Here is a 230686-nt window from a genome sequence, read left to right as displayed (position 1 = left end):
TTGCCGTCGAACCAGCCCATGTATCGCTGATAGATCGCCTTGACGTTGTGACTCACCGAACCGTAATAACCGCGGGTGTGCCAGGCGCGCTCCAACGCGGGAGGCATCTGGATCCGTTCGGCGATCTCCGAACCCACCATCCCCAGGTTCATCATCCTGATCGTCTGGTCGTGCAGGTAGGCGTAGAGGTCGCGTTGTTCGCACAGGAAGCGGACGATCCGGTCGGTGTCCCAGGTGGGCCAGTGGTGGGAGGCGAACAGCACGTCGGAGTCGTACGCGAACAACTCCACGGCCTCGTCCAGGTACCGTGCCCAGGCACGCGCGTCCCGGACCGGCGCCCCGCGCAGGGTGATGAGGTTGTGCAGGTTGTGGGTGGCGTTCTCCGCCATGCACAACGCCCGGTGTTCGGGGAAGTAGAAGTTCATCTCCGCGGGCGCTTCGGTGCCGGGGGTCATCTGGAAGACGATGCGCACCCCGTCGACGACCTCCTCCTGGCCGGTACGGGTGATGTTCCGGTTGGGCGCGATGAGGGTGATGGTGCCGGTGGAGCTCGCCTGCCCCAGCCCCATCCCGATCTGACCTCGGGGCCCCGGCGACAGGTAGGCCCCGGTGTGGAACAACCCGCGGCGGGCCATCGCGGGGCCGGTGTAGACGTTCTCCGAAGCGGCGTTCTCCATGAACCACTTCGGGGCGAGGATCGGCACGTTGCCCTCGGTGACACCACCGACCCCACCGAAGTGGTCGACGTGGGAGTGCGAGTAGAGGACCCCGCTGACCGGCCGATCACCGCGTTGGGAACGGTACAGCTCCAGGCCGGCCCTCGCGGTCTCGGCGGAGACCAAGGGGTCGATGACCAGGACGCCTTGGTCGCCCTCGACCAGCGTCATGTTGGACAGGTCCAGGCCTCGGACCTGGTAGATCCCCTTGGTGACCTCGTACAAGCCCTGCTTCGCGCACAGGCGGGACTGACGCCACAGGCCGGGGTGGACGGTGTCGGGGCGGTCCTGGTCCAGGAAGGCGTAGGCCTCGGTGTCCCACACCACCCGGCCCTGTTCGTTCTTGACCTGTCCCGGTTCCAGTCTGGCGATGAGTCCACGGTCGGCGTCGGCGAAATCGTCTCCGATAGCCGCGCCCTCGTGTCCGTTCCCGATCATCACTGTCTCCTCGTCGTACCGACGGCCGCCGACACGGGCGGCCCGTGTCGGCGGCGGGGGAAGGCTCTGGGGCCCTCGGGATCCAGGTCCGTCAGGAGCGGAGCGCCTCGACGAGTTCCCGTTCACCGTCCTTGGACAGGTTGGTCTGGATGACTGTGGGGTGCAAAGGCTTGAACGCGTCGACGACCCGGTCGATGGTGGCGTCATCGGCGAGCAGGAACACCGCGGCGCGGTCCTTTTCGAGTTCGGAACCGATCTGCTTGATCATGTCGTCGTCGATGCCCACGTCGCTGAGCTTTCCCGCGATCGCGCCCGTGCCGGCCCCCACGGCCAGGCCCAGGAGCGGATTGAGGAAGAGCATGCCGATGAGGGTGCCCCACAGCGCGCCCCCGGCGGCACCATAGCCGGTCAGGTGAAAGGTCTGGTGGATGCGCGGGCGCCCCTTGTCGTCCTTGTAGGCGTAGGCCGCGTCCTCCAGTCGGAGGAGTTCCTGTTTGCCCAGGTCGGATGCGATGTCGAGCGCCTTCTCCGCGGTGTCGCGGTCGGCGACCCCCAATACGATCAGCTGCGCCATGGGTGTGTTCCCTCACCGTCGATTCCCGGCCCGAGGTCCCGGGCCTTGGCCCGGAGCCTTTCCCGGGGCATCTTTGGTCAACGTCAGTGAGGGGGACGATTCACGCAAAACCTCATAGATCACGCAGGGGACCACCGGGGCCGAACCCGGGGTCGTCGGGATCGTTCTCCCGGCTCACCTGGCGGCGGACCAGCCGGTAGAGGACGTAGCCCCAGACCAGGACGGCGGTGGCGACCATCAGGTGGCCCAGCGTGCCGAGTTCCACGGTTCCTCCCTTCCCGACCCCTACCCGACCCGGTGTTCTCGGACGCGGCGGGCCAGGACCAACCTGGCGGTGTAGGGGACCAGGACCCGCCCGTCGGGGAAGTGGTGGTCGGCGATGGCGCGCAGTTCGGTGCGCAGGCGGCCCTCTCCGATCTCCCGGGCCGCGGCCGCCATCCTGCTGGAGGACATGGCCATGCCGAGGTAGCCGTCGGGGGTGAGTTCACGGGTCCAGCCGAAGGTGTGTTCGGTGGCTCCGGTCAGCCCTTCGGGGGCCGACAACTCTCCGACCAGGTCGTAGGAACGGTAGTGGCGGTCGTATCCGGGGCTGTGCCGCTCCAACAGGGTCTCGTGATCGTCGGTGAACGCGCTGTCCAGGACACGGTCGTTGCTGAGCACCGCCAGGGTCCCGCCCGGTTCCAGGAGTCGGACGGCCTCGGCGAAGAAGGCGGGGCGGTCGAACCAGTGCACGGCCTGGGCGGTGAGGACCAGGGCGGCGGAACCACTCGGGAACGGGATCTCCTCGGCGCGGGCGTCCACGTACTCGACCCCGCCGTCCTCGGCGGTGGCGGTGGCGCGCATGTCGCGTCCGGGCTCGACCCCCACCACCCTGGGGCCATCGCCGAAGAGCACGCGCAGGGCGCGGGTGGAGATTCCGGTGCCGGAACCGACGTCGAGCAGCAACCGGGGCTCGGCGACACCGTCGAACACATGGCCCCGCAGGACGTCCAGCGTCTCCGAGGGGTAGTCCGGCCGGTGGGCCCGGTAGTTCTCGGTGAGCCCGGTGAAGGCCTGGGTGCGGTCGCTCAACGGATTCCCTTCCGGTGGGGGCGGTGCGGGTCGCGGCGGGGCCACATCCTACGGGGCTCCGACCGTCCGGACGCCGGAGGTCTTGGACCTTCGATACCCGGACGGGCTCGTGCCGACCTGCCTCTTGAAGGCGGCGCTGAACGCGAACCCGCTCCCGTAGCCCACCCGGGCGGCCAGCGCCTCCAGTCCGAGGTCGGGTTCGGAGACCAACAGGTCGCAGGCCAGGGTCAGCCGCCAGGTTCGCAGGTAGGACATGGGTGGGTCGCCCACCGCCCGAGAGAACCGGTCCGCCAGGGTGGCACGGGAGACGGCGCACTCTCCGGCCAGGACGTCCAGGGTCCACGGGCGGGTGGGCTGTTCGTGCATCAGGTCCAGGGCCTGGGCGGCGACCATGTCCCGCCGGCCGCTGAGCCAGTTCGGGGCGGCGTCCGGATGCGACTCCAACCAGGCGCGGACCGCCATGACCAGCAAGCAGTCGAGGAGACGGTCGTTGAGCGTGCTCTGGGCCACCCGAGCGGTGGTGATCTCCCTGGTGAGGAGGGAGACGACCATGGGGTCGACCGAACCGGCGGGCAACACCGCCAGCCTGGGCAACGCGGCCAGGGCCAGGCGACCGACCTCCCCGGTGTCCTCGTAGGAACCGATGATCGCGCCGTGTTCGCCGTCCGGGTCGTTTCCCCAGGTTCCGACCCCGTGACACAGACTCAGGTGGACTTCGGTGCCGTCGTCGGCCACGCACCGCTGCCCCGGTTCGATGGTGATGGTCGGAACCCGACCGGGGCGGTCGGAGGCCACGTAGGGTTCGGGGCCTCGGACCAGGAGTACGTCCCCGGGGGCGGCCTCGACCCGTTCGTCACCGGTGTCCAGCCACAGGGTCCCCGAGGTCACCACGACCAGGTCCAGGGCGGCCCCCACCCGAACGTCGATCGACCAGGGTGGGCCCATGACCAGGCGCAGGGTGAAGGCCGAGCGGGCGCGCGGGCTGTCGAACAGGTGCCCCAGGGGATCCATGGGCCTTCCCCGATCAATCGGATTCTGGATGTTCTCTTATGCATTCCAGCAGATGAACCATGTTCCGTCCAGGTCTTCTTCGATGTACTGAGGACATGGATACGAACAACAGCCCGCAGCGGGTTCTCGTCACCGGCGGCACCGGGATGACCGGTCGCCGCGTCACCCGACTTCTGACCGAACGCGGCGTCGACCACAGGGTCGCTTCCCGGTCGGGGCACCAGGAGAGCGGTACGCCGCCCTTCGACTGGGGCTCCCCCGACACCTGGGACGCCGTTCTGGATGGGTCGGACGCCGTCTACCTCTGCTATCACCCCGACCTGGCCCTGCCCGGGGCGGCCGAGACCGTGACCGCGTTCGCCACGCGCGCCACCGAACACGGCGTGCGCCGCATGGCGCTGCTGTCCGGACGGGGCGAACCGGAGGCACAGCGCGCGGAAGAACAGGTCCGGGCGGTCTTTCCCGGACTGACCGTGCTGCGCTGCTCCTTCTTCGCGCAGAACTTCTCCGAGCACTTCTTCGTACCGGCCGTCCTGTCGGGAACGCTGGCCCTGCCGGTGGCGGACGTTCCGGAGCCGTTCGTGGACCTGGACGACGTGGCCGAGGTCGCCACCCTGGCTCTCACCGAGGACGGGCACGCCGGGGAGGTGTACGAGATGACCGGCCCGCGAGCGCTCACGTTCACCGAGGTGGGCAAGGTGCTGGGCGCGGCGGCCGGCCACCCCGTGGAGTACCGGCGGGTGAGCGTCGAGGAGTTCGTCGCGGCGTCTGCCGCACAGGGCATTCCCGAGGAGGTGGCCCAGGGGTTGGCCGCGCTGTTCGGGGAGGTCCTGGACGGACGGAACACGGCGACCACAGGCGGGGTGGAGCGCGCCCTCGGGCGCCCGGCACGCAGCTTCAAGGAGTACGTCGCGGACGCCGCGAAGACCGACGCCCGGGGTCGGTGATCCAGCGGCTGTGCCCGGTCGGTATCGCGTCCGGGCACAGCCTTCGGGATCAGACGGTCTGTTCCCGAGCCGCCTCGGCGGGCAGGGAGATCCGCCAGGCGACGAACCCGGCGACCACGAGTCCGGCGATGGCCAGGAGGCTACTGACCAGGAACGGATCGAAGCCGCCCAGGGCGGGCGCGAACCCGATGCCGACGTAGACCGTGATTCCGGTGGAACCCCCCAGTTGGTCGGCGGCGCGTTGGACACCGGAGGCGATGCCGACGTCGGATTCGGTCACTCCGGTCACCGCGACGTACTGAAGGCCGACGATTCCGAACCCCATCCCGGCGGCGATCAGCACCATGGCCGGGATCATCACCGGTCCGCCCGCCCCGAAGGACGCGGCCAGGGCGATGAACGCCATCGCCGCCACGGTGAAGCCGATGCCGGTCAGGACACAGGCCCGGGCGCCCCATCGTTCGAGGATCCGAGGGACCAGCACCGAGACCACGATCAGGGCCGCGGCCAAGGGCAGCATCAGCAGACCGGTCTGGAACGGGCCGATTCCCAGCCTGTTCTGTAGGTAGAAGGTGAACAGCAGGAACGAGGTGGACAGGGCCGCGCTCAACAGGACGGTGGCGGCGTTGGCCAGGACGCGCGGTCGGTTGCGGAAGAGCCGCAGCGGCACGAGCGGGTTCGGAGACCGGCGCTCGACCCTGATGAACAGGGCCGTGGCCACCACCGCGCCGGCCAGCGCCACCGGTGGCAGCCACGGCAGCGCGCCATCGGCCTCCCCCGCCTCGACGACGCCGAGGACGAACAGCAGCGGGGCCGCGACCAACAGCAGCGAACCCGGCAGGTCCAAGGGCGTCGACTCGGTGGAGCGTTCGCTCGGCACGAGCAGGATCGCCGCGACGAGGACCACCAGGATGAACGGGACGGACAGCAGGAAGATCCACCGCCAGCCGAGCAGTTCGGTGATGACGCCGGAGAGCACGAAACCGAGGACGAGGCCGCAACTGGCGACCGCCGCCCATACGCTCAGCGCCCGGGATCGGCGCGGCCCCTCGGGGAACATGAGCACGATCACCGACATCGCCGCCGGCAGCGCGAGCGCTTCGCCCACGCCCTGCAACAGTCGCGCGATCACCAGCACGGCGAACGACGGGGCGAGTCCGGCCAGCAGGGAGGCCGCGCCGAAGACGGTCGTGCCCAGCACCAGGACGCGGCGCCTGCCGAGTACGTCGCCCAGGCGACCGCCGAGCATCAGCAGCCCGCCGCCGGTGATCGTGTACCCGACGACGACCCAGGTCAGGGCGTGGCCGCCGACGCCGAAGTCCGCGCCGATCGAGGGAAGGGCGACGTTGACCACGGTCACGTCGACCGCGATGAAGAACTGCAGCATGGCCATGCAGCACAGCACCAGCCACGCGCGTGCCGGGGAGGAATCGCCCCGGCAGGAAAGGATGTCTGAAGACACCGAGTGCTCCGTTGCTCGAAAGAGGTTCCGGGCAGCACGAAAGCGCCGCTCCGGTTCGACGGCAGAGCGGAGGAACGTTCTATGGAGAAGTGGAGGAACGCCCCGCCGCTAGCGGAGCGTCCTCGTCACCGCGGCGCAGGCGGCCGCACACGAAGCACTGGACATGGCGCCGATGATAGGGGCATCCGGCGGACGGACGGTACCTGTTTTTCCGCGGGGTCGTTTCTCCTGGTCTATGCTGGCCCATGTGGTTACCGGCCAGTAACATTTGGACCACCGACCGTCCGACCCACGAAGGAAGGCAGCGCACCATGCCCACGCTCGAACGCCACGACGAGGTCTTCGTTCTCGATATCGGTGACGGGGAGAACCGCTTCCACCCGGACTGGCTCGCCTCGGTCAACGCCGCCTTGGACGAGGCCGAGGAGGCCGAGGGCCCGCGCGCCCTGGTCACCACCGCCACCGGCAAGTTCTACTCCAACGGCCTGGACCTTGAGTGGCTCATGGCCAACGGCGACCGCTACAAGGAGTACGTCACGAGCGTCCACCGGCTGTTCGGGCGCCTGCTGGCCCTGCCGATGCCCACCGTGGCGGCCCTACAGGGGCACACCTTCGCCGCCGGCGCGATGTTCTCCCTGGCACACGACCTGCGCGTGATGCGCGCCGACCGGGGCTTTTGGTGCCTGCCCGAGGCCGACATCAACATCCCCTTCACCCCGGCGATGTCGGCGCTGATCCAGGCCCGCCTGGCTCCGCAGACCGCGCACGAGGCCATGGTGACCGCCCGTCGTTACGGTGGCGAGGACGCCGCGAAGGCCGCCATCGTGGACCGAGCCGTGGCCGAGGAGGAGGTGCGCCCCACCGCCATCGAGCTGGCCCGCTCCCTGGCCGGCAAGGACGCCGCCACCCTGGGCACCATCAAGGCCCGCCTGTACGCGCCCGCGCTGGAGCTGCTGCGCCAGGAGGAGCCGGTCATCTGACCGCGCGAGGGTCGTCTCGGCGGCCCACCGGGCCCTTTCCACCGACGCGAAGGTCGGCGGGAGGGGCCTTTTCCGTGTGCGGGGCGTGCGCACGGGGGGTCCGGCGGGACCCACCACGAATCCGCCAACTGTGCCTTGTGCCACAATCTGACCAGGCGGTAGGTTTTGTGCCGCCGCCACGAGATCGTGTGCGAGGAGAGCCCCGTGACCGACACAGAGCACCCGCGACAGCGTCCGACCAAGGGCGAACGCACCCGTGGGCACGTCATCGACGCCGCCGCCGAACTCTTCTCCCGCTCCGGCTACCGGGCCGTCTCCCTCCGCGACATCGCCGCCCACTCAGGCCTCTCCCACGCCGGGGTCCTGCACCACTTCCCCAACAAGGAAGCCCTGCTCATACACGTTTTGAGCAGGCGCGACGAGATCGACGCCCCGCTCGTCCTGGACCCGGACCTGAGCCACCGCGCACTCATCGACAACCTCGTCAAGCTCGTCGAACGCAACACCGAATCCCCTGGCCTGGTCTCCCTCTTCGTCAACCTGTCCGCGGAGGCCACGGACCCCGCCCACCCCGCGCACGACTACTTCTTCGGTCGCTACCGCGTACTGCGCGAACACCTCACGTCGGCGTTCGCCACCCTCCTCGACGGCCGCCCGGAGTCCACCCCCGAGGTCGCCGCCACGCAGTTCATCGCCCTCCAGGACGGACTCCAAGTGCAGTGGCTCCTCGACCCCGGCGCCGTCGACATGCGCGCCGCGATCGTCTCCTTCCTGCACACCTTGGGAATCCCCACGTCGGCCCCCGCCCCCACCACTGACGAAAGGCCCTCATGAGCACCGAAATGTCCCGCCTCGAACCCGACCTGGCCGCGAAGGCCGCCGCCACCTCCGGGTCCGGGGTCTGGCACAGCACCCCGATCCCGGGTGTACTGCGCCGTCTGCACCTGGCCGACGGCCCGCACGGCATCCGACAGCAGTTGGAGGAGGGCGATCACCTCGGCATCGGTAGCAGTGTGCCCGCCACCTGCTTCCCGCCGGCGGTCGGGCTCGGCACCACCTGGAACGTCGACCTGGTTCAGCGGGTCGGCGCGGCCCTGGGCACCGAGGCGAGCGCCATGGGCGTGGACGTGGTGCTGGGCCCGGGCATGAACATCAAGCGTTCCCCGCTGTGCGGCCGCAACTTCGAGTACGTGTCCGAGGACCCGCACGTCACCGCGCGGATCGCCGCCGCGCTGGTCGAGGGCGTTCAATCCGAGGGTGTGGGGGCGTGCGTGAAGCACTTCGCCGCCAACAACCAGGAGACCGACCGGATGCGGTCCAGCTCCGACGTGGACGAACGCACGCTACGCGAGATCTACCTACCGGCGTTCGAGGAGGTCATCCGCACCACCGACCCGGCGATGGTGATGTGCTCCTACAACCGGCTCAACGGGGTGTACACCAGCCAGGACCCGTGGCTGCTCACCACGTTGCTGCGCGAGGAGTGGGGGTTCGAGGGAGCGGTGGTCTCCGACTGGGGCGCCGTGGTCGACCGGGTCGAGGCCGTGCGCGCCGGACTGGACCTGGAGATGCCGCCCAGCGGCACCGACGACCGGATCGTCGACGCGGTGAAGCGGGGCGAGCTGGACGATTCGGTGCTGGACACCGTGGTGGAGCGGTTGGTTCGCGTGCAGGACCGGGTGACCACCGACACCTCGCGTTCGCCCGAGCACGAGGCCCACCAGGCGTTGGCCCGCGAGGCCGCGACCGAGGCGCTGGTGCTGTTGAAGAACGAGGGCGAGGCGCTGCCACTGGTCCCGGGCCGTTCGATCGCGGTCGTGGGCGAGTTCGCTCGCACACCCCGCTACCAGGGCGGGGGCTCCTCCCACATGGTGCCGACCCGGGTGACCGGCGCGCTGGACGCGTTCGATGAGGTGGCCGAGGAGTTTCCGGTGCGCTTCGCCCCCGGGTTCACCCTGGACGGGACCGCGGCGCCGAACCTGGCCGAGGAGGCGGTGGCGCTGGCGGAGGAGTGCGACACCACCGTGCTGTTCCTCGGGCTGCCGGAGGCCCTGGAATCAGAGGGCTTCGACCGCACCGACATCGACCTGCCCGCCGAACAGGTCGAACTGCTGGCCCGGATTCGACGGGTGAGCGAGCGGGTCGTGGTGGTGCTGTCCAACGGTGGGGTGGTGTCGGTGGCCGACTGGCAGGGTGACGCCGACGCCGTGTTGGAGGGGTGGCTGCTGGGACAGGAAGGTGGCGCGGCCACGGTGGACGTGCTGACCGGCGCGGTCTCCCCGTCCGGGCGGCTCACCGAGACCATTCCTCTGAAGCTCAGTGATCACGCCTCCTACCTGAACTTCCCCGGCGAGCGTGGACACGTGTGCTATGGCGAGGGGGTGTTCGTGGGGTACCGACACTTCGACACCCTGGATCGACCGGTGGCGTACCCGTTCGGATTCGGGCTCACCTACACCACGTTCGACTACTCCGACTTGGAGGTTACCGAGGACGGGACGGACGCGTGGACGGTGGCGCTCACCGTTGCCAACGGTGGCACGCGGGCCGGACAGGAGGTCGTCCAGCTGTACACGGGGTTGACGCAGGAGTATCCGACCCGGCCGGTGCGCGAACTGCGCGGGTTCGCGAAGGTGGCCTTGGAGCCCGGGGAGAGCACACGGGTGGAGTTGGCCGTCCGTGGGCGCGACCTGTCCACCTGGGATGCCGAACACCACCGGTGGTCGCTGGTGGCCGGTACCTACACGGTTTCGGTGGGGGCCTCCTCCCGGGATATTCGGCTGAGCGGAGAGGTCGTCAGCTCCGGGGACCGCTTCGTGCCTCCGCTGACCAGGAGTTCCACGATCGAGGACTGGCGCGCGAACGCGATCGGCGGGCCGGTGCTGGCCGAGATCCGGGCCGGGATGGAGGAACTGGACTCGGTTCCGGAGGAGCTGTTGCGAATGGCCGACTCGATGCCGATCGTGGCGCTGTCCACGTTCGGGATGGGTGTGACGGAGGAGATGGTGGACCTTTTGGTCGCGGACGTGGAAGCGCGCAGGCAGGCGGCGATCGGGCGAGGAGAGGTCACCGGCTGAGCGTAGGGAGTGGGCGATGGTCCTGGCCTGTGGGGGTTGGGTGTGGGGTGCGGGTGGGGTTGTGGTGTGAGGGGTGAGGGAGGTTGTGCGGGTGTCGGGTGTGTAGGGGGCGCCTCAGGTAGGGGCCCTTCCGGTGGCCTGGCGGGGTGGGGGTGGGTTCTCCCTCCTTCCCCGCCGCGTGATTGTTGCCGCCCGCACCGCACGCGTCAAGGCGATGTTGAGTGCTGTGACGATGGGGTTGGTGGCCTTGACCCGTGCGGTGCGGGCGGCGGTTTGGCGGCTATCGGGGAAGGGGGGAGAGTGGTTGAGGTCCCAACGGCCCTGTGGGCCTGCGGCCCACTCCGGCCGCAGCCGGCCGGATGCCTTCCCCTCCCTCTGGTGTCCTCGTTGAGCGCGTCGCCACTACGTGACCGGTGAGGTAACGAAGGGCCCGCTACAGGCCAGGCACGGGGCCGGCCGCGTCCCTGCGGCGGCCGGCTCTGGTGGTGGGAAAGTCGCGGGAAAAGGGGCTGTGGATAACCCAAAATGGCCACCCTCTCTATGGTAGGCGCATTCGCCATCCTGGAAATAGGTTGAATAAACTGGCGAGCAGGTCTGCCATTCCCTGGGGTGTTCGCATATAATCAGAGTATGAGCTTTCCTCCCAGCACACCGCGCCCGACCGGGAACACCCCGGTCGATCAGGCGATGGCGGGTGCGCGGGAGATCGCGGTGGAATTCTCCGAACGGGATATCCCCTTCGGATGTGAAACCGATGTGCTCGCCCAGTTTCGCCGGCTCAACCAGGAAACAGACCGCATCCGCTACGGGATGCTGCCCGCCCTGGCCCGCATGGAGGCCACCGGAGCCCTGTTGGAAGAGGGCGGCCAGCGCAGCATCCAAGCCTGGGTCACCCACCAGTGGGGCACCTCTCCGGCCGAGGCCCGCAACCTCGCCACCCTCGCCCGGGCGTTGTACAAGCAACAGCTGCCCCTGGTGGAAGAAGCCTTCCAGACCAGCGCCTTGTCGCTGGGTGAGGCGTGCGCGATCGCGACCTCCACCGAAAAAGCCACTACCGAGTGGGCGCGGGTGTGGGAAAAGGGTGATGAGGATTTCCGGGCCACCCACCCGGATGTGGAGGGGTTTCGGGCCCGGTTGGAATTCGGGCTGATCGGTTTCAAGGCCGAGTGCCCGCAGGCCTCGGTGCGCCAGTTGCGGGACGCGGCGAAATGGTTCGTGGCCCGCCTGGACCCCGACAAGGCCGACCGGGACTATGACGAAACGTTCGAGAACCGGGGCGCGCAATTCTCTCCCACGTTCGAGTCCGGGTTTCTGCTACGGATGTGGGGGCCGGGGGCCGATAACGAGCTCATCCAGGCCGCCCTGAAGGCTTACACCGAACCGTACGGGCCGGAGAACGCCGCGATGCCGAAGCATCAGCGGGTCTATGACGCGATGATGCGGATCTTCGAGACCGCGCTGGGCCACCGTGAGTGCGCCAAAGCCCCCCAGGCCCTAGCCACGTTGAACATCACCGTCCCCCTCAAGCGCTTCCTCGGAGACGACACCGCTGAACCGGCCGTCACGGAGGATGGGGTGGTCATCCCCGACCAGATGGTGGCCCGCCTGACCCCCAACAGCTGGCTGCGCCGGTTCCTGACCGACGCCCAGGGCCGCACCCTGCTGGACGTGGGGCGCAAGCAGCGATGCGCCCCCGACCCGGTGCGCCAAGCGGCCGGGTTCAAAGAGTTCACCTGCCAATGGCACGAAGGCTGCGACATGCCCCGTAGCTGGTCGCAGTACGACCACATCGTCCCCTTCTCCCACGGCGGGGCCACCAGCGCCGACAACATGCAGGTGCTCTGCTCCACTCACAATCGGCTCAAGCACCGGTTGCAGGCCAAGGTGAACCGGCAGATCTGGGAGCACCACCACGCCCAGAACCACCAAGAAACAGGTAAGGAAGCCGGTTCCGGGGATGGTGAGGGGGAGCCAGCCCCAGCCACCGCCCTCTAACCACCACCCGCTTCCACGACCACGCGTTTCCACCAGGTGGAACACCACCACCGCGAGATCACCCCCAAGCGGGTGTCAGACCCCAAGGGCCCTGTGCCCTGTGGGGATATCAGCATGCCCAGGGGCAGAAACACCGCGAACCCCCACCCAGAGCCATATCCCGGGGACAGAAGTGGCTCCCATTGGGGGTGTCGGCAACACACCTGCCGACATCGGCCCCTACTGCGACCACCCGTCCTATCGGTGCCACCGCCACCCCCACTACAGGGTTCCGGGGCTACCCACCACGGGCACGGCACCGAGTACCGGCACCTGGGCTGCTCCCACCACTGCTAACGGCCCGCCGGTACCGGGGACTGCTGGGGGCCTCGGCGTGGTCTTGTTGCCAGAGCCGGCTACCGCAGGGACGCGCCCCACCACCCACTCCACCTGTAGCGGGCCCTTCGTGACCGGACCCGTCACGTAGTGGCGACGCGCCCCACGAGAAAGCCAGACGGAGGGGAAGGCATCCGGCCGGCTACGGCCGGAGTGGGCCGCAGGCCCACAGGGCCGTTAGGGACCCCAACCACTCTCCCCCTTCCCCGATAGCCGCCAAACCGCCGCCCGCACCGCACGGGTCAAGGCCACCAATCCCATCACTACAGCACTCACCATTGCCTTGACGCGTGCGGTGCGGGCGGCAACAATCACGCGGCGGGGAAGGAGGGAGAACCCACCCCCACCCCGCCCAACAACCCCCAGAGCCAGAAACCTCAGGCGCCCCACCAACCCACCCGAGCAACGCTCAACAACCCCAAGACCAGACACCCGACACCCCAGGCCAGGCACACCACCGGCCCGAACTCCCCCCACCCTCGGAATGGCGGGAAGCCATCGTGCCCGAGCAACGGCGCTCGCCCGCTTCGATGGGTGTCCGCTCAGCCGGGTTCCGGGATCTGACGCGAGACATCCGCTGAGGCGCGGCTGCGGAGGTCGGCTAGCCTGGGTGGGCAGTCCACTCGCTCCACTGTTCGGAAAGCCGCAGGCGACCAGACCGTGTCCACGTCAGAGAAGTTCCAAAGCGTGTTCGTGGCGCTCGCCGCCGCGCTGGGACTGGGCGTCGGTCTGTTGTGGCCGATCGGTGAAGTGGCCGGGCACCTCGTCCTGCCGGCGCTGATGCTCATGCTGGTCGCGGTGTTCGTCCAGGTGGACGCCGCCCAGGTCCGTCAGGTTCGCGGCGCGCGCACGGTCGTGATCACCGGTCTGGTGCTGAACTTCGTGTTCACCCCGCTGTTCGCGTGGGCTCTCGGGACAGGCCTGTTGGGCGACTCTCCCGACCTGCGGATCGGGCTCCTCCTGCTCCTGGTCACCCCGTGCACGGACTGGTACCTGGTGTTCACCGGCCTGGCTCGGGGACACATGGGGGTCGCGGCCGCCGTACTACCGGTGAACCTGGTGCTCCAACTGCTGCTGTTGCCCGTCTACATCCTGTTGTTGGGCGGGGAGGCGGCGATGGTCGACTCCGGCACACTGGTGGAGGCGGTGCTTCTGGTCCTGGTGGTGCCCTTGGTGCTGGCGGTGGTGGCCCGGTGGTCGGCCCTACGTTGGCGGGGTGCCGAATGGCGGGAGGAAAGGCTGGTGTCGGCGGCCTCGGCCTCGGTGCTTCCGCTGCTGTACGTGGCGGTGTTCGCCATGTTCGCCGGACAGGCCCGCACGGTCATGGCGCACTTGGGCGACCTGGCGGTCCTTCTCCTTCCGTTGGCGGCGTTCTTCCTGGTCATGCCGTTGGTGGCGGTCGGAGTGAGTCGGCTGCTCCGGTTGCCCGCCGACCAAAAGGTCACGCTCACCATGACGACCGTGGCGCGCAACTCCCCGGTGGCCCTGGCGATCGCGGTGGCGGCGTTCCCCGACCGCCCGTTGATCGCGGTGGCCCTGGTGGTCGGCCCGTTGGTGGAACTGCCGGTGCTGGCGGTGCTCAGCCAGATCGTGCGCGTCCGCGACCGGGGGACCACCGCTCGGACCTGACCGGATCCGTTCCCGGTTCGCTCCCCTGGCCTCCCACACGAGCCGGTACCGATCCGGCGCTTCTGCCACCCTGCGATTCAGGTGAGAGATCTGAGCAGCCGGTCGACCAGCCCCTCCGTGTAGGCCGGGGCGATGTGCTCTTCCCCGAACACGACGCGGAAGTAGACCGGGGCCAGGACGTGGTCGATCACCTCCATGACCTCGGGTGTGCGTTCCCCGCGCTCACGGCTCTGGTCGAGCATGGCCCGCAGTTGGTGATAGCGCTCGTCGAGGAACTCGTCGCGCAATCGCGCGCCGTCCGGTCCCGAAGCGGCCAGAGCGATGGCCAGGCGCAGCACGGCCGGCCCGGCGGGCCCGGTGATGTCACGGGCGACGTTGGCGGCGTAGGCGCGCAGGTCGCCCTCCAGGCCGCCGGTGTCAGGGATCGGTGACTGGGCCGTGCGGGCGACGTCCGCGAGCAGGGCGTCGAGACCGCCCCAACGCCGGTAGATGCTGCTGTCCGCGACCCCCGCGCGTGCGGCGACGTCACCGACGCTGAAGTTTCCGTATCCGAGTTCGTCCACCAGATCGGTGACCGCCCGGTGCACCGACGTGCGAACGCGGGCGCTACGACCGCCGGGCCGGCGGGCCGGGGTCGGCTGTCCGTTCTCTGCCATGACACCAGGCTAACGCAGTCATTCATTGCGTTAGTGCGCGCGACGATGTTAACGTGCCCCTAAACGCAGCCATTGACTGCATTAGGAGTGAGCATGGAGCCTCTGTTATTCCCCGACGACACCCAGTTCTGGTTCGAGACGCTGCGAACCCTGGGACACATCGCCTACGGCGGAGCGGACTTCGGCGAGGTCGCGGTGACCGCGCGACGCATCACCGCGGGCGACTACGACGGCTGGCACGACTCATGGCTGCGCACCGCGTACCGGGTCGCCTCGGAGGGTCGAGAGTCCCTGGCCGGAGGGCACCGCGTCAGCGCCCGCGACACCTTCCTGCGAGCCTCGAACTACTACCGCAACGCCGGGTTCTTCCTCCACGGAGATCCGGACGACCCGCGTATCCGCAGCTCCTACGACGCCTCGGTCGACTGCTTCCGGCGAGCGGCGGCACTGCACACCCCGCCCATCGAGCCGATCGAGATCCCTTACCAGGGCACGCGGCTGCCCGGTTACCTGTACCGGGCCGACGACTCCGGGGCGCCGCGACCGACCGTGGTGATGTTCAACGGCTTCGACGGAAGCGTGGAGGAGATGCACTTCTTCGGCGCCGCGGCCGCCGTGGAGCGCGGCTACACCGTGCTCACCTTCGACGGACCCGGTCAGCCCGGAACCCGCCATCACCAGGGCCTCACCTTCCGTCCCGACTGGGAGAACGTGGTCGGCCCCGTGCTCGACCACGCCCTCTCCCTGCCCGAGGTCGACCCCGACCGGGTCGCGCTCCTGGGCAACAGCATGGGCGGCCTGCTCGCCCCGCGCGCCGCCGCCTTCGACGGGCGGATCGCCGCACTCATCGCCCTGGACGGGGTCTACGACCTGGGAATGGTCGCCACCTCACTCTGGCCCGGTGAGACCGCCGAGACCGAACGTCGGCTGCGCGCCGACGACGATCCCGAGATGGACGCCGCCTTCGAAGCCGCCATGGCGGACGACCCGACGGCGCGCTGGGCCGTCCAGCAGGGGATGTACGTCCTGGGGGCGCCCACGCCGCGCGCGTTCGCCGCCGCTTACCTGGACTACCACCTGCGCGACGGCGTCGCCGAGCGGATCTCCTGCCCCACCCTGGTGTGCGCCGGCACCGAGGACGACTTCTTCCAGGGCCAGCCCGAGCTGCTGTACGAGCACCTGACCTGTGAGAAGACCCTGCTTCGGTTCACCGCCGAGGAAGGCGCCGGTGCCCACTGCCAGGCCGGCGCGCAGCGACCGGCCTACGCCCGCGTCTTCGACTGGTTGGACGAGGTCATCGCCCCTCGGGGATACCACGACCAGCCCCTACACCTGGTCTAGGAGACACATGATGTCCGTCGCGGTCCAGGCACGCACCGAGCCGTACAAGAAACGTTGGGCCGCCCTCGCCGTCATCCTCGGTGCCGAGGCGATGGACCTGCTCGACGCGTCGATCGTGGCCGTGTCCGCGCCGACCATTCGTGACGATCTCGACCTCGGAATGTCGTCCGTCCAATGGATCGTGGCCGGCTATTCGCTCGCGATGGCCGTCGGACTGATCACCGGGGGCCGGTTGGGCGACGTCTTCGGCCGCAAGCGGATGTTCTTGGTCGGCGTGCTCGGGTTCGTCCTCACCTCCCTGCTGTGCGCGGCGGCGCCCTCGGAGGGGGTGTTGATCGCGAGCCGGGTCCTGCAAGGCCTCTTCGGGGCCGTGATGCTTCCGCAGGGCTTCGGCATGATCAAGGAGATGTTCCCGCCGGAGGAACTGGTCAAGGCCCTGGCGATGTTCGGGCCGGTCATGGGTGTGTCCGCGGTGTGCGGGCCGATCCTCGCGGGCCTGCTGATCGACCTCGACCCGTTCGGGTCGGGGTGGCGGAGCGGCTTCCTCATCAACCTCCCGGTGGGGGTGCTCGCCCTGGTGGCGGCGGTGCGCCTGCTGCCGACCGGCGACCCCGGCCGTGCGACCGCGCGCCCCCGTCTGGACCTGCCCGGCGTGCTGCTCGCCGGTACGGGCAGCCTGTTCGTCGTGTTCCCCCTCGTCCAGGGTGGGGAGTCGGATCGGCCGAGTTGGATGTTCGCCATGCTCGGCGTCGGACTGGCCGTCCTCGCCCTCTTCGCGCTGTGGGTGCGGCGGGCGAGCTTCCCTCTGGTGGAGCCGAGCCTGTTCCGCAAGCGCGCCTACACCGGCGGCCTGCTCATCGCCGTCATGTTCTCCGGTCTCGTCGCCGCGTTCGCGCTGATCCTGAACCTGTCGACCCAGACCGACCTCGGCTACTCGCCGACGGAGGCCGGACTGGCCATCGCCCCGGTGTCGGTCGGCATCGTGATCGGTTCGATCTGTGGGTTCCGATTCGCCCGGCGGATCGGACGCCGAACGCTCCACCTCGGCCTGGTCGTGACCGGCATCGGCCTCATCACCCTGTTCACGCTGTTTCCGGAACCGGCGGACAGCGTCTGGCGTCTCGTGCCCGGCGTGCTCATCGTCGGACTCGGCATGGGGACGATGATCGCTCCGCTGTTCGATTTCATCCTGGCCTGTGTCGACGACCACGAGGTGGGTTCGGCTTCGGGGGTGCTCAACGCCGTGCAGCAGCTCGGATCCGCCATCGGGGTCGCGGTGCTCGGCACGCTGTTCATCGCCGGGTCGTTCGGCACGGCGGTCATCGCCATGGGAGTGGCGTCGGCGCTCACTTTCGGCCTCGTGTTCCTGCTCCCCTCGCGCGCACGACGGGAATCCCCCTGACGGCGGCCGGCCCCGACAGACCGGGGATGCGCGCCGACTCCACAGCGTGGTTTCGCGTGTGGTGGGGGCGAAACGGGTAACGGGAGAGTGGGCCACGACCAGCCGCCCCTGACCCCCCGGGAGCCCCCGTGAAGCCGTACGCCGACACCCCCGTCCGCGCCTGTGTGCAACTCGTCTCCGACCTGGCCGCCTTGACCTGGGTGTTCGTGTGGATCTCCGCAGCGCTGTCCCTACGCGACCTGATCCTGTCGCTGAACCGACCCGGAGAACTGATGGCCGACACGGGCCAGGGGTTCACCGAGCACATGAACACCGCAGCCGAGAACGTCGGTCAGGTGCCGCTGGCCGGGGACGCCCTGGCCACGCCGTTCACCAACCTCGGCGAGACCGGCGAGTCCCTGACCGCGGCCGGAGACTCCTTCCAGGAGTCGGTGGCCTCGCTGGCGTTCACCCTGCCGATGCTGGTCGCGGTCATTCCGCTGTTCCTGCTGGCGGCGACCTGGTTGCCGGCGCGTGTCCGCTGGATCCACCGCGCCACCACGACCAGGCGGATGAGCGCGATGTCCGCCGAGGCGCGCACCCGGTTGTTGGCGCTGCGCGCGCTGTCCTCGGCCTCCCCCACCAGGCTCATGGAGGTGCATGAGGACCCGGCCCGCGCCTGGCGAGAGGACGAGTCGGCGACGGTGGACCGATTGGCCGCACTGGAGCTGAACCGACTGGGTCTGCGCCCGGACAAGGCCACCAAGGCGAAGGAGGGGCTCAGTCCACGCGGATGAGGCCTCTGCGCAGCGCGGTGGTGATGGCCGCGGTCCGGTTGTCCACGCCCAACTTCTCGAACACGTGCACCAGGTGGGTCTTGACCGTCGCCTCGCTGATGAACAGCCGTTTGGAGATCGCCCGGTTGGACAGGCCCATGGCCAACAACCCGAGGATCTCCAGTTCGCGGCCGCTCAGGGTCGGTACCGGCGAACGCAGCCGGTCCATGAGACGGTCGGCGACGTCGGGGGCCAGCGCGGTCTGTCCGCGCGCGGCGGTGTGCACCGCCTCGCACAGCTGGTCCGGCGGAGCGTCCTTGAGCATGTAACCGGTGGCGCCGGCCTCCACCGCGGCGAGGATGTCCGCGTCGGTGTCGTAGGTGGTCAGCACCAGCACGGGCGGTGGGTCGGTCAAGGCCGTGATGGCCCGGATGGCGGTGACCCCGTCCATCCCGGCCCCCATGCGCAGGTCCATCAGCACGACGTCCACACCCGTCCCGGATCGGAGGGTGTCCAGGGCCGCCCTCCCATCGGCGGCTTCGGCGACCACGTCCATGTCCGCGCGTTCGGCGAACATCGCCTTGAGTCCGTGGCGTACGACGGGGTGGTCGTCCACCAGCAGGATGCGCAGGCGCGCCGCGCCCTCCTCGGTGCTCACCGGCCCTCCTCCAACGAAGTCGTCTTCCGGGTCAGGGGTAGTCGGACGGCGATGGCGGTGCCCTCGCCGGGCGCGGACTCCACGTGCAGCCCACCTCCCAGGGCGGCCACGCGTTCGCGCAGCGCGGTGATCCCGTATCCGCTGCCGTCGGCTCGGGTCCGGGCCTCCTCGGGTACGAAACCCACCCCGTCGTCGTACACGTCCAGGGTGACCTCCTCCCCCAGATAGCCGAGGGTGACCACGGCGGTGGTGGCGCGGGCGTGCGCGGAGACGTTGGCGAGGCTGGCCTGGGCCGCGCGCAGCAACGCCACCTCGTAGCCCGAGGGTAGTTCGGTGGGGGTGCCGTCCGTACGCAGCCGGCAGTCGATTCCGTCGGTGCGGGCGACCTTGGCGCAGAGCCTGCTCAGGGCTTCGGGGAGGTCGGCTCCGGTGAGGGATGGCGGTGCGAGGTCGCGCACGAACCCGCGCGCCTCGGCGAGGTTGGTGGACGCGCTCTCTCTGGCCTCCGCGATACGGGTGGCGGCCAGGTCGGGGTCCTCGGGCAGGGCGTTCTCCGCGGAGCGCAACAACAGGACGATGCTGGACAGGCCTTGGGCGAGGGTGTCGTGGATCTCCCGGGCCAGGCGTTCGCGCTCGTCCAACACGCCGGTACGCCGTTGGGACTCGGCGAGTTCGTCGCGGGTGCGGGTGAGTGTCTCGATGAGTTCCCGGCGCCGTTCGCTCTCGCGGTGCAGGGCCATGTACCCGACGGCGATCGCGACCGCGAACACCGCCCCGAGCACCGGTCCCAGCACCATCCCCGCCGTGAGGTCGCCGGTGTGCAGGGCCTGCCCGAGGACCACGGTCGCGGTGATGACCACGACGGCGATCACCGAGTGCGCACCGCGCAGCAGGTTCAGGTGCAGGAAGTACAGGGGGAAGGCCAGCCACACGAAGTCGGGGTCGGCCCAGGCCAGGAGGGCCCACAACACGGTGACGGCGGCCAGCCACGCCAGTGATCGGGTGCGGTGGACGTCGTGCCGGGCGACCAGCGCGCCGGAGCAGTAGACCACGCCCAGCAGGACCGCTCCGCACACCACCGCCCACCGGGTCCACTCCGGATGGGCGGGTTCCGTGGCCGGGGAGCCCTGCCCGAGCGCACCGATCAGGTAGCGGGACGTGGCCACCCCCAGCAGGAACAGGAAGCAGGCGTGCAGGAGCAGACGCAGCGCCCGCAGCACCGTCGTCACCCCGGGCGGTTCGGCCGCCCACCCTCCGCTGTAACGCATCACCGCAGCGTACGACGTGCGCCTGTGCGGCGGCATCAACCATTCGATGGAGTTCTCGCTCCACCTCACCGCCCCCGAGGACGCTCCCTTCATCCGATGTCGATGATCTTGCGCGCGACGAGGCTGGAAGCACATCGAAATCTCCCGGAAAGGAGGGCCGCCGTGTTCGTCGCCCTTCGTGACATCCGCTTCGCCAAGGGGCGGTTCGCGCTGATGGGCTCCGTCGTCGCGCTGATCACCCTGTTGATCGTCCTGTTGTCGGGGCTGACCGCCGGGCTGGCCGACCAGTCCACCTCCGCGATCAAGAACCTGCCCGCCACCCACGTCTCCTTCGGCACCTCCGGTGACGGCGACCCGGAGGAGTCCTACGCCGACAGCACCGTCACCCGGGCCCAGCTCGACACCTGGGCCGCCACCGAGGGGGTGGAGTGGGCGGAGCCGCTGGGCATCACCCAGAGCCGGGTCGAGTTCGACGACGGCAACGGCACCGCCGCCGCGCTGTTCGGTGTGCCCGCCGACGGCCGACTGGCGCCCGAGGGCCTGACCGGCTCCGGCGGCCTGGTGGTGAGCGAGGAGGTCGCCGAGGGCTTCGGGGTCGCCGAGGGCGACACCGTCACCGTGGGCGGGTCCGAGCTGACGGTGACCGCGACCGCGCCCACCGAGTCCTACAGCCACACCCCCGCGGTGTGGACCGACATCGACACCTGGCGGGAGATCGACCCGCGGGTGCGGCACGCCGAGGGCGATGACGCCCCGGTGGCCAACGTGGTGGCCACCGACGTGTCCCTGGCCGCTGCGGTCGAGCAGGCGGACGCGGAGGCCGGCACCGTCACCGCCGGCCTGTCGGACAGTCTTCGCGCGATCGGCTCGTTCTCCTCGGAGAACAGTTCGCTGGTCACCATGCAGGCGTTCCTGTACGCGATCTCCGCGATGGTGATCGGAGCGTTCCTGACCGTGTGGACGATCCAGCGCGGCGGGGACATCGCGATCCTCAAGGCGCTCGGCGGATCGACCCGGTACCTGCTGCGCGACGCCCTGGCCCAGGCGTTGATCGTGCTGACCGCGGGCACCGCCGTCGGTGGCGCCGTGGGCGTGGGCCTGGGCGCCCTGGCCGGTTCGGTGCTGCCGTTCTCCCTGACCGTGACCACCACGGTCGGGCCGGTGATCGCCATGGTCGTGCTGGGCATGCTCGGCGCGGTCTTGGCGGTTCGCCGCATCACCTCCGTCGACCCGTTGACCGCCTTGGGAGGCGTCCGATGAGCCTGGAACTGAACAATGTGACCCTGACCTACCCCGACGGCGACGGGGTGGTGACCGCCCTGGACCGGGTGTCGGTCGACGTGGCCCCCGGTGAGCTGACCGCCGTGGTCGGCCCGTCGGGCTCGGGCAAGTCGAGCCTGTTGGCGGTGGCCGCCACCCTGATCCGCCCGGATTCGGGCCGGGTGGTCGTGGGCGGTGTGGAGACGCTGGGGCTACGCCCCCGTGAGCTGACCGCACTGCGGTTGGAGCGGGTCGGCATCGTCTTCCAGCAGCCGAACCTGATCTCGTCACTGACCGTGGTGGAGCAGCTGCTGGTCACCGAACACATGCGGGCCCGGTCACCGCACCGCGCGCGGGCTCGGGCGATGGAGACCCTCGCCGCGGTGGGTCTGGCCGGTAAGGAGCGGCGCCGGCCGCACCAGCTGTCCGGTGGTGAGCGTCAGCGGGTGAACATCGCCCGGGCGTTGTCGGGACGGCCGAGCGCGCTGTTGGTGGACGAGCCCACGGCGGCACTGGACCACGAGCGGGGTGCGGCCATCATCGACCTGGTGGCGGAGGCGACCCGAGAGTTCGAGGTGGCGACCCTGCTGGTCACGCACGACACCGAATACCTGGGCGCGGCCGGACGAGTGTTGGAGATGCGCGACGGCCGGCTGTCGGTGCTGGATCGGACCTGAGCGGCCCTCGATGGGCCGTGGGGCCGGTGGTGACCGTCCGTGGCCGCTTCCGGACATCGGAGCGCACCGCGCCGCACGGCCCGTCTCCCTAGGCTTGGTTCCCAGCCGAAAACCCTGGAGCGGTCCATGAAGATGTCAGCTCGGCCGGAATTCGACGTCGTCGCCCTCAACACCTCCGACTCGGTGCTCGTCCTCTTGGAGGTCGAGGCGCCCGAACGCGCGCCCGGCCGAGCCCGCCCGCCGGCCACCTTGGAGGTGGTGGTGGACCGGAGCGGGTCGATGACCAAGGACCGTCGCATCGAGGGGGTGGTCGAGGCCCTGCACGGGCTCGTGGACCGGTTGGATCCCACCGACCGCTTCGGGCTGGTGTCCTTCAACACCCGGGTGAAGGTGGAGGTGCCGGCCGGGCCGCTCCTCGACAAGGACTCCCTGCGCCAACGGCTGTCCCAGGTGCGGGCACACGGTGGCACGGACCTGTCGAGCGGGCTGCTCCGCGGGGTCCAGGAGGCGCGACGGGCGAGCGAGGACCGGGGCGCCACCCTGCTGCTGATCTCCGACGGGCACGCCAACCAGGGGACCACCGACCACGATCTGTTGCGGGAGGTGGCGCGTGACGCCTACCTACACGGGATCACCGTCACCACCCTGGGTTACGGACTCGGGTACGACGAGGAGTTGCTGGGGGCGATCTCCGAGGGCGGCGCGGGCAGCGCGCTGTTCGCGGAGGACCCCGACACGGCCGGCGGGCTCATCGCGCAGGAGACGGAGTACCTGCTGGCCAAGACCGCGCAGGCGACGTCGATGACGGTCCGGGGCGGCGAGTTCGTGGAGCGGGTGTCGATGGTGGGTGAGACCCCCGCGGACCGGTTGGACGACGGCACGCTCATGGTGGAGCTGGGCGACCTCTTCTCCGGGGAGAGCCGCCGATCGTTGCTGCGGGTGTCCACCGCGGTGCTCGCGGAGGCCGAGAAGCGGGGGGCCGGTGAGGACGTGGTGTTGGCGAGGGTGGAACTCACGCACGTCGATCCGGTGACCTTGGCGTCGCACACCGAGACCTTGGAGGTGCGGGTGCGGACCGCTTGGCGGGTGGACCGACGCGAGGCGGACGAACGGGTGCGCGCCGAGGAGCTGTTCCAGGAGGCGCGGTCGGCCAAGCGTCGCGCTTCGGAGGCCATGCGCCGGGGCTCGCGGGAAGAGGCCGCCCGGTACCTCCGGGAGAGCGGTGCGCGGATCCGGCGGGCGCGGATGGCGCAGCCGTTCGCCGGACCCGGAGGAATCGGCGAGGAGATGGCCGGCCAGGCGCGGGCGATGGAGGCGATGGCGCGGCAGGCGGAGGACGACGACGCGCGCAGGGCGGCGAAGACCTTCTACGCGAGCGGCGCCGGTGGGACGCGTGGGCGTGGATCGCGACTGTTCGGTGGGCGTGACCGGTCCGGGGAGTCGTTCCCGGACTCCCCCACCGGCGAGGAACGCTGAGCCGAGCGAGCCTGGAAGGGGCGGGCATTGTGCCAGGCCAAGGCCGTCACCGTGGTGGATTCACCCGGTTGGCCGGTGCCGGCCAAAGCCCTCCGGGGCCGGACGGGGACCGGTAGAACGGTCCCTTGTCGGCCCCGGCCCATAAGGAGGCACAGTGCCCGACCGACTCGCCAACGTCGTGATACTCGTGCTGTTGATCCTGCTGCTGGCCTGGCTCAACGACAACTTCGTGTGCCCCTGAGGTCACCGATCGGTCAGGGGACCTGGTAGGTGGAGTCGCGGACGTCGGTGATGGCCATGTGGCCCGGGGCGTGGCCGATGGCGAACTCCGGGGCCGAGGCCATCACCGCGGCCTGCGGGGTGACCCCACAGGCCCAGAAGACGGGGATCTCGCCCTCGCGGACCTCCACCGGGTCGCCGTAGTCCGGCCTGGACAGGTCCGCGATGCCCAGGGCCGACGGGTCGCCCACGTGCACGGGGGCGCCGTGCACGGCCGGGTAGCGGGAGGTGATCCGCACCGCGTCGGCGACCTGGTGGGCGGGGATCGGGCGCATGGAGACCACGAGCGGTCCGGAGAACCGGCCGGCGGGGCGGCACGGCCGGTCGGTCTCGTACATGGCGACGTTGGTGCCCGCCTCGATGTGCCGGACCGGTACACCGGCCTCCAGCAGCGGGGTCTCGAACGTGAAGCTGCACCCGATGAGGAAGGACACCAGGTCCTCGCGCCACAGGTCGGTGACCTCGGCGCGTTCCTCGACGTACTTCCCGTCGCGGTACACGCGGTAGGCGGGCAGGTCGGTGCGCAGGTCGCCGTCGAACACCGAGGCGGACACGTCGCCGGGTTCGGTGACGTCCAGGACCGGACAGGACTTGGGGTTGCGCTGGGCGAACAGCAGGAAGTCGAAGGCCAGGTCACGCGGCAGGCACAGCAGGTTGGCCTGGGCGTAGCCGTGGCTGTGGCCGGAGGTGGGCACACGTGTCCCGGTGCGGAACAGCTCCCGGGCCCGGGCGGGCGACAGGTCCGCCGGGGAGGCGGTCTCGGGGCTCATGGGTTCTACCTCCATTGGACGAAGCGGATGCGGGTACCGGGTCGGGCCTGGGCGGCGACGGGCAGGTCCGCCGCGCACACCACCGCGATGACCGGGTAGCCGCCGGTGACGGGGTGATCGGCCAGGAACAGGACGGGTTCTCCCTGGGTCGGCACTTGCAGGGAGCCGGGCACCATGCCCTCACTGGGCAGCTCGCCCTCGCGGGAGCGTTCCAAGGTCGGACCCGCCAGGCGAGCGCCTACCCGGTCACTGCGTGAGGTCACCTCGAAGAGGTCGTCGAACAACGTCCGGTGGGCCCGTTCGGTGAACCAGTCCTCGCGCGGGCCGAGTCGCACCCGCAGACGCACCTCGTCGGCGCCGACCGGGGCGGTGGGCACGTGGTCCAAGAGCGGCCGGGCCAGGGGAGCCGGTCCGACGGGCAACAGGTCGCCCGGCTCGGGCAGGGCCGGGCCGAGGCCGGCGAGCACGTCGGTGCTGCGCGAACCCAGCACGGGCGTCACGTCGATGCCCCCGCGCACGGCCAGATAGGAACGCAGGCCACGGGCGGGGACGCCGAGGGAGAGTTCGGCCCCGTCGGGCAGGTGTAGGACCTCGTTGACGGCGGCGCCCCGGCCGTCGACCCGCACCGGGGTCGCGGCACCGGTCACCGCGACGGTGACCGGGCCGCGGGCGCGCACCCGCAGCCCACCGAGGGTGACCTCCAGGGTGGCGGCCTCCGGCGGGTTCGCGAGGATGCGGTTGGCCAGGGCGTGGGAACACGCGTCGGCGGCGCCCGAGCGGCCCACCCCGAGGGCGGCGTGGCCGAAGCGCCCGGTGTCCTGCACGGTGCTCATGGGCCCGGTGGCCAGGATCTCCAGGGAGCTCACGCGGCCTCCTCGAAGCGCACGCGCACTCCCGGGCGCAGCAGCCCCGGCGGGTCGCGCTCCAGGTCCCAGGTGACGGCGTCGGTGTGGCCCAGGAGCTGCCAGCCGCCGGGGGAGCTACGCGGGTACAGGCCGGTGAACTCCCCGGCCAGCGCCACCGATCCCTTGGGCACCCGCGTGCGCGCCTCGCCGCGCCGAGGCACCCGGAATCGCGGGTCGTCGCCGACCATGTAGCCGAATCCGGGTGCGAACCCGCAGAAGGCGACGGTCCAGGTGGCCGCGGTGTGCGCGCGCACGACCTCGCGCGGGCTCAACCCGATGAGTTCGGCGATGTCGTCGAGGTCCTCCCCGTCGTAGTGCACCGGGATGGTGACGGTCTCCCCCGTCCCCCGGCCGATGTCCACGGCCAGGGGGATCTCGGTGACGGCGGCGGCGACCCTGCCGGGATCGGTGCCGGGCGACAACCGCAGCAGGACCGTGCGTGCGGCGGGGACGACGTCGGTGACGCCCGGTAGCGGGGCCGACTCCAGGGCGGCGCCCAGGGCGATGACCTGGGCGAGGTCGGCGACCTCGACCAGGACCCCGGTGTCCGCGCAGTTCAGGACGCGCAAGGACTGCTCCAAAGTGGTGGTTCGGGTCAGGCGGCGGTGAAGGGGGCCACGGTGATCCCCTCCGCGCGCAGTCGTTCGGCGACGGCTCGGGCGATGTCCACGGCGCCGGGGCTGTCGCCGTGCACGCACAGGGAGTCGGCCTCGACCAGGATCTCGGTGCCGTCGATGGCGGTGATGGGTTCTCCTCGGGCCATGCGCAGGCAGCGAGCGGCGATGGCGTCGGGGTCGTGCAGCACGGAACCGGCCTCGCGGCGCGAGACGAGGGTGCCCTCGGGGGTGTAGGCGCGGTCGGCGAAGGCCTCCCGGTAGGTGGGCAGGCCCGCCTTCTCCGCCTTCTCCAGGAAGCGGGAGCCGGGCAGGCCCAGCACCGGCAGCTCGGGGTCGAAGGCGTGGACGGCCTCGACGACGGCGGCGGCCTGTTCCTCGTGGTGGACGATCGCGTTGTACAGGGCACCGTGCGGCTTGACGTACCGCAGGCTCTGCCCGCCCAGGCGGGCGAAGACCGACAGGGCGCCGAGCTGGTAGAGCACCTCGTCGGTGAGTTCGGCGGGTGGAACCTCCATGAAGCGGCGGCCGAATCCGGCGAGGTCGCGGTAGGCGACGTGGCCGCCGATAGCCACTCCGCGGGCCGCCGCCTCGGCGGTGGTGCGGCGCAGGGTGGAGGGGTCGCCGGCGTGGAAACCACAGGCCACGTTGGCGCTGGTGACGATGGACAGCAGGGTCTTGTCGTCACCGAGTTCCCAGCGACCGAAGCTCTCGCCGAGGTCGGAGTTGAGGTCGATGCGCAAAGCGGTACTCCTTCGGTTCCTGTTGCTCGGTTCGGGGTGGTCCTACTGCCAGAGCGCGGCGATGCCGCCCAGGGAGTTCACCGCCATGTAGACGGTGAGGGCCCAGGCGAGCACGCCGACGATCAGCAGCCAACGCGGGTAGCGGTAGCCGTCGAGCAGGGTCGCCGAGCGGCGCCAGGCCACCCACAGCAGCAGGCCGAGGCCGACCGGCAGGATGACGCCGTTGAGGGCGCCGGCGAGGACCAGCAGCGTGTTCGGGGCCTGGCCGGAGACCAGGAAGATCACCAGCGAGACACCGATGAAGGCGGTGACCAGCTTGCCCTTGTGACGCTCCAGCCACGGCGAGAACGTCGTGACGAAGGAGATGGAGGTGTAGGAGGCACCGATGACGGAGCTGACCGCGGCCGCCCACATGATCATGCCGAACAGGCGCATGCCCACTTCGCCGGCCGCCTGGTAGAAGGCCTCCGCGGAGGGGTTGGCGGCCTGCATGATGTCGGCCCCGCCGGCGACGACGCCCAGGATCGCGAGGAACAGGACGACGCGCATGATTCCGGTGACGATGATGCCGGTGACGGAGGTCTGGGTGATGGCGGCGATGTTCTCCCGGCCGCCCTTGCCCCGCTCGATGAGGCGGTGCGCGCCCGCGTAGGTGATGTAGCCGCCGACGGTGCCGCCGATGATGGTGATGGTGGCGAGGAAGAGGTCGCCGCTGGCGGCCTCGGGCATGACGGACTGGCGCAGGGCCTCGCCGACCGGCGGGCCGGAGATGAGGGCCACGTACAGGGTGAGGCCGATCATCAGCACACCGAGGACCACCAGGACGCGGTCCAGGGCCAGACCGAGCTTGTTGCTGGCCAGGATGACGACACCGATGGCGGCGGAGACGACCGCGCCGATGCGGGGGTCGAGTCCGATCATGGCGTCGAGGCCGAGCCCGGTGCCGGCGATGTTCCCGACGTTGAAGACCAGACCGCCGAAGACGATGAGGACGGCGAGCAGGTAACCGGCGCCCGGCAGGACCTTGTTGGCCAGGTCCTGTGCCCGCATGTTCGAGACGCCGATGACCCGCCAGACGTTCAGCTGGACGGCGATGTCCACGAGGATCGAAATCAGGATCGCGAAGGCGAAGGCGGCGCCGAGCTGCGCGGTGAAGGTGGTCGTCTGGGTGATGAAGCCGGGGCCGATGGCGCTGGTGGCCATCAGGAACATGGCACCGAGCAGGCTGCTGCTCAGCGCCACGCGACCGAAGCGGGGACGCACCGGAACGGGTGGTGGCGTCGAGGGCTGGTCGCTCATGGGTGACTCTCCGAGTGTGGCTGAAGGAGCTGGGATGTGGCCAACCTCATCGTTGGATTGTTGAACAATACTGCAATCGTCGACCCGCTGATAAGGGGCGCTCCGGTAAAAACTCCTCGACTCCGCTACGTAACATTGGTGGCACCACCGCGCCCCACCGGGCGTGGACGAACAGCGGGGGGCAACCTGTGACGGCGACCGACGACCACATCGACCGGCTGCCCACACCCGCGATGGTGCGCGCCACCAGCCAGGCCGAACGCGTCGCCGACATGCTCCGCGCCTTCGTCATCGACGGTGAGCTGGCACCCGGCGTACGCCTGTCCGAGGAGAAGCTCAGTCGCAAGTACCAGGTCTCCCGGAACACGTTGCGCGAGGCGTTCCGATTGCTGAGCCGGGAGCGTCTGCTGGTGCACCGCATGCATCGGGGCGTGTTCGTGGCCCACCCCACCGGCGAGGACGTGCGGGACCTGTTCAACGCCCGTCGTGCCCTGGAACTGCCCGCCGTGCGCGGGGCCGCGCACGCACCGGAACCCCTGATCAGGTCGGTCGGCGCGGCCGTCGAAGCGGGCGAGCAGGCACGCGCCGAGTCCGACTGGTGGCGTATGGGCAGCGCCAACATGCACTTCCACGAGGCGCTGGGGGCACTGGCCCAGAGCGCCCGGGTCGACGAGTTCATGCGCCAGGTCCTGGCCGAGACGCGGCTGGTCTTCCACGTGATGGCCGCGCCCCGTGAGTTCCACGACCCCTACCTGCCCTGGAACCGGCGGATCCACCTGGCGTTGACGGCCGGGGACACGGAGGCCGCCGCCGAGGAACTGTCGGAGTACCTGGCCACCTCGGAGGAACAGCTGACCACGGCCTTCACCGAGATGGAACGGGCCGCCCGGGACTGAGCCGGCCGACTCCCCTCCCAGCGGGTTCCGAAGTGTCAGAATGGGCCGCGTGATGGAACTGAACGGACGTCCCGTCAGCACGGGGGAACTCTCCGGTCTGGCCCTCCAGGGTTACGGACACTTCACGACCATGCTGGTCACGGATCTGCGCGTACGCGGTCTGCGGCTGCACACCGAACGGTTGAGCCGCGACTGCGAGACCCTCTTCGGTACCGACCTCGACATCGCGCGCGTGCGCGAGCTCGCCCGGCGCGCGGCGCGCGCCCGCCCCTCTCCCTCGATCGTGCGGGTCACCGTGTTCGATCCGGCCCTGGACCTGGCCCGGCCGGCGGATCGTTCACTGCCCCAGGTCCTCGTCACCACCCGGCCCGCGCCGACCTCCGAACCCGAACCGGTGCGGCTGGGCATCCGGTCCTTCTCCCGGGACAGCCCGACGGTGAAGAGCACCTCGCTGTTCGGGTCGATCCGGCAGCGTCGCGCCGCGCAGGTGGACGGGTTCGACGACGCGCTCTTCGTCGGGATCGACGGTCGGATCTCGGAGGGGCCGACCTGGAACATCGGGTTCCTGGACGGGTCCGGGCTGGTGTGGCCACAGGCCCCCTGTCTGCCCGGGGTGACCATGGAGTTGGTGAGTCGGGCCGCCCAGACCCTGGGCATCCCGGTCTCCACCCGACCATTGGCGGCGGTCGCGGCCACCCGGGTGGCGGGGGCGTTCATCACCAACGCCACCACGGGGGTGCGTCCCGTGGCGGCGTTGGACGGTGTGCACCTGCCCCGCCCCCGGCTGCTGGGCAGACTCGCCCACGCCTACCGAGAACTGGCGGGTGACCCCCTCTAACCGACGTTCTCGCCGGACTCGGCGTCCTCGGTGGCGGGTCCGCGTCCGGCGCGGCCGGGCCACCACAGGCGCGGTCCCACGTCCAGGGAGAGCGCCGGGATGAGCACGGAGCGCACGAGCAGGGCGTCGACCAGCACGCCGAAGGCGACCAGGAACGCCAGCTGCAACAGGAACAGCAACGGGATGACCGCGAGCGCCGCGAAGGTCGCCGCCAGCACCACGCCGGCGGAGGTGATCACCCCGCCGGTGACGGTGAGGGCCCGCAGGACGCCCTCCCGGTGTCCGTGGCGGAGCGTCTCCTCCCGAGCCCGCGACATCAGGAAGATGCTGTAGTCGATGCCGAGCGCGACCAGGAACACGAACGCGAACAGCGGCACCACAGGGTCGGCCCCGGGCAGCTTCAGGACGTGGTCGAACACCAGGGTGCCCACACCGAGCGCGGTGGCGAACGAGAGCACGTTGACCGCCATCAGCAGCAGCGGCGCCACCAGGGAGCGCAGCAGCGGGATCAGTACCAGGAACACCACGACCAACACCAAGGGGACCACGACCACGAAGTCGCGCTGGGCGGTCTCGCGGGTGTCGAGGGCGGTGGCGTCCACCCCGCCGACCACGGCCTCGGCGCCCGGCACCTCGCGCACGTTCTCCCGCAGCTCCCCGACCTCGTCGAGGGCGGCGGTGGTCTCGGAGGCCACCGCCAGTTCGACCTCGATCAGCACCCGCCCGTTCTCCACCAGGACGGGGGCCGCCACCCCGGGCGGACCCGGTTCGGTCACCGCCGTGGCGCTTTCCACACCCGGGGTGTCCTCGGCGGCGGCCACGACCTCCTCCAGGTGATCGGCGTCGGCGATCACCGTGGTGGGCGCGGCGCTGAAGTCGGGGCCGAAGCCGCGGTCGAGGGCGTGCTGCCCTTCGACCGCCTCGACCTCGGTGCGGAACACGTCGGCCTGGCCGGTCCCCTCGGCGGTGAACTGGGGCGCGAACACCGCGGCGGCGAGCAGCAGGCCGGTGGTCGCGAGCCAGAAGGTACGCGGGCGTCCCGCCACGCCTCGGGCGAGCCGTCCCCAGAACGGGTGCTGTTCCAGGACCCGGTCGATGCTCTGCCCCTCCTGGTTCACCCGGTGCGGGGCGGTGGGCCAGAAGGCGGCGCGTCCGCACAGTGCCAGGGCGGCGGGCAGGAAGGTCATCGCGGAGAGCATCGCGGCGACGATGCCGATGGCGACGACGGGTCCGAGACTGCTGGTGGAGTTGAGGTCGGCGGCCAGCAGGCAGAGCAGGCCGAGGATGACGGTGCCACCGGAGGCCAGGACGGGGCCGGTGACGCCGCGGATGGCGGCGAGCACGGCCGTGGGAACCCGATCGGTGGTGGCGAGCTCCTCCCGGTAGCGGGCCACGAGCAACAGCGCGTAGTCGGTACAGGCGCCCACCACCAGGATGAACAGGATGCCCTGGCTCTGGCCGTTGAGGGTGACCAGTCCGATGTCGGCGGCCAGGTAGACCAGCGCGCCGGACAGTCCGAGGGCGAGCAGGGAGGCGACGATGACCAGGATCGGCAACAGCGGTGAGCGGTAGACCGCGATGAGGATGACCAATACGGCGGCGACCGCGACCAGCAGCAGGGTGGAGTCGATACCGCCGAAGGCCGCGACGAGGTCGGCGGCGTATCCGGCCGGCCCGGTGACCTGGACGGTGAGTCCGTCGACGGGCTCGTCGGCGATCAGCGCGCGCAGCTCGTCCACCGTGTCGCGGGTGTCGTAGGTGTTGTCGACAAGGACGACGAGTTGGGCGACGGAGGCGTCCTCCGTGCCGGGGACGGGCCCGATGACCTGGCCGGAGACCCAGGGTTCCTCACCGATCCGTTCGGCCAGGGCCGTGGCGTCGGCGAGTTCGGCGTCGTCGAGGTCGTCATCACCGGAGATGACGACGATGGCCGGGACGGTCTCGGAGCGGTCGAAGTCCTCGGCGAGCCGATCGGCCTCGGTGGACTCGGCACCGGCCGGAAGGAAGGCGGCGGGGTCGTTGGTCTGGACCTCGCCGAGTTTGCCGAGGAAGGCTCCGAGCGGACCCGCTCCGAGAATCCACACCAGGGCGACCAGAAGGGCCGCCCCCACCCACCGACGTGACCGCCGAGGCGACTGTTCCGGTCGTGTACTCACGGTCGGATGTCCTTCCACGATCGAGAAGCTTGCCTAGAAAACAGAGCTTCTTGGATTACTAGCAAATTCTGGCATTACGCTACCGCACCCTGACCAATGCTCTTCACCGTGGGCTCCTCGCCTACTTCGCGGAGTCGTGTTCGGCCCGGGCCGCGATGTTGGCGGCCATCGATCCGAACACCACCCCGTGGAAAGGCTGCACCGCCCGCCAGTACAGGTGTCCCGTCAGCCCACGGGGATGGAAGACGGCCCGTTGGTGATACACCGTTCTCCCCCGCACCCGGGCCACACCCAGTTCCAACCAGGCCGGACCGGGCAACCGCATCTCCGCACGCAACCGCAGCAACGCGCCGGGGACGATCTCCTCCACGCGCCAGAAGTCCAGTGAGTCCCCCACCCGCAGACGTCGAGGATCCCGGCGACCGCGACGCGGCCCCACCCCTCCCACGGCCAGGTCGATCCATCCTCGGGCCGCCCAGGCGAACGGCCACGAGTACCAACCCCGGTCCCCACCGATCCCCTCGATCACCCGCCACACGTCCTGGGCCGAAGCGTCCACGACCCGGGCTCGGCGATCGATGTACAGGCTGCCCCCGGACCAGTCGGGATCGGTGGGCAGCGGGTCCGAGGGGGCGCTGGGCCAGGCCGCCGACGACCAGCGGGTGTCCACCCTGTCCTCGTCGATCCTGCGCAAGGCCAACGCCACCGCCCGATCGAACCCGATCCGTTCGTGGTCGTCCACCAGGTCGGACAGTTCGTCCCGTTCGACCACCGCGTCATGGCGTAGCGACTCCACCAGGGGACGCGCCACAGCGGGTGGAACCGGCGTGACCAGACCCACCCACAGACTCGAAAGCCCGGGCGACAGGACCGGCACCGGAAGGATCAGCCGACGGGCCAGACCCGCCTCGGCGGCGAAACGCTCGATCATCTCCACGTAGTCGAGCACCTCGGGTCCACCGATGTCGAAGGCCCGATCGGTGCCGGCCGGCAGCGTGTCGGCCAGAACCAACAGTCGCAGCACGTCGCGGACGGCGATCGGCTGCACCCGGCTGCGCACCCACCGAGGCGTGGTCATGACAGGCAACCGCTCGGTGAGGTGCCGCAGCATCTCGAAGGAGGCCGACCCCGAACCGAGGATCACCGCGGCGCGCAACACCACGGTGGGCACCGGCCCGGCCCGAAGGAGGTCGGCGACCTCCTTGCGCGAGGCCATGTGCGCGGACAACTCCTGTCCTCGTGGGGCGAGTCCGCCCAGGTAGACCACCCGGCCGACACCCGCCTCTCCCGCCGCACGGGCGAAGACGCGGGCCCCCTGCGCGTCGACGCTCTCGAAGTCGCCTCCCTTGCCCATGGAGTGCACCAGGTAGTAGGCGACGTCGACTCCGTTCAGGGCCTCGTCGAGCCCCTCCCCCGAGACCACGTCGCCGCGCGCCACCTCGACCCGTTCCCGCCAGGGGTGGTCACGGAGTTTCTCCGGGCTTCGAGCCAGGCAGCGCACCCGGTATCCGGCCTCCAGCAGTTCGGGGACCAGTCGGCCACCGATGTACCCGCTGGCGCCGGTGACCAGTGCCAGACGCCGCCTCTCGACCACGGTGCTCATTCGTCGGGCCGGCTACGGCGGTGGCGACCGGGTGACTTCAGCGCGCTCGCGCCGTCGGGCCCGCCCTGGCGTCCGGCCTCGTGTCCGGCCCGGTGAACGGGGTCGTCACCCTCCCGGACCGACGCGCCCTCGTCCTCGGCTCGCGGAGCCGGCACCCGTCTCTGGTCGTGTGTCTCCCGGTCCCGACGCCGGGCCTCCCGGTCCCCGTGACGGGCCTCCCGATGCCGATGGAAGGGGTTGTCCTCGTCCAGGCCGCCACTGAACCGGCCGTACATGCCGAAGGTCATCACCAGCAGACCCACCACGAAGCTGAAGATGACGTTGGGCATCGAGAAGGCCAGGATGTTGAAGTCGGTGCTCATCAGGAAGAGGTTGACGAGGCCGCTCGCGACGAACGCGACACCGACCACGACGCACACGGTGGAGGCGAAGGTTCCGCCCAACACCATCGCGCCCACCAGCAACGAGCCGATGGCGATCGAGATGAAGCTCAGCGCCCCGTTGGTGGACAGTCCGGCGATCACCTCGCCCTGGGTATCGAACAGCGGAAGTCTGATCATCAGCCCCGCGATACCGAACCCGATCAGGACCAGACCGGTGAGCCCGGCACCGATCCGGTAGACGAGATCGAGCCGCCGATCCGCCCGTCGTTCGGTGTGCAGTCGCATGTCGCCGCCCCTTTCGATTCGGCCGGAGCGGGCCGGCCCCGGACTCGGGAGGTACGACCCCGGAAGGCCCGGGTGGTCCGTCCCGTTTCCGCCGTCGCGTGACCCCAGGATTCCCCGAACGCATCCCTCCCAACCGGACGGAAGCACACTCGCCCCTCACGAGTAATCGCAGGTCACAGCGGCGCGATCACCCGTTGGCCCCTCCGGTGACCCACCCGGCCCCGCCGACACGAGTGCGCAGGGTGTGCCACAGGTGGTCGAGGGTGGTCCGGGACATGGCCGCCACCGGGGTGGTCAGCCCCATACGGAGCTCCGTCGGCAGGCGGGAGGCTCCGTCCAGGAAGGCCAGCACGTCGCCGAGTCGGTTGCCGGCGAAGAGGCGCTCGAAGAAGTCGGCGCCCGCCACCCGTCCGCCGTCCAACGCCGCGAGCATGATGGCGTCCATGGTCAGGTGGCGGGAACGATGCGGGACCGGGGGCACCGGCGTCCGGTCGGCGGCCAGGGCCCGGGCCACCGCCGCGGTCTGTCGGGCCACTCCGCTGAACGTGTAGCCGGTGGAGGGACGGGTCGCGCCACCCGCGGTGCCGATGCGGAACAGACGCCGTCCGGTCCGGGTCGGGAAGGGGGCGTCGGTCATCGGGATGACACCCTGTTCCGTGGCGGTGACCTCGAACTCCCCCAGTCCTGCCCGGGCGCAGTAGTCGGTGAGGGCCCTCTCGTACTCCGCTGTGGTCAGGGCGGTGCGGCCGAACTCGGTGTACTCCACCAGCGCCTCGCGCGAGGACAGCGGCAACACGTAACCGAAGGCGACGCCGGTACGGGGTTGCTCCGGGCGCAGGTCCATGAGGATGGCCGACCCCGGATCGAGGCTCTCGTGTGGCAGGTGCACGAACCAGCCCCGAAAGTGCTGGAGCAGGGTGGTGCGTCCACCCGGGGGCAGGGCCGGGGGACGGGAGTCGAAGACCCAACGGGCCGTCAGGGCCACCTCGGTGCCGTCGGGTTCGGTGGCGTGGACCGTGGCGTGCTCGGGCCCGTCGACCAGCCCCGTCACGTACAGCGCCCGCGTCCGGAGGTGCTCGTCGGCGTGGTCACGGACGTGGGCCGCCATGTCGGCCGAGCGCAGCATCTTGTACACGTAGGGATCGGCCGGGGAACGGTACTCGGTACCACCGGCCCCCACCACGGTCAGGTCGCGCCACCGCGCCGTCAACAGGTCGTCCCAAGGCCCTCCGGCCGGTTCCCAGAAGCACCAGGTGCGCGGGGGCGGTGTGTGCTCTCCCACGGGAGGCTCCAGCAGAGCCGTGCGCAGGGGGCGCCCGCGTCGTTCGTTGACCATGCCCATGCGGTGGGAGAGGGTGAGCCCCGCGGCTCCCCCGCCGATGATCACCACGTCGTAGTCGGTCATGGTCCCAGCTTGCCGGGGCCCTCGGGAGAACGCGAGAACATCGACGATCACACGTGGGAGCACCATGACCACCACGACGGGCCGGATGAAGACCGGAGCGGTCACCGACGAGTTCGATCACGCGGCGGGCGCCTATGACCGGCTGGTCGGCGCCAACCCGGGTTACCACCGGGATCTGCGCGCGTCGGTGCGGCGGCTGCGGCTACCGGACCAGGGCGAGGGAATGCGTCTGCTGGATCTGGGCTGCGGAACCGGCGCCTCCACGGCGGCGTTGCTCGACGCCGCGCCCAAGGCCCGGATCGTGGGGGTGGACGCCTCCCAGGGCATGCTCGACGCCGCACGGGCCAAGACCTGGGACGGCGACGTCGTCTTCCACCGGGCCCGGGTCGAGGAACTGTCCCCCGCCCGGGTGCACGAGTGGGTGGGCGGGCCGGCGGACGCGGTGTTCGGCGCCTACCTGATCAGAAACGTGCCCGACCCCGAGACGCTCCTCCGGTCGGTCTTCCAGGTACTGCGCCCGGGAGGGCGGTTGGCCCTGCACGAGTACTCGGTGGCCGATTCACCGTCCGCGCGGGCGGTGTGGACGGCGGTGTGCTGGGGGATCATCATCCCCTCCGGTAGGGCGCTGGCCGGGCGGTCCGACCTGTTCCGTTACCTGTGGCGCAGTGTGCTGGAGTTCGACGGCAGGCGGGAGTTGCTCGCGCGCATGCGGGCCACCGGACTGGAGTCGGTGGCCAGTGCGCCGTTGCCGGGATGGCAATACGGGATCACGCACACCTTCGTCGGTTCCCGCCCGGGAGGCGTCTGGTGAGCGGCGACGTCCACGACTCCGCGGCCGAGGCGCTCCCGGCGCCCGAACCCGTGGGTCCACGCCCGGAGCACACTCCCCGTGTGGCGGTGGTGGGCGGTGGCATCGCCGGACTCGCCACCGCCCGTGCCCTGGTCGAACGCGGGATCGAGGTGACGGTCCTCGAACGCGAGGAAAGTCTGGGCGGGCGGCTTCGCGGCTGGGACACCACCCTGGCCGACGGCTCCACGGCGACGATGAGCCGCGGCTTCCACGCCTTCTTCCGGCAGTACTACAACCTGCGCGCACTGCTACGTCACGGCGACCCCGAACTCTCCGCCCTGGTGCCGTTGACGGACTACCCGTTGGTGCACGCCTCGGGTGCGGCCGACCGTTTCTCCGGGCTTCCGAGCACACCGCCCTGGAACGCGGCCGTGCTGGCCGCGACCAGCCGCAGCTTCCCGGTCCGGGAGTTGGCCGGGGTGAACGTGCCCGCCGCCCTGCAACTACTGGACGTGGACGTACCGGGTGTGTACGAACGCCTGGACCACTTGAGCGCCCGTGACCTGTTGGAGGTGACCCGCTTCCCCCGTACCGCCCGCCACCTGGCCTTCGAGGTCTTCAGCCGCAGCTTCTTCGCCCCGCCCGAACACCTGTCGGCGGCGGAGATGGCGGTGATGTTCCACATCTACTTCCTCGGTTCCTCCGAGGGGCTGGTGTTCGACGTGCCGCGCGCCCCCTTCCCAAAGGCGTTGTGGAACCCTCTCGCCGAACGTCTGTGCGCGGACGGGGTGGTCTTCCGCTACGGGGCTCGGGTGGAGGGGGTCGCCCCCGTGGCCCCGGCCGGGGCCATGGTGACCTGGACCGACCAGGTCGGTGGGCGGAGCGAGCGCTTCGACGGGGTGGTGCTGGCCACCGACCCGGGCGGCCTGCGCGAGGTGGTGGCCCGATCACCGGAGCTCGGCGACGGGAGCTGGCGGAGGCGGGTGGCGGCGCTGCCCTCGGCACCGCCGTTCCTGGTCTCCCGCTACTGGTTGGACCGGCCGGTGCGCGCGCATCGACAGGCGTTCCTGGGCACCGCCGGTCACCCCACCCTGGACAACGTCAGCGTGTTGGAGCGCTACGAGGACCAGGCGGCCGACCGGGCACGGCGCACCGGTGGTTCGGTCGTGGAACTGCACGCCTACGCGCTGCCGCGGGGATGTGATCCGACGGCCGAGCGGGTGTCGCTGTGGAAACAGGCCCTGGCGGTCTATCCCGAGCTTCGCGAGGCGGGGGTGGTGGACGCCCGACACGAACTGCGTCAGGATTGTCCCCTCTTCCCACCGGGCGGCCACGGCCAACGCTGCGCGGTGACCACCCCCGATCCGTGGCTGGTGGTGGCCGGGGACCACGTACGGGTGGATCTTCCGGTGGCGTTGATGGAACGCGCGGCCACCAGTGGCGTACTGGCCGCCAACGCCTTGCTCGCCCGGTGGGGGCTGCGGGGACACACCGTGTGGAGTGTGCCCCGGCGGGGCCGGTTCGCGCCGCTGCGTGCCCTGGCCCGGTCCCTACGTCAGCCGGGCCACCGCCCGGAGGCGCGCAGCAGGTAGCGGCGTTCGGCGTAGGCGAGGTCGTCGCGCCACAGGCGGCGGGCGGCCATGCGCATCACCGGCCGGACCGCACCGGCGAGCCTGCGCGCGAACGCGAATCCGGTGCGGTCGGAGGACGCGACCGTCGCCTCGATGACGGCGGTGCGCGGAACCCCTCGTTCGTCCACGCCCAGCGGCGTGGCGTGGGTCTCCACCACACTGCCCTCCCCCTCGCCCTCGATGATGCGCATGACCACCGTGCGCGGTTCCGGGCAGACGAACTCCGCGCGCACGGGCACACCCCACCGACCGGCCACCTTGAAGCCCACGTCCACCACCATCCGGTCGGGGTCGGGGTCGGGACCGCTCGATGTCTCGGTGACCCGCAACCCCACGAAGGAGTAGGGGTGGAACCAGGAGCCGTGCCAGGGGTCGAGCCGGTTGGCGACCACGTCCTCGGGTTCGCACCGACCCGCCATGCTCTCCACCGCGGCGATGCCGCGAGCGGGATCGGGACGTTCGGGCACCACGGGTGCCTTCAGCGGTTCCTCACCGCCCACCCGGTCCAGTCGTACCCACACCAGCACTCCGTCGTCGTGGGCGGGGTGGGGGCTCCAGCCGGGGAAGCCCTCGGAGCCCAGGGACAGGCCATGCCAGCGGCACACCAGACGCCCCCGGTCCACCGCGCCCCGGCACAGGGGCGCGCCCAGGTGCGGGCAGGCTCCCGGACCGGCGTGCACGGACCCGTCCGCGGTACGCCAGGCCACCAGTTCGGTACCGGCCACCATCCGACCGAAGGGGCGGTCACGGCGCACCTCCTCGGAGGCGGCCAGTACGTACCAGTTGCCGGACGGGCGGGCCAGGGCGCGTTTGAGCGCGGACCCGATCACCCCCGGGGACGCCTCCCGCCAGGTCGGTTCCTGACGGGACCAGGTGCCCTTGGGCATACGGCGCAGTGGGATCCGCCGAGGTTCGGGGTCGGGCAGCGTCATCTGCGATCTCCTCAGGGGACGGCCCTCGCCCACAGTGAGCGGGCCAGGGCGGGCAGGGCCGACGCCATCTTGCGCGTGTCGGACACCCGGTGGCGGACACTCCACACGTCGAAGTCCGCCGCACCGATCTCGTCCAGGATGGCGCGATAGAGCCGGAAGGCGGTGGCGACACACGGACGGGCGACGGGTTCGAGCATCGCCACCCCGGGTTCGGCCAGGCGATAGAGGTCCTGGTTGACCTCCACCAGTTCGGCGATGGCCCGGCACACCCGCGGGTCCGGGGTTCGCGCCCGGGCGCAGTGCTCGAGAAGGGCGCGATCGACCCGGTGCGCGGCGAGGACGTCGGTGGGCAGGTACACCCGTCCGCGCCCGAGGTCCTCGGCCACGTCACGCAGGAAGTTGGTGAGTTGGAAGGCCTCGCCCAGGGCGGCGGCGTGCGGTGCGGCCTCGCTCCGGGGCGTGACCGTGCCCAGCACCGGCAGGACCTGGAGTCCGATCACCGCGGCCGAGCCGTACATGTACTCGCGCAGGTGGTCGAGGTCGCGGTATTCGGTCGTCTCCAGGTCCATGCGCATGGAGGACATGAAGGCGGTGAAGTGCTCGGCGGGCAGTTCGTAGCGGTCCACGGTGTGCGCCAGGGCGCGCAGCACCGGTTCGTCCGGTTCGGATCCCGCCAGGCCCAGGGCCAGGTCGGCGTCGACGCGGTCCAGACGTGAACGTCGGTCCTCGACGGTGGTCCCGGGCTCGGGTTCGTCGACGATGTCGTCCACCCAGCGGGCGAACCCGTAGAGCGCGTGGATGCCGGGGCGGCGTTCGGGTGGCAGCACCCGGGTGGCCGTGTAGTAGGTGCGGCCATGGTGGGCGTGCAGGTCGCGGCAGCGCAGGTAGCCGTCGCGCAGACGTCGCGAGGTGATCCCGGCCGCGTTCAGTTCGGCGATGGCCCTGTTCATCGTCGCCCCCGTCGTGTCGACGCGGCCAGCACTCGCGCGGCCGCCAGTTTTCCCGAGATCAGCACCGTGGGCAGCCCCACGCCCGGGGTGGTGCCGCAACCGGCGAGGACGGCGTTGGTGGTGCCGGCCAGGACGTTGCGGGGCCGGAACGGGCCGGTCTGGGCGAAGGTGTGCGCCAGGGAGAACGGGGTGCCGCGAGCCATGCCCTGGCGGGCCCAGTCGGCGGGGGTGACCATCCGCTCGGCTCGGATCGAGGCGTCGAGACCGGTCAGCCCGCGTTCTTCGAGGGTTCCGATGAGTTCGTCCCGGTAACGCGGACCCTCCCGGTCCCAATCGATGTCGCCCGCGTCGAGGTTGGGTGCGGGCGCCAGGACGTAGAGCAGGTGGTGGCCGTCCGGGGCCAGGGAGGGGTCGGTGAGCGTGGGTTGGGTGACCAGCAGCGAGGGATCGCTCATCGTGCGGCCTCGGTCGATGATCTCGGTGAAGGTGCGTTCCCACTGGTGGCCGAACGAGATGGTGTGGTGGGACAGGTGCTCCCACGTGCGGTCGGTGCCCAGATGGAGCACGACCGCCGAGGGCGAGAAGCGGTGCGGGACCAGGCGTTGGGGCCGGCGTCCCAGGAGACGGTGGGCGGTGGGCAGGTCCACGGTCAGCACGACCTGGTCGCAGGCCACGCGTTCGCCCTGGTCGGTCACCACCGCGGTGACCCGATCCCTCGATCGTTCCAGGCGTGTCACGGACTCCCCGTAGCGCAGACGCGCCCCGGCCTTGGCCGCCGCCCCCGCCATGGCCTCACCGATCGCACGCATCCCACCTCGCGGGAAGTGGACGCCCGCGATGGTGTCCATGTAGGCGATGACGGCGTAGGCGGCCAGGGCGCGTTCGGGTGCCACCCCCGCGTAGAGGGACTGGAACGAGAAGACGCGGCGCAGGCGCTCGTCCTTGATGTGCCTGCCGACCGCGGGCGCCAGACGGCCGAAACCGCCCAGGGCGGCCAGCCGGACCAGGTCGGGGCCGAGCAGGTCCAGGGGCGAATCGAAGTCGGCGTCGATGAACGAGCGCATCTCCACCTCGTAGAGGCGGGTGAGCCACTCGCGCAGGCGCAGGTAGCCCACGGCTTCGCGGGTTCCGGCGACCCGGGCCACCTCGGTGGTCATGCGACGGCGGTCGGTGTGCACGTCGATGGTGGTGCCGTCGGCGAAGTTCGCCCGGTAGGCGGGTGCCAGCGGCATGAGGTCGAGACGGTCGCGCAGGCCCTCCCCGACCGCGGCGAAGGCCTCGTCGAGGAGTTCGGGCATGGTCAGGACGGTGGGTCCGGTGTCCACCCGGAAGCCGTCCATGTCGAGGCGGCCCGCGCGTCCGCCCGGGTACTCCTCACGTTCGACGATCACCACGTCGCGACCGGCGCCCAGCAGGTGCAGGGCGCATGAAAGGCCGGACAGGCCGGCGCCCACGACGACCACGGGGGCGCGGCCGGTTCGCGCAGGGCCCGAAGGCCGGGTCGGAGTCGCGTCAGGGTTCACGGGTTCCACCTATGAGCGTGTTCGGGTTCGGGCTCAAGTACGCGCCGCGGTGTCGGCGAAGCCGGTCAGGCCTTCGCGCACGGCCGGGTCGAGGTCGAGGTGGGCGATGTGGCCCACGCCCCGGTCGGCCAGGGCACGGCAGCGTCGTCGTACCAGGTCGCGTGCGCCCAGACGGTCGAGGACGTGTGCGACCTCTACCGTGTCCACCGGGCCGGCGCCGACGCGTTCCAGCAGCTCCAGGGCGGCACTGTCGCCGTGTTCCCGCGCCAGGTCGACGCCGGTCGCGAGGAGCATGGTGTTCGTGCCCTGTTCGAGGTCCTCCCCCGGCGCCTTCCCGGTTCGGGACGGATCACCGTAGATGTCCATGAGGTCGTCGCGGAGTTGGAAGGCCACGCCCACGTCGGCGCCGTAGTCGCGCAGCGCCGACCTGGTCGTGGACGGGGCTCCCGCCATGACGGCGCCCAGGTGCAGGGGACGCTCGACGGTGTAGGAGGCGGTCTTGAGTCGGTCGGTCCGCAGGGCGACGCCCACCGAACGTTCCGCGCGCGCTTGGGAACGCAGGTCGAGGTACTGACCGACCATCACCTCGGTGCGCATGTCGCGCCACACCCGATGGGCCTCGCTCCTTGTGGGGAGGTCGTCGATGGACTCGTGGAGCAGGTCGTCGGCCCAGACCAGGGCGAGGTCTCCGGTGAGGATCGCCATGGACTCGCCGTAACGCGCCGGTTCGCCCCGGTAGGACCGTGATCGGTGGTCGGCGGTGTGGACGGCGTGCTGGGAGGGGTCTCCCCGCCTGGTGGGGGCGGAGTCCATCACGTCGTCGTGGATCAGGGCGAAGGTCTGGAGCAACTCCAGAGCGGAGGCCGCGGACAGCGCCGCGCGTGCCCGGGGCCCATGGGACGGACCACCACCGGCGAGCCAGCCCCACCAGGCCAGTGTGGACCTGAGTCGTTTGCCGCCCAGGGTGAAGGAGACGATTCGGTCGGCCAGATCACGGGCGCAGTCCGGATCGAGGAGGCCCACCTCCCGGACTCGCGGCTCCAGGTGTCGGTGCAGGAGGTCGCCGACGGCCGCGCGGACCCCGCCCAAGTCCATCGGCGGTGGTCGCCACTCCGTTCGTGGTGCTTCCGTCTTGAAGTCGACGATGACACTCTCCTCTGGGAAGGCCACTTGGGCGCTTTGTCTCGTTTTACGTGATTCTCATAAAACGAACTATTACACATCGCATAGACTCTGGGCCACCCAACACTTCGAGCCCCCGTAAACTCGATGGCAGTGACCGGAAGGCCCGATCATCGTGACGCTGGGAGATGGATGAACACCGCGCCCAGAATCCGCTTCACCGGGCCCGAGGGGTCCGAGGCCACCGAGGTGGAGGCGCCCATGACCGAAACGGCCGATCCCCGCGCGGACCTGTACTCGTCTCTACAGACCGATGGCCAACAGCTGGCGGTACAGCTGGTGCGGTTGCTGCACCGGATGTCGGAACGCTCGGGCATGAACCCCACCGACTTCCAGTGCTACACGCTGCTGCGCGTGGCCGGTTCCATGACCCCCGGAGAGATCGCGGACAGCCTGTGCCTGTCCACGGGTTCGGTGACGGGTGTGATCGACCGGATGGAGGCGCACGGCCTGGTCGAGCGCACCCCTCATCCACTGGACCGGCGCAAGGTGGCGGTGCGCCTGGTGACGGGGGCCGAACAGCTGGCCACGAGCACCGCCGTGGGGATGCGCGACACCATGACCGCCATGCACGAGGACTACTCCGTGGACGAACTGAAGGTGATCGTGGGCTGGGTGAACAGGGTGAACGACACCCTGGAGGGCCTCATCGCCCAGCGCTCCCCACGCCGCTCGGGCTGACCCCTCCCGGCCGCTCCACCCCCGCCGGCTCCTTCCTCTCCCCTGCCTCCCCTCCTGTCTGGAACCCGGCAACTACCACATCACCCGCTTTGTCGGAACTCTCCGTGTTGTGACGGTTGCTTTACTCCTAGGGAAGAAAGCCTCTACCATCCCACGGGACCCATTCATGGCCGGAGGCAGGAACCGGCACCCCCGACCCCCGACCGACGGGGCTGGGAAGGAGCAACCATCTCAACCCTGCGCAGATACATCCGAGAACATACGAACCCACCGGTCTTCGCGATCTCCGGGATCGTGGTCGTCGTCTTCGTGGTTCTGGGGATCGCCCTCACCGATCCCCTCCTGGACGCCGCGGGTACGGCACGTGACTGGATCGGCTCACAGCTGGGCTGGTTCTACGTCCTGTCCACGACCTTCTTCCTGGGCGCGGCGATCTTCCTGATGCTGAGCCGTTTCGGGAGCATCCGGCTCGGTCCGGACGACTCCAGGCCGGAGTTCGGCACCATCGCCTGGTTCGCGATGCTCTTCACCACCGGTATGGGTATCGGTCTGGTCTTTTGGGGTGTGGCCGAACCGGTCACCCACATGCACGAGCCGCGTGACTCGGCGCTGGCGCCCGTCGTACCCGAGGGCGGCGGTGAGGCGGTGCCCCAGGCCGACGCAGCCAGCACCGCGCTCGCCTCCAGCTTCTTCCACTGGAGCTTCCACCCGTGGGCGATCTACATCGCGTTGGGGTTGTCCCTGGGCTACTTCGCCTTCCGCAAGGGCCTGCCGCTACGCCCCGCATCGGCGCTGTACCCGCTGCTGGGCGACAAGGCCTTCGGCTGGCCCGGCAACCTGGTGGACATCCTGGCGGTGTTCGGGACCATCTTCGGTTTGGCGACCTCACTGGGTCTGGGCACCCTACAGATCAACAGTGGTCTGTCCGAGGTGTTCGGCATCGCCAACAACTCGCTCACCCAGTCGATCATCATCGTGGTCATCACCGGGATCGCCCTGTACAGCGTCGTCTCCGGGATCGACAAGGGCATGCGCCGGCTGTCGGTGCTCAACCTGTGGCTGGCGTTCATCCTCCTGGCGATCATCTTCGCCGTGGGGCCCAAGCTGTGGATCATCAGCACCATGGTCACCGGGGCGGGCGAATACCTGGGCAACCTGATCCCCTGGAGCATGTCCTTCCCGAGCCCGATGGCCGACGAGACCGCCGCCGACTTCACCACCGCCTGGAGCGTCTTCTACTGGGGATGGTGGATCTCCTGGGCGCCCTTCGTCGGCGTCTTCCTGGCCCGTATCTCCTACGGACGCACCATCCGTGAGTTCGTGCTCGGCGCGCTGTTCGGACCGGTACTGGTCTCCATCCTGTGGTTCGGGGTGTTCGGCGGCTCGGGCATGTACTACGAGTTGTTCGGCGACGGCGGCTTCATGGACGGCGACGAGTCCGACGCCGCCTACCACCTACTGGACGCGTTGCCGCTGGGCCCGATCGTCGCAGTGATCCTGTCACTGTTCCTCATCATCGTGGTGGCGATCTTCTTCATCACCTCCTCCGACTCCGGGTCGCTGGTGGTGGACATGCTCACCAACGGAGGCAGCACCAAACCGCTCAAGGTCCAGCGCGCCTTCTGGGCCATCAGCGAGGGTGCGGTCACGCTCATCCTGTTGGTCCTAGGTGGGGCCAGCGCCCTCGACGCGCTCCAAGCGGCATCGGTCGTCACCGGTCTGCCGTTCGCGGTGATCCTGATCTTCATGGTGTGGGGCCTGTTCAAGGCACTGTCCCAGGAACCCAAACCGGGGGCACCCAAGAGGATGCGTGCCGAGGATCGGCCCCCACCCGAACAACGAGGACGCTCCGGGAACATCCCCGTGGGCCACCGCGACCACGGCCGGACCGAACACCGCGGTGACGAGAACAATCCAGAGGAAGGTGAGGCCACGTGAGCCCCAAGAGGTTCAACAACCCCTTCCACGGGGTCATCGACATGATCACGGAGATGAACCGCATCTCCGACACCATGTCGTCGATCGAGACCAGCCAGGCCGGGGAACGCGAACGCGGCTTCGCCGACGCCTGGAGCCCGCCCACCGACATCCTGGCCCGCGGCCGGGACCTGGTGATCCGTTGCGAGGTCCCGGGGGTGTTCGAGGAGGACGCGGCGGTCACCTTCGAACACGGGGTCCTCACCATCAGCGGTGAACGCATGCGAGACGAGGAGGACGTCGTCTACTACTCCTCGGAACGCTTCATGGGCACGTTCCGACGGGAGATCAGCCTCCCGGAGGGCATCCGTGAGGAGGACATCGAGGCCAGCTACGGCGAGGGACTGTTGGAGATCGTCGTGCACGGGGCGGCCAACCAGCGCAAGGCCAAGACGATCAAGGTCTCCCGCCGCAGGCGCGGCTGAGACCGGACCGCGCACGTGCGACGCGGGCGGCGGGCCCCGTCGGAGGACCACCTCCGGCGGGGCCCGCCCCATCGAACGCTACTTAGAAGACCCGGTCCTTCTCGTAGGGGCCGATGACCGCGAGGGCGCGCGGGCGGTCGAACAACTCCGCGGCGACCGCGGCGACGTCGTCCAGGGTGACGGCGTCGTACCGGGCCAGGTCCTCGTCGATGGAGAAGTGGCGCGGCTGCACCAGTTCGTGGGAGAGCAGGCGGCCCATGCGCGCGTTGGTGCCCTCACTGCCGAGCACCATGGCGCCCTGGATCTGGCCCTTGGCGCGGGTCAGCTCCTCCGGCGTGATACCGCCGGCGGCGACCTTCGCGAGCTCCTCGCGGCACACACCGATGACCTCGTCGGCCTTCTCCGGCAGGCAGCCCGCGTAGAGCTGGAAGGCGCCGGTGTCGGCGTAGGCGATGTGGTAGGCGTGCACGGCGTAGGCCAGGCCGCGCTTCTCCCGCACCTCCTGGAAGAGCCGCGAGGACATGCCGCCGCCCAGCGCGGCGCTGAGCAGGCGCAGCGCGTGCCAGCGCGAGTCGGTACGGGTGATGCCCTCCGACCCCAGGATGATGTGCGCCTGTTCGGTCTCCCGCGACTGCACGACGGTTCCGTCGTAGGTGCGGACCGGGCCGCCGACACCGCGCGGACTCGACGGACGAGCGTCCCCGGCCGCGGCCAGACGCTCGGCGAAGATGGACCTGACCTGCTCCACGACCGCGTCGTGGTCGAGGCTGCCCGCGGCCGTCACGATGAGCTCGGAGGGCACGTAGGAGTCGCGGTACTGCTCGACGATGCGATCGCGCGGAAGGGCGTTGATCGTGTCGATGGTGCCCAGGATGGGACGACCCAGCGGGCTGTCACCGAAGAAGTGCTCGGCGAAGACGTCGTCCACCAGGTCGGAGGGCTCGTCCTCGTACATGGCGATCTCTTCGAGGATCACGCCGCGCTCGGTCTCCACCTCGCCCTCGTCCAGCACCGAGTTCGCGACCATGTCCCCGACCACGTCCACCGCCAGCGGCAGGTCACGGTCGAGCACCTTCGCGTAGTAGCAGGTGTGTTCCTTGGTGGTGTAGGCGTTGTGGTCGGCCCCCACCCCGTCCAACAGCGCGGAGATCTCCAGCGCCGAACGGGTGTGGGTTCCCTTGAACAGCAGGTGTTCCAGGAAGTGCGCCGAACCCGCGTGCGCGGAGTCCTCGTCACGGGACCCGGTGGTGGCGGAGATGCCGAAGGCCGCGGAACGACCCCCGGGGATGTGCTCGGTGACCACACGCAGACCGCCGGGCAACACCGTCCGACGCGCCAGACCGGAACCGCCATCGGGCTCCAGCAGCGTGACGGTCGTGCCCGGCTCCTGCTCCGCGGCGGTGGGGACAGAACTCATGCAACCTTCTTCTTCGCGTCGAAACGTCCGGATGAGCATACGTACGACCGCGGGGCGGCCGCATCATCGAAGACGCGACCGCCCCGCGGAGGGGTGAGACTCGATCAGGTGTTCTCGGAACGCCCGCCCGAGCTACGACGACGGCGACGACGCGGGGCGCCCTCGCCCTTGTCCTCGTCGGACTTGTCGTCGTCCGGGGCGGAGTCCTCGGAGGGACCCTCGTTCTTGGCGGCCTCGGCCTCGACCACCTCGACCGGGACCAGGGACAGCTTGCCACGGTCGTCGATCTCGCGGATCTCGACCTGGATCTTCTCGCCGATGCTGATCACGTCGTCGAGGTTCTCGATCCGCTGGCCACCGTGCAGCTTACGGATCTGCGAGATGTGCAGCAGACCGTCCTTGCCGGGCAGCAGCGACACGAACGCACCGAAGGCGGTCGTCTTGACGACGGTACCCAGGTAGCGGTCGCCGACCTCGGGCATGGTCGGGTTGGCGATCTGGTTGATCGTGTCCCGGGCCGCCTCGGCGGAGGGGCCGTCGACGGCACCGATGTAGATGGTGCCGTCGTCCTCGATCGTGATGTCGGCGCCGGTGTCGTCCTGGATCGAGTTGATCATCTTGCCCTTCGGGCCGATGACCTCGCCGATCTTCTCCACCGGGACCCTCACCGTGAGGATCCGCGGAGCGTTCGGGCTCATCTCCGCCGGGCTCTCGATGGCCTCCTGCATGACGTCCAGGATGGCCAGACGGGCACCGCGGGCCTGCTGCAGGGCCAGGGCCAACTGCTCGGCGGGGATACCGTCGAGCTTGGTGTCCAGCTGCAGGGCGGTGATGAGGTCACGGGTACCGGCGACCTTGAAGTCCATGTCGCCGAAGGCGTCCTCGGCACCGAGAATGTCGGTCAGCGTGACGAACTGGTCGCCCTCACTGATCAGACCCATGGCGATGCCCGACACCATCTCCTTGAGGGGCACGCCGGCCGCCATCAGGGACATGGTGGAGGCGCAGACCGAACCCATCGAGGTGGAACCGTTGGAGCCGAGGGCCTCGGAGACCTGACGGATCGCGTACGGGAACTCCTCGCGGGAGGGCAGAACCGGCAGCAGGGCCCGCTCGGCCAGGGCGCCGTGCCCGATCTCGCGCCGCTTGGGCGAGCCCACCCGACCGGTCTCACCGGTGGAGTAGGGCGGGAAGTTGTAGTTGTGCATGTAGCGCTTGGTCTTGTCCGGGTTGAGCGTGTCAACCGTCTGTTCCATGCGCAGCATGTTCAGCGTGGTCACACCCATGATCTGGGTCTCACCGCGCTCGAAGAGGGCCGAGCCGTGCACGCGCGGCAGGATGCCCACCTCGGCGCTCAGCTGACGGATGTCCTTGGGGCCACGACCGTCGATGCGGACCTGGTCGCGCAGCACGCGCTCGCGCATGAGCTGCTTGCTCAGGCTGCGGAAGGCGGCGCCGAGCTCCTTCTCACGACCCTCGAAGGTCTCGGCCAGCTTCGCGACGGCCGATTCCTTGACCTTGTCGAGCTCGCCCTCGCGCTCCTGCTTGTCGGCGATGGTGAGCGCCTTGGCCAGGTCCTCGCGGACCGCGCCCTCGACGGCGGCGTAGACGTCGTCCTCGTAGTCGAGGAAGATCGGGAAGTCGCCCTGCTCACGGCTGGCCTGGTCGGCGACGGCCTGCTGGGCCTTGCACAGCACCTTGATGAAGGGCTTGGCGGCTTCGAGCCCCTCGGCGATGGTCTGCTCGTTGGGGCCGACGGCCCCTTCGGCGACCAGCTTCAGGGTGCGGGTGGTGGACTCGGCCTCGACCATCATGATCGCGACGTCACCGTCCTCCATCACACGGCCGGCGACGACCATGTCGAAGGTGGCGTTCTCCAGCTCGGAGTGGGTGGGGAAACCGACCCACTGGCCATCGATCAGGGCGACGCGCACGCCGCCGATCGGGCCGGAGAAGGGCAGCCCGGCGATCTGCGTGGACATCGAGGCCGCGTTGATGGCGACGACGTCGTACAGGTGCTCGGGGTGCAGGGCCAGGATCGTCTCGACGATCTGGATCTCGTTGCGCAGGCCCTTCTTGAAGGACGGACGCAGCGGCCGGTCGATGAGACGGCAGGTGAGGATGGCGTCCTCGGAGGGACGTCCCTCACGACGGAAGAACGAGCCGGGGATACGTCCGGCGGCGTACATCCGCTCCTCGACGTCCACCGTCAGCGGGAAGAAGTCGAGGTTCTCCTTGGGGCGCTTCGAGGCGGTGGTGGCCGACAGGATGACGGTCTCGTCGTCCAGGTAGACCGTGGACGAACCGGCGGCCTGACGGGCCAGACGGCCGGTCTCGAAGCGGATGGTGCGCGAGCCGAACTTGCCGTTGTCGATCACGGCTTCGGCAGAGTAAACGCCCTCCATGGGCGACCTCCTGATACACGGTCGGGACGCGTCGTCATCCGGGCGATGCCCAGAGGAATCGACGCCTACGTTCTCTCCCGCGTCGTGCCCCGGAGGTGATGCCGGCCGGTCATCGATCGAAGCCCGCGGCCCGTCGTACAGACAGGGCCCGAAGGCCACTACCGAGGACCGACCCCTGTTGGACCGGGGGAACGGCACGGGTGTGGTTCATGGTGCGGCGGTCGCGATCGACCGCCACTCCGGTTACACCTTACTAACAAAGAGGGAGCGGCCGAGGCCACTCCCTCCCGATTCACCTAGCGGCGGAGACCCAGGCGCTCGATCAGCGAGCGGTAGCGGGTGATGTCCTCCTTGGCGAGGTACTTCAGGAGACCGCGACGACGGCCGACCATCAGCAGCAGACCACGACGGCTGTGGTGGTCGTGCTTGTGGGTCTTGAGGTGCTCGGTGAGCTCGGTGATGCGGTGCGTGAGCAGCGCGATCTGCACCTCGGGGGAGCCGGTGTCACCTTCCTTGGTGCCGTACTCCGCGATGATCCTCTTCTTGCTGTCGGTGTCGATCGACACGACGCTCCTTCGCTCATGGTTCGGTACGCGGGGCGAACCCCGGCACGTGACAGGGGTCGGACACGGTGACCGCGCGTACGAACAGTCACCGTCGCGTGTGCTGTGCGCGGCAGGGCGCCGATGGCGTGACCCTGCCGCGTTCCCGTCGGTTCCATCGCCCCTTTGGGGACGGACCGGCCACGGGCACACGTGAACGTTTTCAGCTTACCGCAGTTCAGAGGGCGATCGGCCCGCGTCGGCGGTGATACCGGACTCTCCGGAGGTCAGGGGTCCGGGTCAAGGGGTGTGGTCGACCTCGGCGGTGAGGACCTCACGACAGCGGTCCACGTCCCGCCGCATCGCCACGATCAACTCGTCGATGTCGTCGAACCGTTCCTGCCCACGGATACGCGCGGTGAAGTCCACGACCATCGTCAGCCCGTACAGCTCCAGGTCGTCGCGGTCCAGCGCGTAGGCCTCCACCGTACGTTCGGCCCCGTCGAAGGTGGGGTTGGTGCCCACCGAGATGGCGGCGGGCCAACGCGTCTCGTGACCGGTGGCGGGTTCCAGGCGGCCGAGCCACCCCGCGTAGACACCGTCACCGGGCACCGCGGTGTCCGGTGGCAGGTCCATGTTGGCCGTGGGGAAGCCCAGGAGCTCCCGCCCGCGGGCCGCTCCGTGCACGATCTCTCCGATGACCCGGTGCGGGCGGCCCAGGAGCGCCGCGGCGCCGGCCACGTCGCCCTCGGCGAGGAGCCCGCGGATCCGGGTGGAGGTGATGGTCTCGCCCTCGGCCACCAGTTTCACCCCGTCCGCGCCGAACCCGAACTCCTCGCCCAGACGGGCCAGGGCGGCCACGTCGCCGGCGGCCCGATGCCCGAACCGGAAGTCCTCCCCCACCACCACGGCGACCGCTCCGAGACGGTCGACGAGGATCCGGCGGACGAACTCCTCGGGGCTCAGCGCGGAGAGTTCCTTGGTGAAGGGCAGCACGCACACCGCGTCGGCGCCCCGCTCCCCCAACAGTTCGACGCGGCGGTCCACCGGGGTGAGCACCGCGGGGGTACGGCCGCGCAGCACGTGTTCGGGGTGCGGATCGAAGGTGACCACGACCACCGGTAGGCCCAGATCGCGCCCATGGGCGACGGCGGAGGCCAAGATGGCCTGGTGGCCGCGATGCACACCGTCGAAGACACCGATCGCCACCACGGAGCGTCCCCGATCGGTGGGAATGTCGCCCAGCCCGTCCCATCTCCGCACGTTCGGCTCCCCTTGCTCATCGAGATGTGATCCGGTCTCAAGCGTGCCATGGAGCCGGGGCGTGTTCCGCCACGCGGTCGGTGTGGGCCACCACACCGGCTCTGCCCCACGCGTTCCCCGAAATTCGACGCGGAACTTTCGAATAATCCGCACACAGCGAGTGACGGATTACTATCTTCACCCATGTGAGCAATACATCGACATCGACCCTCAACGGAGAAACCACCTGGTCGCGCACCGAACACGACGGTGGCATGCCGGGTAGCATAAGTGGCATGAGTGATGCTACTCAGAAGTATTCGATCACCATGCCCAGAGACATCGCCGAGCGGGCACGCTCCCGGAGTGGACCATCCGGTCTGTCCTCTTACGTTGCCGCGGCTGTGGCCAGGCAGCTTGAACGGGACAATCTCAACGACCTCATCGAAGAGATGCTGTGTGCCACGGCGTTGGCGTCTCCCGGACCGGTCACCATCTTCACTTCGGATCCTGACGACCTACGGAAGCTCTGTGGGGACAGAGCAACCGTCATCAAGATCTGAGGCAATCCTGAAGACCGGTCAGGCCGGTGCGAAGACGACGATCGGCTTCATGTGGCCGGGGCGGTTCTCGCCCAGTGCCACCACTGTGCCGTCCGGGGCGAACAGGCCCACGGGGCCCTCTCCCAGAGTGCTCTCACCGATGCGGTTGCCGTGCCGGATCGCGCGGGTCTCGGCCTCGTCCAGGGTGCGCACCGGGAACGCCGCCGCCACCGCCCGGGCCAGCGGAACCTGGGTGAACTCCTTGGCGAGTTCGTCCAGGGTGCGGGCCTGGGACAGGTCGTAGGGACCCACGCGAGTACGGCGCAGGGCGCAGAGGTGGCCGCCCACTCCCAGGTCCACACCCATGTCGCGGGCCAGCGAGCGGATGTAGGTGCCGCTGGAGCAGGTGACGACCGCGTCCACGTCGACGAACCCGCCATCGGGATCCGCCACGCGACGGATGTCGGTCACCTGGAACTCGGACACGGTGACCTCGCGAGCCTTGAGGGCCACTTCCTTGCCCTCGCGAGCCGACTTGTAGGCGCGCTTACCGTCCACCTTGATCGCACTGACCTGTGGTGGAACCTGTGAGATGACGCCGGTCAGCTTCGCGACGGCCGCTCGGATCGCGTCGTCGGTGACGGCGGAGGCGTCGATGCGCGCACCGGGCTCGCCCTCGGCGTCGTCGGTGTTGGTGACCAGGCCCAACCGGATGGTCGCCTCGTAGGTCTTCTCGGTCAGGGTCAGGTGGCCGAGAAGTTTGGTGCCCTTCTCGATCCCCAGCACCAGCACCCCGGTGGCCATCGGGTCCAGGGTGCCCGCGTGCCCCACACGTCGGGTGCGCGCCAGACCACGGGTCTTGGCGACCACGTCGTGCGAGGTCCAGTCCGCGGGCTTGTCAACGACCACGACGCCGCTCTCGGCCATGGTGCTCCTTCGAGGGAAGAAAGGGGGCGGGACGGCGACCGACGCCGCCGTCCCGGGTGGTCACTCGTCCTCGTCGTCCTCACGAGGGACCTTGTACGGGTCGGCCTCGCCCGCGGGCTTGGCTTCGGTGGCCCGCTGGGCCACCTCCTCGTCGGACTGACGCGCCTTGACCAGCAGTTCCTCGATGTGCTGGGCGTTCTCCTGCACGTCGTCGAGGACGAAGGCCAGGCTCGGCGTGTGCCGGATACCGGTCTGTTTGCCGACCTCGCTACGGATCACGCCCTTGGCGCTCTCCAGTGCGGCCGCGCTGGCCGCCTTTTCCTCGGGGGAACCGAACACCGTGTAGTACACCGTGGCGTCCCGCAGGTCAGCGGTGATGCGGGCGTCGGTCACGGTCACGAATCCCAGGCGCGGGTCCTTGATCCGCCGGTCCAGCATCTCGGCGACGATGCGCTGGATCCGGTCGGCGATCTTGCGCGCGCGTGCTGCGTCGACCATCGTCAGTCTTCCTCTTCGTTGAAGAGCCGCTGCCTGGCGGACAGCAGCTCCAGTTCGGGACGGCCCGCGACGAAACGCTCGCAGGTGTCCATCTGGTCCCTGGCATGGGCGGCCGTGGGAGCGACCACCGCGACACCGATCTTCGCCCGACGGTAGAGGTCTTGATCGCCCACCTCCGACACCGACACCGAGAACTTTCGGCGCAGCTCGGCGATGACCGGCCGGACCATCGAACGCTTCTGTTTGAGCGAGTGGACGTCTCCAAGGAGCACGTCCAGCGTCAACGCCCCAACGTACAAGTGATCACCTGTGGTGTTGTGTGAGCCGGCAAAGGCGGGGCCCCGGACACGATGGTCCGGGGCCCCAGGCGGATCAGTCCACACGACTAGTCGCGGGGCTTCTCCTTCATCTCGTAGGTCTCGATGACGTCCCCGACCCGGATGTCGCTGTAACCGACACCGATACCGCACTCGAAGCCCTCACGGACCTCGGTCGCGTCGTCCTTGAAGCGTCGGAGCGAATCGACGTTGAGGTTGTCGGAGATGACGACCCCATCGCGGATGAGACGCGCCTTGCCGTTGCGGCGGATGAGACCGCTGCGGACGATCGAACCGGCGATGTTGCCGATCTTGGGCACCTTGAAGACCTCGCGGATCTCGGCGCTGCCGAGCTGGACCTCCTCGTAGATGGGCTTGAGGAGACCCTTGACCGCGGCTTCGACCTCGTCGATGGCCTGGTAGATGACCGAGTAGTACCGGATGTCGACACCCATGCGGTCCGCCAGCTCGCTGTTCTTGCCCTCGGGCCGAACGTTGAAGCCGACGATGATCGCGTCCGCGGACGACGCCAGGTTGATGTCGTTCTGGGTGATCGCACCGACACCGCGACCGATGATCCGGATGCCGACCTCGTCGCCACCGGCGTCGATCTTGAGCAGCGACTCCTCCAGCGCCTCGACGGAACCGGACATGTCGCCCTTGATGAGGAGGAGCAGCTCGGAGCGCTCGCCCTCCTTGATGGCGGACTGCCAGTTGTCGAGGGTGACCCGACGGGCCGACTTCGCCTGCTGGGCGAAGCGCTCGCGCGCCTCACGCTGCTGGGCGATCTGCCGCGCCACCCGGTCGTCCTTGACGACCAGGAAGTTGTCACCGGCGCTGGGCACGTTGGTCAGACCCAGGACCTGGACCGGACGCGACGGCTCGGCCGTCTCCACGCTCTTGCCGTGCTCGTCGAGCATGGCGCGAACGCGGCCGTAGGCGTCACCACAGACGATGGAGTCACCGACGTTGAGCGTGCCTCGCTGGACCAGCACCGTGGCCATGGAACCGCGACCGCGGTCCAGGTAGGCCTCGATGGCCAGACCCTGAGCGTCCATGTCCGGGTTCGCCTGCAGGTCGAGCGCGGCGTCGGAGGTCAGGACGATCGATTCGAGCAGCGTGTCGATGTTCTCGCCCTTGAGCGCGGAGATGTCCACGAACTGGACGTCGCCGCCGTACTCCTCGGCCACCAGGCCGTACTCGGTCATCTGGGCACGCACCCGCTGCGGGTCTGCGCCCTCGACGTCGATCTTGTTGACCGCGACGACGATCGGGACCTCGGCCGCCTTGGCGTGGTCGATGGCCTCGGCCGTCTGCGGCTTGACGCCGTCGTCGGCCGCCACGACCAGCACCGCGATGTCGGTGACCTTCGCACCACGGGCACGCATGGCGGTGAACGCCTCGTGACCAGGGGTGTCGATGAAGGTGAGCTTGCGCTCCTCACCGTCCACGTGGGTGGAGACCTGGTAGGCACCGATGTGCTGGGTGATTCCGCCGGCCTCGCCACTGGAGACGTTGGTCTTGCGGATGGTGTCCAGCAGTCGGGTCTTACCGTGGTCGACGTGACCCATGACGGTGACCACCGGCGGGCGCGGACGAAGTTCGGCGGTGCCGCCCTCGTTCTCGCCGAACTCGATGGAGAAGGACTCCAGGAGCTCGCGGTCCTCGTCCTCGGGGCTGACGACCTCGACCTTGTAGTTGAGCTCTTCACCGAGCAACTGCAGGGTCTCGTCGGGCAGCGACTGGGTCGCGGTGACCATCTCACCCAGGTGCATCATGACCTGGACGAGCGACGCCGGGTTGACGTCGATCTTGTCGCCGAAGTCCGACAGCGAGGCGCCACGGGACAGTCGGATCGACTGACCGTTGCCGCTCGGGATCTTGACGCCACCGAAGGACGGTGCCGCAAGGTCGTGGAACTCCTGACGCCGCTGCTTCTTGGACTTGCGCGCACGCCCGGGACGACCGCCCGGACGACCGAACGCACCGGCCGTTCCGCCACCGCGGCCACGGCCGCCGCCACCGGGACGACCACCGAAACCACCGGGACGCGGACCGCCGCCGCCACCGGGACGCGCGCCCGCCGGGGCGCCGCCCCGACCGCGACCGCCGCCACCGGGACGACCACCGCCGCCACCACGACCGCCGCCCGCGGGCGCGGCCGGACGGGACGAGGGCATGTTCATCGGGCTGGGACGCGGGCCACCGGGACGCGGAGCGCCACCGCCGCCACCGGGGCGCGGAGCACCCGCGGCACCACCCGGACGCGGGGCGCCGGGAGCGCCACCGGGACGCGGAGCACGGTCGCCGCCACCGGGACGCGGGGCACGATCACCCTGCGGGCCGGGGCGCGGGGCACGGTCGCCCTGCGGGCCGGGACGCGGGCCCGGACGGGGACCGCCCGGACGCGGAGCGCCGCCGCCACCCTGCGGGCCGGGACGCGGACCCGGACGCGGAGCGCCGCCGCCACCGGGACGCGGGGCCGGCTTGGAGCCCATGCCGGAGGCGTTGGACGCGAACGGGTTGTTGCCCGGACGCGGGCCCGGACGGGGACCGCCCGGACGCGGAGCGCGGCCGCCGTCACGGCCACCACGCTCACCGCCGCGCTCGCCACCACGCTCACCGCCGCGCTGCGGCCGGTCGCCGCCACGCTGCTGAGAGCCCGCGGCCGGCTTCGGACCCGGCTTCGGCGCGTCGCCGCGCGGGGTCTTGGGCGCCGGCTTGGGGCCGGGCTTGGGCGCGGCCTCGAAAGTCGGCGCCGCGGGCTTGTCGACCGGGGCGGACGGCTTCTCGGCGACCGGCTTGTCCGTCTCCGCCTTGGCGACCGGAGCCGCGGGCTTGGCGGCCGGAGCCGGAGCCGGCTTCGGACCCGGCTTGGGCGCGGGCCCCGGCTTGGGAGCCGCGGGGCGCGCGGAGGCACCGGCGGAGGGCTTGGGGGCCGGCTTGGGAGCCGATCCACCCTTCTTGCCACCGTCGGAGCCATCGTTGAAAGCTTCTTGAAGGCGTCGAACGACGGGGGCCTCTATCGTGGAGGACGCCGAACGAACGAATTCGCCCATCTCGTTGAGCTTGGCCAGCACGGCCTTGCTCTCTACACCGAACTCCTTAGCGAGTTCGTATACCCGGACCTTCGCCACTACTCTCCTTCAGCTTCGGTCCGGGACAGGGGCTTGTGCCGGACCGTCGTTAGCTTGAGTTACTCATCGCTGCGTACTCATCAGGCGCTCATCGCAATCTCGACCTGCTTCCTCATCGCTACACAACAATGGGCCGGCTCATGCGTGCCGACACGGCACAGCACGCCGACCTCGGTCCCTACAACCTCGAGGTCGGCCCAGACATTCCAACCCTATCCGGATAGCGGCGCGCTCAGCCACGTGGGGCGTCGTCGAACAACGACGCCACACGTGAGACGTCCCACCGAGTGGGACCTCCTCCGCTCCGGTTCCGGAAGGCGCGTGACCACGCCCTTCGGCGCTCCGCTAGTTCGAAGCACCTGCGGTCGTGGTGCAGATAGGCTCCGCGCCCCGGACGTCGACCTCGGGTGTCGGGCGTGATGGCCGTGCCCTCGGCCACCAGCCGCACGAGGTCGGACTGGACTGTCCGCGACCGACAACCCACGCACGTTCGCACGGGACGGTCAGGACCGTCTTCGGCCACCATATCGTGTCGAGGCATGGTCGCGACCCGTTCAGCCGGTCGAAGCGGTGTCGTCGGTGTCCTCGACGGGGTCACCGGCCTCTTCTTCGAGGGGTCGGGCGGGCTCCGCGTCGGAGCGGATGTCGATGCGCCATCCGGTCAAACGCGCGGCCAGTCGGGCGTTCTGGCCCTCCTTGCCGATGGCGAGCGACTGCTGGTAGTCGGGAACGACGACGCGTGCCACACGCGCGGCCATGTCGAGGATCTCCACCGAGTTGACCCGTGCCGGGGACAGCGCGTTGGCGACGAACACGGCGGGGTCCTCGGAGTAGTCGACGATGTCGATCTTCTCCCCGTGGAGTTCGGCCATGACGTTGCGAACGCGGCTGCCCAGCGGACCGATGCAGGCACCCTTGGCGTTGACGCCGCCCCGGTTGGAGCTGACCGCCATCTTGGTACGGTGACCGGCCTCACGGGCGATGGCCGCGATCTCGACGGTGCCGTCGGCGATCTCGGGCACCTCCAACTCGAAGAGCTTGCGCACCAGGTTGGGGTGGGTACGCGACAGGGTCACCGAGGGACCGCGCAGGCCCTTGCGGACCTGGACCACGTAGGCGCGCAGGCGCTCACCGTGGGTGTAGTTCTCGGTGGGGACCTGCTCCTGCGGGGGCAGGATCGCCTCGATCTTGCCGAGGTCGACCAGGACGTTGCGCGGGTCCTTGCCCTGCTGGATGATGCCCGACACGATGTCGTGCTCGCGGCCGGCGAATTCGCCCAGGGTCAGTTCGTCCTCGGCGTCGCGCAGCCGCTGCAGGATCACCTGCTTGGCGGTGGAGGTGGCGATGCGACCGAACCCGGTGGGGGTCCCGTCGAACTCGCCGACGACCACACCCTCCTCGTCGGTCTCGGTCACCCAAACGATGACGTGGCCGGTGGAACGGTTCAGTTCCACTCGTGCCTTCTTCTCAGGGCCCTCCTCGCGGTGGTACGCGATCAGGAGTGCGTCTTCGATCGCCTTGGCGACCAGTTCGACGGCGATGTCCTTCTCGCGCTCCAGGCTGCGAAGGACGCTCATGTCAATGTCCACGGGGCTCCCCCTCTAGTCCGCCGCGTCGGTGTCGGCTTCGCGACGGAATTCCACCTGGACCTTGGCCTTGGCGATCTTGTCGTAGGCCAGAGTGCGGGACCGACCCTTGACGTCCAGGGTCACGCCCTGGTCGTCGGACTCGGTCACGCGTCCGGTGAGGTCCCCGCCCTCGACGAGGTTCACCTTCACCAGGCGACCGCGAGAGCGGCGCCAGTGGCGGGGCATCGTCAGCGGACGGTCGACCCCTGGCGAGGTGACCTCCAGGACGTAGGGCGTCTCACCCATGACGTCGGAGGCGTCCAGCGCCTCGTTGACGTCCTGGCTGATCTCGCCGACCAGGTCCAGGTCGACCCCGTTGTCGGAGTCCACGACCACGCGCAGCACTCGACGTTTGCCCGCCGGTGTCAGCTCGACGGCCTCCAGATCCAGTCCGGCCTTGGCCAGGACCGGTTCCAGCAGCTCGGCGATGCGCTCTTCCCGCGCCTGCGCTCCCATGCGTGTCAGCCCCTCAAAACGGCGAAATCCCGCCCGCTCGGCCGTGAGCCGTTGAACGGGGCGGTCCAGCTCTGTACGTAGTCTTCTTCCACTTTCGCGTCGGACGCGAAAGCGCCGCACGTCGCGCACGACGGCGGTTGTCGTGCAAGGGTATCCACTCCCGGGCCTCCTCCAGGTCGCCTCGCTCCTCGGGGCGTGCCTTCGGGTGTGAACGGGGGCCCCTCGCCCCTTTCCCGCGAGGGGGAGCGACCCGGCCTCGGTGCCTCGACCGGCGTGGAAAGATGGGTCCCGACCGCCGCTCGACGGCGGGGGCCGTCGACACCGCCCCGGACGCGGGGCAGGGGGAGGAGACCGCGTGCAGGGGAACGTCAGCCGCCGCACTGTGCTGGGCGTCACGGCGACAGGTGTCGTGGCGGCGGGCGCCGTGGCCGGTCTGAGCGGGTGCGGCACGGCCGACTGGTATCCCTACGACGTGACCCCGGACGTGTCCGTCCTGCGCTCCCTGATCCGGGAGAAGGAGCGGACGGTGGCCCGGTACGAACAGGCGTTGGCCGACGGTGTGGGCCCCGGTGACCTGTTGGAGGGGTTCCAGGAACACCACCTGGCCCACCTGGACGCGTTGTTGGAGGCCCTGCCCGAGGGGGTGGGCCCGTCCGCGGAACCGGAGGAGCCCGAGGGGTCGGGCGGGACGGAGACCGATCCCGGTCCGTCCCTGGACACCGCGGGGCTACGGCTGGTCGAGGTCGCGGCCTCGTCGTCGCGTCTGGACCAGGCGGCGGCCGTGACCGACCCGGGGCTGGCCCAGCTGGTGAGCGCGATCGGCGCCTGTGAGGCCGTGCACGCCCATCTGCTGGACGAGGCCTGAGGGCCCATCGACATAGGCGAGGTAGTCAGGTGAGCGAGACCCCCACCCCGAGCGAGGGCACCGACCCCACGGCCGAAGCCCTGGCGGAGGCGCTGCGCGCCGAGCACGCGGCGGTGTACGGGTTCGAGTTCGTCGGCGGTGCCGCCGGTGACGAGGGACGGCGCGAGCGAGCGTCCACGGCCGCCATGGAGCACAAGGCGCTGCGGGACGCGCTGCGCGACGCCGCCGTCGAACGCGACCTGGAGGCGCCGCCCGCCCTGCCCTCGTACCCGATCCCGGAAGGGCGCGACGGGGACGGCATGGACACGTTCGCGGCCGGACTGGAGGGGGCCACGATGGAGGCGTACCTGTGGTTGACCTCCTCCGGTGACACCGACCTGCGCGTCACCGCCGCGCGGGCCCTGCAGGAGGCGACGCTGCGCTCACTGCAATGGGGCGCCGAACCCGACGCCTTCCCCGGCTTCGAGAGACCCTAGTACCGCGTGGACACAGGTGAGAGGGGCTCCCGTGCGCAGCCGCGGGAGCCCCTCTTCGTGTTCGATTCCCCGTGTCGACGTCCTACTCGGCGCAGGCGGCGACGGTGCGGTCGACGATCTCCTCGATCGGGACGTCGGAACGCTCACCGCTCTTGCGGTCGCGCAGCTCGACCACACCGTCCTTGAGTCCACGGCCCACGATGATCGTGGTGGGGATGCCCACCAGCTCGGCGTCGGTGAACTTCACACCCGGGGCGGCCTTGCGGTCGTCCACGAGCACGCGCAGGCCCTTGGCCTGCAGTTCCCGACCGATGCGCAGCGCCTCGGGGACCTCATCGCCCTTGCCGGTGCCGACGACGTGCACGTCGGCGGGGGCGATCTCACGCGGCCACACGATGCCCTTGTCGTCGTGGGACTGCTCGACGATGGAGGCCACCGCGCGGGAGACACCGATGCCGTAGGAGCCCATCGTGATGCGCTTGGGCTTGCCGTCCGGGCCCAGGGCGTCCACCTGGAAGGCGTCGGCGTACTTGCGGCCCAACTGGAAGATGTGGCCGATCTCGATGCCGCGCGCGGTGTACAGCGTGCCCTTCCCGTCCGGGGAGGGGTCGCCGTCGCGCACGTCGGCGACGTCGATGGTGCCGTCCGGGGTGAAGTCGCGCCCCGCCACCAGGTCGACGACGTGGTGGTCGGCCTCGTCGGCGCCGGTCACCCAGGCGGTACCGGTGGCCACGCGCGGGTCGACCAGGTAACGGACCTTGTTGTCGATCAGGGCCTTGGGGCCGATGTAGCCCTTGACCAGGAACGGGTTGGCGGCGAAGTCGGCCTCGTCGAGGATCTCCACCTCGGCGGGCTCCAGCGCCGCTTCCAGCCGCTTGAAATCGACCTCACGGTCACCGGGAACGCCGACGGCCAGCAGCTCCCACTCCTTGGCACCGGGGACACGAGTCTTGACCAGGACGTTCTTGAGGGTGTCGGCCTCGCTGAAGTCGCGGCCCAGGCCCGCCTCGTTCAGGAAGTCCACCAGGGTCTGGATGGTGGCGGTCGCCGGTGTGTGGTGGACCTTCGCCTCGGGCAGCCCGTCCAGGGGCAGCGCCTCGGGGGCGGGGACCCTCACGGCCTCGACGTTGGCGGCGTAGTCGGACCCGGTGCTGCGCACGAAGGTGTCCTCGCCGGTGGGCGCGACCGCCAGGAACTCCTCGGAGGCGGAGCCGCCCATGGCGCCGGAGGTCGCCGAGACGATGACGTACTCCAGGCCGAGCCGTTCGAAGATCCGGATGTAGGCGGCGCGGTGCTTGTCGTAGGACTCCTGGAGTCCCTCGTCGTCGATGTCGAAGGAATAGGAGTCCTTCATGTGGAACTCGCGGCCGCGCAGGACGCCGGCGCGGGGACGCGCCTCGTCGCGGAACTTCTCCTGGATCTGGTACAGGACGACCGGGAAGTCCTTGTAGGAGGAGTACTCGCCCTTGACCAGGAGGGTGAAGAGCTCCTCGTGGGTGGGACCGAGCAGGTAGTCGGCGCCCTTGCGGTCCTTGAGCCGGAAGAGGGTGTCGCCGTACTCCTCCCAGCGGCCGGTGGCCTCGTAGTACTCCCTGGGCAGCAGGGCGGGGAGCAGGACCTCCTGGCCGCCCATGGCGTTCATCTCCTCGCGGACCACGCGGGAGACGTTCTCCAGGACGAGCTTGCCCAAGGGCAGCCAGCTGTAGACGCCGGGGGCGGCCCGACGAACGTAGCCGGCGCGCACGAGCAGCTTGTGGCTCGGCACCTCGGCGTCCGCCGGGTCCTCACGCAGGGTGCGCAGGAACAGGTTCGACATCCGCAGTAGCACGGCCACTCCTCGGTGAACGCGCCCGGAGAGTCCGGGCGCGATGATCGGAAAAACGTTGGGGGGACCCAGGCTAGCGCCCCGAAGAGGGGATTCGCGCGTCGGTTCCGAAGGGGCCCGCGGTACGCCTACCTTGGAGTGATCTCCACGGCAGAACAGGACGAGGACATGGGCCGACGTGTGCGTGACAGGGTCGAGGCCGAAGAGGAGGTCTCCGTCGTTCCCGGGGTGGACCTGCTCGCCGACGCGGACCGACCGAACTCGTGGTTCCTCCTGGTGGAGGGCACCCCACAATCGCACGTGGACCTGTCCGACCCCGCCTATCTGGACTTCTCGTACGTGCGACGGATCGCGCACGCGGTCGACCTGGTGGCGCCCGAGGGCGAGGCCGTCGACGCGCTGCACTTGGGCGCCGGCGCGCTCACCGTGGCCCGGTACGTGGCGCACACCCGCTCGGGTTCCAACCAACGCGCGGTGGACGTGGACGCGGCCCTGGTGGAAATGGTGCGGCGCCGGCTGCCCTGGGACCGGCGCGCGCGGCTACGGGTGGGCATCGGTGACGCGCGCGAGTGGATCGGCGCCCGGCACGACTCCAGCGCCGACCTGGTGGTGGCGGACGTGTTCGCGGGAGCGCGGACCCCGGCGCGGTTGACGTCCGCGGAGTTCTACGCCGAGGCGGCCCGCGTGCTGCGACCCGACGGATTCCTGGTGGTCAACGTCGGTGACGGTTACGCGCTGAAGCACACCCGGGCGCAGGTGGCGACGGTGCGTTCGGTGTTGCCGCACGTGGTGATGTCCGCGGAGCCGGGGGTGTTGCGCGGCCGAAGGTTCGGCAACCTGGTGCTGGTGGCGGGCCATCGTCCCCTGCCAGAGGAGGAGTTGGGTCGCGCGGCGCACCGTGATCCCGAGATGGCGCGGCTGGTCGCCGGCGAGGACCTGGACCGGTTCACCTCCGGGTACGCCTCGGTCCACGACACCGACGCGGTGGACTCCCCCGCCCCGCCCGTGGACCTGTTCTGACCACCCTGACCGAACACGGACATAATCCCGCAGACGTACCGAGGATCTCCTAGTGTCTTCGGCATGCCCATCCCCCGCCCCGTCAAGGGCGCCCAAGAGAGCGAACCCGACCACACCTGGGAGGGCCGCCCGCCCCGGTTGTGGCTGCACATCGCCGTGACCTGGACGGTCACCGCTCTTTGCGTGGGAGTGCTCATTCTGGGCGCACTGTGGTTCCTCGGCTTCCCCGAGATAGCCCGACCGGACACACTGTCGTTGCGCGCCTTCGAGGGCGTGGTGATCCGCGCGTTCGCCATCATGGCCGGGCTCAGCGGTATCGCGTTGCTGGTGATCGCCTACCACCGGCAGCGCAACAACAACCTGGAGAACCTGCGGGCGCTCCGAGCAGCAGAGCGCGACGGGGTCAAGCTGTTCAACGACCGGTTCACCGGCGCCTACACCGAACTGGGCAACGAGCAGGCCGCGGCGCGGCTCGGCGCGGTGCACGCGCTGGCGCACCTGGCCGACGACGCGCCCACCCCCGAACTGCGCCAGATGTGCATCAACGTGCTGTGCTCCTACCTGCGCATGCCGCACGCCCCCGTGCCGGAGGGAGACGAGGTCGGCACGGCCGCGCGCCAGGAGTACGAGGCGTTCCGAGAGGTGCGGTTCAGCATCATCCGGGTCATCGGAGACCGACTGCGCGACGAGCACTCCTCCTGGCAGGGTCACCGCTTCGACCTCTCCAACGTGGTCTTCGACGGCGGCAGCCTGCGCGGGGTGCACCTCATCGGCGGCAAGCTGATCTTCGATCGTTCGGTGTTCGGCGAAGGGGAGATGGACTTCCGCTACTCACGAGTCTCCGGAGCCGGGGTGACCTTCCGTGGGGCACGGTTCACCGGCGGCACGGTCAACTTCCGGCACGTGCGCTTCGAGGGTCCCCTCACCGACTTCCACAAGGCCGAGTTCTCGGGCGCGCGGGTCCTGCTCCATAACACGCGGATCGCTCCGGAGACGATGACGTTCACCAGGGCCGGCTTCACCGGTGGACGGGTGGAGTTCCGATCGGAGGGCGAGGGCGGGGAACCCGCGCTCGGGGACCCACCGAACGGGCTGCTCGACGCCGTGGCCGCGGGGGCACCCGGGGTGGTGCGCCTACCGGAGCCCTGGACCGGACCGACTGCGGGGCGGCCCACCGGCTCCCAAGGACCGGCGGCCGGAGAGGACGCCTCCCTTCACGCCCGGTGAGGAATCTGTTCCAGAAAATGACCGGAAGCGGACATCCGGCCCCTTCCGGTCCGGCGAACCCCTAACTTTGTGCGGAGCGCGCCTTTTCCCCAGCGCCCTCCGGGCCGTGGACACACCCCCCTTGTCCCGCCCGGAGGACTTCCGGTCGTCCGGTCCCCGTTCACACCCGGGGACCGGGCGGCCGTCTTCGGTTCCAGGCCGCTACTCCCCCGGGCGTAGTTCCGACCCCCGAGGTCCCTCCCCCGGGATGACGCGATCCCGGAGGGGCGCACCGTACCGTCGGGATCGTGGCAGCACGAACCCTTCCCCGTCCCACCCGCACCGATCTGTGGATCACGGCCATCCTGTTGGCCCTGTCCGTGATCAGTCCCGCGGGCATCGAGGCCTTCGACCCGGTCCCCGGTGACCGGCCCGCCTGGCCCTGGGGTTACGCGCTGATCCTGGTGGCCTGTCTGCCGCTGCTGTGGCGCACGGCCTTCCCTCGCCTGGTCGCCGTCGTCTCGGTGGTGGCCGCCACGATCTACTACCCGTTGGGCTACCCCGACGGCCTGGTCATGTTGTGCACCGCGGTCATGCTCTACAGCGTGGTGCGGTGGGGCCACCGTGTCTTCGGTTGGATCCTGGGCATCGGCCAATTCCTCGCGGTCAACATCTACGAACTCGTCCTGACCGGCACCTTCCGCCCGGAGGCCGTCGGAATCGTGGCCTGGGTCCTGGTCCTGCTGTGCGTGGCCGAGGTCCTGCGTTGGCGAGCCGAGTACCAAAGGGCCGACCGGGAACGGGAACAGGAGGCGAGCCGCACCCGTGAGGAGGAACTGCTGCGCCGCGCCTCCGAGGAACGCCTCCGGTTGGCACGCGACGTGCACGACACCGTCGCCCACAACATCTCCCTCATCAACGTGCAGGCCGGCACCGCCCTGTACCTGATGGAGAGCCGGCCCGAGCGCGCCGCCGACGCGCTCACCACCATCAAGCAGACCAGCAAGGACACCCTCACCGAGCTGCGCGCCATGCTCGGGGTGCTGCGGGCCGTGGACGAGGCGGCCCCGCGCTCGCCCGCCCCCGGCCTGGACCGGGTGTCGGACCTCGTCGAGGGCGCGAGGGGCACGGGCCTGGAGGTCTTGGTGGAGACCGAGGGCGACGAACGGCGGCTCCCCCAAGGGGTCGAGGGTGTCGCCTACCGGGCCCTGCAGGAATCCCTCACCAACGTCGTCCGGCACGCGCACGCCGAGAAGGCCGTGGTGCGTATCGGCTACGGGTCGACGGAACTGTCGCTGGAGATCACCGACGACGGGCATGGGACGGTGGGACCACCGGCCACCGGCAACGGGATCACGGGAATGCGCGAACGCGCCGCCCTCGTGGGTGGTTCGGTGGACGCCGGTCCGCTGGAGGGTGGAGGATTCCGGGTGCGGGTGCGACTACCGGTGGACGCCGGGCCCGTTGGGAAACGGGGTGGACAAGAGTGATCCGGGTTCTGCTCGCCGATGACCAGGCGCTGGTCCGGGCCGGTTTCAGGGCGCTGCTCGACAGCGCGGACGACATCGAGGTGGTCGCGGAGGCCGCCGACGGGGAGGAGGCGGTCCGGCTGGCACTGGCCGAGCGCCCCGACGTGATCCTGATGGACATCAGGATGCCGGGGATGGACGGTCTGGCCGCCACCGAGCGCATCCTCGGCGAACCGGCACTGAGCGAGACTCGCGTTGTCATCCTCACCACGTTCGACCTGGACGAGTACATCTTCGACGCGCTGCGCGCCGGGGCCGGTGGGTTCCTGGTCAAGGACACCGAACCGCGCGACCTGCTACAGGCGGTCCGGGTGGTGCACGAGGGGGAGGCGCTGCTGTCCCCCGGCATCACGCGCAGACTGATCGCGGACTTCGCGAGCCGCCCGTCGAAGACCCCGGCCTCCTCGACCCGCCTCAACGGGCTCACCGCCCGCGAACGAGAGGTGTTGGCCCTGGTCGGGCAGGGGCTCTCCAACGACGAGATCGCCCGGGAGCTGGTGCTGAGTCCGGCCACCGCCAAGACCCACGTCAGTCGCACCATGGTCAAGCTCGGGGTGCGCGACCGCGCCCAGCTGGTGGTGGTGGCCTACGAGACCGCCCTGGTCGTCCCCGGCCGACCCCGGGAGTCCTGAGGGTCGGCTCGGGGATGTCCCGTACGCCCGCGGATGTAGCGGGGGGACGTCCGATACACCCCCGGAAGCGGGGCGGATGACGCCCCCGGGACGATGTGCGGGACCGGACCCGCGACGGATGCTTCTGCTGTCCCCACCGACGAGAGCAGAAGGTCGCGACCGTGTTCGAAGATCCCCTCATCCTGATGCGACTACAGTTCGGACTCACCGCCGCGACGCACTACATGTTCGTGGCCCTGACCCTCGGTCTGGCCCCCTACATCCTCTTCACCCAGTTGGTCGCGACGCTGCGCGGTGACCGTTCCCGGATGACCGCCGTGCGGTTCTGGGGCGGCCTGTACGTGGTCAACTACGGCATGGGCGTGCTCTCCGGCCTCGTGATGGAACTACAGCTGGCGTTGAACTGGAGCGGGCTGCAGGAGACGTTCGGCTACAGTTTCGCGGCCCCGTTGGCGATCGAGACGATGACGGCGTTCTTCGTCGAGTCGACCTTCCTGGGGCTGTGGATCTTCGGCTGGGACCGGATGGGCCGTTGGGCGCACCTGTTCTGCTTCCTGGTGGTCACCGCCACCGCGTTCTCGTCCGCCTGGTGGGTGCTGGTCTCCAACGGATTCCTGCGCCACCCGGTCGGGTTCGAGATGGTGGACGGGATCGCGCACATGAGCGATCCGGTCGCGATGCTCACCAACCCGGCCGCGCTCTTCGCCTTCGCGCACGTCGTCACCGGAGCGTTGACCCTCGGCGCCCTGGTGGTGGGCGCGGTCTGCGCCCACCACCTGATGCGCGGCCGGGACGACGAGGGTGTCTTCCGTCGGGGGATCGGTTACTCGGCGATCATGATGTGCGTCATGCCGTTCCTGGTGGTGACCTTCGGTGGCATGCAGTTCCAGATCTTCGACGTGGACCCGCCCACCAGTGGGCTGACCTACACCTCCGAACAGATCGAGACGATCGAGACCGCCGGACAGAGCTCCTTCGTCTCGGCCGTCAACACGGCCGGGGACGTCGTCATGATGACCTCCTGGGCGCTCATGTTCTTCGGCGGCCCGCTCATGGTGCTGGTGTTCCCCCTGTTCTCGGAGCGGCGCGGCGCCCTGGGCCGGATGCTGCGGTTGGCACCCGGGTCACAACTGTTCGCCGGCCGCCCCGCCTGGTGGATCCGCTGGTCCCTGGCGCCCCTCCTGGTCGCACCCGTCCTGCCGTACCTGGCGAGCGTGGGCGGCTGGGTGTTCCGAGAGACCAACCGTCAGCCCTGGGTGGTGGTGCACCACCTGACGACCGCCGACGCGGTGACGCCCATGTCCCCCGGTACCGCCGTGGTCTCGTTCACGCTCTTCACCGTCGCCTTCGCCGTCCTGGCCACGGTCACGTACTGGCTCCTGATCCGCTATGGCCGGCGCGGCCCGGAGGGCGGTCCCCTCGCCGAGCGCCGCGAGGTGGAACCCGTGGAGTCCGCTCCCCCCATCCACACTTTCTGACCGAGCCTGCAGGGATGACACCCATGGAACTCTTCGCTTCTCCGCTCCTGACCGCATCACTCCTCGGCCTGTTCGTCGTGGGCTACCTCGTCCTGGCCGGGGCCGACGTGGGCCTGGGCATGCTGATGCCGCACCTGGCCCGTACACCCGAGCAGCGGCGCCGGGTGGTGTCCGCGATCGCGCCCTACTTCCTGGCCTCCGAGGTCTGGTTGGTGGCCGCCGTGGGGGTGATGGCGGGAATGCTCCCGGACGTGGAACACCGGGTGGTCGCCACCCTGTGGCCGGTTCTGCTGCTCCTTCTCGCGGCGTGGGTGCTGCGCGACGCGGGGTTGTGGTTCCGTGCCCGGGTCGACTCCCCCGGCTGGCGGTCCACCTGCGACACCGCGATCGTGACGGGCAGTTGGCTGCTGGCCGGCTCGTGGGGTGTGGCACTGGCGGGCCTGCTCGCGGGCGAGCTCGCCTTGTCGCCCTTCACGGTGGTCTGCGCCGCCACGGTGGTGTCGTTGTTCGCGCTGCGCGGGGCCGCCTTCGGCGCCGAACGGTTGGTGGGCTCCGCCGAGGCGGAGAGCGCGGACGTGGCCGCGCGTGCCACCCGGACCCTGTCCCGGGTCGCGCTGGCCGCGGTCCTGGTGACGGCCGCCGTGGCGGTGGGTCCGGGCGTGGTCCCCATGGTGCGGGTGGAGGCGGCACTGGTGCTGACGGTGGTGGCGGTGGCGGTCCTGGCCGCGACCGCGGGGTTGGCGGGGCCGATGCTCTCGCGGCACACCTCCGCGATGGCCATCGCGGTTCCGGGGCTGATCGTGGCGTTGTCCGCGGGCCTGTCGGTCACCCCGCTCCCGGGCACGACCGGGGTGTTCGTGTGGTCGGTGCTGCTGCCCACGATTCCGGTCATGCTCCTGGGACAGGTTTGGCTGTACCGAATGACACGCCGACCGGCCGCCGAACCCACCTTCTTCGCCTGACCTTCCGAGTGTGATGACCCAGTTCAGCGACGCGGGGCCGGGCTCTGGGCCCCACGCGATCCCAAGGTCGGGTCGGCGTCGAGGGTCGGTCTCCGGTTGGGAAAGACTCGCGGTGGGAAGTTCAACCTTCGGGAAAGCTCCGAGCCCTTGAGGAGGGACCGTGACCCACTCCCTGATCACGACCCCGCGACAGGCAGGGTGCAGCTGTGGTTCCGGCTGCGGCTGCGGCTGCCAGAGCGGTGGTTCCTGCAACTGCGGCGGAAACTGCGGTTGACCCTCGGGAGACGTCCGGCGGCCACCGGTCTCCCGCCCCCTACCAGTGGGCTGCCCCTCCCCTTGGGGGCAGCCCCTCCGACCTAACGGGTACCGAACGTTCCCGGCGGTTTCGCACGCACCGACTCGCGACAATGGGCAATGATATGTGTACTGTGAGTCACAGCGTTTCCCTGTAGGGAGAGACGCCGGGTACCCACCCGTTGGGGGAGATCAGCGATGCCGCCGTTCACCAGTCCAGCGAACCGGAGGGGACGACCCTCCGAACACGCGCGCCTGCTCCAGTGTGTGCAGGAGATACTGGAACGCTCCGATCGGGCCGTGCCCTGGGATCCGGATACCGTCGGGCTCCCCGACGCCCACTCCGACAGCGCGCTGGCCCGCATCAACGACGTCGCCTTCTACGCGAACGCGCGCGAGGAGGTCACCAACCTGGCCGGCGTGTGCGCGCACCTGCTCCTCCTGCACAGCCCCGACGGGGACGACGGATCCCGGTGTCAGGGCTGTCGGCTCCCCTGGCCCTGCCCGAGCTTCGGTGAGATCTCCCGCCTCCTGGGCTGAGCCCCCGCCCCGCACAACGGACGTCGCCCGCCGAAGTCGGGGCGCGATCCGACTTCGACGGGCGACGGTCTTCTCTCTGCCCGCCGTCGACGACCACCCACGACCGAACAGTCGAGGTGCCCTCACCGGGCGGGACATACCCAGAGAATAAACTGAAACTCGTTCTACCGCAAGACCCGAACCAGATTCGGAACATGCTGACATCCCAGTGAAATACGGGCGTCAGCTTTTCTGGAACAGGATCTATTCCAAGCTCACACCTGGCACTGGACGGCGGCGCGCTCGGCGAGCAGCGGGCGGATCACCGCGAGCGCGGCCTGGTGGTCGGGGTGGTCCCGGTAGGCGACGAATCCCGCCTCGTCGGCGACGTCGGCCACCACGGCGAAGTCGAAGGTGTCGGAACCGATTCCCAGGTCCGGGCCGAAGGTGTACGCGTCGAGCGCGGAGATCACGTCGGGCAGGATCCCCAGCGCCTCCTCCACCCGTGCGACCTGCTCGGGGGTGGTGCCGTCCTGCCAGCGGAACAGAGCGATGTGTCGAAGTGCCATGCCGCCGAACCTATCGGGAGCCGCGATCCGGCGCGGGGGTGGCCAGGCCCAGGGGCGGGGGACAGCCCCTGGGACCGACCTTGGTCGGCAGGCGTGATGACCGTCCCCCCATCGAAACGAGGACTCTCCCACCGGTCACCTGCGGGGCGTGCCGTGCAACTTCGACGTTAACGAAGCATCGGCGACACGAACACCCCTGTTGGATAACCGGAACGTCTCGATTGACCGAAAGATGATGCCGGCGACACCGCGCCGACCTGCGACGACGGAACGTCACCGCGGTATGCGTCCACCCCGAAGAGACGGGGGGACCGCACCTCACGAACTCCCGGAATATGGTCGGCACACAAAACCCCCCGCCGGAAACCGCAAGACAATACCCTCCGCAACGATCAGTGAAACAGTTGCAGAGGGTTGCAATTCCAACGGGGGGCGAACAAAGAAGAGGGCGACGAGAAGTCGACCCGCGAGTCAACTAATCCTGGTCGCCAGTAGATACGCGCTCGGAGAATCGGCGTCGACTATTTCGCCGACCCGCCAGACCTGACCCCCGACGCTGAACACGTCACCCACCCGGACATCGATCATGGGAGTGGGACGCCACTCCTTCGGCCCACCGATCTTGGCCACAGGGCGGCCCTCGTCGTCGATCCAGAAACTCCCGCCACCAACGGGACCCCCGGCGAAGCGGTCGTTTCGACCGTAACTGATCTTCTCTTGCGCACCGATCTCGTGAGCCACCGTGGATGCAATCCCAACCGTCTCGGGTTCTATTGAAAACGCTTCCATATTAACCCTCTCCCGGTCATTACACAGGGGGCAGAGGGAGCGTCCCAGCGTTTTGAGAAGAATAGCCGACAAAGGTAATGCGCGGGCCGGGACCTTGGTCCTGACCCGCGCATGGGATCTGCGGAGGGTGACGGCTAGTCGTCGGATCCCCGGTTGCCCTTGAGGCGACCCACCAGGGTCTCCAGGGCGGAGCTGAACGGATGGTCGTGCACCATGTACGTCCACGTCATCGAGGGACGCTTCACCCCGACCCCGCTCACGTCCAGCTCACCGTCGACGACCTCCAACTCGGCGAAGCTCTCGGCGGCGCGGGCGCGGGCCTCGTCCAGGAAACCCTTGAAGACCGGGACGGCCTCACGGTTGAACTCGTCCAGAGGGTCGCGACGACCCAGGTAGCGCAGGTGGATGCCCTCCCGCAGCTCCGACAGGAACGCGTTGTGGTCGGTCCAGCCACGGTCCAGGTGGTAGAGGGTGATCATCCGGGAGGCGTCGCCGACGCGCTCGGCGTCCAACTCCTCCACGAGTTCCTCGTGTCGTTCCTTCTGGTCCTTGGCGATGTGCCGGTCGCCCTGGTCCCCGGTCAGGACCAGTTCGCGGTGCTCCAAGACCACCTCGCGCTGCACGTCGATGAGCTTGTTGTAGCGCCAGGTGTTGCGGTGCACCTCCAACAACTGGCCCTCGGAGACCCGCTGGGCGTGGTCGACCATGTCCAACCACGCCTCGTCGGTGATCTCGCCCTCGGAGGTGGTCTTGTAGCCGGTGCTCTCGGAGGCGTTGTTGACGATCAGGTCGTCGTCCATGCTCACGAAGAAGATGGAGTCACCCGGGTCGCCCTGTCGGCCCGCACGGCCGCGAAGCTGGCCGTCCAGACGGCTACTGGGGTAGCGGCCGAAGCCCATCACGAACAGGCCGCCGGTCTCCACCACCCGTTCACGGTCGGACATGTCGCTGCCGCCGAGTCGGATGTCGGTACCGCGGCCGGCCATCTGGGTGGAGACGGTGACGGCCCCGTAGGTGCCGGCCTCGGCGATGATGGACGCCTCGTCCGCGTCGTTCTTGGCGTTGAGGACCACGCACTCCAGCCCGGCCTCGCGCAGCCGGCCGGCGAGCAGTTCGGACTCGGCGACGTCCTGGGTGCCGATGAGGATGGGGCGGCCGCCCTTGTGGACCTCCTCCACCTTCTCGATGAGGGCGTCCTCCTTCTCCTCGCGCGTGGCGTACAGGCGCGTGCCCTGGTCCTCGCGGACGTTGGGCTTGTTGGAGGGGATGACCGCCACTTCGAGCTCGTAGAACTCGCGCAGCTGCTCGGCCACGGACATCGCCGTACCGGTCATGCCGGCGAGCGTGGGGTAGCGCATGACCAGGGCCTGGACGGTGATGGAGTCCAGGACCTCTCCGGTCTCGCTGATCGCCACCTTCTCCTTGGCCTCGACCGCGGCCTGCAGGCCGTCGGGCCAGCGCTGGAGCAGCGCGATGCGACCACGGGACTCGTTGATGATGCGCACCTCGCCGTCGCGCACGACGTAGTGGACGTCGCGTTGCAACAGCACGTGCGCGTGCAGGGCCAGGTTGACCTGCGGCAGGAGTGAGGAGTCGTCCTCGGAGTAGAGCTCGACTCCGTCCAGGGCCTTCTCGACCGCGTCGATACCGGCGTCGGTGAGCTGGACGTTGCGTCCCTCACCGTCGATCTCGTAGTGCGTGCGCGGCTTGAGGTCGCGCACCACGTCGGCCATCTCGATGTCGGCGGGCACGGCCTCCGCGGCGCCGGCCAGGACCAGCGGCACGCGGGCCTCGTCGACGAGCACGGAGTCGGCCTCGTCGATGATGGCGACGTGGGGTTCGGGGACCACCCGGTCCTCGACGTCGGTGACCATGCGGTCGCGCAGGACGTCGAAACCGAGTTCGCTGACGGCCGCGTAGGTGACGTCGCAGCCGTAGGCGGCCTTGCGCTCCTCGGTCTCGGAGTCCTCGTTGATCCAGCCGACGGTGACGCCGAGCATGCCGTAGAGGGGCTGCATCCACTCGGCGTCGCGTCGAGCGAGGTAGTCGTTCACACTGAGCAGGTGGACACGCTTGCCGCGCAGGGCGAACCCGGCGGCGGCGAGGGCTCCGGCGAGGGTCTTGCCCTCACCGGTGGCCATCTCGGCCACGTGACCGTCGAGCAGCGCCATGACGCCCAGGAGCTGGACGTCGAAGGGTCGTTCGTCGAGGGTACGGCGTGCGGCCTCTCGGCCCACGGCGCACAGGTTGACCAGATCGGCCGTGGAGTAGGGCAGCTCGGCGTAACCGAGCTCGATAGCCTTCTCCTTCAGCTCGTCGTCACTGAGTTCACGCAGACCCTCCTCTTCGGCCTCGATCGCCGGCAGGAGCTTGGTATAGGGCCGCAGGTCCACCGCACCGGGCTTGCCCAGTAGGCGGCGGACGCTTTCCGCCATTCGTCCGAACACCACGCCAGGGTAACGCCGGACACAACCCATTGGTTCCCCCTGGGTGATCGCATGTGCACAACAATGCCGTGAAACCACCCAAAGGGAACTCCTTCGGACAGCGACGGGACCGTGCACCCGTCGGGTCTCGTGTCTAGTTGACCAGCTGGCTCTGGCTCGATCGACCGCCCCCAGAGCGCTGTCGGGCCTCCAGGGCCATGGCGTGCTTGACGAGGGTGAGCAGGACCTTGACCACCGACTTGCGGTCGCGGGCGTCACAGCGGACGACGGGCACGTCGGGGGCCAGGTCCAGGGCGTCGCGCAGTTCGTCCGCGGTGTAGCCCGCCTCGGGGTCGAACTCGTTGACGGCCACGACGAACGGGAGCCGGTACTGACGTTCGAAGTAGTCGAGGGCCTGGAAGGTGTCCTCCAGGCGTCGGGTGTCGGCGAGGATCACCGAGCCGAGGGCGCCTCGGACCAGGTCGTCCCACATGAACCAGAAGCGTTGCTGGCCGGGCGTACCGAACAGGAACAGGGTGAGGTCGGTTTCGAGCGAGATGCGACCGAAGTCCATGGCGACCGTGGTGCTGGTCTTGTCCGGGGTGTGCGAGAGGTCGTCCACGCCGACGCTCGCCGACGTGACGGCCGCCTCGGTGCGGACCGGGGGGATCTCAGAGACAGCCCCGACGAACGTGGTCTTACCGACTCCGAAGCCCCCGGCGATGATGATCTTGGTGGACAGTTCGGTGGGTGCGTGGACGTTGTTCGTACTGTTAGCTGAGTGGATCACAGTTTGTCCTAGCGAGAGTGCCGGGTCTGGACGGACGATTGGCTCACTCGACCCGGTCTGGAGGGGCGCGGATCCGCTCGGGTCCGAACCTCCACGGGAGGATCCGCACCTGGAACCTAACACCGGAAGGACACTGGATTCCGAGGTTTGGGCAGAGTGGTCGGGCCGGTCGGAACGACGTCGAGGTGAGGGGGGTTCCGGTCGGAACGTGACCGTGGACACCCTGGCGCCGGATGTCCGACTCGTAGCCCGGAGTCCGAGTTCGGGCACGGACAGTAGCCAGGAAAGCACATTCCCGTACCCCGGTCGTGGCACTTTACGACATTGTGAGCGGCCATTTTCGGCCGCTTTCGGCCGCGTGGATCCCTGTCCGGCGCCGCTCCCTGCATCTACGGTGGAAAGCAGGGCACCCAGTTGAGTGAGGTCGCCGTCGACTCCTGGCACGAGCACGCGACCCACGGGGCCCCGGCGGCGCCTTGGGGCGCACGACCGCCACCGACGTCTCGCTCTTCGATGTCGAACCGGCCGTACCACCCCGTTCGGGCGTTCCCGAGCCCCACCGGCCCACAACCGTCCACGTGGGCCGGTGGTGGCCCACCCCCGCCCGCTGTCGCCGCTCACGATGCTCAGGCCTCGCCCGGTGCGTAGGATGGACCGCACGCCCCTACCCCGAACAGCGCGCACCCGTGTGCCCGCGTGTTCCCGGCGGGGACGGTGAATCCACAGGCAGAGAACACTCCCAAGGGAGCCGAGAACCCCACATGTCCGATCAGCGCGTCGTCCGCCCCACTCCCATCAGCGGTTTCCCCGAGTGGACCCCTCAGGTCCGGGCCGTGGAGCAGCGTTGGCTGGACCATATCCGCGCCGGGTTCGAGTCCTTCGGCTTCGCGTCCGTGGAGACACCCTCGGTGGAGAACCTGGACGTGCTGATGGCCAAGGGCGAGACCTCCCAGGAGGTCTACACCCTGCACCGTCTCCAGGCCGACGCCAAGGACGACTCCGACGCCAGGCTCGGGCTGCACTTCGACCTGACGGTGCCCTTCGCCCGTTACGTCGCCCAGCACTTCAACGAGCTGACCTTCCCGTTCAAGCGCTACCAGATGCAGCGCGTCTGGCGTGGTGAGCGCCCGCAGGAGGGCCGGTACCGCGAGTTCACCCAGTGCGACATCGACGTCATCAACGTGGACTCGGTACCGCTGCACTTCGACGCCGAACTCCCCCGCATCGCGCACCGGGTGCTCAGCGGACTGGACATCCCCGCCTGGACCCTGAACGTCAACAACCGCAAGGTGCTGCAGGGCCTCTACGAGGGTCTGGGCATCAAGGACCCGATCGCGGTCATCCGCGCCGTGGACAAGCTCCACAAGATCGGGGACGAGGGCGTGCGGGAGATCCTGACCTCCGAGGGCCTGACCACGGAGCAGATCGACCCCTGCCTGGCGCTGGCCCGGATCAAGGGCGACGGCGCGACCGTCGTCACGGCCGTCCGCGAGCTGGGGGTCGTCTCCGAACTGCTGGACGAGGGTCTGGAGGAGTTGGCGTTCGTCATGAACGACCTGGCCGACCTGCCCGAGGGCGACGTGGTGGCGGACCTGTCCATCGCCCGTGGCCTGGACTACTACACCGGCACCGTCTACGAGGCCTCCTTCGACGACGACCCGGGGTACGGCAGCATCTGCGCGGGTGGACGCTACGAGGACCTCGCCGGCCAGTTCATCCGGCGGAAGCTGCCCGGGGTGGGCATCTCCATCGGTCTGACCCGCATCTTCGCCAAGCTCGTCGCGGAAGGACTCATCGAGGGCGGCCGGGTGTGTCCCACCGACGTGATGGTGGTCGTGCCCAACGCCGAGCGACGCGCCGAGGCGCTGCGCACCGGCGAACTGCTGCGCGCACGCGGGTTCAACACCGAGGTGTTCCACTCCACCGCCAAGGTCGGCAAGCAGATCCAGTACGCGTCCAAGAAGGGCGTCCCCTTCGTCTGGTTCCCGCCCTTCGAGGAGGGCGGCGACCACGAGGTCAAGGACATGGAGCGCGGCGAGCAGGCAACCGCCGACCCCACGGACTGGGACCCGAGGGGTTGATCCTCGCTTTCGGGCCCGGGGGAACGTCTCTTCCCCCGGGCCGTCCCGGCCTCGATTCGCGAGGTTCACGGTGGGCCCCTAGCAAATCACGGCCCGGCATGGGCGGTTTCCGCCCCCTTCTGCCGGAACCGGCCATTCACGAGACAGCCGCGGACACCCGGTGCCAGACTGGGACCGGCCGCTTCGTGGGCGTCATGGACACGGGGCGGTCGACATCGGTGTCCTAGTAAACGAGGCCATGTCTCCTCCCCGCCACAACCTGCCCCTGTCCGCCGGCGAGTTCATCCGGTTCGTCGGACGTGAACGCGACATCGTCGACCTGGGTCGCCTGCTCGGGACCGCCAGGATGATCACGCTGACCGGCACCGGTGGAATCGGCAAGACCAGACTCGCCCTCCACCTGGCCGAACGCGTGCTGCGTCAATTCCCCGACGGGGTGCGCTTCATCGACCTGAGCGAGGCCTCCACCCACGAGGAGGCGCTGCGCACCGTCGCCGCCGGGTTGCAGGCCGCCCAGGGCGACTCCACCGCCCTGATGGACGGCATCATCACGGCGCTGCGCACCCAGCACCTGCTACTGCTCCTGGACACCTGTGAGCACGCGGTGGGTCCGATGGCCGAGCTGTGCGAGGCCGTACTTCGCGACTGTCCGCGGGTGCGCATCCTGGCCACCAGCCGTCAGCCGCTCCACGTACCCGAGGAGAGCGTCTGGCGGGTGCCGCCGCTCTCCCTGCCCTCGCGGCCGACCCCCACCGACCCCTACGCCGCGATGCCGGTGCCGATTCCGCGACGGGACGCCCAGCGCTACGAGTCGGTGCGGCTCTTCCTGACCCGCGCGCACGCCGCCCGCGCCGGCTTCGAGATGACACGGGAGAACTCCGGCTACATCGCGGAGATCTGCCGCATGCTCGACGGCCTTCCGCTGGCCATCGAACTGGCCGCCGCCCGGGTCCGGGTCCTGTCGGTCCAACAGATCCTGCGCAGGCTCGACGACCGTTTCCAGTTGCTGACCAGCGACGGCACGGAGAACCTGCCGGCCCGCCAACGCACCCTGCGCGCTGTGTTGGAGTGGAGCCACGGCATGCTCTCCGACGCCGAGCGCGCGCTCCTGCACCGACTGTCCGTGTTCTCCACCTGGTACCTGGAGATGGCCGAGGAGGTGTGCTCCGGCGAAGGGGTCGAGCCCACCGACATCCTGCCGTTGCACTTCTCCCTGCTGGACAAGTCGCTGATCGTGGTGGACGCCGAGATCAACGGCACCGCGCACTACCGGCTCACCGAGACCGTGCGCGCCTACGCCGTCGAACGGTTGGAGGAGGAGGCGGACGTCGACGAACGCTGGTCACGTTTCCTCTCCTTCGCCGTCCAGCGGTTGGAGGACGCGGCCGAACGCGGCTGCTCGCCCAACGACTGGCCCGAGCGGTTGGGCCGGTTGCGCAAACACGACCACAACCGGGAGAACCACACCCGGGTGGTGGCCTGGGCGCTGTCCACGGGGCGGGTGGACGAGGCCCTGCGCGTGTGCGTGGCGCTGCGTTCGTACTGGCTGATGCGGGACCTGTCCGCCGAGGGAGGTCGTCTCCTGGAACTCGCCCTGGCCGTGTCCCCCGACGACCAGTCGCCCCCGCTCCGGGCCCGCGCCCTGGCCCTGCACGCCGAACTGCTTTTGGAGGTCGACCCCGCCACGCGGGTGTCCAACCTGGCCATGTGCGCCTTGGAGTCGGCACGGGCCTGCCGGGAGCCCCGCGCCGCCGCCTCCGCCCTGACGACCCTGGCCACCCTCTCCCTGCGCACCGGTTCGGTGGAGGAGGCCGAACGTCAGGCGGGCAAGGCCATGGGATGGGCCATGATCGCCGGGGACCCGATCACCGAGGCCGACGCGCGCGAAGTCTTGGCCCGCGCGGCCCGGCACCGCGGCGCTCCGAAGGAGGCGGTCGCCCACATGGAGGTGAGCCTGTCCACGGCGCGCACCCTGGGCGACCGATGGATCGAGGCCCGATCCCTGCATGGTCTGGGGTCGATCGCGGCGGAGGCCGGAGAGCACGAGGCCGCTCGCGAGATGCTCTCGGAGGCGCTGGACGTCTTCGGTGAACTGCCCTCCGATCCGGCGGTGGCGCGGTGCGCCGCCGACCTGGGCCGGTTGCACCTGGCCTGGCGCGACCCCCTGTCGGCACGCGCTCCCCTGGCCCGCTGCCTGCAGGTGAGCTTCACCTCGGGTCGCAGGATCTCGGTTGCCCGGGCGTTGGAGGCCCTGGCGGAGCTGGCTCTGGCCGAGGAGGAGGCCACCCGGGCCGCCGCGTTGGCCGGTGTCGCCACCGACCTTCGCAAATCCCTGGAACAACCGTCGGCCGAGACCGTCCGGCTACGCTCGGCGGTGGAGCGTAGGGTGGGCGCGGCCCAGGCCGCCCAGGCGTGGAACGCGTGGCGCTCGCTGCCGTTGGAGCAGGTACGTGACCGCGCCCTGGCCTTTCCCAGACCTCAGGGAGCCCGCGCCGGTGGCCCCGACTCGCTCACCCCTCGTGAGCGGGAGATCGCCATACTGGCCGAGAAGGGTTTGTCCAATCGTGAGATCGCCGAGGAGTTGATCATCAGTCAGGCCACAGCCGCGCGTCATATCGCGAACATCTTCAGAAAACTCTCGATTTCGTCCCGGACGCAGTTGACCGGCTGGACCTCTCCCCGAGAACCTGGCTGAACGTCCCCCGTACGCGCGACGACACTTGCACAGTGCGCGTGCACCCGCTAAACCAGGAAGTCCGCCCTCGACCACCCCGAACCCCTGTGACCCCTGCCTCGCGGCGGTGAACACACCCCCGACCAGCCCCTAATTGTGAAGGCCATGGCACCTTTGACCGCGCCCGCGCGGCACAACCTCCCCCGGCCGGGCACCAGCTTCGTGGGCCGGGAGCCGGATCTGAGCGATCTGCTCCGTCTGCTCGGCTCCAGCCGGTCGGTGACCATTCGTGGCGCCGATGGGATCGGCAAGACGCGACTGGCCCTCCACGTGGCCGAACAGTCCACCGTGTCCTTTCCGGACGGGGTGTGGTTCGCCGATCTCACCGACGTGTGCACCCGCTTGGAGGTGTACGCGCGGATCGCCGAGGCCGTCGGCGTGGTCGAGGAGGCCGGGCAACCCCTGGCCACCACCGTGACCGAGGCACTGCGCGACCGTCGGCTGCTGCTGGTCCTGGACTCGTGTGAGCACGTTGCCGAGGAGGTCACCGAGATCGGCGACGCCCTGTTGGCGTCCTGCCCCTCGGTGTCGTTGATGCTCACCAGCGAGCAGGCGGTGCGGCTGTCCGGCGGCACGGTGTGGATGGTCCCGCCGATGTCCCAGCCGGTGGTGGCGCGCAACGCCCCGCCGCCCGACCCCTCGGGCACCGAACCGGTGCGGTTGTTCCTCGACCGCGCGCGTACTCGTGACCCCCGCTTCGAGGCCTCCCCCGAGGAACTGGACGCGATCTCGGCCCTGTGCGACCTGGCCGGCGGCATGCCGCTCGGTATCGAACTGCTCGGCGCGGAGGCCCCGGAGTCCGGTGTGCGGCCCCTGCTCCAGGGGTTGCGCGACCACCTGGCCTCCCCCGAGCTGCGGCCCGGCCCGGGGCAGGCGGTCTCGCGCAGCCAGGTACTGCCCGTGGTGCTGGACTACGTGTACCGGAACCTGCCCGAACCCGAGCGGGTGCTGTTGCGCCGGCTGTCGGTGTTCCGGGGGTGGGACCTGGAACTGGCCGAACAGGTGTGCTCCGACGAGGGTCTACCCGAGTCCTCCATCCTGGACCTGCTCACCTCCCTGCTGAACCGTTCCCTGGCCACGGTGACCGGCGAGTTCGAGGGACGTGTGCGTTACCGGCTGCCCGAGGCCGTGCGCAGGTTCGCCGAGGATCGTCTGGTCGCCGAGGGCGAGGACCTCCTCTTCCAGGACCGCCTCCTGGACCGGATGCTCGTGCTGGTGGAGGACCTCAGCGGCAAGCTGGAGTCATCTCGTTCGATGCCCTGGTCCGAGCGAGACGCCGGACGGCGTCGGGTGCTCGCCGAGTACGACACGCTCCGCTCGCTGCTGCGCAGGTCCCACCACAGGGCCGCGGCCGAATCGGGGCTTCGACTGTGTGTGAGCCTCTCCGCGCACTGGGTGAGTCACCACAACTATTCCGAGGGTGCCCACTGGATGGACCGGCTGCTCGACCTGGAGGAGGCCGCCAAGGCTCCCTCCAGGGCCCGGGCCCTGGTCGGCCGCGCCCAGTTGGCACGTGTCCGACGCGACCACGACCTGGCCCGCAGCGCGGGCGAAGAGGGGTTGCGGCTGTGCCGGGAGGCCGGGGACGACCTCTTCGTGCGCACCGCCTTCAACCTGTTGGCCCTGGTGGAGGTGCGCGACCGCTGCGTCGAACGCGCCTCGATGCTGGTGGAGGAGGCGCTGCGGCTGTGCCGTGACGCCGGGGACATGTGGGGTGAGGCGATCGCCCTGAGCACCCGAGCGGCCCTGGTGGCCCAGCAGGGGGACCACCCCACCGCCGACCACCACTACAACGCGGCGTTGACCCTGCTCCGCGGGATCGACCACCGTTGGGGCGTGGGTGTGGTCCTCATCGGTCAGGCCCGCGCCGCGGAGATCGGTGGGGACCTGATGACCGCCGACCGTTGCTATCGGGAGGCCCTGGACACCCAGCGGATGATCGGGACGACGGCCGAGGAGGCTCGTTGCCTGGCCGGCATCGGTCGGGTGGCCCACGCCCAGGGCTCACCCGGGCAGGCCTACGACTACCTGAGCGAGGGGCTGCTGCTCAGTCACCAGAGCGGACAGCGCGCCGAGGCCGCCCGGATCCTGACGTCGATCGCCCGGGCCGCCTTCGAGGACGACCTGCGCGAACCCGCCTGCCGGTTGGCCGGAGCGGCCGTCGCCCTGCGCGAACGGGTCGGACTTCCCACCCAAGGCGCCCCGTGGCCGTTCGTGGACGTGGAACCGGTCCGCCGGCGCCGCCGCCATCTGGTGGCCTGGTGGGAGCGGGGGTACCGCATGGGGCAGGCCGAGGCGGTCCAGGAGGCCGAGTGGGTGGTGGCCGAGGCGCGCCGCCCCCCGGAGAAGCGCTCCCGGGCCTCCTCCCCGGTCGGGGAGGGAGGGAAGGCACCGGAGAAGAAGCGGGCCCGCTCGTCGGAACGCCACGGAACGGGGCGTCGACGCGCCCCCGCCGCGACGTACTCCCCCGACGCCACCAGGCCACAGGACGGTCTGACCAAGCGTGAGTTGGAGATCGCCCTCCTGGTCAGCACCGGTCTGAGCAACCCGGAGATCGCGCGGGACCTGTTCATCAGCCCGTCGACGGCCGCCCGACACGTCGCCAACATCAACCGCAAGATGGGTTTCCACTCGCGCGCACAGATCACCGCGTGGGTGGAGCACCACAGGGCCGGTTGAGGGCCCGGGAGACACCCCCCGGGTCGCGTGCGTCCCTGTTCGGGGGCTGTGTAGAAATACCATGCCCCGAATCTACATATGCACATGCATGGCAAGATGCATGTGCATTTGGCTGTGAACAAGCTAGGCTTCAAGCCATGGGACATCAGGCTCGCGACGCCATGGATCCGAGCCCGATCACGTCCCGGAAATGGCCGTCGGGGAGCCTGGTCGAGCACCGGTCGCCCGTCGCGCCTTCGGTCCCGAGGTGGCCCTCGGGACCGGTGGGCACCCGTGTCGGTGCGAGTGGGGAACCGGGGAGGGACCCGCTCGCGACGAGTAGCCGACACGGCGCCTTTCGGTCTCGTCACGTGGAGGGGGCGTGACGAGACCGGAAGGCGAACCCACCACCGCTTCGGTCGACTGGGGGAACGTATGGGGGTAGGGCTGTCTTCTGGAACCGGACGACCAGGTAGGCATCTGCCGCGTCGGGACGATCCGATCGGCTCGCTCACCGGCGGCCTGCGCGAGCGGCTTCGGCTGCGTCCCGGGCTCGGCGGATCGATCAGGGGTAGATCCGGTCGCACCGACGGACTCACCTTCGCGGCCACGGTCGAACAGGCGGCGGCCGGGCTGAGCCGGCGCGGCCTGTGTCTGGGTGACGTGGTGGGCGTTCTCGCGCCCGTCTCACCCAACCGGTTCCTGGCCTCCTACACGGTGATGGCGGTCGGCGGCCGTGCCCTGACCGTCCTGCCCGAGTCCGACGCCGACACCCAGTGCGCGGCGCTCGCCGAGACCGACGCCCGACTGTTGTTGGTCAGCGAGGACCTCGCCGCGCGCGGCCTGGAACTGGCCGAACGATCGCGGGTCCGCCAGATCATCACCTTCGGTTCGGCTCCGGGCACCACGCCCTTCGACGAACTGCTCCTGCCCAGCCCCGACGGCAACGGTTACAGCCCCGCTCGCGGGCTCTTCGACAACGGGCTGCTGGGATACGAGAGCACCGGCGACGGCATCCTGACCACGCTGCACACCCACCACGACCTGTTGGCGAGGTTCGCGGAACTGCGTCAGACCCTGAACCTGACGCCCGACGACGTCGTGGCGGTGGATCGACGAGGGGACGAGGCCACCCGGCTGGCGTTGGTGGCGCTCGCACTGTGGACGGGCGCGTGCGTGGTCGCCGGAGAGGGATGCCCTCCCCCGGAGGGGCGTGGGACAACGGTGGAGTGCGCACCCGACCCGATCCGGGTCGGCACCCCGCCCGGAGCCGACTGAACCGCTCAGGACCCGCTGGAGGCCGCCTCGTCGTCGATCTCGAACCAGGCGACGTGGGTGGCCTCGCTGCAGTACTCACCGCTGCGCGTCGCGCAGTTCTCCACGATGAACTTCCCGCGGCCGAAGTCGCCGCCGTCCTCGCGGGTGTGCTCGTCCGCGGAGCCATCGGGTTCGCGTTCTCCCTGGTCGGCGACGGCCACCCGCAGGCGTCCCTCGTCCGAGCGGATGAACAGTGTCATGACCCCGCCGCTCTGACCGGAGCGGGAGTGCAGCAGGGCGTTGGTGGCCAGTTCGCTGACGGAGAGTTCGGCGTCGTCCAAGGCCCCCTCGGAGTGACCGGTCCGGGAAAGGAACTCGCGCACTCGGGCACGGATGGAACGCACCGCGGTCAGGTTCCCCGCGCAGCTCCACACGGTGTGGTCGGTGACCCCACCGGTCATATCCGCCACGTCGATCGCCGGCGCGGCCGACGTCGCGGCGTCCGGGGCCCGCGGGGGCACGTAGTCCCGGAGTTGCCTCGCCTCAGCCATCCGGTCACTCCAATCACCCGCGTCGGGCGCGCGGGTCGCGCCGCCTGCACTCACCTTAGACAAGGGTGCACCGGGTACAGAACAGCACACCCACGTTCGTGGCGCCGGCGATTGGCCACAAAACCCCTTCCCGTGTCCTCCCCGATATGGACAAAGGAAACAGCTCGGGACCCCAGCGGCGCCCATGTGAGGTGCAACACGTTGGCAATACCCTGCCGAAACCGGCATCGGGGGCGATCCGCGACCACCTGCCGCGGGCCCACCTCCACCAAGATATCGGTCACCGTGCGTCACCGGGCATCCGGTAAAGCGAGAAAAGTCTCGCCTAAACACCACGGTTTCGCGTCCCGGTGACAACGATGGGGACACAACACCGAGCGTGGAAACGCCCCGCCGGCACTCACGGGTCACACGAAAGCGCACATGTCACACCACCACGGTTTCGCACGGAACGGCCCGCTCCACGTGGGGTTTCCGCCGGTCCAGAGACCTCCCTCTCCGTCACTCGCTGGAAACCGATGGTTCACACCCGCCCCGGTTTCTACCCCGCTTGACGCCCTATGCAGGGACAACAAGGATCTTTGGGACCGACTCTTCCACGTCACCCGGGGACACGCCCCCACTCTCCGAGTGCCGGTGCCCTGTCGGTCGAACCCCGTCCGTATCCCCAACCGAGGTGTCACGTGCCGACCCTGCCCGAAGACTCCACCCCCGTTCAGCGCCTCACCAGTCGCCGCAGCCTCCTCAAGGTCTCCGCCGCCGGCGCAGCCGTCGCCCCGGTACTCGCCGCGTGCGGCGGTGGTGACTCCGATTCCGGCGGTGGGGCCGAAGGGGACCCCCAGCGGGGTGGCCGACTGCGGGTCGGGGTGGCCGGCGGTGGCTCCGGTGACACCCTCGACGCGCACGACCCCACCGACAACGTCGACATCGCGCGCAACTACGCGCTCTACGCGGCGTTGATGCGCTTCGCCAACGACGGCACCATCGAGCCGTACCTGGCCGAGTCGCTGGAGGCCAACGAGGACGGGACCGAATGGACCCTGGTCCTCAAGGAAGGACTGACCTTCCACGACGACTCCCCCGTCGACGCCGAGGCGGTCGTCTACTCGCTGCGGCGCATCCTCGACCCCGAGAACCCCATGCGCGGCGCGGGCGACATGCCCGGAGTCGACCCCGAGAAGCTGGAGATCGTCGACGACCTGACCGTCCTCATCCCCGTCGACGAACCGCTGGTGACCCTGCCCGAGGCACTCGCCGAGTACTACAACTGCGTCGTCCCGGTCGACTACGACCCGGAGAACCCGATCGGCGCCGGACCGTTCAAGTACTCCGAGTTCGTCGTGGGCGAGTACAGCCTCTTCGAACGCCATGAGGGCTTCCACGTCGAGGGACAGCCGTACGTGGACGAACTGGAGATCATCGACTTCCCCGACGACGACGCCCGCGTCAACGCGCTCAACAGCGGCAGCGTCGAGATCATCAGTCAGGTGCCGCACGCCCAGGTCACCATCATCGAGGCCGACCCGAACCTGGAACTCATGGAGTCCGAGACCGGCATGTGGCTGCCGTTCACGATGAACATCGAGGAGAAGCCGTTCGACGACGTACGCGTCCGTCAGGCCTTCCGGCTCATCGTGGACCGCCAGGAGATGATCGACCAGGCCCTCGCCGGCTACGGTCAGGTCGGCAACGACATGTACGCGCGGATGGACCCCTCCTACCCCGAGGACTTCCCGCAGCGTGAGCAGGACATCGACGAGGCCAAGCGGCTGCTGGACGACGCCGGGTACGAGGACGGCCTGGACGTCGAGCTGGTCACCTCCGACATCAGCGCCGGTGTGGTCGCCGCCGCCGAGGTCTTCCAGGAGCAGGCCCGTGAGGCCGGGGTGAACGTGAGCCTGCGCCGCGTCAACCCCAGCGACTACTGGAACCCCGAGGAGGGTTTCCCCTACCCCCTGGGCCAGGACTTCTGGAGCGCCCGCAACTACATCACCCAGACCGCGCAGGGCTCCGTCGTGGGCGCCCCCTACAACGAGACCATGTGGGGCGAGCACGAGGAGTGGCTCGACCACCTGACACAGGCGCGCCAGACCGCCGACGACGACGAGCGCAACGAGCTCATCCGCAAGGCGCAGGAGATCGAGTACGAGGAGGGCGGCTACATCGTGTGGGGCTTCGTGAATCTGATCGACGCCCACTCCAACCGGGTGCACGGGCTGGAGCCCGCCGTCTCCGGCCACCCCTTGGGCTCGTACGCCTTCCACACCATGTGGATGGAGCAGGACTAAGCGGTGTTCTGGCGCCCCCGTGGTTCACGGAGCAGACCCCTGGCGCCACCGGACCTCCCCGGATTTCCGTAGTCCCGCTATCGAAAGCTCACCATGACTCGACTCATCGTCGTACGCCTCTTCTTCGGCGCGCTGACGCTCTGGGCGGTGTCCCTCGTGGTCTTCGCGGCCACGCAGGCGCTACCGGGCGACGCGGCCCAACTCATCCTGGGCCGCGACGCCACCCCGGAGCGTTTGGCGGCACTGCGCGACCAGCTCGACCTGCACGAGCCGGTGGCCGTCCAGTACGCGCAGTGGCTGCAGGGGATCGTCCAAGGCGACCTCGGCACCTCCTTCTCCAATCGGCAACCCGTCTCCGAGTACCTGGCCTCCCCCGTCCAGAACTCGATGACCCTCATGGGTCTGTCCGCGCTGGTCGCCACCCCCATCGCGCTGTTCGTCGGCGCGTTCAGCGCGCTGCGCCGGGACCGCGGCTTCGACCACTCCGCCTCCATGGGCACCCTGGTCCTGGCCTCCGTCCCGGAGTTCGTGGTCGGCATCCTGTTGATCCTGCTCCTGGGCCCGGGCGGTCTCGATCTGTTCCCGTCGGTCTACGCCCGTGAGGGTGGACCGGAACAGTGGGTGCTGCCGGTGCTCACGCTCTCCCTGGCCGTCGCCCCACCGATCGTCCGCATGATGCGGGCGACGATGATCGAGGTCCTGGAGAGCGAGTACGTGCAACAGGCACGCCTCAAGGGCGTGTCCGAACGCGTTGTGTTGTGGCGGCACGCCGCGCCCAACGCGATCGGCCCCGTGGCCCAGGTGGTCGCCCTGCAGTTGGCCTGGTTGGCCGGCGGTGTGGTGGCCATCGAGTTCCTGTTCAACTTCCCCGGCGTCGGCAAGGTCCTCATGGACGCCATCGAAGACCGTGACGTGCCGTTGATCCAGGCCGTGGTCCTGCTCATCGCGGGGATCTACATCCTGGTCAACCTGATCGCCGACGTGGTCGGGCTGGCGGCCAACCCGAAGGTGAGGGTCGCGAACCGATGAGTGAACCTTCGATGAGCACCACCCCCAAGACGCCGGTCCGGCGTCCGGGGCTGTTCCGGACCGCGTGGCGGTTCGGGCGTACCAGGATCGGTGTGGCCCTGACCGGCCTCGTCGTACTGGTCGCCGTGGTGGGCCCCTTCGTGGCCCCCTACACACCCACCGAGTTCGTGGCCAAGCCGTTCGAATCGGGTGTGGACGATGTGCTGTTCGGCGGTGACAACCGAGGCCGCGACGTGCTCACCCGGTTCCTGTGGGGCGGATGGACGCTGTTGCTGCTGGCCGGCTCCGCCGCCGGTATCGGCGTGGCCGCGGGCACCGTGATCGGCATCATCGCCGGTTACCGCCGAGGCTGGGTGGACGACGTCCTCATGCGGGTCAACGACGTCCTACTGGCGTTCCCACAGCTCATCGCGGCGCTGCTGGTGATGTCGATCATCGGCCCGAAGGTGTGGCTGATCGTCACCGTGATCGCGGTGTCGCACATGCCACGCGTGGCCCGGGTGATCCGTGAGGCCACCCGCAAGGTGATCGAACAGGACTACGTGAAGGCCGCCGAGGCGATCGGGCTGCCTCGTTGGCGGATCATGGCGGTGGAGATCCTGCCGAACGTGACCAGCCCGCTGTTGGTCGAACTGGGCCTGCGCCTGACCTACTCGATCGGGGTGGTGGCCGTGCTGGGCTTCCTCGGCATGGGTATGCAGCCGCCCACCGCCGATTGGGGCCTGATGATCAACGAGAACCGACAGGGGATGGCCGTGCAGCCGTGGGCGGTGGCCCTCCCCGTGACGGCGATCGCGATCCTGACGGTGGGCGCCAACCTCATCACCGACGGGCTGTCCCGCGCGGCGATCGGTATCGATCGGGGGGTCGAGAAGTGACCGAGCATCCGGAACCGACGGGGGCCGACGAGCCCACCGGCGACGAGACCGTGTTGAGGGTCGACGGCCTGACGGTGATCGGTCGTCCCTCGGACGTCGAGATCATCAGCGACGTGTCCGTGACCGTGAACCGAGGAGAGATCCTCGGCCTGGTCGGCGAGTCCGGCTCCGGCAAGACCACACTGGGGCTCTCGCTGCTGCGCCACCTCAAGCGGGCCACGGAGATCACCGACGGTCGGGTGTGGGTCGGCGAACGCGAACTCGCGTCACTGAACGAGCGGCAGGTACGGGAGCTGCGCGGCCGCGCGGTGGCCTACATCCCGCAGTCGCCCGCGTCGGCGCTCAATCCGGCGTTGCGTCTGGGCACCCAGCTGACCGAGGCCGTGCACGACACGGACGCGACGCCAGGGCAGGTCGCGGAGCGGGTGAGCGAGGTCCTACGCGAGGTGGCGCTGCCCGACGACCCCGCGTTCCTACGCCGATACCCGCACCAGTTGTCCGGTGGCCAGCAGCAGCGGGTCGCGATCGCGATGGCGTTCGTGGGACGCCCCGACCTGATCGTGCTGGACGAGCCGACCACCGGTCTGGACGTGACCACCCAGGCGCACGTGTTGGGGACCATCCGGTCGATGACCCGCGAGTACGGGACCGCGGGTGTGTACATCAGCCACGACATGGCGGTCGTCGCGGACCTGGCCGACGACATCGCGGTCATGTACCGCGGTGAGTTGGTCGAGCACGGGCGCGCCGACGAGGTGCTGTCCAACCCCCGGCACGAGTACACACGGCGGCTGCTGATGGCGGTGCCGCTGCTGCGCACCTCCGGGCACGAGGACCCTCCGGAGCGGGACGAGGAGCCGCTGCTGCGGCTCTCCGGGCTGTCCGCCGGGTACGGGCGCACGCGGGTGTTGGAGGGGATCGATCTGTCGGTCTCCCCCGGCGAGTGCGTGGCCCTGCTGGGCGAGTCGGGATCGGGCAAGACGACCCTGTCGCGTTCGGTGGTGGGATTGCACCACCAGTTCTCCGGCGAGATGTCCTTCGACGGGCAGGCCCTGGCCACGAACGGCTATCGGCGCACCGCCGAGCAGCGTCGCCGGATCCAGTACGTGTTCCAGAACCCGTACGAGGCGCTGAACCCGCGCAAGCGGGTGCGCGACCAGATCCTGGGCCCCTACCGGCACCTGGTGGGTCGTCCCGCCGACGCGGATTCGGTGGTGGCCCAGGCCTTGGAACGGGCGGCGCTGCCCGCCTCCTACGGGGAGCGGTTCCCCGAGCAGCTCAGTGGTGGTGAGCGTCAGCGGGTGTGCATCGCCCGCGCGGTGGCGACCCGGCCGGACCTGCTGGTGTGCGACGAGATCACGTCGGCCCTGGACGTGTCGGTGCAGGCGGAGATCGTGAAGCTCCTGCGGTCGTTGCAGGACGACGGGATGGCGCTGCTGTTCGTCACGCACAACATCGCGCTGGTGTCCAACATCGCCGACCGGGTCGCGATCCTCAACGGAGGGAAGATCGTGGAGTACGGGCCGGTGGGACAGGTGATGTCGACCCCCGAACACGAGTACACGCGGGCGTTGATCGCCGACACCCCCGACTTCGAACTGTCGTTCCCGGGCGCTCCGGAGCGCCTGGGCATGGAATCCGAGGGCCGGGTCACCGACGGCTGAACGCAACGGTGAGGGGCCGGGGACACGTGACGTGTCCTCGGCCCCTCACCGTTCATTCGCCGCCGTCGGCGTGCGCGGCGGCCACGAACCAGCTCGTCAGCGTGCTCGGGTGGGTGATGGCCGTGCCCACGACCACGGCGAAGGCGCCGCGACGCAAGGCCTCGGTGACCTGTTCGGGCCGGTGGACGCGCCCCTCGGCCAGTACCGGGACGTCCAGGGCGCCCGAGAGGCTCTCCACCAGGTCCAGGTCGGGGCCCTCCCCACCGGTCGTGGCGGGGGTGTAGCCGGACAGGGTGGTGCCCACCAGGTCCGCGCCCGCCGCCACCGCGGCGAGTCCCTCCTCGTGGGTCGCGACGTCGGCCATGACCAACCGGCCCGTCTCCTCGTGGACCGCGCGGACGATGTCGGCGGTGGCGCTCCCGTCCGGTCGCCGGCGGCCGGTCGCGTCGATCGCCACGATGTCGGAACCGGCGCGCGCCACCTCCAGCGCCAGGCCCAGGGTCGGGGTGATCACGACCCCGCTGTTCCCCTCCTTGACCAGACCGATCAGCGGCAGGTCGGTGGCCTCGCGGATCCGGGCCAGGTCGGCGAGTCCCTGGGCCCGGATCCCCACCGCGCCGCCGTCCTGCGCGGCCCGCGCGACCCGGGCCATCGTGTCCGGGTCGCGCATCGGCTCCCCCGGGTAGGCCTGGCAGGAGACCACGACCCCCGATCGGAGTCGCTCCACCACGTTCGTCATCGGTGTTCCTTCCGCGTCGTCTCTTCGTTTTCCCGCCACACCAGGTGGGCGGCGCCGAGCAGGGCCGCGTCCGCCCCCAGCGCCGCGGGGACCACCGATAGTCCGCCCGGCGCCGGGACCAGGCCCCGTTCGATCTCCTCGGTCAGCGCCGACCACCAGTCGGCCCCCGCCCCGGCGACCCCGCCCCCGACCACGATGACGTCGGGGTCGATCACGTTGGCCAGGCCGGCCAGCGCCGATCCCAGGGCCGTGGCCCCGTCGACCAGCACGGAGCGGGCCACCGGGTCCCGATCCACCAGCGCCACGACCTCCTCCAGTCGTGTCACGGCGGCGCCACCGCGTTCGGTGTACTCGGCCACCAACGCGGGGCCGGAGGCGACCGACTCGACGTGGCCCTCGGCCCCGCAGGGACAACGGCGGCCGGCCGCGGCGGCCACGGGCACGTGTCCGACGTGACCCGCGGCCGCCCGGGCCCCGCCGTGGATCCGTCCTTCGCACAGCAGGGCGCCGCCCACCCCGGTGCCGACGGCCACCAGCAGGACCGTCGAACCTCCCCGGGCCGCGCCCCGGCGGTACTCCCCCAGGGCGTGGGCGTGGACGTCGTTGACCACGGCCACCGGCACCCCGAGTTCCGCGGTCAGGTGACCGCGAAGGTCGGTACCGGCCCAGCCGGGCAGGGAGTCCGTGGCCGAGAGCACCAGTCCGGTGTCGGGGTCGACGACCCCGGCGCTGCCGACACCGACCCCGACGACCTCGTGGTCGGCACCCACCTCACGGGCCAGTTCGACCGCGGTGTCGAGTACCGCCCCAGCTCCCCCCGCGGCCGGGGTGGGACGCTTGGCGCGGGTGAGAACGGCCCCGTCGGCGGTGACCGTGGCCGCCGCGGTCTTGGTGCCACCGATGTCCAGGGCCACGGCGACCCTGCTCACAGCAGCTCGACCTCCTCCAGGATCGCGCGGACGCGCCAGGTCTCCTCGTCGGTGAAGGGCCGCATCGGAGGCGCCGGCACGGGGTCGTCGATGACTCCGAGGAGGGCGAGCGCGCACTTGAACGCGCCGAGCCCGGCGGTGGATCCGCCGGCGGTGGCGGGGTCGGCCGCGCGGACGATGCGGAACAGTCGGATCAGGCGTTCCTGCTCGCGCCGGGCGGTCTCCCAGTCACCGGCCAGGCAGGCCGCCATCAGGCGCACGTAGCCGGCGGGGTCGACGTTGCCCAGTCCGGGGACCGCGCCGTCGGCGCCCATCAGCATCATGGCGTCGACCACGGCCTCGTGCCCGGTGAGCACGGAGAAACCGGGGATCTCCCGGCCACCGATCACCAGGTCGCGAAGGCCCGGGTCGTCTCCGCTGGAGTCCTTGATCCCGTCGATGATCCCGTCGGCGGCCAGCCGGAGGACCTCGTCCGCGGACAGCTTGCTGTGCACCGACACCGGGACGTCGTAGGCCAGGAGCGGCAGTTCGGTCCGGTGACGCACCACACGGAAGTGGCGGTCGATCTCGGCGGGGTGGGTGCGCGTGTAGAAGGGCGCGGTCACCACCAGGGCGTCGGCCCCGTGCTTGGCGGCGGCCTCGGCCCGCTCCACGACCCTGTTGGTCGTGGTCTCGATGCAGCCGGCCATGACCGGGACCCGCCCGGACACCGCGCCGACGACCGTGTCCAGGACGGTGTCGCGCTGGGTGTCGGTCAGGTACGCGGACTCGCCGGAGCTGCCCAGGGCGAAGATCCCGGAGACCCCCGCGTCGATCAGGGAGCCGACCAGCCGCTCCAGTGACACGGTGTCGACCTCGCCGTTCGTGTCCAGAGGGGTCACGATCGGCGGGACCACGCCCGTGTACTTCGGCGTGCGCTGACTCATGCGGTGCTCCTCGCGTTCGATTCGGGGTGGACGCAGTTCCATGTGTGCCCGTTGTCGGAGTCGCCGGCCGGGAACTCCTCGGCGCAGACGTCGGTCGCCTTCCAGCAGCGGGTGCGGAAGGGACAGCCCGTGGGCGGTGCGGTGGCGGACGGTACGGGTCCGCGCAGGATGATCCGCTCCGAGCGCTGCGTCAGGCTCGGGGTGGCGGAGAACAGGGCTCGGGTGTAGGGGTGACGGGGGTCCGCGACGATCTGTTCGGCGGGGCCCTCCTCGACGACGCGCCCGAGGTACATCACGGCGATGCGGTCGGCGAGGTGGCGGACGGTCTGGATGTCGTGGGACACGAACACCATGCCCAGGCCCAGGCGGGACCTGAGGTCGACGAGCAGGTTGAGCACCTGCGCGCGGACGGACACGTCCAGGGCGCTGGTCGGTTCGTCGGCCACCACCACGTCCGGTTGCAGGGCCAGGGCGCGGGCCACGGCGACGCGCTGTCGCTGGCCGCCCGACAACTGGGCCGGGACGGCGTCGCCCACGTGTCCGGGCAGACCGACCAGGTCGATCAGCTCGTCGACGCGCGCCTCGCGTTCGCTCATGGTGCCCCGGCGGTGGACGTCGAGCGGGTCCCGCAGGATCCCGCGGACCGACATGCGCGGGTTGAGCGCGGTCGAGGGGTCCTGGAAGACGACGCCCATCGCCGAGCCGAACTCCCGCCGGCGTCGCGAGGTGGGCATCGCCCACAGGTCCTCGCCACGGAAGCGGACGGTGCCCCGGGTGGGTCGTTGGAGTCCGGTCGCCACCTTGGCCAGGGTCGACTTCCCGCAGCCGGACTCGCCGACGATGCCCAGGACCTCGCCGCGCGCGATGGTGGCGGTGGCGTCGGTCAGGGCGTGGACACGGTCGCGGCGGAACAGGCCTCCGGTGCGTGCGGTGTGGACGACGTGCGCCCCGTCGAGTTCCACGATCGGCTCGGTCACAGCAGGGCTCCCTTCGACGCCGGTGCGGGATGCAGGCAGGCGTAGTCGTGGCCGGGACCGTCGTTGGTCAGGGAGGGCGGTGCGGTCAGGCACTCGGGGGTGACCGCGGAGCAGCGGCCGGCGAAACGGCAGCCGGCACCGAAGTCCTGCGCGGCCGGTACGACCCCGGGGATCTGGTGGAGGCGTTCGGCCCCCGCCTCCAGGGACAGGACCGAACCGAGCATCCCCCGCGCGTAGTGGTGGCGCGGCCGGGTGAGCAGGTCGCGGACGGGCGCGACCTCGGCGAGCTGGCCCGCGTACATGACGGCCACGCGGTGGGACATCTCGGCGACCAGGGCGAGGTCGTGCGAGACCAGCACCATCGCGAAGCCGAGTTCGTCCCGCAGTCTGGCGAGCAGTTCCACCACCTGGGCCTGGACGGTGACGTCCAGCGCCGTGGTCGGTTCGTCGGCGATGAGCAGCCGCGGCTTGCGGGAGAGCGCCATGGCGATGAGCACGCGTTGGCGCTGACCACCGGAGAGTTCGTGCGGGTAGCTGCGCATGGTGCGCTCGGGGGTGAGGCCGACCAGGTCCAGGAGTTCGGCCGGGCTCTGGTCACCTCCCCGGCTGGTGAGCTGGCGCAACTGGGTACCGACCAGGACCGAGGGGTTGAGGGACGACATGGCGTCCTGGTAGACCATCGCCAGCTCGGGTCCGGAGTAGGCGCGCCGCTCCTTCTGGGAGAGGGACAGCAGGTCCTTGCCGTCGTAGAGGATCTCGCCCGTCACCTCGGCCTGGCGGGGCAGCAGACCCATCAGGGCGAGGCTGGTGAGGCTCTTGCCGCAGCCGGACTCGCCGACCAGGCCGAGGGTCTCTCCGGCCCGGACGTCGAAGGAGAGTCCGTCGACCACGGACACGTCGCCGTGGCTGCCGGGGAACCCGATGCGCAGGTCGCGCACGGACAGCAGGGTGGGCGCGTCCTCGGCGACCGGCGGTACGGTCTCCTCGCGTTCACGGACGGCCGTGGCGAGACGGGCCAGGACCTCGGTGCGGTCGTCGTCCTCGGCCGGGACGTCGGTGGTGGTCTCGGCGGAGTCGGTCGCGCCGCCCCCGCCGCGCACCGCGCTCTTGGGCGCGGCCCAGGCGTCGGTGAGTCCCTCGGAGAGGATGTTGAGGGCGAGCACCGTCAGCAGGATGGCCAGGCCGGGGAAGAAGGTGGCCCACCAGCCGCCGGACAACAGCAGCTGACGTCCGTAGGAGATGACGTTGCCCCAGCTGGGCAGCGGGTCCTGGATACCGGCGCCGATGAAGGCCAGGCTGGCCTCGTAGACGATCGCGTCGGCCACCAGGATGGCCGCGAACACCATGACCGGCGCGGCGCAGTTGATCGCGACGTGCTTGATCAGCACGTAGTGGCGACGGGCACCGATCAGGCGTTCCGCCGCCACGTAGTCCTCCCCGTACTGGGTCAGGACGTTGGCGCGCACGACCCTGGCCAGAGAGGGCACGTAGATCACCGCGATGGCGCCGATGAGGACGGGGATGCCACTGCCGAAGACCGCGACCAGCACGGCGGCCAGGGCGATCCCGGGGAACGCCATGAGCACGTCCAGCACCCGCATGATCGACTCGTCGATGACGCGGTGGGAGGTGGCGGCGATACCACCGAGGATCCCGCCCACGAACAGGGCCAACAGGGTGGCGCCAATGCCGATCAGCAACGAGTAGCGCGCCCCGTGCACGACCCGGGAGAAGACGTCGCGTCCGGCCCGGTCGGTGCCGAACCAGTGTTCGGGTCCGGGCGGCTGGGCCGGGACGCCCGTGGCCAGCGGGTTCTGGACGAAGAAGGGTGCGACGATCGCGATGACGCAGATCGCCAGCATGACCACGAGGGAGATCCTCGCGGCGAGGGACAGGCGGTGTTTCCTGGAGGGCTTGGAGAGCCCGGTCAGGCGGTCCGCGAGTCGAGGGCGCACGTGATCACACCTCTCGGATCCGTGGGTTGACGACGACGTAGAGCAGGTCGATCACGAGGTTGACGACCAAGAGGGAGATGGCGACCGTGAGCACGGCGCCCTGGACGAGGGCGACGTCGGCGTTGGTCACGCCGGTGAGCAGGAGTTGGCCCATGCCGGGCAGGTCGAAGATGGTCTCGATGACCACCGCGCCGCCGAGTGCGTAGCCGAACCGCCACCCCAGCACCGTCAACGGCGTGATCAGCGCGTTGCGCAGGGCGCTGCGCAGTACGAGCCACCGGGGCAGGCCGTTGCCGATGGCGGTGCGGACGTAGTCGCGGTCGAGTTCCTCCACCATCGAGGTGCGCACCAGGCGGGAGAGCTGCGCGCCGATGGGGATCGCCACCGCGATGGTCGGCAGGGTCATGGTCATGACCCAACCGGAGAAGGAGTCGACCGGAGCGGTGTAGCCACCGGTGGGCAGGAGCCCGAGCCCGAGGGAGAACTGCTGGATGAGCAGGATCGCCAGCCAGAACGGTGGGAGCGCCACACAGGCGATGGACACGATCCGGGTGACCTGGTCGGGCCAACGGTCCCGCCACAGAGCGCCGGTGAGTCCCATGAACAGGGCGAAGACGATGGCTCCGCCCATGCCCGTCATGGTCAGTTCCAGGGTGAGCGGGAAGGCCTCCGCGATCCGGTCGACCACGGGGGTGGCCGGCGGCGCGGTCATTCCCAGGTCACCTTGGACCAGGTCCCCGAGGAAGTCGATGTAACGGACGGGCAGTGGTTGGTCGAGTCCGTGTTCCGCGGCGTAGGCGGCACGGGCCTCCTCGCTGGCGCCCACGCCCAAGGCGTTGTAGGCGGGGTCGTTCGGTGAGAACTGAAGGATCACGAAGACCAGCAGGGAGACGCCCAGGAGCATCACCGGTAGGACCAGTGCTCTGCGCAGGGCGAGGCGCATGAAGACGCGCATCGGGGTTTCTCTCCTCGTGGAGCGGGCGGGGGCCGGACCCGTTCGGGTGGGTCCGGCCCCGAGGTCGAGGTCAGGCCGGGCCGACGTCCAGGAAGGACAAGCCGGTGGTGTTGATCGGCCGGAACCCTTCCAGCGCGTCGTCGTTCCAAGCCGTGATCAGCTTGCGGTGCAGGATCGGGTAGAGGGGGACCTCGTCGGCGATGAGGTCGATCGTCTCCGCCCAGAGTTCGGCGCGCTCCGCCTCGTCGTCGGTCCGGACGGCCTCGTCGAGAAGTTCGAGGACCTTGTCGGCCTCCTCGGTCTCGGACCAGTTGTAGTAGCTCGTGGGCCACTGACCGTCGAAGAACCAGCGCAACAGAAGGTCGACGTCGTTACCGAAGACGGACGGGTCACCGGGGGCGACCATGGCACGGAACTTGCCGCTCTCGACCTTGTTCGCGTACTGACCGCCCGACTCACCGATGTCGAGGGTGGTGGTGACGCCCACCGCGTCCCAGCTCTCCTTGATGAGCGGGACCACGTCCTTGACCCAGCCGGTGTTGGTGGCGACCAGGTCGATCTCCAGTCCGTCGACCCCGGCCTCCTCCAGCAGTTCCCGAGCCCGGTCGGGGTCGTGCCGGTAGACCGTGCCCGCTTCGCGGTGGTCGGGGTGCGACTCGGGCAGGAATCCGGTGGCGGCGGCCGCTCCGCCCAGCATCGCCGTCTCGACGATCTTCTCGTGGTCGATGGCGTAGTGCAGGGCCTGGCGGACCCGCTTGTCGTCGAAGGGCTTCTCGGCACAGTTGAACATGAGGAACAGCAGGCCGAACGACTGCTCCTGTTCGACGGTCGAGGCGGACTCCAACGCTTCGGCGTCGAGGTAGGGCACGTCCTCGATCACGCTGACCCGGCCGGACTGGAGGGCGGTGACGCGGGCGCTGGGGTCGTCCAGCAGCATCCACACCATCTCGTCGGCGAGCGCCTCGCGCGGGCCGTTGTAGGCCTCCCACCGTTCGAAGGTGATGTTGTCCGCGGCGGTGGCCGATACCAGCTTGTAGGGGCCGGAGCCGACGGGTGCCGAGTCGAACCCCTGCCGGTCCTCTTCGACGAGGGCCTTGGGCACGATCTTGATGATGCCGAGCCGTTCGACCGCGAGCGCGAAGGGGTGCTTGAGGACGATCTCCACCGTGTCCTCGTCCACCTCCGTCACCTCCTCGATGAAGGAGACGAACTGCGCCATCAGCGAGTTGTTCTCGGGGTCGAGGACCCGCTCGAAGCTGTAGACCACGTCCTCGGCCGTGACGGGGTCTCCGTTGTGGAACACCGCCTCCTCGCGGAGGGTGACGCGCAGGGTCGTGTCGTCGACCTGTTCGGGCATGTCGGCGGCGAGCGCGTTGTAGGGCTCCCGGGTCACCGGGTCCAGGTCGACCAGGGCCTCGAAGATGTGCAGGTTGGCCGCCTGCGGCAGGGCCCCGGTCGCGGTCATGGGATCGAAACCGGTGGAAAGCGTGTAGGACAGGCCGGCCTCGATGCGGTTCGAGGAACCCCCTCCTCCCCCCGAGGAGGCCCCGCAGGCGCTGAGCGATCCGGCCAGGGCCGCGGCGGTGCCTGTGGCACCGACGAACTGGAGGAAACGCCGACGCTCCATGGCGCCGGGGTCGAAGTGGAACACGATCACTCCTTGTCGGGGGGACGGGCAAGACCTCAGGGGAAGGGCATATGACGTCTGATGTCCGATGCCTGTAGGGTGTGACTCTAAGCACCAAACAGGAAAGGGGTCAATACGTTGACCGAGGAATTGACCAAGCCCGCCTCGCGGAACACTCTGCGCGGTCATGAGGTTACGGAGCAGATCAAGAACTTCATCCTCCGCAACGGCCTGACCCCGGGCGACCCGCTGCCCACCGAGACCGAACTGTGCTCCGAGCTCGGCGCGAGCCGCTCCAGCGTCCGCGAGGCGATAAAACGCCTCAGCGCCCTGGACATAGTCGAGGTCCGGCACGGACACGGCACCTACGTGGGGCGGCTGTCCCTCAACTCCCTGGTCGAGAGCCTGACCTTCCGCGGTCGCCTGAGCAGCGGAGACGACCTCGCGACACTCTACGAGCTGGTCACCGTGCGCAAGGTCCTCGAACAGGGCCTGGGCCGCGACATCGTCAACGGGTACGACGAGGAACAGCACCAGAGCCTCGCGGAACTGGTCACCGGGATGGAGGAGGCCGCCGAACGCGGCGAGAGCTTCGTGGAGGAGGACCGCGCCTTCCACCTGATGCTGTTGGCCCCCCTGAACAACCAGCTGGTCACCCAGCTCACCGGGGCCTTCTGGGACGTGCAGGCGGTCGTGGCCCCGCTACTGCTCACCACGGAGGAGGACGCCCGCGAGACCGCCGCCGCGCACCGAGCGATCATCGACGCCGCGCACCGAGGAGACCAGGCCGGGTTCGTGGCGGCGGTGGCCGACCACTACGCCCCGATCCTCCATCTCCTCGAAAAACCCGCCACAACGGGGGTTGACCACGACACCCCCGACGCTTAGCGTCCTAGACGTCTGATGTCCGATGCCTCCGCCCCCTACCGGAGGTATCCATGAGAAAGCACGCGAGTCCCGTCGTCATGGCTGTGGGCCTGGCCGTCACCGCCGCCCTGGTGTCGCCCGCCGCAGCCGACGACGCCACCCCCGACCCCCGGACCACCGCGGCCGAACCGATCATCGAACGCGTCGACCTGGCCAGTGCCGGGGAGGGCGCCCACACCTGGCGCATCCCCGCCCTCGAAGTGCTCGAAGACGGCACGCTGGTCGCCGCCTACGACCGACGCAATGACAGCGCCGCCGACCTGCCCGGCGACCTCGACCTCATGGTCCGTCGCAGCCACGACAAGGGACGCACCTGGACCGAACCCCAGGTGGTCGTCGACTACGACGACGGTGTCGGCGCGGGCGACCCCAGCCTGCTCCTGGACCGCGAGACCGGTCGCCTGTTCATGTTCCACGCCCACGGACCCGACGGGGTCGGGTTCTTCAACTCCTCCGACGGCAACTCCAACGACAGCCAGGACATCCTCCACACCGACTACTCCTACTCCGACGACGGCGGACGGACCTGGAAGACCCGGCGCATCACCGAGGACATCAAGGACCCCGCCTGGTTCGGGATCTTCGCCTCGTCCGGCACCGGCATCCAGCTCTCCGACGGTCGCCTGGTCCAGCAGTACGCCTACGACTCCGGTGACGGGATCTACGCCGTGAGCGTCTACAGCGACGACCACGGGGAGACCTGGCAGGCCGGAGAACCCGTGGGACCGGGCATGGACGAGAACAAGACCGTGGAGTTGGCCGACGGTCGCGTCATGCTCAACAGCCGCACCCCGCAGGGCCCCTACCGCCTGATCGCCTACTCCGAGGACGGTGGCGAGACCTACGGCGACCCGGTCCCCGACCACGAACTGATCGACCCCACCAACAACGCCGGCCTGATCCGCTACGACGCCGACGCCGAGGAGGGCACGGATCGAGCGCACAAGCTCCTGTTCACCAACACCAGACACGAGAGCTCGCGGGAGAACCTGACGGTCAACATGTCCTGCGACGACGGTGAGACCTGGCCGGTGGCCAGGGCCATCGACCGCGGCGCGGCCGCCTACTCCACGATCGTGCCCCTGGGCGACGACGAGTTCGGTGTCCTCTACGAGCGCGGGAACGTCGAGCACATCACGTTCCTGCGATTCAACTCCGCCTGGTTGGAAGAGGACTGCTAGGGAATCCGAGCCTCACCCGGCCCCGCCCTCGGGACCTTCGGGACCCGAGGGCGGGTCATCGTCGCCATCACCAGCAGGCCCAGGGCAGAGGTGCCGAACAGCAGCACCCCCATGGGCACCGCGGTGGTCTCGTCCAACCCCACCAGCGGCGCCACGACGGCGCCGATGAACATGGGTAGCGCGCCCAACAGCGAACCGGCGCTGCCCGCCCGGTCCTCCTGGCCCTCCATCGCCAGCGCGAAGGAACCGGTGAGGACCACCCCCATGCACGTCATGTAGACGAAGATCGAAACCACGAGCAGCGACAGCGGGCCCTGCAGGAGCGCCGTGGCGAACACGACGGCGGTGACCACGACGGCGGTGACCACGGCGACGTAGAGAAGGGACCGCTCACCGAAGCGTTCGCCGAGTCGGCCCACCGCGGCGCTGCCCAGGATGATCGCGATGCCGTTGACCCCGAAAAGGAACCCGAAGACCTGCGGGGACACCCCGTACAGGTCCTGGTAGACGAACGGGGTCCCGGCCACGTAGGCGAAGCTGCCGCCGTGCAGCAGGCCGACGACGAGCGTGTACCCCAGGTAACGACGGTCCCGCAGCAGGACGCCCATCGCGGCCAGGCTCCCGCCCAGGGTGCCGGGGATACGCCGTTCGGTCGGCAGGGTCTCGGGCAACCGCACCGCCACCACCACGACGACCACCACGCCCACCAGGGCCAACGTCCAGAAGATGGACCGCCAGTCGGTGAAGGGCAGCCACAGCACACCGCCGCCCAGGATCGGCGCGGCCATCGGCGCCACCGCGACGACCACCATGATCAGCGCGAAGAAGCGGGTGAGGGCGGATCCGTCGAAGACGTCGCGCACGATCGCACGGGAGAGCACCACCCCGGCGCTCGCGGTGAAGCCCTGGAGGAACCGGCCCAGGACCAGCACCGTCGTGTTCGGCGCGAGCGCGCACAGGGCCGTGGCCAGGACGAACAACGCGACGCACACCAGCAGTGGTCCGCGCCTGCCGCGGGCGTCGCTGACCGGGCCGATCACCACCTGACCCGCGGCGAGCCCGACCAGACAGGTGGTGAGGCTCAGCTGCACCTGGGAGGCGTTGGCCCCCAGGTCCGCGGAGATCTCCGGGAACGCCGGAAGGTACATGTCGATGTTGAGCGGGCCCAACACGGTGAGCATGGCGAGCAGGAGGGCCAATCCCAGGCGGGCGCGACCGGTCGGGTTGCGGAGCATCCGCCAACCGTAACCGGACCGCCCCGGCCGGGTCCCGGGTCGATCCCTCGATCTGACACCGATCCGTCAGGTACGCGGCTCAGAAGAGCACGGACATGACCTCGCCGACCTGGCGGAACCCGACCCTGCTGTAGGTGGCGCGGGCCGGGGAGTTGAAGTCGTTCACGTACAGGGTCACGCGGGGCGCGATCTCGGCGAGGGCGTAGTTCACCACCGCGGCCATACCGGCCGCGGAGTACCCACGACCGCGCAGCTCCGGGTGCACCCACACACCCTGCACCTGGCAGGCCTGGGGGGTGACGGCACCGATCTCGGCCTTGAACACGACCCGACCGTCCTCGATGCGGGCGAAGGCACGACCGGTGCGGACGAGTTCCTCGACCCTGGCCCGGTAGAGCGCTCCCCCATCACCGGAGTCCGGTGGGACACCGACCTCCTCGGTGAACATGGCGACACAGGCCGGTACCAGGGTGTTGATCTCGCTGACGCGGACACGGCGCACCAGTGGGTCGGCGGGCACCGCCGGTGGCCCGTCGATCTCCAGGACGGGTTGGCTGGCACGGATCGTTCGGGCGGGCCCCCAAGCGGGAGTGACCTGCTGCCAGAAGTCGCTGACCGCCTCCACGGGGCCGACGATCGACGAGCAGCGGCGGCCGCGCCACCGGGCGTGGTCGGCGAAACTGCGAACGGCGGCGGGCCCGGCGTTGACCGGGACCAGGTTGGCGCCCGAGTAGCACAGCGCCGTCAACCTGCCTCGCTCGACGTGTCCCCACACCTCGGCGCCGCCGACACCGGCGATCCCGGTGGTCAGCAGGCGCGAGGCGACGAAGACGTTGCCGACGGGGTCGGTGTCCAGGAGCGTTCGGACGGCCTCCCGGTCGTGTTCGCCCAGAATTCGAACCGGTGAGGTCCGCAGCATCGCATCTCCCCCATATCCCCGATGACCGGGAACGGTCACCGGGCCAAAGACGAATTCGCGCCGATTCCAGCCTATTCGACCGTTCCTGCGGACTCACCCGGGTACTCCAAACCGATGGGGCCCAATCGGTCCACGGGCGTGTGGGGCGCGGACTGCGTGTCGCGCGGTTCGGGTTCGGGGCGTGGGTCACAGGTCAGGTCGGGGCCCTCGGCGCCGCGTTCGGGCAGGGTCCCCTCGCGCAGGTAGTCGACGACGGCCTCGTCCACGCAGGCGTTGCCGGTGAGGGAGACCCCGTGGGTGATGCCGCCGTCCTCGATCACCAGGGAGGACCCGGGCAGGCGCTCGCGCAGGGCGTACGCCCCCTCCACCGAGGTGGCGCCGTCGTCGGTGGCGTGCACGAGGAGCACGTCACCGTCGTAGGCGGGGTATTCGTCGGGCGCGTCACCGACCTGGAGCCAGGGGGCGGACTCTCCGTCCCACGTGGCGCACGGGGCGTTGTACCAGATGTTGTGCCATCCCATGAAGGGCGCGTCCTCGTGCACCTGCCGGGCGTCGGCGTTCCAGGTCTCCCAGGCCTTGGGCCATTCGGCGTCGGTGCACTGGACGGCGAGGTAGCCGCCGTACGCGGGGTCGCTCTCGGCGTCGTCGCCGTAGTTCTCGTGCAACTCCCGCAGGGGGGCGGAGTCGCCGTCCCGGATCTGCGCGGACATGGCGGAGGCGACCGCGGGCCAGGTACCGCCGCTGTAGGCGACGACGATGACGGCGCCCTCCAGTTCGGTGGGGCCGACCGTGTCCTCCGCGGGGTTCTCTCGCAGTTCGGAGCGCAGGTCGTAGTAGGCGTCGGCGACCGCTTCTCCGTCGGTGCCCAGCCCGTAGGCGTCGTCGTGGCGGGCCACCCAGTCGAAGAAGTTGTGGGCGGCCCGGTCCAGGGCCCGGCTCTGCGCCAGGTTGCTCTCGTACCAGGGGTTGTCCGGGTCGACGACACTGTCCAGGACCACGGCGCGGACGCTGTCGGGGTAGAGCGAACTGTAGACGGTGCCGAGGTAGCTGCCGTAGGAGTAACCCAGGTAGTCGACCTGTTCCCGTCCCAGGGCGACGCGCATGGCGTCCATGTCGTGGGCGGTGTCCTCGGTGCGCATGTGGTCCAGGAGGGGGCCGGCGTCCTCCGCGCAGGCGTCGGCGTAGGCCTCGGCGTCGGCGCGCAGGGCCTGTTCCTCCTCTGCGTCGGCCGGGACCGTGTCCTTTCGGACCGGGGCGAAGAAGTCGGGGTCGCAGGTGATCCCGGGGGTGGAGGCGCCCATACCGCGCGGGTCGAAGGCGACCACGTCGTAGGTCTCGCGGAGTTCCTCGGGCATGCGCAGGTGGGTGTGCGAGGCCCACTGGCGGCCGGCGCTGCCGGGGCCGCCCGGGTTGACCAGCATGGTGTGTTCGGCGGTGCCGGTGGCGGGCACGCGGGAGAGCGCGATCTCGACGCTCTCGGTGAGGGCGTGAGGGTCGGCGACGCCGGGTCCGTGGACCATCGGCACGGCGAGGGTGGCGCATTCGAGGTTCTCGTCCTCGACGGGGTCGAGGTCCTCGCATGGCGCCCAGTCCAGGGACGTCTCGGGGGCGGGGGCCTCGGGGGCGGTGGGAGCGGCGGCCTGGGCGGGGGATAGTGCGGTCAGTGCGGCCAAAAGCGCGCCGCCGCCGCAGTAGGCGACCCATCGTGTGCCCGTTCGTCCCCGCACCCGTCCACCCCTCGCCATCCCCTTTGAACCTTCTAGCGCATTCTCTCTGTTACCGAGCGTGACAATGGGAAGCGACACGGACCCCACCCTGGCATGCCGACGGTAAGATGTGCCCTGGTCGTTTCAGATGGTGACAAAGGGGCGCAATGCGGCTTGATCGTGTCGATGAGCGGATCATCGCGATACTCGGCGCGGACGCACGGATGAGCTTCGCCGAGATCGGCGGAGAGGTCGGTCTCAGCCCCTCCGCCGTCAAGCGCCGGGTGGATCGGCTGGTCGAGTCGGGCGCCGTGCGCGGCTTCACCGTCGTGGTCGAACCTAAGGCGATCGGGTGGACCACCGAGGCGTTCATCGAGCTGTACTGCCGCGCCCGCACCTCCCCCACCGAGATCCGCAAGGGTCTGACGGGCTACGCCGAGATCACCTCGGCGTGCACCGTCACCGGCGACGCCGACGCCCTGGTCCAGGTCCGCGCCCGCGACACCCACCACTTGGAAGAGGTCATCGAGCGCATCGGCGCCGAACCCTTCGTGGTGCGCACCAAGAGCACCCTGGTGCTGTCCCGCCTGGTCGACCAGCCCATCCTCGCCGGTACCGCCGATCAGACCTAGAAGAGGCCTCTACGGCCCGCCAGGGAGTCGATCCACTGGTTCAGGTGCCCCGACCAGTCACGACCGGCGCCCTCGTGGTGGCTCACGCTGAAGCGGTGGTAGGTGTCGCGGCCCTCGGAGAAGAGCAGTCCCGGCTTCTTGTCCAGTTCCAGCACCACGTCGATGCCGTGCTCGTCGGTGACCAGGGACAGTTCCAGTTCGTTCAGGCCCCGGTAGCGACGGGGAGAGCGGAACTCGATCTCCTGGTAGAAGGGCAGTCGCTGCCGGGTCCTGGCCAGGCGGCCGCGCTCCAGGTCGGCGTGCTTGAACGTGAACCCGAGGGAGAACAGCGAGTCCAGGATCGCGGCCTGCGCGGGAAGGGGCTGCACGGCCACCGGGTCCAGGTCCCCGGGATCGACCGCCTTGGCCACGTGCAGACGAGTGTTCACGCCGAGGTTCATGTCCCGCAGATGACGACCGCGGTGGGTCGTGATGGGGGTCTCCCAGGGCACGAAGAGCTCGAAGGGCACCTCGAAGCGCTGCCCCGGCACCAGGGCCACGCCCTCGCCCAGACGCACTCGGTGGAACTCCATGGCGCTGTCGACCTCGTGGTCGCCCACCTCGGTCTCGACCCGGGCCTGGAGGCCGATCGTGAGCTGCTCCACCTTCTGCTCGACGTCACCGCCCGCGATGACGACGGTGCCCTGAAGAGAGCCGCCCGGAACGGTCACGGAGGAGTCCAGTGAGGTCTCCACCGAGGCCCCACCGAATCCGATACCGGCGAGCAGACGTTTGATGACCATGGGCACTTCCTCATCTCGGTGGGCATGCGGCCGAGACATCGGGGGCTCCCGGCCGCCCGCAACCTATCGCAGGTGTTCCGGGAGCGGAAAAAGGGCCCCGGTCCGCGTTGTGGGGAACGCGGACCAGGGCCCTCCTTCCGTCGGATGGACGCGTGGATCAGTCCTCGGGCAGGGCGACGGGGGCCAGCTCGTCGAACAGGTCACCCGGGCCCGGGTTGGTGGGGTCGGCGGTGCCGCCGAGGTGGTGCATCACGCCCCACACGGCGTTCAGGGCGGTCTGAACGGCGCCCTCGGCCCAACCGGCGGTCCAGGAGATGTCGTCCCCGGCCAGGAACAGGCCGCGGTGGCGCTCCTCCAGGTCGTCCTGACGGAAGTGGGTGAACAGACGTCGCTGGTACCGGTAGTGACCGGGCAGGTTCGCCTTGAACGCGCCCATGAAGTAGGGCTCGTCCTCCCAGGAGATCGTGACGGGGTCTCCGGTGACGTGCGAACGGATGTCCACGCCCGGGTAGATCTTGCCCAACGAGGCCAGCATGACCTCCAGTCGCTCGTTGGCCGACAGCGGCAGCCACTTGAGCGAGTCGTCGCACCAGGTGTACGAGAGGCAGATCGCGGCGGGGCCCTCGGGGTCCGCGCCCTCCAGCAGGTAGGTGCCGCGGGTCATCCGGTCGGTGAGCGTCATGCTCATGACGTCCCGGCCGGTCTCGGGGTCCTTGTCCCGCCAGAAGGCGCGGTCCACCGGCACGAACAGCTTCGAGGACTCCATGTAATGGGTCCGTTCGAGGGCGTTCCAGTGGTCGATGGGCAGCAGGTCCTCGTCACAGTCGACCTTGGACAGCAGCGCCCAGGACTGCGCGGTGAAGACCGCCGCCGGGTAGGTGCGGGTGGAACCGGAGGCGTCGGTGACGGTGACGTTGCCGCCGGGGCGTCCCTTGACGGCCGTGCGACGCAGCGCCGTGACCGCCGGGAGCGGGCCGGACTCGTGCAGCGAGGCCAGGGAGGTGCCCGTCGCCCAGTGCACGAGCTTGTCCGGAGTGTCCTCCCACAGGCGTCGCGGCAGTCGGTCGACCCCGCCGACGATGCTCATGTGGTCGTCGTCCGCACCGGTGTAGGTGACCCGCAGGATCTCCAGGATGGAGTTCGGGAAGTCGGTGTCCCAGCCGCCGGTACCGAAGCCCACCTGGCCGAAGATCTCCCGCATGCGGAACGAGGAGAAGCCCGGGGCCTGACACAGGAAACCGTAGAAGGTCTGGTCGTCCAGCTTCTCGACGAGCCGGTTCCAGATCTCCTTCTGGACGGCGACGTCGCGCTCACGGATCGCCTTCTGCATGCGGCTGTGGTCGACGCTCTCCAGGGTCCGGTCCCAGGCCCGGGCGACCTCGCGGTAGACCTCGGGCAGGTCGTCCAGATCGGTGGCGTAGTGCGTCCTGCCCTTGAGGTCCACGACGGTGCTCGGGGTGGCCGGCGTGAGCGGGTTCGGGAAGGCGGTGGTGTCCAGACCCACGCGGTTCACGTAGTGCCAGAACGCGGTGGAGGACGGCGGGAACCGCATGGCGCCCATCTCGGCCACCACGTCCTCGGGAGCGCCGGGCAGGCGTTCGGTGCGCAGACGACCACCGATCCGGTCGGCCTCGTAGACCACCGGTTTCAAGCCCATCTTCATGAGCTCGTAGGCGGTGACGATGCCGGACAGCCCACCGCCGATCACGGCGACCTCGGTGCCATGGTGTTCCGCGGGCACCTGGCCCAGCCCGGCCGGGTGGTCCAGGTAGGAGTCGTAGGCGAACGGGAAGTCGGGCCCGCACATGTTCAGGGGCCGCTCACCCTGCGGGGCGGCACCGGCGGACGTGGGCACGGCGGACGTCATGAAGGCCCTCCTTCACTGGGGCTGGGGTGGTGACGCGGTGGTGGGTTCAGCGGCCGTACAGGTCGATACGGCGATCACGCAGGTAGAACGGCTCGGTGCGCGCGGCCTCGACGGCGGTCGGGTCGACGTCGCCGACCAGCAGTTCCTCGGTGGGGCCGGCGCGCGACAGCTCGACGCCGTCCGGGCCGACCAGGGTGCTCAGCCCGACGTAGTCGAGCTCGCCCTCGGCGTCGCAACGGTTCACGTAGGCGAGATGGATCTGGTTCTCCATGGCCCGGGCCGGCACCAGGAGGGTGGCGACCGAGGTGGTGGGCGCCATCAGGGCGGTCGGCACGATCAGCAGGGTCGTACCGGCCGCCGCGTGGGCCCGCACGATCTCGGGGAACTCCACGTCGTAACAGACGATGAACCCGAGCCGGTGGCCGTCGAGGTCGGCCTGGACGACGAGTTCCTCGCCAGGGTCGAACAGGTTCCGGTCCAGGTCACCGAACAGGTGCGTCTTGCGGTAGAGCGCGCGGGAGACCCCGTCGGAGTCCACGAGCCGCACCGCGTTGTACACCCGACCGTCGGCGAGTTCGGCGAAACCGTAGACCACGGCCACCCCGGAGTCGCCGGCGATCCGGGCCACCGCCTCGAAGAGCGGGCCGTCGGCGGGTTCGGCCAGTTCCCGGACCCTGGCACCGATGTTGTAACCGGTCAGGGACATCTCCGGGGTCACCAAGAGGTCCGCGCCCCGCGCCGCGGCGGCACGGGCGCTCTCCTGGAGCCGGCGGAGGGCGGAGTCGGTGTCGCCGCTGCGTCCGGTGCCCTGGTCGAGGGCGACCCGCAGTGGGTTCGGCATCGTCCGTCCTCCCTGGTGGATCGTCTTCGGACCGCGTCCACTCTAGGCGCGACAAGGCGTCGGATCCGTGCGCCGAAACGACGTTCCGTTGCGAGTTATGCCGTTTCGACGACGGATCGATGCGCGAACGGGCCGGTCAAGCGTTGACTTCGACCGTGTCCTCCCGCTCCAGCTCCGAGCGACGCATGCTGTAGCCGAAGTAGATCGCCAGCCCCAGCGCCAACCAGACGCCGAAGGCGATCCATACGCTCAGCGACATGCTGAACATGAGGTAGGCGCAGGCCAGGACACCCAGGACCGGGGTCACCGGAGCGCCGGGCATCCGGAAGGCACGCTTGAGGTCGGGGCGGTTCCGGCGCAGCACCAGGACGGCCACGTTGACCAGGGCGAAGGCGAACAGCGTGCCGATGGCGGTCGCGTCGGCGAGCGGACCCAGCGGGACGAGCGCCGCCAGCAGCGCGATGAGCACCGAGGTGATGACGGTGTTGGCGCGCGGGGTGCCCTTGGCGTCGACCTTGGAGAAGGCCTTGGGGATCAGGCCGTCGCGCGACATCGCGTAGAGGATGCGGGTCTGGCTGTACAGGACCACCAGCACGACGCTGGCCAGGGCCAGGACGGCGCCGGCGGCGAAGATGACCGCCCAGATCGGGGTGCCGGTGACGACGGTGAGGATGCCGGCGAGGGAGGTCCGCCCCTCGACGAACTCGGTCCAGTTGATGGCACCCACGGCGCTGAACGCCACCAGGCAGTAGATCGCGGTGACCACGATCATCGAGAACATGATGGCGCGAGGCAGGTCGCGCTGCGGGTTCTTGGCCTCCTCGCTGGCGGTGGAGGCGGAGTCGAAGCCGATGTAGGAGAAGAACAGGGTGGCGCCCGCGGCGGAGACTCCCGCCATGCCCATGGGCATGAAGGGGGCGAAGTTGCCGTCCTGGACCGCGGTGACGGCGATGGCCACGAACATGACCAGCACGGCCACCTTGACGGCGACCATGACGGCGTTGGCGCGGGTACTCTCCCTGACCCCGACCAGCAGGGCGAACATCGACAGCAGCACCACGATGGCGGCGGGCAGGTTGATCAGCCCGCCTTCGAGGGGGCCGACCAGGAACGCCTCGGGCATCGACAGCCCGGTGGTCAGCTGAAGCAGTTCGTCGATGTACTGCCCCCAGCCGACGCCGACGGCGGCCACCGAGACCCCGTAGGTGAGCATGAGGCACCAGCCGCACACCCAGGCCATGAACTCGCCCATCGTGGCGTAGGAGTACGAGTAGGCGGAGCCGGACGCGGGGATCATCCCGGCCATCTCCGCGTAGGCCAGGGCGGAGAAGAGCGCGGTGACGCCGGCCAGGACGAACGAGAGGATGACGGCGGGACCGGCGATCGGGACGGCCTCACCGAGGACGACGAAGATGCCGGTGCCCAGAGTGGCGCCGATGCCGATCATGGACAGCTGCCAAAAGCCCATCGTGCGGCGCAGCCCGTGCCCGCTCTCGGTCTCGGCCACCAACTTCTCGACCGGCTTGCGCCTGGACAGGCGTCGACCAAGCGTGGGCACGCCCGCGCCCACCCGCGCGGGTGTCTTCTGCTCCACCACGAATTGTCTCCTCGCTGATCAGTGGGATCGGCACGGTGGGGGTCTCCCGAAATGTGCCCTAGGCAACGTTAATGGTGTTGCCTGAGTAACATGACCCACATTCATTGCGTTTGTCGGGTTTTCGCAGGGCATTCATGCGCACCGGGACAAGAAAACGCACCGCCACGTGACGCACGACACACGGTCTGACGCCCCCGACCCCGAGCACGCGAAAGGGGGAGCACGGTGTTCGACCGCGCTCCCCCTTTCGCGAAGCACTCGGGGAGAAGGTGGCGTCAGCCCACGGACACGCTGGGCTCACCCTCCACGCCGGCCTCGCCCATCTCCTCGGCGATGCGCAGGGCCTCCTCGATGAGGGTCTCCACGATCTTGGACTCGGGGACGGTCTTGATGACCTCGCCCTTGACGAAGATCTGGCCCTTGCCATTGCCGGAGGCCACACCCAGGTCGGCGTCGCGCGCCTCACCCGGACCATTGACGACGCAGCCCATGACGGCCACGCGCAGCGGCACCTCCATGCCCTCCAGGCCCGCGGTGACCTCTTCGGCCAGCGTGTACACGTCCACCTGGGCGCGACCACAGCTCGGGCAGGAGACGATCTCCAGACCGCGCTCACGCAGACCCAACGACTCCAGGATCTGGTTGCCGACCTTGACCTCCTCGGCCGGCGGCGCGGACAAGGAGACGCGGATGGTGTCGCCGATGCCCTCCGAGAGGAGCGCGCCGAAGGCCACCGAGGACTTGATCGTGCCCTGGAAGGCCGGACCGGCCTCGGTGACGCCCAGGTGCAGCGGGTAGTCGCAGGCCTGCGACAGCAGACGGTAGGCGTTGACCATCACGACCGGGTCGTTGTGCTTGACCGAGATCTTGATGTCGCGGAAACCGTGCTCCTCGAACAGGGAGCACTCCCACAGTGCCGACTCCACCAGGGCCTCGGGGGTGGCCTTGCCGTACTTGGCCAGCAGGCGCTTGTCGAGCGAACCGGCGTTGACGCCGATGCGGATCGGGGTGCCCGCGTCGTTCGCGGCCTTGGCGATCTCGGCGACCTTGTCGTCGAACTTCTTGATGTTGCCCGGGTTGACGCGTACCGCCGCGCAGCCCGCGTCGATGGCCGCGAACACGTACTTGGGCTGGAAGTGGATGTCCGCGATCACCGGGATCTGCGACTTCTTGGCGATGATCGGCAGCGCGTCGGCGTCGTCGTTGGTGGGCACGGCCACACGGACGATCTGGCAACCCGAGGCGGTGAGCTCGGCGATCTGCTGCAGGGTCGCGTTGATGTCGGAGGTGCGGGTGGTCGTCATCGACTGCACGGACACCGGAGCGTCCCCGCCCACGGGGACGTTCCCGACCATGATCTGCCGTGTCTCGCGGCGCGTGGCCAGAGGACGCGGAGGGGTGACGGGGATACCGAGATCGACGGTCACGCTTGATTCACCTCGTCTGCCACCGGAAAGGGACGGCGGCAATTGATGTCGCGGTTCGTGAGAAGGGCGCGGCGGCGCCCGGATCCACGTTCGGGTGCTCCGTCCGGTCGGCCAGGGCCGTTGCCGTCGTTCCCGGAACGCTCGTCCAAGGTTACCCGCCCCGGAGCCGGTGCTCGGCCTCTCGTGGTGGCACTCACACCGTTCAACCGAACAGCATGACCGGATTGACCAGATCCGCCACGAGCAGGATCACGCTGAACACCAGGAAACACACCACCACGACATAGGCCACCGGGGTGAGCAGCGCGATGTCCACCGGGCCCGGGTCGGGCCGCTTGAACAGACGCGCCGTCCACCTCTTGATGGACTCCCAGAGCGCCCCGGCCATGTGCCCGCCGTCCAGCGGCAGGATCGGCACCATGTTGAAGGCGAACAGGAAGAAGTTGACGCCGGCCAGGATGCTGATCATCATCGCCGCGGTGTCCACCAGGGGCAGACCCTGCGACATGATCTCGCCGCCGATGCGGGAGATACCGACGATGCCCACGGGAGAGTCCTCGGTGCGCTGCTCGCCCAGGAAGGCCGCGCCGAACACCTCGGGAACCTTGCTCGGCAGCGCCACGATGGCCTGACCGACGCCGACCAGCATCTCGCCGACCTCACCGGCGGACTCGGCCACGGTGAGCGTGCCGCGTTCCTTGGCGAAGTGGATGCCCAGGAAGCCGACGGTCTCCACGGCCGGGATCCGACGGCCGCTCTCGTCGTAGACGTTGTCGCCGTCCTCGTCGGTCTCGTAGACGATCTCACCGGCCTGGTCGCGGGCGGGCAGCTCGCTCTGGACGATGTCCACCTCGGTGGTGAGCTCTTCGCCGTCGCGTTCGATGCCGAACTCGGTGGGGCCGTCCGACACCCGGATCTCACGGCTGGCCGAAGCCCAGTCGGGGGTGTCGGTACCGCCCACGGACACCACGACGTCACCCGGCAGCAGCCCGGCCTCGTGGGCGGGGGTGGCCGGCAGGTCGTCGGTGCACTCGGTGATGGAGGCGCTCTGTGGGACCACGCACTCGTTGACGACACCGACCTCGTTGGTGTCCTGGTACACACCGATGCCCATGAAGAGCACGCCGAGCAGCACCGTTCCCAGCACCAGGTTCATGCCCGGGCCGGCGAACATGACGATCAGCCGCTTCCACGGGGAACGCTGGTAGAACTGACGGTCCTCGTCCTCGGGGGACAACTCCACGTAGGAGGCCTCGCGGGCGTCCTCGGCCAGGGCCCGCCAGCGCGACATCTTACGGGCGCCCTGGTCCTCGGTACGGCGGGCGGGCGGGAGCATCCCGACCATCCGCACGAACCCGCCCAGTGGCACCGCCTTGATGCCGTACTCGGTCTCGCCCTTGCGGGTGGACCACAGGGTCTTTCCGAACCCGACCATGAACTCGGTGCACTTGATGCCGAACATCTTGGCCGTGGCCATGTGGCCGAGCTCATGCCAGGCGATCGAGAACAGCAGTCCCAGGACGAGCAGGATGATGCCGACCACGGTCAACAGCACGACCATGTATCTCTCCTCAAGCCAGGTCGGTCCTCAGCCGCGGGCGAGCAGTTCGCGAGCGCGGGTTCGGGCCCAGGTGTCTGCGGCGTAGACGTCGTCCAGGGTCAGGGGCGTGGAACCCGGCCGATCCGTCCGCTGGTGTTCCGAGACTACCCGGGACACGGTGTCCATGATCGCCGGGAACGCGAGGTTCCCACGCAGGAACGCGTCGACCGCCTCCTCGTTGGCCGCGTTGTACACCGCCGGGGCGGTGCCGCCGGCTACACCGACTTCGGCCGCGATGCGCACCGCGGGGAAGGCCTCGTGGTCGAGCGGCTCGAAGGTCCAGCTCTGCGCCTTGGTCCAGTCCATGCCGGGGGCGGCGTCCGGGACGCGTTCCGGGGCGCTCATGCCGTATGCGATGGGGATCATCATGCTGGGCGGGCTGGCCTTGGCCAGGGTCGTGCCGTCCACGTACTCGACCATCGAGTGCACGATCGACTGCGGGTGGACGACCACGTCGATGCGATCGAAGGGAACGTCGAACAGCAGGTTGGCCTCGATCACCTCCAGCCCCTTGTTGACCAGGGTGGCGGAGTTGACGGTGATGACCGGTCCCATGCTCCAGGTGGGGTGGTTCAACGCCTGTTCGGGCGTGACGTTCGCCAGTTCCTCGGCCCGGCGGCCGCGGAAGGGCCCGCCACTGGCCGTGACGACCAGGCGCCGCACCTCCGAGAGCTCGGCGCGGACCAGACCCTGGGCGGGGCTGGTGAGCTCGCCCTCTGGTCGGTACGGGAAGCACTGGGCGAGGGCGTAGTGCTCGGAGTCGACCGGGACGATCTGGCCGGGTGCGGCCAGGTCGCGCACCAGCGGACCGCCGATGATGAGGGACTCCTTGTTGGCCAAGGCCAGGGTGGCGCCGGCGCGCAGCGCGGCGAGCGTGGACTCCAGCCCCAGGGCCCCGGTGATGCCGTTGAGGACGACGTCGCAGGGGTTCCCGGCCAGCGCGGCCACGCCCTCACCACCGGTCAGCACCTGGGCGGAGGAGCCCTGTTCGGTCAACAGGCGGGTGAGCTCGGCCGCTCGGGACTCATCGGCCACGGCCACTCGTTCGACGCCGAGCCGCACGGCCTGCTTGGCGAGCAGGTCCACCCTCCCACCGCCGGCGGCCAGACCCACCACGCGGAAACGTTCGGGGTTGCGCTGGACGATGTCGATGGCCTGGGTACCGATGGAACCGGTGGACCCGAGGATCACTACTGTTCGCTGCTGTTCTTCTCGCACCCCTCCATTGTCGCCCAATTCTCGGATCGGCGTCGGGGGCCTGTGGACAACGCGGAAACGTCGGGGAGACGGCCGGGGCTTTACACGGGAACGTCGTTCGCCTAACTTAACCGGTGAGTAAGTTACGCCACAGTAGAAAGTGACGCCGAGCACGGTCGGGCACGACCGAACACGCACCCCGACCCTCCCCCGATGGCGCCGGCGCGACCCATCGGAGCCTCCCCGCCCCTCCCCCTTCGAGGTTTCGAATGACCCCCACCCCCAGAGGCGCCCTGAGCGGCGCGCTCCCCCGGATCCTGTCCATCCTCGTGGCGTCAGTCCTGGCCGCCGCGCTCCTCTCCCCCGCCCCCGCCGCCGCGCAGAGCGTCGGCTCCACGATCGGCTACGAGACCATCGTCAGCCACGACGGCACCGAGCTGAAGGCCAAGGTGATCACCCCCACCGGCGTGGAGGGCCCGCACCCGCTGCTGGTCATGCCGTCCGCCTGGGGCACCCCGCACCTCCTCTACGTGGGCGCCGCCAAGAAGCTGGCCGAGGAGTCCGGCTACCAGGTCGTCACCTACAGCTCGCGCGGCTTCTGGGACTCCGGCGGCGGCATCGAGGTCGCCGGCCCCGAGGACCGGGCCGACGCCAGTGCCGTCATCGACTGGGCCCTGGCCAACACCGACTCCGACGCCGACCGCATCGGCATGGCCGGCATCTCCTACGGCGCGGGCATCAGCCTGCTGACCGCCGCCGAGGACGAGCGGGTCAAGGTCGTCGGTTCCATGAGCGGCTGGGCCGACCTGGAGGCCTCCCTCTACCCGAACGAGACCATCGACGTACAGTCCGCCGAACTACTGCTCCTCGCCGGCAACCTGGTCGGGCGTCCCGGTGAACTACTCCGGGAGGTCGAGCACGAGTACCGCGGCGGCAACGTCGACCCCATCCTGGAGATGGCCCCGGACCGTTCCGCGAGCACCAAGGTGGATCGGCTCAACGCCAACGGAACCGCCGTGATGATCGCGCACGGTTGGAACGACGGCATGTTCCCCGTCGGGCACATGGCCGACTTCTACGAGGAGCTCTCCGGCCCCAAGCGCATGATGCTCACCCCCGGCGACCACGCCACCGCCGAGGCGTTCGGCGCGTTCGGCCTGCCCAACGAGGTCTGGGAGGACCTGGGACGCTGGTTCGACCACCACCTCAAGGGCGAGGACAACGGCATCGACACCGAGCAGCCCGTGCTCGTCAAGCCCAACAACGGAAGCGAGTGGTCCTCGCACGCCGACTGGCCGTCGGTGACCACCGACACCGATGAGTACTACCTCGGCGAGCCCAGCAAGGACTGGCTGCGCTGGCAGAGCACCGGGGCGATGGAGGCGGAGCCGCAGACCGGTTGGGACTACGACTTCCGGACCGGGGTCGGCAGCACCGCCGAGAGCGGCACCGTGCTGCTCTCCGGCGCGCTCCAGCAGTTCTTCGACGTTCCCACCGGGGTCCTGCTGCCCACCGTGGACCGGTACCGGGCGGCCGTGTGGACCAGCCCCACCTATCCCGACGGCGCACGCGTGGCCGGCACCCCCGAGGTGACGTTCACGGTCACTCCGACCGCCGCCGACCAGTCGGTGTTCGTGTACCTGTACGCGATCAACGACCGGGGCACCGGCTCGCTGCTGAGCCACGCGCCCTACACGTTGCGCGACGCCACCCCGGGTGAGCCCGTGACGGTGGAGACCGAGCTGTCCTCGGTGGTGTGGGACGTTCCGGCCGGGCATCGACTGGCGGTCGTGGTGGACAGCCGCGACGCCCGTTACACCGCGGAGAGCCGGACCGGGAACAGGGTCGAGGTGACCTCTCCCGAGGAGACGCCCACTCAGGTGAGCATCCCCTTCACCCGATAAGGCGGGACCGTTTCCGAATCGGCGGCCCGGACGCCCTCCGCCGAGGGCGTCCGGGCCTTCTTCCCGAAAAACCGAGGACACAAACCCAAAGTAGCCATTCGATAACCGCGAGTGTGCAAAGATCGGGCCATGACCTCGTCCACCAAATACAAGGTCATCGCCCCGCTGGCCGCCGCCACCGTCGCCCTCGCGGGCTTGGCGATGATCGACAATCTTCCCGCACCCACGTCGGCCGTCACCCAGGCCGGCCACTCGCCCACCACCCGAGTGGACGGGGTGGCCCACCAGGCCGGCGCGGTCACCCAGGACCAGCACGCCGAGATCCTCGACTACTGGACCGACGAGCGCATGGCCGCCGCGCGACCCATCACCGCCCTGGTCGACTCCGCCCTGGAGATCACCGAGCCCACGCTCCAGGCCCCCACCGACGACGCCGTGGAACCGCAGGCCGCCCGGCCCGACAGCGAGGGCGAGACCTGGAACGACGGCGGACTCGTCACCCGCACCACCGGCAAGGTGTACCTGACCATGGACGGGCGCGACTTCACCTGTTCGGCCTCCGTCGTGGACTCCGCCAACGAGAGCACCCTGGTGACCGCCGGTCACTGCGCCAAGGACGGAAAGGGCGCCTGGGCCCGCAACTGGACCTTCGTGCCCGGTCACGACGACGGTGACGCCCCCCACGGCAAGTTCACCGCCCGCGACCTGATCGTCTCCCCCAAGTGGGCGAAGGAGGCGGACGACAGCTACGACTTCGCGATGGTCGTGCTCAACGAGGCCGACTCCACCACCGTTCAGGAGCGGGTCGGGTCCCAGCGGCTCTCCTTCGACACCTGGACCGAGGATCGGGTGAACCAGGGCGTGCAGGTGTACACGTTCGGCTACCCGTCCGCCTCACCCTTCGACGGCAAGAACCTGCACTACTGTTCGGGCCGGACGGTCCCGGACACCGGTGGTACCACCGCCAACGGGGTCCGCTGCTCCATGACCCAGGGGTCCAGCGGAGGACCGTGGTTCGCCGACTTCGACCCGTCCACCGGGCAGGGGAACATCGCCTCGGTGGTGAGCTTCAAGTACGCCGACGACCGCACCATCCAGTACGGGCCACGGCTGGGCTCCGAGGCCCGGCACCTGTACGAGCGGGCCTCGGGACTGTAGACCTCCCTCACCCACGGCCGGTGACCGCCACTCCTGCTCCGCGGTCACCGGCCACTCGCGTGCGCGGACCCCTACAGGTCGATGCCGGTGAGGACCAGGACACGCTCGTCGGTGAGGTCGGTCATCGCCGAACGCACGCCCTCCTTGCCCACACCGGAGCCCTTGACCCCGCCGTAGGGCATCTGGTCGGCGCGGAAGGTCGGGACGTCGCCGACCACCACGCCGCCGACCTCCAGCTCCCGGTGGGCCCGGAAGGCGGTGGGCAGGTCCCGGGTGAACACGCCGGCCTGGAGCCCGAAGGCACTGTCGTTGACCGCGGCGAAGGCGGCGTCGGTGTCGGCGACCCGCTGGATCACCAGGACCGGACCGAAGATCTCCTCGCGCACCACCTTGGCGTCGGCGGGGGCGTCGGCCAGGACGGTGGGCGCCACGGTCACGCCGTCGCGGGTACCGCCGGTGAGCACGCGCGCCCCCGCGGACACCGCCTCCTCCACCCAGGCGGCCACGCGTTCGGCGGCGGGCTCGTCGACCATCGGGCCCACGTCGGTCTTGTCATCGGCGGGATCGCCGGTACCGAGTTCCTCGACCCGGTCGACCAGAAGCCGCACGAACTCGTCGTGCACGGTGTCGGTGACCACGACCCGCTGCACACCGATGCACACCTGGCCGGCCTGGTTGTTACCGAACAGGGCCACGCGTCGGGCCGCCCAGTCCAGGTCGGCGTCGTCCAGCACGACCGCGGCGGCGTTGCCCCCGAGTTCCAGGGTGACGTGCTTGTGCGGGGCGCGGCGCTGGATCTCCCAGCCGAAGGCGCCGCCGGTGAAGGAGACAACGGGCAGACGCTCGTCGGTGATGAGCGCGGCCGCGGACTCGTTCGGCATGGGCAGTACGGACACCATGCCGGCGGGCAACTCGGTCTCGGCGATGATCTCGCCGAGCAACAGCGCGGTGATGGGGGTGGCCGGCGCGGGCTTGAGGATGATGGGCGCGCCCACCGCGATCGCGGGCGCGATCTTGTGCGCGACCAGGTTGATCGGGAAGTTGAACGGGGAGATGCCCAGGACCGGACCCTTGGGCACGCGGCGGATCAGGGCCATGCGGCCGGTACCACCGGCGTCGGTGTCCAGTCGCTGGAGATCCCCACTGTCCCGACGGGCCTCCTCGGCGGCCCAGCGGAAGACGGACGCGGCGCGCCCGGCCTCCACCCTGGACCACTTGATCGGCTTGCCGCTCTCGGCGGTGATCACCTGGGCGATCTCCTCGGAGCGCTCACCGATGCGCCGGGCGATGTGGTCCAGGGCGGTGGCCTTGACGTGCGCGGGCAGCGCGGCGGCGCGCGAGGCGACCGTGTGCGCGGCGGCCACGGCCTCCTGCACCTGCTCCGGGGTGGGCACGGACACGGTGCCCGCGGCCTCGCCGGTGTAGGGGTTGAGGACGGTCATCTCGGTGTCGCCGGTGGCCGCGGTGCCGGCGAGCCAGAACGGGTGCGTGGTCATGTCCGCGACGCTAGACCCCGGGAACGGAATCGCGCTTGTCCACCCTTGCCAAAGCCGGTCTCCGAGTTGGCCACACTGGAGCACACGATCACGTACGGTTCTTACGCTGACCGGCTGGCGCGGGAGCGGTCCTTGATACACAGTGGTGGGAGAGGGCCCTGCCAGCGTGTTCGGACAGGCCCTCGGGTCCACCGCCGTCGACGGGAACCCGGGAGTGCCATTGCCGCTCGTCTACCGCACGCTCGTCGCCGTCCCGGACGACGACGGGGATCTCGCCGCCGTCGCCTCGACGGTTCTCTCACGGTGGTTGAGCAAACGCGGGAACTCCGGAGCGCGCGTGGACTTCGGCTCCTCGGGTCGCTACGACCTCAGCAATCGGTCCCGGGCCTTGATCGCCCGGCACGACAACACCGACGAGGGCCTCACCTTCCTACGGCTGACCACCGAGTCCGACAAACCCGACGGGGTGTGGCGCACCCTGGTCACCGTGGTGGTCGACCCCGAACTCTCCCCCTGGCGTTACCTGTGGCTGGACATGACCGTCGACCCCGCGCCCGGTATCTCCCCGGAGGTCACCCGCCTGGAGGTGATGCCCCCCGAGGCCGCGCGCATGCTGTTGGAGGCGGTCAACGCCCATGACGGCGCCCACGCGCTGCCGCCCGCCCCCCGGATCGTGCGGGGGCGCGACGACACCGACGTGGCCGCCCTGCTCTCGGCCATCCGTGATCCGCTCAGACGCCTGGCGATCGTCGCCACCGGCGCCCCCGGGGACGTGACCGTGGCCGCCTGGCGTGGTTCCATGGCCGGTGCCCTGTCCCGCTGCACCGGCATGTGCGCCGGATACGTGCTGGACGCCGCGGCGCTGGATCGCATGGCCGCGATCCTCCCCCGTGACCTGGACATACCCGCCGGCGGTGTACGCACGTTCCTGCCTTCGGTGGAGCCCCGGGACGAGGCGGACTCCTCACGGCACCCCCGGATGAGCCCTTCCACCCTGGACACGGCGCGGGACGGCGAACGCCTGCGCAACTGGGTCGGCGCCGCCCTGTCCCGGCGGGTGCGCGACAACGCCGTGGCCCTGGGACTACCCGAAGCGCTCAGGGCGATCGACACCCTCCTGCGCGAGGAGACCGATGACCTGCGCCGAGACCCCACCTCACTCGCTCCCGCACCGACCAACGGACCGGAGCACGCCATCGCACACAGGTCGGAACAGGACTCGGCGACCACCGCGGAGCTGGCCGCCGCCAAGGCCCAGGAACAGCAACTCCAACGGCTTCGGGAGGAGGTACGCCGGCTCAACACACGCATCGGGGATCTGTCGGAGGAACGCCGGCAACTACTCGACGAGAGCGCGGACCTGGCCGAGGAGCTGAACACCGCGAGGGAGGGCACCCGGTCCGCCCGTTACGAGGCGCGTTGGCTGCGCGAACGCGCCCGCGAGGAGGGTCTGTTCCGCTTGGCCGCCACCCCCGCCCCGAACGACCCCGAACGGCGACCGCCCACGAGCGTGGCCGAGCTGTTGGAGCGCATCACCGACGACGTCGTGCTGCCACACCTGTTCTTCACCCTGGAGGACCAGACGGTGTACGAACTGGCCGACAGCCGCAAGGAGGCCCTGTGGGTGACCCGGGCCTGGGAAGCGCTGCTCGCGCTCAACGACTACGCCCGCTACCAGTTCGACAACCCCGGCAGCGGGCTCGGGTTCCACTCCTACCTGCGTGATCCCCCGGACGGCTACCGGGTGATCCCGGTCAAACGGCTGGCGTCACAGGAATCGGACTACGTGCGCAACCGCGGCAAACTCAACGAGAAGCGGTTCTTCCGGGTGCCGCACGAGGTGGACCCGACCGGGCGGGTACCGATGTACGCGCACATCAAGCTGGACATCGAATACGGCATCTGCCCGCGGCTGTACTTCTTCCCCGACCTGGGACCGGAGACCAGCAACCGCGTGTACGTGGGATACCTGGGCCGGCACCTTCCGGTGCAACAGTCCAACTAGTCCGGCTAGAGCGTGCGGTGACCGAACCTGGCGGAGAGCTCCACGAGGTCGGGCTCCCCATAGCTCTCCACGAGTGCCTTGAAGCGGACCTCCTTGTCCGCGCCGAAGCGGCGGACCTTGGCCGCGTAGCTCTCCACGGAGTGGAAGACCGGCGGTCGCGTCTTGCTGTGGAACTTGTCCGCGTACATCACCAGCTCCTCCTCCGGGGTCTCGGCGAGGTAGTCGGCGACCGGGATCGGCAACCCCTGGGACCGCACGTCGTCGGCGGTGACCCCCACACCGGTGTGGTGGGAGCAGAACCGGCACAGCGTCTCGGGCAGCCCCTCGGCGGCGAGGAGTTCGTGGCCGAGCACACCGTGGCTCACGTAACGGTCGTGGGCGATGCGACCCGAAGCGTTGACCAGGCGGTAGACACCGATGTCGTGCAACAGGCAGCCCGCCCGGACCAGGTCGACGTCGACCTTCGCGGGCGCGCGGGCGAGGAGCTGTTCGGCGACCGCGCACACCACCTGGCAGTGCGTGTACACGCGCTCGAAGGCCTCGGCGTTGGGCGCGTACCTCTCGTGGAGGGACCGGATCTGTTCGTCGGTGGGGATCTGCACACCGGGGACCATACCCTGGGAGCCGTGATGGGGACGATGACCGGGACCACCAGGACCATGTTGGCCGAGACCGACCAGCGTGAACGCGCCGAACGGCACGCCGAGCGCGTCGACGCGCTCACCGCCGACCACCTGAGGCGACGCCGCGAGGGCGAACCGCACCCGGTCGAGGACTTCCTGTTCACCTACTACAACCTCAAGCCGGCGCGGCTGCGGCGCTGGCACCCCGGGGTGGGCACGGCCCTGGCCGGGGAGGGCGCGCGCGAGCGACTGTCGGAGCGCTTCTACACCGAACTCGACGGTGGCGGGGTGGGCCTGGACGTGCCCGCGTTCCTGGCGGCCCGACCCGTGCTCGACTTCGTGGAGCGATTGCTGTCGGCGGTGGCCTCGCGTCCGGCGCACCTTGGCTGCTTCGGTCTGCACGAGTGGGCGATGGTGTACCGAACGTCGGAGGTTCGCCACGACCGGGTTCCACTGCGGTTGGGGAACGAGGGCACCGACCGGGTGGTGGAGTCGCACCGGATCCAGTGCTCGCACTTCGACGCGTTCCGGTTCTTCACCGAGCCCGCGCGTCCGCGCAACACCCTTTCGCCCACCCGAGAGACCCAGGTGGACCTGGACCAGCCGGGTTGCCTGCACGCCAACATGGACCTGTACAAGTGGGCGTACAAGCTCACGCCGGCGGTGCCGTCCGAGCTGATCGTGGACTGCTTCGAGCTGTCCAGGGAGATCCGCACACTGGACATGCGTGCCTCCCCCTACGACCTGCGGGAGTGGGGGTATGAGCCCGTGCGAATCGAGACGGCCGAGGGCAAGGCCGCGTACATGGAGCACCAGCGCGACTTCGCCGAACGCGGCGCGGTGCTGCGCGAGCGGCTGCTGACGGTGTGCCGGAGGCTACGGGCGGCCTGAGGCTTCGCGGGCCAAGCGTTCGCGGGCGACCTTGTGCCCACGCCAGGACCCCACCACCAGCAGCACCATACCCACGGTCGTGGGCGCCAGGATCGCGACGATCTGGGCGTTGGGGTCGGAGAGGAACGGGGTGACGATCGCTGCGGGCAGGAAGGCGATCCCGCCCAGGATCGACCAACGGGCGCAAGCCTCGTGCACCGCGTACCAGGCGGTGTCACTCGACCGGGTGAACCTGGTGCGGACCCCGAAGAAGTCGTTGGGCTTGATCTTGCGCTGCGCGCCGTAGACCCCCATCAGCACCAACGCCACCGTGCCGCCCAGCATGGACAGCACCACCAGGATGAGCGGGCCGAGGGGGATGGTCTCTTCGGCGGCCTGGGCCAACGAGGTCAACGCGGGGCCTCTTTCCTACTGGGGGTCAACCATCACGTGGGGGCGGAAGGGCACAGGTGTCACCGCCACCGGGCAGACGGTACCGGTTGGCCGCGATCACCCGGTAGGCGGCCCGGGTGAGCACCCGCATCCCGGGCAGGGCCATCAGCCGGCCCAGTTCCCGGAAGGGGAATCGGCCGAACTGAAGGGTCTCGGCGACGGCGTCACCGCCGGCCAGCAGGCCCCGGTCCGAACGGACCAGCCAGGCCTGTTCGTCGGCCTGCTCCGGGGTGAGCCCGAAGGCCTTGAGATCGGTCTCCTGCCAGGCCGCGAAAGCGGTGCGGGTTCGGACACGCTCCCGCGCGAACGAGACGGACCGCTGGCAGAAACCACAGTCACGGTCGTAGAGGAAAAGCCCGGCCGAGGGGATGCGGTGTGATTTCCGTGAATGTCCCATGTCTCCCTCCTACCCTCCGAAGGTTCACTGTCGGGCGAAGAGGAGGGCGTAGACCATCAGCGAGAGCAGGGTCAGGGAGAACAACACCGAGAACACGAACACCGTGACGTGCAGCCACCGGAATCGCCCCGCCTCCGTCGGGACCCGCCGCCAGTGCCACACCCCGACCGTGACCGCGGTGGCGACCATGCCCGCGGCGACGGCGGACAGTTCGGTGGGCAGATCCGTCCACACACCGCCGCGCTGGGTGTAGACCCACCAGGCCACGGCGCCCAGGCTCAGCGAGACGATTCGCAGGCGGTCCAGCGGACGCTGGGTGAGCAAGGTGCGGCGGCGGATCATCAGGGCGAGCAACAGCACCGGGGGAAGCAACAGCGGGAGCAGGGTCAACGCCATGTTCATCCCGGTGTTCGGAGGGGCCGACAGCACCTCCTCGGGTTCGTCACCCAGCAACCCCAGGGACAGCGGCCCCTCCTGCAGCGTGAAGCTGTTGCCCATGAGGACGACGGCGCGCTCGTCGTCGAACAGGACCGTGGTGGAGGAACCGTAGACCTTCCCGCTGTGGAAGGTGACCTCACCATGCTCGGGGGTGTCCAGGACGTGCCAACCCAGCCCCATGGACAGTTCGGTGTCGCCGCCCGCCTCCGTCGCGGGCTCCTCCTCCGACGGCGTCCCACCGATCCGGACATCCTCCAGCACCACGTCGGCGGCGTCCGCGCCCGGAGCGCTGCCGTCGGCGACCCCGGCGACCAGAGTGACCAGGTCGGAAACCGTGCTCCAGGTGGAGATCCCGGCGGGCGCGTACTCGGTGTTGGTCCACGGAGCGACCCGCACGCCCGGCTCGTAGTACGACAACGCTCCACCTTCGGGGCGTTCCGCGGTGACCTCGGTGTCGTCCATGCCCATGGGATCGAGGACGCGCTCGCGTACCAGGTCCGGGTAGTCGTCACCCGCTTCCGCCGCCAGCGCGTGCCCGAGGGTCGCGAAGCCGTGGTTGGAGTAGACGTATTGGTCCTTGGGCCCGGCCCGGGTGTGCGAGAGCCCGTCCACCGGCGAGGTGGCTCCCTCGTACGGGCTGATCAGGAGCATGGAGCGGAAGGTGACCGCCGCGGCCTCCCCGTCCGGGGTCGCCCGCAGCCCCGAGTGGTGGGTGGCCAGTTCCTGCAGGGTGATGTCGGCGACCTCGGGATCATCGAAGTCGACCTCGGGGAAGACCTCCGCGAGAGTGCGGTCCAGGGAGGTCTCTCCCCGCTCCACCATGTCCGCGAGCAACATCCCGGTGATCACCTTCATCACCGAGCCGGTCTCGAACGGCGTGTCCGGACCGACCGGCGCGGTGCCGTCGGAGCTCCCCGCGGCGGCCCATTCCACCGAATCCGGGTCGTCGAGGTCGAACCGGGCCACGGACAGCCCCTGAACCTCGACCATTCGGTCGCCCAATACCCGCTCCACGTCTGCCGCCAGCGGCGCGTCCCCGGCCACCCCTGTAGCGGGCGTGGACCGGGCCGGCGCGAACAGCCCGGCCAGCACCGCGACCACCACGCCGACCCCGAGCGCGACCAGCCAGACCCGCCCCGGTGCGGCGGAAGAGCGCTGCCGACGGGCGGCTTTGGAGGAGCGGGCGGGATGTGGGGTGGAAGACAGGTCCGAGGATCGGCCGGCGGACGCGTCGGAAGACGGGTCGGAAGACGAGCAGGAGGACGAGCCGGAAGGTCCCGGGGGTGTGGAGGGATCGCTGGAAGCCATACCCTCCAGCCTCGCAAAAGGTGACCCGGAGATGCAGTCACCGCTGTCAGCGATCCGCTATGAGGTTCTCCCCGCATTGGTGATGACACCTGTCATAGGCCTCACCATCCAGGAAAGAAGTCGTCCACCAACCGGAACTCCACTCTGGGGTGGTGAGGGTAGGTGGGTGGGTGTGGGGTGGCGGGGGGTGGCGGGTGGGGGGTGGGGCGCCTCGGCTAGAGAACCTGCCGGTGGCCTGGCGGGGTGGGGTGGGTTGGTGGGGCGCCTCGGGTCGTGATCCTGCTGGTGGCCTGGCGGGGTGGGGTGGGTTCTCCCTCCTTCCCCGCCGCGTGATTGTTGCCGCCCGCACCGCACGCGTCAAGGCGATGTCGGGTTCTGTGACGCTGTGGTTGGTGGCCTTGACCCGTACGGCACGGGCGGCGGTTTGGCGGCTATCGGGGAAGGGGGGAGAGTGGTTGGGGTGCCAACGGCCCCGGGCTTCGCCCGCTCCGGCCGCAAGCGGCCGGATCCCTTCCCCTCCCTCTGGTGTCCTCGTGGAGCGCGTCGCCACTACGTGACGGGTCCGGTCACGAAGGGCCCGCTACAGGTCGGGTGAGTGGTGGGGCGCGTCCCCGCGGTAGCCGGCACCGGCGCCCCTTTGGCGATGATCTTGCTCGTAGCGCCATGTTGGGCGCCCAACATGGCGCTATGGACAAGATCATCATGGTGGAGAGACAACACGGGGTTGGTGGTGCCGGTGGGCCGATACCTGTGCTGGGGGTGGCACCGGTAGGGCGGGTGGCCGCAGTAGGGGCCGATCTCGCCAGGAGTGCTGCCGACACCCCCAACGGGAGCCACTCCGGTCCCGGAATGTGGCTCTGGGCGGGGGGTTCGCGGTGTTTCTGCCCCTGGGCATGCTGATATCCCCACAGGGCACGGGCCCTTGGGGTCTGACACCCAACCGGGGGTGATGTCGTCGGGGTGGTGTTCCACCTGGCGGAAACGGGCGGTGGAAGCGGATGGTGGTGGTCAGGGGGCGGTGGCTGGGGCTGGCTCCCCCTCACCATCCCCGGACCCGCTTTCCTTTCCCGCTTCTTGGCGGTTCTGGGCGTGGTGGTGTTCCCAGATCTGCCGGTTCACCTTGGCCTGCAACCGGTGCTTAAGCCGGTTATGGGTCGAGCACAACACCTGCATGTTGTCCGCGCTCGTGACCCCGCCGTGGGAGAAGGGGACGATGTGGTCGTACTGCGACCAGCTACGCGGCATGTCGCAGCCTTCGTGCCACTCGCAGTAGGGCTTCTTGAACCCCGCCGCCTGGCGCACCGGGTCCGGGGCGCACCGCTGCTTGCGCCCCACATCCAACAGAGTCCGACCCTGGGCGTCGGTCACGAACCGGCGCAACCAACTGTCGGGGGTCAACCGGGCCACCATCTGATCGGGCAACACCACACCATCCTCCGTGACGGCCGGCTCAGCCATCCCATCACCCAGGAACCGCTTCAGCGGCACGGTGATGTTGAGGGTCGCCAGAGGTTGGCGGCTCAGGCTGGAGCAACCCCGGTGGCCCAGAGCGGTCTCGAAGATCCGCATCATCGCGTCATAGACCCGCTGATGCTTCGGCATCGCCGCGTTCTCCGGCCCATACGGCTCGGTGTAAGCCTCCAGGGCGGCCTGGATCAGCTCGTTATCGGCCCCCGGCCCCCACATCCGCAGCAAAAACCCGGACTCGAACGTGGGCGAGAACTGCGCACCCCGGTTCTCGAACGTTTCGTCATAGTCCCGGTCGGCCTTATCCGGGTCCAGGCGGGCGACGAACCATTTCGCCGCGTCCCGCAACTGGCGCACCGAAGCCTGCGGGCACTCGGCCTTGAAACCGATCAGCCCGTATTCCAACCGGGCCCGAAACCCCTCCACCGAAGGGCGCTGGGCACGGAATTCCTCATCCGCTGTTTCGAGGACCTTCGCCCACTCGGTGGTGGCCTTTTCGGTGGAGGTCGCGATGGCGCACGCTTCACCCAACGACAGGGCCTCGTTCTGGAAGGCTTCTTCCACCAGGGGCAACTGCTGCTTGTACAACGCCCGGGCGAGGGTGGCAAGGCTCTTGGCCTCGGCCGGAGAGGTCCCCCACTGGTGGGTGATCCACGCCTGGATACTGCGCTGGCCGCCCTCTTCCAACAGGGCACCGGTGGCCTCCATACGGGCCAGGGCGGGCAACATCCCATAGCGGATCCGGTCTGTTTCCTGATTGAGGCGGCCGAACTGTGCGAGCACATCGCCCTCGCACCCGAACGGGATATCCCGGCCGGAGAATTCCACCGCCATCTCCCGCGCACCCGCCATCGCCTTATCGACCGGGGTGTTCCCGGTCGGGCGCGGCGCGTGGGGAGGAAAGCTCATACTCTGATTATATGCGAACACCCACGATAACGACAGGCCTCCCTGCGAGTTTATTAGTCGAATTCTGGAGCTGGCATTCCTGCTATGCGAGAGCCTCTGTTTCGGGTTGCCCGAACCCCCTTTTCCTTATGGCCGGATCCGCCCATCGCGGAGACACTCCTGGCGAATTCGAGGGAAGGGGCTCTGAAGAGAAACGATCTTGTCCGTAGCGCCATGTTGGGCGCCCAACATGGCGCTACGAGCAAGATCATCGCTGAGAAGACCAGAGCCGGCTACCGCGGGGACGCGCCCCGCCCCGTGCCTCACCTGTAGCGGGTACTTCGTGACCGGACCCGTCACGTAGTGGCGACGCGGCCCACGAGGACACCAGAGGGAGGGGAAGGAATCCGGCCGGCTACGGCCGGAGTGGGCCGCAGGCCCACAGGGCCGTTGGGACCTCAACCACTCTCCCCCCTTCCCCGATAGCCGCCAAACCGCCGCCCGTGCCGTACGGGTCAAGGCCACCCACCACGCTGATGCGCAACTCAACATTGCCTTGACGCGTGCGGTGCGGGCGGCAACAATCACGCGGCGGGGAAGGAGGGAGAACCCACCCGAGCAACGCCAGGCCACTGGCAGGTTCTCTAGCCGAGGCGCCCCACCAACCCACCCCACCCCGCCCAACCACCCCAAAGAGCCAGAAACCCTAGGCGCCCCACCAATCCACCCGAGCACCCCACCAACCCCAAGAACCAAAAACCTGAGGCACCCCACGCCCCATCCCCACCACACCCACCCACCCCCGGGCAGCGCGAAACCGGCGAAACCAGCGGCTCCCCCAAGATCGATGGGATCACGCCCACCGACCCCACCACCACCCCGAACTCCCCTGCCTGTGGATAACTCGCCTTCCTTGCAGAAAATCCGATCTCTAGCCTCCGATCCCCCACCCCCCTTTCCGACCGTCTTCCGTCCTCACCTCCCACTCCCCGTGGCCCACGTCCCCGCCGCGTCCCGCCACATCCCGCGACGTCCCGCCACGCACACGAACGCGCGGGTGCCCCGGTACACCGGGACACCCGCGCGTTCGCGTTCGCTCAGCTCGCGCCGTGCACGACCCGATCGGCCCGTTCCTCGCTGGGCTGGATCTCACCGGACAGGATCTGCTCGGCGTAGTGGCAGGCCACCCGGTGGGTACCGCTCTTCAACGGGCGCAGTTCGGGCCGCTCGGTGTCGCACAGCTCCTCCTGGCGCCAGGGGCACCGGGTGTGGAACCGGCAGCCGGTCGGCGGGTTCGCCGGCGAGGGCAGGTCACCGGCGAGCAGGATCCGCTCACGGGAATCCTCGACCGTGGGGTCGGGAACCGGCACCGCCGACATCAGCGAACGGGTGTAGGGGTGCATCGGGGTCTCGTACATCTCGTCGCTGGTGGCCTCTTCCACCAGTGAACCCAGGTACATCACCCCTACGACGTCGCTGACGTGCCGCACGACCGCGAGGTCGTGGGCGATCACCAGGTACGTCAGCCCCATCTCCTCCTGGAGTTCCTCCAAGAGGTTGAGCACCTGCGCCTGGATGGACACGTCCAGGGCGGACACCGGTTCGTCGCAGATGATGAGGTCCGGTTGCAGGACCAGCGCGCGGGCGATGCCGATGCGCTGGCGCTGGCCGCCGGAGAACTCGTGCGGGTAGCGCTTGAGCGCCTTGGCGGACAGGCCCACCCGTTCCAGGGCGTCGACGATGCGGGTCTCCCGATCCTTCTGGATCAGTCGACGGCGGTCCTTGGCGGTGGTGCCTTCGGGGATCTCCTCGGGCCCGCCGATGCCGTGGGTCTCCAGCCCTTCCATGAGGATGGCGCCGATGGTCTGCCTCGGGTTGAGGCTGCCCAGCGGGTCCTGGAAGACCATTTGGAGGTTGGCGCGTTCGCGACGCATGGACTCGGGGTCGAGTCCGGCGAGGTCGCGCCCACCGAACCACACTTCGCCGTCGGTGATCTGGTTCAGGCGCAGGACGGCTCGCCCCAGGGTGGTCTTGCCGCATCCGGATTCGCCGACGAGGCCGTAGGTCTGGCCCTTCTCGATACTCAGCGAAACGCCGTCGACGGCTTGGACGTGCCCGATGGTGCGGTCGATGAGCACGCCGCGCTTGATCGGGAAGTGGACCTTGAGGTCCTTGATCTCCAGCAGGCTCATCCCCGCTCCTCCTCGTCTTCGCCGTCTCTGCCGTCTCCCACGTCTTCGCCGGCAACGGTCGTGGTGTCCAGGACGGCCCGGTCCACCACTTCCGCGTGCTCGATGGGATTGACGCAGCGGTGGACGTGCTCGCCACCGCCACCACCCCCGGCGCCGTCGGCCATGGTCACGAGAGGGGGCGGCCCCTGGAGGCACTCCATCGTGTAGTGGTCGCAGCGGGGCGCGAACGCGCAGCCGTCCGTCCAGGCGATGTTGTCGTTGACGGAACCGCGCACCGGGGTGAGCGGCTCCCCTCGTGGCGCGTCGAGCCTCGGGATGGACCCGAGCAGTCCCACGGTGTACGGGTGCGTGGGGTCGGCGAACAACGGTTCGCGTGGCGCGGTCTCCACCGCCCTCCCGGCGTACAGGACGTTGATGTCGTCGCACAGGCCGGCCACCACGCCCAGGTCGTGGGTGATCATGAGCAGGGCGGTGCCCTCCTCGGTGACCAGGTCCTTGAGCAACTCCAGGATCTGCGCCTGGATGGTGACGTCCAGGGCGGTGGTGGGTTCGTCGGCGATCATCAGGCGGGGCTTGCAGGCCACCGCCATGGCGATGAGCGCGCGCTGGCGCATTCCACCGGACAGTTGGTGCGGGTACTCGTTGAGCCGTCGAGTGGGATCGGGGATGCCCACCCGGTACAGCAGGTCGGCGGCCTCCTTGCGGGCGACGGCCCCGCGTATCCCCCGGTGTCGCTTGAGGATCTCGGTGACCTGCAGGCCGATGGGAACCACCGGGTTGAGCGAGCTGAGCGGGTCCTGGAAGATCATCGCCATCTGGGATCCGCGCAGGTCCCGCAGGCGGCGTTGGGAGAGGCGGAGCAGATCCACCTCACCGTCGGGCAGCTGCATGACGGCGCTGCCACCGACCTTGACCCCGCGGTCCGGGAGGAGCCCCATCAGGGCCAGGGAGGTGACGCTCTTGCCGCAACCGGACTCGCCGACCAGACCCGTGACTCGACCTTCCTCCAGGCTGAAGGAGACCCCGTCGACGGCGCGCGTTTCACCGGACCCGCGCCGGTGGAACACCACGGACAGCTCGTCCACCGCCAACAGCGGCGTGCTGGAACTCATGGTCACTTCCTCAACTTCGGGTCGAGCGCCTCACGCAGGGACTCTCCCAGGAGGGTGAAGCCGAGCGCGGTGATGATGATGCCCAGGGCCGGGTAGACGGCCAGGGCCGGAGCGCTGGACAGGAACCGTTGGGCCTCGGAGAGCATCGTGCCCCACTCCGGGAAGTTCGCGTCGGGGTTGCCCAGACCCAGGTAGGACAGGGCGGCCGCGTCGATGATGGCGGTCGCCAGGGTGAGCGTGGACTGGACGAGCACCGGCCCCATGGAGTTGGGCAGGATGTGCGTCAGGGCGATCTTGTGGCTGCGCACGCCCATGGCCTGCGCGGCCAGTACGTACTCGCGGTTGCCCTGGGAGATCATCGCGCCGCGCAGCAGCCGGGCGAAGATCGGGATTTGGGCGATACCGACCGCGAGCATGACGGTGGTCAGGCTGGGTCCGACGAGCGCGGCGACGGTGACGGCCAGCAGCAGGGACGGCAGCGCGAGCATCATGTCGATGACGCGCATGATGACGTTGTCGACCTGACGCCCCCACCGGCCACCGAGGACCGTGCAGCCGCCGGCGACGCCGCCGAGCAGGGCACCGAACAGGAAGCCGACGAAGGTGGCGACCACACCGACCATGAGGGTCTGGCGGGCTCCGATCACCATGCGGGAGAACATGTCGCGGCCGAGGTGGTCCAGGCCCAACCAGTTCTCGGCGCGTGGTCCGACGAACTCGTTGCGGTTGGGGAAGACCTCGCTGCCCCAGGCCTGTGAGGTCGGGCTGTAGGGGGCGATGAGCGGTGAGAACAGCGCCACCAGCAAGAACACGACGACGATGATCGCGCCACTGATCGCCATGGGGCTGCGCCGCATGCGTCCGAAGGCCTCGCGCCAGACCCCGGCACCGTGGCCGTCGTCGCCCCGGTCGCCCATGAGTTCGGCGAGCCGGTCGACCTTGGCGGCCTTGCGCTTGTGGAGGGGCGTCTTCTCTTCGGTCTCGGAAGGGCTTTGGGAGCTCGGTGTCGTAGGCATCACTGGGCCCGCACTCTCGGGTCGAGGAGGCTGTACGAGATGTCGACCAGGAGGTTGATGAACACGTACATGGTGGCGATGAGCAGGATGAACCCGGTCAGGACCGGATAGTCGCGTTCCTGGGTGGCGATGTACACGAACGAACCGATGCCCGGGAAGGCGAACACGCTCTCGGTGAGGACGGCCCCCGCGAAGAGGCTGCCGGTGAGCAGACCGACGGCGGTGACCACCGGCAACAGGGCGTTGCGCAGCACGTGGCGGGTGCGGACCGTGGTCCGGTGCAGACCCTTGGCGTTGGCCGTGCGCACGTAGTCCTCTTCCATCACCTCCAGGACGCTCGCCCTGGTCATACGGGTGATGACGGCCAACGGGATGGACGCCAGCGCCAGCCCCGGCAGGGCCAGGTGGGCGAGCGCGTCCCAGACCACGTCCCATTCACGGGTCATGACACCGTCCAGGACGACGAATCCGGTGATGTCGGTGCGGGTGAGCCCCGGGGAGAGCCGGAAGGCCGAGGGGAACCACCCCATGCCCTCGGCGAAGACCACCTTGAGGATGAACGCGAGGAAGAAGACCGGGGTGCAGATGCCCAGGAGGGAACCGCCGACGGCGGCGAAGTCCAGGATGGTGCCGCGGCGGCGCGCGGCGAGGTAACCGAGCGGAAGTCCGATGATGACGGCGATGAGGATCGCGGTCACGCCCAGCTCGAACGTCGCCGGGAACCTGAGGAAGAACTCGTCCAGGACCGGACGTGAGGTCTGGAGCGATGTCCCGAGGTCGCCTTGGGCGATTCTGCGCAGGAAGGCCAGGTACTGAACCATGAGTGGTTCGTCCAGGCCGAGCGACCGCCGCAGCATCGCACGCTGTTCAGGGGTCGCGTCGTCGGGGAGGAGGGCGTACTCCGGCCCGCCCGGCAGCCGTTGGAGCCAGACGAACAGCAGGATCGACAGGCCACCCAGTGTCGGGATGAGCTGTAGGAGTCGCCTGACGATGAATCGCAGCACCTTCGCCGCCTTTCGCCAGTGGTGGAAGGTTCGGATGATCGGGGGATCGCCCCAGGGGAGGTGCGGCGACGGGGGGACACCGCCATGGGGCACCCGTGGTGCCGGGCCCGACCGGCGTGGCGGTCGGGCCCGGCGGAGGTACTACTTCCAGGAGGCTTCGCCGAAGTTCTCCTGCGTCAGCGGGCTGACGTTGGGCGGCTCGACGTCGGGCGAGAAGGCGATCGAGGGCGGGGAGCTGGAGATGGGCAGCCCCGGCAGGGCGTCCATGACCATCTCGTTGAGCTCCTGGTAACCGGCGACGCGCTCTTCCTCGTCGGGGTTGGTGCTCACCTCGGTCATCTTGTCGAAGAGCTCTTCCTCGTCCATGCCCCACGCGTCGTTGTGGGTGGAGAACCAGGTGCCGATGAAGTTGTAGGCGTCGTTGTAGTCACCGGTCCAGCCGAGCAGGTACATCGGGCAGTTGCCGCTGTCGACCTGGCCGGAGTAGACGGACCACTCGTAGGGGGTGGCCTCCACGGTGACGCCGACCTCCTGGAGGTCTTCGGTGATGACGTCGAAGATGTCCTTGGGGGCGGGCATGTACGGGCGGGTGACCTCGGTCGGGTAGCAGAACTCGACGTCGAAGCCGTCTTCGTACCCGGCGTCGGCGAGCATCTCGCGGGCCTTGTCCGGGTCGTAGTCGAAGGTCCGCACGTCCTCGGACCAACCGTCGAGGGTGTCCGGGTGGAACTGCGTGGCGACCTCGCCACCCTCGGGGAGGATGGTGTCGACGATGCGCTGGCGGTCCACCGCGTGGGAGAGGGCCTCACGGACCTCCATCTCGGCGAGCGCCTCGTGGCTCTCCTGCTGGTAGGCCATGTACAGGACGTTGAACACGTCACGGGTGGGCACCTGGAAACCGGCGTCCTCCAGCGGCGCGACGTCGGCCGGGGCGACCAGGTCGTAGCCCTGGATGTCACCGGCCTCCAGCGCCTGGCGGCGGGCGGTCTCGTCGGGGATGCTCCGCAGGATCATGGTCTCGAAGCCCGCCGGGTCGCCCCAGTAGTCGTCGTACCGGTTGAGGGTGACCTCGGCCTGGTCCTGGTTCCATTCCTCGACGGTGAACGGACCGGTGCCGGCGAGTGAGCCGGCGCTCTGGGCGAAGTCGGGGAGGCTCAGGTTGCCCTCTTCACCGGTGACCTCCTGGCCCTCCATGGTCTCCAGGGTGGTGGGGCTCATGATGCCGAAGGCGGCGAGGCTGAATCCACCGGGGAAGATCGAGGAGTACTCGGAGATCTCGATGACGGCGGTGAGCTCGTCCTCGGCGTCACAGGAGACGTAACGGGATTCTCCGGTGCTGTAGTCCTCGTCGGGCTCGGCGAATCCACCGAAGATCGACTGCCAGTAGTAGGACAGGTTGGAGCTCTGGTAGGCACCGGTCAGATTGTTCCAGCGATCGAAATTGGCGCAGACGACCTCGGCGTTGAATTCGTCGCCGTCGTGGAAGGTGACGTTGTCGCGGAGGTTGAAGGTCCAGACGGTGCCGTCCTCGGACTGATCCCAGGTCTCGGCGAGACCGCCGACGATTTCCGAACCACCGGATTCGTGATCGAGAAGGGTTTCGAAGACCTGCCGGCTGTAACGGTAGGTCTCGCCGTCGTTGGTGAGGAAGGGATCCAGTGACGTGATGTCACCGGCGGCCCCGAAGACGAACGGCTGCTCGCCGTCGCCGGAGCCGCGGTCACTCTCCGCACAGGCTGTCGCCACCAGGGTGAGCGACGCCGCGACGGCCACGAGACCGAGCGGCTTTCGGGAAGACTTCGTGAACATGTGGTCCACCTCAGGGGGACGTGGGGTTGAGGCCCAGAACGATTGCTGTGGACCCTAAACCGGTTCACGAGCCCCTGGGAAGATAGACGGCTGGGTATTAATACAACCGTTTCAGATCTGTGCCGTGATCCATAGCTCGGTTTTTCGCGTCCAGGTGTTCAACTGTTCGGGATCTTAAAGGGGGCAACGGAAACCCGAATCCCATGACCCTGAGTACTCGCTTCAGTACATTCTCTCAAAGTTATCCTGTCATAGGATGATTTAACTTTTCCGACATGGTGTCCGTTTCGGACCGAGGACCCTTCGAGCGTCCTATGATCTGCGAATGGACACACCCCTGGACGACGCGTCCCTCACCGCGTTCCTCGAAGGTCAGGACAGCGCCTGGCTCACCGAACAGCTCATGCTGATCGCCGACGAGGACCCCATCACCCGCATCCGCCTGAGCGGTGCCGCCGGCGCGGAGAGCGCGGTCGAGGAGGCACGCGCCGTCGTGCTGTCCCTGGTCAACGCGCACCTGCCCGCCAAGAGCGAGGATGACGACGAGGAGGATGATCCCCTCCATCGCGCACTCGATCTCCTGGACGACCTCATCGACTACGGCTTCGAGGACGAGATCGGCGACGTCGCGGACGAGGCCCGGGAGGTGTACGTCGCCCGTCACGGCGAGGACGACGGCGAGCACTTGGCCCGACTGCACGTCCTGGCCGATGGCGAAGAGGACGACTGACCGGACATGGGGAAGGCCCGGCGGGGAACGGTTCGTTCAAAACCCGCCGGGCCCTTTGTCGAAGTGGAGTGGCCTGGTGCTACTCGTGGCACCAGCGACGCACGTTGGTGCTCCACAGCGCGATGTTGAGGACGATCGCGGAGAGCGCCGCCACGGTCCCCGCCAGCATCAGCGGGGTGTCGGCGAGCCAAGCCGCCAGGAACAGCGTGAACAGCGCGGTACCGAAGGCGAACAGTGAACCGATCTGGGAGGCCCGCCAGAGCACGTGACCGGCTCGACGGACCGGCAGTGCCAGCGCGACCAGGCCGAGGCCGACCAGGGCCGCCATCACGAGCAGCAGCCACAATTCGGTCGTCACGCTCGCGTGGACGCCTTCGGAAAGCATGCTCCCGACCAGGTAGGCGAGCAGGCCGTACAGGGCCGCGGCGACGAACATCAGGACACAGGTCTGACGCACGTCCAGCGGGGGACGCACTCCCGGGTGGGCCGGGGCCAGAAGGCTCTTCCGGGGCGGGGGCACCACGCTGAAGGGGCGGGACGCGGTGGCGGTGGGGGACGGTTGGGAGTCTTGCATGACGAACAGGGTCGCGTGCCGCGCCCCACTGCACAAGTGGAGTAATGCCACACAACGGACCGTGGCCGTGGCATGACGTAACGGAGCGGGACGGATCAGACCCCCGTGGCCCCCATCCGCTCCCCCACGTACTCCAGGGCCTGCGATGTCAGCGTGTCCAGGTCCTCGCGCACGTCGAGTTCCCGGCCGGCCTCGTCCGGGCCGAGCCGTTCCAGGGTCTGCATCTGGGAGAGCAGCAGCCCCGACGGCATGAAGTGGTCCTCTCGGGCGTCGAGCCTCTCCCAGATCACCTCCTGTGTTCCGTGCAGGTGGAGGAAGTGCACATCCGAGGCCCCGGCCCTCAGCAGGTCCCTGTAGTCGCGTTTGAGCGCCGAACAGGCCATCACGGTGGACTCGCCCAGGGCGTCGTTCGCACCGATCCAGCGGGCCAGTTCACGCAGCCATGGTCCACGGTCCTCGTCGGTCAGGGGCACCCCCGACTCCATCTTGCGGATGTTGGCCTCGGGGTGGAAGTCGTCGGCCTCGGCGAAGGGCAGCCCGAGACGGACCGCGACCCGCTGGGCCACACTCGTCTTGCCGCTACCGGACACACCCATGAAGACAAAGTGCATGGTCTCTCCGTCTCGTGGCCCGCCACTCGGCGGCACCACCAATAGTGTTATCAATCGTTCCCGTTAGGCTTCAGGCTGACCCCGGCCCATAGCGGCCGAAGCAGCAGAACCGGGAAGTACGAGGGACCGCCGATGGGCACGACGCACCGCACGTTGCACAACCGGGTGCTGGCGGTGCTCGGCCCGGCGATCGCCGCGGGCGAGTACGCCTGCGGTCACACCTTCACGCTGAGCGGGTTGGAAGATGGATTCGGGGTCTCTCGGACGGTCGCCCGCGAGGCGGTGCGGGTCCTGGAGTCCATGGGCCTGGTGATCAGTCGCCCCCGCACCGGCATCCGGGTCCGGCCCCGGCGCGACTGGAGCGTGTTCGACCCGCAGCTGATCCGCTGGCGCCTGGCCGGAGACGCCCGCATGGACCAGCTGCGATCCCTGAACGAACTGCGAGCGGCCGTGGAACCGGGCGCCGCGGCCCTGGCCGCCGAACGCGGCCCCGCCGACGAGCGGGCCCGGCTGGTGGTGCTGGCCGAACAGATGACACTGACCGGTCGGGCCGGCAAGCTCGACACGTTCATGGACCTGGACGTCACGTTCCACCGGCGCATCCTGGAACTGTCCGGCAACGAGATGCTGGCCGGGCTCTCGGACGTGGTGACCGAGGTCCTGGTCGGCCGCACCTCCTACGACCTGATGCCGCACCAGCCGCGCCCGGAGGCGTTGCGCCTGCACACGGCGGTGGCGCAGGCCATCCGGGACGGGCTGCCGGACGTGGCGGAGGCGGCGATGCGGGCCATCGTCACCGAGGTCTCCGACGCGTTGAAGGACACCCGCCCCCCGCAGGGGTGAGCCGCGTTCGGGTCGCCCGGCGACCATGGCCCGTTCCACCTACAGGACCAGGGACAGACCGAAGGCGAGCCCGAAGCCGATGAAGCCGATCAGGGTCTCCATCACGGTCCAGGTCTTGAGCGTGGTCTTGACGTCCATGCCCAGGAAGCGGCCGACCAGCCAGAAGCCGGAGTCGTTGACGTGCGACAGGGCCGTGGCTCCGGAGGCGATGGCGATCACGATCAGGGCCAGGTCGATGGAGCTCAGCCCCGAGGTGGCCTGCACCGCCGGGGCGATGAGGCCCGCGGCGGTGGTGATGGCGACGGTGGCCGAGCCCTGGGCGACGCGCAGGGCCAGGGCGATGATGAACGCCGCGAGGATGACCGGCATGCCCGTGGAATCCAGGCTGTCGGCGAGGGCGTCACCGATACCGCTGGTGCGCAGGACCCCGCCGAACATGCCGCCGGCGCCGGTGATGAGGATGATCGCGCAGACCGGGCCGAGCGCCCCGCCCACGATCTCCTCCACCCTGGTACGCGTGAAGCGGCCCTTGCTGAGCACGACCATCGCGTAGACGACGGTGATGAGCAGGGCGATGGGGGTCTCACCGACCAGGCGCATGACCTGCACCCACGTGGCTTCCTCGGGCACCGCGCCGGTGGCGGCGACGGTGGTGATACCGGTGTTGGCGAAGATCAGCAGCATCGGCAGGAGGAGGACGCTGATGACGGTCATCAGGTGCGGCGGGTTCTCGTGCTTGACCTCACCGTCGGACATGATGTCGTCCGGGACGGGGAGCTCCCAGCGCTTGCCCGCCCACAGGCCGAACAGGTAGCTGGCCAGGTACCAGGTGGGGATGGCCAGAAGGGCACCGATGAGCAGGGTCAGCCCCATGTCGGCGCCGATCTCGACGGCGGCGGTGACCGGACCGGGGTGCGGCGGGACGAACGCGTGCATCACCGCGAAGGCGCCGGCGGTGGGCAGGGCGTAGAGCAGCACGGAGCCGCCCACGCGACGGGCGACGCTGAAGACGATCGGCAGCATCACGACGAGGCCGACGTCGAAGAAGATCGGGAAGCCGAACAGCAGTGAGGCCACGCCCAGCGCCAGCGGGGCCCGCTTCTCGCCGAACAGCTTGATGAGGGCACCGGCCAGGACGGCCGCGCCACCGGTGATCTCCAGCAGGCGGCCGATCATCACACCGAGGCCGACCAGGAGGGCGACGCTCGCGAGTGTTCCGCCGAAGCCGTCCAGGAGGGTGGGCACCACCCCGGCGACCGGGATGCCGGCGGCGAGCGCGGTGATCACGCTGACCAGCACGAGCGCGATGAAGGCGTGCAGTTTGAATCTGATGATCAGGAACAGCAGGAGCGCGATGGCGCCCGCCGCGATCCCGAGGAGGGGACCCGTGCCGTACACGGGTTCGAAGTTCTCCACGACGGAGCCTTCCACTGGGCGGGGTGGGACGTGGCGGACACCGAGTACCGCCTTGACCTGCTCTTGGACCAGGCTCCGAGAATGGTAATACCATTTGTGAGGTCCTGTGAACACACAGGTGAGGTTCTGTGACGGAGACGCAGGTCACAGGCCTGAAATCGGTGCTCGCGGGACGCGCCGGCCGGAACCGGCCCTGCTCACGGCAATGAAACGACACGCTCCGCCCGTAGGGTGATCGCGTGCCTGCGACCACAGAACCTCAGCTCCTGGACGACCGGATCCGACGCCAGGGGATCATCATCCTCAGCGTCTTCGCCTTCATCTGGGCTGTGGCGGGATGGGGGAACCTGAGTCAGGCCCCGCTCCTGGCCATGATCGTGTCCGCGTTGGTGTCCCTCCTGGTGATCCTCCAGGGGATTCGCTACGCGAGCCAGGGTCATCGACGACGCGAGCGCGTCCTTCCACGTTCGTGGAACCGCTGGGTGGGCGTGGTCAACATCACCCAGATCGTTCTGATCGCGGCGGCGGTGTTCGCCCTGGTGCGCACCGACCAGCTGATCTTCCTGCCGCCCACGATCGCGCTGATCGTGGGACTGCACTTCTTCCCCCTCGCCCCACTCTTCGATCAAAGGCAGTACCTCTGGACGGCGGCGGCCCTGTGCCTGCTGGCGATCGCCGGTTTCGTCGCCGTCCTCACCGGCGCGGCCCTGGAAATGGTCATCGCGGGCGTCTGCGTGAGCGCCGCCGTCGCCCTGTGGACGAGCGCGATCCTCATCGCCATCCGCAACTGACCCCTCAGCCGGCCACGCGCTCCCGCGACAGCGGGACACCCTCGCCCTCCAGGATTCGTCATTGATCCTGCTTTCTTAGTAATCGCAGCTTGGAATTCAGGGCGTGTGGGGCTCAGGAGACATTGCAGCGTCTGCTGAGCCCTTTTTCGTGTGCGCGACCGGAAAGGTCAGAGACTCGCCCATGGGTTGTCGTTCAAATCGGCGGCCAGGAAGAACCAGAAGAGCCCCGACATCCGCCGAAGCACGCATGCACCACGCGCTCACGGCCGGGCGTTTCCCCTACCGGCCTCCACCTCATCCCTACTTCCTCACCCTCCGTCATCTGGACAAGTTCCCACCCGAACCACCAGACCGGTATTTTCACGGCACCCACGAATAAAACCGAAAGCGAGCGCAGCCGCCACCAGAACCCTGGTATCCGTAAATTGACACCCCGCCCTTCCAGACTTCAACCTCTTGCCATGAACGCAGAGCTCCGCACCTCCCTCCACCTCGCTGTTTACGACCAGATGGCCGACTGGCAGTACGGCCACGCGGTCGCGCACGTGCGTTCGGGGTTGGGTCCACTCGGGCTCGGGAGCCGCGAAATCGTCACCGTGGGCCTGACCGGAGCGCCCGTGACCACCGCCGGCGGCCTCACCCTCCTCCCCGACATCACGTTGCCGCAGCTCATCCCCTCCGCGAGCGCGATGCTGGTGCTCCCCGGATCGGAAGCGTGGGACCACTCCCCCGAGGTCATGGCCCCCTTGGCCTCCGCCGCGGGCATCTTCCTGGACGCCGGGGTTCCGGTCGGGGCGATCGGATCGGCCACGGTCGGCCTCGCACGCGAGGGCCTCCTGGACTACCGGGACCACACCGGGGTGTGCCGACAGGATCTGGTCACGACCACCGGCTACGCGGGCGGTCACCGCTATCTGGCCCGGCTGGCCGTCACCGACGGTGACCTGGTCACCGCCGCCGCGACGGCACCGGTCGAGTTCGCCCGCGAGGTCATGGCCCGACTGGACGGCCACGGCCCCCGAACCTTGGACTCCTGGTATCGCCGCTACGCCCTGCACGACGGCGACACCTCCCTGAGCCTGGCGGATGAGGGCTGATCCACACCGGGCGGGTAGGCCACCGCGAAGGGTCGCCCAGTATCGTCATGGCCGTACCCGCCTCTTCCGCGTCGCCGCGGCCGCCTCAGCCACCCCGGGGGACCCTCATGATCGACCTGCGCTCGGACACCTTCACCCGACCCACGAAGGAAATGCGCCTGGCCATGGCCGAGGCGAAGGTCGGCGACGACGTGTGGGGCGAGGACCCCACCGTCCGCGAACTGGAGGAGGAGACGGCCGCCCTGCTCGGCAAGGAGGCCGCCCTCTACGTCACCTCCGGCCACATGGCCAACCAGCTGGGCCTGTGGGTGGCGGCCCGCAGCGGCGAGGAGGTGTGGGCGCACGAGAACCACCACCTCATCGGTGACGAACAGGGCGCGGCGGTCGTGTTGTCCCGGGTCCTGCCGAGGCTGTACTCGGGCGACCCGTTCCCCGCCCAAGAGCTCCTCGACGGGTGGATCACCGGGCTGGGCGACGTGCATCGCGCGGATCCCGCCCTGTTGTGGTTGGAGAACACCTTCTCCGGTCGGGTCGTCCCATTGGCCGAGCAGCGGCGCGTGACCGACTTCGCGCACGCCCACGGGTTGAGGGCGCACCTGGACGGCGCCCGGCTGTGGAACGCCGCCGCCCACCTGGAGGTGGGGCCGGCCGTGGTGGCCGAGGGCTTCGACACGGTTTCGGTGTGCTTCTCCAAGGGCCTGGGCGCACCGGTGGGTTCGGCGGTGGCCGGTGACGCGGACACGATTCGGCGGGCCCGGCGCGGTCGAAAGCTGCTCGGCGGCGGTATGCGTCAGGCGGGCGTCATCGCCGCGGGTGCCCTGTACGCGCTGCGCCATCACCGTGAACGCATGGTGGAGGACCACGAGCGGGCCGCTCGCCTGGCCGAACTCCTGAACGAGCTTCCCGGCCTGGACGCGGTGGCGCGAACCAACATGGTGCTGGTGACCACCCCCGAGGGCGAGGCCGGTCGGTACGTGGAGGCGTTCGCCGCGCAGGGGGTGCTCGCGACGGGCGGCGGTGACCGTATCCGGATGGTCGTGAGCCTGGAGATCACCGACAGCGACGTCGAGGACGCGGCGAAGGCGACCGCGAAGGCCGTCGCCCAACTCTGATCGGGCCCGGCCGCAGGTCAGCGGGGTGGAGCCTCGGTACACTTACCCGGCTCCGCCGTGAACCCGGGGCCGGCAGGTGTCGAGCGTCACATCGCGTAGTAGCATCTGGCGTATGACATTGTCGTACTAGAGAGTGGTAGCACCGCAATGCCGGGAAGAATCCAGTCCATCGAACGCGCCGCCGCTATCCTGCGGCTGCTGGCCAGTGGCGCCCGGGGACTGAGCCTGGCCGAGATCTCCCGATCCCTCCAACTGCCCAAGGGCACGGCCCTGGGCATCCTTCGCACCTTGCAACACGTGGGGTTCGTGGAGCAGGACCCCGAGTCGAGTCGCTACCGCCTGGGCGGGGGCATGCTCAGCCTGGGCACCCGCTACCTGGACGGCAACGAACTGCGGACCCGGGCCCTGAACTGGGCCGACACCCTGGCCTCCCGAAGCGGGGAGAGCGTGCGCATCGGCACCCTGCACAAGCACCAGGTGCTCGTGGTGCACCACGTCTTCCGCCCCGACTCCTCCAGTCAGACCCTGGACGTGGGCACGTTGCTGCCGTTGCACGCGACGGCCCTGGGCAAGGTCCTGATGGCCTTCGACCCCTTGGCGGTCCCCGAGGACGTGGCCGCGGTGGAGACCGACTCCCCCGTGGAACTCACCGCCTTCACCCGCCATACGGTCACCACCATGGCCGACCTGGAAGCGGGTCTGGACGAGATCCGCGAACAGGGCTGGGGCTGGGAAGTGGAGGAACTCGTCGACGGCGAGGTGTCCATAGCCGCGCCCATCCGCGACCGGCGTGGAGTGACCGTCGGCGCGATCGGGGTGCGCGGCGCGGTCGAGCGCCTGCGCGACGAGGCCGGCCGCCCCGACATGGAGCAGGTCTCCTACATCCGCGACGCGGCTCGCGCGATCTCCCGCGACCTGGGCGTGACCCCGTACTGAGGCCCGCCACGAGCGCGCTTGCGACCCCGTCGGACGAACCCCGCTCACCGTGGTTTCCGGAGTGGGGTTCTTCTGATGTCCGCCTTCGCCTGAGATGGTGGGGGTCTAGGGCTTGTGACTCACGCGACACGATTGCGTCACGCGCTCTTGACATGGGAAGGAAACACAGTCGAAACTAACGCCTAATCATACGTCATTGTCGTACGCCATGCGGGGATGACCGCTGTAATGCATGTTCCGACCCCCCGTCCCCATCCACGTCCATCTGAAGGCGAGACCGATGAGCCAGCAGTACATCGCCGCGATCGACCAGGGCACCACGTCGAGCCGCTGCATCCTCTTCGACCAGGACGGGCGCATCGTCTCGGTCGATCAACGTGAGCACCGCCAGATCTTCCCCAAGCCGGGTTGGGTGGAACACGACGCCCTGGAGATCTGGACCAACGTCGAGTCCGTCGTCCAGAAGTCGCTGCAAAAGAGCGACATCACCCCCGACCAGATCGCCGCCATCGGTATCACCAACCAGCGCGAGACCACGCTGATCTGGGACAAGGAGACCGGTGAGCCGGTCTACAACGCGATCGTCTGGCAGGACACCCGCACCGACGAGATCGCCCGTGAACTCGGCGGTGAGGAGGGCCAGGACCGCTTCCGTCCCAAGTGCGGTCTGCCGCTGGCCACCTACTTCTCCGGCCCCAAGATCCGCTGGCTCCTCGACAACGTCGAGGGGGTCCGCGAGCGCGCCGACCGCGGTGAGCTGCTGTTCGGCACCATGGACACCTGGCTGATCTGGAAGCTGACCGGCAAGCACGTCACCGACGTCACCAACGCCAGCCGCACCATGCTGATGAACCTGGAGACCCTGGCCTGGGACGACGAGATCCTGGCGGCCATGGACATCCCGGCGAGCCTCCTGCCGGAGATCCGGTCCTCCTCCGAGGTCTACGGCGAGTCCACCGGCTACCTGGCCGGCACCCCGGTCGCCTCCTCACTGGGCGACCAGCACGCCGCGCTGTTCGGTCAGACCTGCTTCGACCCGGGCGACGTCAAGGGCACCTACGGCACCGGCACGTTCCTGGTCATGAACACCGGCACCAAGCCCATCAAGTCCGAGAACGGGCTGCTCACCACCCTCGGCTACAAGATCGGGGACACCCCGGCGGTGTACGCGCTGGAGGGCTCCATCGCGGTCACCGGCTCCCTGGTGCAGTGGCTGCGCGACAGCCTCGGCCTGATCTCCTCCGCTCCGGAGATCGAGACCCTGGCCCGCACCGTGGACGACAACGGCGGTTGCTACATCGTTCCGGCCTTCTCCGGCCTGTTCGCCCCGCACTGGCGCAGCGACGCCCGCGGCGTCATCGCCGGCCTGACCGGTTACGTGAACAAGGGTCACATCGCGCGCGCCGTCCTGGAGGCCTCGGCCTGGCAGACCCGCGAGGTCGTCGACGCCATGAACGCCGACTCGCAGATCGATCTGACCACCCTGAAGGTCGACGGCGGCATGACCGCGGACAACCTGCTCATGCAGATCCTGTCCGACGTGCTCGACGCCGAGGTGGTGCGTCCGATGGTCGCCGAGACCACGTGTCTGGGCGCGGCCTACGCGGCCGGTCTGGCCGTGGGTTACTGGCCCGACATCGAGACGCTGCGCGCCAACTGGCACAAGGCCGCCGAATGGAACCCGAAGATGGATTCGTCGGTTCGTGAACGCGAGTACCACAACTGGAACAAGGCCGTCGAGCGCACCCTGGGCTGGGTCGAGCACGAGAACGCCTGAAGCGTACGGGCGGACGTCAGCCGTCCCGCACCACACGCGTGACCGCGCCCCAAGGGGACAGAGCGAACTGGAACCCTTGGGGCGCGGATCCAGGGCACCGACCAGGTGCCCACTCCCCATTCAAATGTGACGGGTGTGTCCGATTATGCCCGTGTAGGCGCGAATCCGCTGCGGTTCACGCCACACCGGCCAGGTGACACCCGTGACCCGGCTGCCCCCGCCAAGGGGGCGGAGATCCCCATGGTCTATCTCGCAGAATTCATCGGAACCGCGATCCTCACCCTGCTCGGCTGTGGTGTCGTCGCGGGTGTCTCTCTAGCCCGGTCCAAGGCCCTCAACGCGGGCTGGATCGTCGTGACGTTCGGCTGGGGCATGGCGGTCACGATGGCCATCTACGTCGTCGGCACCACCAGCGGCGCCCACATCAACCCGGCGGTCACGCTGGGCATGGCCAGCATCGGCGACTTCGAGTGGGCGCTGGTGCCCGGTTACATCGCCGCCCAGATCGCGGGTGCCTTCGTCGGTGCCGTCCTGGTGTACCTGGCCTACCTCCCGCACTGGGAGCACACCGAGGACCAGGGCGCCAAGTTGGGCGTCTTCTCCACCGCTCCGGCGGTGCGCAAGCCGCTCCTCAACCTGGTCACGGAGATCATCGGTACCGCGCTGCTGCTGCTGGGCATCCTCGGCATCGGTGCCAACGCCGACGCGGTGTCCTCGGAGGGCGGCGTCATGCTGTCCGACCTGTTCGCCAACGGTCTGGCCCCGCTGATGGTGGGTCTGCTGGTGTTCGCGATCGGTATGTCCCTCGGTGGTCCCACCGGGTACGCCATCAACCCGGCCCGTGACCTGGGCCCGCGTATCGCGCACGCCCTGCTGCCCATTCCCGGCAAGGGCTCCTCGGACTGGGGCTACTCCTGGGTCCCGATCGTCGGTCCCATCATCGGTGCCGTGATCGGTTCCTGGATCTGGAAGCTGACCGGCTTCGGCGGCTGATCCCCACCGAGAACCCCGTACGAAACCCCACGGGGGCGTCCGACCTCGGTCGGGCGCCCCCGTCCTCATGGGTCCAGGTGCACCTCTTGGAGGTACTCCAGGGTCTCCGCCGGGCGAAGGGCCACCAGCCGTAGGTGGTCCACCAGGTTCTGGTAGCGGACCACCTCGTCCGGCTCCTCCAGGTAGATGCCGTCGGTGGTGGTCTCCAGGAAGACGACCGTGGGGTCGATGGGGTCGGGGAACTCCAACACCACGCACGAGCCACCGCTTCCGGGGTTGAGCCGGTCCGCGCGGGTCAGCTGCACGGTGACGTTGGGGCGCCGCGCCATCTCCAGGAGGTGCTCGACCTGGACGCGTTTGGTCCGCGGGTGGTCCTTCAAACGCAGGAGGGAACCCTCGTCGAAGATCGCCCACAGCCGGGGAGGATCCTGGTCCTCCAGGATGCGCTGACGGGTCATGCGGGCGTCGATGGCCCGCCGGATCTCCTGGGGGCCGGCCAGGCAGGCCTGGGCGTTGACCTTCATGTACTCGGGCACCTGGAGGAGCCCGGGGATCATGAGGGGCTGCCAGGTGGTGATCGCGCTCGCCTCGGTCTCGAAGCCGACGAAGCGCGCGGCCAGGACGTCGCGGTAGCGGGTCCACCAGCCGCGTTCCAGGGACTGGCGGCACAGGTCGAGGATCTCGTCGAACTCACGCCCGGGAGGAACCTCGCAGACTTCCAGGACCGCCTTGACCTCGGCGACCGTGGGCCTCTTCTTCACCCCCGACTCGATGTTGGAGTAGGTGGACTTGGACAGACCGGCGTCGGCGGCGACCTCTTCGCCGGTCTTGCGCGCGGCGAGCCGGATCCGGCGGAGTTCGGCGGACAGGCGGCGTCGCCGGATGGTGGGAGAGTACCTAGTGGCCATGATGGGGCTCATCGTAGAACCGGGAACGCCCGCCCTGTGGGGCAATCCGTGGAACCCGGAATCCAGGTCGTGATTCCGTCCCCGAAACCGGGATGTCGTCTTACGAGAGGTTGGATTCCAGAACCCGAACCCTCGAAGGCCTGCGAGACCTCCAATGTGCGACAATGTCGCATGCCGTGCACCACTGGCGACACTTTCACTCCACCGTGTCACATCAGCCTCTGGCGCAGCATCCCCCAGTACCGCCGAGAAGGCGGAGTTCAGAACAAGGGGCGGTCAACCTTGGGCATCGTTCGGCATTGTCGTATCATGCAGTCGACACCAGCCTGAATCGCGGAGTCCGTTCAGGTACGTGCACCAGCCACCCCTCCCCAACGGACGGAGCACCAGCCATGAAGGCCGACACCCACCGCGCCACACCCCTATACCGGAGCCACACCCGTGAGGAACTCACCCGCGGCACCTTCGACCTCCTGGTCATCGGCGGCGGCATCCTCGGGACCTCCGTGGCGTGGACCGCCACCCAGGCCGGACTGCGTGTGGCCATGGTCGACGCCGGCGACTTCGCCGGCGCCACCTCCAGCGCCTCCTCCAAGCTCGTGCACGGCGGACTGCGCTACCTTCAGACCGGCAACGTGCGCCTGGTCGCCGAGAACCACCGCGAACGTCGCTCGCTGGCCTCCGACGTCGCCCCGCACCTGGTCAACCACCGCCCCTTCCTCGTGCCCATCTACAACGACGGCCCGCACGGCGCCGCGAAGATGGGTGCGGGCGTCTTCCTGTACTCGGCGCTGTCGGCCTTCGGCGACGGCATGGGCCGGCTGCTCTCCCCCAAGCAGGCCAAGCGCCTGGCCCCGGGCCTGCGCACCGACGGGCTCAAGTCGGTGGCCGCCTACAGCGACCACCAGATGAACGACAGCCGCATGGCCGTCATGTCGGTGCGCGCGGCCGTGGACGCCGGTGCCGTGGTGCTCAACCACGCCGAGGTGCGGGGACTGCGCACCACCAGCGGTCGTGTCACCGGCGCCGAACTGCGCGACCGGGTCTCCGGCGAGGAGTTCGGCGTGGACGCGCGACTGGTGCTCAACGCCACCGGCCCGTGGGTGGACCACCTGCGTCGTATGGAGGACCCGAACGCGGCGCCCAGCGTGCGCCTGTCCAAGGGTGCCCACCTGGTGCTGAACACCCCGGACCCGTGGCGCGCGGCGCTGACCATCCCCGTGGACAAGTACCGGGTGTCCTTCGCGATCCCGTGGGAGGGTCACCTGCTGCTCGGGACCACGGACGAGGCCTACGAGGGCGACCCGGCCGACGTGGGCGTGGTCCCCTCCGATGTGGACCAGATCCTGAGCGAGGCGTCGATGGGCATCGACCCCTCCTACCTGGACCGTGATCGGATGACGTACTCGTTCGCCGGCCTGCGCGTGCTGCCGGGCGGCCCCGGAGACACCAGTTCCGCCAAGCGGGAGACCGTGGTCTCCCAGGGTCGCGGCGGGATGTTGTCGGTGGCCGGCGGCAAGTGGACCACCTACCGGCACATCGGTCGGACCGTGGTGGAGGCGCTGCGCAAGGTGTCGTCCGTGCCGCTGGGCGAGGGCATGGCCGACCCGCTGCGGACCGTTCCGCTGCCCGGTCTGGCCAGCCCCGACGCGGTCACCCAGCGGCTCATCATCGACCGTGAGCCGGGGGCACGCGTGGACCCGCTCGTCGCCCGACACCTGGCCACCCACTACGGGAGCCTGGCCATGGACATCGCGGCCCTGGTCCGCGACCGGCCGGAGCTGGGCGAGCGCATCCACCCGGACGGCCCGGACGTGTGGGCGCAGGTCGTCTTCGCCCGTGACCACGAGTGGGCGGTGACCGTCGACGACGCGCTGCGTCGCCGCACCACCGTGACCGTGCGCGGCCTGGACACCCCCGAGGTGCGCGAGCACACGGAGCGCCTCCTGGCCGGTTGATCCGAACGTCGAACGCCCCGACCGTCTTCCCCACGGCCGGGGCGTTCGTGTGTCCGGCGCCGTGCGCACGGCACGCGGACCCCGCGGACACAAAAAGAACACCCCCGGCGGGTGGTACCCGTCCGGGGGTGTTCGGCGACGTTCACGCCCCTGCTAAGCGGGGCGACGACGCTACGTCTGTGCGATCGTTAGATGGCGACGACGTTCTCGGCCTGCGGGCCACGGGTGCCCTCGACGATCTCGAACTCCACGCGCTGGTTCTCCTCCAGGTTACGGAAGCCCGAACCCTGGATGGCGCTGTAGTGAACGAAGGCGTCGGGGCCGCCGCCGTCGGGGGAGATGAAGCCGAAGCCCTTCTCGCCGTTGAACCACTTCACAGTTCCCTGAGCCATGTTCTCTCCTTCAGCTCGGTGTAACACGGACGCATACTCACGCCCGATAATTGCCGCGAGCCGACTCCATGAGAAACCGCCCGCCGGTCACAAACTCCGCGGGCAAGACACCAACTGCGAAATTCAACGACTAACAATCACCTTGAACGTACCACAGCCGGCGCCCCGAGTGAGGGTTTCGAGTGTGGCAACACACACGGCCCGCCGAGGAATACCGGCGGGCCGCATGGGGGTCCCGTGTTATTCAGGTGGCGATCACCGGAACGTCACATGATGCTCACAAAGAGGCCACAAGGGTGTCGTTGACGCACCTCAGGACAGGTGACGCCGACACCTTCCCCGGATCGAGGTCGGCGCCGCCGTGAACGGTGAACGTGTGCTCCTCCCCCGGCAACAAGGTCACCAGGGCGCTGTCCACGACGGCGTCCGGGGCGATCCTGTCGACGTTCAGGACCAGGTCCCGCAAGAGCACTCCGGCCCGCACCTTCACCCGCAAATCGGAACCAATGACCCGGGTTTCCACTTCGAATTCCGGTTTTCTGTACGCGATCTCGTGGTCTCGGGCGAAGAACCACCACGCGCGCTCGTCCGCCCCGTCGACGGTGATCACCTCACCGCCCGGCTCGCCGGACCGAGACACCTCCTCGGGCACCGGGACCCGCAGCGCGCCGCGCGGCGCCACCCGGACCGGGTGCGAGGAGGCCGCCAGTTCCGACCCCGTGGCGATGTCACGGCGCGTCACCGTCAGCTCCGTCACCCACTCGGTGTCGGTGTCGTTGCCCAGCACCACGGTCAGCCCGTCGTCGACGGGTTGGACCGTGGCGACCCGGTCGGCGTAGACGCGGCGCAGCGCGTACCACAGGGGTTTGCGCCTGCCCGCGCCGTCCACCGCCGCCCAGGAGGTGACCGGCCAGCAGTCGTTGATCTGCCAGACCACCGTGCCGGTGCAGTACGGCCAGGTGGAACGGAAGTGCTCGATGCCCACGGTCAGCGCCCTGGCCTGGTTCACCTGGGTGAGGTAGTGCCAGTCGTCGTAGGACCACTCACGGTCGCCGAAGTGCAGAGCGAGCCCGCGAGCGAGCTTGCCGTTGCCGTCGATCGCCTTCTGGTGGTGCAGCACACCCGGTGAGGTGGGGGTGAGCGGGTCGTCCGACACGGCCGCGCGCAGGGTCGCGTGGTTCGCCGGCGCCTGGTATCCGAACTCGGCGGCGAACCGCGGCCTGCGGTCCCGGTACACCGTGTAGTCCAGCTCGTTCCACACGTCCCACAGGTGCATGGTGCCGTGGGCGGGGTCGTTGGGGTGCACACCCTCGCCTTCGGAGTACGGGCTGCCCGGCCAGTAGGGGCGGGTGGGGTCGAGTTCGGCCACCACCCGAGGCAACAGGTCCAGGTAGTACCCGGCCCCCCAGGACCGCCCCGCCAACTTCTCCTTCCAGCCCCAGTCCTCGTGGCCCCAGATGTTCTCGTTGTTTCCGCACCACACCGCGAGCGAGGCGTGCGGGGACAGGCGGACGACCGCGTCTCGGGCCTCCGCCTCCACCTCCGACCACAGGGGCTCGTCCTCCGGGTAGGCGGCGCAGGCGAACAGGAAGTCCTGCCAGACCAGGACGCCGCGCTCGGAGCACACGTCGTAGAAGTCGTCCGCCTCGTAGATCCCACCGCCCCACACCCGCAGCAGGTTCATCCCGGCCCCGCAGGCCTGGTCGATCGCCTCCGTGTAGCGGGCCCGGTCCAGCCGGGAGGGGAAGGTGTCGTCGGGGATCCAGTTGGCGCCCCTGACCAGGATGTCGCGACCGTTGACACGGACCGCGAAGGCCGCCCCGTGCTCGTCGGGGGCGCTGTGCACCGCCACGTCGCGAAACCCGATCCGGCGTTCCCAGGTGTCCAGGACGACACCGGGCGCGGACAGTTCCACCGACAGGTCGTACAGGGGTTGGCCGCCGTGGCCGCGTGGCCACCACAGGTCGGGGTCGTTCACCTCCAGGTCGAGGGCGATCTCGTCCTCCCCTGCCGGGATCGTGACGGTCCCGGTGACTCCGGCGACCGACGCGTTCACCGTCAACACGGTGTCGTTCCCCGCCTCGGTGCGCTCCACGTTCAACCGCAGGGAGACCCTTCCCCGGGAGCCGTCCGCGGAGACCGAGACCAGCGGCCGCACCGACGCCAGACGCGCCGTCGACCAGGCGTGCAGGCGGATCGGCCGCCAGATCCCGGAGGTGACCACGGTCGGCCCCCAGTCCCAGCCGAAGTTGCAGGCCATCTTGCGGACGTACTGGTAGGGCTCGTCGTAGGCGGCGGGCACCGGCCCGAGACGGTCACGCTCGGCCTCGGCGCGCCGGTAGGGGGCGTCGAAACGCACCTCCAGCCCGGGGCTCGCCCCGGCCTCGCCCAGCGCCTCGGTGACGTCGAACCGGTACGACCGGTGCATGTTCGCGGTGCGCCCCACCTCGCGGTCGCCGACCCGGACGGTGGCGAAGGTGTCCAGTCCCTCGCACACCAGGTCGACGCGTTCGGCCGGCATGTCACCGGCCAGGGCGACGACCTCCGCCGCCAGGGGGCGGGTGTAGCTCCAGTCGGTGCGCCCGATCCAACCCAGACGGGTCTCGTTGTCGTCGAGGTAGGGGTCCTCGATCAGATCGTGGTCGAGCAGGTCGGTGTGGACGCAGCCCGGCACGGTCGCGGTGAGCCCCCCGGCCCCATGGAGCGCGGCGGCCGGTTCGGCGAGCGCGCCCTCATGGGGCGTCGCGGCCAGTGTCCAGCCGTCGTGCAGGTCGAACCACGCGGTCATGCGTGCTCCTCTTCCCTCTGTGTGCCACCGTCCCCCGAAAGAGGGGAGGGTCAGCGCTGATCGATTCCGACGAAGTGCCCCTGCTCCGCCTCCACCAGTGGGGCGGAGTCGTCGCCCTCGGCGACCACGGGCAGTTGGACGTCCTCGGGTGGGTCCGCGGCCAGTTCGGCGTCCACCTCGGCCCAGGTGCGGTGCAGTTGGGGCACGCACGAGAGCAGGTGACGGCTGTAGGGGTGCAGCGGGTTGTCGAACACCTGCTTCGTCGGGCCCATCTCGGCGATGGCGCCCTTGCGCAGGATCACCGACCGGTCGCTGACGTAGTTGCCCAGCGACAGGTCGTGGGTGACGAAGAGGATCCCCAGGCCGCGTTCCTTGAGGTCGGCCAGCAGGTTGAGCACGTCGATCCGGGTCGAGGCGTCCAGCATGCTGATGATCTCGTCGGCCACCAGCAGACGGATGTCCAACAACAGTGCCCGCGCGATGAGCAGTCGCTGCAACTGCCCGCCGCTGAGCTGGTGCGGGTACTTGTTCAGGACGTTCTCGGGGTCCAGGCGGACCGTCCCGATCACGTCCAGGACCTTCTTCCGCCAGTCGGCGTCGGAGACGCCCGGGAAGTAGGAGGAACGGATCATCTCGAAGACCCGGTCGGCCTTGAAGATGGGGTTGAAGGAGCTGAAGGGGTCCTGGAAGACGCCCTGCACGTGGCGGTAGTACTCCTTCTTCTCGGCGAACCCCCTCAGGCGGGTCACGTCCTTGCCTTCGAAGGTGATGCTGCCCTGGCTGGGATTGGTGAGGCCCAGCACCATCTTGCCGATGGTGCTCTTGCCGCTACCGGACTCACCGATCAGCGACACCACCTCGCCCGGTTCCACCACCAGGTTCACGTCGCGCACCGCGCGCAGCTTGGCGCCGCCGAACGCGCCCACCCGGTACACCTTGTGCACATGGCTCAGTTCCAGCACGGCGCTACCTCCCCGTCTTCCAGCAGGCGGCCCAGTGGCCGGGTTCGATCTCCACCAGCGGCGGCGTCTCGGAGCACTCCTCCGAGGCGATGGGGCACCGGGCCTTGAACCGGCAGCCGGTGGGCGGGTCGAGCAGTCCGGGCGGGGTGCCCGGGATGCCCTCCAGGCGGGTGTCGGCGGTGGTGGATCCCACCTCCGGCAACGCGCCGATGAGCATCTTGGTGTACGGGTGCTGTGGGTCGTTGATGATCGTGGAGGCCGGCGCCTTCTCCGCGACCCGGCCCGCGTACATCACCATGACCGTGTCGGCCATCTGGTAGACGAGCGAGATGTCGTGGGTCACGAAGATCATGCTCTTGATGAAGCCCCGGTCACGGAACTCCACCATGGACTCCACCACCGAACGCTGGGTGGACACGTCCAGGGCCGAGGTGGCCTCGTCGGCGATGAGCAGGGACGGGTCGAGCAGGGTGGACATCACCATGACCACGCGCTGCTTCATGCCGCCGGACAGCTCGATGGGGAACCGGTCGAGGACGTCGGGGTCCAGGCCCACCAGTTCGAGGCGGCGGCGCAGTTCGTCGGCGATCTTGGCCGGTTTCACCCCTCGGGCCTTCAGGAGCTCGTTGATCATCCGCCCGATCTTGCGGGTGGGGTTGAGGGCGCTCATCGCGTACTGCGGGATGAGCGAGATCTCGTGGTACCGGTAGGGGTTCATGGCGTCGTCGTCGGAGATGGGCAGCTTCTCGCCGTCCAGCTCGACGGTGCCGTCGACGTGCCGCATCCGGTTGTCCAGCCGGATCAGGCTCTTGCCGAGGGTGGTCTTGCCACAGCCGGACTCACCGGCCAGGCCCATGATCTCCCCGTCGGCGAGGTCGAAGCTCACCCCGTCGAGGGCGTGGACGTCCCCGCGCAGGGTTTGGTAGTAGACCTTCAGGTCGTTGACGCGGAGTGTCATCACAGCTCCCGCAGCTTGGGGTTGAAGACCTCGTCCAACCCGACGTTGAGGATGTACATCGAACCGACGATCGCGGTGATCCCGGCACCCGGCGGGAGGAACCACCACCACATGCCGAGTTGTAGGGCGCTCCACTGCATGGAACTCTCCAACATCATGCCGAGGGAGACACCATTGGTGGGGCCCAGACCGATGAAGTCGAGTCCGGCGGCGATGAGGACGGCCCCACCGAACATCAGGATGAACGACATCACCAGGTAGGAGCTCATGTTGGGCGCCATCTCGGCGGTGATGATCCGCCAGGTGCGCCGTCCGCTGAGCCGGGCCAGGTCCACGTAGTCGCGGTTGGCCAGGGTCAGCGCCTGGGAGCGGACCGCTCGCGCGGCCCAGGGCCAGGAGGTCAGACCGATGAACAGGCCCTGTGTGAAGAGACCCTGGACGTCCAGGTAGGCCACGGCCACGATCAGCACGACCATGGCGGGCAGCACCAGCACGACGTTGGTGATCATGTTGAGGATCTCGTCGATAATCCCGCCCTTGTACCCGGCGACGAATCCGACCGTGGTGCCGATGACGAAGGCGATGCCGCCGCCGAGGAAACCGATGATGAAGGTCGAACGCACTCCGTAGACGAACTGGGCCCACACGTCCTGACCGAACGTGGTGGTGCCGAACCAGTACTCGCCGTTGGGCGGCTGCGTCTGCGGACCGACGTACTGGTTGGGGCCGTGGTCGACGAACAAGGGCCCGACGAGGCCGAGCAGCAGGAAGCCGAGCACGATGCTCAGCCCGATGAGGAGCTTGGGGTTGCGCCGGGCGAAGTGCAGGGTCTCGGAGACCTTGCGCTCGGCGACCGGTTCGGGGGCGGTGCCGGAATCGGCCGACCCCGGCGCTCCGGGAACGTTGGTCATGACGCGCCTCCCGTCATCTGCACGCGCGTACGCGGGTCGACCAGGACGTAGATGATGTCGATGATGAAGTTGGCGATCAGCACGCCCACGACCACGAACAGGAAGACCCCCTGGAGCAGGAAGAAGTCGCGGCTGTTCAGGGAATCGAGGATCAGGCTGCCGAGGCCGGGGTAGTTGAAGACGATCTCGGTGAGCAGGGCGCCGGCGATGACCGTGCCCAGCTGCACGGCCAGACCGGTGATCTGCGGGAGCATCGCGTTGCGGAACGCGTAGCGGCGGATCAGTTTCCGGGGCGCGCCCAGGGACTTGAGGTAGTTGGAGTAGTCCGCTTCCAGCTCGTAGATGATGAGGTTGCGCATGCCGATGGCCCAGCCGCCCAACGCCACGACGAACATGGACAGGAACGGCAGCACCCAGTGGGTGATCAGGCTGGAGATGAACAGCCAGCTGAACTCCGGGCGCAGGGAGAAGCTGTAGCCGCCGGAGGTGGGGAAGACCCCGGCGACGATGCCCAGACTCCAGGCGAGCAACAGCGCGAGCCACATGTACGGGGTCGCGGTCAGGACGTAACCGACCGGCAGGAGCGTGTTGTCCAGGATCTTGCTACGGGCGGCGAAGGCCCCGAAGCGGTTGCCGATGATCCAGCTGAGGAGGATGGCGGGCAGCAGCAGCGCGAGTGTGTAGGGCACCGCGCGCATGATGACGTCGGTGACCTCCTGGGGGTACAGCATCACGCTGATGCCGAGGTCACCCCGGAACAGTCCGGCCCAGAAGGCGAAGTACTGCTCGTACAGGGGCTTGTCGAGGCCGAAAACCCCGTTGTAGTAATCGGTCATGCGGGCGAGCGCGTCGGGGTCGTCGACCGCCGCGCGGGTGAGCATGCTCCGGACGGGGTCGCCGGGCATGAAGCGGGGGATCATCCAGTTGATGGTGACCGCGACGATGAACGTCAGCAGGTAGACGAAGGACTTACGTCCGATGTAGCGCCACACACGTTCCTCCTGGTGATGGCGATGGGCGGTCGAGTACCCCCGTCGAGGTGCCGGGGCACCGCGACGGGGGCGGGTTCACGGAGCGCTCCCAGGGCGGAAGCGCTCCCAGGGGCCTACTCGGCGGCGGGTTCGATCGCCGCGAGGGTCTCGATGAAGCCCAGCTCGTACCAGCCCTCCCAGAGGACCGCGGGGGTGGCCAGGTCGCCGTCCTCACTGGGCCAGTTGGTCCAGTTCGCGTTGCTGACCTGCGCCCACTGGCCGTTGTACCAAAGCGGGATGGTGGGGAGTTCCTCCAGGTAGATCTCCTGGATCTGCGAGCTCACCTCGGCCATGCCCTCGGTGTCGTCCGCGGGGACGGCGGCGAGCTGCTGGGTGAGGTCCCACGCCTCCTCGTTCTCGTAACGGTGGAAGTTCACCGTCGTCTGCTCATCGCGGATGGGCATCTGGAAGAGGTATTCGTAGTAGGTCCACGGCGTGTTGCTCAGCTGCCGGGCGTTGTTGATGACCAGGTCGTACTCACCGCTGTTACGGTTCTGGTTCAGCAGGTCCTCGTCGGGGAACTCGGCCTCGATGTTGATGCCGACCTCCTGGGCGTCCTGGGCGATGAGGCGCGCGGCCTCCATCCAGTCGGTCCAGCCGGAGGGGACCGCCAGGGTCAGGGAGATGGGCTCACCGTCAGGGGTCTCGACGAAGCCGTCACCGTCCTCGTCCAGGTAGCCGGCGTCCTCCAGGAAGGCCACGGACTCGTCCTTGTCGTGGCTGAAGCCCGCCTCCTCGACCAGTTCGTGGTCGATGTAGTCGTCCCACTCGGGGAGCAGACCGGTGGGGCTGGCGGCCTCGACCAGGTTGGAGTAGGGACCCTCGATGATCTGATCGATGTTGATCGCGTGGGCCAGCGCCTGGCGGAAGGCCGCGTCGTCCAGCGGGGCGACGTCGTGGTTGGGGATCAGCCACGCGGTGTTGGCGCTGCGCATGTAGGGCGGGCCGTCGTAGTAGCTGGTGATCAGCTCGTTGCTCTCCAACACCTGGTCGATGCCGGGCAGGAAGTTGTTGGACAGGTCGACCTCGCCCTGGGTGAGCATGCCCAGGGTGACGTCGTTGGAGGCGTTGACGATGTCGACGACGTAGCGGGCGTCCATGGTGAGGTCGAGCGCGTCGGTGCCCCACCAGTCGTCGTTGCGCTCCCAGATCATGCGCTCGTCGTCGTGCGACTCGTAGCCGTAGGGGCCGGTGCCGACAGGGTTCTCGTTGGCGCCCTCGACGATCTGGGTCTCCTCCATGTCGGCCCAGATGTGGTCCGGGACGATCGGGTTGGAGTAGGCCCAGTTCATCCACTCCTGGGCACGGGGCTCGGAGAAGTTCACCGTGACGGTCTGCTCGTCGGTGGCCTCGACGGACTCGACGTAGTCCCAGACCGTGCTGTAGGGAACGCCGTCCACCTTGCCCAGTTCGAGGGTGGTGACGACGTCCTGGGCGACCAGGGGCTCACCGTCGTTCCAGGTGATCCCCTCGCGCAGGTTGATGACGTGGGTCTGCTCGTCGGGCCACTCGTCGCCCTCGGCGAGCCAGGGGACGTACTCCCCGGACTCGGGGTCGTAGTGGAAGAGCGACTCGTAGACCATGCCGATCGTGCCGACGGCGAAGTTGCCGCGCATCATGGGGTTCCAGCTGGTCGGCGGACTCCAGGCGGTACCCGTGGTGTACAGGGTCTCCTCCCGGGGATAGCTGCCACCGTTGGCGGACCCGCCTTCGTCCGAACAGCCGGTGGCGATGAGCGCCACCGCCGCAAGGGCGGCGGGAAGTCTCAGAGATTTCATCTCGACTCCTCCTTCGACCCGGTCGGCCCTTTTCAGGGGGGAAGCCGATTCCTGAGAGGAAGGCTGGGAGCGCTCCCAGTAGTGAGCGCGAAGGGCCGTTACTGAACCGGGTAAGTGAGGTCCACAACAGCATGCCCGGACGAAGCCCGTCAATCCCCGTCACTTCGGTGTTATCCGCTTGTAACAGGCATGTCGACCCGAAGACACACCGAGAAGACCGGCACTGAACCGGTTCCGTGCACGCCGTCGGGCCACCATCCTCGTTCAAGGGGTCAAGGGGCCCGTGCTCCCCCGGGGTTGGAGCTCGCCCAACGGGGTCTCCCGATCCTCGACGCGCTCCCCCGCCAGGAGTCGGTTGAGCATCTCGGCCACTATGCGACCGTGACCGAACACGTCACGGCTTATAGCGGTGAGCGAGGGGCGCACCAGACGACACAGCGCGGAGTCGTCCCAGGCCACGATGGACAGCTGCGAGGGCACCTTCACGCCCATCTCCGAGGCCACGCCCAGGCCCGCCAACGCCATCAGGTCGTTGTCGTAGACCAGCGCGGTGGGCGGCTCGGCGGCGGCGAGCAGTCGCCGCGTGGTGCGCCCGCCGGCCTCCCCGGTGTAGTCGGCGTGCACCGTGCGCGCCTCCTCCAGGCCCGCTCGGCGAGCGGCCTCCTGGAAGGCGAGGGTGCGGTCGCCCGTGTGCACGAAGTCCTCGGGGCCGGCCACCCGAACGATCCGGCGATGGCCCAGCGCGGCCAGGTAGTGCACGACCTCGCGCACCGAGGCGCCGTCGTCGGTGTACAGGCACGGCAGCCCGCCGGTGCCGCCCGGCCCGCCCAGGACGACCGCGGGCAGCGGCAGGACGCCCATGGCCTCGGGACGGGGATCATCCACCCGCAGGTCCACTATGACGACGCCGTCGACACGGCGTTCGGCGGCCCAGCGGCGGTAGACAGCGAGCTCGGAGCCGATGTCCTCGGCCACCTGGAGCATCAGGTCTATGCCGGCGGCCGCGAGCTCGGTCTCCACTCCCGAGACCAGTTGCATGAAGAACGGTTCGATCCCGAGGGATCGGGCGGGTCGGTCCACCACCATGCCGATCGCGCCGACCCGCCCTCCCGGGGCGAGTGCTCGGGCGGGGTTGCTGGGAGCCCAACCGAGGTCGCTGGCGATCGAGAGGATCCGTTCCCGCGTGGTCTCGGACACTCCTGGGCGGCCGTTGAGGGCGTAGGAAACCGCCCCTTTGGACACGCCCGCCGCCTTGGCGATGTCCATGATCGTCGGGCGCCTCATCACAGACCCCAAGCCGCCTCCCCATTACTTCACGTACTGAACCGGTTCAGTCACCGAGAGGGGATTGTAACCCACGCGCATACGGCGTGGTCCAGGGAGTTTCCCGACTGTGACGGATGTGACGGGTGGGACGGGTGGGACGGAGGGTTCGGGAGAGGCTCAGGGCTGGCATCCGGGGCACCAGTACAGGGTGCGTCCGGCCAGTTCCGAGGAGGCGATCGGCGAGGAGCACACCCGGCAGGGCTCACCGGTCCGGTAGCACACGTAGAGGGTGTCGGGCCGGGGCACGGGGTGGGCGTCGGGATCGGGACGGTCCTCGGGTCGGGTGGTGATGATGTAGCCGTCCCGCACCCCGTCACGCAGCAGGACGGACAGGTCCTCCCACAGGGTGTCCCACCGTTCCCGGCCCAGTTCCCTACCGGGGGTCAGGGGGTCGATCCCGGCACGGAACAGGGACTCGGCGCGGTAGATGTTGCCGACGCCCGCGATGACGTCCTGGCGCATCAGCAGCGCGGCGATGGTCGTACGCGAGCGCGAGATCATCCCCCAGGCCCGGTCGGGGTCGGCGTCGGGGCGCAGGGGGTCCGGACCCAGCCGGTTCTGGACGGCGTGCTTGTCGTCGGTGGTGATGACCTCGCAGGCCGAGGGGCCACGCAGGTCGGCCCAGCCACCGGTGTTGACCAGGCGGGCGCGGACGGCCCCCACCGGAGCGGGCGGAACGACGAAGCCGTCGGGGTCGCGCTCCAGTTCGAGCCGATCCGCGCCTGGGGCCCGTGGTGCGCCCAGGTGACGTTCACCGTCGACGTCCCCGAAGGTCCAGGCGCCGTAGAGGCCCAGGTGGACGCGGAGCCACTCGCCCGAGTCGAAGCCCAGGAAGAGGTGCTTTCCGTGGGCCTCGCTCTCGACCAGGACCCGCCCGTCGACGCGCGCGGCCCCGTCGGAGAACCTGCCCTGGGGGCTGGTGGCGCGCACGGCGCCGCCGCCGAAGACCTTGTCGAAGTGTGTGGCCAGCCGGTGCAGTGTGTGTCCCTCGGGCACCCGAGTCTCCCCTTCTTCGCCCGCGGCATCGCCTGGCCTGTCGGGCGAACCAGGGTGATTCGGGCATGTGCGCGTGGCCTCCCAGGATAGGTGGGGCACGGGCCGGGGCGGACCGGGATCCGGGCGGCGGGGGCCGGGGTCAGCAGGCGGAGAGGATCTCCTCGACCAGGGCGCGCGGGTCGGCCAGGCAACGCCAGGCGGGGACGACCACGACGAGGTCGTCGGTGGCCCCGTTGAGGGCCTCGCCGCGGGCCAGGAGCCGGCGTAGCGCGGGACCGTCGGGCTCGCGGTCGAGCAGGAGCACCACCCTGCGGGCTCCGTAGCGAACGAGCAGGTCGGCGGCATGACCGTGCAGTCGTGGCGCGACGGTGACGTCGGTGCCGGCGGCGCGCAGGGCGTCGACCAGGGCGGCGCCGGCCGGATCGACGGGTGTGGCCACGGTGCCGGTGGTCGTGGCCCCGGCGATCAGGTCGGCGAGGGGCCCGTCGCCCTGGGCCCAGTGGGATCGATCCCCCACCACCACGAGCCGACGTCGGGTCCGGGTGAGGATCGACGCCCACAGGTGGCTCATCCGGCGCACCCGGCGTTCGGCGATGGCGGACCCGCCGGTGGTGAGCATCGGGGACAGCAGGGTGACGTCGTTGGTACCGCCGCCCTCCGTCAGCAGGTCCGGGCCACCGACCCGGACGGGTCGGCGCAGGACGCGTTGGCGCAGCAGCCGGCGGACCAACGCCACCTGGGGTTGCAGGGGTGCGACCACGGCCAGGGTGTGCCCTTCGGGGAGTTCCCGATCGAGCTCGTCGACCACCACGGCGACCCGATAGGCCTCGTCACGGTTGATGTAGGAGGACCCCGGCGCGGCCTCGCACTCGCCGGTGACGTCACGCCAGTCGAAGACGGGACCTCGGGCGGGTTCGGGTTCGGTGATCACCGAGACCCGTCCCCCGTAGCAGTGGCGTGCGGCGACGGTGGCCAGGGCTTCGGGGGCACCCCGGTGCTCGTCCAGCCACAGCATGGGCGGAGCGGCCTTGTAGGCGGCGCGCAGGGCCGAGCCGGCACCGTAGCGCAGGGCTCGGTCGTCGAGAAGGTCGGGAACGAGCCCGGCGGTGGCCAGGGCCCGGCGTTCCTCCTCGGGTTCCAGGGCGGTGAGCGGCCCGGGGTGCGCGGGGTCGCCGAGGACGACGGCGCGGTCGGCCCGGTAGAGGACGGGCAGGAGTTCACCGACCCGGGTTCGTTCGGCTCCCGCCACGATCACCAGGTCGAACAGGCCGGCCTGCGGAGGCAGGGCACGGACCTGGTCGGTGCGGCAGACCCAGGCCGGTAGGGCTCCGAGGAGTCCGGTGAGTCCGGTGAGTCCGGTTCGGCCGCCGCCGTGGTGCCAGTTGAGGGTCTCCAGGCGGTTCTCGATGACGGCGCGACCGCGCCAGAGCCGGAGTTCGGTGTTCGCGGTGAGACGCTGCGCCCCGGCGCGCCGGTGGTCGTGGAGGGCGCGGGCGAGATCGTCGGTGAGTTCGGCCAGGGGCGCGCTGCGGGTACGGCGGTCCACGGCCTCGCGCCAGTCGCTTTCCAGGCGGGCCACGGCGCACAGTTGGGCCAGACTGTCGGGATCGGTGGTCACGCCGAGTTCGCGGCGGATCGCGGAGCGGTGGGACAGGCCGCCCAACCCGCCGGCGGCCGCGCGTTCGGCGCGGTGCAGCCAGTACTCGGGGCCGCCTCGTTCGGGGGTGAAGAAGGTGTCGGGGTCCCAGCCGCGGGCGATGCTGCGGCCTCGTTCCTCGGCCAGGTGGGCGAGGGCGTGGCCACCGGAGGCCATGGTGTCCATGGCCTCCCACACCTGGCGGACCCGGTTCCAGGCGTCGGTGAGGTCGTCGGAGCGGTCCGGGTCCTCGTCGTCGGGGGTCATCGTGACGGGGACGGCCCCCGTGTGCCGGCCCAGGACCCTGGTGAGCAGGCGTGCCTCGGCGGCGCGTCGTCCGTGGTCACCGGCCCGGATGACGGGGTGGCCGGGGTCGGTGTCGGCCCGGCGCAGGACCGCCTCGACATCGGCTTCGGTACACGCGCACACCAGGACGCGCTGCCCGGCGGTGACGGCGGTGCGAACCATGGCGTCCACGAGGTCGTAGGCACCGGACCCGGGCGGGGCGGCGACCACGGTGAGCTGCTCGCGCATGGCCGAACCCAGTGCCCGATATCGGGGCTGGGACAGGGCGGTGGCCGAGACCGGGACGGGCACGGTGGAAGCGGTGGCCTCGGCGGTGCCCTGGGCTCGCCGACCGGTGGCGCGACGCCGTCGACCCCGGGCCGGTCGGTCCCCGTCCGTTCCCTGGTCACGGGCGAGCTTGCCACCGAAGGGGCGTGCTCCGAGGAGGGACTCCAGGGCGGTGCCACCGATGGCGTCGGGGTCCAGACCGTCCCGGTCGGTGGGGTCGAGGTCGGCCAACAGACCCTCGACACTGCCGGGTTCGGGTTCCTCGATCTCGGGTCGGCCGCCCGGACCGGCGCGGAGGAGCACCGCGGTGTTGTGCGCGCCGACGTTCAACGTGCGGGGCAGACCGCGGGTGCCGAGCGGGGCGATGTCGTCGACGCGCTCGATCTCCAGGCGGGTGAGCAGGGTGCGCACCTTCGCGGCGAGGTCGGCGACGGCGGCCGGCCGGTGGACCGTGTCGGGCGCCCCGGCGCGCAACCTGGTGCGCAGTTCGAAGAGGTCCTCGGGGTCGGTGATGCCCAGGCGGGCCAGCAGGGCGATGTTGACGTCGGGTGGGCCGATGGCCCGGACCAGGGGCACGTCACCGGCCCCGAGCCGCTCGCCGCCCCCCCTGGTGTCGTACTCGTCGACGACCCGGACGTCCACGGTGAGCAGTGGCAACGTCACCCGCGCGTCGATCTCGTCCGCCGGTTCACCGGGCAGGACGACGAGGGGGTAGCCGTAGCGCAGGGCCTGACCATGGCGACCGGCGAGTCGTGTGACACGGGCGCTCTCGTGGTGCAAAGGCAGGGTGTCCCTGGCCCCGCTGAAGAGCAGTTCCGGACCGGCCGGCAAACAGGAGCAGGTGTCGGACTCCAGGTGTTCGGCGCGCACCACGTGGCCGTGGACCGCCTCCCGGTGCAGACAGGAGCGCAGGTAGGCCAGGAACGAGCGGACCTCGCCCTGGTCGACGGGGGGCTTCCAGCGCAGCGAGGCCGTTCCCACCCCGACGCCCTGGGCGCCCGTGTCGCCGACCGTTCCGCCCACGGTGGTGTGGGTACCGGCCGGTCCGCTCCGTGCCTCGTCTCGCAGTGACCTCACAGCGTCCCCCTGAGCATCCGACCCTCTTGTGATCAGATGATTACTCCCCGCCATCAGGTCCCATTGTGGTGCATTCCGCGCGCGTCCACCCTCGGAATGATCGAACCCGCGACGACTATCACTCAGGGTGACGCACCCGCTCGTTCAGGGCCGGGCTCGCCCTTCGCGGACACGGAGGGAGATCCACAGTTCCGTGCGGTGATCGGGGTCGTCGAGGTCGCCCGGGAGCAGCTCCCGGATGCGTTTCATCCGATAACGCAGGGTGTGCCGATGCACCCCCAGTCGTTCGGCCGCGGCGTCCCAGCGGCCCGAAGCGGCGAGGTAGGCACGGAGCGAGGCGAGCAGTTCGGCGGCGTTGCGCTGACGGTCGAGGGGGGCGAGGAGATCATCGGCCAGCCGGGTCCCGGCGGGGGTCTCCAGCAACCCGAGCAGACCGCCGGGCAGGTCGCCGGAGCGCACCGGACCGCGTCCCTCGTCCACCGACACGGCCAAGGCCCGTTCGGCCTGGGCGCGGGCCACGGCCAGTTCGGCGTAGGACACCGGCTCGCTCAGTCCCACGCCCCCGTCGAAGAGTTCGTCGAACACCTCGGGAAGCCGGTCGAGGATTTCGGCCGAGGCCAGCAGCAGTGTGCCGGTGGCCGGGCCGGCGGAGGGGACGTCCGCGGCGTCGGTGGTCAGGAGCCCGTCCGGGAGCGGCCCCTCCGGTGGCGGACCCTGCACGGCGACCGCCACCACCGGTTCGTCGGGCAGGGCGCGACGCAGGGCCGCCGCACCCGTGTGCGCGGGGTCCAGGGCCCCGTCGAACAGCGCGGCCACCACCCCCGGCGCGATCCCGGACCCGCCCTCCGTGGTCGGGCGTTCCAGTTCCAGGGACAGCAGCGACACCGCGGCGTTGACCAGGGTGCGGTCGTGCGAGCCGAACCCCCTGCGGGAGCCCACCGCGAGGAAGCCGCGCACCCGACGACCGATGGCCAGGGACTGCAGGGCCACGTGCTCGTCGTCGGAGACCACCGAGACTCCGGCGCGGGGACCCGCCCCGCGCAGCCGGGGCAGTTCGGCGGCCGACCGGCGAGCGTGCTCGGCGGCCCGGGCGGGGGCGGCGTGTCGAACCGAACCGTCGGGTTCCAACAGCAGCACCCACCCGTCGAGCTCGCGGGCCAACCGTTCGACGACGGCGCCCGCTCCGCGCAACGCGGCCCGGGCAAGTTCCCGCTGAGCACCGAAGGCCCTGGTCAGACCCTCATACTCCTCTTGGGCCAGCAGCCGCGATACCTCCTTGCCGACCGCGATGAAGGGTGTCTCCCGCGCCACCTCCACCAGGGTCACCCCGAACTCCTCGGCGGCCATGCGCAGCTCGTCGGGGGTGTGCTCGAAGACGACGTCGGCGCCGAACCCCAACCCGGCGATGTCGCGCTCGGCCAGGCGGCGCACGTAGTCGCGCAGGTCCCGTGGATCCTCCACCCAGCCCACCCCGGTGGTGAGCACCAACTCTCCCCCGGCCAGGTACGGGGTGGGGTCGGTGAGTTCGCTGACCGCGACCCACTCCACCCTGCGGTGCAGCCCTTCCTGCCCGGTGAGCAGGCGCAACCGCAGCTTGGGCGTGCGCAGCAGGGCTCCCAGTGTCGGTGGCATCGCGCCTCCCCCTCGTTCGACCACCCCGTCGATCCGCACCCCGCCGCAATGGCACAGGGCACCGCTTCGATTATCCACTGTGTCCATGTGTGTCGGGTTCCACCCGGCCTATGGTCTGTTCCATGGACCACCGGGGGTCGCCCGTTCGGGCGCCGTCAGGGTTCTGCCCCCAGGCGTCCGGACACGCCGAATCGAAGCGCAGGCGCGAAACCGACACCACTCGCTGTCAGGCGAGTCACCGGCGTCCACCCCGTAGAACCGACCCCCGCAAGGAGGCAGCCGTATGGCCACGACCGAGGTCGTCCAGTCCCGTCGGATCGTCACCGAGATCCCCGGCCCTGGATCCAGGGCCATCCAGGAGCGTCGCAGCGCCGCCGTCGCCCAGGGTGTGGGCAGCACCCTGCCCGTCTACGTCGAGCGCGCGGGCGGTGGGATCATCGAGGACGTGGACGGCAACGCGCTCATCGACTTCGGGTCGGGCATCGCCGTGACCAACGTCGGCAACGCGGACCCGCGCGTGGTCGAGCGGGCCGCCGAACAGATGGGCCGGTTCACCCACACCTGCTTCATGGTCAACCCGTACGAGGCCTACGTCGACGTGTGCGAGGCCCTCAACCGGGTCACCCCGGGTGACCACGAGAAGCGGTCCATCCTGCTGAACTCGGGCGCCGAGGCGGTGGAGAACGCCGTGAAGATCGCGCGCAGCGCCACCGGACGCCAGGCCGTCGTGGTGTTCGACCACGCCTACCACGGCCGCACCAACCTCACCATGGGCCTGACCGCCAAGAACATGCCGTACAAGCACGGGTTCGGTCCGTTCGCCGGCGAGATCCACCGGATGCCCATGGCCTACGCCTACCGTTGGCCGACCGGACCGGAGAACTGCGGTCCCGAGGCGGCCGCCGCCGCGATCGACCAGATCACCAAGCAGGTCGGCGCCGAGAACGTGGCCGCGATGGTCATCGAGCCCATCCAGGGCGAGGGCGGGTTCATCGAGCCGGCGCCCGGTTTCCTGCCCGCGCTTGTGGAGTACTGCCGCGCCAACGGGATCGTGTTCGTGGCCGACGAGGTGCAGACCGGTTTCGCCCGCACCGGGGACATGTTCGCCTGTGACCAGGAGGGGATCGTCCCGGACCTGATCACGACGGCCAAGGGCATCGCGGGCGGGCTGCCGCTGGCCGCGGTGACCGGTCGCGCCGAGCTGATGGACGCCGTGCACGGCGGTGGCCTGGGCGGCACCTACGGCGGCAACCCCGCGGCGTGCGCGGCCGCCCTGGCCTCACTGGAGGCGATCGAGTCGGGTGACCTGGTGGGGCGCGCCCGGGAGATCGGCGAGCTGATGCTGGGTCGGTTGAACACCCTGGCGCGCAAGTTCGACGTGGTGGGCGACGTGCGCGGTCGCGGCGCCATGATCGCGATCGAGCTGGTCAAGGACCGTAAGGAGCCGAACCCGGAGGCGGTGGCGAAGGTGCTGAAGCACTGCCACGCCCGCGGCCTGGTGCTGCTGAGCGCGGGCACCTACGGCAACGTGATCCGGATGCTGCCGCCCCTGGTGATCGGTGACGACCTGCTCCATGAGGGCCTGGACCTGCTGGAGGAGGCCCTGGCCGACCTGTAGGGATCGGCCGGGTCAGCCCTGGTCGCGGACCGAGTCCAGCGACAGCAGGGCGACGTGCAACGACAGGCACGTCTCCACCGATTCCAGGTCGACGTCCAGCACCGAGGAGATCCGCCGCAGCCGCTCGTAGAAGGCGGGCCGGGACAAATGCGCCCGGCTCGCCGCCAACGCCTTGTTGCGGCCCGCGCCGAGGTAGTGGCGGAGCATGTCGGTCAGGTCGTCGCCGCGACGGGCGTCGTGGTCCAACAGCGACCCCAGCTCGCGTTCCACGTAGGTCTGCAGACGCTCGTCGTCGCGGAACAGGTGCAGTAGCCCGCGCAGGTGCAGGTCGGGAAGTCGGTAGAAGGGGCGCCGCTCGCCCTGTTTGAGGGCCACGTCCCCCACCTGCCGAGCCTCCAGGAAGGATCGGCGCACCGTGCGGATGTCGTCGGTCTCCGATCCCACGGCCAACACCACGGCGTCGCCCAGTCTGGCGTGCACCCGGTCGGCCAGTCGGCTCAGGGTGGTGTCCAGCCGTTGGCCGGCGGGCAGGGCCAGCAGGATCCCCACCCGTAGGTCGTCCAGGGAGCCCACCAGCGCGGGCAACCGCAGCTCCCGACAGGCCCGGGCGGCGCCCTCGGCGGTCTCGGACAAGCGGGCCTGCGCGGCCAGCCCGGTCCCGCCCTCCCGCAGGCGCAGCACCAGCCCCACGAGTTCACGTCCGTTGAGCGGCACCCCCACGGCGCGGGCGCGTACCAGGGCCTCCTGCGGGTCGGAGTAGGAACGATCGATGATGCCGGCGATGATCGTGCGGTGGGTCTGGCGTTCCAGGCTCTCCTGGTGGCGTTCCAGTAGACGGCCCAGGGCCAGGGTGGTGGCGGCGCGTTCGATGAGCATGGTCTGGCGGGCCGTGGGGGTGGCGCCGACGATGAGGATCAATCGCCCCCAGTCCTGTCCGCGCGCGCCCACGGTGGTGACCAACCAACCGGTGGTGGGCGCGTGCACGGTGCGGTCGCCCGAACGGACCGACCGTGAGCGGCTCTCCCAGGAGGTGAGCAGGGTTCCGGGTTCCTCGCCGTTGAGGTCGCAGGCCAGGACCTGATGGGTGAGGTTCTCCAGGACGACCGGGCAACCGGAGAGCCGGCCGACCTCCCGCAGGATCTGGACGGCGTCGGCGCCCTCGACGGACAGCCGGGTGAAGACCGAGTGGAGCTTCTCGGACTCGCGCAGTTCCTCCACCTGTTCGTTTACCACCCGGATGTGCACGGCCTCGGTGATCTCGACGAACCGCGCCTCGCGGTCGAGCAGGACGACCGGGACACGGGCGTCCTCGGCCGCGTCGAGGAAGGCCTTGGGGAGTTCGGCGTGGTACTTGCGGCCGAGCTCGACGGCGAGGCCGCTCACCCCGGCGTCGGCGAGGTCCTCGATGTAGCGGCGCAGCGCGGCGGGGTCGTCGGGCATGGCGATGCCCGTGCTGAGGACGAGTTCACCACCGCGCAACAGGTGGGCCAGATCGGTGACCTCGGCGACGTGGACCCAGCGCACCGGAACGTCCAGGTACTCGGAGCCGGCGACCACTCGGGGGCGTGCGCGCTGTAAGGCCGGGAGCCTCAGTACTTCGGCGAGGGTGGGGAGCACCTCGTCAGTGTAGAACGTGGGCCACACCCAGGGCGGTTTACACTATGTAAAGCCGACCAGCATGATGTCAACATGCTGAGCCTGGTCAATTCCGTGGGCGCTGGGAAGACTGAGGGCATGTCGGAACTCCTTGCGCGCCACCGCGCGGTCATGCCCTCCTGGATGCCCCTGTACTACGAGAACCCGATGGAGATCGTCGGAGGTAAGGGCGCCCGTGTCACGGACGCCGAAGGCCGTACCTACCTGGACTTCTTCACCGGCATCGTGACGAACATGCTCGGCTACGACGTCCCCGAGGTCCGTGAGGCGGTCGAACGTCAGATCGCCAAGGGCGTCGTGCACACGTCCACGCTGTACCTCATCCGCTCCCAGGTGGAGCTGGCCGAGAAGATCTCCCGACTGTCCGGCATCCCCGACGCCAAGGTGTTCTTCACCAACTCCGGCACCGAGGCCAACGAGACCGCGTTGCTGCTGGCCACCCACGCACGCGGCAGCGACGAGGTGCTGGCCCTGCGCGGCAGCTACCACGGCCGGTCCTTCGGCACCGTGGCGGTCACCGGGAACAAGGCGTGGAAGAACTCCTCACTGTCCCCACTGAACGTGCACTACCTGCACGGCACCGACCACGCCTCCCCCGCCTTCCGACACCTGACGGAGCAGGAGTACATCGACGTGTGCGTGGCGGACCTGCGCGACGTCCTCGACACCACGGCGCCCAACGTGGCCTGCCTCATCGCCGAACCGATACAGGGGGTGGGCGGCTTCGCGATGCCACCGGACGGCCTGTACGCGGCGTACAAGGAGGTCCTGGACGAGCACGGCATCCTGTTCGTCTCCGACGAGGTACAGACCGGGTGGGGGCGCACCGGCACGAGCTTCTTCGGGATCGGGAACCACGGGGTGACCCCGGACGCGATGACGTTCGCCAAGGGCCTGGGCAACGGGTTCGCGGTGGGCGGCGTGGTGGCGCGCGGCGACCTCATGGACGGGCTCCCGGCGCTGGGGGTGGCGACCTTCGGCGGCAACCCGGTGTCCATGGCCGCGGCCGGCGCCACCCTCGACCACGTGCTCGAACACGACCTGCAGGGCAACGCGCTGCGGCAGGGCGGCACCATCATCGACGGGCTGCGGGCCCTGCGCGAACTCTCCTGCGTGAAGGACGTGCGCGGCAAGGGGCTGATGTTCGCCATCGAGATGGTCGACCCGGCCACCGACGCGCCCTCCTCCGCCCTGGCCGGGCGGGTGCTGGAGGCCTCCCGCGAGCGCGGGCTACTGGTGGGCAAGGGCGGCGTGCACGGCAACGTGCTGCGGATGGCCCCTCCGATGAACCTGTCCACCGAGGAGGCCGCCGAGGGACGCGACATCCTGCTGGACGCCGTCCGCGCGGTAGCCGACCAGGCCTGACACGACCCCCCCGGGAGGAAGAGGAAGCATGAGCGAACACGTCACGCATTGGATCGGCGGGACCGCCCACGAGGGCCCCGCGAAGCGGACCGGGGACGTCTACGACCCGGCGTCCGGACGGGTCCGCGGCACCGTGGACCTCGCCGGCCCCGAGGAGGTCGACGCCGCGGTGGCCGCCGCCAAGAAGGCGTTCCCCGGCTGGCGGGACACCTCGCTGTCCAAGCGCGTCCAGATCCTGTTCCGGTTCCGCGAGCTGCTGCGCGCCGGCTCCGACGAGCTGGCCCGGCTGGTGAGCGCCGAGCACGGCAAGGTCTTCTCCGACGCCCGGGGCGAGGTGGCCCGCGGACTGGAGGTCGTGGACTTCGCCTGTGGCATCCCCCACCTGCTCAAGGGCGGCTACTCCGAGAACGTGTCCACGGGTGTGGACTCCTACTCGATCCTGCAGCCCCTGGGCGTGGTCAGCGGCATCACCCCGTTCAACTTCCCCGCCATGGTGCCGATGTGGATGTTCCCGGTGGCGATCGCCTGTGGCAACACCTTCGTGCTCAAGCCCAGTGAGAAGGACCCGTCGGCGGGTTCCTTCCTGGCCCGGCTGTGGCGGGAGGCCGGGTTGCCCGACGGCGTGTTCAACGTGGTGCACGGCGACAAGGTCGCGGTGGACGCGATCCTGGAGCACCCGGACGTCGCCGCGGTCAGCTTCGTGGGCTCCACCCCGATCGCGCGGTACGTCTACCGAACCGCGGCCGAACACGGCAAGCGTGTGCAGGCGCTGGGCGGAGCGAAGAACCACATGGTGGTGCTGCCCGACGCCGACCTGGACCTGGCCGCGGACTCGGCGGTCTCCGCCGGGTTCGGTTCGGCGGGCGAACGGTGCATGGCCATCTCCGCGGTGGCGGTGGTGGACTCGGTCGCCGACGATCTGCTGGAGCGGATCAAGGAGCGTGTGGCCCGGCTACGGGTGGGGCCCGGCGACGACGAGCGCAGCGAGATGGGGCCGTTGGTGACCCGCGAACACCGGGACAAGGTCGCCTCGTACCTGGAGTCGGGGGTGCGCGAGGGCGCGACCCTGGCGATCGACGGTCGGGCGCACCCGGTCCCGGACGGTGACGAGGACGGCTTCTGGTTGGGTCCCTCCGTGCTGGACCACGTGGGGCCGCGGATGGCCTGTTATCGGGAGGAGATCTTCGGTCCGGTCCTGAGCGTCGTGCGCGTGGCCGACTACAACGAGGCCGTCGAGTTGGTCAACGACAACCCGTACGGCAACGGAACGGCGATCTTCACCAACGACGGCGGTGCCGCGCGGCGCTTCCAGAACGAGATCGAGGTCGGCATGGTGGGCATCAACGTGCCCATCCCGGTGCCCATGGCGTACTACTCGTTCGGGGGTTGGAAGCAGTCGCTCTTCGGTGACTCGCACGCCCATGGCACGGAGGGTGTTCACTTCTACACGCGAACGAAGGCCGTCACCGCCCGTTGGACCGATCCGAGCCGACGCCCCGAAGGAGGCGTCGACCTGGGCTTTCCCACCAATGGCTGACGAACTTCACCGAAATACGGCATGGATGTCTCTCACTGACCGTCGATGATGGGCCACACGGAGTATCGTTGACACCGACGCCCTACGGGGACGTGGCCGTCGGGCCACGTGTGTCACGAGAACCATCCTGGAGAAGGCGCGCTCAATTCCCCTCCTCCCCATGGAAGCGGGCGCGTCGACGGACGCGCTCCGGGTCCTACTTCTCCCCCTGGACCCGGGGCGCGACCGTCCGCTGACCACCCGAAGGCGGCACACCGATCAGTGTGCGGCGAACAACGGCTCGGGGACGGGCTGGTGCCCGATGATCCCCGCGCATTCGTCGCACCCGAACACCCGGGTCCCATCCGGCAGCTCACCGAGCTCCCGACGAGGCCGGGGCCACTTGACGTGGCAGACGACGCAGGCATCCCCCATGCACTGCGCCAGGCTCAGCCAGGTCGGGTCGTAGACGTAGCTGTCGGGTGCGGCGGCAGCCTGCATGACTGGTTCACACATCGTGCTCGTTCCGCGCAATGTCCCTGCTCCCCCCGTGGTTTAGGACAGTCTGGCGGGCCGATAGTTACCGGCTCTTAATTGAATCAGAAGCTCGCGGTGTCCGGAAGGGCCCGGACCGATCTAAATCACTCCGTGCAGGTAAATCATAACCCTAAGTGATCAACCCTGTGAAGCCCTAGGGCGAGGGCTGGACATTCATACGTTCTGCCCGAAATGTACGCCCGATCCCGTGGGGGACTCAGGCCTCCGCGCCCGGGGGACACCGAGAATCGGCGCGTCGCGCGGGCCGGATTGGTGACACGGGCCGCTTCCACACGCTCGGCCGAAACCCCGGCGGTGGCGACCTCGAACACCCGCCCCCCATGGGCACGGACCACCCCGAAAGCGCCCCGAGCGCACGCCCGGGAGGGAGAACCCCCTTGCCGGCAGACTGAACAACCGTTTAATGTATTGAACATGAGTTCAGCCCCGCGAGACGACCTCACCGCCCGAGCCCGCATCCGCGACGCGGCCCTGGCCCGCTTCGGCCGGGACGGCTTCGGTGTCTCCGTACGCGCCATCGCGGAGGAGGCCGGGGTCTCCCCCGGCCTGGTCATCCACCACTTCGGCAGCAAGGAGAAACTGCGCGCGGCCTGCGACGAGCACGTCCTGCGGCTCACGGCGGACACCAAGGGCGAGGTCGTCACACGGATGTCGGCGACCCACTTCCTCCAGCAGTTGGCCGAGGTGGACGGCTACGGAGACGTCTTCGCCTACCTGATGCGCTCGCTCCAGTCGGGTGGGCAGGTCGCGTCGGCCCTGTTCGAGCGCATGGCCGGGGACATCGAGGCCTACCTGGCGGAGGGCGAGCGCGCGGGCACGATCAGGCCCAGCCGCGACCCGGCGGCCCGGGCGCGCTACGCCGCCTCCATGTCGCTGGGATCCCTGATGCTGCACACGACCATGCGCCCCCAGGACGCCGACCGGGATCCGTCCACCGTTCTGCGCGAGTGGATCGACGCCTACATGCTCCCGGCCCTGGAGCTGTACACCGAGGCGCTGCTGCTGGACAGCACCTTCCTGGACGCCTTCGCCGCCCACCGCGACGACCCTCCCGCCAACGACCACTGAGCACCGAACCGAATCGGAGCAGCCCATGTCACCACGGAACGCCATCGAGGTCGGCGGCCTCGACAAGTCCTTCGGCCGATTCAAGGCCCTCGACGAACTGGACCTGACCGTCCGCACCGGAGAGGTCGCCGGTTTCCTGGGACCGAACGGATCCGGCAAGTCCACCACCATCCGGGTCCTGCTGGGGCTGCTGCGCGCCGATTCCGGCAGTGTGCGCCTACTCGGCGGGGACCCCTGGAAGGAGGCCGTCCACCTGCACCGGCGACTGGCCTACGTCCCCGGTGACGTGTCGCTGTGGCCCAACCTGACCGGCGGTCAGGCCATCGACCTGTTGGGGCGACTGCGCGGCGGTCTCGACGCCCGACGCAAGCGGGAGTTCCTGGAACGCTTCGAACTGGACCCGACGAAGAAGGCGCGCACCTACTCCAAGGGCAACCGGCAGAAGGTGGCCCTGGTGGCGGCGCTGGCGTCCACCGCGGAACTGCTGGTCCTGGACGAGCCCACCTCGGGCCTGGACCCGCTCATGGAGGCGGTGTTCACCGAGTGCGTGCGGGAGGTCAAGGAGGCCGGTCGCACGGTCCTGCTGTCCAGCCACATCCTCTCCGAGGTGGAGAAGCTCTGCGACACGGTCACCATCATCCGCGGTGGTCGCACCGTGGAGTCGGGGACCCTCTCCGAGCTGCGTCACCTGACCAGATCGACGGTGCGGGCCGAGGTGGACGGCGACGCGACCGCGCTCAAGGACCTGACCGGCGTGCACGACCTGACCGTCGACGGCGCCACTGTCTCCTTCGCGGTGGAGCACGCCCACATGAGTACGGTGCTCCACGAACTCACGGCACTGGGCGTGCGTTCCCTGGTGAGCAACCCACCGTCACTGGAGGAACTGTTCCTGCGCCACTACGGCACCGGTGCCGAGGGGGAACGGTCATGAGCGCGTTCACCGGAACCGGCACGCTGATCCGGTTCACCCTGCTCCGTGACCGCCTGCGCATGGCGATCTGGGTCGTGGCCTTGGCCGGACTGACCGCCGCCAGTGTCCCCGCCCTCGACGACATCTTCTCCGACCAGGCCGAACGTCAGGCGCGGGCCGCCCTGATGGACTCGCCCACCGGGATCGTGTTCGGCGGCCCCGGGTACGGCCTCGACGACTACACGCTCGGCCCGATGCTGGTCAACGAGCTGACCATGAGCCTGCTCATCGCATTGGCGGTGATGAGCGTGCTGCACGTGGTCCGACACACCCGGGCCGAGGAGGAGAGCGGACGCGCGGAACTGTTGCGCGCCGGGGTCCTGGGGGCGAGCGCGCAGACCGCGGCGGCCCTGATCACCCTGGCCCTGACCAACCTGCTCATCGGCGGGCTGATCACGGCCACCATGGTGGTCTTCGACCTGCCCGCCGCGGACTCGACCGTCTATGGGCTGGGGTTGGCGCTGGCCGGGATCTCGTTCGGCGCGATCGCGGCGGTGTGCGCCCAGGTGTCCGAACACGGTCGTTCCGCCTCGGGGCTCGCCTTCCTGATCATCGGGGTGCTCTTCCTGTTCCGTGCGGTGGGCGACATGGCCGAGGAGGGCGGCAACGCCCTGTCCTGGCTGTCACCGTTCGCGTGGGTGCAACAGACCCGGCCCTTCGACGAACCGCGCTGGGAACCACTGGCCCTGTACGGGGCGTTCGTCCTGGTGCTGTTCGTGGTGACCTACGCGCTGGCCCGCCGCCGTGACGTGGGCGCCGGGCTGGTCGCCGCCCGACCCGGACCACCCGACGCCGGAAGACTGCTGCGCGGGGTACTCACACTGCACGCGAACCAACAGCGCGGGGCGATCGTCGCCTGGGTGGTGGCGGTGCTCGCCTTCGGGTACGCGTTCGGAAGCCTGGTCACCGAGGTCGAGGGCATGTTGGACTCCGCGCCCGACCTGGCGGCCATCCTGGGTGGCGACACCGACGACCTGGTCGACGGGTTCCTCGGGATGATCGCCGCCTACGTGATCATGGCGGCCGCCGCGTACGGGGTGCTGTCGGTCTCGCGAGCCCGGACCGAGGAGAACGCCGGCCGCGCGGAACTGCTGTTGTCGACCGCGGTGGGCCGGGTGTACTGGTTCGGCGCGGCACTGGTCGTCGCGGTCGTGTCCACCGTGTTGATCACGCTGTCCGGTGGGCTGGGGCTGGGCCTGGGCGCGGCGGTGGCGTTGGAGGACGCCCAGTGGACGTGGCGGATGGTGGAGTCGATGCTCGCCCAACTGCCCGCCGCACTGGTGTTCGGGGCGATCGCGGCCTTGCTGCTGGGAGTCGCTCCACGGTTGCTGCCGCTGGTCTGGCTGTGGTTCGGGTACAGCCTGGTGGCCACGATGCTGGGCGCACTGTTCGAGTTCCCGGCGGAGGCCATGAACCTGAGCGCGTTCGAGATCCTGGCCAGGCCTCCGATGGAGGGGTTCGAGACGGCGCCGTACCTGCTCTACCTGGGCGCGGTGCTGGTGGCCGGGGCGGTGTCCCTGGCCGGGTTCCGCGACCGCGACCTGGTCACCGCCTGACGGGCCCCGGACCAGACCGCCTTCGGGGTTCACTCCCCGGGGGCGGTCCACTCGCGCGCGGCGTCGCGCAGCCGGGTCAGCCGCTCCCAGTGCTGGGAGACGGTGTCCCGCCCCATGGGGGTGAGACCGATGGTGGTGCGGGGGCGACCACCGGTGCTCTTGGTGACGGTCACGATGCCGCCCTTCTCCAGCTTGGACAGATGGCTGGAGAGGTTGCCCTTGGACAGCCCGGTGATGCGTTGGAGGAAGAGGAAGTCCGCGCTCTCACAGGACAGCAGCGCGCTGGTGATCGCCAGCCGCGAGGGTTCGTGCACCAGGCGGTCGATCTCCGCCATGTCCTCGAAGGGCGTGCCCATGGTCAGTCCGTCCCGTTCTCGCTCACCGGGGTGAGGGTCCGCACCAGCGTACGGTGATCCAGCAGCCCGTTCACCACGAAGACGAGCCCCGCCACCAACGGAACCATCACCGGGTACTCCCACTCGACCGGGTGGATGCCCGAGGGTGTGAGCGCCCCCAGTGGGAGCAGGGTGAACACCAGAATGGCCCCGGCTCCGACCAGGTAGTGCCACCGGGCGCGCGGATCGGAGCAACCGACCGCGACCAGGCAGACGCCGATGAAGACGCCGAACACCCACCCGCCCTGGACACCCAGCACGTTGGTCACGCTCATCAGGGCGACGTACCCGAGGAGCAACCCGAACGGCAACAGTAGGAGCCACATGACGCGCTTGGTGGTCCAGCGGGCGTGCACCTTCCCGAACCGGCGCCGATAGTAGCGCTGGACGACGATGAACAGGCCGGCGAGCAGGAGTATCCCGACCGGGAACAGCACCGACCACGGGCCGCTCCGCGAGAGCGGAACGAAGGCCACCCAGACCATGAACAGGCCCAGAAGGGCCGTGTACAGCCCTTGGTAACCGCTGAAGTCGGAGGTGACCGCGCGGATCCTCTCCAGGCGATCGATGTCATGGGGAGTGTGCATCCGAACCTCCGGTTTGTACCGCAAACCTTTCTTCGACCATACGCGCACAGGGTTCGGTTTGCAATGCAAACCTCAGGGATGTTCCGTCTGGCAACGGGTATCCCGCATGGCGAGGACCCCGTACTTCCCCGGAAGGAACCGCCGTGACCGGCACCGACGCCCCATCTCCCACACCTCGAAGGAGGCGCCTCTTGATCGTGGTCGCGGTGGTGGCCCTGGTACTCGTGGTCCTGGTGGGGCTCATGTGGGTGATGCAGCGCTCGGTGATCTACGTGCCCCTGATCGGCGAACCCCCCACCGCCTCGGAGGTGATCGAGGGCGCCGAGGACGTGCGGCTCGACACCGAGGCCGGCCTCGAACTCGGCGGCTGGTTCGTCCCGCCCCAAGGCGAGGATCGCGAGGCCGCCGTGTTGGTGACCAACGGCAACGCGGGCAACCGCGAGAGCCGGGCGCCCCTGGCCCGAGCGCTGTCGGCGGAAGGGTTCTCGGTACTGCTGTTCGACTACCGCGGCTACGGCGGCAACGAGGGCTCCCCCTCCGAGAAGGGACTGATCGCCGACGCCCGGGCCGCCGCCGACCACTTGGCCGAACGAGGATTCGCCGCCGAGCGCACTCTCTACTTCGGCGAGAGCCTGGGCGCGGCCGTGGCCACCGGCCTGGCCGTGGAACGCCCGCCCGCGGCGCTGTTCCTACGCTCGCCGTTCAGTTCCCTGGCCGACCTGGGCGCCCACCACTACCCGTTCCTGCCGGTGCGGCTGATGCTGTGGGACCGCTACCCGGTGGCGGAGCAGGTAGCGCGGGTGGAGGTCCCCACGAGCGTGGTGATCGGCGACGTCGACGCGATCGTCCCGGCCGAACAGAGCCACGCGGTCGCGGGGGCGAGCGCGAACCTGTTCGAGGAGAGGGTCCTGTCCGGGGCCGGCCACAACGACGCCGAGCTGATCCACGGCCCCGAGGTGATCGAGACGTTCGTCCGCCTCGCCGACCACGCGCTCTGAGCGGCCTCGGACCCGCGCATCAGCCCGGCAGGTGGCTCAGGGCCCAGGCGGGGGCCAGGACCACGATGAGGAAGCGGGCCAGGCGGGTGACGAAGGTGACCACGCAGAACAGGACGAGGTTCATTCGGACCACCCCGGCGAGCACCGAGACCACCATGAACGGCGGGACGCTCGCGAAGGAGCTCAGGGCCAGCAGTCCGGCGCCCCAGATCGGGCGGTCCTCGGCCTTGGTCCGCCAGCCGGCCATCCGCGTCGCCCATTTGCCCGGGGTCGCGGCCTTGCGTTTGAGCCAGGGCGCGGTGATCGTCCCCTTGCCCACGTAGTAGTAGGGGATCTTGCCGAGGGTCTGCCCCACCGCGGCGGCCACCGCCATCGCCACGAGGGCGCCGTCGTCCAAGGTGGCGACGGCGCCCAGCAGGTACACCTCGATGTTGAGGATCGGGACCAACCCGCCCGCCGTGGCGACCACGAAGGCCAGGAGGGTCTCGCCCATGTCGGCGTTACTTCTCGGCGGCGGCGAGCTGTCCGCAGGCGCCGTCGATCTCCTGGCCACGGGTGTCACGGACGGTGACGGACACCCCGTGCGATTCCAGGCGCCGCACGAACTCGCGCTCGTCCTCGGGGCGCGAGGCGGTCCACTTCGATCCCGGGGTGGGGTTGAGCGGGATGAGGTTGACGTGCACCAGGTGCCCCTTGAGGAGCTTGCCGAGCAGATCGGCCCGCCAGGCCTGGTCGTTGATGTCCTTGATCAGGGCGTACTCGATGGACACGCGACGGCCGGTGGTGCCGGCGTAGCGCCAGGCCGCGTCGAGGACCTCGCCGACCTTCCAGCGGGTGTTGATCGGCACGAGCTCGTCGCGCAGCTCGTCGTCGGGGGCGTGCAGGGAGATCGCGAGGCGCACCTGCATCTTCTCGTCGATGAGCTTGTTGATCGCCGGGACCAGGCCCACCGTGGAGACGGTCACGCCGCGCTGGGAGATACCCATGCCGTTCGGGACCGGGTCCGTGATCTGACGGACGGACTGGAGCACCCGCTTGTAGTTGGCCATGGGCTCGCCCATCCCCATGAACACGATGTTGCTGATCCGCCCCGGACCGCCGGCGACCTCACCGCGGGCCAGGTCACGGCCGCTCGCGATCACCTGCTCGACGATCTCGCCGGTGGACAGGTTGCGGGTCAGGCCCGCCTGTCCGGTGGCGCAGAAGGGGCAGTTCATGCCGCATCCGGCCTGGGAGGAGATGCACAGGGTGACACGGTCCGGGTAGCGCATCATGACCGACTCGAACATGACCCCGTCGAAGGCCTTCCACAGGGTCTTGCGGGTCATCCCCTTGTCCGCGGACAAGTGTCGGACCGGAGTGAGCAGCGTGGGCAGCAGCGCCTCGCCGAGCTTCTCTCTGGAGGCCTCGGGCAGGTCGGTCATGTTGGCGGTGTCCGACTCCAGGGCGCCGTAGTAGTGCTTGGCGATCTGCTTGGCCCGGAAGGGCTTCTCGCCCAGCTCCTTGACGACGTCCTGGCGCTCCTCCAGGGACAGGTCGGCCAGGTGCCGGGGCGGCTTGGCGCGGCGGGGTGCGACGAAAGTGAGCTCGGCGGGCATAAGTATCCGTAACGAGTGGAGTCGGTGGACTGCGCCCGGCGCGGAAAAGGTGTGGCGCCGCGGGTCGTTATACGACTTATACGCGGCTGCGGCATTGCTCCGCCTGTCAGGGCACTACCGTCGAGTCTACGCGCAGTGTGGACAGCCCGGACGGGTGCAGGCCCCTTCGGTGACCACGACAACACGACTACCCCCTGGGTCGACACACACGTGGGAGAGCCGGTGACCGAGATCGACGTCCTGCTCGACGAGATCAGCCCGTACCAGAGCCGCCGCGTCGTCGTCGAATGCGACTCCCACACCACCGCCGCGTACCTGCTGGACGCTCGCGAGCGCATCCGTGTCCCGGTGTGGCTGGCCAACCACGAGAGCGCGCCGACCGAGGCGCAGCCCGGTGACCTGTACCAGGGGCGGGCCCCGCTGATGCCGGAGGCCTACACCAAGCACCCCCAGGGCCGCCCCCGTTTCGACCCGGACTCCTTGCGAGCGGTCTGGTTCGAGGAGGGCGACGGCGTGGCCCTGCTCGACGAGGAGGGGCTGCTGGCGGTCATCCCCGGTTGGGCGGACGCCGACAGCGGACTGCCCGGGTACGCGCGTGAGGCCATCGGGCGCAGCGCTTACGCGTGGGAGCTCGACTCGGTCAAGCGCCGGCTGTGGCCGCGGGTCGTGCACGCCGAGGCCTACTGGGACTGGCGTCGGGCCTCCGGTGCCTGGCGGAGCGTGCAGCGCACGGTGCTCGGCCATCTGAACCGACGGGTGGGCGAGGCCGGCCACTACTGGGACGTCTCCGACGGGCACCCGCCGTTGCTGCGGCTGTCGGAGCGACCGCCGACGAAGGAACGGCCGTTCACGGTCCTGTCGACGGTCGGCATGTGCGGTCAGCGGATGCCGACCCTGGACCGGTACATGGCCGACACCTCCCACCACGCCCGGGTGGAGCTGGCGCTGGCCACGACGTTGCCGGCGCACCACGCGGCACGTGTCTTCCGGTGGATCGGGGCGTTCCCCTGGCGGGCGGTCACCTGGTTCGGCACCGGCCACACGGTCAAGTGGTTGGACAACCCCGAGGACCAGGCGATGCGTCGGGGCGCGGGCGCCGTGCTGCTGTTGGAGGACCCGACCCCCTTGGTCACCGACCCCGACCGCCGGCCACCGGACACCTCGGGGCTGAACTTCCAGGGTGACCCGGTGAAGTGGCTGTGGATCGTGCCGATCACCCGCCCCGAGCACCTGTTCGCCAAGGAACACGACAGCGCCACCCTGGTGGAGAAGCTCGCGGCCGAGGGTCGCAGCTGGGTCCTGGGCTGAGGGACCTCGCCCACGCGCGCTAAAACCGGTTGACCGGTTCTGCCCGTTCCACGAGCATTCCCCGGTCGGGACGGTTCGAGGCGGGAACGGGTACGAGGCATGGACCAGACGCGGAACACCGGTACGGGGCCTCGGGCGGGGATCACGGCGCCGCTGCGGCACCCGAACTTCCGCGCGCTGGCGTTGGGCCGGGTCCTGATGATGTTCGGCAACGGCATGGCGAACGTGGCGTTGGCCTTCGCCGTGCTGGACGTGACCGGATCGCTCGCCCAGGTGGGTCTGGTGGTGGGCGCCCGGTCGGTGGCGAACGTGTCCCTGCTGCTGTTGGGCGGGGTCATCGCCGACCGGCTGCCGCGCGCCCTGGTGCTGCGAGGGGCCTGTGTGCTCGCGGCGCTCTCCCAGGGACTCCTCGCACTGGCCTTGCTCACCGGGTCCGCGACGTTACCGCTGATGATCGTGTTGAGCCTGGTGAACGGGGCCGCGGCCGCCGCCAACCTACCCGCGGCCGCGGCGCTCACCCCGCAGACCGTGCCGCACACACTGCTGCGTCAGGCCAACGCGCTGGTCGGGATCGCCAAACAGCTGGGCATGTTCGCGGGGATGTCGGTGGGCGGCGTCGCCGTGGGTCTGCTGGGTCCGGGGTGGGCGATCGGTGTGGACGCCGTGATGTTCGCCGCGGCCGGGGTGGCCTTCCTGTTCCTGCGAGTGCCGTCGACGACGCCGGCGGAGCGCGGCAACGTGCTCCGCGACCTGCTGGAGGGCTGGAGCGAGTTCGTGACCAGGCCCTGGGTGTGGATCATCGTGTTGCAGTTCATGGTGGTCAACGCCGGTTGGTCGGCGACCACCTCGGTGCTGGGCCCGGGGATCGCCGACGAGACGTTCGGGCGGACCACGTGGGGGCTGGTGATGGCGGCCAACAGCGTGGGGCTGTTGGTGGGCGGCGTCCTGGCCGCGCGTTGGCAGCCGCGAAGAGCGCTGTTCTACGGAACCGCTCTGGTCACCGTGCAGACCCTGCCGTTCTTCGTGCTGGCCGATCCGTCACCGATCGTGCCGTTACTGTTCGCGGCGATGTTCGTGGGCGGGGTCGCCGTCGAGCAGTTCAGCGTGGCCTGGGAGGTGTCGGTACAGGAGAACATCCCGCCGGACCGGCTCTCGCGGGTGTACTCCTATGACGCGTTGGGGTCGTTCGTGGCCATGCCGGTGGGGCAGATCGCCATCGGGCCGCTCGCCGAGTCGATCGGCGCGGACCGGTCCCTGCTGATCGTCGCCGTGCTGACGATCATGGCGACGTCGGCGGCGGTCGCCGCGCCGAGTGTGCGTTCACTGCGCCGCCGGTGACCTGTAGGGCGAGGCGGAACCGGTGCGATGGTCGCGGACCTGCCGGAACGCGTGGTACAGCCGGGCCATGTCCTCGTCGCTGAAGCGTTCGACGAAGCGGAGCAGGGTGACACCGGAGTCGGGGCCGGTACTGAGGACCTCGCCCATGACGCGCGCCGTGTACTCGGCGTGGGTCTCCCTGGGCCGGTAGGTCCAGGCCCGCCCCGTCTTCTCCCGTTCCAGCAATCCCTTCTGGTGCAGGATGTTGGCGACGGTCATGACGGTCGTGTAGGCGAGGTCGCGGTCGTAGACCATGCTCGACCGGATGTCGCGGACCGGCAGTGGCCCCTCCGCGCGCCACAGGGCGGACATGATCGCCGCCTCCAGTTCCCCCAGGCCCCTCATGGGTTCCCCCTCGCCCCCGTTGTTCCCGTTGTACGTAGGCGCATCGTAGGCAGGGTGATGGCGACACCGAGGAGGAATCGGGGAGAGCGCGTAGATCCGTGCATCCAGGGCCGCCGGCACCTGCGTTTCACGGTCGGGAGCACCGCTTCCACCGTCGGCTCGCGGGTCCCCTCGGACGAGCCCATGGAAACGTGTGTCGTGTCACATTCCCATCGGCCAGAGGCGGTCATGGCGTCACGAACCGAAAACCCCCACGGACATGGACAAACAGGACACTGTGATCACACAAGGCAAGGCCACGACCACGGAAAGCCAAGGTTCGTGTGAAAGATTGTTAGCTATCTCCCAGTTTCAACAACCACAGTGTTCCCGTCCGGGAGGTCGGTACAAGTAGCCTTGTACGCGACGAGTGCCGGCCTGGTCAGACACTCCGCATGGGGGCGACCCCATGTTTCTTCGAGCCCGCCTTGCCGGCAGCCACCCGTCTTTCCTGAACATTCACAAGCGAGCAGCGGAAGTGGGCGATCTCCGCCGTGTCGTCTGAGGCGTCTCAACCCCTGACAGATTTCGGCCCGAACGAGTGGCTGGTCGAGGAGCTTTACCAGAAGTACCTCACCGACCCGAATTCGGTTGACAAGGCTTGGTGGAACTTCTTCGCGGACTACAAGCCCGCGGACTCGGGCGGCGGGAAGGGTGGGGCCACTGCGACCGCTAAGGCGCAGACCGAGAAGGCCCCCGCAGCCCCCGCTCCGAAGAAGAAGCCCACTCCGGCCGCACCCAAGAACACCGACAGCGACGATGGGCTCCAGGTCAAGGAGGAGCGGCTGCGTGGCGCGGCCGCCCGTACCGCGACCAACATGGACTCCAGCCTGACCATGCCCACCGCGACGAGTGTGCGCGCGGTGCCGGTCAAGCTGCTGTTCGACAACCGCATCGTCATCAACAACCATCTCCGACGCAGCCGCGGTGGGAAGATCTCCTTCACCCACCTCATCGGCTACGCCATGGTCAAGGCGCTTGAGTCGATGCCGGAGATGAACCACTCCTACACGGAGGTCGACGGTAAGCCCGGCGTCGCCAAGCCCGAACACGTGAACTTCGGTCTGGCGATCGACCTCCCCAAGCCCGACGGCTCACGTCAGCTGGTCGTGCCCTCCGTCAAGAAGTCCGAAGAGATGGACTTCGCCGAGTTCTGGAGCGGCTACGAGGACCTGGTCCGCAAGGCCCGCAACAACAAGCTGGCCGTCCCGGACTTCCAGGGCACCACGATCAGCCTGACCAACCCGGGCGGCATCGGCACCGTGCACTCCGTGCCGCGCCTGATGCCCGGTCAGGGCACCATCCTCGCGGTGGGTGCCATGGAGTACCCGGCCGAGTTCCAGGGCGCCTCCCAGGACACCCTGAGCGAGCTGGGCATCAGCAAGGTCATGACGATCACGTCGACCTACGACCACCGGATCATCCAGGGTGCCCAGTCGGGTGAGTTCCTGCGTCGGATCCACCAGCTACTGCTGGGCGAGAACGGTTTCTACGACGAGATCTTCAACGCCCTGCGGATCCCCTACGAGCCGGTCCGCTGGGTCCAGGACATCCACGTCAACCCGGCCACCCAGCTCGACAAGACCACCCGGGTCCAGGAGCTGATCCACGCCTACCGTGTGCGCGGCCACCTCATGGCCGACACCAACCCGCTCACCCACGAGCAGCGCAAGCACCCGGACCTGGACGTGCTCGAACACGGCCTGACGCTCTGGGACCTGGACCGCGAGTTCCCCACCGGGGGCTTCGGCGGCAAGCAGGTCATGAAGCTTCGCGACGTCCTGGGCGTGCTGCGCGACACCTACTGCCGCACGGTGGGTATCGAGTACATGCACATCCAGAGCCCGGAGGAGCGGGAGTGGATCCAGTCGCACGTCGAGCGCGAGCACGAGAAGCTCGACCGTGACGAGCAGCTGCACATCCTGCACAGGCTCAACAGCGCGGAGGCCTTCGAGACCTTCCTCCAGACCAAGTACGTGGGTCAGAAGCGCTTCTCCCTCGAAGGTGGAGAGTCGCTGATCCCGCTGCTGGACGGTGTGATCTCCAAGGCCGCCAAGGCCGAGCTGGACGAGGCCGTCATCGGTATGGCCCACCGCGGTCGCCTGAACGTGTTGGCCAACATCTGTGGCAAGTCCTACGGGCAGATCTTCGGTGAGTTCGAGGGCAACCTCGACCCGCGCAGCGCGCACGGCTCCGGTGACGTCAAGTACCACCTGGGCACCGAGGGGGTCTTCGAGACCCGCGAGGGCGACAAGATCCAGATCACGCTGGCCGCCAACCCGTCCCACCTGGAGACGGTCGACCCGGTCGCCGAGGGCATCGTCCGCGCCAAGCAGGACGTGCTCGACAAGGGCCCGCACGGCTTCACCGTGCTGCCCATCCTCATCCACGGTGACGCGGCGTTCGCCGGGCAGGGCGTGGTCGCCGAGACCCTCAACCTGTCCCAGCTGCGCGGTTACCGGACCGGCGGCACGGTGCACGTCATCGTGAACAACCAGGTGGGCTTCACCACCTCGCCGTCCGACAGCCGCTCCAGCGTGTACGCCACCGACGTCGCGCGCATGGTGCAGGCGCCGATCTTCCACGTCAACGGGGACGACCCCGAGGCCGTGGTCCGGGTCGCGAACCTGGCCTTCGCCTACCGTCAGGCGTTCAACAAGGACGTCGTGATCGACCTGGTCTGCTACCGGCGTCGTGGGCACAACGAGGGCGACAACCCCGCGTTCACCCAGCCGCTGATGTACGACGTCATCGACGCCAAGCGTTCCACCCGCAAGCTGTTCACCGAGTCCCTGATCGGTCGCGGTGACATCACGGTGGAAGAGGCGGAGTCGGCGCTTCGCGACTACCAGAGCGAACTCGAACGCGCCTTCACCGAGACCCGTGAGGTCGAGAAGAGGCCGATCGAGCCGGGCTCCGTGGTCAAGCCCGAGGTGTTCACCGAGTCCCGTCTGGACCACTCCAAGGTGGAGACGGCGATCTCCTCGGAGACCGTCAAGCGGGTCATCGACACCCAGGTGAACCTGCCCGAGGACTTCAAGCCGCACCCGCGTCTGGCCCCGCAGCTGTCCCGTCGCGCGACCATGGTCGAGAACGACGCGATCGACTGGGCCACCGGTGAGCTGCTGGCCTTCGGGTCGCTGCTGCTGGACGACCACCCGGTCCGTCTGGTCGGTCAGGACAGTCGCCGCGGCACCTTCGGTCAGCGTCACGCCACGTTGATGGACCGCGACACCGGCGAGACCCACACGCCGCTGAAGAGCTTCGACAACGGCACCACGAAGTTCCTCGCCTACGACTCGCTGCTGAGCGAGTACGCGGCGCTGGGCTTCGAGTACGGCTACTCGCTGACCCGTCCGGGCTCCCTGGTGATGTGGGAGGCGCAGTTCGGTGACTTCGTCAACGGCGCGCAGACCATCATCGACGAGTACATCAGCGCGGGCGAGCAGAAGTGGGGCCAGCGCTCCAGCGTCACCATGCTGCTGCCGCACGGCTACGAGGGCCAGGGCCCGGACCACTCCTCGGCCCGCATCGAGCGGTTCCTCCAGTCGTGCGCGCAGGAGAACATGACCGTCGCGATGCCGAGCACCCCGGCGAGCTACTTCCACCTGCTGCGTTGGCAGGCCAAGTCGCCGCTGGAGCGCCCGCTCGTGGTGTTCACGCCCAAGTCGCTGCTGCGTCTGAAGACCGCGACCTCGGCCGCCCAGGACTTCACCTCGGGCTCCTTCCAGCCGCTGATCGGGGACGACTCGATCGCGCCGGAGAAGGTCCGTCGTGTGGTCATCTGCTCCGGCAAGATCTACTACGACCTGGACGCGGCTCGCCGCAAGAGCGGGGACAAGCACACCGCGATCATCCGCGCGGAGCGGCTGTACCCGCTGCCGATCGAGGAGATCCGCGAGCAGCTCAAGGCCTACCCGAACTCGGGCGAGGTCCTGTGGGTCCAGGAGGAGCCGGCGAACATGGGCCCGTGGCCCTTCGTCGCGCTGGTCTTCTCCGAGCAGCTCGACCGCCCGTTCACCCGGATCTCGCGTCCGGCCTCCTCCGCGCCCGCGGCCGGTTCGGCCAAGCGTCACGAGGCCGAGCAGCGTGCCCTGGTGGACACGGTCTTCCCACCCGCGGAATAGCGACGGAAGAACCATGTACTTCACCGATCGAGGAATCGAGGAGTTGGAGAACCGCCGCGGCGACGAGGAGGTCAGCTTCGCCTGGCTCGCCGAGCAGCTGCGGGTGTTCACCGACGTCAACCCCGAGTTCGAGACGCCCGTCGAACGGCTGGCCACCTGGTTGGCCCGGCTGGACGACGAGGAGGAGTAGCGACGAGGCATCGCGCTGAGCGATGTACCGGCCGAGGGGCCCGGGTCCACGTGGACCCGGGCCCCTCGCTTGTGTCCGGGGTCGATCCGGTGGGTGGGCCCGCGCACGCCGGGCTCGGGGTCGTCCCCGAGGATCCCCGATTCGACCCCCGAAATCCACGACATATCTTGAGTTCGCCGAAGACGCGACATATCGTGAAGACATCGAGAGCGAACGGAAGGGTTCACGATGGCAAGTTGGACCATCGACAGTCCGATGACGCACACCTTGGACGGCATCGTCGCCCTGAAGGTGCGAATCGTCGGCGGACAGGTCAACATCATTCCCACCGACGACCCGGTGACCTTCGAGATCACCGACATCGAGGGCGAGCCCCTGGAAGTCACCCAGGAAGCCGGGATCCTCACCATCCACTACCGGGACCTGACCGGTCAGGGGTTCCTCGACCGGCTCAAGCCCCTCCAGCTGACCGGCTACAAGAACATGCACTCGCGTCGGGTCACCGTGAACCTGAGGGTCCCCCGGGACTGCCCGGTGGAGGTGTCCACGGCCACCGCGCCCGTGGTGGCGGCCGGGCTCAGCGCCCGCACCAAGATCAGGACCGCCACCGGCGAGATCACCTTGGACGAGGTCTCCGGTGAAACCGACCTGAACACCGCCGACGGCAGCGCCTCGGTACGCGGACCGGGCGGCACCCTGGGCTTCAACAGCGCCACCGGGCAGCTGGCCGTGGCCGGCGGCCGCCTCTCCGGGCTGCGGGCCAAGACCGTCTCCGGATCGGTCCTGGTCGACACCGACCTCGCGGCCTCGGCTCGTGTGCGGGTGACGACCGTGTCCGGCGAGGTGGCCCTGCGGGTCCCCGCGGAGAGCTCCGCCAACGTCGAGTTGCGCACCATGACCGGTGGGGTCGACTCCGACTTCGGGTTGGACCGCAACACCGCGCCGGCCCGCAACACCCTGAGCGGGAAGATCGGCGTGGGTGTGGACCCCGCCGCCATCAGTGTCAACACCGTGTCCGGTCGGACCGCGCTGCTGCGTCGTGCGCCCGAGGCTCCGGCCGCGATCCCAGAGGGGGCCTCATGAGCACCATCTTCGGCCACGGCAGACTGCGCCTGTACCTGCTCAAGCTGCTCGACGAGAGCCCGCGCCACGGCTACGAGATCATCAGCCTGCTGCGCGACCGTTTCCTTGGCGTGTACTCGCCCTCTCCCGGCACCATCTACCCTCGGCTCGCCCGGTTGGAGGAGGAGGGCCTGGTCACCCACACCGAGGAGGGTGGCCGCAAGGTGTACAGCCTCACCGACAAGGGACGTGAGGAGCTGCGCGCCCGCGAGAGCGACCTGGACGACCTGGAGCGGGAGATCACCGACTCGGTGCGCGACATCGCCCGCGCGGTCAAGCAGGACGTGCGCGCCACCATCAGCTCCCTGCGCGACGAACTGAAGTTCACCGCGGGCGGCACCCGCCGCGAGGGGGCCGAACGCGCCGAGGGGACCAAGGCCCCCGAGGACGAGGGGGACCAGGACCGTCGTGAGCGGGACCGCGCCCGGGACTGTGGGGACGGCGGAATGTGGGCCCGTGAGTGGGATCGGTTCGCCCAGGGCTTCGGCGGGGCGTTCGGTGCCGCCTGGGGTCGCACCGACTCCGAACGTCGCGGTGAGGGCTCGGGGGAAGGGTCCGAACACGACGACGCCCGGCGTGACGAGGCGGGGCGTAAGGAGACCGGGCACGAGGGGCCCGAGTTCGAACACGCCCTGAAGGACTTCTCCGTGCGCGTTCGGGACATGCTCCGGGGCGCCGGTCAGGTCGGCGGGTCCGCCGCGAACGACCTGCGCCGCATCCTCGACGACACGGTCGAGGTGATCCGCCGCGACCTGGGCCGGTGGGGGCCGGCCGAGGGGGAACGCGAGGGGTCCGAACCGACGTCGGACAAGGGTGAGGAGTCCACCGAGGGACCCACCGACCAAGGGTCCGAACCGGGGGACGCGGGCCCCTCGGAGGAGCCGAAGGCTCGACCGATGCCGCCCTCGGGCGGTGATTCCTGGTCCACCGCCACCGGCGAGGACCAGGAACGGCGCGACTGAGTCGACGCCGGAGGAGGCCCGGGAGACCACACGGGGGCGTGGTCTCCCGGGCCCCTCGTCGAATCATCCGATCCAGAAGGAAGAAGCGGTGCTGGTTCCGTACACGATCGAGCAGGACGCGGACGGTGTGTGGAGTGCCCACGCCCGTCTGCCTTCGGGGGCGGCCACTCGTGGCGAGGGTGACACCCCGGACGCCGCCCTGGCCGACCTGCGCCGGGCGTTCGACCTCCTGAAGGAGGAGTTCGACTCACCCGCGGAGCTGATGTGATCGTCCCGACGGCGCACGGTGTCAGAGCGTGGCCAGACCCACCAGGAGCGCCAGGCCGGCGAAGGCGACGAGGCCGGTCAGCGCCCATCTGGGCCAGGGCAGGCCACCCCTGGTGGTGGGCAGGTCCGACCATCTTCGGGCCCCGACCACGGCCGCGGCCACGGTCAGGAACACCCCGGCCGCCCACGCCCACGGGGAGACCAGGTGCCAGAAACCGGCGAGGTGGACGTACCCGAGCAGCGCGACCGTGAGCGTCCCGTAGGCGACCAGGCCCGCCCGGTCCGTGGGCCGACGCGTCATCGGCCAGGGGCGGCGCCGGGCGGCGAAGCCCAGGAACAGGGCCCCGGGCAGCAGTGCCAGGATCGCCGTCACGGTGGCATACAACCGCTCCCCCGCCACGTTGTCCGGACTGGGTTCGTCGACCCCGAGCAGTCGGATGCCGATATCCTCGCTGTACCGGTGCGTGTTCGACAGGACCACGGCTCCCCGGTCACCGGAGTAGCCGATCCAGGCGGTGTGGCCGTTGGTGGTGGCGTTCCCGCCGTGCGCGGTGATCTCCCGACCACCGAGGGTCTCCACGTACCAGCCCAGTCCCTGTTCCCGGCGGGCCACGTCGCCCGCGGCCACGGGTTCGGCCGCGCCGGCTCCCGGCGCCGAGTCGTCCATCATCGCCGCGAGGAGCAGCCCGAGGTCACCCGCCGTCGTGGTCACCCCACCCGAGGGACCGGATGCGACCGTGCGGTCCAGTTCGATGGACCACCCACGGTCGGCGTCGTGCACGACGGGGTCGGAACCGGCCTGGTCGGACCACACTCGGGTGTGCTCCATGCCCAGGGGTTCCAGGAGGCGTTCGCGGACCAGGGCGGCGTAGTCGATCCCGGCGCGGGCCGCCAGCGCGTGCCCCAATAGACCGAAGCCGGTGTTGGAGTAGACGTTGCTTCCCCGTAGTTCGGGGTCGACGCGGGCCTGTGCGGCCACCTCCGCGAGGAAGTCGTCGACCGAACCCGCCGGGTCGGGGTGGCGTTTGGCGACGAACTGCCAGAGGGTCTGGGGCAGGGTCGTCTCCTCACGCGACAGCCCCGAGGTGTGGGTGGCCAGTTCCTCGACGGTGATGTCGGCGACGGCGGGGTCGGCCGGGTCCAGTTCCGGCAGCAGTTCCCCCACCCTGGTGTCCAGATCGAGTTCGCCCTGGTCGATCATGTCGGCGAGCAGCATCCCGGGCAGCACCTTGGCCACCGACGCGGACCCGAAGGGGGTGTCCTCGTCCACCTGTTCTCCCTCGTCGCCGACCGAGCCCAGCCCCGCCGAGCGGACGTGGTACCCGCCCTCGGGGTCGGGTTCGACGAGGGCCACGGACAGCCCGTGGTAGCCGGTGGTGTCGCCGATCCCCTCCCGGACCGACGCCGCGACCTCACGGTCGCCCTCGACCCGGTCGTCGAGTTCGTAGGGCCGCGGGATCAGGGTCACCGCTCCAACGGCGGCGATCACCACGGCCAGGGCCATCGCGATCCGTCCACCGGTTCTTCGGGGCTCGCGCGTGGTCGGGGAGGTCGGTTCCATGAGGGGTGTCCCAGGGGTCTGAGGCCGTTCGAACGGCGTGGTTCCAGTCCTCGAAAACCTACGAGTGCGCCCCGTCACGGCGCACTACGCCGGTCCCCCCGAACCGGGGTGTCCGTACTCCCCCCTGGGTGGTGGCCTCGACCCCACCCCGGCACGAAAAAGGGCCCGAGCGATCGAGACGATCGCACGGGCCCTGGAACTCCATCAACGGCGGGCGACGCCGTCCGCACGGGCCTGAGCGGCGACCGCGGCGGAGACCGCCGGGACCACGCGCTCGTCGAACGTGCTGGGGATGACGTAGTCGGCGCTCAGGTCGTCACCGACGAGGTCGGCGATGGCCTTGGCGGCGGCCAGCTTCATGTTCTCGGTGATGTCGCGGGCCTGGACGTCGAGGGCGCCCCGGAACACGCCGGGGAAGGCCAGGACGTTGTTGATCTGGTTCGGGAAGTCGCTGCGCCCGGTGGCGACGACGCTCGCGTGCTTGCGGGCCACGTCCGGGTGGATCTCCGGGTTGGGGTTGGCCATGGCGAAGACGATGGCGTCGTCGGCCATGGTGGCCACGACCGACTCGGGGACCTCACCGGCGGACAGGCCGACGAACACGTCGGCGCCCTCCAGCGCGCTCTCGATGGAGCCCTTCAGACCGGCCTTGTTGCTGATGGCGGCCAGTTCCCGCTTGACCGAGGTCAGGCTCTCCCGGCCTTCGTGGATCATGCCCTTGGAGTCGGCGACGGCGATGTCGCCGATGCCTCCGTCGACGAGCATCTTGGTGACGGCGACGCCGGCGGCGCCCGCACCGGAGACGACGACCCGCAGGTCGGCCAGGGTACGGCCGGTGAGGCGGGCCGCGTTGTGCAGCGCGGCGACGGTCACGATGGCGGTACCGTGCTGGTCGTCGTGGAAGACCGGGATGTCCAGGCGCTCACGCAGCTTGTCCTCGATCTCGAAGCAGCGCGGAGCGGAGATGTCCTCCAGGTTGACGCCACCGAAGGACGGTGACATGCGCACGACGGTCTCGACGATCTCGTCGACGCCGGTGCAGTTGAGGGCGATCGGCACGGAGTCGACGTCGCCGAACTGCTTGAACAGCAGCGACTTGCCCTCCATGACCGGCAGCGAGGCCTCCGGCCCGATGTTGCCCAGGCCCAGGACCGCGGTGCCGTCGGTGACGACGGCGACCAGGTTGCTCTTCCAGGTGTAGGTCTCGACCAACTCGGCGTTCTCGGCGATCGCGTCGCAGACGCGGGCGACACCCGGTGTGTAGGCCAGGGAGAGTCCCTCGTGGTCGCTGACGTCCACGGAGGAGGTGACATGGAGCTTGCCACCGCGATGCATGGCGAAGGCCGGATCCTTGTCCAGCTCGGACGTGTCCTGGGTACGCGAAGTAAAGGTGGTCACTACTCAAACCCCTCGGTCTGCTTCTACGTCCGCGTCGGCCATGACGAGGACGATGGTCGACGGATCGCGCGCGAAGACGTAAGGGTGCTAGGGGAACCCTCCACGGCGCCGGTCGGCCATGACCGGTGGTGTTCGCCGGAAGGGACAGTCTTCGCCGGACTCTTATACGAGTACAGCGCGTCCGCATCTCACGGGGATGACCCGTTACGCAATCCTCTCACAACGGTGACCGCGGGAAAATCGCGGGGCGTCAGGATGGAGTGCTACCGACTTAAAGCACTATGCAGCATAATGTCCGTGTTGTCGTTCCAGGCCTGCGGAACGGATCCGCGAACAGGCCTCCGAGCAGGCATGATTCGTGCCCTTGAAGGAGACCTCACATGCCCCTGCGCAAGTCCCTCCCCTACTTCACCGCCCTCGCCGCAGTGGGTGTCCTGACCCTTTCCGCGTGTGGCGATGGTGACGGCGCCGAGGACGAAGCCGCCCCCGAAGCGCCGGAGGTCTCCGTCGACGAGGAACTCGCCGCGTTGCTCCCCGACGACATCGCCGAGGCCGGCGTCGTCAGCATCGGTGTCGAAGCCGAGTACCCGCCCGGCGAGTACCTGGACGAGGACGGCGAGACCGTCCTCGGCTTCAACGTGGACCTGGTGACGGCCGCCCTGAACAAGCTCGGCCTCGAAGTCGAGTGGGTCCCCGCCAACTTCGACTCCATCATCATCGGCGTCGACAGCGGCAACTACGACCTCGGCGCCTCCTCCTTCACCATCACGGAGGAGCGCATGGAGGCCGTCAACATGGTGAGCTACTTCTCCTCCGGGACGCAGTGGTTCGGCCTCGCCGGGAACCCCGAAGGGGTCGACCCCGATAACGCCTGCGGTATGCGTATCGCCGTGCAGACCGGCACCACGCACGACACCGACATCGAGGCCCGTAGCGACGCCTGCGTCGAGGCGGGCGAAGAGGCCATCACCATCGAGAAGTTCCAGAACCAGCCGCTGGCGACCTCCAGCGTGGTCTCCGGACTCAACGACGCGTCCCTGGCCGACCTGCCCACTTCCCTGTTCGCCCTGCAGGAGACCGGCGACCAGCTCGAATTCATCGACGAGCAGTACTCGGCCGCGCCCTACGGCGTCATCACCCCCAAGGACGACACCGAGATGGCCGATGCCCTGGCCGCCGGGTTCAACTCCATCATCGAGGACGGCACCTACGGGAACGTCCTGGAGGAGTGGGGCATCGAGGTCGGTGCCGTCGAGACCTCCGAGGTCAACCCCTCCGTCGACGAATAGCCCCACCGGGTCCCCCCAGCGTCGCACCACCGCACGCCGAGCTCACCAGGGCCGGCGTGCGGCCGTTTCATCAGAACGTGTCCGGGCGCCCGTTCCGGTCACGACGACCGCCCGCCCTGTTCGCCCGCCACTAGCGAAAGTCTGATCCGTGACGTCACCGAGTGCATCGGCGGACGATCCGGGGTCGAAGGAACCGACCCCGGGCCGACCGGCCGACCCGATCTCCGCAGTCCCCGTCCGCTACCCGGAACGTTGGGTCGCCGCCGGGGTCGTGCTGGTCCTCGCCGCGATGTTCGTGAACATGCTGATCACGAACCCCGCGTTCAACTGGCCGTTCATGTTCGAGCACATGTTCTCGGACCCGGTCGTGAACGGTGTCTGGGTGACCCTCAGCGCCACCGTCCTGTCCATGGTCATCGGTATCCTGCTGGGCGTCGTGCTGGCGGTGATGCGTCTGTCCGGGAACCCGGTCCTGGTGTCGGTCGCCTGGCTGTACACCTGGTTCTTCCGCGGTGTGCCCCGGTTGGTCCTGGCCGTGCTCTTCGGCAACATCGCCATCCTGTACTCGACCATCCACGTCGGGCTCCCCTTCGACAACTACTGGATGCCCATGCTGGGCCTGGAGGGCGACGCCCGGTTCTTCGAGATCGACGTCCGCACCCTCCTGAGCGGCTACATGGCCGGTCTGCTCGCCCTGGCGCTGTCCGAGGGCGCCTACATGGCCGAGATCATCCGCGCCGGCCTGCAGTCGGTGAACAAGGGCCAGACCGAGGCCGCCCAGGCCCTCGGTATGGGCCGAAGCAAGATCATGCGGCGCATCACGCTGCCGCAGGCGATGCGGGTGGTCATCCCGCCCACGGGCAACGAGACCATCGCCATGCTCAAGGACACCGCCCTGTTGGCGTACGTGCCGGTGACCATCGAGCTCTTCTACCAGCTCCAGGCCATCGGAACCCGCACCTACCAGATCTTCCCGATGCTGGTGGCGGCCTGCCTGTGGTACCTGGCGATCACCAGCGTCCTCATGGTCGGCCAGTACTTCATCGAGCGCAGGTTCAGCCGCAGTGAGCGCGGCGTCGAGAACCGCATCGTCGGAGGGAGGCACTGATGGCCGAGGAGAACCGCATGCCCGCTGACGACGTGGCCGTAGAGACCGCCGACGCACCACCCTCCGACGCGCTCGTCGTCGCCGAGGACGTGCGCAAGAGCTTCGGCCGCCTGGAGGTCCTCAAGGGCATCGACCTGGAGGTCCGACGTGGCGAGGTGATGTGCGTGGTCGGCCCCTCGGGGTCGGGCAAGTCCACCTTCCTGCGCTGCGTCAACCACCTGGAGAAGCTCACCGCCGGCCGTCTGTGGGTCAACGGTGAGCTGATGGGATACCGGCAAAGGCGCGGACGCCTCTACGAGCTGCGGGACAGCGAGATCGCGGCCCAGCGCAGCGACATCGGGATGGTCTTCCAGCGGTTCAACCTGTTCCCGCACCTGACCGTGCTCGGCAACGTCATCGAGGCTCCGACGCAGGTCAAGCGCACCCCGAAGGCCCAGGCCACCGAGCGGGCCATGGAACTGTTGGAGCGGGTGGGTCTGCCGGACAAGGCCAACGCCTACCCCGAACAGCTCTCCGGTGGCCAGCAGCAGCGTGTGGCGATCGCCCGCGCGCTGGCCATGGAACCGTCGCTGATGCTCTTCGACGAGCCCACCAGCGCGCTGGACCCGGAGCTGGTCGGCGAGGTCCTGGACGTCATGCGCGACCTGGCCAGGGGTGGCATGACCATGGTGGTCGTCACGCACGAGATGGGCTTCGCCCGCGAGGTGGGCGACTCGCTGGTCTTCATGGACGACGGCGCCGTGGTGGAGACGGGGACGCCCGCCGAGGTGCTCTCGAACCCACAACACGAACGCACCCGTGCGTTCCTGTCCAAGGTGATCCAGTGATCCACCCGCGGGGCCCGTACACCGGTGGTGTGCGGGCCCCGCGGCCTTTACCTCATCGAATCGGTTCCACACGCACACGGCCGGAACCGGACCGTATCCACCCGAAACCGCACGTGGGTTCGGGGTGAACGGGAAACACCCCGCCTCACCCCTTGACCGGCCGGCCTCCCGGTCCCAAAGTCTTTTCCCAGGGGCACCCCGAACCTGTCCCGGGGAGAGGCATGGACTCGCGTACGGAAAAGGCACGTCGGCTCTGGGAGCACCGCGCGGGCCGATACGACCTCGGAGGCCACTGCGAACACGTGGCCATCCGCGATACCAGGGAGCTCCTGTGCACCGGCGCGCGCGGGCGCGCCCTGGAGGTGGCGGTGGGGACCGGGCGGAACCTGCGGTACTACCCGCCCCAGGTGGAACTCACCGGGTTGGACCTGAGCCCCGCGATGCTCGCCAAGGCCCGGGAGAAGGCCGATGACCTGGAACGATCCATCACCCTGGTGGAGGGCGACGCGCAGGACATGGCCTTCGCCGACCGTTCCTTCGAGACCGTGGTGTGCACGCTCTCCCTGTGCACCATCCCCGACCAGGAACGGGCCCTACGGGAGATGCACCGCGTCCTGGTGCCCGGCGGCCGGCTGCTCCTGGTCGACCACATCGAGTACACGCGGATGCCATTGCTGCTGCGGGAGCGCCGACGCGAACACCCTCGCAGGCTCCCCCGGGAGGTCGCCGGGGAGGTCGGTTTCGAGGTGGGCCACCACGACCGGCTGTTCTTCGGACTGGTGGAACGCGTGGTGGCGCACCGACCGCACTGAGCGGTACGCGGGCACCTCAATCACCACGCGCCGATCATCGGCCCCACATTCCCCTTACGTCGGACGCATACCCTGGGAACATCCGCCGTCCCCGACTCGCCCGAGGTGGTCCGATGATCCGTCCCGCCCGCCCCGAAGACGTTCCCGTCATCAACCGGATGATCGGTGAACTCGCCGAATACGAAAAGGAACCCGAGGCGGCGGTGGCGACGGAGGACGACCTCCACCGGGCGCTGTTCGGCCCGGACGCGGCGGTGTACGCGCACCTCGTGGAGCACGAGAACGCCGACGGCACCGTCGTGTCGGCGGGGTTCGCCCTGTGGTTCCTCAACTACTCCACCTGGACCGGCAGGCACGGGATCTACCTGGAGGACCTGTACGTACGACCCGAGATGCGCGGCCACGGGTACGGCGGTGCCCTGTTGCGCAACCTCGCGAGGATCTGCGTGGAACGTGGTTACACACGCCTGGAGTGGTCGGTGTTGGACTGGAACACCCCCGCGATCGGGTTCTACGAGTCGTTGGGCTCCACACCCATGGACGAGTGGACGGTCCGTCGTCTGGACGGCGACGCGCTGGTCGCTGTGGGTTCCGCGCGGACCTGAGTCCGACCATTCGTCTCGGGTTCGGCCATCACCCGCCGGACACGATCTCACTTCCCTGCGTCAGTGGCAGGGTGAAACGAGATACATTGCATTCAAGCGGCAACCTCGCCCCCCGAAGGAGGGACGTGACCGAAGAAACCGCCGTGCCCACGGCCGACGCCACCGGTGTACGCGACGCCGTCACCGTCAACATGCCAGCCGACAGTGCCTATCTGTCGGTGCTGCGGACGGCCACGGCCGGCTTGGCCGCGCGACTCGACTTCACCCTCGACGAGATCGAGGACCTGAGGATCGGTGTCGACGAGGCCTGCGCGATGCTCCTCTCCCAGGCGCTGCCCGGCACGGAACTGACCACGGAATTCGAACTCACCCCGGATGGGATGCGCATCTCCGTCTCGGTGCTGACCGCGGACGGGCGCCTTCCGGCCCGCGACACCTTCGCGTGGACCGTCCTGTCCGCGTTGGCGGGGGACGTGGACGCGGGGGTCGGACCGGACGATCGCGTCTACATCGTCCTGTACAAACGTCGCGGCACGCTGGAGCCGGCGTGAGCGAAAGGGGGCCCGCTCTGACAGCGAAGACCGAGCACGCGGTGCCCGACCGGGCGCGCGCGAGAGCGTTGTTCGAGCGCCTTAACGAACTCGACGCGGACTCGCCCGAGCGGCGCTCCATACGTGACGAACTGGTGGAGCTCCACCTGCCGTTGGTGGAGTACCTGGCCCGCCGGTTCCGTAACCGTGGTGAGTGGTTGGACGACCTCACCCAGGTGGCCACGATCGGACTCATCAAGTCCATCGACAGATTCGATCTGGAGCGCGGGGTGGAGTTCTCCACCTACGCCACCCCGACGATCGTCGGTGAGATCAAGCGCCACTTCCGGGACAAGGGCTGGGCGGTCCGGGTTCCCCGTCGCCTCCAGGAGCTGAAGCTCTCGCTGACCAAGGCGGTCAGCGACCTCTCCCAGCGGGAGGGGCGCTCTCCCACCGTCGCGGAGTTGGCCCAGCACCTGCAGATGACCGAGGAGGAGGTGCTGGAGGGCCTGGAGTCCGCCAACGCCTACTCGACGGTGTCGCTCGACGCCCCCGACAGCGGTGACGAGGACGCACCCGCCGTCGCGGACTCGCTCGGCATCGTGGACGAGTCGCTGGAGGGCGTGGAGTACCGGGAGTCGTTGAAGCCGCTCTTGGAGCAGCTCCCGCCCAGGGAGAAGCGGATCCTGCTGCTGCGCTTCTTCGGCAACATGACCCAGTCACAGATCGCCCAGGAACTGGGGATCTCGCAGATGCACGTGTCCCGTCTGTTGGCGCGGACCCTGGCCCAGCTGCGCCAGGCACTCACCACCGACGATTAACGGTCGTTCGGGCGCCGGCGGGTTCCACCCGCCTCAGGCGCCCGAACACCACCTCGCCACTACTTGCGCCCGGTACGACCGGGCGGTGTCTGGTCGGGGTACAACGCGGCGGTCGTGGGCGGTGCCAGGACGGCGGCGGCCGCGATGACGGCCGTGCCGAGCATGACCCCGCCGATCACGTACTGCTCGCCGGTGAACATGTAGTACGCCACCACCGCCAGGAACAGCTGGGTGACCACCACCGGGGTGCGCGACCACTCGCGCAGCCGCAGCAGTCCGCGGGCGACGAAGATCAACAGACCACCGACGCCCAGGCCGATGACGGTGAGCGGGATCGCGGAGGAGGTCACGTCGGTGGCCTCACCGGCGATCGCCGTGTACAGGCTGTAGAGGCCGCCGACGGCCGCGACCAGCCCGATCAGGGCCTCCAGCGCGGCGGCGATGATGAGAGTGATGGGACGCGAAGACACGCGTCAAACCTATACGGGTCCACCGCCCTCCCCGGCCTCGCCCCTGGCACGGCCCTCCGTATCCTCGACCCCCTACACTGGCCGGGTGCGTGCCCTCTTCATCGTGAACCCCAAAGCGACCACGACCACCGATCGCACCCGCGAGGTGATCCTGGGCGCGTTGAGGTCGGAACTGGACGTCACCGTCGTGGAGACCTCCTACCGCGACCATGCCCAGAAGTTGGCGCGAGACGCCGCCGATGGCGGTTTCGGGCTGGTGCTGAGCCTGGGCGGCGACGGGACCGTCAACGAGGTCGTCAATGGGCTCCTGGCCGTACCCGAGCGGAAGCGCCCCAGTTACGCGGTCATCCCCGGGGGTAGCGCCAACGTGTTCATCCGCGCCTTGGGGGTCTCCGGAGACCCGGTGGAGGCGACCGGGCAGATCCTCGCCGCGATCCGTTCCGGCCGTGAGCGCGAGGTCAACCTGGGCCGGATCACCAGCCACCTGGACGACCGCTACTTCACGTTCTGTGCCGGTTTCGGGTGGGACGCCGACGTGGTGCAGCAGGTGGAGCACGAGCGAGAGAACGGCCGGAAGGCCACTCCCGCCTTGTACGCGGAGGTCGCGGTAAAGCTGTTCTTCGGTGGGGATATACGCGACCCGTCACTTACCGTGTCGACCGACGGAAGGTCGCTGGGGGACGTCTATTTCGCCCTGGTCACCAACACCACACCATGGACGTACGCGGGTTCCCTACCGCTTCAACCGACCCCGTCCTCCCGTTTCGAGCTGGGTCTGGACGCTTTCGCGCTGACCCGCTCCTCGTACTGGTTGACCGGCTGGGTGCTTTCGCAAATGTTCCTGCCCAAAGGTCTTCCCGGACGGGGCGAAGGCTACGTGACCTGGCACGACCAGGGTTCACTGCGGATCACGTCGAACCACCCGAGGGCCTTCCAAATCGACGGTGAATACCTGGGAGAGCGTGAAGAGGTCAACTTCCAGTCGGTACCGAAGGCATTACGAATCTTCTGTTAATTCCGGCGAATGAAGCCATTCCGACCGACTGTGACGCACCCGACACGTCGATCAGGACCTTTGACCTCGGGAACTCTTGCGTGCCTGTCGTGATCCTGTCACGCTCAAGATATCGCCGCGAGTTACGGGCGAGTTAATACGAGCCCTTCCCACATGGCCGTGGGATGAAGGCCCGACCCTCCCGGCCGGAGACCCGTTTCCGCTGAGCCTCTCGCCGGGTGCCCTTGCACAGCGATCGTGAAAAGCTTCACAATCTGTGAGGAGTGGACCGCATGGACTGGCGCCATGACGCAGCCTGCCGTGACGAAGACCCCGAACTCTTCTTCCCCATCGGCGACTTCGGGCCCGCACTGATCCAGATCGAGGAGGCCAAATCCGTCTGTCAACGCTGTCCGGTGAGCTCCGCCTGCCTCAAGTGGGCACTGGAGAGCGGCCAGGACGGCGGGGTCTGGGGTGGCACCTCCGAGGAGGAACGCCGCCGGATGCGCAAGCGCAGTGGCTCCACGCAGCGCACCATGGCCCGTAGCCACTGAATCGCGTCCCTTCCCGGGACCTCCCCTTCGAACGACGAACGACGCCGAACGATCCCCCGCCGGCGCGGGCGGGGACCGGCGCGCCTCCGACGGGACCACACCCCCTGAGCCCGTACGGGAGCAGAACCCCACTCGCCTGCCCCGCCCCATCTCCCCCTGACCTCTAGGGGAGCGCGCCCTCGGGATGTTCCAGCGGCAGGCTGATCGCGATCTCAGTGCCGCCGCTCTCCTTCGGCTTGATCGCCAAGGTGCCACCGAGTTCGCCCACGATCAGGGTGCGCACGATCTGCAGACCCAGACTCGTGGCGCCCTCCAGGTCGAAGTCCTCCGGCAGGCCCCCACCGTCATCGGAGACGGCCAGCTCCAGGCTGCTCGGCCCGGGGAACCCGGGTCCGGTGTCGAAGCGCTGTACCCGCACCTCGATCTTGCCCGGCCCCTGCCCCAACCCGTGTTCCACCGCGTTCTGCACCAGTTCGGCCAGCACCATCGACAGTGGCGTCGCCACCAGTGCGTTCAACAGGCCGAACCCACCGATCCGGCGCGGGACCACCACCTCGCCGGTGGAGGACACCTCCGCCGCCATCTGCATGACCCGGTCGGCGATGTCGTCGAAGTCCACGACCTCGTCGGGTGTGTGCGAGAGCATCTCGTGCACGATCGCGATCGAGCCCACCCTGCCCACGGCCTCGTCCAGCGCGGCCCGCGCCTCCGGCACGTCCAGGCGCCTGGACTGCAGACGCAGCAGCGCCGCCACGGTCTGCAGGTTGTTCTTCACCCGGTGGTGGATCTCCCGGATGGTGGCGTCCTTGGTCATGAGCTCGCGCTCGCGCCGACGCAGCTCGGTGACGTCTCGGATCATCACCAGGGCCCCTATGCGCACCCCGTCGATGATCAGCGGAATGGCCCGCAGTTGGACGGTGACGCCGCGTGCCTCCACCTCTGCCTCCTGCGGCGCGCGTCCGCTGGCGGTGTAGGTGAGGTTCTCGTCGCGGGCCTCGCCCTGCGCGGCCAGTTCCAGGGTGGTGCGGTCCAGGCGGGCTCCGACCAGGTCGGCGGTCAGGCCCAGGCGTCGGTAGGCGGACAGCGCGTTGGGGCTGGCGTAGACCACCTCCCCGTTCTGGTCCAGTCGTAGCAGACCGTCGCCGACCCTCGGGGAGCGCACCATGAGCGGTCCCTGGTCGCTGAACGGAAAGGCTCCCTCGGCGATCATCTGTGCCAGGTCGCCGGCGCTCTGCAGGTAGGTGAGCTCCAGCCGGCTGGGCGTGCGCGCCGAACTGAGGTTGGTGCTGCGTTGGATGACGGCGATGAGGTTGCCCTGGCGACGGACCGGGATGGTCTCCTCGCGCACCGGTACCCCGCCGGACCAGTCGGGGTCGCCGTCCCGGCAGATCCTTCCCTCGCTCCAGGCCCGGTCGATGAGGGCGCGGCGGCCGACCACCCTGAGCCCGGAACGGGAGGTGACATCGGTCATATCGTCCCGCAGCACGGTCTCGACCAGGTCGTCTTGGAAGGCGGTCGGGCCGGTGGTGGGTCGCATCTGGGCGATCGCCACCCAGCCGTCGTCCTCGCGCAGACGCACCCACAGCACGAGGTCCGCGAAGGAGAGGTCGGCCAGGAGTTGCCAGTCCGAGACCAGGGAGTGGATCCACTCCAGGTCCGCCTGTTTGAGTGACGTGTGACGGCGAATGAGGTCGCTGAGGTGAGGCACTCACAAATCATCCCATGAAGCCGTGCATACTCAAGGGATACGCACTCGACCAATGGTCCACACCAATCGGCGGCCGGAAGGGTCGGCCACCGGCCATCACGGCACGGGATGTGCGTGGCGAACACTGGACGCGGCGGAGGAGACTGATGACGGTTCAGCGGGCATTGGAAGGCAACCCCCGGGTGCCCAAGTACTACCAGGTCAAGAAGCAGTTGCTGGAGCTGATCGAGGCGATGCCGGCGGGCAACCCCGTCCCTCCGGAGCGTGCCTTGGCCACCCAGTTCGGCACCTCTCGCACCACCGTGCGACAGGCCCTGACCGAGATGGTGGTCGAGGGTCGCCTGCTGCGCATCCAGGGCAAGGGCACATTCGTCGCCAAGCCGAAGGTCGCCCAGATCCTCCAGTTGACCAGCTACACCCAGGAGATGCGCGCCCACGGCCTGCACCCGGCCACCCGCATCCTGGACGTCAGCTACATCAACGCCGACGACCAGCTCGCCGAGCTCTTGGCGATCCGCTCCGGCGGTCGTGTGCTGCGGATCGAGCGGCTCCGTTTGGCCAACGGCGAACCCATGGCCGTGGAGACCGCCCATCTGGCCGCGCGGCGCTTCCCCGGACTGCGCAGGCAGCTCGACCGCTACGCCTCGCTCTACGAGGCTCTGGCGAGCGCGTACGAGGTGTCCCTCGCGGAAGCGGAGGCGTCCATCGAGACCGTGCTGGCGACGCCGAACGAGGCCCGGCTGCTCGGTGTGGACGTGGGCCTGCCACTGGTCCTGCACTGCCAGCACAGTTTCGACGGTGACGGCCACCCGGTGGAGTGGGTGCGCTCGCTCTACCGCGGTGACCGGTACAAGTTCGTCACACGCCTGCGTCCCCCGACGGACTGACCGCCCCCGGGCGGGCGCCGGAAGGGTCGCTGCCGCCCCGGAGCATGGTGGTGCCCTCACCCTGGTGCCCGGAAGGTCCGCCGCCTAGGTTCGTTCCAGGACCGGAAGCGACGGAGGGGAGTTCGATGGTGGGCGCTTACACGGGCAGGAGTGTCCTGGTCACCGGCGGAGCCGGCGGTATCGGCGCGGCATTGGTGCGTCGTGCCGCGTCCGACGGCGCCCGGGTCGTGATCGCCGACGTGGACACCGAAGCGGGAGCGGCGCTGGCGGAGGAGGTGGGGGCCCGTTTCCAACGCACCGACGTCCGCGACTTCGAGCAGGTCCGTACCGTGGTCGATCTCGCCACGAACGAACACGGCGGCCTGGACGTACTGCACCTGAACGCGGGGATCACCGGGCCGAGTGAGAGCTTCACCGACATGGGCGTCCCCTATTCGCTGGAGCACTACCGACAGGCCGTCGGGGTGAACCTGGACGGGGTCGTCCACGGGGTGCACGCGGCGCTGCCCTCGATGCGGCATCGGACCGGCGCCTCGATCATCGTCACCGTCAGTTTCGCCGGGTTGTCCCACTCACCTCACACCGAGGTCTACTCGGCGACCAAACACGCGGCCCTGGCCCTGGTCCGCTCCCTGTCGATGACCTTCGCCGACGACCCGGTCACCTTCAACGCCCTCTGCCCCGGGTTCGTCGACACCCCGCTCCTGGACCCGGTACGGGAACACCTGCCGAACATGGACATGGGCGCGCTGGGCAACCGGGTGTCGTCGGCCGAGAGCATCGCGGACCTGGCCGAACGGATCATCGCCGAGGGCGGGGACGGGGACGCTTGGATCGTCTCCGCCGACGTCGTGCCCACCCGTTACCCCTTCGAGGCCGAGCGGGAGCTCCTGGAAGGGACGCTGCGGGCCGCCGCCCGCCGCTGACGGGTCAGCCGCGGGCGAGCACTCGGCCCAGGGCGTCGACCACGCGGGGGTCGTACTCGCTTCCGGTGTCCATCCGCAGCCGTTCGATCACCGCGGTGCGGCGTTCGTCCTCGCGCGTGTCACCGACGAGGTCGTCGAAGGCGTTGGCGACCTTGATGATGCGGCTGCCCAGTGGGGGCACGCCCTCGTCGCCGTCACCGGCCAGCGGCTCGCACTGGCGGCGGACCAGTTCGGCGACGTTGTCCAGCACACCGGTCTCCCGGATGATCGCCGAACCCAACTCGGCGATGCGACGCTGCTCGCGTGGCGAGGACAGCACGGTGGCCCCTCCCGCGATGGGTTCGCGCAACGACAGCTGGCCGATGTCGTGCATCAGCGCCGCGTACTCCAACTCCAGCAGTTCGTGCTCGGCCAGACCGAGCTCGCAGGCGATGCCGTGGGCGAGTCGGCTCACCCTGCGGGAGTGTCCGTTCTCGACGTAGCCGCCCACCTCGGTGACCCGGGACAGCGCCCGCACGGTCTCCAGGTAGGTGCGGCGCACCTCGGCGTGCCTACGGAAGGCCACCTGGGAGACCAGCAGCGGGGCGCTGAACACCAGCAGGCCGACCAGGCCGGTGATGGTGCAGGCCAACGCTATGAGCACACCGCTGGAGGCGATCGCGACACCGGTGGCGACCTGGGCCCTGGCCTCGTCCTCGGCCGCGACCCACAGGCGGGTGCGCAGTCGTTCCGCCCGTAGCAGCGCGGAGATCGCCACGTCCACCAGCCAGGCCGCCAGGATCAGCCCGATCATGATCAGGGCGAGCAGGATCGACGGTTCGGTCAAGGACAGGTGGTCGGCCAACGGCCGGAAGGCCGCGGCCAGCAGCAGGGCGGTGAACACCCGGCGGGCGACCCCCTCCACCCGGGGACTGCGCCCGACGGCCACGTGCGGGAGTTCACCCAGGGCCACGCCCAAGGCCACCACCGCCACGACCTGACCGACGCCGTGGTGGACCGGCTCACCGCCCAGACTGATCAGGTACGCGTAGGCGATCGCGCCGGACAGCGCGATCGGCGCGGACTCCCGCTGCCCGGGCAGGTTGATCCTGGCCAGCTCGCCCGCGGCGATCACCAGGCAGAACGCCAGGGCGACCTCCGGGTCGACGACCCCGTTGACCGCGGTACCGACCAACGCGGTCAGGGACGCGGCGCCCACCCCCGCCACGAGCATGGCCCGTAGGGGGCGTGAGGTGCGCCAGAGCGGTTCGCGCCGACGCTGGTGCTCCAGGGCTCCGCCCTCGGGCCCACCGCCCTCCGGTCCCGCGGGTGCGGGTCCGTCCGACTGCTGTTGTGTCATCACCGGTCCTGACCACCCGTCACGGCTCCGGCCGAGGTGGACTCGGCGACCGTGGCCGTGCCACCACCCTTCTTCGCCGGGGCCGGTACGGGTGCGCCGGTGGCGGAAGTGGAGTCGGCCTTCTCGGTGGAACCGTAGCGGCCGCCCGGAGGTTCGGTGATGTCCGGGGTCTGCCAACCCTCGCGGCTGACCGCGCGGACCATGGCCTCGACCATCCGGGGGTCGAACTGGGTGCCCGCGCACCGACGGAGTTCGACGATGGCCTCCTCCACCGACCAGGCCTTGCGGTAGGACCGCGTGGAGGTCAGGCAGTCGAAGACGTCGGCGACGCTGATGATGCGGGCGGACTCGGGGATCTCCATCCCGACCAGACCCATCGGGTACCCGCGCCCGTCCAACCGTTCGTGGTGGTGGCGGATACCGGCGAGGGCCTCGTCGAGGAAGCTGATCTCCCGGACGATCTCGTAGCCGCGGGTCGGGTGCAGCTTGATCGCGGCGTACTCGTCGTCGGTGAGCTTGCCGGTCTTTTGGATCACCTTGGTCGGGACCCCGAGCTTGCCGATGTCGTGGAGCATCCCGGCGTACCGGATCTTCTGCACCCGCTCGGCGGACATGCCCAGTTCGGCGGCGATCATGGCCGACCCCTCGGCCACACGCATGCAGTGCCCGCGGGTGTAGTAGTCCTTGGTCTCCACCGCCTGGCACAGGGTGGCCAGGGTGGCCTCGTGCGCACGCGCCTCCGCGGTCTGCTGCCCGAAGGTCCATCGCGCGATGAACAGCGGCAACAGGATCAGCAGCGTCGCGACGACACCGACCGCGCCCCAGACCGCGGCGATCGCCAGGCCCAGCATCTGGTAACCGATGGAGGAGAGCTCCAGGGCGACCAGGGGGCGCCAGCGTTGGGGCCGACGACCCGAGACCTGTCGGGTGGCGCCCAGGCACCACATGAGGATGGCGATGAGCGCCGAGTTGAGCACGGTGTAGGTCAGGACCGCCGCGACGTACGGAAGCACGATCCCGGGGAAGTGCGACTGGGTCGGTATCCCGACGATCCCGCCGAGCAGAAGGTAGACGTGTCCGGTCGCGTAGCCCGCGATCGCGTACTGGGCTCCGTTGAAGGCCCGTTTGACCACGGCCTGTCGGCGAAGGGCCAGGGCGCACGAGAACCCGACGACGGCCGCGCCGACCGGACCGACCAGGACGACCGCGGCCAGTGCCACGGCCGAACTGGGCGAGATGCCGGCCTCTTTGACGTCGACGAGGACGTGTGTACTGATCGACTCCGCGACCACGAAGAGAACCACCATGAGCGCCAGAGTCCCCGTGTCGATCCCTTGATAGGGACCGATGAGCACAATGGCCACGGCGCAGACAACGATGATCCCTACGTAGACACGCGCGCCCCCTGGAAGAGCCCGCACCCCCGTTCACCCCCCACCGACGACGACCGGACTGTCATGGTTTCACCGGTTCTGTTCTACCACCAGGTCCATCCGGTAAAAGCGGAAGCCATGAAAATTCCGTACATCGCAGCCACGTACATGCCAGCGAACATCGCTGTCCCCTCTCCCCATGGCGACGCCCCGCTCATCCCCGAGCACGCCGCGCAAATTACCCTATTCGTTGGATAAGGCCTTCAGTTTAACGGGCCCCGAGACCCACATGATTACCCACAGCCCGAACTGGTCAGCCCGAAAGACCCTTTCGGAAGATCGACTTCCGAAGCGTGGAATTACTAATTCAATTAGCAATACAAGAAGACTACCCAGCGTAACCGTGTGCTTTTGTCCGGACACGGACGATCCACGTAGGGTTCGACCATCCGTGGACAGCCCACCCCAGACCCCATCAGTAATGACTACTCCCCGTAACCACTCGAAGTGCACTGATTCGGACCTCAGGAAAATCATTCCGACTCGATCACGACCGAAATAACCTCGAACCGATCGGGCGTGTCGACCACGCCTTGGGCCATCCGACAAGGCACCCGGTGACCAAAACCCCCACACCCAGGAGAGACAAGATGACACAACGGCACAAATGTATATGAACAGAACAAAATAGAGCAGTGATCATCGTTCTTCATCCGGGCATAAAAAATGGCGAAGGCTGGAATTCCAGCCTTCGCCGAGTAGCGGACCAGCCCTCAGGCGGGTGGGGTACCCGCGGCCCCCGCCTCCCGGGCCAACTGCTCCTCACGAGCGCGCGCCAACCGACCCAGCACCTTGTCCCTCAGGTCCAGCGGGACCGGATCGCAGCCGCAGTGCTTGGCCACGAGCTTCTTCACGGCATCTTCCAGGCCGTACTCGTCCAGGCACGGGTTGCATCCGCTCAAGTGCTCACGGACCTGTTCGCAGTCACCCTCGCCGAGCTCACCGTCGATGTAGACGTAGATCTGCTCCAGCATCTCACTGCACGGGGTGTCCTTCTCAGGTTTGTCGTGGCCGCCGCTCATCGTCGATCTCCTCGATCCGACCCGCTCTGTGTCCGCCCGCCGGCGGAAGAACCATTGGCGCCCACTCCGGCGGCCTCGGCCGCCCGCGTCGCCGGGAGGAACCCGCGGTCCACCGCGTACTCCTCAAGGTGGCCGCGCAGCTGGCGCCGCCCCCTGTGCAGACGCGACATGACCGTTCCGATGGGGGTCCCCATGATCTCGGCGACCTCCTTGTACGCGAACCCCTCGACGTCGGCGAGGTAGACCGCGATACGGAAGTCCTCCGGAAGGTCCTGCAGCGCGCGCTTGACGTCACTGTCGGGAAGGTGTTCGAGCGCCTCGGCCTCGGCGGACTTCAGCCCCGCGGCGGTGTGGGTCGCGGCCCGCGCGAGCTGCCAGTCCTCGACGTCCTCGGTACCGGCCTGCTTCGGCTCCCGCTGCTTCTTCCGATACGAGTTGATGAAGGTGTTCGTGAGGATGCGGTACAGCCACGCCTTGAGGTTGGTCCCCTCCTTGAACTGGTGGAAGGAACCGAACGCCTTCGCGAAGGTCTCCTGAACCAGATCCTCCGCGTCCGCCGGGTTACGGGTCATGCGCAGTGCCGCCGAGTAGAGCTGGTCGAGGAAGGGGAGCACGTCCCTCTCGAACCGCTCGTCCCGTTCCTCGGCTGTCTCCTGGCTCTGTTCCAAGCCCTTCGGCCTCCTCGCGCTGGTCCCTGGTGGGGTGTCCATATCCAAACGATACGGTCCCACACCCGGGTCCCTCGCATCGACGTGGCCTGACGTCGACACCACTTCCTCGCGCTCCAAGCACGCGCCGGCAGTCGGCATGGTTCTCGTGTTCCTCCCTCGCGAGTGACGAATACGGCGAACACCCCCGGGCACCCGCACTTTCCGGTCAGGTCTCGTTGACAACAACGGGCTCCGTCCACTGATTCCGCCGGGCCGACGACCGACGGCCCTCGAAAGTTCGACGATTGGCCCCGTCGGTAAAGGTGAGGCATGGCAGAGTGCGGGTAGGACACTTGAAGGATTGGGAGAGGAGTGCACGTGCGACCGTCCCCGACTCCGGCCTCCGATCGTCCCCGATCGCCCGCGGCGCAGTTCGCCACCACCGATCGACTGTCGGACTACTGGCGTTTCTACTGGGCCGTCGCCGAGGCGCAGATCAGCCGCTGGTTACCGGCTACGCCCTCCCGCCTGCTCGACCTTTCCGGTCCGGACTTCCAAGGCACCTCACGCGCCGTGGCCGCGGGGCACGACGTGGTCACCCTCCTGCCCTCCGTGGACGCGGCGATACGGTGGCCGCTCACCCTGGTCAACGGCCGGGCCGCGGTGGTGCCTCGGCCGGCCCGCCGGGGTCGGCTGCGCCACGTGGTCGGCGACTCCGCGTTCCTGCGTTCCTTCGCGGAGGGTTCCTTCGACGGGGTGATCGCCGACAACCGGGTCCTCTCCCGGCACCTGGCCACGGAGGGCTCCGTGGCCGAGGTCGCCCGGGTCCTACGCCCAGGCGGGCGGGCCCTGCTGTGCGTGGACTCTGTGGTGCTGGGCATGGCCCTGCTGGCCGAACAGGACTACTGGCCCGAGCTCAGTCACGCGCCCAGCGCCGACGTGCTGTTGGTGCCCTGGCCGGACGGTTCCATCACACGCTGCTTCACCGCCGAGCAGCTCACCGAACTGGTCACCGACTCCGGGATGGAACTGGAGTGGATCCGGCCGCGAACCGTGCTGTCCGCCTCCACCGTGGAGATGATGCTGGCCCGCGACCCCCGGTCCATGGGCCGTCTGGTGGAGATGGAGATGCACGCGGCCGAGTCCGACGACTACGTGGGCGTGCACCTGATCGCGAGTATCGTCAAGCCTTCCTGAGCACCGGCCGCCTATACGCCGATGAGGGTGAGGGCGAGCACGACGTCGAAGAACAACAGACAGACACCCGCGCCGACGCCGGTGGCGAAGCTGATCGACACGTCATGGCGGCGTGCCCCGCGCACGGCGAGGAACGGCCAGGCGCAGAGCAGTACGCCGACCAGGTGGAGGATGGGCTGGTTCAACAGTGGAGCCAGCGGGAAGAAGTGCGCCCCCACCACCAGGCAGATCCAGGCGGAGGTGTACTCGGAACGGTCGACGAACCGTAGGACGATGGCGCCCACCAACGCGAGGGCGAACTCCAGTCCCACCACGATGAGGTACGTCCTCAGGTTGTCGCCGGCTGCGATGACGCCCTCGCTCCGGGAGTCCAGGACGCGCGTCACGCCGTACACCGTCAGGCCGAGCGCCAGGAGTGAACCCGCGCCCAGCGCCCAACGGACCCGGTCACCGGGCGGCCGTTCCTGCGCCCACCCGAACCACGCGAAGGAGAAGAGCCCGAAGACGGCCGTGGTCACCGCCAGGTCGAAATCGACGATCTCCAAGAGGACCTCCTGTGCAGCGGGGCTCTTGCGATCACCCTGTCACAGGGGCCGGTGGGCCGCCAGAAACGGCGACCCACCGGCGCTTCCGTGTCAGTCAGTCGGCCAGGGGCAGGTAGACGCGGTTACCGCCCTCGGCGAACTCTTCGGACTTGTCGGCCATGCCCTTCTCGATGGCCTCGACGGTGTCCAGCCCGTTCTCCTCGGCGTACCTGCGCACGTCCTGGGAGATCTTCATCGAGCAGAACTTCGGACCGCACATGGAGCAGAAGTGCGCGGTCTTGGCGGGTTCGGCGGGCAGGGTCTGGTCGTGGAAGGACTGGGCGGTCTCGGGGTCCAGGGACAGATTGAACTGGTCCCGCCAACGGAACTCGAAGCGCGCCTTGGACAGTTCGTCGTCCCACTCCTGTGCCCCGGGGTGTCCCTTGGCGACGTCGGCGGCGTGCGCGGCGAGCTTGTAGGTGATGACCCCGGTCTTGACGTCGTCCCGGTCGGGCAACCCCAGGTGTTCCTTGGGGGTGACGTAGCAGAGCATCGCGGTGCCGTGCCATCCGATCTGCGCGGCGCCGATAGCGGAGGTGATGTGGTCGTATCCGGGAGCGACGTCGGTGGCCAGGGGGCCGAGCGTGTAGAACGGCGCCTCGCCGCACAGCTCCTCCTCCAGACGGACGTTCTCCGCGATCTTGTCCATGGGTACGTGCCCGGGTCCCTCGATCATCACCTGCACGTCGTGGGAGCGGGCGATGTGGGTGAGCTCGCCGAGGGTGCGCAGTTCGGCGAACTGGGCCTCGTCGTTGGCGTCGGCGATGGACCCGGGGCGCAGCCCGTCACCGAGGGAGAAGGTGATGTCGTACCGGCGGAAGATCTCACAGAGTTCCTCGTAGTGGGTGTAGAGGAAGCTCTCCTTGTGGTGGGCCAGGCACCAGGCGGCCATGATGGAGCCACCGCGCGAGACGATGCCGGTGACGCGGCGGGCGGCCAGGGGCACGTAGCGGAGCAGGACGCCCGCGTGGACGGTCATGTAGTCCACGCCCTGTTCGGCCTGTTCGATGATGGTGTCCCTGTAGATCTCCCAGCCGAGCCTGGTGGGATCCCCGTCGACCTTCTCCAGCGCCTGGTAGATGGGGACGGTGCCGATGGGCACCGGAGAGTTGCGGATGATGCGTTCGCGGGTCTGGTGGATGCGCTTGCCGGTGGACAGGTCCATCACGGTGTCGGCGCCCCAGCGGGTGGCCCACACCATCTTCTCCACCTCCTCCGGGACGGAGGAGGTGACGGCGGAGTTGCCGATGTTGGCGTTGATCTTGACCAGGAACCTCTTGCCGATGATGGTCGGCTCGGATTCGGGGTGGTTGCGGTTGACCGGGATGACGGCCCGGCCGATGGCGACCTCGTCGCGGACGAACTCGGGGGCGACCCCCTCCCGTGCGGCGACGAAGCGCATCTCGGGGGTGATGGTCCCGGCCTTGGCGTAGGTCATCTGGGTGACCGATCCGTCGATCGGATCCAGGGCCCAGTCGGCACGGGTGCGGGGCAGGCCCCGGTGGACGTCGATGTCGGCGGTGTCGTCGGTGTAGGGGCCGGAGGTGTCGTACAGATCGAAGTGGCTGCCGTTGGTGAGTTCCACCCGACGTCGCGGAACGCGGAGCGTGGGACCCTCGGGGGTCTCGGTCTCGCGGTACACCTTGCGAGATCCCATGATGGGACCGGTCGTCACGCGGTGCGCGTCGTCGGTGGAGAGATCACGGCTGTCCATAGCCGCCATGGCAGGCCTCCCTACGTCGGAATTACCCGAACAGGTTCTGCGGTCGGCGACACCGATGAGTCGCCCTCTCAGCCCGCCATGGCGCGAGCTCCCGCGTTGCGTATTCACATGTCGGCACGGCGAACGTGCCCAGGGACGCGTCGATCACGTCGTCCCGGCCGGGGGGAAGGTACTCCCCCTGTGGCCCCGGACACCATACACAGGGCCGCCCCCGGCCTGTCCACCCTCGCCGAGGTCAGAAGAGTGTGTCCGCCTGTTCTTCGCCATCGTCCGGAAGGGGTTCCAGCAGGTCGGGGCGGTTGTTCTTGATGCTGTTGACGTCGGTGGAGACCTCGTCGACGGAGAACCGGTCCACCGGGGTCGCGTTCAGCAGGTGGGACAGGTCGTCGGGGCCGGAGGTCGGGTCGAGCCAGGTCGTCCAGTCGTCGGCGGGCATGATCACGGGCATGCGTTCGTGGATGTGCGCGAGTTCGGGGGCCGCCTCGGTGGTGATCACCGCGCACGACCACACCCAGGCGGCGGGGTCGTCCTCGGCGACCTCGGGGTCGCGCCAACGCTCGAAGATCCCGGCCATGGCCAGCGGTTCGTCGCCCTGGTAGTGGATGGAGAAGGGCTTCTTGGCCGCCTTGGCCTTGCGCTTGCGGTGCCCGGGGTCCGTGGCCGGCGAGGTACTGGCCTCGGCGGTGCCGTCCTTGTTGAGCAGTTGCCACTCGTAGTAGGCGTCGGCGGGCAACAGGCAGCGACGGTGGCGGAAGGCCGACCGGAACGCGGGTTTGTCGGCGACGGTCTCACCCCGGGCGTTGATCATCCGGTAGCCGATGTTGCGGTCCTTGGCCCAGGAGGGGACCAGGCCCCAGCGCAGGGTGTGCAGCGAACGCGGTCCCGGAGCGCCGGAGGCTCCGCCCTGCGGGGGTGGACCGAAGACCGCCTGGACGGGGCGGCCGGGTGAGATGTTGTAGTCGGGGTCGAGTTCCTCCAGTGGTGGCCACGCCCGTGGGTCGGGCTCTTCCCCCAGCGCCTGCTCCGGCAGGTCGAAGGCGAGTTGCAGCTGGTGCACGTTCCGTGACTGGGCATATCGACCGCACATGTGTCCGATTCTACGTCGCCGGCCCCCTCGCGTCCCCGTACCCGCCCTTGTTCCCGTCGGCCCCCACCCCCTCGGGGACGATATCGGCGCGGGTGAGGTGGACCAGGAGGGCACCGACCAGGCCGGCCGTCAGCGCCACCGTTCCGGCCACCGCGAGCAGCTCGCGCGGGTGGTCGGCGGCGAACAGCCCGGCGAGCAGGAACCCCACAAGGGGCCGAGGAGGATGAGCGGGGCGAGCTGGGCGGTGACCAGGGCGCTCACCCACAGGGCGTCACCCGTCTCCGACAGCCGGAAGACCGCGGCGACCAGCAGGACCTCGTCGCCCATCGACGCGGCCAGGATGGCGAGGAGCAGGACGAGGGCGCGCAGGCGGCGGATCTTCGGGGCCGTCGGCATGGGGACCTTCCGGACGGGAACGGTGACCGGATCCTCTCCCCCTGTCCGAGGCGAGGTCCACCGATTTTCCGCGCGTACCCGCCCTCGTGTCCCCGCCCGCGGGGCTCAGGCCCTCCCGGCGGGGCCGGGCGCGGCCACGCTCTCGATCACCGTGCCCTCTCCGGGATCGTTCGGCTCGTCCTCGGGTCGGGAGCGCAGCGCCTGGACCAGACCGGCGAGGATCGCGACCACGCCGAGCGGTCCCAGGGTCCAGGGCACCCACACGTCCAGCCCGCGCAGGATCAGCGAGCGGACCCGGGCGTGTTCGGCCAACGAGGACACCTGTCCCTCGGCGAGGACGAACTCGGCCTCCAGCAACGAGACCTCCCCCGAACCGTTCTGCGGGCGCAGGGTCTCGGTACGTTCCTCGGTCATGTGGACGACCTCGCCGGTGATCGGCTCCACCCAGAAGGTCCGTTCGAACTCCAGCCAACGGGTGGCCGTCACGGTCCCCGCCGAGTCCCCGAACAGGGCCGCGGGCACGTCGCGGGCCGATTCGGGCACCTGGGTCTCGGACAGTTCCTGGACGTAGCGACGCACCGCCAGGCCGGCGACCTCGTCGTTCTCCTCGAAGACGACCGCGGGGGCGGCCCGCACCTCGGCGTCGTAGAAGGAGTGGTCGCCCTCGGGCACTCCGGCGGGCCAGTCCAGGATCAGCCCGGCCTGGCGGACGGCACGGTCTCCGTTGACGTGCTCACCGCAACAGTTGACCGCGCGCCCGGTCTCCCGGTCCATGATGACGCGGCGGCTCCAGTGGTCGATGACCTGGTCGGAGTCGGTCGTGTCGACGGTCATCTCCCAGGCCGACCAGTCCGACCCGTGGGCGGTGCCCTCGATCCGGGTGGTCCGGTCCAGGTCGGCGCCCTCCTGCCGAGTCCAGGTGGCGGTGTCCAGGTAGGTGGCGCCGGGGGCGTCCATCCGCAACTGCCGGGTGACGTCCCCGGCCATGAGGGCGACCCGATCCTGCACGTAGAACGGCAGCAGCAGCGCCATGGTCACCAGGAAGGCCCCCACCGCCACCAAGAGGGTGCCCTTGGGCAGGCGTCGGCCGGGTTCGGGGAGCAGTGGGGCGGGGCGCACTTGCGGCGCACGCCCCATCTGGGAGAACACGCTCACCTGTGGGCCTCCTCGACGTCGTGCGCGGGCCTGGCCCCGTCGGGCCCGGACCCATCACCGCCGGGGGTGCCCCGACCATCGCCGGATCCACCGCCCGGTCCGCCGTCCTCGTCCGGAGCCGTGGGCCCCTCGAAGGGTGGTGCGTCCGTAGGTCCGGACACGGCGTCCTCCGCCGACGGGGTGTCGGCGGGCGGCGGTTCCGTCACCTCCCCGCGCTGGCCCAACGCCAGGACCAGACGGGCCATCGCGGGCAGACACAGAGCCTGCGGCACCCAGCCGCGCAGCGCGGTACCGAACGTCTCGGTGATGTCGTGGAAGGGCATGTACACGGACAGGTAGGTCCCGACCGCGGTCGTCAGGCCGGCCAGGGCCAGCGACACCGTGACCACCCAGGGTCCGGCCAGGTGCGGCAGCGCCCGACCGCCCATCGAGGGCCTTCCGGGTTTGGCGTGGCGCAGGCGTTTGGGCGCCCGCCTGGCCAGCCACCAGATGACCAGCAGGATGGCGCCGACCACGGCCGCGCCGGCCCAACCGGCGATCCACACCCCGTAGGCCAACCCGAGCGGCAGGACCACCGGACGCGGCAGCCAACCGGGGCCGGCGGTGGGCAGGGCACGGCCGCCACGCGGCGGTTCGGTGGCCGAGCGCCGGCCACCGGGCAGCAGGCGGCGCGGCCACAGGGCCAACAGCACCAAAAATCCGGCGAGCGCGCCGCCGATGGCCAGGACCCGGTGGTAGACGGCGTCGGGGGTGTATTCGAGCGTGACCGTGCCCGCGGTGCCCTCGGGCAGCACCCAGGCCTGCTTCCACCCCTCCAGGCGCACCGGTTCCAGCGGCCCGTCGACGCCCTCGACCCGGGCCTCCCAGCCCTCGTTGAAGTTCTCGTTGACCACCAGCAGGCTGTCTTCGTCGACCGACACGTCGAAGCTGCGCTCGCCGGGTCCCCAGGAGTGCAGGGTGTCGACCTCCGCCGTGGTGACCTCGGGTGCGGGCGCGTCGGCCAGGTCGGCGGTCTCCACCAGGGCCGAACGGACCTGGTAGCGGTTGCCGGGATCGACCACGACCCGGTTCTCGCCCTCGATGAGGTCGAGGTCGGTGCAGGTCTCGTAGCTCAGCGGACGTCCGGTGAGCTGGTCGCCGAGGGTGCCCTCGCTGATCCGGGTCTCCACGCGCCGGTCGTTGACCCTCAGGTTCGGGCCCAGGCCGCAGGTGGTGGAGGCGTCGATGTCGGCGTCGGGGATCGGCTCGACCGGTGCCACGCCGGGCAGGTCGATGGTGCCGATCTCCAGGGCCTGACCCTCGGGGCGTTCGAAGGTGACCTTCAGCGAGGAAGCGGTGAGTTCGGCGAAGTCCACGCGCCCACTGCCGTCCAGCCAACCCTCTCGGACGGTGTCGCCGCCCTCGACGGTGACCTTGATCGGACGCATCACGGTGTCGGCCCGGGGGAACTCGACCTTCATGTGGTCCAGGGTGGTCCGACTGCCGAGGTCGATGTCGAGCGAGGGCCGCTTTTCCTCGGGGTCCGGATACCAGACGGTGCTCTCGTCGTCGTCCAGCGCTCCCCTGCCCATGGCGGCGGGGTGCTGTACCGCGGTGGAGGAGCCGGTGACGCGGGGGTATCCGCCGGCCCGGTTGGCGGCGTTCTCCGCCTCCCGGGGGTCGGTGAGGACCACTTCGCCGGAGATGCGGTGCGGGGAACCCGCCGACTCCTCCGCCAGGGTGAACGTGCGGTCCAGCCGGTCGGCGTCCTCTCCGCTCACCTCCAGGTCGGGGTTGCACACCCATGCGTGCGAACCCTCCATGCAGCCCGGAGCGGTACCGGTGGAGCCGGTGAAGAGCAGCGTCCCCGCCTCGGACGGGCCGGGCACGTCCAGGGTGCGCGAGGTCTCCAGACCCGGGATCGAGATGGAACTGATCCCCACCCGGGTGCCGAAGCGGTACTCGGGTTCCCAGGCGAGTTCGTCGATCCGGATCCGCAGGCTGGTGGTCTCCCCCGGTGGGGCGTTGAGCTCCTGGGGTTCGTCCGTCTCCGCGACGGCCACCTCGGACTCCCCGTTGTCGGTGATGAGGCCGACCCGGGAGGGCGGCGGTTCGCCGGGCAGTTGTTCGAAGGCGACGTTCAGCCCGTCGAGGTTGCGGGGCTCGGTGAACTCGACCTCCAACCACTGGCCCAGGGAACCCTCGAAGGCGCTGGAACGCCAGGCGGTGCCGAGGTCGTCGTCGAGTGCGGCGTGCGGCGCGTGGCCCGGGTCGCGGTCACCGGGGCGGGCCTCGACCCCCGCCTCGGAGGTGGACGCGGTGACCTCGGCGATGCCGATGTCGCGGGCGTGGGCGACGTACTCCTCCCAGGCCGGTTCGATGACGTCCGGGGCCGGCACGTCGCGCTCGTACTCCTGGTCCTCGGTCATGGTGGCCGAGAAGTTGCGGCGCACGTCGGAGTAGACGACCTCGCGGCGGCGCACCGTGTCGGTGACGATCGTGTTCTCACCGTCGATGGCGTCGGCACCGGGGTCGTCGCCGAGCAGGATCGGGCGGTCGTCGTCGACCAGGCCCTGTTCGGCCAGGTGCAGGACGGACTCGGGGCCGCCGGTGACGCGCAGCGTGTCGGCGGAGGGCACGGTCCCGACCCGGGGAGCGGCGTCCTCCACCTCGTAGACGGTCAGCGACGGGTAGGGCTGGTCGAACCACTGGGACGCGGAACGGTGGTCGAGGGAACCGATGACCGGGCCGAACTCGGCGGCCTCGGTGATGCCGGGCGAGTTCTGGAGGGTCTGGTGGACGCGGGCCGGCCAGCCGCCGTTGTTGCCCACGCGCTGAAGGTCGTTCCGGACGAGGAGGTGGGTGACCCCGAGCCGGGCGAAGGTGTCGGACAGGCCCTGGGATCCCCGCCCGGAGGAGACCCTCTGGTCGATCTCGTGGGTGATGCGGGAGACCCCGGACGAACCCCACGGGATGATCTGGTGGTTGGTCCACGCCCCGGACAGCAACGGCTGCATGGGTTCGTCGAGGGGACGCCCCCACTCGTACTCGCCGCGGGCGGAGCCGGGCAGCGCCATGGTCATGCCGCGTTCGTCGGAGCGCTCCTCCAGCCAGTCGACCGCCTCGTACCAGTAGTCGGGGATCTCCTCGAAGCCGCCCTTGGGCGCGATGCCGACCGTGGCGATGGGCACGAGCGTGACCAGGAAGACCGCGGCGGAGCCGCCCGCGACGGCACGGCGCACCTTCGCCGAGACCACCACGCCCGAGCGGTCGGCCCGGTCCCGGGCGACCACGACGGGCAGGTGGGCCAGTCCCAGGACGATGGGCAGCCGGATGAGCGCGTCGAACTTGTGGACGTTGCGGAACGGGGACAGCGCGCCGTCGAACAGTTCCCGCATGGACGCGGCGAAGGGGCCGGTGAGGTCACCCGTGTAGCCGGCGACCACGATGGCCGTGCCGACCAGGAGGCTGCTGATGAGGAAGAGGCGTTCGGGGGTGCGCCGGTTGATGAGTCCGGCCAGTCCGAGCCCGGCGACCAGCGCGGTGACCGCCACCAGCCATGGGGTGAGCGAGAGCTCCGCCCCCGAGGGCAGGGCGGTGTTGCCCATGTCGGGCAGGAAGCCCATCCAGTTCGAGGTGCCGCGCAGAGCGTTGAACAGCGAGGTGATGCCGGTGGTGACGCCGGCGTCCTCGGTGTAGGGCATGAACGAGTACACGTACCGCGACATGATGAGCAGCGGCACGATGTACCAGAACGAGGCCAGGACCAGGCCGAACGCCCACCACAGGATCAGCCGCCACTTGCGCCGGCCGTTGGCGCGGGTCAACAGGTACAGGCCCGGAACGACGAGGACGGCCAGTTCGGAGGCGGCGTTGGTGCCGCCGCACATGAGGAACGCCAGCCCCGACAACAACGCCATGCGCGCCGGTGGGTACCGGCGTTCGGCCCCCAGGATGAGCGGCAACAGGATCCACGGCATGAGCAGCATGGGCTGCAGCTCGGCCGAGTTGTACGACAACAGCGTGAGCACCCGCGGCGCCAGCGCGTAGGCGATGCCGGCGATGATGCGGGTGTTGACGGTCCCGAGCCCCAAGGCCTCGGCGACCTTGTAGGTGCCGAGGAACGCCGCGATGAGCAGCACCGCCATCCACGAGCGCTGGATGAGCCACTCGGGCATGCCGAGCACCTCGAACAGCAGGTGGAAGGGGCCGTTGGGGAAGAAGTACCCGAAGGCCTGGTTCTGGAGCTGCCCGAAGTAGGAGGCGTCCCACAGGTGCAGGGCGCGCTCCATGAACCCCAAGGGGTTGATCGTCAGGTCGATCTTGGTGTCGCTGACGATCCGGCCGGGGTCGATGCTCGCCGCCAGCGCGCCCAGGAGCACGCACACCGCGAGGACCTTGAGGCGCGCCAGCAGCCTCTGGTCCAACCCGCCGGGGGCGGACGGTGTCGTGGAATCCTCCGGTTCGCGCCTGGCGGTGGATTCCGCCGAAGTCACATCTTCGCTTTCTTGCCTGCTGCCGGGTCAGGGGGTGTCAAGGGGGAATCGATACCGAGTTCCGCGGCGACGAGGCGGGTCATCCGCGCGCCGCTCGCGTCCCAGGTGAACCGGGACGCCCAGGCGCGACAGGCGCGGCGGACCTCCTCGGCGCGCCGGGGGTCGGACAGTTCCTTCAGGGCCCGTGAGACGACGTCCTCCAGGGTCTCGCCCTCTCGGACGAGCCATCCGGTTTCTCCGTCACGGACCGAATCGCGCAATCCGTCCACATCGTAGGCCACCGTGGGCACTCCGAGCCGTGCTGCCTCGACGACCGTCAGGCCCCATCCCTCGAACTCGGAGGCGGTGACGTGCAGGTGGCAGGACGACAGGACGGCTTCCTTGTCCTCTTCGGAGAGGAATCCGTGCAGGTCGACCCGGTCCCGCAGATCGTCGCGCCCGATCTGTTCGGCGAGGTGTTCCCCCTCGGGGCCGCGGCCGATGATGTGCACGCTCAACCCCGGGTGGTCGTCGGCCAGCGAGCGGGCCAGGTCGACCACGCGGGACACCCGCTTTTGCACCACCAGGCGACCGAGGCTGACCAGGGCGGGAGCGGTGCCGGGCTCGGGCGCGGGGGGCAGGGGGGCCAGGGCGGGCCCGCCGTTGTGGACGACCTCGATGGGCGCACGCCAGGCGAGCTTGTCGCGCATGGCGGTCCGGGAGGACTCCGAGACGGTGACGGTGGTGCAGTTCCGGTAGACCCGGGAGGCGACGGTGGACTCCACGAAGCGCCCGAACCAGGCCAGTGGCGCCGAGAAGTAGGCGTTGAACTGCAGGTCGTGGACGTGGTGCACGACGCTGACGACCTTCGTGCTCCGGCGCAGGACCAGCCGGGACAGGAAGGGGATGCCGTTCATGCAGTCGAAGGCCAGGTGGTACTCGCGCCGCCACAGGGCGAGCCAGGCCATCACGCGCGGGTAGACGGTGAACTTGCCGCCCATGCGGCGGATGACGATGCCGTCCTTGGTCTCGACCCGGGCCTGGTGGGGTTCGCGGCTGGTCAGGAAGGTGACGATGGCGCCACGTTCGGCCAGGTGGCGGCTGATCCGCCAGGCGTACTCCTCGGCGCCACCGGCGGTGGACTGCCAGGGGTCGCGCCAGTTGATCATGACGATCCGGACACCGTCGAGACGGGGACCGAGGTCGATGGGGGTCGGGGGGCCGTCGGTCGCGACCGGTTCGGCGGTCGCGGACCCTTCGGTCTCCGCCGGTGCGGGGGCGGGGATGGTGGTCGGACCCGTGGTGACCGTGACGACTCCGGGCTCCACCCGGCGGGGGACCTTCTGGAAGACCACACGCTCTCCTTCCGCGCGGTGCCCGACCCGGGCCTGCCTACGCCGAGCGAGCGAGATATCGCTCTGAGCGAACACTCGGGGGCGAGGAGTGCTGCTGAACAGGCCCAAGGACCGGACGTCAGTGGGGTGGGGCGACCATCGTGATCGCGAGGGGACGGCGGTGTGTCGGGTTCGGATCACCGGGGACCGGGGGCGTGGGGCGCCCCGCAGGTTGCGAGGCGCCCGCCGGACCTCGCGAACCCGAAGACCTAGCGGTCGCCGTAGTTGTAGAGGGTTTCGTTCACCGGTTCAGCGGTCGCGGTCGACTCGGTGGCGAGGTTGGTGGCCACCACGGTGGCACCTCCCGCCAGAGCCGCGCCGATCACGCAGGCGGCGATTACCTTGATCACTTGAGGATCTCCTTCCGCACGCTCCGAACCGTTCTGGCCCGGGGCGCTGGAAACCGAGACTAGAACCTGATCTAGCTACAGACCAGATGGTTGCCCCAACTGTAACTAACCCTCCGGTAACTTCCAACCCCGAAATGTGCACTTTGCACGCATCCATATGCTGGTCAGGGGCGGCCGAGTGGCCTGGATCACCTGGTGAGAACGGGATCGACGATGAAACCAGAACCCGTTTCAAAGTGACCGAAAAAGCGGCCCCGGCCCTCGCGTGACGGTCAGGCCCCGACCGCGGCCCCCTCGACCGGATCGCCGTGGCGGGGTTCCCTCCGGGCGACCGTGGACACCGCCCAGACGATGGTTCCCAGGCTGGTCAGAGCGCCGGCGACGACCGGAACCGACACACTCTCCGGTGTCGCCTCGACGTACTCGTCGTCGACCTCGAACAGGGCCATGTCGCCCCCCTCCACCACCAGGGACAGCCCGTCGGTGTCGAAGAGGTCGTGGTCGACCGGAGCGGACACCGCCACGTACCGAACGCCCATCGACCCCAGGAGTTCGGGGAGTTCGGCGGGTTCGCTCCGCGGCATAGCGGTCTCGGGGTCGAGGTCGAGTGATTCGGCGGCCTGCCGCGCCCGCAGGTCCTCCCCCGTCACCACCACGGTCCCACCGTCCGGAGTTCCGACCCTCAGGTCGTCGTTCCAGAGCGTGCGCCGATCGAACAGTCTGGTGGCCGGGTCCAGCACCACCACCGGTTCCCCGGACCAGTCCGGTCCCCGGTAGGCGCTCCAGGGCAGCACCAGGACCGCGCCGGGGCGTTCGTCGGCGGCCACCGCGGCCTGTGCCCCACGCCAGGCCGGTGGGTACTCCACGGGCGCGAGACCGCCGCCGGCACCCCACAACAGCCCGGGGAGCACCACCACCGGCGACAACCCCAGAACCACCACGGTCACCATCCGACCCATGCCGGGCACCGGCGGCGGCCCTTCGTCCGGCGTCGTCTCGGGCAGGGCCCGGAGCACCCACAGGACGATCGCGCCCAGCCCCAGGGACTGCAACAGGGCCAGGGGCGCGACGTACAGCTGCCCGTCGCGCAGCGGCCCGAAGCCGGGCCACAGGTCGATCAGCGCGGCCAGGGACCCCGGGGCGAGCACACCCGCCAGGGCGATCACCAGTCCCAACGCCGCCGACACCGACAACCCCACCGCCACGACCGGACGCGCCCGTCGCCACCACCAGACCCAGCCGATGAGCGCGACCGTCACCACCAGGGCCCTGAGAGCCGCCGTGACGGGCTCTCCGTATCCGGGCGGCACCGCCCCCGCGTTCCACACCCCGCCGAGCAGCAGGAGCGAACCGAACGCGCCGAACGGGGTGTCGGAGCGGGCCGCGAAGGCCGCCACCCCGGCCGGGTCGGTGGCGGCGCCGCTGAGGAGCGAGGGCGCCAGCCAGGGCGACGACAGCAGGATCAGCGCCAGGATCAGCAGGCCCGCGTCCCGCCACCGGCGCAGCGAGGTCGGACCGGCGGTCAACGCGCTCAGCAGCACCGAGGAGAACCCACCGATCGCGGCGGGCACCAGGGCGCACACCATCCCGGCGAGACCTCGGGTGGGCCCAAGCGAGGTCATACGGACCACCCCCGCCAGGACCCAGGGCAACCCCGCGTATCCCAGCAGGACCGCCCACTGCCCCAACAGCAGACGCTCGGCCACGAACGGGTTCCACACGTAGGCGATTCCGGCGACCGCCCCCGCGGCCAGGCCGGCCACGGGGACCGCCCCCTTCCCGTACACCAGGCCGGTGAGCAGCCGGAACGCGCCGGCCACTCCCAGGACGAACACCGCGGCCAGCACCAGGCTCTGCACCACATGGCCCGGCAGGACCGTGGACAGTGCCGCGACCACCGCGTCACTCGGGATCGCCCGGGGGAACCCGTCCGCGCCGGTGAGCACGGCCCGCAGGGACAGATCGGGCACGAAGACCATGTCGTATCGCAGGACATGGCCGGGCCCCAGCGCGGGCCCCAGGGCCAGGAACGCCACCAGCGCCCCCAGGCCCCAGTGCGCCCGGCGAAGGGCCATCAGTGGTCCACCAACGGAAGGCTCGCGGAGTAACCGCCCTCCACGTAGTCACGATAGGAACGCACCACGACCTCGTAGGGGCCCGACACCGTGACCCGCCACCGAGCCCGGTCCCCCGTCGAACCGAGCGTGCGCCAGTCCTCGCCGTCCCGCGGCCCGCGGTCGTCTCGCGGCGAACAGGTGGAACCCGGCGCGGGCGGCGGGCTCGACGGCGGCGGCGTGGGCGCGGGGGCCGGTTCCGGCTCGGGGCGCGGGGTGGGCGGTGGTTCGGAGGGGCTGGGCCGCGGTGGGTCCGGTTCCCCTCCCCCGACGTTCTGGTCGTCGTCGATGGTCGTGGTGGTGTCCCCGGCCACGGGCGGGGTGTCGCGGGAACGCCGGAAGGAGTCCCCCGGGGTGCACTCCAGGAGACGGACCCACACCTCGTAGTGGCTCGCGTCCTCGACCTCGTCCCAGACGAGCAGTGCCCCGTCGTCCCGCAGTCCCAGTCCGCTCGGGCCCGGCGGCGGGTCGTCGTCCCAGACCAGCCGGAGCGGTTCGGACTCCACTCCCTCGTCGCGGCCCTTGACGGGTCGCACGACGAACTCGTAGCGGGCACCGCTCAACAGCGACTCGACGGTGACGGAGCCTCGCTCGTCGTCGACGTCCACGTCGAAGGGGAGCACGAAGGGGTCGTCCGGGGCGGGTTCGATCCGGCGCTGCACCACGCGGTAGTCGGTGGCTCCGGGAACGTTCTCCCAGGACAGCAGGAGACCGTCGTCGGTTTCCTCGTACTCGGGTTCGGGCGCGGTCAGCGGCCCGGTGGACAGGTCCGGGAAGGGCCGGGGGAACTCGCCGCCCACACCCAGGGGCCTGGCCAGCGCGTCGGCGAAGGCCGCCGCGATCTTGAGTTCACCGCGAACGTTGGGGTGGGTGGCGTCCCAGTTGTCGAAGGCGGGGGTGTAGTCCCGGGCGGTCTGGGCGACCACCACGGGCGACTCGGCCGAGGTCAGCTGTTGGGCGAGGTCGACCAGGCCCATGTTGAACCGTTCGATCTCCCGGTTGACCCGGCCGTCGTCGTCGGTGCCCTCCACCTCGGGCAGTTCGCCGACCACGAAGCGGGCTTCACCGAGCACCACCCGCACGGTGGAGACGATCTCGGCGATGCCGTCCAGCGCGTGATCGGCCTCCCCTCCGTTGAGGATGTCCTCGGTCCCGGCCAGGAGAAGCAGGTAGTGGGGGTCGTACTCCGCGGCGACGCCGGCGACGTCGGTGGCGAGTTCCTGGGCTGTGGCGTCCCAACGGGCGGCGTGGTCGGTGTCGAAGTCGGGGTCGGCGTAGTCGTGGGCGCCGAAGTCCTCGTCGGCGAGGGAGTAGAGGTCGTCGTTGGGTCCGACCAGGTCGAAGTCGATCTCCTGGTCGGACAGGTGGGACCACAGGTGATAGCGCCAGGTGTGGTCCCCGCTGCTGCCCTGGGTCGCGGAGTCGCCGATCGGCATGATCCGCAGCTCCCCGTCGGGCGGGCCGGGCACGGCGACCGGTTCCTCGGCCCGCTCGTCGCCCTCCGCTCCGAGGCCGCCCGAACCGGTCTGCAGGAGCAACATGGTGACGGCCATGGCGGCGAGCATGACGCCGAGCAGCCCCAACGGGCCGGGTTCGAAGCGCGAACCTCCGCGCTCCCACAGGCCGCGGAATCGGCTCGTCGACGGGCCGGGGCGCAGGAGGTCTCGCCAGGTGGATCCACGCCAATACTCGCGGCTCGTCCACGTGGGAAGCCGGTCTCGCCAAGCGCTCGGGCGAGAACTCTCCGTCTCGCTCCCGGATGCCCGGCCCCGGGGGGTCCCGGGTGTCTCGGTCACGTCCTCTTCCTGGGGGGTGTCGTCGTCGCCCGGGTCCTGCACCGTGCCCCATCTCTCGCCGCGGCGCTTAGCGGTAGTTACAGGTTCCTATTCGACCCACGAGTGACATCCACCCTGCTGAGACAGGACCTCAGGCGTCACTCGCCAGACAAGACTAGAACTGGTTATATGGAGGCCGTCAACCTTCGGGCCCGTCTGGGTCACGGAGCGCCGAGCCGAAAGGCCTCCTCCTCGTGATCGGACTCCTGGTCGCGCTGTTCTCAGCGGTGGTCTACACGATCGGACTGACCGTGGAGCAGCGTGCGTTGCACGGCTCCGAGTCGATCTCGATCAACCGTCCGCTTCACCTCGCCAGGGTACTGCTGGGTAATCCGAAATGGGTTCTCGGTTGTGTGTTCGCCGCCCTGGGGAGCGTCGGCCTGATCGTCTCCCTCGGTCTGGCTCCGGTGTCGGTCTCCCAGCCCGCCTTCGCCGCCGGTGTGGCCACGACGCTGCTGGTCATCACACTGGTGCGCGGTGAGCGGATCACCCGAGGCGAGTACGTCGCGCTCGGCGTGATGCCGGTGGCCCTGGGCCTGCTGAGCCTGTCCACGGTGAACGGCGCGGAGACCGGGACGACCGCGGACACGCCCCTGTTGGTCGTGGTCAGCGTGGGCACCGTGTTGGCCTGCGTGGCCGTCATGAGCGTGGTCGGGGGACGAGGGAAGTACATCTCGGCCGCCGCCATGGGCGCCGCGGCCGGCCTCGCCCAGGGCAGCGCGGGGCTCCAGGGGAAGGGCCTCGGCGGCCTCCTCGCCGACCACGGGCTGTGGGCCGCGATCGGCCCCGCCCTGTTGTCGCCCTACCCGTACCTGTACGCGCTGGGCTGGGCCGTGGGCATCGTGCTCTTCCAGACCTCCCTGCAGCGCTCCCGGGCCTCCATCACCGCCCCGGTCGCCAACGTGGTGGGCAACGTGTTCACCGTGGTGGCGGGCACGCTCCTGTTCGGGGAGAGCCTGCCCGAGGACCCGCTCACCATGGCCCTGCGGGTGGGCGGGTTCGCCCTGACCCTGGCCGTGGTGGTGTTGGTGCGCGGCAACGTCGCCCAGGCGGAGGCCGACACCAGCCGGTTGCGCGGCGAGTCCACCCCCAACGCGTGAGGACGGTCGCCCCTACCACCCCCGGCCGGTGACCGGAGCCGGTGACCGGACGGCCGAGGACCCCGCCACGGACGGCGGGGCCCTCATCGCTTCGTCGCTCAGGCGGCGACGGAGACGGCCTGACGCAGACCGGGCGCGGCCACGTCGGCCCAGGCCCGAACGACGCTCTCCGGCTCGCCGGTCTCGTCGCTGGACAGGATCAGACCGGGCTCGGCGACCCAGGCGCCGAGGTCGGCCAGGAGGACGCGAAGGTCCTCCTCGATGCCGTGGCTGTTGCGCAGGTCCTCGACGACGGCGAGCGGGATGGCGACGGTGTGGCCCAGACCCAGCTCGGGCAGGCGGTCCAGGAAGACCTTGAGCAGGCCGGTGTAGGTGCCGTGCACCTGCGGCGAGGCGACGAGTAGCACGTCACCGGCACCGACCTTCTCCAGCGCCTCGGAGACCGCGGCGGAGGAGTCGTCGAGCAGGTCGGCACCGAGGTCGGCCAGGTCGATGACATCGGGCGTGGTGGTCACGCCGGCGCGGACGGCGACCTCGGTGGCGGCGCGCAGCGCGGCGGAGCGGACGGAGGAATGGGAACGGGGTGCGGCGACGAGCACGGTGAAGCGAGTCATGCGGAGAACTCCTGGGTTCGGTCTGAGCGAGCCGGGATCGACCGGAAGGGAACGCGGGGGGCGGTGATCGGAAGCGGGACACCGGAGTAGAACCGTGTTCCTCGCGAGTCGGCGCGCGGCGCGGGACCTGGTGGTCCGGCGTCGGGGTTCGCGTCCGCATCGCGTGGGAGTGCTCATTCGGACCGTGAAGATCCGTGGACCCATGGAGTGGGAGCCGAGCGTCCGGTGTCTGCGTAGGGGCACGAGGGCACGGGATACACCCGTGGCGCGGGGCACGGGCCCCGCAAGGCGCTAGCTACGACAGAGCGCGCTCGCCTGCTGTCGAAGGTCGACGTGCAGGCGCTGGACAAGCAGCTCACCGGCGGACATGTCTCCATCATGAGGCGAGTCGGCCACTATCGTCAATGCGTGCCGGTGCCTCTCCCGAGGGGACTCCGGGCCTCACTGGCACCGGTCCACCTCTCGGACGCTCGTCCCAGAATGCGGGATCACCCTGCGTTCCCTGGGAAGACGTCGCTTGGAGAAGGTGCGCACGACCCCCTGAAAACCTCGCGGTCACACGAATGTAATTTACGACACACAGCGCCCGTCGCACCCGTCGCGGCGGGACCCGCAGCAGGAGGAGAAGCCCCACCCATGGCCCACGTACCCCTGACCCTCACCGGCGCGCGCGTAGTGACGGCCCACGGCACCCACGACGGCTGGGTCCGGATCGAGAACGGTCGGGTGGCCGAGCTCGGCACCGGCGACCCCGGTCCGGGCGAGCACCACGACCTCGGTGGGCGACTGGTCGCCCCGGGACTGGTCGACACCCACATCCACGGCGGAGCGGGACACGCCTTCCCCGAGGCCGACCCGGAGGGCGCGCGCGAGATCGTCGCCTTCAACCGACGGTCGGGGGTGACCTCCGTGGTGGGCGGGTTGGTCGCGGCCTCGCCCGAGGAGACACTCCGTCAGGTCTCGGCGTTGGCCGAGTCGTGTGAGGAGGGCACACTGGCCGGGATCTACCTGGAGGGGCCGTTCATCGCGAAGTCGCGGTGCGGCGCCCACGACCCGGACCTGCTGCGCGACCCGGACACCGCGGAGCTCGACGCCTGGGTCAAGGCGGGGCGTGGGCACGTCCGGATGATCACGGTGGCCCCGGAACTGCCGGGCGCCCTGGAGTTGATCCGCGCCGCGGTGTCATCGGGCGTGGTGGCGGCCGTGGGGCACACCGAGGCCACCTACGAGCAGACCCTCGCCGCGATCGACGCGGGGGCGACCGTGGCCACGCACGTCTACAACGCGATGCGGCCGCTCAACCACCGTGACCCGGGGCCGATCGCGGCGGTGCTCGGCGACGAGCGGGTGACGGTGGAGCTGATCCTGGACAACGTGCACGTCCACCCGGGGGCGGCGCGCCTGGTCTTCGACGCCGCCGGGCCAGAACGGGTGTCGCTGGTGACCGACGCGATGTCGGCGACCGGCCTGGGCGACGGCGAGTACACCCTGGGCGATCTTCGGGTCCGGGTTCAGGACGGCGAGGCACGCCTCGTCGAGAACGGGGCGATCGCCTCCAGCACCATCGTGCTGCCGCAGGCGGTGCGCAACACGGTCGCGGTGGGGGTGCCGGTCGAGGAGGCGGTGCGTTCGGCCTCCTCGGTGCCGGCGGCCGCCTTGGGCCTGGGCGAGGTCGGGCGGGTCGAGATCGGCGGCCACGCCGACCTGCTGGTGCTCAATGAGGACCTTTCGGTCGCGGACGTGATGTATCGGGGCAGGTGGGTCGGCTAACGGCGTGTCGTGAGCACGGTACGGATGAGTAACTTGTCTCTGAGCGACAATTGTCAACAGGGCATCGAGGAATGCGCCGTGCTCGTCACGAAAGGATCCGTCATGGCCCAGTCGAGACAGGTGAACGACCAGGAGCCGACCCAAGCGCCCTCCGAAGAGCGAGAGCACCTCGGCAAGCTCGCCGGTGAACTGTCCCGTTACGAAGTCCGTGCGGAAGTGGTGGAGGAGTCGGGGTTGTGCCTACGCGTCGACAACCCGGAGTCCGTCCACGCGGTCGAGGACGTGATCTGTGAGCGCCGGGAACACGACTACGCGTTCATCGCATCGTTCGGGGTCCACCTGGGCAACAGCGGCAGCCTGTCGCTCACGGCCCACAAGATCGCGTGGCTGGTGGGGGCCACCAAGGAGTGATGGACCCGGATCCGACGGGGGCGTTACCGAGCGGTGGCGCCCCCGTCGGATCCACCCGAGGAACTTCCGGCGGAGCTCCCCACCCAGGGGAGTTGGTACCTTCGCCCAAGGAACCCCGGACGAAGAGGATGCCCCGTGAGCGCCTTCCGCTACGAGCTCGAACCCGTCGACGAGAGCTACTTCGAATCCGCCCCGATGCGCTGGCGGGTCGGGCTGGAACTGGCCGCCGGGCCCGACGAGGTCTGGGCCGAGCTCACCTCACCCCGGCCACTGTCCTGGTGCCGGGCGCTGGGAGACGTGCACCACACCACCGAGCCGCCCTATGGTGTGGGCACCATCCGCGAGGCCCGGGTCCTCGGCGCCTACCGGATGCGCGAGCACTTCTTCCGCTGGGACGAGGCCGAACGCCGCAAGTCCTTCTACGCCACCGAGGGCACGCTCCCGCTGTTCGGCTCGTTCGCCGAGGACTACCACGTGCTGCCGTTCGCCGGCGGCAGCAAGCTCGTGTGGTCCTTCGCGTTCACCCCGTGGCAGGGACTGGACAGCGCCCTGCAGTTGGGGCGTCCCCTGACCGAGAGCATGCTCGCCTCCCTGGTCAAGGACACCCGCGCCCACTTCGGCCCCCTCACCGAGGTGCGCTGACCCCAGGAGAGCGCTCACCCCCGGCCCTTCCTACCCCGGACCAGGACCCCGGCGGTCACGGCGAGAGGGTCGCCGACCGGTGACTCCAACATCGAAGCCCTTGCCGGTCACACGGATCGTTATCGTCTACGGGTCCGCGGCGTTGACACGCCACGGGTGGTCACGGTCAGCGGTTACGCAGTCTGGCGAACAGCCAGAACACACCCAGTACCGCTCCCATGCCGACGAGCGCACCGACCCCGGCTCCGGCCAACGTGGCGATCCGGTCGGCGGTGTCCCCCTCCCACAGGGTTCCGCCCAGATCGAACAGGGAGATCGCCAGGACCACCAGGGCGACCGCGATCAGCAGCAGGCCGGGCGGGCTCCAGAAGAACCGCTTACGGCTGGGCTCGGGGCGTTCGTCCAGCTCGGCGGCGGGCCCGACCAGTGCGGCCCGGGACCGTTTGAAGTAGGCGAAGGTGAAGTAGTGTCCGGCGATCTCCCAGCCCTCCGGAGCCAGGTTCTCGGTCAGGCGCTTCCGTTCACGGCGTCCGGGGGCGATCTCCTGGCGATACTCCCAGACCTGCGGGTCCTCACCACGGTGGCTGACGAACCGGCCGTACCGATCCACCCGTTCGACCTCCCAACCCTGGGCGCCCATCTCGTTGAGCCGCTCGGTGGCCGCGAAGGAGTCCGCCGCCCACACCAGGCTCTCGGGATCGGGCTCGGGGCCCTCCTCGCCCACCAGGTCGTCGGCGAACGCTCTCACCGGACCGAACTCCCGCGCCGGGTCCAGATCGCCGTCGGCCAGGAACGCGGCGAGGTCGTCGATGGTGCTCTTGAGACGTTGCTCGGGGACCCCACGGGCCCGTAGCAGTGTCGCCAACTCGTCGAGGTAGCTCATCGGACCCCGCCCTTCCTCAGAACCTCGCGTACCGATGCGTCGAACTCCAACCAGGCGGCGCCCTGATCCGCCAGGACCTCACGGCCCTGGTCCGTCAGGTGGTAGTAGCGCCGTCCGGGTCCCTTCTCCGCCGCGCGGAACTCCGCGTCGACCAGCCCCGCCTCCTCCAACCGGTTGAGCACCGGGTAGAGGGTGCCTCCCTTGATCCGGCCGAAGCCGGCGTCGTCCAAGCTCGCGGCCAAGGCGTAGCCGTAGCTCTCGCCGTCGGTCAGTGCGGCCAGCACGAGGAGGTCGAGCACCCCCTTCAGCCAGCTCGATCGTCGATCCATTCATCACCCTTGGAACTAGGTCCGGCATCTACCTAGACGGTAAAGCAACCTAGTTAGGATCGCAACCTAGATAGCCGTACGGACTTCCCTGGAGCGAAAGAACCGGCGGCCGAACAACGCCACCGACAGCACGCCGCCCGCCCCCGCCATGGCCACCACCAGGTGCGTCGGTAGGAACTCCGCGACCGCCCCGGCCAGCGCGAACCCCACCCCCTGGGTGATCATCAGCCCGGCCGAACCCAGCGCGAACACGCGCCCGCGCAGCTCCTGTGGGGTCTCCGCCAACAGCAGCGCGTCCAGCGCCAACGTGTAACCCCAGCCCAAAGCGCCCAGCCCCAGAACGGCCACCGCGAACGCCGGACCCGGGTCCAAGACGAAGAACATCATCGGCAGGAAGGACACGAAGGCCAACGGCAGCATCCACCTGCGGCGCGCCTCGGCCGTGAGCAACGACCCGGCGGCGAGCTCACCCACGACCGTCCCCACCGGCCCCGCGGTCAACAACAGCGCCACCAACATCGGGCCGCCGCCCATGCCCGCCGCCAACGGCGCCGCCAACGCCTCCGGCCACACGAACAGCGCCGCCGGCACCCAGCTCAACAGGAAGACCGCGCGCAGCCGCGGCAACCGCAACGCGTCGCGCACCCCTCCCAGCGAGGAGGCGACCAACCCACCCGAACCCCCGCGCCCGGGGCGGTATTCGGTGCCGACCGCCACCAACAGGGCGGACCCGATCATCAACCCCGCCGCGACCAACAGCGCGGTCGTGGGCGAGGCGACCAACATCAGGGCGCCACCGAACGAGAACCCGCTGATCTGAGCGGTCTGCGCCGCGATCCGCAGCAGTGAACGCCCCAGGGGAAACCCCTCCCCGCCCAGCACGTCCGCCAGGGCGGCCGAACGCGCCCCCGAGTACACCGGGGCGATCGTCCCGCTCACCACCAACAACGCCAACATCACCGGCACCGGCGTCCCGGGGACCGCCATGCACGCCATCACCGCGCCGCTGATCAGCTGCGTCCCCACCATCACCCGCCTGAGCGGAAACCGGTCGGCCACCGACGACAACAACGAGGCGCCCAACAAATGCGGCAGGAATCCCAACGCGAACGCCAACGAGGACAGCAGCGGCGATCCCGTCCGGTCGAAGATCAGGACGGACAGGGTGATCTGCACCGCGACCAGCGCGAGGATCGACAGGATCTCCGCGACGAACAGGGCGCGGAACTCGGGCACGGCGAGCACCCGACGGAAAGAGGTCTGCGACATGCGCCCAGCCTCCGCCCGATGAACGGGCCCCTCAACGGATTCGGGTATGTTCGAATCCATGCCGGGACAGGTGGTCTTCGAACACGAGGACCTGCTGCGTTGCAGGTTCGCCGTCTCTCCGCTCTGGGAGACCCTGGCCGCCCTGCACACCCTCTTCGAACCCCACCGTCAGAGCTTCCACCTGCCGTGGGTCCGCGCCGCCCGGCTCCCCGACCACGTCGACCTGTCCCCGGCACGTCTGCTCTTCCCTCGCCCCGGTTACGTGCCGGACTTCCTGAGTCCTCCCCCGGCCGGTCCGCTCACCTCCTTCGAGGATGGACTCATCCAGGTCAGGTCCACCCCGACCGACCGGGTGGCGAGCGAACTGCGCGCCTGCCTGTTGGACCCCCGCCGCGGGCTGCCCGCGAGCATGACCGACCCGCTGTTGGCCGACCCCGGGGCCACCCGGGACACGCTGGCCGATCTCTTGGCCACCTGTTGGGAGCACCTGGTCCGGCCCTACTGGCCACGTCTGCGCGCCCTCTTGGACGCGGACCTGTCCCTGCGGGCCCACACTCTGGCCCGGAACGGATTGGCCGCCCTCATGACCGACCTGGACGGGCGGCTCACCTGGGACGGCCACACTCTCCACGTGGCGGGGCCGTCCGCCGCCGAACGGCTGCGTCTGGGCAACCGCGGGCTGCTGCTGATGCCGAGCGCCTTCGTTTGGCCCGAGCTGATCCTCATCAGTGAGGAGCCGTGGCAGCCCACCCTGATCTACCCGGTGCGGGGAGTGGGTGAGCTGTGGTCACCCGGAGAACGTTCCTCCGAGGCGTTGTCGGCGGTCCTGGGACGCACCCGCGCTCGGATCCTGACCCACCTGATCGTCCCCGAGACCACCCGGAACCTGGCCGCGCGCCTGGGGTTGGCTCCGGCCACGGTGTCGGTCAACCTTTCCGCCCTACGCGACGCGGGCCTGTTGGAGTCCTGGCGCGCCGGCCGCGAGGTGTTCTACGCCAGGTCTCCCCTGGGCATCGCCCTCGCCGCTCAGGACCCCTGAACGCGAAAAAGCCCCCGGACCACGCCGAAGCGCGGCCCAAGGGCCGGAAGGTCCCGAAAACGACGAAGGACGACCCGGCGAGCGCGTTCACGCGCGAGCACGATCGTCCCACCTTCTCGTCACAACAGAACCCCCCACCCACCACACCGA

195 protein-coding genes (1 of these 195 only partly in view) are annotated in these 230686 nt (G+C 69.4%); 84 read left to right on the top strand and 111 right to left on the bottom strand.

The window, feature by feature from the left end; translation table 11 throughout:
- The 5 genes from ACWGSK_RS06185 to ACWGSK_RS06165 all read right to left on the bottom strand — a co-directional run.
- A protein-coding gene (locus ACWGSK_RS06185; protein WP_452455342.1) for an alkyl/aryl-sulfatase crosses the window boundary here: on the bottom strand, nt 1-1154 show its 5' portion. It extends 652 nt beyond the left edge of the window; the window shows 1154 of its 1806 coding nt (coding positions 1-1154); its start codon is at nt 1152-1154; its stop codon lies beyond the left edge, outside the window.
- Between the two features lie 91 nt (nt 1155-1245).
- Nucleotides 1246-1728: a DUF1269 domain-containing protein gene (locus tag ACWGSK_RS06180; RefSeq protein WP_358508430.1), complete on the bottom strand. Its 483-nt coding sequence runs from the start codon at nt 1726-1728 to the stop codon at nt 1246-1248.
- A gap of 112 nt (nt 1729-1840) precedes the next feature.
- Complete coding sequence (locus tag ACWGSK_RS06175; protein WP_190318584.1) at nt 1841-1993, bottom strand: hypothetical protein; 153 nt, start codon at nt 1991-1993, stop codon at nt 1841-1843.
- A gap of 20 nt (nt 1994-2013) precedes the next feature.
- Nucleotides 2014-2799: a class I SAM-dependent methyltransferase gene (locus ACWGSK_RS06170; RefSeq protein WP_452455341.1), complete on the bottom strand. Its 786-nt coding sequence runs from the start codon at nt 2797-2799 to the stop codon at nt 2014-2016.
- A 48-nt stretch (nt 2800-2847) separates the two neighbouring features.
- Nucleotides 2848-3810, bottom strand: coding sequence for an AraC family transcriptional regulator (locus tag ACWGSK_RS06165; RefSeq protein ID WP_452455340.1), 963 nt, complete (start codon nt 3808-3810; stop codon nt 2848-2850).
- A gap of 95 nt (nt 3811-3905) precedes the next feature.
- On the opposite strand from ACWGSK_RS06165, the gene ACWGSK_RS06160 reads away from it, so the two are divergent.
- Nucleotides 3906-4757, top strand: a complete 852-nt coding sequence (locus ACWGSK_RS06160; protein ID WP_452455339.1) for an NAD-dependent epimerase/dehydratase family protein — start codon at nt 3906-3908, stop codon at nt 4755-4757.
- Nucleotides 4758-4806: 49 nt separating this feature from the next.
- Here ACWGSK_RS06160 and ACWGSK_RS06155 read toward each other — a convergent pair whose 3' ends face one another.
- On the bottom strand, nt 4807-6219 hold the full coding sequence (locus tag ACWGSK_RS06155; protein ID WP_452455338.1) for an MFS transporter: 1413 nt from the start codon (nt 6217-6219) through the stop codon (nt 4807-4809).
- A 311-nt stretch (nt 6220-6530) separates the two neighbouring features.
- Here ACWGSK_RS06155 and ACWGSK_RS06150 point away from each other — a divergent pair, with 311 nt between their 5' ends.
- The 5 genes from ACWGSK_RS06150 to ACWGSK_RS06130 all read left to right on the top strand — a co-directional run bounded on the left by ACWGSK_RS06150 (nt 6531) and on the right by ACWGSK_RS06130 (nt 14275).
- A complete protein-coding gene (locus tag ACWGSK_RS06150; protein WP_358516222.1) occupies nt 6531-7199 on the top strand; it encodes an enoyl-CoA hydratase-related protein in 669 nt (222 codons plus the stop codon).
- Between the two features lie 204 nt (nt 7200-7403).
- Nucleotides 7404-8033 carry a TetR/AcrR family transcriptional regulator gene (locus tag ACWGSK_RS06145; RefSeq protein WP_452455337.1) on the top strand — a complete coding sequence of 210 codons (630 nt, stop codon included), beginning with the start codon at nt 7404-7406 and terminating at the stop codon, nt 8031-8033.
- Nucleotides 8030-10276, top strand: a complete 2247-nt coding sequence (locus ACWGSK_RS06140; protein WP_452455336.1) for a glycoside hydrolase family 3 C-terminal domain-containing protein — start codon at nt 8030-8032, stop codon at nt 10274-10276. Before ACWGSK_RS06145 ends, ACWGSK_RS06140 begins: the two co-directional genes overlap by 4 nt.
- 630 nt (nt 10277-10906) lie before the next feature.
- Nucleotides 10907-12271, top strand: a complete 1365-nt coding sequence (locus ACWGSK_RS06135; RefSeq protein WP_452455335.1) for a DUF222 domain-containing protein — start codon at nt 10907-10909, stop codon at nt 12269-12271.
- A 1035-nt stretch (nt 12272-13306) separates the two neighbouring features.
- Nucleotides 13307-14275, top strand: coding sequence for an arsenic resistance protein (locus tag ACWGSK_RS06130; protein WP_452455334.1), 969 nt, complete (start codon nt 13307-13309; stop codon nt 14273-14275).
- 77 nt (nt 14276-14352) lie between these two features.
- Here ACWGSK_RS06130 and ACWGSK_RS06125 read toward each other — a convergent pair whose 3' ends face one another.
- A complete protein-coding gene (locus ACWGSK_RS06125) occupies nt 14353-14931 on the bottom strand; it encodes a TetR/AcrR family transcriptional regulator (protein ID WP_452455333.1) in 579 nt (192 codons plus the stop codon).
- A gap of 93 nt (nt 14932-15024) precedes the next feature.
- On the opposite strand from ACWGSK_RS06125, the gene ACWGSK_RS06120 reads away from it, so the two are divergent.
- The 3 genes from ACWGSK_RS06120 (at nt 15025) to ACWGSK_RS06110 (ending at nt 18450) form a co-directional block, all read left to right on the top strand.
- On the top strand, nt 15025-16272 hold the full coding sequence (locus tag ACWGSK_RS06120; protein WP_452455332.1) for an alpha/beta hydrolase family protein: 1248 nt from the start codon (nt 15025-15027) through the stop codon (nt 16270-16272).
- A gap of 7 nt (nt 16273-16279) precedes the next feature.
- Complete coding sequence (locus ACWGSK_RS06115; protein WP_452455331.1) at nt 16280-17674, top strand: MFS transporter; 1395 nt, start codon at nt 16280-16282, stop codon at nt 17672-17674.
- Nucleotides 17675-17802: 128 nt separating this feature from the next.
- Nucleotides 17803-18450, top strand: a complete 648-nt coding sequence (locus ACWGSK_RS06110; RefSeq protein ID WP_452455330.1) for a hypothetical protein — start codon at nt 17803-17805, stop codon at nt 18448-18450.
- On the opposite strand, the gene ACWGSK_RS06105 is transcribed toward ACWGSK_RS06110, so the two are convergent.
- Both ACWGSK_RS06105 and ACWGSK_RS06100 read right to left on the bottom strand, forming a co-directional pair.
- Complete coding sequence (locus ACWGSK_RS06105; RefSeq protein WP_358510243.1) at nt 18434-19087, bottom strand: response regulator transcription factor; 654 nt, start codon at nt 19085-19087, stop codon at nt 18434-18436. The two genes, ACWGSK_RS06110 and ACWGSK_RS06105, sit on opposite strands and share 17 nt — an antisense overlap.
- Nucleotides 19084-20355: a sensor histidine kinase gene (locus ACWGSK_RS06100; RefSeq protein WP_358510240.1), complete on the bottom strand. Its 1272-nt coding sequence runs from the start codon at nt 20353-20355 to the stop codon at nt 19084-19086. The genes ACWGSK_RS06105 and ACWGSK_RS06100 overlap by 4 nt, the downstream gene beginning before the upstream one ends.
- A 162-nt stretch (nt 20356-20517) precedes the next feature.
- Here ACWGSK_RS06100 and ACWGSK_RS06095 point away from each other — a divergent pair, with 162 nt between their 5' ends.
- From ACWGSK_RS06095 to ACWGSK_RS06085, 3 genes are read left to right on the top strand one after another with little or no spacing between them, the layout of a single operon-like run.
- Nucleotides 20518-21615, top strand: a complete 1098-nt coding sequence (locus ACWGSK_RS06095; protein ID WP_452455329.1) for an ABC transporter permease — start codon at nt 20518-20520, stop codon at nt 21613-21615.
- Entirely contained in the window at nt 21612-22292 is a 681-nt protein-coding gene (locus tag ACWGSK_RS06090; protein WP_358510234.1) for an ABC transporter ATP-binding protein, read from the top strand. Before ACWGSK_RS06095 ends, ACWGSK_RS06090 begins: the two co-directional genes overlap by 4 nt.
- Nucleotides 22293-22331: 39 nt before the next feature.
- Entirely contained in the window at nt 22332-23768 is a 1437-nt protein-coding gene (locus ACWGSK_RS06085; RefSeq protein ID WP_452455328.1) for a vWA domain-containing protein, read from the top strand.
- Nucleotides 23769-24022: 254 nt separating this feature from the next.
- Here ACWGSK_RS06085 and ACWGSK_RS06080 read toward each other — a convergent pair whose 3' ends face one another.
- Genes ACWGSK_RS06080 through ACWGSK_RS06060 form a run of 5 tightly spaced genes read right to left on the bottom strand, consistent with a single transcriptional unit; the run spans nt 24023 to nt 28378 of the window.
- Complete coding sequence (locus ACWGSK_RS06080) at nt 24023-24817, bottom strand: putative hydro-lyase (protein WP_452455327.1); 795 nt, start codon at nt 24815-24817, stop codon at nt 24023-24025.
- A 5-nt stretch (nt 24818-24822) separates the two neighbouring features.
- Nucleotides 24823-25683, bottom strand: coding sequence for a 5-oxoprolinase subunit C family protein (locus tag ACWGSK_RS06075; protein WP_358510226.1), 861 nt, complete (start codon nt 25681-25683; stop codon nt 24823-24825).
- Nucleotides 25680-26291, bottom strand: coding sequence for a 5-oxoprolinase subunit B family protein (locus ACWGSK_RS06070; RefSeq protein ID WP_358510223.1), 612 nt, complete (start codon nt 26289-26291; stop codon nt 25680-25682). The genes ACWGSK_RS06075 and ACWGSK_RS06070 overlap by 4 nt, the downstream gene beginning before the upstream one ends.
- A 26-nt stretch (nt 26292-26317) precedes the next feature.
- Complete coding sequence (locus tag ACWGSK_RS06065) at nt 26318-27079, bottom strand: LamB/YcsF family protein (RefSeq protein WP_358510220.1); 762 nt, start codon at nt 27077-27079, stop codon at nt 26318-26320.
- A 42-nt stretch (nt 27080-27121) separates the two neighbouring features.
- On the bottom strand, nt 27122-28378 hold the full coding sequence (locus ACWGSK_RS06060) for an NRAMP family divalent metal transporter (protein ID WP_358510217.1): 1257 nt from the start codon (nt 28376-28378) through the stop codon (nt 27122-27124).
- A gap of 188 nt (nt 28379-28566) precedes the next feature.
- On the opposite strand from ACWGSK_RS06060, the gene ACWGSK_RS06055 reads away from it, so the two are divergent.
- Together ACWGSK_RS06055 and ACWGSK_RS06050 are read left to right on the top strand one after the other, a co-directional pair.
- Nucleotides 28567-29274 (top strand): GntR family transcriptional regulator, encoded by a 708-nt coding sequence (locus ACWGSK_RS06055; protein ID WP_358510214.1) that lies wholly within the window; start codon nt 28567-28569, stop codon nt 29272-29274.
- Between the two features lie 52 nt (nt 29275-29326).
- The gene (locus tag ACWGSK_RS06050) at nt 29327-30112 is read left to right on the top strand and encodes an aminotransferase class IV (RefSeq protein WP_452455366.1); all 786 of its coding nucleotides are present in this window, start codon (nt 29327-29329) and stop codon (nt 30110-30112) included.
- On the opposite strand, the gene ACWGSK_RS06045 is transcribed toward ACWGSK_RS06050, so the two are convergent.
- The 4 genes from ACWGSK_RS06045 to ACWGSK_RS06030 all read right to left on the bottom strand — a co-directional run bounded on the left by ACWGSK_RS06045 (nt 30109) and on the right by ACWGSK_RS06030 (nt 35944).
- Nucleotides 30109-32268: an MMPL family transporter gene (locus tag ACWGSK_RS06045; protein WP_452455326.1), complete on the bottom strand. Its 2160-nt coding sequence runs from the start codon at nt 32266-32268 to the stop codon at nt 30109-30111. The two genes, ACWGSK_RS06050 and ACWGSK_RS06045, sit on opposite strands and share 4 nt — an antisense overlap.
- Before the next feature lie 121 nt (nt 32269-32389).
- Nucleotides 32390-33862, bottom strand: coding sequence for an SDR family oxidoreductase (locus tag ACWGSK_RS06040; protein ID WP_452455325.1), 1473 nt, complete (start codon nt 33860-33862; stop codon nt 32390-32392).
- Nucleotides 33863-33867: 5 nt separating this feature from the next.
- Nucleotides 33868-34539 (bottom strand): DUF4383 domain-containing protein, encoded by a 672-nt coding sequence (locus ACWGSK_RS06035; RefSeq protein WP_452455324.1) that lies wholly within the window; start codon nt 34537-34539, stop codon nt 33868-33870.
- Nucleotides 34540-34726: 187 nt separating this feature from the next.
- Nucleotides 34727-35944, bottom strand: coding sequence for a lycopene cyclase family protein (locus tag ACWGSK_RS06030; protein ID WP_452455323.1), 1218 nt, complete (start codon nt 35942-35944; stop codon nt 34727-34729).
- A gap of 64 nt (nt 35945-36008) precedes the next feature.
- On the opposite strand from ACWGSK_RS06030, the gene ACWGSK_RS06025 reads away from it, so the two are divergent.
- The gene (locus tag ACWGSK_RS06025) at nt 36009-36755 is read left to right on the top strand and encodes a class I SAM-dependent methyltransferase (RefSeq protein ID WP_452455322.1); all 747 of its coding nucleotides are present in this window, start codon (nt 36009-36011) and stop codon (nt 36753-36755) included.
- Nucleotides 36752-38326: an FAD-dependent oxidoreductase gene (locus ACWGSK_RS06020; RefSeq protein ID WP_452455321.1), complete on the top strand. Its 1575-nt coding sequence runs from the start codon at nt 36752-36754 to the stop codon at nt 38324-38326. The genes ACWGSK_RS06025 and ACWGSK_RS06020 overlap by 4 nt, the downstream gene beginning before the upstream one ends.
- Here the strand turns inward: ACWGSK_RS06020 and ACWGSK_RS06015 are convergent.
- From ACWGSK_RS06015 to ACWGSK_RS06000, 4 genes are all read right to left on the bottom strand, one after another.
- Entirely contained in the window at nt 38290-39297 is a 1008-nt protein-coding gene (locus ACWGSK_RS06015) for a DUF5914 domain-containing protein (protein WP_452455320.1), read from the bottom strand. The genes ACWGSK_RS06020 and ACWGSK_RS06015 overlap by 37 nt on opposite strands.
- An 11-nt stretch (nt 39298-39308) precedes the next feature.
- A complete protein-coding gene (locus tag ACWGSK_RS06010) occupies nt 39309-40247 on the bottom strand; it encodes a phytoene/squalene synthase family protein (RefSeq protein WP_358510193.1) in 939 nt (312 codons plus the stop codon).
- Nucleotides 40244-41710, bottom strand: coding sequence for a phytoene desaturase family protein (crtI, locus tag ACWGSK_RS06005; protein ID WP_358510283.1), 1467 nt, complete (start codon nt 41708-41710; stop codon nt 40244-40246). The genes ACWGSK_RS06010 and crtI overlap by 4 nt, the downstream gene beginning before the upstream one ends.
- Nucleotides 41711-41803: 93 nt before the next feature.
- A complete protein-coding gene (locus ACWGSK_RS06000) occupies nt 41804-42865 on the bottom strand; it encodes a polyprenyl synthetase family protein (protein ID WP_358510280.1) in 1062 nt (353 codons plus the stop codon).
- A gap of 219 nt (nt 42866-43084) precedes the next feature.
- Here ACWGSK_RS06000 and ACWGSK_RS05995 point away from each other — a divergent pair, with 219 nt between their 5' ends.
- The 3 genes from ACWGSK_RS05995 (at nt 43085) to ACWGSK_RS05985 (ending at nt 46035) form a co-directional block, all read left to right on the top strand.
- Nucleotides 43085-43633, top strand: coding sequence for a MarR family winged helix-turn-helix transcriptional regulator (locus ACWGSK_RS05995; RefSeq protein WP_452455319.1), 549 nt, complete (start codon nt 43085-43087; stop codon nt 43631-43633).
- 294 nt (nt 43634-43927) lie between these two features.
- On the top strand, nt 43928-45571 hold the full coding sequence (locus tag ACWGSK_RS05990; protein WP_452455318.1) for a BCCT family transporter: 1644 nt from the start codon (nt 43928-43930) through the stop codon (nt 45569-45571).
- Nucleotides 45568-46035: an Hsp20/alpha crystallin family protein gene (locus tag ACWGSK_RS05985; RefSeq protein ID WP_358510190.1), complete on the top strand. Its 468-nt coding sequence runs from the start codon at nt 45568-45570 to the stop codon at nt 46033-46035. The genes ACWGSK_RS05990 and ACWGSK_RS05985 overlap by 4 nt, the downstream gene beginning before the upstream one ends.
- 82 nt (nt 46036-46117) lie before the next feature.
- Here the strand turns inward: ACWGSK_RS05985 and ACWGSK_RS05980 are convergent, their stop codons facing one another.
- The 4 genes from ACWGSK_RS05980 to ACWGSK_RS05965 form a co-directional block, all read right to left on the bottom strand.
- Nucleotides 46118-47452: a M16 family metallopeptidase gene (locus tag ACWGSK_RS05980; RefSeq protein WP_452455317.1), complete on the bottom strand. Its 1335-nt coding sequence runs from the start codon at nt 47450-47452 to the stop codon at nt 46118-46120.
- Between the two features lie 104 nt (nt 47453-47556).
- Complete coding sequence (locus ACWGSK_RS05975; RefSeq protein ID WP_358510184.1) at nt 47557-49857, bottom strand: polyribonucleotide nucleotidyltransferase; 2301 nt, start codon at nt 49855-49857, stop codon at nt 47557-47559.
- A gap of 296 nt (nt 49858-50153) precedes the next feature.
- Nucleotides 50154-50423 carry a 30S ribosomal protein S15 gene (rpsO, locus tag ACWGSK_RS05970; RefSeq protein ID WP_358510181.1) on the bottom strand — a complete coding sequence of 90 codons (270 nt, stop codon included), beginning with the start codon at nt 50421-50423 and terminating at the stop codon, nt 50154-50156.
- A gap of 276 nt (nt 50424-50699) precedes the next feature.
- A complete protein-coding gene (locus tag ACWGSK_RS05965; RefSeq protein WP_452455316.1) occupies nt 50700-51662 on the bottom strand; it encodes a bifunctional riboflavin kinase/FAD synthetase in 963 nt (320 codons plus the stop codon).
- Nucleotides 51663-51937: 275 nt separating this feature from the next.
- Here ACWGSK_RS05965 and ACWGSK_RS05960 point away from each other — a divergent pair, with 275 nt between their 5' ends.
- On the top strand, nt 51938-52204 hold the full coding sequence (locus tag ACWGSK_RS05960) for a hypothetical protein (RefSeq protein ID WP_452455315.1): 267 nt from the start codon (nt 51938-51940) through the stop codon (nt 52202-52204).
- A gap of 18 nt (nt 52205-52222) precedes the next feature.
- Here ACWGSK_RS05960 and truB read toward each other — a convergent pair whose 3' ends face one another.
- The 7 genes from truB to rimP all read right to left on the bottom strand — a co-directional run bounded on the left by truB (nt 52223) and on the right by rimP (nt 59146).
- Complete coding sequence (gene truB, locus ACWGSK_RS05955) at nt 52223-53110, bottom strand: tRNA pseudouridine(55) synthase TruB (protein ID WP_358510173.1); 888 nt, start codon at nt 53108-53110, stop codon at nt 52223-52225.
- 60 nt (nt 53111-53170) lie between these two features.
- Nucleotides 53171-53608, bottom strand: a complete 438-nt coding sequence (gene rbfA, locus ACWGSK_RS05950) for a 30S ribosome-binding factor RbfA (RefSeq protein ID WP_358510170.1) — start codon at nt 53606-53608, stop codon at nt 53171-53173.
- 2 nt (nt 53609-53610) lie between these two features.
- Nucleotides 53611-53907: a DUF503 domain-containing protein gene (locus ACWGSK_RS05945; protein WP_358510168.1), complete on the bottom strand. Its 297-nt coding sequence runs from the start codon at nt 53905-53907 to the stop codon at nt 53611-53613.
- 86 nt (nt 53908-53993) lie between these two features.
- Complete coding sequence (gene infB / locus ACWGSK_RS05940) at nt 53994-57062, bottom strand: translation initiation factor IF-2 (protein ID WP_358510165.1); 3069 nt, start codon at nt 57060-57062, stop codon at nt 53994-53996.
- A gap of 232 nt (nt 57063-57294) precedes the next feature.
- Complete coding sequence (locus tag ACWGSK_RS05935) at nt 57295-57588, bottom strand: YlxR family protein (protein ID WP_358510271.1); 294 nt, start codon at nt 57586-57588, stop codon at nt 57295-57297.
- A gap of 28 nt (nt 57589-57616) precedes the next feature.
- Entirely contained in the window at nt 57617-58639 is a 1023-nt protein-coding gene (gene nusA / locus ACWGSK_RS05930) for a transcription termination factor NusA (RefSeq protein ID WP_358510162.1), read from the bottom strand.
- A gap of 24 nt (nt 58640-58663) precedes the next feature.
- Complete coding sequence (gene rimP, locus ACWGSK_RS05925; protein WP_358510159.1) at nt 58664-59146, bottom strand: ribosome maturation factor RimP; 483 nt, start codon at nt 59144-59146, stop codon at nt 58664-58666.
- 355 nt (nt 59147-59501) lie between these two features.
- On the opposite strand from rimP, the gene ACWGSK_RS05920 reads away from it, so the two are divergent.
- Together ACWGSK_RS05920 and ACWGSK_RS05915 are read left to right on the top strand one after the other, a co-directional pair.
- The gene (locus ACWGSK_RS05920) at nt 59502-60011 is read left to right on the top strand and encodes a hypothetical protein (RefSeq protein ID WP_452455314.1); all 510 of its coding nucleotides are present in this window, start codon (nt 59502-59504) and stop codon (nt 60009-60011) included.
- Nucleotides 60012-60040: 29 nt separating this feature from the next.
- Nucleotides 60041-60487, top strand: coding sequence for a ferritin-like domain-containing protein (locus ACWGSK_RS05915; protein ID WP_358510153.1), 447 nt, complete (start codon nt 60041-60043; stop codon nt 60485-60487).
- Nucleotides 60488-60569: 82 nt separating this feature from the next.
- Here ACWGSK_RS05915 and ACWGSK_RS05910 read toward each other — a convergent pair whose 3' ends face one another.
- Nucleotides 60570-62303 (bottom strand): proline--tRNA ligase, encoded by a 1734-nt coding sequence (locus ACWGSK_RS05910; RefSeq protein ID WP_358510268.1) that lies wholly within the window; start codon nt 62301-62303, stop codon nt 60570-60572.
- Between the two features lie 177 nt (nt 62304-62480).
- On the opposite strand from ACWGSK_RS05910, the gene ACWGSK_RS05905 reads away from it, so the two are divergent.
- The 7 genes from ACWGSK_RS05905 (at nt 62481) to ACWGSK_RS05875 (ending at nt 69973) form a co-directional block, all read left to right on the top strand.
- Entirely contained in the window at nt 62481-63332 is an 852-nt protein-coding gene (locus ACWGSK_RS05905) for a spermidine synthase (protein WP_358510265.1), read from the top strand.
- 63 nt (nt 63333-63395) lie between these two features.
- Nucleotides 63396-64559 (top strand): pentapeptide repeat-containing protein, encoded by a 1164-nt coding sequence (locus tag ACWGSK_RS05900; protein ID WP_452455313.1) that lies wholly within the window; start codon nt 63396-63398, stop codon nt 64557-64559.
- A 287-nt stretch (nt 64560-64846) separates the two neighbouring features.
- On the top strand, nt 64847-66028 hold the full coding sequence (locus tag ACWGSK_RS05895; RefSeq protein WP_452455312.1) for a sensor histidine kinase: 1182 nt from the start codon (nt 64847-64849) through the stop codon (nt 66026-66028).
- Nucleotides 66025-66699, top strand: a complete 675-nt coding sequence (locus ACWGSK_RS05890) for a response regulator (protein WP_452455311.1) — start codon at nt 66025-66027, stop codon at nt 66697-66699. The genes ACWGSK_RS05895 and ACWGSK_RS05890 overlap by 4 nt, the downstream gene beginning before the upstream one ends.
- A gap of 161 nt (nt 66700-66860) precedes the next feature.
- Entirely contained in the window at nt 66861-68177 is a 1317-nt protein-coding gene (locus tag ACWGSK_RS05885) for a cytochrome ubiquinol oxidase subunit I (RefSeq protein WP_358510141.1), read from the top strand.
- A gap of 23 nt (nt 68178-68200) precedes the next feature.
- On the top strand, nt 68201-69139 hold the full coding sequence (locus tag ACWGSK_RS05880; RefSeq protein ID WP_452455310.1) for a cytochrome d ubiquinol oxidase subunit II: 939 nt from the start codon (nt 68201-68203) through the stop codon (nt 69137-69139).
- A gap of 561 nt (nt 69140-69700) precedes the next feature.
- Nucleotides 69701-69973 (top strand): hypothetical protein, encoded by a 273-nt coding sequence (locus tag ACWGSK_RS05875; RefSeq protein ID WP_358510138.1) that lies wholly within the window; start codon nt 69701-69703, stop codon nt 69971-69973.
- Nucleotides 69974-70227: 254 nt separating this feature from the next.
- Here the strand turns inward: ACWGSK_RS05875 and ACWGSK_RS05870 are convergent, their stop codons facing one another.
- From ACWGSK_RS05870 to ACWGSK_RS05855, 4 genes are all read right to left on the bottom strand, one after another.
- The gene (locus tag ACWGSK_RS05870) at nt 70228-70521 is read right to left on the bottom strand and encodes a Dabb family protein (protein ID WP_452455309.1); all 294 of its coding nucleotides are present in this window, start codon (nt 70519-70521) and stop codon (nt 70228-70230) included.
- Nucleotides 70522-70992: 471 nt separating this feature from the next.
- Nucleotides 70993-71262, bottom strand: a complete 270-nt coding sequence (locus ACWGSK_RS05865; RefSeq protein WP_067606468.1) for a DUF6406 domain-containing protein — start codon at nt 71260-71262, stop codon at nt 70993-70995.
- 182 nt (nt 71263-71444) lie between these two features.
- Entirely contained in the window at nt 71445-73745 is a 2301-nt protein-coding gene (gene secA2, locus ACWGSK_RS05860) for an accessory Sec system translocase SecA2 (protein WP_358510132.1), read from the bottom strand.
- Between the two features lie 145 nt (nt 73746-73890).
- Nucleotides 73891-74526 carry a GTP-binding protein gene (locus ACWGSK_RS05855; RefSeq protein ID WP_358510129.1) on the bottom strand — a complete coding sequence of 212 codons (636 nt, stop codon included), beginning with the start codon at nt 74524-74526 and terminating at the stop codon, nt 73891-73893.
- A gap of 761 nt (nt 74527-75287) precedes the next feature.
- On the opposite strand from ACWGSK_RS05855, the gene hisS reads away from it, so the two are divergent.
- The 4 genes from hisS (at nt 75288) to ACWGSK_RS05835 (ending at nt 83277) form a co-directional block, all read left to right on the top strand.
- The gene (hisS, locus tag ACWGSK_RS05850; RefSeq protein ID WP_358510126.1) at nt 75288-76607 is read left to right on the top strand and encodes a histidine--tRNA ligase; all 1320 of its coding nucleotides are present in this window, start codon (nt 75288-75290) and stop codon (nt 76605-76607) included.
- 238 nt (nt 76608-76845) lie between these two features.
- Nucleotides 76846-79302 carry an ATP-binding protein gene (locus tag ACWGSK_RS05845; RefSeq protein WP_452455308.1) on the top strand — a complete coding sequence of 819 codons (2457 nt, stop codon included), beginning with the start codon at nt 76846-76848 and terminating at the stop codon, nt 79300-79302.
- Between the two features lie 153 nt (nt 79303-79455).
- The gene (locus ACWGSK_RS05840) at nt 79456-82020 is read left to right on the top strand and encodes a LuxR C-terminal-related transcriptional regulator (RefSeq protein ID WP_452455365.1); all 2565 of its coding nucleotides are present in this window, start codon (nt 79456-79458) and stop codon (nt 82018-82020) included.
- Nucleotides 82021-82434: 414 nt separating this feature from the next.
- On the top strand, nt 82435-83277 hold the full coding sequence (locus ACWGSK_RS05835) for an AMP-binding protein (RefSeq protein ID WP_358510121.1): 843 nt from the start codon (nt 82435-82437) through the stop codon (nt 83275-83277).
- A 5-nt stretch (nt 83278-83282) separates the two neighbouring features.
- Here the strand turns inward: ACWGSK_RS05835 and ACWGSK_RS05830 are convergent, their stop codons facing one another.
- Nucleotides 83283-83807: an ATP-binding protein gene (locus tag ACWGSK_RS05830; protein ID WP_452455307.1), complete on the bottom strand. Its 525-nt coding sequence runs from the start codon at nt 83805-83807 to the stop codon at nt 83283-83285.
- A gap of 683 nt (nt 83808-84490) precedes the next feature.
- Here ACWGSK_RS05830 and ACWGSK_RS05825 point away from each other — a divergent pair.
- The 4 genes from ACWGSK_RS05825 to ACWGSK_RS05810 all read left to right on the top strand — a co-directional run bounded on the left by ACWGSK_RS05825 (nt 84491) and on the right by ACWGSK_RS05810 (nt 89666).
- On the top strand, nt 84491-86095 hold the full coding sequence (locus ACWGSK_RS05825; protein WP_358510115.1) for an ABC transporter substrate-binding protein: 1605 nt from the start codon (nt 84491-84493) through the stop codon (nt 86093-86095).
- A 93-nt stretch (nt 86096-86188) separates the two neighbouring features.
- Nucleotides 86189-87124, top strand: coding sequence for an ABC transporter permease (locus ACWGSK_RS05820; RefSeq protein ID WP_358510112.1), 936 nt, complete (start codon nt 86189-86191; stop codon nt 87122-87124).
- The gene (locus ACWGSK_RS05815) at nt 87121-88002 is read left to right on the top strand and encodes an ABC transporter permease (RefSeq protein WP_452455306.1); all 882 of its coding nucleotides are present in this window, start codon (nt 87121-87123) and stop codon (nt 88000-88002) included. Before ACWGSK_RS05820 ends, ACWGSK_RS05815 begins: the two co-directional genes overlap by 4 nt.
- Entirely contained in the window at nt 87999-89666 is a 1668-nt protein-coding gene (locus ACWGSK_RS05810) for an ABC transporter ATP-binding protein (RefSeq protein WP_452455305.1), read from the top strand. Before ACWGSK_RS05815 ends, ACWGSK_RS05810 begins: the two co-directional genes overlap by 4 nt.
- A gap of 52 nt (nt 89667-89718) precedes the next feature.
- Here the strand turns inward: ACWGSK_RS05810 and ACWGSK_RS05805 are convergent, their stop codons facing one another.
- The 7 genes from ACWGSK_RS05805 to ACWGSK_RS05775 form a co-directional block, all read right to left on the bottom strand.
- The gene (locus tag ACWGSK_RS05805) at nt 89719-90405 is read right to left on the bottom strand and encodes an N-acetylmannosamine-6-phosphate 2-epimerase (protein WP_452455304.1); all 687 of its coding nucleotides are present in this window, start codon (nt 90403-90405) and stop codon (nt 89719-89721) included.
- Complete coding sequence (locus tag ACWGSK_RS05800; protein WP_358513828.1) at nt 90402-91334, bottom strand: ROK family protein; 933 nt, start codon at nt 91332-91334, stop codon at nt 90402-90404. Before ACWGSK_RS05800 ends, ACWGSK_RS05805 begins: the two co-directional genes overlap by 4 nt.
- Nucleotides 91331-92260 carry a dihydrodipicolinate synthase family protein gene (locus ACWGSK_RS05795; RefSeq protein WP_358513826.1) on the bottom strand — a complete coding sequence of 310 codons (930 nt, stop codon included), beginning with the start codon at nt 92258-92260 and terminating at the stop codon, nt 91331-91333. Before ACWGSK_RS05795 ends, ACWGSK_RS05800 begins: the two co-directional genes overlap by 4 nt.
- Nucleotides 92257-93237: an ABC transporter ATP-binding protein gene (locus ACWGSK_RS05790; protein WP_358513824.1), complete on the bottom strand. Its 981-nt coding sequence runs from the start codon at nt 93235-93237 to the stop codon at nt 92257-92259. The genes ACWGSK_RS05795 and ACWGSK_RS05790 overlap by 4 nt, the downstream gene beginning before the upstream one ends.
- Complete coding sequence (locus ACWGSK_RS05785; protein ID WP_358513822.1) at nt 93234-95192, bottom strand: dipeptide/oligopeptide/nickel ABC transporter permease/ATP-binding protein; 1959 nt, start codon at nt 95190-95192, stop codon at nt 93234-93236. Before ACWGSK_RS05785 ends, ACWGSK_RS05790 begins: the two co-directional genes overlap by 4 nt.
- Nucleotides 95193-95196: 4 nt before the next feature.
- Nucleotides 95197-96147, bottom strand: coding sequence for an ABC transporter permease (locus ACWGSK_RS05780; RefSeq protein ID WP_452455303.1), 951 nt, complete (start codon nt 96145-96147; stop codon nt 95197-95199).
- A gap of 70 nt (nt 96148-96217) precedes the next feature.
- The gene (locus ACWGSK_RS05775) at nt 96218-97798 is read right to left on the bottom strand and encodes an ABC transporter substrate-binding protein (RefSeq protein WP_358513818.1); all 1581 of its coding nucleotides are present in this window, start codon (nt 97796-97798) and stop codon (nt 96218-96220) included.
- Nucleotides 97799-97912: 114 nt separating this feature from the next.
- Between ACWGSK_RS05775 and ACWGSK_RS05770 the strand changes: the two genes are divergently transcribed.
- Nucleotides 97913-98662: a FadR/GntR family transcriptional regulator gene (locus tag ACWGSK_RS05770; protein ID WP_358513816.1), complete on the top strand. Its 750-nt coding sequence runs from the start codon at nt 97913-97915 to the stop codon at nt 98660-98662.
- A 50-nt stretch (nt 98663-98712) separates the two neighbouring features.
- Entirely contained in the window at nt 98713-99882 is a 1170-nt protein-coding gene (locus tag ACWGSK_RS05765) for a sialidase family protein (RefSeq protein WP_358513814.1), read from the top strand.
- Here ACWGSK_RS05765 and ACWGSK_RS05760 read toward each other — a convergent pair.
- The 3 genes from ACWGSK_RS05760 to ACWGSK_RS05750 form a co-directional block, all read right to left on the bottom strand.
- Nucleotides 99879-101117, bottom strand: a complete 1239-nt coding sequence (locus tag ACWGSK_RS05760; protein ID WP_452455302.1) for a Bcr/CflA family efflux MFS transporter — start codon at nt 101115-101117, stop codon at nt 99879-99881. The two genes, ACWGSK_RS05765 and ACWGSK_RS05760, sit on opposite strands and share 4 nt — an antisense overlap.
- A gap of 79 nt (nt 101118-101196) precedes the next feature.
- Nucleotides 101197-102036 (bottom strand): GNAT family N-acetyltransferase, encoded by an 840-nt coding sequence (locus tag ACWGSK_RS05755; RefSeq protein WP_358513810.1) that lies wholly within the window; start codon nt 102034-102036, stop codon nt 101197-101199.
- A gap of 71 nt (nt 102037-102107) precedes the next feature.
- Nucleotides 102108-103763 carry an alpha/beta hydrolase gene (locus ACWGSK_RS05750; RefSeq protein ID WP_358513808.1) on the bottom strand — a complete coding sequence of 552 codons (1656 nt, stop codon included), beginning with the start codon at nt 103761-103763 and terminating at the stop codon, nt 102108-102110.
- A gap of 146 nt (nt 103764-103909) precedes the next feature.
- Here ACWGSK_RS05750 and ACWGSK_RS05745 point away from each other — a divergent pair, with 146 nt between their 5' ends.
- Complete coding sequence (locus ACWGSK_RS05745; RefSeq protein WP_358513806.1) at nt 103910-104374, top strand: Lrp/AsnC family transcriptional regulator; 465 nt, start codon at nt 103910-103912, stop codon at nt 104372-104374.
- Here ACWGSK_RS05745 and ACWGSK_RS05740 read toward each other — a convergent pair.
- From ACWGSK_RS05740 to dxr, 7 genes are all read right to left on the bottom strand, one after another.
- On the bottom strand, nt 104371-105156 hold the full coding sequence (locus ACWGSK_RS05740; RefSeq protein WP_452455301.1) for a sporulation protein: 786 nt from the start codon (nt 105154-105156) through the stop codon (nt 104371-104373). The genes ACWGSK_RS05745 and ACWGSK_RS05740 overlap by 4 nt on opposite strands.
- Nucleotides 105157-105313: 157 nt before the next feature.
- Entirely contained in the window at nt 105314-107023 is a 1710-nt protein-coding gene (locus ACWGSK_RS05735) for a flavin monoamine oxidase family protein (protein WP_452455300.1), read from the bottom strand.
- Between the two features lie 46 nt (nt 107024-107069).
- A complete protein-coding gene (locus tag ACWGSK_RS05730; protein ID WP_358513800.1) occupies nt 107070-107864 on the bottom strand; it encodes a carbon-nitrogen hydrolase family protein in 795 nt (264 codons plus the stop codon).
- A 136-nt stretch (nt 107865-108000) separates the two neighbouring features.
- On the bottom strand, nt 108001-109461 hold the full coding sequence (locus ACWGSK_RS05725) for an amino acid permease (RefSeq protein WP_358513798.1): 1461 nt from the start codon (nt 109459-109461) through the stop codon (nt 108001-108003).
- Nucleotides 109462-109736: 275 nt separating this feature from the next.
- A complete protein-coding gene (ispG, locus tag ACWGSK_RS05720; RefSeq protein ID WP_358513796.1) occupies nt 109737-110888 on the bottom strand; it encodes a flavodoxin-dependent (E)-4-hydroxy-3-methylbut-2-enyl-diphosphate synthase in 1152 nt (383 codons plus the stop codon).
- 202 nt (nt 110889-111090) lie between these two features.
- Nucleotides 111091-112449, bottom strand: a complete 1359-nt coding sequence (locus ACWGSK_RS05715) for a M50 family metallopeptidase (RefSeq protein WP_358513794.1) — start codon at nt 112447-112449, stop codon at nt 111091-111093.
- Nucleotides 112450-112476: 27 nt separating this feature from the next.
- Nucleotides 112477-113679, bottom strand: coding sequence for a 1-deoxy-D-xylulose-5-phosphate reductoisomerase (dxr, locus tag ACWGSK_RS05710; protein WP_452455364.1), 1203 nt, complete (start codon nt 113677-113679; stop codon nt 112477-112479).
- A 275-nt stretch (nt 113680-113954) separates the two neighbouring features.
- Here dxr and ACWGSK_RS05705 point away from each other — a divergent pair, with 275 nt between their 5' ends.
- Nucleotides 113955-115589, top strand: coding sequence for a CocE/NonD family hydrolase (locus tag ACWGSK_RS05705; protein WP_452455299.1), 1635 nt, complete (start codon nt 113955-113957; stop codon nt 115587-115589).
- Between the two features lie 129 nt (nt 115590-115718).
- A complete protein-coding gene (locus ACWGSK_RS05700) occupies nt 115719-116747 on the top strand; it encodes a trypsin-like serine peptidase (protein ID WP_358513790.1) in 1029 nt (342 codons plus the stop codon).
- A 71-nt stretch (nt 116748-116818) separates the two neighbouring features.
- On the opposite strand, the gene ACWGSK_RS05695 is transcribed toward ACWGSK_RS05700, so the two are convergent.
- The gene (locus ACWGSK_RS05695; RefSeq protein WP_452455298.1) at nt 116819-118243 is read right to left on the bottom strand and encodes an aldehyde dehydrogenase family protein; all 1425 of its coding nucleotides are present in this window, start codon (nt 118241-118243) and stop codon (nt 116819-116821) included.
- Nucleotides 118244-118463: 220 nt separating this feature from the next.
- Here ACWGSK_RS05695 and ACWGSK_RS05690 point away from each other — a divergent pair, with 220 nt between their 5' ends.
- Nucleotides 118464-120248 (top strand): hypothetical protein, encoded by a 1785-nt coding sequence (locus tag ACWGSK_RS05690; RefSeq protein ID WP_452455363.1) that lies wholly within the window; start codon nt 118464-118466, stop codon nt 120246-120248.
- Nucleotides 120249-120253: 5 nt separating this feature from the next.
- Here the strand turns inward: ACWGSK_RS05690 and ACWGSK_RS05685 are convergent, their stop codons facing one another.
- Nucleotides 120254-120850: an HD domain-containing protein gene (locus ACWGSK_RS05685; protein WP_452455297.1), complete on the bottom strand. Its 597-nt coding sequence runs from the start codon at nt 120848-120850 to the stop codon at nt 120254-120256.
- A gap of 27 nt (nt 120851-120877) precedes the next feature.
- On the opposite strand from ACWGSK_RS05685, the gene ACWGSK_RS05680 reads away from it, so the two are divergent.
- Nucleotides 120878-121762, top strand: coding sequence for a 3-methyladenine DNA glycosylase (locus ACWGSK_RS05680; RefSeq protein ID WP_358513832.1), 885 nt, complete (start codon nt 120878-120880; stop codon nt 121760-121762).
- Here the strand turns inward: ACWGSK_RS05680 and ACWGSK_RS05675 are convergent.
- The 9 genes from ACWGSK_RS05675 to ACWGSK_RS05635 form a co-directional block, all read right to left on the bottom strand.
- Nucleotides 121748-122155, bottom strand: coding sequence for an SdpI family protein (locus ACWGSK_RS05675; RefSeq protein WP_358513784.1), 408 nt, complete (start codon nt 122153-122155; stop codon nt 121748-121750). The genes ACWGSK_RS05680 and ACWGSK_RS05675 overlap by 15 nt on opposite strands.
- 25 nt (nt 122156-122180) lie before the next feature.
- Nucleotides 122181-122591: a thiol-disulfide oxidoreductase DCC family protein gene (locus ACWGSK_RS05670; protein WP_358513782.1), complete on the bottom strand. Its 411-nt coding sequence runs from the start codon at nt 122589-122591 to the stop codon at nt 122181-122183.
- A 24-nt stretch (nt 122592-122615) separates the two neighbouring features.
- On the bottom strand, nt 122616-124337 hold the full coding sequence (locus tag ACWGSK_RS05665; RefSeq protein ID WP_452455296.1) for a serine hydrolase domain-containing protein: 1722 nt from the start codon (nt 124335-124337) through the stop codon (nt 122616-122618).
- A 1008-nt stretch (nt 124338-125345) separates the two neighbouring features.
- Complete coding sequence (locus ACWGSK_RS05660) at nt 125346-126713, bottom strand: DUF222 domain-containing protein (RefSeq protein ID WP_452455295.1); 1368 nt, start codon at nt 126711-126713, stop codon at nt 125346-125348.
- Nucleotides 126714-127789: 1076 nt separating this feature from the next.
- Entirely contained in the window at nt 127790-128884 is a 1095-nt protein-coding gene (locus tag ACWGSK_RS05655) for an ABC transporter ATP-binding protein (protein WP_358503034.1), read from the bottom strand.
- Nucleotides 128881-129996, bottom strand: a complete 1116-nt coding sequence (locus tag ACWGSK_RS05650; RefSeq protein ID WP_452455294.1) for an ABC transporter ATP-binding protein — start codon at nt 129994-129996, stop codon at nt 128881-128883. Before ACWGSK_RS05650 ends, ACWGSK_RS05655 begins: the two co-directional genes overlap by 4 nt.
- Nucleotides 129997-129998: 2 nt before the next feature.
- A complete protein-coding gene (locus ACWGSK_RS05645) occupies nt 129999-131012 on the bottom strand; it encodes an ABC transporter permease (RefSeq protein ID WP_358503039.1) in 1014 nt (337 codons plus the stop codon).
- Nucleotides 131012-132016, bottom strand: a complete 1005-nt coding sequence (locus tag ACWGSK_RS05640) for an ABC transporter permease (protein ID WP_067601606.1) — start codon at nt 132014-132016, stop codon at nt 131012-131014. Before ACWGSK_RS05640 ends, ACWGSK_RS05645 begins: the two co-directional genes overlap by 1 nt.
- A gap of 141 nt (nt 132017-132157) precedes the next feature.
- Nucleotides 132158-133825 carry an ABC transporter substrate-binding protein gene (locus tag ACWGSK_RS05635; protein ID WP_067601603.1) on the bottom strand — a complete coding sequence of 556 codons (1668 nt, stop codon included), beginning with the start codon at nt 133823-133825 and terminating at the stop codon, nt 132158-132160.
- A 325-nt stretch (nt 133826-134150) separates the two neighbouring features.
- Here ACWGSK_RS05635 and ACWGSK_RS05630 point away from each other — a divergent pair, with 325 nt between their 5' ends.
- Nucleotides 134151-134555, top strand: a complete 405-nt coding sequence (locus ACWGSK_RS05630) for a hypothetical protein (RefSeq protein ID WP_067601600.1) — start codon at nt 134151-134153, stop codon at nt 134553-134555.
- A gap of 79 nt (nt 134556-134634) precedes the next feature.
- Here ACWGSK_RS05630 and ACWGSK_RS05625 read toward each other — a convergent pair whose 3' ends face one another.
- Both ACWGSK_RS05625 and ACWGSK_RS05620 read right to left on the bottom strand, forming a co-directional pair.
- Nucleotides 134635-135129 (bottom strand): hypothetical protein, encoded by a 495-nt coding sequence (locus tag ACWGSK_RS05625; protein ID WP_223809158.1) that lies wholly within the window; start codon nt 135127-135129, stop codon nt 134635-134637.
- A gap of 95 nt (nt 135130-135224) precedes the next feature.
- On the bottom strand, nt 135225-135740 hold the full coding sequence (locus ACWGSK_RS05620) for a gluconokinase (RefSeq protein WP_067601597.1): 516 nt from the start codon (nt 135738-135740) through the stop codon (nt 135225-135227).
- Nucleotides 135741-135872: 132 nt separating this feature from the next.
- On the opposite strand from ACWGSK_RS05620, the gene ACWGSK_RS05615 reads away from it, so the two are divergent.
- Nucleotides 135873-136583, top strand: coding sequence for a FadR/GntR family transcriptional regulator (locus ACWGSK_RS05615; protein WP_358503046.1), 711 nt, complete (start codon nt 135873-135875; stop codon nt 136581-136583).
- A 39-nt stretch (nt 136584-136622) separates the two neighbouring features.
- Here the strand turns inward: ACWGSK_RS05615 and ACWGSK_RS05610 are convergent, their stop codons facing one another.
- Nucleotides 136623-137999 carry a GntP family permease gene (locus ACWGSK_RS05610; protein ID WP_067601591.1) on the bottom strand — a complete coding sequence of 459 codons (1377 nt, stop codon included), beginning with the start codon at nt 137997-137999 and terminating at the stop codon, nt 136623-136625.
- A gap of 239 nt (nt 138000-138238) precedes the next feature.
- Between ACWGSK_RS05610 and ACWGSK_RS05605 the strand changes: the two genes are divergently transcribed.
- The 6 genes from ACWGSK_RS05605 to ACWGSK_RS05580 all read left to right on the top strand — a co-directional run bounded on the left by ACWGSK_RS05605 (nt 138239) and on the right by ACWGSK_RS05580 (nt 144705).
- A complete protein-coding gene (locus ACWGSK_RS05605; protein ID WP_067601588.1) occupies nt 138239-138790 on the top strand; it encodes a DUF7010 family protein in 552 nt (183 codons plus the stop codon).
- 461 nt (nt 138791-139251) lie between these two features.
- The gene (locus ACWGSK_RS05600; protein WP_452455293.1) at nt 139252-139887 is read left to right on the top strand and encodes a DJ-1/PfpI family protein; all 636 of its coding nucleotides are present in this window, start codon (nt 139252-139254) and stop codon (nt 139885-139887) included.
- Between the two features lie 107 nt (nt 139888-139994).
- Complete coding sequence (locus ACWGSK_RS05595; protein ID WP_358503055.1) at nt 139995-140999, top strand: threonine aldolase family protein; 1005 nt, start codon at nt 139995-139997, stop codon at nt 140997-140999.
- Between the two features lie 147 nt (nt 141000-141146).
- On the top strand, nt 141147-141935 hold the full coding sequence (locus ACWGSK_RS05590) for an IclR family transcriptional regulator (protein WP_358503058.1): 789 nt from the start codon (nt 141147-141149) through the stop codon (nt 141933-141935).
- 280 nt (nt 141936-142215) lie between these two features.
- Nucleotides 142216-143712: a glycerol kinase GlpK gene (gene glpK, locus ACWGSK_RS05585; protein ID WP_358503061.1), complete on the top strand. Its 1497-nt coding sequence runs from the start codon at nt 142216-142218 to the stop codon at nt 143710-143712.
- 240 nt (nt 143713-143952) lie between these two features.
- Nucleotides 143953-144705 (top strand): MIP/aquaporin family protein, encoded by a 753-nt coding sequence (locus ACWGSK_RS05580; RefSeq protein WP_358503064.1) that lies wholly within the window; start codon nt 143953-143955, stop codon nt 144703-144705.
- 65 nt (nt 144706-144770) lie between these two features.
- Here ACWGSK_RS05580 and ACWGSK_RS05575 read toward each other — a convergent pair whose 3' ends face one another.
- Nucleotides 144771-145625 (bottom strand): helix-turn-helix domain-containing protein, encoded by an 855-nt coding sequence (locus tag ACWGSK_RS05575; protein WP_358503067.1) that lies wholly within the window; start codon nt 145623-145625, stop codon nt 144771-144773.
- Between the two features lie 380 nt (nt 145626-146005).
- Between ACWGSK_RS05575 and ACWGSK_RS05570 the strand changes: the two genes are divergently transcribed.
- Entirely contained in the window at nt 146006-147571 is a 1566-nt protein-coding gene (locus ACWGSK_RS05570) for a glycerol-3-phosphate dehydrogenase/oxidase (RefSeq protein WP_358503070.1), read from the top strand.
- 188 nt (nt 147572-147759) lie between these two features.
- Here ACWGSK_RS05570 and ACWGSK_RS05565 read toward each other — a convergent pair whose 3' ends face one another.
- The 11 genes from ACWGSK_RS05565 to ACWGSK_RS05515 form a co-directional block, all read right to left on the bottom strand.
- Entirely contained in the window at nt 147760-147963 is a 204-nt protein-coding gene (locus ACWGSK_RS05565; protein ID WP_067601566.1) for a cold-shock protein, read from the bottom strand.
- Between the two features lie 277 nt (nt 147964-148240).
- Nucleotides 148241-150751 (bottom strand): glycoside hydrolase family 2 protein, encoded by a 2511-nt coding sequence (locus ACWGSK_RS05560; RefSeq protein ID WP_452455292.1) that lies wholly within the window; start codon nt 150749-150751, stop codon nt 148241-148243.
- 50 nt (nt 150752-150801) lie between these two features.
- Nucleotides 150802-151713, bottom strand: coding sequence for an ATP-binding cassette domain-containing protein (locus ACWGSK_RS05555; RefSeq protein ID WP_452455291.1), 912 nt, complete (start codon nt 151711-151713; stop codon nt 150802-150804).
- 4 nt (nt 151714-151717) lie between these two features.
- On the bottom strand, nt 151718-152671 hold the full coding sequence (locus ACWGSK_RS05550; RefSeq protein ID WP_358503079.1) for an ABC transporter ATP-binding protein: 954 nt from the start codon (nt 152669-152671) through the stop codon (nt 151718-151720).
- Nucleotides 152671-153582, bottom strand: coding sequence for an ABC transporter permease (locus tag ACWGSK_RS05545; RefSeq protein ID WP_358503082.1), 912 nt, complete (start codon nt 153580-153582; stop codon nt 152671-152673). Before ACWGSK_RS05545 ends, ACWGSK_RS05550 begins: the two co-directional genes overlap by 1 nt.
- The gene (locus tag ACWGSK_RS05540; protein ID WP_358503085.1) at nt 153579-154574 is read right to left on the bottom strand and encodes an ABC transporter permease; all 996 of its coding nucleotides are present in this window, start codon (nt 154572-154574) and stop codon (nt 153579-153581) included. Before ACWGSK_RS05540 ends, ACWGSK_RS05545 begins: the two co-directional genes overlap by 4 nt.
- Nucleotides 154575-154687: 113 nt before the next feature.
- On the bottom strand, nt 154688-156391 hold the full coding sequence (locus ACWGSK_RS05535) for an ABC transporter substrate-binding protein (RefSeq protein WP_358503088.1): 1704 nt from the start codon (nt 156389-156391) through the stop codon (nt 154688-154690).
- 264 nt (nt 156392-156655) lie between these two features.
- Complete coding sequence (locus ACWGSK_RS05530) at nt 156656-157675, bottom strand: LacI family DNA-binding transcriptional regulator (protein WP_358503091.1); 1020 nt, start codon at nt 157673-157675, stop codon at nt 156656-156658.
- Between the two features lie 159 nt (nt 157676-157834).
- On the bottom strand, nt 157835-158713 hold the full coding sequence (locus ACWGSK_RS05525) for an Fpg/Nei family DNA glycosylase (protein ID WP_358503093.1): 879 nt from the start codon (nt 158711-158713) through the stop codon (nt 157835-157837).
- A 139-nt stretch (nt 158714-158852) separates the two neighbouring features.
- Nucleotides 158853-161999 (bottom strand): DNA helicase, encoded by a 3147-nt coding sequence (locus ACWGSK_RS05520; RefSeq protein ID WP_452455290.1) that lies wholly within the window; start codon nt 161997-161999, stop codon nt 158853-158855.
- Between the two features lie 144 nt (nt 162000-162143).
- Complete coding sequence (locus tag ACWGSK_RS05515; RefSeq protein ID WP_358503099.1) at nt 162144-163631, bottom strand: PucR family transcriptional regulator; 1488 nt, start codon at nt 163629-163631, stop codon at nt 162144-162146.
- Nucleotides 163632-163914: 283 nt separating this feature from the next.
- On the opposite strand from ACWGSK_RS05515, the gene gabT reads away from it, so the two are divergent.
- On the top strand, nt 163915-165249 hold the full coding sequence (gabT, locus tag ACWGSK_RS05510) for a 4-aminobutyrate--2-oxoglutarate transaminase (RefSeq protein ID WP_452455289.1): 1335 nt from the start codon (nt 163915-163917) through the stop codon (nt 165247-165249).
- Between the two features lie 12 nt (nt 165250-165261).
- Here gabT and ACWGSK_RS05505 read toward each other — a convergent pair whose 3' ends face one another.
- Nucleotides 165262-166866: a PucR family transcriptional regulator gene (locus ACWGSK_RS05505; RefSeq protein ID WP_358503105.1), complete on the bottom strand. Its 1605-nt coding sequence runs from the start codon at nt 166864-166866 to the stop codon at nt 165262-165264.
- Nucleotides 166867-166983: 117 nt separating this feature from the next.
- Between ACWGSK_RS05505 and ACWGSK_RS05500 the strand changes: the two genes are divergently transcribed.
- Nucleotides 166984-168270 carry an aspartate aminotransferase family protein gene (locus tag ACWGSK_RS05500; RefSeq protein ID WP_452455288.1) on the top strand — a complete coding sequence of 429 codons (1287 nt, stop codon included), beginning with the start codon at nt 166984-166986 and terminating at the stop codon, nt 168268-168270.
- Between the two features lie 28 nt (nt 168271-168298).
- A complete protein-coding gene (locus ACWGSK_RS05495) occupies nt 168299-169807 on the top strand; it encodes a CoA-acylating methylmalonate-semialdehyde dehydrogenase (RefSeq protein ID WP_358503111.1) in 1509 nt (502 codons plus the stop codon).
- Between the two features lie 258 nt (nt 169808-170065).
- Here ACWGSK_RS05495 and ACWGSK_RS05490 read toward each other — a convergent pair whose 3' ends face one another.
- A complete protein-coding gene (locus tag ACWGSK_RS05490) occupies nt 170066-170302 on the bottom strand; it encodes a hypothetical protein (protein ID WP_358503114.1) in 237 nt (78 codons plus the stop codon).
- A gap of 456 nt (nt 170303-170758) precedes the next feature.
- Between ACWGSK_RS05490 and ACWGSK_RS05485 the strand changes: the two genes are divergently transcribed.
- The 3 genes from ACWGSK_RS05485 to ACWGSK_RS05475 are packed head-to-tail and all read left to right on the top strand — an operon-like array spanning nt 170759 to nt 173941.
- Nucleotides 170759-171412, top strand: coding sequence for a TetR family transcriptional regulator (locus tag ACWGSK_RS05485; RefSeq protein WP_452455287.1), 654 nt, complete (start codon nt 170759-170761; stop codon nt 171410-171412).
- A 25-nt stretch (nt 171413-171437) separates the two neighbouring features.
- On the top strand, nt 171438-172346 hold the full coding sequence (locus ACWGSK_RS05480) for an ABC transporter ATP-binding protein (protein WP_452455286.1): 909 nt from the start codon (nt 171438-171440) through the stop codon (nt 172344-172346).
- On the top strand, nt 172343-173941 hold the full coding sequence (locus ACWGSK_RS05475) for an ABC transporter permease (RefSeq protein ID WP_452455285.1): 1599 nt from the start codon (nt 172343-172345) through the stop codon (nt 173939-173941). The genes ACWGSK_RS05480 and ACWGSK_RS05475 overlap by 4 nt, the downstream gene beginning before the upstream one ends.
- 29 nt (nt 173942-173970) lie before the next feature.
- Here ACWGSK_RS05475 and ACWGSK_RS05470 read toward each other — a convergent pair whose 3' ends face one another.
- Both ACWGSK_RS05470 and ACWGSK_RS05465 read right to left on the bottom strand, forming a co-directional pair.
- Entirely contained in the window at nt 173971-174297 is a 327-nt protein-coding gene (locus tag ACWGSK_RS05470; protein WP_452455284.1) for a transcriptional regulator, read from the bottom strand.
- Between the two features lie 2 nt (nt 174298-174299).
- Nucleotides 174300-174923, bottom strand: coding sequence for a hypothetical protein (locus ACWGSK_RS05465; protein WP_452455283.1), 624 nt, complete (start codon nt 174921-174923; stop codon nt 174300-174302).
- Nucleotides 174924-175120: 197 nt separating this feature from the next.
- On the opposite strand from ACWGSK_RS05465, the gene ACWGSK_RS05460 reads away from it, so the two are divergent.
- Nucleotides 175121-175921: an alpha/beta hydrolase gene (locus tag ACWGSK_RS05460; protein WP_452455362.1), complete on the top strand. Its 801-nt coding sequence runs from the start codon at nt 175121-175123 to the stop codon at nt 175919-175921.
- A gap of 19 nt (nt 175922-175940) precedes the next feature.
- On the opposite strand, the gene ACWGSK_RS05455 is transcribed toward ACWGSK_RS05460, so the two are convergent.
- Together ACWGSK_RS05455 and rlmN are read right to left on the bottom strand one after the other, a co-directional pair.
- Nucleotides 175941-176414, bottom strand: coding sequence for a hypothetical protein (locus ACWGSK_RS05455; RefSeq protein ID WP_358503129.1), 474 nt, complete (start codon nt 176412-176414; stop codon nt 175941-175943).
- A gap of 7 nt (nt 176415-176421) precedes the next feature.
- A complete protein-coding gene (gene rlmN, locus ACWGSK_RS05450; protein WP_358503132.1) occupies nt 176422-177519 on the bottom strand; it encodes a 23S rRNA (adenine(2503)-C(2))-methyltransferase RlmN in 1098 nt (365 codons plus the stop codon).
- A gap of 222 nt (nt 177520-177741) precedes the next feature.
- Here rlmN and ACWGSK_RS05445 point away from each other — a divergent pair, with 222 nt between their 5' ends.
- The gene (locus ACWGSK_RS05445; protein WP_358503135.1) at nt 177742-178827 is read left to right on the top strand and encodes a suppressor of fused domain protein; all 1086 of its coding nucleotides are present in this window, start codon (nt 177742-177744) and stop codon (nt 178825-178827) included.
- A gap of 99 nt (nt 178828-178926) precedes the next feature.
- Nucleotides 178927-180165, top strand: a complete 1239-nt coding sequence (locus ACWGSK_RS05440) for an MFS transporter (RefSeq protein WP_358503138.1) — start codon at nt 178927-178929, stop codon at nt 180163-180165.
- Here ACWGSK_RS05440 and ACWGSK_RS05435 read toward each other — a convergent pair.
- On the bottom strand, nt 180148-180549 hold the full coding sequence (locus ACWGSK_RS05435; RefSeq protein WP_358503141.1) for a BlaI/MecI/CopY family transcriptional regulator: 402 nt from the start codon (nt 180547-180549) through the stop codon (nt 180148-180150). The two genes, ACWGSK_RS05440 and ACWGSK_RS05435, sit on opposite strands and share 18 nt — an antisense overlap.
- A gap of 533 nt (nt 180550-181082) precedes the next feature.
- Between ACWGSK_RS05435 and ACWGSK_RS05430 the strand changes: the two genes are divergently transcribed.
- The 5 genes from ACWGSK_RS05430 (at nt 181083) to ACWGSK_RS05410 (ending at nt 187257) form a co-directional block, all read left to right on the top strand.
- Complete coding sequence (locus tag ACWGSK_RS05430) at nt 181083-184715, top strand: multifunctional oxoglutarate decarboxylase/oxoglutarate dehydrogenase thiamine pyrophosphate-binding subunit/dihydrolipoyllysine-residue succinyltransferase subunit (protein WP_358503144.1); 3633 nt, start codon at nt 181083-181085, stop codon at nt 184713-184715.
- A gap of 13 nt (nt 184716-184728) precedes the next feature.
- Entirely contained in the window at nt 184729-184905 is a 177-nt protein-coding gene (locus ACWGSK_RS05425; protein WP_190318387.1) for a DUF6104 family protein, read from the top strand.
- Between the two features lie 228 nt (nt 184906-185133).
- The gene (locus ACWGSK_RS05420) at nt 185134-185988 is read left to right on the top strand and encodes a DUF4097 family beta strand repeat-containing protein (protein WP_452455282.1); all 855 of its coding nucleotides are present in this window, start codon (nt 185134-185136) and stop codon (nt 185986-185988) included.
- Nucleotides 185985-186989 (top strand): helix-turn-helix transcriptional regulator, encoded by a 1005-nt coding sequence (locus tag ACWGSK_RS05415; protein WP_452455281.1) that lies wholly within the window; start codon nt 185985-185987, stop codon nt 186987-186989. Before ACWGSK_RS05420 ends, ACWGSK_RS05415 begins: the two co-directional genes overlap by 4 nt.
- Nucleotides 186990-187077: 88 nt before the next feature.
- Nucleotides 187078-187257: a hypothetical protein gene (locus ACWGSK_RS05410; protein WP_358503153.1), complete on the top strand. Its 180-nt coding sequence runs from the start codon at nt 187078-187080 to the stop codon at nt 187255-187257.
- A 21-nt stretch (nt 187258-187278) separates the two neighbouring features.
- Here ACWGSK_RS05410 and ACWGSK_RS05405 read toward each other — a convergent pair whose 3' ends face one another.
- Both ACWGSK_RS05405 and ACWGSK_RS05400 read right to left on the bottom strand, forming a co-directional pair.
- Nucleotides 187279-188817: a serine hydrolase gene (locus tag ACWGSK_RS05405; RefSeq protein ID WP_452455280.1), complete on the bottom strand. Its 1539-nt coding sequence runs from the start codon at nt 188815-188817 to the stop codon at nt 187279-187281.
- A 204-nt stretch (nt 188818-189021) separates the two neighbouring features.
- Nucleotides 189022-190215, bottom strand: a complete 1194-nt coding sequence (locus ACWGSK_RS05400; RefSeq protein ID WP_358503159.1) for an NAD(P)-dependent malic enzyme — start codon at nt 190213-190215, stop codon at nt 189022-189024.
- 380 nt (nt 190216-190595) lie between these two features.
- Between ACWGSK_RS05400 and ACWGSK_RS05395 the strand changes: the two genes are divergently transcribed.
- The 7 genes from ACWGSK_RS05395 to ACWGSK_RS05365 all read left to right on the top strand — a co-directional run bounded on the left by ACWGSK_RS05395 (nt 190596) and on the right by ACWGSK_RS05365 (nt 196207).
- Nucleotides 190596-191504, top strand: a complete 909-nt coding sequence (locus tag ACWGSK_RS05395) for an ABC transporter substrate-binding protein (RefSeq protein ID WP_452455279.1) — start codon at nt 190596-190598, stop codon at nt 191502-191504.
- Between the two features lie 148 nt (nt 191505-191652).
- Complete coding sequence (locus tag ACWGSK_RS05390) at nt 191653-192612, top strand: amino acid ABC transporter permease (protein ID WP_452455278.1); 960 nt, start codon at nt 191653-191655, stop codon at nt 192610-192612.
- Nucleotides 192612-193439, top strand: a complete 828-nt coding sequence (locus ACWGSK_RS05385; RefSeq protein WP_358503167.1) for an amino acid ABC transporter ATP-binding protein — start codon at nt 192612-192614, stop codon at nt 193437-193439. Before ACWGSK_RS05390 ends, ACWGSK_RS05385 begins: the two co-directional genes overlap by 1 nt.
- A 221-nt stretch (nt 193440-193660) precedes the next feature.
- Nucleotides 193661-194251, top strand: a complete 591-nt coding sequence (locus ACWGSK_RS05380) for a class I SAM-dependent methyltransferase (protein WP_452455277.1) — start codon at nt 193661-193663, stop codon at nt 194249-194251.
- A 113-nt stretch (nt 194252-194364) separates the two neighbouring features.
- A complete protein-coding gene (locus ACWGSK_RS05375; protein ID WP_358503173.1) occupies nt 194365-194856 on the top strand; it encodes a GNAT family N-acetyltransferase in 492 nt (163 codons plus the stop codon).
- 125 nt (nt 194857-194981) lie between these two features.
- Nucleotides 194982-195407: an ATP-binding protein gene (locus ACWGSK_RS05370; RefSeq protein ID WP_067601466.1), complete on the top strand. Its 426-nt coding sequence runs from the start codon at nt 194982-194984 to the stop codon at nt 195405-195407.
- A gap of 41 nt (nt 195408-195448) precedes the next feature.
- Complete coding sequence (locus ACWGSK_RS05365) at nt 195449-196207, top strand: RNA polymerase sigma factor SigF (protein WP_358503507.1); 759 nt, start codon at nt 195449-195451, stop codon at nt 196205-196207.
- A gap of 59 nt (nt 196208-196266) precedes the next feature.
- Here ACWGSK_RS05365 and ACWGSK_RS05360 read toward each other — a convergent pair whose 3' ends face one another.
- Nucleotides 196267-196677: a hypothetical protein gene (locus ACWGSK_RS05360; RefSeq protein ID WP_358503176.1), complete on the bottom strand. Its 411-nt coding sequence runs from the start codon at nt 196675-196677 to the stop codon at nt 196267-196269.
- An 85-nt stretch (nt 196678-196762) separates the two neighbouring features.
- Between ACWGSK_RS05360 and ACWGSK_RS05355 the strand changes: the two genes are divergently transcribed.
- Nucleotides 196763-197692 (top strand): diacylglycerol/lipid kinase family protein, encoded by a 930-nt coding sequence (locus tag ACWGSK_RS05355; RefSeq protein WP_358503179.1) that lies wholly within the window; start codon nt 196763-196765, stop codon nt 197690-197692.
- A 272-nt stretch (nt 197693-197964) separates the two neighbouring features.
- Complete coding sequence (locus tag ACWGSK_RS05350) at nt 197965-198225, top strand: WhiB family transcriptional regulator (protein ID WP_067601456.1); 261 nt, start codon at nt 197965-197967, stop codon at nt 198223-198225.
- Nucleotides 198226-198388: 163 nt separating this feature from the next.
- Here the strand turns inward: ACWGSK_RS05350 and ACWGSK_RS05345 are convergent, their stop codons facing one another.
- Complete coding sequence (locus ACWGSK_RS05345) at nt 198389-199933, bottom strand: sensor histidine kinase (RefSeq protein ID WP_358503182.1); 1545 nt, start codon at nt 199931-199933, stop codon at nt 198389-198391.
- Nucleotides 199934-200079: 146 nt separating this feature from the next.
- On the opposite strand from ACWGSK_RS05345, the gene ACWGSK_RS05340 reads away from it, so the two are divergent.
- A complete protein-coding gene (locus ACWGSK_RS05340; RefSeq protein WP_358503185.1) occupies nt 200080-200820 on the top strand; it encodes a GntR family transcriptional regulator in 741 nt (246 codons plus the stop codon).
- A 125-nt stretch (nt 200821-200945) separates the two neighbouring features.
- Nucleotides 200946-201746 (top strand): SDR family oxidoreductase, encoded by an 801-nt coding sequence (locus tag ACWGSK_RS05335; RefSeq protein WP_358503188.1) that lies wholly within the window; start codon nt 200946-200948, stop codon nt 201744-201746.
- Nucleotides 201747-201750: 4 nt separating this feature from the next.
- Here ACWGSK_RS05335 and ACWGSK_RS05330 read toward each other — a convergent pair whose 3' ends face one another.
- The 4 genes from ACWGSK_RS05330 to ACWGSK_RS05315 all read right to left on the bottom strand — a co-directional run bounded on the left by ACWGSK_RS05330 (nt 201751) and on the right by ACWGSK_RS05315 (nt 206208).
- Nucleotides 201751-203085: an HD-GYP domain-containing protein gene (locus tag ACWGSK_RS05330; protein WP_358503191.1), complete on the bottom strand. Its 1335-nt coding sequence runs from the start codon at nt 203083-203085 to the stop codon at nt 201751-201753.
- Nucleotides 203085-204440 carry an HD-GYP domain-containing protein gene (locus ACWGSK_RS05325; RefSeq protein WP_358503510.1) on the bottom strand — a complete coding sequence of 452 codons (1356 nt, stop codon included), beginning with the start codon at nt 204438-204440 and terminating at the stop codon, nt 203085-203087. Before ACWGSK_RS05325 ends, ACWGSK_RS05330 begins: the two co-directional genes overlap by 1 nt.
- 791 nt (nt 204441-205231) lie before the next feature.
- Nucleotides 205232-205540: a mycothiol system anti-sigma-R factor gene (gene rsrA / locus ACWGSK_RS05320; RefSeq protein ID WP_358503194.1), complete on the bottom strand. Its 309-nt coding sequence runs from the start codon at nt 205538-205540 to the stop codon at nt 205232-205234.
- Entirely contained in the window at nt 205537-206208 is a 672-nt protein-coding gene (locus tag ACWGSK_RS05315; RefSeq protein ID WP_358503197.1) for a sigma-70 family RNA polymerase sigma factor, read from the bottom strand. Before ACWGSK_RS05315 ends, rsrA begins: the two co-directional genes overlap by 4 nt.
- Before the next feature lie 354 nt (nt 206209-206562).
- On the opposite strand from ACWGSK_RS05315, the gene ACWGSK_RS05310 reads away from it, so the two are divergent.
- Nucleotides 206563-207387 carry a methyltransferase domain-containing protein gene (locus ACWGSK_RS05310; RefSeq protein ID WP_452455276.1) on the top strand — a complete coding sequence of 275 codons (825 nt, stop codon included), beginning with the start codon at nt 206563-206565 and terminating at the stop codon, nt 207385-207387.
- Between the two features lie 11 nt (nt 207388-207398).
- On the opposite strand, the gene ACWGSK_RS05305 is transcribed toward ACWGSK_RS05310, so the two are convergent.
- From ACWGSK_RS05305 to ACWGSK_RS05260, 10 genes are all read right to left on the bottom strand, one after another.
- Nucleotides 207399-207932: a hypothetical protein gene (locus tag ACWGSK_RS05305; protein ID WP_358503203.1), complete on the bottom strand. Its 534-nt coding sequence runs from the start codon at nt 207930-207932 to the stop codon at nt 207399-207401.
- A gap of 94 nt (nt 207933-208026) precedes the next feature.
- Nucleotides 208027-209694, bottom strand: a complete 1668-nt coding sequence (gene thiC / locus ACWGSK_RS05300; protein WP_452455275.1) for a phosphomethylpyrimidine synthase ThiC — start codon at nt 209692-209694, stop codon at nt 208027-208029.
- A gap of 235 nt (nt 209695-209929) precedes the next feature.
- Complete coding sequence (locus ACWGSK_RS05295; protein WP_358503209.1) at nt 209930-210781, bottom strand: SOS response-associated peptidase; 852 nt, start codon at nt 210779-210781, stop codon at nt 209930-209932.
- Nucleotides 210782-210910: 129 nt separating this feature from the next.
- Entirely contained in the window at nt 210911-211177 is a 267-nt protein-coding gene (locus tag ACWGSK_RS05290; RefSeq protein ID WP_452455274.1) for a hypothetical protein, read from the bottom strand.
- Between the two features lie 105 nt (nt 211178-211282).
- Nucleotides 211283-212332, bottom strand: a complete 1050-nt coding sequence (locus tag ACWGSK_RS05285; RefSeq protein WP_452455273.1) for a DUF3068 domain-containing protein — start codon at nt 212330-212332, stop codon at nt 211283-211285.
- A complete protein-coding gene (locus ACWGSK_RS05280) occupies nt 212329-216807 on the bottom strand; it encodes an alpha-(1->3)-arabinofuranosyltransferase (protein ID WP_452455272.1) in 4479 nt (1492 codons plus the stop codon). The genes ACWGSK_RS05285 and ACWGSK_RS05280 overlap by 4 nt, the downstream gene beginning before the upstream one ends.
- Nucleotides 216804-218141 carry a glycosyltransferase family 4 protein gene (locus tag ACWGSK_RS05275; RefSeq protein WP_452455271.1) on the bottom strand — a complete coding sequence of 446 codons (1338 nt, stop codon included), beginning with the start codon at nt 218139-218141 and terminating at the stop codon, nt 216804-216806. Before ACWGSK_RS05275 ends, ACWGSK_RS05280 begins: the two co-directional genes overlap by 4 nt.
- A gap of 248 nt (nt 218142-218389) precedes the next feature.
- Nucleotides 218390-218530, bottom strand: a complete 141-nt coding sequence (locus tag ACWGSK_RS05270) for a hypothetical protein (RefSeq protein ID WP_017542507.1) — start codon at nt 218528-218530, stop codon at nt 218390-218392.
- Nucleotides 218531-218802: 272 nt separating this feature from the next.
- Entirely contained in the window at nt 218803-220605 is a 1803-nt protein-coding gene (locus ACWGSK_RS05265; protein ID WP_452455270.1) for a hypothetical protein, read from the bottom strand.
- Entirely contained in the window at nt 220605-222440 is a 1836-nt protein-coding gene (locus ACWGSK_RS05260) for an SGNH/GDSL hydrolase family protein (RefSeq protein ID WP_452455269.1), read from the bottom strand. The genes ACWGSK_RS05265 and ACWGSK_RS05260 overlap by 1 nt, the downstream gene beginning before the upstream one ends.
- A gap of 233 nt (nt 222441-222673) precedes the next feature.
- On the opposite strand from ACWGSK_RS05260, the gene ACWGSK_RS05255 reads away from it, so the two are divergent.
- Nucleotides 222674-223579, top strand: coding sequence for a hypothetical protein (locus ACWGSK_RS05255; RefSeq protein WP_452455268.1), 906 nt, complete (start codon nt 222674-222676; stop codon nt 223577-223579).
- A 98-nt stretch (nt 223580-223677) separates the two neighbouring features.
- Here ACWGSK_RS05255 and ACWGSK_RS05250 read toward each other — a convergent pair whose 3' ends face one another.
- Nucleotides 223678-224193, bottom strand: a complete 516-nt coding sequence (locus tag ACWGSK_RS05250; RefSeq protein ID WP_358503232.1) for an NADPH-dependent FMN reductase — start codon at nt 224191-224193, stop codon at nt 223678-223680.
- A 636-nt stretch (nt 224194-224829) separates the two neighbouring features.
- On the opposite strand from ACWGSK_RS05250, the gene nagA reads away from it, so the two are divergent.
- The 3 genes from nagA to ACWGSK_RS05235 all read left to right on the top strand — a co-directional run bounded on the left by nagA (nt 224830) and on the right by ACWGSK_RS05235 (nt 227016).
- Nucleotides 224830-225963, top strand: coding sequence for an N-acetylglucosamine-6-phosphate deacetylase (gene nagA / locus ACWGSK_RS05245; protein WP_358503234.1), 1134 nt, complete (start codon nt 224830-224832; stop codon nt 225961-225963).
- A 102-nt stretch (nt 225964-226065) separates the two neighbouring features.
- Nucleotides 226066-226374 carry a hypothetical protein gene (locus ACWGSK_RS05240; protein WP_358503237.1) on the top strand — a complete coding sequence of 103 codons (309 nt, stop codon included), beginning with the start codon at nt 226066-226068 and terminating at the stop codon, nt 226372-226374.
- A 135-nt stretch (nt 226375-226509) separates the two neighbouring features.
- Nucleotides 226510-227016 (top strand): SRPBCC family protein, encoded by a 507-nt coding sequence (locus tag ACWGSK_RS05235; RefSeq protein WP_358503239.1) that lies wholly within the window; start codon nt 226510-226512, stop codon nt 227014-227016.
- 166 nt (nt 227017-227182) lie between these two features.
- Here ACWGSK_RS05235 and ACWGSK_RS05230 read toward each other — a convergent pair whose 3' ends face one another.
- The 3 genes from ACWGSK_RS05230 to ACWGSK_RS05220 all read right to left on the bottom strand — a co-directional run bounded on the left by ACWGSK_RS05230 (nt 227183) and on the right by ACWGSK_RS05220 (nt 229497).
- On the bottom strand, nt 227183-227899 hold the full coding sequence (locus tag ACWGSK_RS05230) for a DUF2812 domain-containing protein (protein WP_358503242.1): 717 nt from the start codon (nt 227897-227899) through the stop codon (nt 227183-227185).
- Entirely contained in the window at nt 227896-228228 is a 333-nt protein-coding gene (locus tag ACWGSK_RS05225; RefSeq protein ID WP_452455267.1) for a PadR family transcriptional regulator, read from the bottom strand. Before ACWGSK_RS05225 ends, ACWGSK_RS05230 begins: the two co-directional genes overlap by 4 nt.
- Nucleotides 228229-228294: 66 nt before the next feature.
- A complete protein-coding gene (locus ACWGSK_RS05220) occupies nt 228295-229497 on the bottom strand; it encodes an MFS transporter (protein ID WP_358503248.1) in 1203 nt (400 codons plus the stop codon).
- 46 nt (nt 229498-229543) lie between these two features.
- Between ACWGSK_RS05220 and ACWGSK_RS05215 the strand changes: the two genes are divergently transcribed.
- Nucleotides 229544-230536 carry an ArsR/SmtB family transcription factor gene (locus tag ACWGSK_RS05215; protein WP_358503252.1) on the top strand — a complete coding sequence of 331 codons (993 nt, stop codon included), beginning with the start codon at nt 229544-229546 and terminating at the stop codon, nt 230534-230536.
- Nucleotides 230537-230686 lie beyond the last annotated feature (150 nt).

The organism is Nocardiopsis sp. NPDC055551, assembly GCF_053619415.1.
Note: the sequence above shows the minus strand (reverse complement) of the source record. Positions and strands in the feature narration are given on the sequence as shown.

What these genes read in the sequence shown, in the direction of transcription:
- ACWGSK_RS06180 (WP_358508430.1), bottom strand. Translation starts at nt 1,728, where the DNA reads ATGGCGCAGCTGATCGTATTGGGGGTCGCCGACCGCGACACCGCGGAG.
- ACWGSK_RS06165 (WP_452455340.1), bottom strand. Translation starts at nt 3,810, where the DNA reads ATGGATCCCCTGGGGCACCTGTTCGACAGCCCGCGCGCCCGCTCGGCC.
- ACWGSK_RS06160 (WP_452455339.1), top strand. Translation starts at nt 3,906, where the DNA reads ATGGATACGAACAACAGCCCGCAGCGGGTTCTCGTCACCGGCGGCACC.
- ACWGSK_RS06150 (WP_358516222.1), top strand. Translation starts at nt 6,531, where the DNA reads ATGCCCACGCTCGAACGCCACGACGAGGTCTTCGTTCTCGATATCGGT.
- ACWGSK_RS06140 (WP_452455336.1), top strand. Translation starts at nt 8,030, where the DNA reads ATGAGCACCGAAATGTCCCGCCTCGAACCCGACCTGGCCGCGAAGGCC.
- ACWGSK_RS06135 (WP_452455335.1), top strand. Translation starts at nt 10,907, where the DNA reads ATGAGCTTTCCTCCCAGCACACCGCGCCCGACCGGGAACACCCCGGTC.
- ACWGSK_RS06125 (WP_452455333.1), bottom strand. Translation starts at nt 14,931, where the DNA reads ATGGCAGAGAACGGACAGCCGACCCCGGCCCGCCGGCCCGGCGGTCGT.
- ACWGSK_RS06120 (WP_452455332.1), top strand. Translation starts at nt 15,025, where the DNA reads ATGGAGCCTCTGTTATTCCCCGACGACACCCAGTTCTGGTTCGAGACG.
- ACWGSK_RS06115 (WP_452455331.1), top strand. Translation starts at nt 16,280, where the DNA reads ATGATGTCCGTCGCGGTCCAGGCACGCACCGAGCCGTACAAGAAACGT.
- ACWGSK_RS06100 (WP_358510240.1), bottom strand. Translation starts at nt 20,355, where the DNA reads ATGCGTTACAGCGGAGGGTGGGCGGCCGAACCGCCCGGGGTGACGACG.
- ACWGSK_RS06090 (WP_358510234.1), top strand. Translation starts at nt 21,612, where the DNA reads ATGAGCCTGGAACTGAACAATGTGACCCTGACCTACCCCGACGGCGAC.
- ACWGSK_RS06080 (WP_452455327.1), bottom strand. Translation starts at nt 24,817, where the DNA reads ATGAGCCCCGAGACCGCCTCCCCGGCGGACCTGTCGCCCGCCCGGGCC.
- ACWGSK_RS06060 (WP_358510217.1), bottom strand. Translation starts at nt 28,378, where the DNA reads ATGAGCGACCAGCCCTCGACGCCACCACCCGTTCCGGTGCGTCCCCGC.
- ACWGSK_RS06050 (WP_452455366.1), top strand. Translation starts at nt 29,327, where the DNA reads ATGGAACTGAACGGACGTCCCGTCAGCACGGGGGAACTCTCCGGTCTG.
- ACWGSK_RS06035 (WP_452455324.1), bottom strand. Translation starts at nt 34,539, where the DNA reads ATGCGACTGCACACCGAACGACGGGCGGATCGGCGGCTCGATCTCGTC.
- ACWGSK_RS06030 (WP_452455323.1), bottom strand. Translation starts at nt 35,944, where the DNA reads ATGACCGACTACGACGTGGTGATCATCGGCGGGGGAGCCGCGGGGCTC.
- ACWGSK_RS06025 (WP_452455322.1), top strand. Translation starts at nt 36,009, where the DNA reads ATGACCACCACGACGGGCCGGATGAAGACCGGAGCGGTCACCGACGAG.
- ACWGSK_RS06015 (WP_452455320.1), bottom strand. Translation starts at nt 39,297, where the DNA reads ATGACGCTGCCCGACCCCGAACCTCGGCGGATCCCACTGCGCCGTATG.
- ACWGSK_RS06010 (WP_358510193.1), bottom strand. Translation starts at nt 40,247, where the DNA reads ATGAACAGGGCCATCGCCGAACTGAACGCGGCCGGGATCACCTCGCGA.
- ACWGSK_RS06000 (WP_358510280.1), bottom strand. Translation starts at nt 42,865, where the DNA reads ATGGACTTGGGCGGGGTCCGCGCGGCCGTCGGCGACCTCCTGCACCGA.
- ACWGSK_RS05995 (WP_452455319.1), top strand. Translation starts at nt 43,085, where the DNA reads ATGAACACCGCGCCCAGAATCCGCTTCACCGGGCCCGAGGGGTCCGAG.
- ACWGSK_RS05980 (WP_452455317.1), bottom strand. Translation starts at nt 47,452, where the DNA reads ATGAGTTCTGTCCCCACCGCCGCGGAGCAGGAGCCGGGCACGACCGTC.
- ACWGSK_RS05975 (WP_358510184.1), bottom strand. Translation starts at nt 49,857, where the DNA reads ATGGAGGGCGTTTACTCTGCCGAAGCCGTGATCGACAACGGCAAGTTC.
- ACWGSK_RS05960 (WP_452455315.1), top strand. Translation starts at nt 51,938, where the DNA reads ATGAGTGATGCTACTCAGAAGTATTCGATCACCATGCCCAGAGACATC.
- truB (WP_358510173.1), bottom strand. Translation starts at nt 53,110, where the DNA reads ATGGCCGAGAGCGGCGTCGTGGTCGTTGACAAGCCCGCGGACTGGACC.
- rbfA (WP_358510170.1), bottom strand. Translation starts at nt 53,608, where the DNA reads ATGGTCGACGCAGCACGCGCGCGCAAGATCGCCGACCGGATCCAGCGC.
- ACWGSK_RS05935 (WP_358510271.1), bottom strand. Translation starts at nt 57,588, where the DNA reads ATGGTGGCCGAAGACGGTCCTGACCGTCCCGTGCGAACGTGCGTGGGT.
- nusA (WP_358510162.1), bottom strand. Translation starts at nt 58,639, where the DNA reads ATGAGCGTCCTTCGCAGCCTGGAGCGCGAGAAGGACATCGCCGTCGAA.
- rimP (WP_358510159.1), bottom strand. Translation starts at nt 59,146, where the DNA reads ATGGGAGCGCAGGCGCGGGAAGAGCGCATCGCCGAGCTGCTGGAACCG.
- ACWGSK_RS05910 (WP_358510268.1), bottom strand. Translation starts at nt 62,303, where the DNA reads ATGTCGAACCTGTTCCTGCGCACCCTGCGTGAGGACCCGGCGGACGCC.
- ACWGSK_RS05905 (WP_358510265.1), top strand. Translation starts at nt 62,481, where the DNA reads ATGGGCCGACGTGTGCGTGACAGGGTCGAGGCCGAAGAGGAGGTCTCC.
- ACWGSK_RS05900 (WP_452455313.1), top strand. Translation starts at nt 63,396, where the DNA reads ATGCCCATCCCCCGCCCCGTCAAGGGCGCCCAAGAGAGCGAACCCGAC.
- ACWGSK_RS05880 (WP_452455310.1), top strand. Translation starts at nt 68,201, where the DNA reads ATGGAACTCTTCGCTTCTCCGCTCCTGACCGCATCACTCCTCGGCCTG.
- ACWGSK_RS05870 (WP_452455309.1), bottom strand. Translation starts at nt 70,521, where the DNA reads ATGGCACTTCGACACATCGCTCTGTTCCGCTGGCAGGACGGCACCACC.
- secA2 (WP_358510132.1), bottom strand. Translation starts at nt 73,745, where the DNA reads ATGGCGGAAAGCGTCCGCCGCCTACTGGGCAAGCCCGGTGCGGTGGAC.
- hisS (WP_358510126.1), top strand. Translation starts at nt 75,288, where the DNA reads ATGTCCGATCAGCGCGTCGTCCGCCCCACTCCCATCAGCGGTTTCCCC.
- ACWGSK_RS05845 (WP_452455308.1), top strand. Translation starts at nt 76,846, where the DNA reads ATGTCTCCTCCCCGCCACAACCTGCCCCTGTCCGCCGGCGAGTTCATC.
- ACWGSK_RS05835 (WP_358510121.1), top strand. Translation starts at nt 82,435, where the DNA reads ATGGGGGTAGGGCTGTCTTCTGGAACCGGACGACCAGGTAGGCATCTG.
- ACWGSK_RS05830 (WP_452455307.1), bottom strand. Translation starts at nt 83,807, where the DNA reads ATGGCTGAGGCGAGGCAACTCCGGGACTACGTGCCCCCGCGGGCCCCG.
- ACWGSK_RS05820 (WP_358510112.1), top strand. Translation starts at nt 86,189, where the DNA reads ATGACTCGACTCATCGTCGTACGCCTCTTCTTCGGCGCGCTGACGCTC.
- ACWGSK_RS05815 (WP_452455306.1), top strand. Translation starts at nt 87,121, where the DNA reads ATGAGTGAACCTTCGATGAGCACCACCCCCAAGACGCCGGTCCGGCGT.
- ACWGSK_RS05805 (WP_452455304.1), bottom strand. Translation starts at nt 90,405, where the DNA reads ATGACGAACGTGGTGGAGCGACTCCGATCGGGGGTCGTGGTCTCCTGC.
- ACWGSK_RS05795 (WP_358513826.1), bottom strand. Translation starts at nt 92,260, where the DNA reads ATGAGTCAGCGCACGCCGAAGTACACGGGCGTGGTCCCGCCGATCGTG.
- ACWGSK_RS05780 (WP_452455303.1), bottom strand. Translation starts at nt 96,147, where the DNA reads ATGCGCGTCTTCATGCGCCTCGCCCTGCGCAGAGCACTGGTCCTACCG.
- ACWGSK_RS05765 (WP_358513814.1), top strand. Translation starts at nt 98,713, where the DNA reads ATGAGAAAGCACGCGAGTCCCGTCGTCATGGCTGTGGGCCTGGCCGTC.
- ACWGSK_RS05760 (WP_452455302.1), bottom strand. Translation starts at nt 101,117, where the DNA reads ATGCTCCGCAACCCGACCGGTCGCGCCCGCCTGGGATTGGCCCTCCTG.
- ACWGSK_RS05755 (WP_358513810.1), bottom strand. Translation starts at nt 102,036, where the DNA reads ATGCTGCGGACCTCACCGGTTCGAATTCTGGGCGAACACGACCGGGAG.
- ACWGSK_RS05745 (WP_358513806.1), top strand. Translation starts at nt 103,910, where the DNA reads ATGCGGCTTGATCGTGTCGATGAGCGGATCATCGCGATACTCGGCGCG.
- ACWGSK_RS05740 (WP_452455301.1), bottom strand. Translation starts at nt 105,156, where the DNA reads ATGGTCATCAAACGTCTGCTCGCCGGTATCGGATTCGGTGGGGCCTCG.
- ACWGSK_RS05735 (WP_452455300.1), bottom strand. Translation starts at nt 107,023, where the DNA reads ATGACGTCCGCCGTGCCCACGTCCGCCGGTGCCGCCCCGCAGGGTGAG.
- ACWGSK_RS05730 (WP_358513800.1), bottom strand. Translation starts at nt 107,864, where the DNA reads ATGCCGAACCCACTGCGGGTCGCCCTCGACCAGGGCACCGGACGCAGC.
- ACWGSK_RS05715 (WP_358513794.1), bottom strand. Translation starts at nt 112,449, where the DNA reads ATGGTCGTGCTGTTGACCGTGGTCGGCATCATCCTGCTCGTCCTGGGA.
- ACWGSK_RS05705 (WP_452455299.1), top strand. Translation starts at nt 113,955, where the DNA reads ATGACCCCCACCCCCAGAGGCGCCCTGAGCGGCGCGCTCCCCCGGATC.
- ACWGSK_RS05700 (WP_358513790.1), top strand. Translation starts at nt 115,719, where the DNA reads ATGACCTCGTCCACCAAATACAAGGTCATCGCCCCGCTGGCCGCCGCC.
- ACWGSK_RS05695 (WP_452455298.1), bottom strand. Translation starts at nt 118,243, where the DNA reads ATGACCACGCACCCGTTCTGGCTCGCCGGCACCGCGGCCACCGGCGAC.
- ACWGSK_RS05680 (WP_358513832.1), top strand. Translation starts at nt 120,878, where the DNA reads ATGGGGACGATGACCGGGACCACCAGGACCATGTTGGCCGAGACCGAC.
- ACWGSK_RS05670 (WP_358513782.1), bottom strand. Translation starts at nt 122,591, where the DNA reads ATGGGACATTCACGGAAATCACACCGCATCCCCTCGGCCGGGCTTTTC.
- ACWGSK_RS05665 (WP_452455296.1), bottom strand. Translation starts at nt 124,337, where the DNA reads ATGGCTTCCAGCGATCCCTCCACACCCCCGGGACCTTCCGGCTCGTCC.
- ACWGSK_RS05660 (WP_452455295.1), bottom strand. Translation starts at nt 126,713, where the DNA reads ATGAGCTTTCCTCCCCACGCGCCGCGCCCGACCGGGAACACCCCGGTC.
- ACWGSK_RS05655 (WP_358503034.1), bottom strand. Translation starts at nt 128,884, where the DNA reads ATGAGCCTGCTGGAGATCAAGGACCTCAAGGTCCACTTCCCGATCAAG.
- ACWGSK_RS05650 (WP_452455294.1), bottom strand. Translation starts at nt 129,996, where the DNA reads ATGAGTTCCAGCACGCCGCTGTTGGCGGTGGACGAGCTGTCCGTGGTG.
- ACWGSK_RS05645 (WP_358503039.1), bottom strand. Translation starts at nt 131,012, where the DNA reads ATGCCTACGACACCGAGCTCCCAAAGCCCTTCCGAGACCGAAGAGAAG.
- ACWGSK_RS05635 (WP_067601603.1), bottom strand. Translation starts at nt 133,825, where the DNA reads ATGTTCACGAAGTCTTCCCGAAAGCCGCTCGGTCTCGTGGCCGTCGCG.
- ACWGSK_RS05630 (WP_067601600.1), top strand. Translation starts at nt 134,151, where the DNA reads ATGGACACACCCCTGGACGACGCGTCCCTCACCGCGTTCCTCGAAGGT.
- ACWGSK_RS05625 (WP_223809158.1), bottom strand. Translation starts at nt 135,129, where the DNA reads ATGCAAGACTCCCAACCGTCCCCCACCGCCACCGCGTCCCGCCCCTTC.
- ACWGSK_RS05620 (WP_067601597.1), bottom strand. Translation starts at nt 135,740, where the DNA reads ATGCACTTTGTCTTCATGGGTGTGTCCGGTAGCGGCAAGACGAGTGTG.
- ACWGSK_RS05615 (WP_358503046.1), top strand. Translation starts at nt 135,873, where the DNA reads ATGGGCACGACGCACCGCACGTTGCACAACCGGGTGCTGGCGGTGCTC.
- ACWGSK_RS05600 (WP_452455293.1), top strand. Translation starts at nt 139,252, where the DNA reads ATGAACGCAGAGCTCCGCACCTCCCTCCACCTCGCTGTTTACGACCAG.
- ACWGSK_RS05595 (WP_358503055.1), top strand. Translation starts at nt 139,995, where the DNA reads ATGATCGACCTGCGCTCGGACACCTTCACCCGACCCACGAAGGAAATG.
- ACWGSK_RS05590 (WP_358503058.1), top strand. Translation starts at nt 141,147, where the DNA reads ATGCCGGGAAGAATCCAGTCCATCGAACGCGCCGCCGCTATCCTGCGG.
- glpK (WP_358503061.1), top strand. Translation starts at nt 142,216, where the DNA reads ATGAGCCAGCAGTACATCGCCGCGATCGACCAGGGCACCACGTCGAGC.
- ACWGSK_RS05580 (WP_358503064.1), top strand. Translation starts at nt 143,953, where the DNA reads ATGGTCTATCTCGCAGAATTCATCGGAACCGCGATCCTCACCCTGCTC.
- ACWGSK_RS05575 (WP_358503067.1), bottom strand. Translation starts at nt 145,625, where the DNA reads ATGAGCCCCATCATGGCCACTAGGTACTCTCCCACCATCCGGCGACGC.
- ACWGSK_RS05570 (WP_358503070.1), top strand. Translation starts at nt 146,006, where the DNA reads ATGAAGGCCGACACCCACCGCGCCACACCCCTATACCGGAGCCACACC.
- ACWGSK_RS05565 (WP_067601566.1), bottom strand. Translation starts at nt 147,963, where the DNA reads ATGGCTCAGGGAACTGTGAAGTGGTTCAACGGCGAGAAGGGCTTCGGC.
- ACWGSK_RS05560 (WP_452455292.1), bottom strand. Translation starts at nt 150,751, where the DNA reads ATGACCGCGTGGTTCGACCTGCACGACGGCTGGACACTGGCCGCGACG.
- ACWGSK_RS05550 (WP_358503079.1), bottom strand. Translation starts at nt 152,671, where the DNA reads ATGACACTCCGCGTCAACGACCTGAAGGTCTACTACCAAACCCTGCGC.
- ACWGSK_RS05545 (WP_358503082.1), bottom strand. Translation starts at nt 153,582, where the DNA reads ATGACCAACGTTCCCGGAGCGCCGGGGTCGGCCGATTCCGGCACCGCC.
- ACWGSK_RS05535 (WP_358503088.1), bottom strand. Translation starts at nt 156,391, where the DNA reads ATGAAATCTCTGAGACTTCCCGCCGCCCTTGCGGCGGTGGCGCTCATC.
- ACWGSK_RS05530 (WP_358503091.1), bottom strand. Translation starts at nt 157,675, where the DNA reads ATGAGGCGCCCGACGATCATGGACATCGCCAAGGCGGCGGGCGTGTCC.
- ACWGSK_RS05515 (WP_358503099.1), bottom strand. Translation starts at nt 163,631, where the DNA reads ATGCCACCGACACTGGGAGCCCTGCTGCGCACGCCCAAGCTGCGGTTG.
- gabT (WP_452455289.1), top strand. Translation starts at nt 163,915, where the DNA reads ATGGCCACGACCGAGGTCGTCCAGTCCCGTCGGATCGTCACCGAGATC.
- ACWGSK_RS05500 (WP_452455288.1), top strand. Translation starts at nt 166,984, where the DNA reads ATGTCGGAACTCCTTGCGCGCCACCGCGCGGTCATGCCCTCCTGGATG.
- ACWGSK_RS05495 (WP_358503111.1), top strand. Translation starts at nt 168,299, where the DNA reads ATGAGCGAACACGTCACGCATTGGATCGGCGGGACCGCCCACGAGGGC.
- ACWGSK_RS05490 (WP_358503114.1), bottom strand. Translation starts at nt 170,302, where the DNA reads ATGTGTGAACCAGTCATGCAGGCTGCCGCCGCACCCGACAGCTACGTC.
- ACWGSK_RS05485 (WP_452455287.1), top strand. Translation starts at nt 170,759, where the DNA reads ATGAGTTCAGCCCCGCGAGACGACCTCACCGCCCGAGCCCGCATCCGC.
- ACWGSK_RS05480 (WP_452455286.1), top strand. Translation starts at nt 171,438, where the DNA reads ATGTCACCACGGAACGCCATCGAGGTCGGCGGCCTCGACAAGTCCTTC.
- ACWGSK_RS05475 (WP_452455285.1), top strand. Translation starts at nt 172,343, where the DNA reads ATGAGCGCGTTCACCGGAACCGGCACGCTGATCCGGTTCACCCTGCTC.
- ACWGSK_RS05470 (WP_452455284.1), bottom strand. Translation starts at nt 174,297, where the DNA reads ATGGGCACGCCCTTCGAGGACATGGCGGAGATCGACCGCCTGGTGCAC.
- ACWGSK_RS05465 (WP_452455283.1), bottom strand. Translation starts at nt 174,923, where the DNA reads ATGCACACTCCCCATGACATCGATCGCCTGGAGAGGATCCGCGCGGTC.
- ACWGSK_RS05455 (WP_358503129.1), bottom strand. Translation starts at nt 176,414, where the DNA reads ATGGGCGAGACCCTCCTGGCCTTCGTGGTCGCCACGGCGGGCGGGTTG.
- rlmN (WP_358503132.1), bottom strand. Translation starts at nt 177,519, where the DNA reads ATGCCCGCCGAGCTCACTTTCGTCGCACCCCGCCGCGCCAAGCCGCCC.
- ACWGSK_RS05440 (WP_358503138.1), top strand. Translation starts at nt 178,927, where the DNA reads ATGGACCAGACGCGGAACACCGGTACGGGGCCTCGGGCGGGGATCACG.
- ACWGSK_RS05435 (WP_358503141.1), bottom strand. Translation starts at nt 180,549, where the DNA reads ATGAGGGGCCTGGGGGAACTGGAGGCGGCGATCATGTCCGCCCTGTGG.
- ACWGSK_RS05425 (WP_190318387.1), top strand. Translation starts at nt 184,729, where the DNA reads ATGTACTTCACCGATCGAGGAATCGAGGAGTTGGAGAACCGCCGCGGC.
- ACWGSK_RS05420 (WP_452455282.1), top strand. Translation starts at nt 185,134, where the DNA reads ATGGCAAGTTGGACCATCGACAGTCCGATGACGCACACCTTGGACGGC.
- ACWGSK_RS05415 (WP_452455281.1), top strand. Translation starts at nt 185,985, where the DNA reads ATGAGCACCATCTTCGGCCACGGCAGACTGCGCCTGTACCTGCTCAAG.
- ACWGSK_RS05405 (WP_452455280.1), bottom strand. Translation starts at nt 188,817, where the DNA reads ATGGAACCGACCTCCCCGACCACGCGCGAGCCCCGAAGAACCGGTGGA.
- ACWGSK_RS05395 (WP_452455279.1), top strand. Translation starts at nt 190,596, where the DNA reads ATGCCCCTGCGCAAGTCCCTCCCCTACTTCACCGCCCTCGCCGCAGTG.
- ACWGSK_RS05385 (WP_358503167.1), top strand. Translation starts at nt 192,612, where the DNA reads ATGGCCGAGGAGAACCGCATGCCCGCTGACGACGTGGCCGTAGAGACC.
- ACWGSK_RS05380 (WP_452455277.1), top strand. Translation starts at nt 193,661, where the DNA reads ATGGACTCGCGTACGGAAAAGGCACGTCGGCTCTGGGAGCACCGCGCG.
- ACWGSK_RS05375 (WP_358503173.1), top strand. Translation starts at nt 194,365, where the DNA reads ATGATCCGTCCCGCCCGCCCCGAAGACGTTCCCGTCATCAACCGGATG.
- ACWGSK_RS05350 (WP_067601456.1), top strand. Translation starts at nt 197,965, where the DNA reads ATGGACTGGCGCCATGACGCAGCCTGCCGTGACGAAGACCCCGAACTC.
- ACWGSK_RS05340 (WP_358503185.1), top strand. Translation starts at nt 200,080, where the DNA reads ATGACGGTTCAGCGGGCATTGGAAGGCAACCCCCGGGTGCCCAAGTAC.
- ACWGSK_RS05335 (WP_358503188.1), top strand. Translation starts at nt 200,946, where the DNA reads ATGGTGGGCGCTTACACGGGCAGGAGTGTCCTGGTCACCGGCGGAGCC.
- ACWGSK_RS05330 (WP_358503191.1), bottom strand. Translation starts at nt 203,085, where the DNA reads ATGACACAACAGCAGTCGGACGGACCCGCACCCGCGGGACCGGAGGGC.
- rsrA (WP_358503194.1), bottom strand. Translation starts at nt 205,540, where the DNA reads ATGAGCGGCGGCCACGACAAACCTGAGAAGGACACCCCGTGCAGTGAG.
- thiC (WP_452455275.1), bottom strand. Translation starts at nt 209,694, where the DNA reads ATGGCGGCTATGGACAGCCGTGATCTCTCCACCGACGACGCGCACCGC.
- ACWGSK_RS05295 (WP_358503209.1), bottom strand. Translation starts at nt 210,781, where the DNA reads ATGTGCGGTCGATATGCCCAGTCACGGAACGTGCACCAGCTGCAACTC.
- ACWGSK_RS05290 (WP_452455274.1), bottom strand. Translation starts at nt 211,177, where the DNA reads ATGCCGACGGCCCCGAAGATCCGCCGCCTGCGCGCCCTCGTCCTGCTC.
- ACWGSK_RS05265 (WP_452455270.1), bottom strand. Translation starts at nt 220,605, where the DNA reads ATGGCCCTTCGCCGGGCGCACTGGGGCCTGGGGGCGCTGGTGGCGTTC.
- ACWGSK_RS05250 (WP_358503232.1), bottom strand. Translation starts at nt 224,193, where the DNA reads ATGACTCGCTTCACCGTGCTCGTCGCCGCACCCCGTTCCCATTCCTCC.
- nagA (WP_358503234.1), top strand. Translation starts at nt 224,830, where the DNA reads ATGGCCCACGTACCCCTGACCCTCACCGGCGCGCGCGTAGTGACGGCC.
- ACWGSK_RS05240 (WP_358503237.1), top strand. Translation starts at nt 226,066, where the DNA reads ATGGCCCAGTCGAGACAGGTGAACGACCAGGAGCCGACCCAAGCGCCC.
- ACWGSK_RS05230 (WP_358503242.1), bottom strand. Translation starts at nt 227,899, where the DNA reads ATGAGCTACCTCGACGAGTTGGCGACACTGCTACGGGCCCGTGGGGTC.
- ACWGSK_RS05225 (WP_452455267.1), bottom strand. Translation starts at nt 228,228, where the DNA reads ATGGATCGACGATCGAGCTGGCTGAAGGGGGTGCTCGACCTCCTCGTG.
- ACWGSK_RS05220 (WP_358503248.1), bottom strand. Translation starts at nt 229,497, where the DNA reads ATGTCGCAGACCTCTTTCCGTCGGGTGCTCGCCGTGCCCGAGTTCCGC.
- ACWGSK_RS05215 (WP_358503252.1), top strand. Translation starts at nt 229,544, where the DNA reads ATGTTCGAATCCATGCCGGGACAGGTGGTCTTCGAACACGAGGACCTG.